The sequence below is a fragment of the Bradyrhizobium sp. SZCCHNS3002 genome, assembly GCF_032377435.1.
Lineage (GTDB): Bacteria > Pseudomonadota > Alphaproteobacteria > Rhizobiales > Xanthobacteraceae > Bradyrhizobium.
Map to the genome: position 1 here is coordinate 1 of NZ_JAUHHY010000004.1, position 230,686 is coordinate 230,686.

196 protein-coding genes, 2 tRNA genes and 4 pseudogenes (1 of these 202 cut by a window edge) are annotated in these 230,686 nt (G+C 63.7%); 85 read left to right on the plus strand and 117 right to left on the minus strand.

All coding sequences use genetic code 11. From position 1 onward, the window contains the following. A partial coding sequence (locus QW845_RS09755; RefSeq protein WP_315801394.1) for an NF038122 family metalloprotease occupies positions 1-731 on the minus strand: 731 nt, incomplete at its 3' end. Positions 732-1,635: 904 nt separating this feature from the next. On the opposite strand from QW845_RS09755, the gene gmd reads away from it, so the two are divergent. From gmd to QW845_RS09775, 4 genes are all read left to right on the plus strand, one after another. After that, a complete protein-coding gene (gene gmd, locus QW845_RS09760; RefSeq protein WP_315801395.1) occupies positions 1,636-2,736 on the plus strand; it encodes a GDP-mannose 4,6-dehydratase in 1,101 nt (366 codons plus the stop codon). Positions 2,737-4,059: 1,323 nt separating this feature from the next. Next, the gene (locus QW845_RS09765) at positions 4,060-4,923 is read left to right on the plus strand and encodes an ABC transporter permease (RefSeq protein ID WP_315801396.1); all 864 of its coding nucleotides are present in this window, start codon (positions 4,060-4,062) and stop codon (positions 4,921-4,923) included. Positions 4,924-5,074: 151 nt separating this feature from the next. Further along, a complete protein-coding gene (locus tag QW845_RS09770; protein WP_315801397.1) occupies positions 5,075-5,800 on the plus strand; it encodes a hypothetical protein in 726 nt (241 codons plus the stop codon). Then, positions 5,779-6,777 (plus strand): FkbM family methyltransferase, encoded by a 999-nt coding sequence (locus QW845_RS09775; protein ID WP_315801398.1) that lies wholly within the window; start codon positions 5,779-5,781, stop codon positions 6,775-6,777. Before QW845_RS09770 ends, QW845_RS09775 begins: the two co-directional genes overlap by 22 nt. On the opposite strand, the gene QW845_RS09780 is transcribed toward QW845_RS09775, so the two are convergent. From QW845_RS09780 to QW845_RS09800, 5 genes are all read right to left on the minus strand, one after another. Next, entirely contained in the window at positions 6,778-7,728 is a 951-nt protein-coding gene (locus tag QW845_RS09780) for a glycosyltransferase (RefSeq protein WP_315801399.1), read from the minus strand. A gap of 159 nt (positions 7,729-7,887) precedes the next feature. Then, positions 7,888-8,703, minus strand: coding sequence for a class I SAM-dependent methyltransferase (locus QW845_RS09785; RefSeq protein ID WP_315801400.1), 816 nt, complete (start codon positions 8,701-8,703; stop codon positions 7,888-7,890). Beyond that, the gene (locus QW845_RS09790) at positions 8,700-9,326 is read right to left on the minus strand and encodes an acyltransferase (protein ID WP_409997894.1); all 627 of its coding nucleotides are present in this window, start codon (positions 9,324-9,326) and stop codon (positions 8,700-8,702) included. The genes QW845_RS09785 and QW845_RS09790 overlap by 4 nt, the downstream gene beginning before the upstream one ends. 8 nt (positions 9,327-9,334) lie before the next feature. After that, positions 9,335-10,183, minus strand: coding sequence for a DUF268 domain-containing protein (locus QW845_RS09795; protein ID WP_315716383.1), 849 nt, complete (start codon positions 10,181-10,183; stop codon positions 9,335-9,337). After that, on the minus strand, positions 10,171-11,565 hold the full coding sequence (locus QW845_RS09800; RefSeq protein ID WP_315801402.1) for a glycosyltransferase family 2 protein: 1,395 nt from the start codon (positions 11,563-11,565) through the stop codon (positions 10,171-10,173). The genes QW845_RS09795 and QW845_RS09800 overlap by 13 nt, the downstream gene beginning before the upstream one ends. A 268-nt stretch (positions 11,566-11,833) precedes the next feature. Here QW845_RS09800 and QW845_RS09805 point away from each other — a divergent pair, with 268 nt between their 5' ends. From QW845_RS09805 to QW845_RS09870, 14 genes and pseudogenes are all read left to right on the plus strand, one after another. Continuing rightward, positions 11,834-12,796: an NAD(P)-dependent oxidoreductase gene (locus tag QW845_RS09805; RefSeq protein ID WP_315801403.1), complete on the plus strand. Its 963-nt coding sequence runs from the start codon at positions 11,834-11,836 to the stop codon at positions 12,794-12,796. A gap of 123 nt (positions 12,797-12,919) precedes the next feature. Next, on the plus strand, positions 12,920-14,200 hold the full coding sequence (locus tag QW845_RS09810) for an ABC transporter ATP-binding protein (RefSeq protein ID WP_315801404.1): 1,281 nt from the start codon (positions 12,920-12,922) through the stop codon (positions 14,198-14,200). After that, a complete protein-coding gene (locus QW845_RS09815; RefSeq protein ID WP_315801405.1) occupies positions 14,197-15,243 on the plus strand; it encodes a radical SAM protein in 1,047 nt (348 codons plus the stop codon). The genes QW845_RS09810 and QW845_RS09815 overlap by 4 nt, the downstream gene beginning before the upstream one ends. 26 nt (positions 15,244-15,269) lie before the next feature. Further along, the gene (locus QW845_RS09820; protein ID WP_315801406.1) at positions 15,270-16,514 is read left to right on the plus strand and encodes a glycosyltransferase family 1 protein; all 1,245 of its coding nucleotides are present in this window, start codon (positions 15,270-15,272) and stop codon (positions 16,512-16,514) included. Between the two features lie 87 nt (positions 16,515-16,601). Continuing rightward, positions 16,602-18,419 carry an asparagine synthase (glutamine-hydrolyzing) gene (gene asnB, locus QW845_RS09825; RefSeq protein ID WP_315801407.1) on the plus strand — a complete coding sequence of 606 codons (1,818 nt, stop codon included), beginning with the start codon at positions 16,602-16,604 and terminating at the stop codon, positions 18,417-18,419. A gap of 139 nt (positions 18,420-18,558) precedes the next feature. Further along, entirely contained in the window at positions 18,559-19,674 is a 1,116-nt protein-coding gene (locus tag QW845_RS09830) for a glycosyltransferase family 4 protein (protein WP_315801408.1), read from the plus strand. A 79-nt stretch (positions 19,675-19,753) separates the two neighbouring features. Further along, the gene (locus QW845_RS09835; protein ID WP_315801409.1) at positions 19,754-20,974 is read left to right on the plus strand and encodes a hypothetical protein; all 1,221 of its coding nucleotides are present in this window, start codon (positions 19,754-19,756) and stop codon (positions 20,972-20,974) included. A gap of 188 nt (positions 20,975-21,162) precedes the next feature. Beyond that, on the plus strand, positions 21,163-21,708 hold the full coding sequence (locus QW845_RS09840) for an NUDIX hydrolase (RefSeq protein ID WP_315801410.1): 546 nt from the start codon (positions 21,163-21,165) through the stop codon (positions 21,706-21,708). 169 nt (positions 21,709-21,877) lie between these two features. After that, positions 21,878-22,639, plus strand: coding sequence for a class I SAM-dependent methyltransferase (locus QW845_RS09845; protein WP_315801411.1), 762 nt, complete (start codon positions 21,878-21,880; stop codon positions 22,637-22,639). A gap of 115 nt (positions 22,640-22,754) precedes the next feature. Beyond that, a pseudogene (locus QW845_RS09850) lies at positions 22,755-23,013 on the plus strand (transposase); the annotation flags it as partial. Positions 23,014-25,842: 2,829 nt separating this feature from the next. Continuing rightward, positions 25,843-26,790, plus strand: coding sequence for a GDP-L-fucose synthase (locus QW845_RS09855; protein ID WP_315716394.1), 948 nt, complete (start codon positions 25,843-25,845; stop codon positions 26,788-26,790). Between the two features lie 1,225 nt (positions 26,791-28,015). Next, positions 28,016-28,948: an ABC transporter substrate-binding protein gene (locus QW845_RS09860; RefSeq protein WP_315801412.1), complete on the plus strand. Its 933-nt coding sequence runs from the start codon at positions 28,016-28,018 to the stop codon at positions 28,946-28,948. A gap of 60 nt (positions 28,949-29,008) precedes the next feature. Further along, complete coding sequence (locus tag QW845_RS09865) at positions 29,009-29,851, plus strand: GntR family transcriptional regulator (RefSeq protein ID WP_315801413.1); 843 nt, start codon at positions 29,009-29,011, stop codon at positions 29,849-29,851. Positions 29,852-30,021: 170 nt separating this feature from the next. Continuing rightward, positions 30,022-30,807 carry a class I SAM-dependent methyltransferase gene (locus tag QW845_RS09870; RefSeq protein WP_315801414.1) on the plus strand — a complete coding sequence of 262 codons (786 nt, stop codon included), beginning with the start codon at positions 30,022-30,024 and terminating at the stop codon, positions 30,805-30,807. Positions 30,808-30,936: 129 nt separating this feature from the next. Here QW845_RS09870 and QW845_RS09875 read toward each other — a convergent pair whose 3' ends face one another. Next, a complete protein-coding gene (locus QW845_RS09875; protein ID WP_315801415.1) occupies positions 30,937-31,386 on the minus strand; it encodes a hypothetical protein in 450 nt (149 codons plus the stop codon). Between the two features lie 744 nt (positions 31,387-32,130). Continuing rightward, positions 32,131-33,051 carry a hypothetical protein gene (locus QW845_RS09880; RefSeq protein ID WP_315801416.1) on the minus strand — a complete coding sequence of 307 codons (921 nt, stop codon included), beginning with the start codon at positions 33,049-33,051 and terminating at the stop codon, positions 32,131-32,133. Positions 33,052-33,473: 422 nt separating this feature from the next. On the opposite strand from QW845_RS09880, the gene aepX reads away from it, so the two are divergent. From aepX to phnY, 5 genes are all read left to right on the plus strand, one after another. Further along, positions 33,474-34,352 (plus strand): phosphoenolpyruvate mutase, encoded by an 879-nt coding sequence (gene aepX / locus QW845_RS09885; protein WP_315801754.1) that lies wholly within the window; start codon positions 33,474-33,476, stop codon positions 34,350-34,352. Positions 34,353-34,390: 38 nt separating this feature from the next. Beyond that, on the plus strand, positions 34,391-35,470 hold the full coding sequence (locus tag QW845_RS09890; protein ID WP_315801417.1) for a methyltransferase: 1,080 nt from the start codon (positions 34,391-34,393) through the stop codon (positions 35,468-35,470). Between the two features lie 69 nt (positions 35,471-35,539). Further along, complete coding sequence (aepY, locus tag QW845_RS09895; RefSeq protein ID WP_315801418.1) at positions 35,540-36,679, plus strand: phosphonopyruvate decarboxylase; 1,140 nt, start codon at positions 35,540-35,542, stop codon at positions 36,677-36,679. 14 nt (positions 36,680-36,693) lie between these two features. Beyond that, complete coding sequence (locus tag QW845_RS09900; protein ID WP_315801419.1) at positions 36,694-37,680, plus strand: DMT family transporter; 987 nt, start codon at positions 36,694-36,696, stop codon at positions 37,678-37,680. Positions 37,681-37,695: 15 nt separating this feature from the next. Continuing rightward, a complete protein-coding gene (phnY, locus tag QW845_RS09905) occupies positions 37,696-39,138 on the plus strand; it encodes a phosphonoacetaldehyde dehydrogenase (protein WP_315801420.1) in 1,443 nt (480 codons plus the stop codon). A gap of 95 nt (positions 39,139-39,233) precedes the next feature. On the opposite strand, the gene QW845_RS09910 is transcribed toward phnY, so the two are convergent. Next, entirely contained in the window at positions 39,234-40,220 is a 987-nt protein-coding gene (locus QW845_RS09910) for a sugar-binding transcriptional regulator (RefSeq protein WP_315801421.1), read from the minus strand. 159 nt (positions 40,221-40,379) lie between these two features. On the opposite strand from QW845_RS09910, the gene QW845_RS09915 reads away from it, so the two are divergent. The 8 genes and pseudogenes from QW845_RS09915 to QW845_RS09950 all read left to right on the plus strand — a co-directional run bounded on the left by QW845_RS09915 (position 40,380) and on the right by QW845_RS09950 (position 48,958). Then, a complete protein-coding gene (locus QW845_RS09915; protein ID WP_315769764.1) occupies positions 40,380-41,588 on the plus strand; it encodes an ABC transporter substrate-binding protein in 1,209 nt (402 codons plus the stop codon). Between the two features lie 2 nt (positions 41,589-41,590). Next, positions 41,591-42,400 carry an ABC transporter ATP-binding protein gene (locus QW845_RS09920; RefSeq protein WP_315801422.1) on the plus strand — a complete coding sequence of 270 codons (810 nt, stop codon included), beginning with the start codon at positions 41,591-41,593 and terminating at the stop codon, positions 42,398-42,400. After that, positions 42,393-43,118: an ABC transporter ATP-binding protein gene (locus tag QW845_RS09925; protein ID WP_409997899.1), complete on the plus strand. Its 726-nt coding sequence runs from the start codon at positions 42,393-42,395 to the stop codon at positions 43,116-43,118. Before QW845_RS09920 ends, QW845_RS09925 begins: the two co-directional genes overlap by 8 nt. Positions 43,119-43,123: 5 nt before the next feature. Continuing rightward, positions 43,124-43,978: pseudogene (locus tag QW845_RS09930) on the plus strand (branched-chain amino acid ABC transporter permease); the annotation flags it as partial. Between the two features lie 6 nt (positions 43,979-43,984). Next, complete coding sequence (locus QW845_RS09935; RefSeq protein WP_315801755.1) at positions 43,985-45,037, plus strand: branched-chain amino acid ABC transporter permease; 1,053 nt, start codon at positions 43,985-43,987, stop codon at positions 45,035-45,037. After that, on the plus strand, positions 45,034-46,380 hold the full coding sequence (locus tag QW845_RS09940) for an amidase (RefSeq protein WP_315801424.1): 1,347 nt from the start codon (positions 45,034-45,036) through the stop codon (positions 46,378-46,380). Before QW845_RS09935 ends, QW845_RS09940 begins: the two co-directional genes overlap by 4 nt. Then, on the plus strand, positions 46,380-47,657 hold the full coding sequence (gene phnA, locus QW845_RS09945) for a phosphonoacetate hydrolase (protein WP_315801425.1): 1,278 nt from the start codon (positions 46,380-46,382) through the stop codon (positions 47,655-47,657). Before QW845_RS09940 ends, phnA begins: the two co-directional genes overlap by 1 nt. Before the next feature lie 2 nt (positions 47,658-47,659). After that, positions 47,660-48,958: an alkaline phosphatase family protein gene (locus tag QW845_RS09950; RefSeq protein WP_315801426.1), complete on the plus strand. Its 1,299-nt coding sequence runs from the start codon at positions 47,660-47,662 to the stop codon at positions 48,956-48,958. 152 nt (positions 48,959-49,110) lie between these two features. Here the strand turns inward: QW845_RS09950 and QW845_RS09955 are convergent, their stop codons facing one another. Both QW845_RS09955 and QW845_RS09960 read right to left on the minus strand, forming a co-directional pair. Beyond that, positions 49,111-49,482, minus strand: a complete 372-nt coding sequence (locus QW845_RS09955) for a nuclear transport factor 2 family protein (protein ID WP_315716411.1) — start codon at positions 49,480-49,482, stop codon at positions 49,111-49,113. Positions 49,483-49,513: 31 nt separating this feature from the next. Continuing rightward, positions 49,514-50,293, minus strand: coding sequence for a hypothetical protein (locus QW845_RS09960; RefSeq protein WP_315716412.1), 780 nt, complete (start codon positions 50,291-50,293; stop codon positions 49,514-49,516). Positions 50,294-50,460: 167 nt separating this feature from the next. Between QW845_RS09960 and QW845_RS09965 the strand changes: the two genes are divergently transcribed. Continuing rightward, a complete protein-coding gene (locus tag QW845_RS09965; protein WP_315716414.1) occupies positions 50,461-50,937 on the plus strand; it encodes a helix-turn-helix domain-containing protein in 477 nt (158 codons plus the stop codon). Between the two features lie 109 nt (positions 50,938-51,046). On the opposite strand, the gene QW845_RS09970 is transcribed toward QW845_RS09965, so the two are convergent. The 6 genes from QW845_RS09970 to QW845_RS09995 all read right to left on the minus strand — a co-directional run bounded on the left by QW845_RS09970 (position 51,047) and on the right by QW845_RS09995 (position 57,896). Further along, positions 51,047-51,622 carry a DUF2285 domain-containing protein gene (locus QW845_RS09970; protein ID WP_315801427.1) on the minus strand — a complete coding sequence of 192 codons (576 nt, stop codon included), beginning with the start codon at positions 51,620-51,622 and terminating at the stop codon, positions 51,047-51,049. Positions 51,623-51,626: 4 nt separating this feature from the next. Further along, a complete protein-coding gene (locus tag QW845_RS09975; RefSeq protein WP_315801428.1) occupies positions 51,627-51,821 on the minus strand; it encodes a transcriptional regulator domain-containing protein in 195 nt (64 codons plus the stop codon). Between the two features lie 1,117 nt (positions 51,822-52,938). Further along, complete coding sequence (locus QW845_RS09980) at positions 52,939-54,318, minus strand: MmgE/PrpD family protein (RefSeq protein ID WP_315801429.1); 1,380 nt, start codon at positions 54,316-54,318, stop codon at positions 52,939-52,941. 215 nt (positions 54,319-54,533) lie between these two features. After that, entirely contained in the window at positions 54,534-55,496 is a 963-nt protein-coding gene (locus tag QW845_RS09985; RefSeq protein ID WP_315801430.1) for a DMT family transporter, read from the minus strand. 31 nt (positions 55,497-55,527) lie between these two features. Beyond that, positions 55,528-56,631 carry an NAD/NADP-dependent octopine/nopaline dehydrogenase family protein gene (locus QW845_RS09990; protein WP_315801431.1) on the minus strand — a complete coding sequence of 368 codons (1,104 nt, stop codon included), beginning with the start codon at positions 56,629-56,631 and terminating at the stop codon, positions 55,528-55,530. Between the two features lie 365 nt (positions 56,632-56,996). Further along, on the minus strand, positions 56,997-57,896 hold the full coding sequence (locus QW845_RS09995) for a sugar phosphate isomerase/epimerase family protein (protein ID WP_315801432.1): 900 nt from the start codon (positions 57,894-57,896) through the stop codon (positions 56,997-56,999). A gap of 330 nt (positions 57,897-58,226) precedes the next feature. Between QW845_RS09995 and QW845_RS10000 the strand changes: the two genes are divergently transcribed. Further along, entirely contained in the window at positions 58,227-59,216 is a 990-nt protein-coding gene (locus QW845_RS10000) for a response regulator transcription factor (protein ID WP_315801433.1), read from the plus strand. A 126-nt stretch (positions 59,217-59,342) separates the two neighbouring features. Here the strand turns inward: QW845_RS10000 and QW845_RS10005 are convergent, their stop codons facing one another. The 7 genes from QW845_RS10005 to QW845_RS10035 form a co-directional block, all read right to left on the minus strand. Then, positions 59,343-60,356 carry an oligopeptide/dipeptide ABC transporter ATP-binding protein gene (locus QW845_RS10005; RefSeq protein WP_315801434.1) on the minus strand — a complete coding sequence of 338 codons (1,014 nt, stop codon included), beginning with the start codon at positions 60,354-60,356 and terminating at the stop codon, positions 59,343-59,345. Further along, on the minus strand, positions 60,356-61,351 hold the full coding sequence (locus QW845_RS10010) for an ABC transporter ATP-binding protein (protein WP_315801435.1): 996 nt from the start codon (positions 61,349-61,351) through the stop codon (positions 60,356-60,358). The genes QW845_RS10005 and QW845_RS10010 overlap by 1 nt, the downstream gene beginning before the upstream one ends. A gap of 5 nt (positions 61,352-61,356) precedes the next feature. Then, the gene (locus tag QW845_RS10015) at positions 61,357-62,226 is read right to left on the minus strand and encodes an ABC transporter permease (protein WP_315801436.1); all 870 of its coding nucleotides are present in this window, start codon (positions 62,224-62,226) and stop codon (positions 61,357-61,359) included. Further along, positions 62,223-63,161: an ABC transporter permease gene (locus QW845_RS10020; protein ID WP_315754288.1), complete on the minus strand. Its 939-nt coding sequence runs from the start codon at positions 63,159-63,161 to the stop codon at positions 62,223-62,225. Before QW845_RS10020 ends, QW845_RS10015 begins: the two co-directional genes overlap by 4 nt. 76 nt (positions 63,162-63,237) lie before the next feature. Further along, the gene (locus QW845_RS10025) at positions 63,238-64,635 is read right to left on the minus strand and encodes an NAD(P)/FAD-dependent oxidoreductase (protein WP_315801437.1); all 1,398 of its coding nucleotides are present in this window, start codon (positions 64,633-64,635) and stop codon (positions 63,238-63,240) included. Further along, entirely contained in the window at positions 64,632-64,985 is a 354-nt protein-coding gene (locus QW845_RS10030) for a (2Fe-2S)-binding protein (protein ID WP_315801438.1), read from the minus strand. The genes QW845_RS10025 and QW845_RS10030 overlap by 4 nt, the downstream gene beginning before the upstream one ends. Continuing rightward, positions 64,906-66,072: an FAD-dependent oxidoreductase gene (locus QW845_RS10035; protein WP_315801439.1), complete on the minus strand. Its 1,167-nt coding sequence runs from the start codon at positions 66,070-66,072 to the stop codon at positions 64,906-64,908. Before QW845_RS10035 ends, QW845_RS10030 begins: the two co-directional genes overlap by 80 nt. Before the next feature lie 38 nt (positions 66,073-66,110). Here QW845_RS10035 and QW845_RS10040 point away from each other — a divergent pair, with 38 nt between their 5' ends. Next, positions 66,111-67,028, plus strand: coding sequence for a LysR substrate-binding domain-containing protein (locus tag QW845_RS10040; protein WP_315801440.1), 918 nt, complete (start codon positions 66,111-66,113; stop codon positions 67,026-67,028). Here QW845_RS10040 and QW845_RS10045 read toward each other — a convergent pair. Together QW845_RS10045 and QW845_RS10050 are read right to left on the minus strand one after the other, a co-directional pair. Continuing rightward, a complete protein-coding gene (locus QW845_RS10045; protein ID WP_315801441.1) occupies positions 67,015-68,592 on the minus strand; it encodes an ABC transporter substrate-binding protein in 1,578 nt (525 codons plus the stop codon). The genes QW845_RS10040 and QW845_RS10045 overlap by 14 nt on opposite strands. Before the next feature lie 411 nt (positions 68,593-69,003). After that, on the minus strand, positions 69,004-69,810 hold the full coding sequence (locus tag QW845_RS10050) for a LuxR family transcriptional regulator (protein WP_315801442.1): 807 nt from the start codon (positions 69,808-69,810) through the stop codon (positions 69,004-69,006). A 704-nt stretch (positions 69,811-70,514) separates the two neighbouring features. Between QW845_RS10050 and QW845_RS10055 the strand changes: the two genes are divergently transcribed. After that, entirely contained in the window at positions 70,515-71,231 is a 717-nt protein-coding gene (locus tag QW845_RS10055) for an acyl-homoserine-lactone synthase (RefSeq protein ID WP_315801443.1), read from the plus strand. A 297-nt stretch (positions 71,232-71,528) separates the two neighbouring features. On the opposite strand, the gene QW845_RS10060 is transcribed toward QW845_RS10055, so the two are convergent. The 20 genes from QW845_RS10060 to QW845_RS10155 all read right to left on the minus strand — a co-directional run bounded on the left by QW845_RS10060 (position 71,529) and on the right by QW845_RS10155 (position 91,093). Continuing rightward, entirely contained in the window at positions 71,529-71,762 is a 234-nt protein-coding gene (locus QW845_RS10060; RefSeq protein ID WP_315716438.1) for a DUF2274 domain-containing protein, read from the minus strand. Positions 71,763-71,767: 5 nt separating this feature from the next. Next, complete coding sequence (locus tag QW845_RS10065; RefSeq protein ID WP_315801444.1) at positions 71,768-72,985, minus strand: TrbI/VirB10 family protein; 1,218 nt, start codon at positions 72,983-72,985, stop codon at positions 71,768-71,770. Beyond that, positions 72,982-73,914, minus strand: coding sequence for a P-type conjugative transfer protein TrbG (trbG, locus tag QW845_RS10070; protein WP_315801445.1), 933 nt, complete (start codon positions 73,912-73,914; stop codon positions 72,982-72,984). The genes QW845_RS10065 and trbG overlap by 4 nt, the downstream gene beginning before the upstream one ends. A gap of 32 nt (positions 73,915-73,946) precedes the next feature. Continuing rightward, positions 73,947-74,630, minus strand: a complete 684-nt coding sequence (trbF, locus tag QW845_RS10075) for a conjugal transfer protein TrbF (protein ID WP_315801446.1) — start codon at positions 74,628-74,630, stop codon at positions 73,947-73,949. 1 nt (position 74,631) lies between these two features. Next, complete coding sequence (trbL, locus tag QW845_RS10080) at positions 74,632-75,843, minus strand: P-type conjugative transfer protein TrbL (protein ID WP_315801447.1); 1,212 nt, start codon at positions 75,841-75,843, stop codon at positions 74,632-74,634. Positions 75,844-75,916: 73 nt separating this feature from the next. Further along, complete coding sequence (trbJ, locus tag QW845_RS10085; RefSeq protein ID WP_315801448.1) at positions 75,917-76,651, minus strand: P-type conjugative transfer protein TrbJ; 735 nt, start codon at positions 76,649-76,651, stop codon at positions 75,917-75,919. Next, entirely contained in the window at positions 76,648-79,089 is a 2,442-nt protein-coding gene (trbE, locus tag QW845_RS10090) for a conjugal transfer protein TrbE (protein WP_315801449.1), read from the minus strand. The genes trbJ and trbE overlap by 4 nt, the downstream gene beginning before the upstream one ends. 7 nt (positions 79,090-79,096) lie before the next feature. Further along, entirely contained in the window at positions 79,097-79,360 is a 264-nt protein-coding gene (locus QW845_RS10095) for a VirB3 family type IV secretion system protein (protein ID WP_315801450.1), read from the minus strand. Beyond that, entirely contained in the window at positions 79,360-79,686 is a 327-nt protein-coding gene (locus tag QW845_RS10100; RefSeq protein WP_315801451.1) for a TrbC/VirB2 family protein, read from the minus strand. Before QW845_RS10100 ends, QW845_RS10095 begins: the two co-directional genes overlap by 1 nt. Then, complete coding sequence (trbB, locus tag QW845_RS10105) at positions 79,683-80,648, minus strand: P-type conjugative transfer ATPase TrbB (RefSeq protein WP_315801452.1); 966 nt, start codon at positions 80,646-80,648, stop codon at positions 79,683-79,685. The genes QW845_RS10100 and trbB overlap by 4 nt, the downstream gene beginning before the upstream one ends. A 281-nt stretch (positions 80,649-80,929) precedes the next feature. Further along, the gene (locus QW845_RS10110; RefSeq protein WP_315801453.1) at positions 80,930-82,303 is read right to left on the minus strand and encodes an MFS transporter; all 1,374 of its coding nucleotides are present in this window, start codon (positions 82,301-82,303) and stop codon (positions 80,930-80,932) included. Positions 82,304-82,337: 34 nt separating this feature from the next. Continuing rightward, entirely contained in the window at positions 82,338-82,877 is a 540-nt protein-coding gene (locus QW845_RS10115; RefSeq protein WP_315801454.1) for a hypothetical protein, read from the minus strand. 158 nt (positions 82,878-83,035) lie between these two features. After that, positions 83,036-83,464, minus strand: a complete 429-nt coding sequence (locus QW845_RS10120) for a CopG family transcriptional regulator (RefSeq protein WP_315801455.1) — start codon at positions 83,462-83,464, stop codon at positions 83,036-83,038. A 10-nt stretch (positions 83,465-83,474) separates the two neighbouring features. Further along, complete coding sequence (locus QW845_RS10125; RefSeq protein WP_315801756.1) at positions 83,475-85,469, minus strand: conjugal transfer protein TraG; 1,995 nt, start codon at positions 85,467-85,469, stop codon at positions 83,475-83,477. Positions 85,470-85,486: 17 nt separating this feature from the next. Beyond that, the gene (locus QW845_RS10130) at positions 85,487-87,247 is read right to left on the minus strand and encodes a relaxase/mobilization nuclease domain-containing protein (RefSeq protein WP_315801456.1); all 1,761 of its coding nucleotides are present in this window, start codon (positions 87,245-87,247) and stop codon (positions 85,487-85,489) included. Between the two features lie 463 nt (positions 87,248-87,710). After that, on the minus strand, positions 87,711-88,223 hold the full coding sequence (locus tag QW845_RS10135) for a S26 family signal peptidase (protein ID WP_315801457.1): 513 nt from the start codon (positions 88,221-88,223) through the stop codon (positions 87,711-87,713). Further along, positions 88,220-88,684, minus strand: a complete 465-nt coding sequence (locus QW845_RS10140) for a DUF2840 domain-containing protein (protein WP_315801458.1) — start codon at positions 88,682-88,684, stop codon at positions 88,220-88,222. The genes QW845_RS10135 and QW845_RS10140 overlap by 4 nt, the downstream gene beginning before the upstream one ends. Positions 88,685-88,973: 289 nt before the next feature. Further along, positions 88,974-89,855, minus strand: coding sequence for a replication initiator protein A (locus QW845_RS10145; protein ID WP_315801459.1), 882 nt, complete (start codon positions 89,853-89,855; stop codon positions 88,974-88,976). A 2-nt stretch (positions 89,856-89,857) separates the two neighbouring features. Continuing rightward, positions 89,858-90,160, minus strand: a complete 303-nt coding sequence (locus QW845_RS10150; RefSeq protein WP_015664043.1) for a helix-turn-helix transcriptional regulator — start codon at positions 90,158-90,160, stop codon at positions 89,858-89,860. Between the two features lie 654 nt (positions 90,161-90,814). Further along, positions 90,815-91,093 carry a DNA -binding domain-containing protein gene (locus QW845_RS10155; protein WP_172111451.1) on the minus strand — a complete coding sequence of 93 codons (279 nt, stop codon included), beginning with the start codon at positions 91,091-91,093 and terminating at the stop codon, positions 90,815-90,817. Between the two features lie 1,154 nt (positions 91,094-92,247). On the opposite strand from QW845_RS10155, the gene QW845_RS10160 reads away from it, so the two are divergent. Next, the gene (locus QW845_RS10160; protein WP_315801460.1) at positions 92,248-92,703 is read left to right on the plus strand and encodes a hypothetical protein; all 456 of its coding nucleotides are present in this window, start codon (positions 92,248-92,250) and stop codon (positions 92,701-92,703) included. A 119-nt stretch (positions 92,704-92,822) separates the two neighbouring features. On the opposite strand, the pseudogene QW845_RS10165 reads toward QW845_RS10160, so the two are convergent. Further along, positions 92,823-94,374 (minus strand): annotated as a pseudogene (locus QW845_RS10165) (winged helix-turn-helix domain-containing tetratricopeptide repeat protein). A 109-nt stretch (positions 94,375-94,483) separates the two neighbouring features. Between QW845_RS10165 and QW845_RS10170 the strand changes: the two are divergent. Then, entirely contained in the window at positions 94,484-94,945 is a 462-nt protein-coding gene (locus QW845_RS10170; RefSeq protein ID WP_315801461.1) for a cupin domain-containing protein, read from the plus strand. A 294-nt stretch (positions 94,946-95,239) separates the two neighbouring features. Here the strand turns inward: QW845_RS10170 and QW845_RS10175 are convergent, their stop codons facing one another. Continuing rightward, positions 95,240-95,761 (minus strand): MarR family transcriptional regulator, encoded by a 522-nt coding sequence (locus QW845_RS10175; RefSeq protein ID WP_315801757.1) that lies wholly within the window; start codon positions 95,759-95,761, stop codon positions 95,240-95,242. A gap of 124 nt (positions 95,762-95,885) precedes the next feature. Between QW845_RS10175 and badH the strand changes: the two genes are divergently transcribed. The 7 genes from badH (at position 95,886) to QW845_RS10210 (ending at position 103,757) form a co-directional block, all read left to right on the plus strand. Next, complete coding sequence (badH, locus tag QW845_RS10180) at positions 95,886-96,653, plus strand: 2-hydroxycyclohexanecarboxyl-CoA dehydrogenase (RefSeq protein WP_315801462.1); 768 nt, start codon at positions 95,886-95,888, stop codon at positions 96,651-96,653. A 24-nt stretch (positions 96,654-96,677) separates the two neighbouring features. Beyond that, positions 96,678-97,460 (plus strand): 2-ketocyclohexanecarboxyl-CoA hydrolase, encoded by a 783-nt coding sequence (gene badI / locus QW845_RS10185; RefSeq protein ID WP_315801463.1) that lies wholly within the window; start codon positions 96,678-96,680, stop codon positions 97,458-97,460. Between the two features lie 104 nt (positions 97,461-97,564). Then, the gene (aliB, locus tag QW845_RS10190; protein ID WP_315801464.1) at positions 97,565-98,716 is read left to right on the plus strand and encodes a cyclohexanecarboxyl-CoA dehydrogenase; all 1,152 of its coding nucleotides are present in this window, start codon (positions 97,565-97,567) and stop codon (positions 98,714-98,716) included. Between the two features lie 32 nt (positions 98,717-98,748). Then, a complete protein-coding gene (gene aliA, locus QW845_RS10195; protein WP_315801465.1) occupies positions 98,749-100,392 on the plus strand; it encodes a cyclohexanecarboxylate-CoA ligase in 1,644 nt (547 codons plus the stop codon). An 84-nt stretch (positions 100,393-100,476) separates the two neighbouring features. Continuing rightward, positions 100,477-101,253 carry an enoyl-CoA hydratase gene (locus tag QW845_RS10200; RefSeq protein ID WP_315801466.1) on the plus strand — a complete coding sequence of 259 codons (777 nt, stop codon included), beginning with the start codon at positions 100,477-100,479 and terminating at the stop codon, positions 101,251-101,253. Between the two features lie 52 nt (positions 101,254-101,305). After that, entirely contained in the window at positions 101,306-102,487 is a 1,182-nt protein-coding gene (locus QW845_RS10205; RefSeq protein WP_409997900.1) for an acyl-CoA dehydrogenase, read from the plus strand. Between the two features lie 61 nt (positions 102,488-102,548). Beyond that, positions 102,549-103,757, plus strand: a complete 1,209-nt coding sequence (locus QW845_RS10210) for an ABC transporter substrate-binding protein (RefSeq protein WP_315801468.1) — start codon at positions 102,549-102,551, stop codon at positions 103,755-103,757. Positions 103,758-103,868: 111 nt separating this feature from the next. On the opposite strand, the gene QW845_RS10215 is transcribed toward QW845_RS10210, so the two are convergent. The 7 genes from QW845_RS10215 to QW845_RS10245 all read right to left on the minus strand — a co-directional run bounded on the left by QW845_RS10215 (position 103,869) and on the right by QW845_RS10245 (position 113,745). Beyond that, on the minus strand, positions 103,869-104,189 hold the full coding sequence (locus QW845_RS10215) for a DUF736 domain-containing protein (RefSeq protein ID WP_006611602.1): 321 nt from the start codon (positions 104,187-104,189) through the stop codon (positions 103,869-103,871). A gap of 846 nt (positions 104,190-105,035) precedes the next feature. After that, positions 105,036-106,532: a sugar ABC transporter ATP-binding protein gene (locus tag QW845_RS10220; protein WP_315801469.1), complete on the minus strand. Its 1,497-nt coding sequence runs from the start codon at positions 106,530-106,532 to the stop codon at positions 105,036-105,038. Beyond that, entirely contained in the window at positions 106,529-107,623 is a 1,095-nt protein-coding gene (locus tag QW845_RS10225) for a hypothetical protein (protein WP_315801470.1), read from the minus strand. The genes QW845_RS10220 and QW845_RS10225 overlap by 4 nt, the downstream gene beginning before the upstream one ends. Then, positions 107,620-109,737 carry an ABC transporter permease gene (locus QW845_RS10230; protein WP_315801471.1) on the minus strand — a complete coding sequence of 706 codons (2,118 nt, stop codon included), beginning with the start codon at positions 109,735-109,737 and terminating at the stop codon, positions 107,620-107,622. The genes QW845_RS10225 and QW845_RS10230 overlap by 4 nt, the downstream gene beginning before the upstream one ends. A gap of 79 nt (positions 109,738-109,816) precedes the next feature. After that, positions 109,817-110,830 (minus strand): sugar ABC transporter substrate-binding protein, encoded by a 1,014-nt coding sequence (locus QW845_RS10235; protein ID WP_015663990.1) that lies wholly within the window; start codon positions 110,828-110,830, stop codon positions 109,817-109,819. 42 nt (positions 110,831-110,872) lie between these two features. Beyond that, positions 110,873-111,844, minus strand: coding sequence for an ABC transporter permease (locus QW845_RS10240; protein ID WP_315801472.1), 972 nt, complete (start codon positions 111,842-111,844; stop codon positions 110,873-110,875). Positions 111,845-111,867: 23 nt separating this feature from the next. Beyond that, complete coding sequence (locus tag QW845_RS10245; protein ID WP_315801473.1) at positions 111,868-113,745, minus strand: AMP-binding protein; 1,878 nt, start codon at positions 113,743-113,745, stop codon at positions 111,868-111,870. A gap of 255 nt (positions 113,746-114,000) precedes the next feature. Between QW845_RS10245 and QW845_RS10250 the strand changes: the two genes are divergently transcribed. Further along, positions 114,001-114,945 carry an AraC family transcriptional regulator gene (locus QW845_RS10250; protein WP_315801474.1) on the plus strand — a complete coding sequence of 315 codons (945 nt, stop codon included), beginning with the start codon at positions 114,001-114,003 and terminating at the stop codon, positions 114,943-114,945. 404 nt (positions 114,946-115,349) lie between these two features. Here QW845_RS10250 and QW845_RS10255 read toward each other — a convergent pair whose 3' ends face one another. From QW845_RS10255 to QW845_RS10295, 9 genes are all read right to left on the minus strand, one after another. Then, positions 115,350-116,285 carry a DUF2493 domain-containing protein gene (locus QW845_RS10255; protein ID WP_315801475.1) on the minus strand — a complete coding sequence of 312 codons (936 nt, stop codon included), beginning with the start codon at positions 116,283-116,285 and terminating at the stop codon, positions 115,350-115,352. Between the two features lie 340 nt (positions 116,286-116,625). After that, a complete protein-coding gene (locus QW845_RS10260; RefSeq protein WP_315801476.1) occupies positions 116,626-117,678 on the minus strand; it encodes a toprim domain-containing protein in 1,053 nt (350 codons plus the stop codon). Next, a complete protein-coding gene (locus QW845_RS10265; protein ID WP_315801477.1) occupies positions 117,678-121,985 on the minus strand; it encodes a strawberry notch-like NTP hydrolase domain-containing protein in 4,308 nt (1,435 codons plus the stop codon). Before QW845_RS10265 ends, QW845_RS10260 begins: the two co-directional genes overlap by 1 nt. Before the next feature lie 205 nt (positions 121,986-122,190). Next, a complete protein-coding gene (locus tag QW845_RS10270) occupies positions 122,191-124,314 on the minus strand; it encodes a ParB/RepB/Spo0J family partition protein (protein WP_315801478.1) in 2,124 nt (707 codons plus the stop codon). A gap of 103 nt (positions 124,315-124,417) precedes the next feature. Further along, positions 124,418-125,374 carry an ArdC family protein gene (locus tag QW845_RS10275; RefSeq protein ID WP_315801479.1) on the minus strand — a complete coding sequence of 319 codons (957 nt, stop codon included), beginning with the start codon at positions 125,372-125,374 and terminating at the stop codon, positions 124,418-124,420. 396 nt (positions 125,375-125,770) lie between these two features. Then, complete coding sequence (locus QW845_RS10280) at positions 125,771-127,450, minus strand: recombinase family protein (protein ID WP_315801480.1); 1,680 nt, start codon at positions 127,448-127,450, stop codon at positions 125,771-125,773. 322 nt (positions 127,451-127,772) lie between these two features. Continuing rightward, the gene (locus tag QW845_RS10285; protein WP_315801481.1) at positions 127,773-128,930 is read right to left on the minus strand and encodes a hypothetical protein; all 1,158 of its coding nucleotides are present in this window, start codon (positions 128,928-128,930) and stop codon (positions 127,773-127,775) included. 87 nt (positions 128,931-129,017) lie between these two features. Next, on the minus strand, positions 129,018-131,849 hold the full coding sequence (locus QW845_RS10290) for a DEAD/DEAH box helicase (RefSeq protein WP_315801758.1): 2,832 nt from the start codon (positions 131,847-131,849) through the stop codon (positions 129,018-129,020). Between the two features lie 1,722 nt (positions 131,850-133,571). Then, entirely contained in the window at positions 133,572-133,925 is a 354-nt protein-coding gene (locus QW845_RS10295; protein WP_315801482.1) for a hypothetical protein, read from the minus strand. Between the two features lie 316 nt (positions 133,926-134,241). Between QW845_RS10295 and QW845_RS10300 the strand changes: the two genes are divergently transcribed. Next, positions 134,242-134,460 carry a hypothetical protein gene (locus QW845_RS10300; RefSeq protein WP_315783199.1) on the plus strand — a complete coding sequence of 73 codons (219 nt, stop codon included), beginning with the start codon at positions 134,242-134,244 and terminating at the stop codon, positions 134,458-134,460. Here the strand turns inward: QW845_RS10300 and QW845_RS10305 are convergent. The 11 genes from QW845_RS10305 to QW845_RS10355 form a co-directional block, all read right to left on the minus strand. Beyond that, the gene (locus tag QW845_RS10305) at positions 134,457-135,746 is read right to left on the minus strand and encodes a tyrosine-type recombinase/integrase (protein WP_315801483.1); all 1,290 of its coding nucleotides are present in this window, start codon (positions 135,744-135,746) and stop codon (positions 134,457-134,459) included. The two genes, QW845_RS10300 and QW845_RS10305, sit on opposite strands and share 4 nt — an antisense overlap. Positions 135,747-135,948: 202 nt before the next feature. Continuing rightward, positions 135,949-136,024: transfer RNA gene (locus QW845_RS10310), tRNA-Phe, on the minus strand. A 174-nt stretch (positions 136,025-136,198) separates the two neighbouring features. Beyond that, on the minus strand, positions 136,199-136,396 hold the full coding sequence (gene yacG / locus QW845_RS10315) for a DNA gyrase inhibitor YacG (protein WP_315801484.1): 198 nt from the start codon (positions 136,394-136,396) through the stop codon (positions 136,199-136,201). 48 nt (positions 136,397-136,444) lie between these two features. Further along, entirely contained in the window at positions 136,445-137,074 is a 630-nt protein-coding gene (locus QW845_RS10320; RefSeq protein WP_006613056.1) for a Maf-like protein, read from the minus strand. A 181-nt stretch (positions 137,075-137,255) separates the two neighbouring features. Next, positions 137,256-137,726, minus strand: coding sequence for an arsenate reductase ArsC (locus QW845_RS10325; RefSeq protein ID WP_315801485.1), 471 nt, complete (start codon positions 137,724-137,726; stop codon positions 137,256-137,258). 54 nt (positions 137,727-137,780) lie between these two features. Continuing rightward, positions 137,781-138,287, minus strand: coding sequence for a UPF0262 family protein (locus QW845_RS10330; protein WP_315717869.1), 507 nt, complete (start codon positions 138,285-138,287; stop codon positions 137,781-137,783). Next, complete coding sequence (gene hisD / locus QW845_RS10335; protein ID WP_315801486.1) at positions 138,284-139,579, minus strand: histidinol dehydrogenase; 1,296 nt, start codon at positions 139,577-139,579, stop codon at positions 138,284-138,286. Before hisD ends, QW845_RS10330 begins: the two co-directional genes overlap by 4 nt. Before the next feature lie 87 nt (positions 139,580-139,666). After that, the gene (locus QW845_RS10340; RefSeq protein WP_315801487.1) at positions 139,667-140,116 is read right to left on the minus strand and encodes a DUF2948 family protein; all 450 of its coding nucleotides are present in this window, start codon (positions 140,114-140,116) and stop codon (positions 139,667-139,669) included. An 18-nt stretch (positions 140,117-140,134) separates the two neighbouring features. Continuing rightward, positions 140,135-141,424, minus strand: a complete 1,290-nt coding sequence (murA, locus tag QW845_RS10345; protein WP_315801488.1) for a UDP-N-acetylglucosamine 1-carboxyvinyltransferase — start codon at positions 141,422-141,424, stop codon at positions 140,135-140,137. 149 nt (positions 141,425-141,573) lie between these two features. Continuing rightward, on the minus strand, positions 141,574-143,292 hold the full coding sequence (locus tag QW845_RS10350) for an FAD-dependent oxidoreductase (RefSeq protein WP_315801489.1): 1,719 nt from the start codon (positions 143,290-143,292) through the stop codon (positions 141,574-141,576). 25 nt (positions 143,293-143,317) lie between these two features. Beyond that, positions 143,318-143,500: a hypothetical protein gene (locus tag QW845_RS10355; protein ID WP_315801490.1), complete on the minus strand. Its 183-nt coding sequence runs from the start codon at positions 143,498-143,500 to the stop codon at positions 143,318-143,320. A gap of 352 nt (positions 143,501-143,852) precedes the next feature. On the opposite strand from QW845_RS10355, the gene QW845_RS10360 reads away from it, so the two are divergent. Beyond that, positions 143,853-143,927 (plus strand) — tRNA-Thr (locus QW845_RS10360). A 5-nt stretch (positions 143,928-143,932) separates the two neighbouring features. Here the strand turns inward: QW845_RS10360 and QW845_RS10365 are convergent. Then, entirely contained in the window at positions 143,933-144,148 is a 216-nt protein-coding gene (locus tag QW845_RS10365) for a hypothetical protein (RefSeq protein WP_315801491.1), read from the minus strand. 1,002 nt (positions 144,149-145,150) lie between these two features. On the opposite strand from QW845_RS10365, the gene QW845_RS10370 reads away from it, so the two are divergent. From QW845_RS10370 to QW845_RS10380, 3 genes are all read left to right on the plus strand, one after another. Next, entirely contained in the window at positions 145,151-145,885 is a 735-nt protein-coding gene (locus QW845_RS10370) for a sensor histidine kinase (RefSeq protein ID WP_315801492.1), read from the plus strand. Then, a complete protein-coding gene (locus tag QW845_RS10375) occupies positions 145,866-146,552 on the plus strand; it encodes a response regulator transcription factor (RefSeq protein ID WP_315801493.1) in 687 nt (228 codons plus the stop codon). The genes QW845_RS10370 and QW845_RS10375 overlap by 20 nt, the downstream gene beginning before the upstream one ends. A gap of 187 nt (positions 146,553-146,739) precedes the next feature. Then, positions 146,740-147,093, plus strand: coding sequence for a response regulator transcription factor (locus QW845_RS10380; protein WP_315801494.1), 354 nt, complete (start codon positions 146,740-146,742; stop codon positions 147,091-147,093). Positions 147,094-147,206: 113 nt separating this feature from the next. On the opposite strand, the gene QW845_RS10385 is transcribed toward QW845_RS10380, so the two are convergent. Next, positions 147,207-147,365, minus strand: a complete 159-nt coding sequence (locus tag QW845_RS10385) for a hypothetical protein (protein ID WP_315801786.1) — start codon at positions 147,363-147,365, stop codon at positions 147,207-147,209. Between the two features lie 180 nt (positions 147,366-147,545). Here QW845_RS10385 and QW845_RS10390 point away from each other — a divergent pair. Further along, positions 147,546-148,092, plus strand: a pseudogene (locus tag QW845_RS10390) (IS3 family transposase); the annotation flags it as partial. Positions 148,093-148,557: 465 nt separating this feature from the next. On the opposite strand, the gene QW845_RS10395 reads toward QW845_RS10390, so the two are convergent. Beyond that, the gene (locus QW845_RS10395; RefSeq protein WP_315801495.1) at positions 148,558-150,633 is read right to left on the minus strand and encodes a HAMP domain-containing methyl-accepting chemotaxis protein; all 2,076 of its coding nucleotides are present in this window, start codon (positions 150,631-150,633) and stop codon (positions 148,558-148,560) included. Positions 150,634-150,838: 205 nt separating this feature from the next. Further along, positions 150,839-151,567 (minus strand): SDR family oxidoreductase, encoded by a 729-nt coding sequence (locus QW845_RS10400; protein WP_315801496.1) that lies wholly within the window; start codon positions 151,565-151,567, stop codon positions 150,839-150,841. A 119-nt stretch (positions 151,568-151,686) separates the two neighbouring features. Here QW845_RS10400 and QW845_RS10405 point away from each other — a divergent pair, with 119 nt between their 5' ends. Next, positions 151,687-152,970, plus strand: coding sequence for a hypothetical protein (locus QW845_RS10405; RefSeq protein WP_315801759.1), 1,284 nt, complete (start codon positions 151,687-151,689; stop codon positions 152,968-152,970). A 94-nt stretch (positions 152,971-153,064) separates the two neighbouring features. Here the strand turns inward: QW845_RS10405 and QW845_RS10410 are convergent, their stop codons facing one another. The 4 genes from QW845_RS10410 to QW845_RS10425 form a co-directional block, all read right to left on the minus strand. Continuing rightward, positions 153,065-154,102, minus strand: coding sequence for a magnesium and cobalt transport protein CorA (locus QW845_RS10410; RefSeq protein ID WP_315801497.1), 1,038 nt, complete (start codon positions 154,100-154,102; stop codon positions 153,065-153,067). Between the two features lie 62 nt (positions 154,103-154,164). Further along, a complete protein-coding gene (locus QW845_RS10415; protein WP_315801498.1) occupies positions 154,165-155,769 on the minus strand; it encodes a hybrid sensor histidine kinase/response regulator in 1,605 nt (534 codons plus the stop codon). A 288-nt stretch (positions 155,770-156,057) separates the two neighbouring features. Then, entirely contained in the window at positions 156,058-157,497 is a 1,440-nt protein-coding gene (locus QW845_RS10420; protein WP_315801499.1) for a glutamine synthetase family protein, read from the minus strand. 274 nt (positions 157,498-157,771) lie between these two features. Then, positions 157,772-159,130 carry an aromatic ring-hydroxylating dioxygenase subunit alpha gene (locus QW845_RS10425; protein ID WP_315801500.1) on the minus strand — a complete coding sequence of 453 codons (1,359 nt, stop codon included), beginning with the start codon at positions 159,128-159,130 and terminating at the stop codon, positions 157,772-157,774. Between the two features lie 211 nt (positions 159,131-159,341). Here QW845_RS10425 and QW845_RS10430 point away from each other — a divergent pair, with 211 nt between their 5' ends. From QW845_RS10430 to QW845_RS10445, 4 genes are all read left to right on the plus strand, one after another. Further along, positions 159,342-160,142 (plus strand): IclR family transcriptional regulator C-terminal domain-containing protein, encoded by an 801-nt coding sequence (locus tag QW845_RS10430; protein ID WP_315801501.1) that lies wholly within the window; start codon positions 159,342-159,344, stop codon positions 160,140-160,142. 829 nt (positions 160,143-160,971) lie between these two features. Further along, positions 160,972-161,673, plus strand: a complete 702-nt coding sequence (locus QW845_RS10435) for an alpha/beta fold hydrolase (RefSeq protein WP_315801502.1) — start codon at positions 160,972-160,974, stop codon at positions 161,671-161,673. Between the two features lie 75 nt (positions 161,674-161,748). Next, positions 161,749-162,036: a hypothetical protein gene (locus QW845_RS10440; protein ID WP_315801503.1), complete on the plus strand. Its 288-nt coding sequence runs from the start codon at positions 161,749-161,751 to the stop codon at positions 162,034-162,036. Next, positions 162,023-162,541 carry a hypothetical protein gene (locus tag QW845_RS10445; protein WP_315801504.1) on the plus strand — a complete coding sequence of 173 codons (519 nt, stop codon included), beginning with the start codon at positions 162,023-162,025 and terminating at the stop codon, positions 162,539-162,541. The genes QW845_RS10440 and QW845_RS10445 overlap by 14 nt, the downstream gene beginning before the upstream one ends. A 16-nt stretch (positions 162,542-162,557) precedes the next feature. Here the strand turns inward: QW845_RS10445 and QW845_RS10450 are convergent, their stop codons facing one another. Next, positions 162,558-163,157 (minus strand): TetR/AcrR family transcriptional regulator, encoded by a 600-nt coding sequence (locus QW845_RS10450; RefSeq protein ID WP_315801505.1) that lies wholly within the window; start codon positions 163,155-163,157, stop codon positions 162,558-162,560. 196 nt (positions 163,158-163,353) lie between these two features. On the opposite strand from QW845_RS10450, the gene QW845_RS10455 reads away from it, so the two are divergent. From QW845_RS10455 to QW845_RS10465, 3 genes are read left to right on the plus strand one after another with little or no spacing between them, the layout of a single operon-like run. Then, positions 163,354-163,848, plus strand: a complete 495-nt coding sequence (locus QW845_RS10455; protein WP_315801506.1) for a (2Fe-2S)-binding protein — start codon at positions 163,354-163,356, stop codon at positions 163,846-163,848. After that, positions 163,845-164,903, plus strand: a complete 1,059-nt coding sequence (locus tag QW845_RS10460; protein ID WP_315801507.1) for a xanthine dehydrogenase family protein subunit M — start codon at positions 163,845-163,847, stop codon at positions 164,901-164,903. The genes QW845_RS10455 and QW845_RS10460 overlap by 4 nt, the downstream gene beginning before the upstream one ends. Then, a complete protein-coding gene (locus tag QW845_RS10465) occupies positions 164,893-167,157 on the plus strand; it encodes a xanthine dehydrogenase family protein molybdopterin-binding subunit (RefSeq protein ID WP_315801508.1) in 2,265 nt (754 codons plus the stop codon). Before QW845_RS10460 ends, QW845_RS10465 begins: the two co-directional genes overlap by 11 nt. An 81-nt stretch (positions 167,158-167,238) precedes the next feature. Here the strand turns inward: QW845_RS10465 and QW845_RS10470 are convergent, their stop codons facing one another. Further along, complete coding sequence (locus tag QW845_RS10470; RefSeq protein WP_315801509.1) at positions 167,239-169,227, minus strand: methyl-accepting chemotaxis protein; 1,989 nt, start codon at positions 169,225-169,227, stop codon at positions 167,239-167,241. A 295-nt stretch (positions 169,228-169,522) separates the two neighbouring features. On the opposite strand from QW845_RS10470, the gene QW845_RS10475 reads away from it, so the two are divergent. From QW845_RS10475 to QW845_RS10500, 6 genes are all read left to right on the plus strand, one after another. Then, complete coding sequence (locus QW845_RS10475; RefSeq protein ID WP_315801510.1) at positions 169,523-169,834, plus strand: hypothetical protein; 312 nt, start codon at positions 169,523-169,525, stop codon at positions 169,832-169,834. A gap of 219 nt (positions 169,835-170,053) precedes the next feature. After that, positions 170,054-170,788: a porin family protein gene (locus QW845_RS10480; RefSeq protein WP_315801511.1), complete on the plus strand. Its 735-nt coding sequence runs from the start codon at positions 170,054-170,056 to the stop codon at positions 170,786-170,788. A 243-nt stretch (positions 170,789-171,031) separates the two neighbouring features. Continuing rightward, positions 171,032-173,170: a HAMP domain-containing methyl-accepting chemotaxis protein gene (locus QW845_RS10485; protein WP_315801512.1), complete on the plus strand. Its 2,139-nt coding sequence runs from the start codon at positions 171,032-171,034 to the stop codon at positions 173,168-173,170. A gap of 115 nt (positions 173,171-173,285) precedes the next feature. Continuing rightward, positions 173,286-174,344, plus strand: a complete 1,059-nt coding sequence (locus QW845_RS10490; protein WP_315801513.1) for an MBL fold metallo-hydrolase — start codon at positions 173,286-173,288, stop codon at positions 174,342-174,344. Positions 174,345-174,553: 209 nt separating this feature from the next. After that, positions 174,554-175,783, plus strand: coding sequence for a 5-aminolevulinate synthase (gene hemA / locus QW845_RS10495; protein WP_315801514.1), 1,230 nt, complete (start codon positions 174,554-174,556; stop codon positions 175,781-175,783). Between the two features lie 301 nt (positions 175,784-176,084). Further along, positions 176,085-179,594: a PAS domain-containing hybrid sensor histidine kinase/response regulator gene (locus QW845_RS10500; RefSeq protein WP_315801515.1), complete on the plus strand. Its 3,510-nt coding sequence runs from the start codon at positions 176,085-176,087 to the stop codon at positions 179,592-179,594. 30 nt (positions 179,595-179,624) lie between these two features. Here QW845_RS10500 and QW845_RS10505 read toward each other — a convergent pair whose 3' ends face one another. Next, the gene (locus tag QW845_RS10505) at positions 179,625-180,425 is read right to left on the minus strand and encodes an AraC family transcriptional regulator (RefSeq protein ID WP_315801516.1); all 801 of its coding nucleotides are present in this window, start codon (positions 180,423-180,425) and stop codon (positions 179,625-179,627) included. Positions 180,426-180,518: 93 nt separating this feature from the next. On the opposite strand from QW845_RS10505, the gene QW845_RS10510 reads away from it, so the two are divergent. Next, a complete protein-coding gene (locus QW845_RS10510; RefSeq protein WP_315801517.1) occupies positions 180,519-181,070 on the plus strand; it encodes a carboxymuconolactone decarboxylase family protein in 552 nt (183 codons plus the stop codon). 146 nt (positions 181,071-181,216) lie between these two features. Here QW845_RS10510 and QW845_RS10515 read toward each other — a convergent pair whose 3' ends face one another. Next, on the minus strand, positions 181,217-182,128 hold the full coding sequence (locus QW845_RS10515; protein ID WP_315801518.1) for a LysR family transcriptional regulator: 912 nt from the start codon (positions 182,126-182,128) through the stop codon (positions 181,217-181,219). A gap of 106 nt (positions 182,129-182,234) precedes the next feature. Here QW845_RS10515 and QW845_RS10520 point away from each other — a divergent pair, with 106 nt between their 5' ends. The 3 genes from QW845_RS10520 to QW845_RS10530 all read left to right on the plus strand — a co-directional run bounded on the left by QW845_RS10520 (position 182,235) and on the right by QW845_RS10530 (position 185,460). Next, positions 182,235-183,206 carry an alpha/beta hydrolase gene (locus QW845_RS10520; RefSeq protein WP_315801519.1) on the plus strand — a complete coding sequence of 324 codons (972 nt, stop codon included), beginning with the start codon at positions 182,235-182,237 and terminating at the stop codon, positions 183,204-183,206. Between the two features lie 40 nt (positions 183,207-183,246). After that, positions 183,247-184,059, plus strand: coding sequence for an alpha/beta hydrolase (locus QW845_RS10525; protein WP_315801520.1), 813 nt, complete (start codon positions 183,247-183,249; stop codon positions 184,057-184,059). Positions 184,060-184,287: 228 nt separating this feature from the next. Beyond that, entirely contained in the window at positions 184,288-185,460 is a 1,173-nt protein-coding gene (locus QW845_RS10530) for a hypothetical protein (protein ID WP_315801521.1), read from the plus strand. On the opposite strand, the gene QW845_RS10535 is transcribed toward QW845_RS10530, so the two are convergent. Continuing rightward, the gene (locus QW845_RS10535; protein WP_315801522.1) at positions 185,454-187,499 is read right to left on the minus strand and encodes an acyltransferase family protein; all 2,046 of its coding nucleotides are present in this window, start codon (positions 187,497-187,499) and stop codon (positions 185,454-185,456) included. The genes QW845_RS10530 and QW845_RS10535 overlap by 7 nt on opposite strands. 889 nt (positions 187,500-188,388) lie before the next feature. Between QW845_RS10535 and QW845_RS10540 the strand changes: the two genes are divergently transcribed. Further along, positions 188,389-188,553, plus strand: a complete 165-nt coding sequence (locus QW845_RS10540) for a hypothetical protein (protein ID WP_315801523.1) — start codon at positions 188,389-188,391, stop codon at positions 188,551-188,553. A 76-nt stretch (positions 188,554-188,629) separates the two neighbouring features. Here QW845_RS10540 and QW845_RS10545 read toward each other — a convergent pair whose 3' ends face one another. Then, positions 188,630-189,304: a response regulator transcription factor gene (locus QW845_RS10545; protein ID WP_315801524.1), complete on the minus strand. Its 675-nt coding sequence runs from the start codon at positions 189,302-189,304 to the stop codon at positions 188,630-188,632. Positions 189,305-189,657: 353 nt separating this feature from the next. On the opposite strand from QW845_RS10545, the gene QW845_RS10550 reads away from it, so the two are divergent. Further along, positions 189,658-191,328 (plus strand): MFS transporter, encoded by a 1,671-nt coding sequence (locus QW845_RS10550; protein ID WP_315801525.1) that lies wholly within the window; start codon positions 189,658-189,660, stop codon positions 191,326-191,328. Between the two features lie 106 nt (positions 191,329-191,434). Here QW845_RS10550 and QW845_RS10555 read toward each other — a convergent pair whose 3' ends face one another. From QW845_RS10555 to QW845_RS10565, 3 genes are all read right to left on the minus strand, one after another. Continuing rightward, complete coding sequence (locus QW845_RS10555; protein WP_315801526.1) at positions 191,435-191,902, minus strand: secondary thiamine-phosphate synthase enzyme YjbQ; 468 nt, start codon at positions 191,900-191,902, stop codon at positions 191,435-191,437. Positions 191,903-191,926: 24 nt separating this feature from the next. Further along, the gene (locus QW845_RS10560; protein ID WP_315801527.1) at positions 191,927-192,481 is read right to left on the minus strand and encodes a hypothetical protein; all 555 of its coding nucleotides are present in this window, start codon (positions 192,479-192,481) and stop codon (positions 191,927-191,929) included. A gap of 102 nt (positions 192,482-192,583) precedes the next feature. Further along, entirely contained in the window at positions 192,584-193,207 is a 624-nt protein-coding gene (locus QW845_RS10565; RefSeq protein ID WP_315801528.1) for a 2-hydroxychromene-2-carboxylate isomerase, read from the minus strand. Positions 193,208-193,494: 287 nt separating this feature from the next. Between QW845_RS10565 and QW845_RS10570 the strand changes: the two genes are divergently transcribed. The 5 genes from QW845_RS10570 (at position 193,495) to QW845_RS10590 (ending at position 196,067) form a co-directional block, all read left to right on the plus strand. Next, positions 193,495-193,872 (plus strand): AtpZ/AtpI family protein, encoded by a 378-nt coding sequence (locus QW845_RS10570; RefSeq protein WP_315801529.1) that lies wholly within the window; start codon positions 193,495-193,497, stop codon positions 193,870-193,872. Positions 193,873-193,960: 88 nt separating this feature from the next. Further along, positions 193,961-194,704 (plus strand): F0F1 ATP synthase subunit A, encoded by a 744-nt coding sequence (locus QW845_RS10575; RefSeq protein ID WP_315801530.1) that lies wholly within the window; start codon positions 193,961-193,963, stop codon positions 194,702-194,704. Positions 194,705-194,744: 40 nt separating this feature from the next. Further along, positions 194,745-194,972, plus strand: a complete 228-nt coding sequence (locus QW845_RS10580; protein ID WP_006615622.1) for a F0F1 ATP synthase subunit C — start codon at positions 194,745-194,747, stop codon at positions 194,970-194,972. Positions 194,973-195,000: 28 nt separating this feature from the next. Then, complete coding sequence (locus QW845_RS10585; RefSeq protein WP_315801531.1) at positions 195,001-195,576, plus strand: F0F1 ATP synthase subunit B'; 576 nt, start codon at positions 195,001-195,003, stop codon at positions 195,574-195,576. Beyond that, positions 195,576-196,067, plus strand: a complete 492-nt coding sequence (locus QW845_RS10590) for an ATP F0F1 synthase subunit B (RefSeq protein WP_315801532.1) — start codon at positions 195,576-195,578, stop codon at positions 196,065-196,067. Before QW845_RS10585 ends, QW845_RS10590 begins: the two co-directional genes overlap by 1 nt. 106 nt (positions 196,068-196,173) lie before the next feature. Here the strand turns inward: QW845_RS10590 and QW845_RS10595 are convergent, their stop codons facing one another. From QW845_RS10595 to coxB, 15 genes are all read right to left on the minus strand, one after another. Next, the gene (locus QW845_RS10595) at positions 196,174-196,791 is read right to left on the minus strand and encodes a hypothetical protein (RefSeq protein WP_315801760.1); all 618 of its coding nucleotides are present in this window, start codon (positions 196,789-196,791) and stop codon (positions 196,174-196,176) included. A gap of 142 nt (positions 196,792-196,933) precedes the next feature. Continuing rightward, on the minus strand, positions 196,934-197,521 hold the full coding sequence (locus QW845_RS10600; RefSeq protein ID WP_315717912.1) for a GNAT family protein: 588 nt from the start codon (positions 197,519-197,521) through the stop codon (positions 196,934-196,936). A 132-nt stretch (positions 197,522-197,653) separates the two neighbouring features. After that, positions 197,654-198,943: a pitrilysin family protein gene (locus tag QW845_RS10605; RefSeq protein ID WP_315801761.1), complete on the minus strand. Its 1,290-nt coding sequence runs from the start codon at positions 198,941-198,943 to the stop codon at positions 197,654-197,656. Continuing rightward, the gene (gene thrC / locus QW845_RS10610) at positions 198,943-200,358 is read right to left on the minus strand and encodes a threonine synthase (RefSeq protein WP_315801533.1); all 1,416 of its coding nucleotides are present in this window, start codon (positions 200,356-200,358) and stop codon (positions 198,943-198,945) included. Before thrC ends, QW845_RS10605 begins: the two co-directional genes overlap by 1 nt. Before the next feature lie 929 nt (positions 200,359-201,287). Continuing rightward, positions 201,288-201,719, minus strand: a complete 432-nt coding sequence (locus tag QW845_RS10615; protein ID WP_315801534.1) for a carboxymuconolactone decarboxylase family protein — start codon at positions 201,717-201,719, stop codon at positions 201,288-201,290. Then, positions 201,646-202,125: a MerR family transcriptional regulator gene (locus QW845_RS10620; RefSeq protein WP_315801535.1), complete on the minus strand. Its 480-nt coding sequence runs from the start codon at positions 202,123-202,125 to the stop codon at positions 201,646-201,648. The genes QW845_RS10615 and QW845_RS10620 overlap by 74 nt, the downstream gene beginning before the upstream one ends. A gap of 156 nt (positions 202,126-202,281) precedes the next feature. Then, positions 202,282-202,752, minus strand: coding sequence for a hypothetical protein (locus QW845_RS10625; protein WP_315801536.1), 471 nt, complete (start codon positions 202,750-202,752; stop codon positions 202,282-202,284). Positions 202,753-202,870: 118 nt separating this feature from the next. Then, a complete protein-coding gene (locus QW845_RS10630; RefSeq protein WP_315801537.1) occupies positions 202,871-203,629 on the minus strand; it encodes an SURF1 family protein in 759 nt (252 codons plus the stop codon). Between the two features lie 328 nt (positions 203,630-203,957). Further along, positions 203,958-204,347, minus strand: a complete 390-nt coding sequence (locus QW845_RS10635; RefSeq protein WP_315717920.1) for a DUF983 domain-containing protein — start codon at positions 204,345-204,347, stop codon at positions 203,958-203,960. Positions 204,348-204,513: 166 nt separating this feature from the next. Continuing rightward, positions 204,514-205,371 (minus strand): cytochrome c oxidase subunit 3, encoded by an 858-nt coding sequence (locus QW845_RS10640; protein ID WP_315801538.1) that lies wholly within the window; start codon positions 205,369-205,371, stop codon positions 204,514-204,516. A gap of 93 nt (positions 205,372-205,464) precedes the next feature. After that, the gene (locus QW845_RS10645) at positions 205,465-206,097 is read right to left on the minus strand and encodes a cytochrome c oxidase assembly protein (protein WP_315801762.1); all 633 of its coding nucleotides are present in this window, start codon (positions 206,095-206,097) and stop codon (positions 205,465-205,467) included. Positions 206,098-206,131: 34 nt separating this feature from the next. Continuing rightward, positions 206,132-206,308, minus strand: coding sequence for a CoxF protein (locus tag QW845_RS10650; RefSeq protein WP_315801539.1), 177 nt, complete (start codon positions 206,306-206,308; stop codon positions 206,132-206,134). 20 nt (positions 206,309-206,328) lie between these two features. After that, positions 206,329-207,267, minus strand: coding sequence for a heme o synthase (locus tag QW845_RS10655; protein WP_315801540.1), 939 nt, complete (start codon positions 207,265-207,267; stop codon positions 206,329-206,331). A 143-nt stretch (positions 207,268-207,410) separates the two neighbouring features. Next, positions 207,411-209,024, minus strand: a complete 1,614-nt coding sequence (gene ctaD / locus QW845_RS10660) for a cytochrome c oxidase subunit I (protein WP_315801541.1) — start codon at positions 209,022-209,024, stop codon at positions 207,411-207,413. A gap of 68 nt (positions 209,025-209,092) precedes the next feature. Continuing rightward, the gene (gene coxB, locus QW845_RS10665; RefSeq protein WP_315801542.1) at positions 209,093-209,929 is read right to left on the minus strand and encodes a cytochrome c oxidase subunit II; all 837 of its coding nucleotides are present in this window, start codon (positions 209,927-209,929) and stop codon (positions 209,093-209,095) included. A gap of 480 nt (positions 209,930-210,409) precedes the next feature. Here coxB and QW845_RS10670 point away from each other — a divergent pair, with 480 nt between their 5' ends. Continuing rightward, positions 210,410-211,039, plus strand: a complete 630-nt coding sequence (locus QW845_RS10670) for an invasion associated locus B family protein (RefSeq protein WP_315801543.1) — start codon at positions 210,410-210,412, stop codon at positions 211,037-211,039. Positions 211,040-211,105: 66 nt separating this feature from the next. Here QW845_RS10670 and QW845_RS10675 read toward each other — a convergent pair whose 3' ends face one another. Beyond that, positions 211,106-211,606 carry a GNAT family N-acetyltransferase gene (locus QW845_RS10675; RefSeq protein WP_315801763.1) on the minus strand — a complete coding sequence of 167 codons (501 nt, stop codon included), beginning with the start codon at positions 211,604-211,606 and terminating at the stop codon, positions 211,106-211,108. Between the two features lie 84 nt (positions 211,607-211,690). Between QW845_RS10675 and tldD the strand changes: the two genes are divergently transcribed. From tldD to QW845_RS10695, 4 genes are all read left to right on the plus strand, one after another. Next, entirely contained in the window at positions 211,691-213,115 is a 1,425-nt protein-coding gene (tldD, locus tag QW845_RS10680; protein ID WP_315801544.1) for a metalloprotease TldD, read from the plus strand. Then, positions 213,112-213,918: a signal peptidase I gene (gene lepB, locus QW845_RS10685; protein WP_409997896.1), complete on the plus strand. Its 807-nt coding sequence runs from the start codon at positions 213,112-213,114 to the stop codon at positions 213,916-213,918. Before tldD ends, lepB begins: the two co-directional genes overlap by 4 nt. 10 nt (positions 213,919-213,928) lie before the next feature. Continuing rightward, positions 213,929-214,267 (plus strand): MmcQ/YjbR family DNA-binding protein, encoded by a 339-nt coding sequence (locus QW845_RS10690; protein WP_315801545.1) that lies wholly within the window; start codon positions 213,929-213,931, stop codon positions 214,265-214,267. An 83-nt stretch (positions 214,268-214,350) separates the two neighbouring features. Then, positions 214,351-214,920: a nucleotidyltransferase family protein gene (locus tag QW845_RS10695; RefSeq protein WP_315801765.1), complete on the plus strand. Its 570-nt coding sequence runs from the start codon at positions 214,351-214,353 to the stop codon at positions 214,918-214,920. 91 nt (positions 214,921-215,011) lie between these two features. On the opposite strand, the gene QW845_RS10700 is transcribed toward QW845_RS10695, so the two are convergent. The 5 genes from QW845_RS10700 to QW845_RS10720 all read right to left on the minus strand — a co-directional run bounded on the left by QW845_RS10700 (position 215,012) and on the right by QW845_RS10720 (position 219,144). Then, positions 215,012-215,728: a cytochrome c biogenesis CcdA family protein gene (locus QW845_RS10700; protein WP_315801546.1), complete on the minus strand. Its 717-nt coding sequence runs from the start codon at positions 215,726-215,728 to the stop codon at positions 215,012-215,014. 6 nt (positions 215,729-215,734) lie between these two features. Continuing rightward, positions 215,735-216,133 carry a thioredoxin family protein gene (locus QW845_RS10705; protein ID WP_315801547.1) on the minus strand — a complete coding sequence of 133 codons (399 nt, stop codon included), beginning with the start codon at positions 216,131-216,133 and terminating at the stop codon, positions 215,735-215,737. A 132-nt stretch (positions 216,134-216,265) separates the two neighbouring features. Next, positions 216,266-216,928 carry a PAN domain-containing protein gene (locus tag QW845_RS10710; RefSeq protein ID WP_315801766.1) on the minus strand — a complete coding sequence of 221 codons (663 nt, stop codon included), beginning with the start codon at positions 216,926-216,928 and terminating at the stop codon, positions 216,266-216,268. Between the two features lie 260 nt (positions 216,929-217,188). Next, the gene (locus QW845_RS10715) at positions 217,189-218,559 is read right to left on the minus strand and encodes a glutamate--cysteine ligase (protein WP_315801548.1); all 1,371 of its coding nucleotides are present in this window, start codon (positions 218,557-218,559) and stop codon (positions 217,189-217,191) included. A 96-nt stretch (positions 218,560-218,655) separates the two neighbouring features. After that, positions 218,656-219,144 carry a helix-turn-helix domain-containing protein gene (locus tag QW845_RS10720; protein ID WP_315801549.1) on the minus strand — a complete coding sequence of 163 codons (489 nt, stop codon included), beginning with the start codon at positions 219,142-219,144 and terminating at the stop codon, positions 218,656-218,658. Between the two features lie 145 nt (positions 219,145-219,289). Here QW845_RS10720 and gstA point away from each other — a divergent pair, with 145 nt between their 5' ends. Then, positions 219,290-219,904 carry a glutathione transferase GstA gene (gene gstA / locus QW845_RS10725; protein ID WP_315801550.1) on the plus strand — a complete coding sequence of 205 codons (615 nt, stop codon included), beginning with the start codon at positions 219,290-219,292 and terminating at the stop codon, positions 219,902-219,904. A gap of 190 nt (positions 219,905-220,094) precedes the next feature. Here gstA and QW845_RS10730 read toward each other — a convergent pair whose 3' ends face one another. From QW845_RS10730 to QW845_RS10745, 4 genes are all read right to left on the minus strand, one after another. Next, positions 220,095-222,308: a 3-hydroxyacyl-CoA dehydrogenase NAD-binding domain-containing protein gene (locus tag QW845_RS10730; protein WP_315801551.1), complete on the minus strand. Its 2,214-nt coding sequence runs from the start codon at positions 222,306-222,308 to the stop codon at positions 220,095-220,097. Positions 222,309-222,448: 140 nt separating this feature from the next. After that, positions 222,449-223,657, minus strand: a complete 1,209-nt coding sequence (locus tag QW845_RS10735; protein ID WP_315801552.1) for an acetyl-CoA C-acetyltransferase — start codon at positions 223,655-223,657, stop codon at positions 222,449-222,451. Positions 223,658-223,740: 83 nt separating this feature from the next. Next, a complete protein-coding gene (locus QW845_RS10740; protein WP_315801553.1) occupies positions 223,741-225,531 on the minus strand; it encodes an acyl-CoA dehydrogenase C-terminal domain-containing protein in 1,791 nt (596 codons plus the stop codon). 129 nt (positions 225,532-225,660) lie between these two features. After that, positions 225,661-226,059, minus strand: coding sequence for a nuclear transport factor 2 family protein (locus tag QW845_RS10745; protein ID WP_315717936.1), 399 nt, complete (start codon positions 226,057-226,059; stop codon positions 225,661-225,663). A 137-nt stretch (positions 226,060-226,196) separates the two neighbouring features. On the opposite strand from QW845_RS10745, the gene QW845_RS10750 reads away from it, so the two are divergent. The 3 genes from QW845_RS10750 to QW845_RS10760 all read left to right on the plus strand — a co-directional run. Then, positions 226,197-226,784 carry a PadR family transcriptional regulator gene (locus QW845_RS10750; RefSeq protein WP_315801554.1) on the plus strand — a complete coding sequence of 196 codons (588 nt, stop codon included), beginning with the start codon at positions 226,197-226,199 and terminating at the stop codon, positions 226,782-226,784. 188 nt (positions 226,785-226,972) lie between these two features. Further along, positions 226,973-230,494: a hypothetical protein gene (locus tag QW845_RS10755; protein ID WP_315801555.1), complete on the plus strand. Its 3,522-nt coding sequence runs from the start codon at positions 226,973-226,975 to the stop codon at positions 230,492-230,494. Positions 230,495-230,651: 157 nt separating this feature from the next. Next, on the plus strand, positions 230,652-230,686 hold the 5' portion of the coding sequence (locus QW845_RS10760; RefSeq protein WP_315801556.1) for a hypothetical protein. 799 nt of this gene lie beyond the right edge of the window; 35 of the gene's 834 nt are visible here — the first part of the coding sequence; it begins with the start codon at positions 230,652-230,654; its stop codon lies off the right edge, out of view.

Genomic DNA, 230,686 nt, shown 5'->3' on the forward strand with positions numbered 1-230,686 from the left:
CTGTAGGTGTAGAACTCGTTGAACGGATCGTTGCCGCCCTGCACGCCGCTGTTCAGGAAGTCGCTGGGGTCCGAGGACTGGCCGTAATCGGCAAGCTTCGTATAGCCGCCATCGACCGAGAAATACGCCGTCCCCGCCGTCGCGCCGCCGGTCATCAGCCGCACGCCCGGGCTGGAGAAGCGGAACAGATCGAAGATGTCGGGCTGCGGGCCGTAGGGCACGCGGCCGAAAGCGTGCGTCAGCTCGTGCAGCGCCACGCCGACCAGCAGGTTTGAATTGATGTCGGTCGCAAACGTCGCGCTGCCGTCGTCGGTGGTCGCATCGTTGGCGCCGAGGCCGCCCCACAGCTTGAGCTGGGAATTCCACACCGCGACGTAGGACTGCCCCTGGATGCTGGATCCCGCCGGCAGGGCATTGAAGGTGGTATCGCCGGGGCTGGCATAGTTGATCAGGTTGGACCTGACGCTCGAATAGCTCATCCACTGGCCGCCGTCAGGACCGGCTGCCGCGCCGCCGCCGACGCCGCTATAGTCGATCTTGATGTTGACGGTGATGCGATCCGAGATCATCGAGGTGAGGATCGCTGCGGCCTGCTGGATGCCGGCGCGAAAGCTCGCCGGTGCATTCATCGCCGCTGTGTCGAACAGCAGATTGATGGTCAGACCGCCGGCACTCACCGCGGTGACCGCGCCGATCCCGCCGAAATCGCCCTGGGCGAGCAGCGATTCCACGGCTTCTTGGGGAAGCTCGACCGGATTCGTCGGCGGTAAGACCCCCGCATCGTCAGGGGCCGAATTTGTGACCGACTGTGAGATCGAAAGCCCAGGCATTGCCTAAGTCCCAGCTGCTTGCGTGAACGGCGTATGGCTCGACCATTGATCCAGCGATGAGCGATTCACGACCGAACCAACGATATCTATCCGCCTGATCGTCTTGCTCAGTGGTTAACGAGAGCGGTCAGACGAGAAAAAGCGGCGGGCGAGGATTGGCATGGGCCTTCTGCCGCGAAACAGATCGTTGGCGAGCTGAGTTCGCTTCCATCGTGGGGCATTGCCCAGCTGCCCTACAGTCGGCTCGTCCATTCGACTGAACGTCGTCTGCTGCCGCAATGTTTGCCCCGGCTTTGACGACCCTTCTTCGATTCTTGAGATCGGAACTTGTATTGATCGAAGTGTTCGATCGACGCGAGGGTGCCACCCAGGATCTTGTCGAATTAAATGTCCTGGGGTCGGTGTTGCGACAACTGGCCAGTGCATGGCTCCCGTCCGAAGCACTTTGAGGCCGCCGAACGCAGAGAATCACTCGGCCTGACCGGGCCGGGGCAAGCTGGCGGGCTTGAGATAGAGCAGTGAGCTGCAGCGGCTGCCTCTCACGGCAGTTTTGTCGGCGCGCTTTCCCAAGAGGGTTGTTCCGATCTCGCTTGTGCACCGGTTGCCGCCAAGAGCACAGCGAATTTTGCGTCGACCGGTCGGCCTAGCTTCCTTGAAGGCCTACCATTAGACTTTGGCGATCGCAGATGATATCGCGGAGCGCAGACTCGATCGCCGTCCACGTGCGTCACAGAGCACGTGGACCGTGGTCATCCAGGACGGATATCTAGACGCGCCTTCATTGTTGACAATTCGCAGAGCGAGCATGGTCGAGGAGAACGTGGTGGGACAAGATCGTAAACGGCGTGTAGCGCTTATTACAGGCGTGACGGGCCAAGATGGCGCGTACTTGGCTGAGTATCTTCTGGGACTCGGCTATACGGTACACGGAATCAAACGTCGATCGTCGTCCTTTAACACGGCTCGCGTGGATCATCTGTACCAAGACCCCCACGTCGGCGACGTCCCGTTCCTGATGCACTACGGCGACATGACAGACTCGACCAATCTTATCCGGTTGGTGCAACAGATCAGGCCGACTGAGATATACAATCTCGCAGCTCAGAGCCATGTCGCCGTCAGCTTTGAGAGCCCGGAATACACAGCCAATGCGGATGCAGTCGGAGTTCTCCGGCTGTTAGAAGCCATTCGCATTCTCGGCCTGGAGAAAGACACGCGATTCTATCAGGCGTCAACCTCCGAGCTATACGGCTTGGTCCAAGAAGTCCCTCAAAGGGAAACCACGCCGTTTTATCCACGATCTCCCTATGCAGTTGCGAAGCTATACGGCTATTGGATTACAGTAAATTATCGTGAGGCCTATGGCATATTTGCTTCTAATGGCATCTTGTTCAACCATGAAAGCCCGATACGCGGAGAGACTTTTGTTACCCGCAAGATTACGCGGGGAGTTGCGAGAATAGAAGTTGGGTTGGAAGACACTATCTACCTTGGAAATCTTGAAGCAAAGCGCGACTGGGGACACGCGAGGGACTACGTGAAGGGAATGCACGCAATCCTGCAGGCGGATAAGCCGGATGACTTTGTTCTTGCTACCGGAGAGACACGCTCGGTACGCGAATTCGTAGAGCTTGCTTTTGGAGAAATCGGTCGTCGCATAGAGTGGCAAGGAAAGGGGGTCGAAGAGGTGGGCCGCGATACCGCTTCAGGCAGGATTGTTGTACGCATCGATCCGGCATATTTCCGGCCGACCGAGGTCGACCTCTTGATCGGAGATGCCACAAAGGCCTGGAAGAGCCTCGGCTGGAAAGCGCAGACGAGCTTTCGGGATTTGGTGAAAGAGATGGTCGTTTGCGACCTGGCTGAAGCTCGCCGTGAGGCGGCGGCTAGACCGGTCAATAGCTGAAGACCTTAGGCAGCCATCGTTTTCGCTCATCGGGAGAGAAGCAGACTGCGGCTGCTTTCGTGCTCCCAGTCAACGGTGGCATGCCTGAGAGCAGGAGGACATTGAATACAGGTTGGGAGCCGCAGCCGCACGCGGCCGAATGCGTGCGCAAGCAGGTGAATAGCTACACGAACAGATGTAGAAGGATGTCCGTCGCAAAGGCTACGCCCATCGGCGCGGGCTTTTGAGCCCTTGAACGGAAGAACACCGGAGCACGATCGTTGCGGCCGCGTCGAAAAGAATGACGGTGAGCTCAAAGCCCCAGCCGTCCGCCGTTGAAGGTCACACGGGCGCCAACGCCAACGTCCTCCGCAGATCTGCGAGAACCCGGTGACATAGTATCGGCCTTGGTCGCTGAATCCCCTGGCAAGGAGCCGAAGGCGGATTCGCCAGAACTCGCGCTTTGCTCCCAGCGAGGCAGGCCCACACGACTTGAAGCGGCTATCCGCCGGCCCTATCAGGACCTGTAACGGCCGCCGCGCTCGGTCGCGCGTTGTCAGATCTCATTCTGACCGCACGACGATAATCCGTTGTAGCCTCCGTATCGGTCGGTCCGTCGCGCGAGGCATCCCTCGACAAACCGCAGCCCGTTCAGCATTTGCGGCTATGCACGAGGCTCGACGTGTGCGCGACCTGGTTCGGCGGCGGCGTGCACCGCCAATAGGCGGCGAAGTAACTGGAAGATCGCGGCGCTCCCGTTGCCACGGTTGACAGTCACCATTGAGACCGCTTGCAATCTTCTCGGTATCATCATACGGTCAGCTACTGCCTCTACGGTTGCTGCAGACGGCTAACCTTGATGCACCCAATCGCTGCTTGCATCCCACCGCGTGGCTGAACCATTTGCTGACTCCTGTCCGGTTGGCAGCAGCCTCAAGCGCGACAACCTGCCATCGTGGCCGGCATATGGAGAATGCCTGGCTCAGAGGCACCAGATCGGCGCGCTGCACTGCTCGTGCATCGCCCGATTGTGCCGGAGTGAGATTGCGAATTCCACTTGCTCAAAGCGTCCCCGTGTGTGACACGGACCCAAAGGTGCGGCGCTCAGCGCCGCCGGCTGGCTATCGCGGTGGTGGAGCAATCGTCGCGATGTCGGGAAAACCTTCAAAGATCCACTGATGTGGAGGACACCGTTTCAGAAGGCACGTCCGGCTTTACACCCGCATGCACAGGAAGTCTCGATCGATAGCGCGGGATCTCAGAGAATTCCGCCTCTCGTAAATCGACGACGAGGCAGCCAGCGAATCACAATTTGACCACACGAGAGAAGCCCGCGAGGTGGCGATGATCAAGTCTGACCGCCAGGACACGATTACAATTTATGAGGCAACACAGCGCAGCGGTGGACTAACGTCGAGCCTGCGCCAAGCCTACTTCGATCTATCGAACTCTCGCCACGTGATAACTCGCCTTTTCTGGCGCGACTTCATCGCTCAATTCCGACAGAAAATTCTCGGGTATTTCTGGGCTCTTCTCAATCCGATCCTGGGGATCGTCAGCTTCCTGTTTCTTTATTCCATTGGCGTTCTCAAGCCAGGCCAAGGAGAGATTCCATACCCTCTTTATGTTCTCGTCGGCACCACCATCTGGGCATGTCTACCGGGCGCAATGGGAGCGGTCAGCAGTGGGCTGCAGTCGCAGGCTGATCTCATTCTGCGAACCAAGATTCCAAAGCTGGCGCTCGCCATGAGCTCACTGGCAGGCGTTTTCTATTCCATCGCCATCAGCATGATCACGATGATGGCGGTATTCTTGATCATGGGTCGGTGGCCCAGCCTCTGGATACTCGCCTATCCATTGCTGGTTCTGCCCATGGTACTGCTCGGGACGGCAATTGGCTTGATGCTCGCAGTGCTCGGCACAATTGCGCGCGACCTTACGCCGCTCGCCACGCAAGGGCTCTCTCTGCTGATGTACTTGACGCCTGCGGTATACCTGCACTCGAGCATCGAGAGCCCAACCATACAGTTTCTGATCAAGTGCAATCCGTTGACCTACCTCATCGATGTTCCTCGTGCGCTGATCTGCCTCGACCAAGCCAACGACATTCCGGTGTTTTTGCTGGTGATCGTCGCGACCGTGATTCTGGTCATCGTTGGGCTGAAGATCTTCTACCTGCTCGAGGACCTCGTAGCGGAGCGGCTGTAGCTGAGCCGACGACAGGCAGCGACAGCAAATTGAACAGAAACAAGACCTCCCGTTAAACAATGTTGCGGCCCGAGTCCCAATTCACATGCGAGCCCATCCGTCGAGCAACTCGCTTGGCGGACGCCGGCCAGCTCGCAGGAGTATGCTTGAGATGAGATGGCTCAAAGATCGGATCAACACCTATGTCCAGAGGACAGTCGCGAACGCATTGGCGCATGCCACGCCCAAGCCTGAGCCGAAGGCATTCGAGCCTGCTCTCGACATCCTCGTGAACAAGTACGGCTATGGACGAACGCTCGAGCTGAAACTGCCGGTCGCCGTCGATGGGAAACCTGTTCCCTGGTACACATATCCCGCACTGGAATACTTCGAGCAGCTCGACGCCAGAGGACTGCGAATCTTCGAGTTTGGTTGCGGCAATTCGTCCCTGTTTTGGGCGAATAAGGGAGCCAAGGTGACCGCCGTCGAGCATGATTCCGCCTGGTTTGAGAAGATGCTGCATCGGTCAAGTCGACTGGAAAAGCTCATTCTTCGGGAGGAGGTCACGGAATATGCTGGGGCCATATCCGAAATCGGAGGAGAATTTGATGTCATCATCATCGACGGGGTCTGGCGCAATCAATGCGCGCGGGCAGCCCTGCCTCACCTGAGCGCGGGCGGCTGCATCGTGCTCGACAATTCAGACTGGTACACCGACGTAGCAGAGTTCTTTCGTGGTGAAGGTTTCCTTCAGGTGGATTTCAGCGGATTCGGCCCAATCAACATCTATTGCTGGACAACATCGCTTCTGGTGCGATCGGATAGTATTCTCAGAGGCCGGCTCAATCATCCGCGACCAGTCGGAGGCATTGAAGCATGCAGGGGCAGCAACTGGTGACCACGCTTAGCTTTCGATTGTCGAGCGTGGCGCGATCGCTGATCCAGTTCGTCGGACGCCGAATAGCTCCCGAGCACCGCGCCAGATTGGCGGTCCAGCTCGCCAGGATCGGCGCTCATATAGATATCGATTCCAGCTTACAAATCCTCGAAAAATCGCTCAGCGAACAGAAGCTGGATGCGAGCCAGCTCGGGCGGCTGCTTTCGGCGGCTTTTTCTGCTGCTGATGCCGACCACTTGCCGCTCGATTTGAGGAAGCAATTATTGACGCGGGCCTGTGCGGGCCTGGACCCTGCCGACATTCCTGACGCTCTGCTCGAGCATTTCTCTGCGCTCGGCGGAAGCAGCCACCACTACAGCCAGGAGGGAGAGGATATCCTGCTCAAGCGGCTATTCGGTGATCGTCGCTCCGGCTTCTATGTCGACATCGGCGCTCATCACGCCACCAGGTTCTCCAATACGTTTGCGCTCTACCGCCGTGGATGGCGCGGCATCAATGTCGACGCAACCCCCGGGAGCATGAGCTCGTTCGGCCTGCTCCGGCCCCGAGACGTCAACCTCGAACTCGCGGTGTCGGACCAGACAGACCCCGTGCGGATGCACCTCTTTCGCGAGGGTGCCCTCAACACGACCAACGCAGAGCTCGCCGACAGCTACGTCGCGGCTGGATGGGACAAGACTGGCGAAATCGAGCTTCGCCCGAAGACGCTCGCAAGTATCATGGACGAGTTCGTGCCTCCCGGAATCAACGTCGATCTCCTCAGCGTCGATGTGGAGGGCGCAGAACTGGCCGTCTTGCGTTCGGGCAATTGGGACGTTTACGCGCCCGCCGTGATCATCATCGAAGCGCTGTCGACACCGTTCGCCGAAATGCACCAGGATCCCGCTCTCAGATATCTTCTCGCCAGGAATTACGAAGTCCGATTCCGGCTCTTCAATTCGGTCATTCTGACCCGGACAGGCGCAGATTTCTCCTGATCAGCGGCGGCCGGCCCAACGCTTCAAAGCCCCTCGCAGTCGTGTTGCGAGGCCGCTACGATCAACGGCTGGAGAGACACCTGCCCGCAGCCAAAGACAGACCTCGTTGAATGCTGCCATGTCCGGCTCAACCCGATCGGGCATTCGCAGCGTCGCCGGCAAGATGGTCCGACTGAATTGAGCTGGAGCCTCGAGCTGGAAGGGGAGGTTACCCGCACAATGAACGCCGGAGTTATCGAATCCGCCGTTCCATATCAGGCTCGTACGCGGGTAGAGAACCTGCGCGCCGGCCTTGGCGACGGCATACCACCACAGAATGCCCCAAGAGTCATTCTTGCCAGCAATGCGATCGGACAGCATCGCTTCATAATCCGCTGCGCCATCGAGGCTGAAGCGGCTGCGGAACCCGGCATCGTGGGCAAGCTCATCGAGCATACCGTCCGTCTGCCAATCAAATAGCGACCATGCCCGCGCCCATGTCGCCCACCCCCAAGTCGTCGTCAGCGGCATGAAGAAGGCATCTCCGGCTACTTGGGCCGTACCTTTGAGGTGGCAACCAGAGATCTGCGCAACACCGGCGGCATCAGCATAACGGTCCAGCCCTTCGAGCATGAAGCGGACAAAATCGGGAGCTGCAACGAGGTCGTCCTCGAGGACAATCACCCGGCCGTAAGCGCGCGTGAGCTCATCGACTGAGCCGGCGATCGAGCGAGCAAGACCAAAATTCTCTGGACGCACGACGACCTCGGCGCCGTTCACCACGGCCCAGTCTGCAACTAACCGTCGCGTTGCCTCGACCGCTTCGGCGTGCTCGGGTCGCTTCGGGGCGTCCGAGTAGATGATGATCTTGACGTCCTCTAAGCGCGCGTTCCGCAGCAGCGCATCGAGCGCCCGTCGCGTGTGCAGCGGGCGGTTGTACGTGAAAAGGGCAAGCGGCACGCGGTCAGTCACGAGAGCACCTCGCGATCACGACACCACGACCTGCTGCGGGACGGGCAGACCCGGATTGGGCTCGTTGAATCATCCACGCCCGCGACTCCCCGTATCTGTTGCGAAGAGAGCTTTCTGCAAATGTTCGACAATGATCTCTTCACAATTCAATCTCTGGCATCAGCTTGCAGGCTTGCGCGCTCTGAATGTGTAAAGACGCCCTGGATCGTCAAGCTGGTTACCGTACCATGACATCAGCCAAGGACGAACAAGCACCGATGGCAATCTGAGCCGCTTGGCGACAAGTTTCCGGTGGTCACTCAAGGTCATTGGAAACAGATTGATATCGGACTGAAGCGGGTTCAACGAAAGATCGAGAGCAAGGCCCGCATTGGCGATGGCGGAGTGATAGTCCGCAAGCAAATAGGCGTGCTCGCCACCATAGTGCTTGTGAAGCGGATGCGACGCCAAGAATGCCGGCAAATCTTCGGGTCGTGAAATGACATGCTCGCGCGTGGCAAGTAAAATTCCACCCGGCTTCAGAACGCGACCAATCTCGGCACAGAGCTGCCCCAGGTCACGCGCATGGTGCAGCACCTGACGGCAGAGTACGACATCGAAGCTGTTGCTATCGAATGGCAGGGTCTCACCCCACTCCTGCACAACCTTGATCGGCAATCCACTCTCGCCCGCAAGCGCCCGGATCGCTCCGCCCCCCACCAGCGCGCTCGGGTCAGGCTCCAACGCCGTCACTTGCCAGCCATCAGCCGCGAGCGCGTAGCTCGCGATGCCCCTGCCCGCCCCGACGTCCAAGGCGCGCCCTGGTGGGCTCGTCAGCAATGATCGCGTCGCAATCCACTCGGAGCTGGCGTGAAATCGCTGCGCAGCCGCCAACAGCGGGTCATCGAAGAAACACGCCTTCACAAGACTGGCCTGGTCAGGCTGGTTGCGCAACCAGGAGACCGCCTGCTCCCAGCTCATCGCGCCATCGGTCATTTTACTGCTTCCATATCGAGTTCGCGAATGACCTTGGCCGGATTGCCCGCCGCAATCACCATCGGAGGAACGTCCTTGGTGACGACGCTGCCCGCTCCAATGACGGCGCCCCGGCCGATTCGCACGCCTCGCAGCACCACGCAATGGCAACTGATCAACGCATCGTCCTCAATGATGACAGGTTGCTCGTCCAGGTCGATTTTGCGCGGATGACCAGCGGTAATGATATCGCGGAACTGCTGATGCCGCTCGCTCGCATCCAACGGGTGGGTCAGATTATCCATGATCGTGCACATATGCGAGATCAGAACGCGGTTGCCGATGCTGATCTCCCTGGCGGACCAGATTCTGGTCTGCTCGCCCACATAACAATACTCGCCAAGGCGAATACGTCCGCCGTGTCCGAACAACAACAACTCGCCACGGACGTGCGTGTGAGCGCCGATCCGCAGCGCCTCTGGCGGGTGCCCGTGCGTATGCAGACTGGCCGTCGGATAGAAAACGGCAGTCTGGTCGATATCTGCCAGAGCGCGATCAATCCTCCCGTCGGCCGAGGGCATATGCCGCGGCCGGACGAGCCGAGCAAGTAGTCCTTCGGCAAATGCACGAACACGGCGCGTCACGGAATGTGCTACTTCGTCAGCTCAAGACACACGACAGCCCGGGAGGCCGCCGCGTAATCATCATCATAAGTGCTTTGCTTATGTATGTCGAAATAGGTTGCGTCCTTTGCGCTCTCCCGGTCACCAACGGTCCACCCTTCCGCCCTGTAACGATAGATGGTCTCGATGCACGATTGCGGCGCGAATCGCTCGACGAGCCGGTCGACCATTTCGGCGTCAAAAATCTGGAACCAACCGTGGTTGGCTCGTCGGCCGAATGGCATGCTCAGAAAGAGCACCCCACCGGGCTTCAACATTCGGCGCAATTCCATCAGACAAGAGACGTACCCATCGGTATCCGTCTCGTTCTTGGTGCCGTCGCTCGTGTAGAGCATCGTGTTGTCCAGGCCAACGTGCTCGATCGTCGAGATGCAGGCAATCCAATCGAAATACGCGTCCCGGAAACAGCTTTCGCGCAGATCTTCATAAACGTAGGACACGCCCCACTGCCACGCAGACCACTGCTCCGGCGCCAAAGTCGAAACGGTGCAGGTCTTTTCGCGCAGCTTCGGATGACCGAGCACATGCGCGTGGTTGAGGGTAGACCCCGCGTCGAGCAACCGCCCCTTTCCGGCTGGAAGGCGTGCCATGAACCATGGATACTCGACGATACGTTCATCGAGGCGCCAACCAAAACCGTCCGGGAGCTTGTAGGGATCGTAGGCGGGATCGTTGATTGCGGCGGTTACCGACTTGATCTTGTGCGTATCGTAACCTGGCTTCCAAGGCGGGTTGCCGTCCGCGAGAAATCGTTTGTAATTTGATTCCGCGAGCGGCGCCTTGAGGCGCCCTTTGATGTACTGCTTCAATGATTGCATGATGCTTGCCCTGGGTCTGCCGCGCTATCATCACCCAGCCGTATATGCGCTTGGCGTGCCCTCTTGTAGGAAACAAGGGCCCTATATTGCAACAGGCTCGGCCCTCGGCACGTGCGCAGCAGATCGTTCAGTTGCGCAGCATCCGACCGGCCTGCCCATTGCAGCGTGCCGAAGCAATACCAGTCAGGCGGCAACCGCAGGATCAATACGCCATCGCGCACAAGCCGCGACACATCCAACCCTTTGGCGGCGGCCTCGTCGCCTTGGAAGGGACGTGGAGCAAACGTCATCAGCGCAACGAGCTTCACCGCATGCGGCCAGTGCGCGAACTCGAGCGCAGCATCCGGCTCGTTAATCAAGCGTACAACGGCTCGTATGACTCTCCTGACGAGACGCGCGCCCTTATACGGCGGTAGAAAAAAAATGCCGAGTTCCGTGCGCAACAGCAATTTTGCGGCCGCCTGCGCCACCAAAAGGCGATGCAACCGCGGGCGCAGCGGCGCGGGCGCATGTCGGGAGACGAAGCGCCAATGATCGCCGAGATTGGTCATCGACCTACGGTCGAAGATTTCGCGCCAGGCTTGCCGCAAGGTCAACTGGGCTTGCGGTACGATACCGGTCTCCTCGATATGAGCCAGAATCATTGTGTCGTAACACACAAGCAGCTTGAAACCAGCAGACTTGATCCGGCAAAAGAAGTCGTAATCTGAAATATAATGTGGAAAGGTCCGATCGTCGATGTTGCCGACCGCTCTTATCATCTTGATCGGAATCAAGGTACCTCGGCCCGGAAGCGTGTCGACGTCTTCACAATGCCGCTCGCCTGAGGCGATCTCTGTTTTGATGGGGAAATCGTAGCGCTCCCAATCAATCATCTCGCCGGCATCGAGGACCCTCGTCGGATCGCGACTGTCAACGACCTTTGCGCCAACGGCCGCGTCATGGGCCCACGACCAGGCAACCAGGGTTTCGATGTAGTTTTCAGGGACTCTCGTGTCATTGTTCAGCAAAAGAACGAAGTCATCCGTCGCAGCTTTGGCCAGTATCCGCTCAATGGCCAGCGCACAAGAGCCGGCCCACCAACGCTCCTTCCCATCGTGGATCACCTCCACATCCGGATAGAGTCGAGCGAGCTTGTCTCGCGTGCCGTCGGTCGATCCGCCGTCCGATACGTTGATCGTCAAATGTCGATAGGTCTGACGGCGCAGATCTTCGACGCACTGCTGGGTGAACTGCCAACGATTAAAGACGGGAACAACGACGTGAACGCACCCTTTGGTTGCGCGATCAATCGAAACCGGATTGTCAGTTCCTACGCACGCATCTTCAGATCCGATCAAGCGCTCCACTACCCCGCTTACAGGCACCTTGAAGGAACTCACCAGCTGTCCTCCTCCGCAATCGGCCTGAAGGCATGGATATCGTTGGAAACAATCCTAAGACGGTGTATACCTCCACGACCGGCATGTTTGCAAGTTGGCGCATCCACACGTGAAAGTAGAAAATGCCCTCCACGTCCATGGGTTTCGCCGTCGCACGAGCGTCCGAGCTGACCCTGCGCCCAGGGGCGCGCGCCCTCTCGTCTTAACCGTGGCGATCAACTCGATAGAGACGATCCCTTTTCGGAACCTCTAAGAGCAATTCTGACGTATGGCACTCGTTTGGATAACCGGCGCCCGTGGCTTCCTGGGCCGACATGTGGCCGCGCGTTTTGCGGCGGGGGGCTGGGATATTGCTGGCATTGGGCTCGGCGGCGCTGCCGATGTCGATATCGCCACACTCCCTCTCGTCAAAGTCTCAGGCAAGGCTGCCTGGATCGAGAAGATCATCGACAACGAAGCGATCAAGGAGCTCCTGAAGCTTGTCGGCCCCCCCGACGTCGTATTCCATGCCGCGGGCAGCGGCGCAATCGGCGCATCGCTTGCGGACCCTTACCGAGACTTCCGTCTCTCGGTAGACAGCACCGCGCTGCTGCTCGATACGTTGCGCAGGTCAGCGCCGGAAGCGGTGTTCGTGCTTCCCTCCAGCGCGGCAGTGTATGGCAGCGCCGCGCCGGGACCGATCGCCGAAGACGCTTCGCTGGCTCCTGTATCGCCCTATGGCGCACACAAACTCTGTGCCGAATTGCTATGTCGATCGGCGTCACACTCATTCGGCTTGAAAACGGCCGTGATCCGCTATTTCTCTCTGTACGGTCCCGGCTTGCAGAAGCAGCTGCTGTGGGACGTCGCTGGAAAACTCTCGCAGGCGTCCGACGAAATTACCCTCTTTGGGACGGGGGCTGAGACCAGGGACATGCTGTACGTGGAGGACGCAGCCGAACTCGGGTTCATCGCGGCCCAGCACGCAACGTCGCAGTGCCTCATCGTCAATGGCGGAACTGGCGTCGCATCCAGCGTTGAGTCCATTGCCAGTGAGCTTGCCCGCGCATTGGGAGTCGATTGTCGGATCCGATTCAATGGAAATTCGCGCGTTGGTGATCCGAACCACCTGCAGGCCTCGGCCACACGGTCAAGAAGCCTGGGCTTCGAGCATCGTTGGAGCTTGAGAGATGGGCTTGCCGCCTATGCCGCATGGTGGCGGACGGGCAACAAAGGCGCGAACATCAAGTGAGGGGCTGCCGAGCTGGCCGCCTCCGCAGACCGGTCGGCCGGTTGCCCTTTTTGCATTTCGCTTTCATGCCTCCCTCCGGCAGGGTACACCCGCATCCTTACCACCAAAGGTTAGCAGACAGTTGTGAGCGATAAGGACTGGACAGTTCGCGCCGAGAGCGTCTCCAAGAAGTTCGGCCTGTCGCTGCGCCGATCGATGGCACACGGCCTTCGTGACGGCCTCGGTCGGCTTGTTGGCGCCGGCAGCGATTCGAGCCAGTTGCGTGACGGGGAGTTCTGGGCCGTCAAGGACATCAGCTTCACGCTCGAACGCGGCCAGAGCCTTGGCATCATGGGGGTCAACGGCTGTGGAAAGACGACCCTTCTGCGCATCCTGACTGGCATCTACAAGCCGGATGCCGGTCGCGTCATGTTGCGCGGACGTGTTGGCGCATTGATCGCGGCCGGCGCTGGCTTCTCACCGATGCTCACCGGCCGCGAAAACATCTACATCAACGCCGCACTCCTCGGACTCTCTCCCCGGGAGATCCGCTCCCACATGGATGAGATCGTTGCGTTCTCTGAGCTCGAACAATTCATCGACATGCCCGTCAAGCATTACTCGAGCGGCATGCAGGTGCGCCTCGGTTTCGCGGTGGCTGCCGTGAGCGAGCCGGAGGTGCTGCTGGTCGATGAAGTGCTCGCTGTGGGTGACTTGAACTTCCAGAAGAAGTGCTATGATTACCTCTTTGGATTGAAGCGCAAGGGCACGTCGATCGTCCTGGTTTCGCATTCCATTGGAGCGATCTGGGCGGTTTGCGATCGCGGACTGTTCATGGACAAGGGCGAAGTGAAGGTCCTCGGCGAAATCGAGAAGGTGATCCGCGCCTATGACGATCAGAACGCTCGCAACGCCGCCCGTACGCGGGAGAGTGCGCTTCCTGGTCCGGATGGCGCGAGCGAGCTGATCTCCGGTACCGGCGACGTTGTCTGCGACAATATCAAGATCGTCGCAAAGGACGGCAATACAGCCAAGAAGGAGCTGCACTTCAAGGAGCCGTTCGACATCGTCATGGATGTGACGGTTCATTCAGCTATCGATGACCTCGTCATCCGCGCCGTGCTCGATGCAGCACATTATAGAAATATCTGCACTATCGACAGTCACGAGCAGGGTCTTCTGGTCGGACGCGTGATGCCAGGTCGCTATAGTCTGAGGATTTCCGTTCCAGCGCAAAATCTGCGGCCAGGAAGTTACGATTTGAACATCGCCGCGATCACGCGCCATGCAGGACTTCATCTCTTTCTCGCGCTCAAGTGTGGAAACGTCGTCGTCCTCAATCCGAGCGACAAGTTCCTCTACTCGGACCCGAATGCCGTCGTTCACTTCGATGCAGATTTTCATCTTGACCAGGTCAGCTCATGAACGAAGCGTTGGACCATTTTGCGCGGGACCACTTTTTCGCACCGACGAGCGCTGAAACGGCGCGAGAGCTGTTTCGAAGGTCAGTACGCAACGTCGTTGTCGAAATTTCATCACATTGCAATCGGGCATGCTCCTACTGCCCCGTGTCGAAGGTCGATCGTGCCTCGACCAACAAACTGCTGCCTCACGATACCTATGAACTTATCCTGCGCGACCTCGCAGAAATCTCCTATGACGAGGGCTTGTGCTTAAATCTGTATAACGAGCCAACTTCAGACAAGTCGCTGCTGCTCAATCGCATCAGGCGCGCTCGAGAGCTGTTGCCGGCGGCCCGGATATACTTCAGTAGCAACGGAGACTATCTGGATCGAGACTATGTTCGCGAACTGATCTCAGCCGGCCTGTCCGAACTGTACATTTCCATCCATGCCCCGGCCGGCAAGCCGTACGACGACGCCTATGCAGCGACGCGCTTCAACGACCTTTCCCGACGTTTGCAGAAGGCCATAAAGGTCGACATCCTCCGTCCCGGAGAGACGATGCAGGGTCATGTCACTATCGAAAAGTTGCCGATCAATGTCTTTGCTACGAACTACTACACGCTGGGATCGAACCGGGCGGAATCCGTCGGACTGAGTTCCGGCGCGTTCAGCCGGTCCGCGCCGTGCTCCCGTCCCTTCAATGACTTTACGGTTTCCTACGACGGCACGCTTTTCCCTTGCTGCCAGATGTTCGTCGACTTTGCAGAGCATACCCAACGCTATGCAATTGGAAAACTGACGGATTTTCCAACGATTTTTGCGGCTTATGCCAGCCAGGCGATGGCGGAATGGCGAAAGGAGCTGCTTCGCTATGGTCCCAAGCTTTCGCCGTGTGCGACTTGCACGGAGGGACAGCATGAAGGGACGCCGGAACAGATTGCGACACGCGAAAAGGTCTACTCGGAATTTCTTGGGCCAAGCCAGGTGGTTTCCTCGCCTTCCCCCGGCGGGAGCTGGCTCGGCGGGATACGACGGTGGCGCGTTGCCCGGCGATCAAAGTAATTGCCATTACGGTACCGAGGAATTGAATGATCGGCCAAAGCAGCGGCAAGCCCTCCACCCGGGTGATCGGGCTCGACGTGATCACCGATCCCAAGTGGATGGGCGGCATTATCTATATTCGCAATCTCGTCTACTGTCTCGAAAGCCTGCCAGAAGCGGAGAGACCGGAGGTCAGGCTGCTCGGCGTACCGGACGACGCAATGCCGCTCGCCGTTGAGCTGCGCTCTTTTCCGTTCGTCGACCGAGACCGGCGCCCGCGCAGGCATGGCGCGATCGCCCACTTCTGGCGCCGTGTCCATAGGAAGTTTCTGCAAACCTACATTCCGCCCGATCCGGCTTGGCAGAAGCTGGATGCCACCTATCCTACAATTGGCGGCAAGGTGCAGGGCGTTCCGGCGATCCGATGGATACCTGATTTTCAACATGTGCACCTGCCTCATTTCTTTACTGAGGATGAGCGCGATGCGCGCGACCGTGGCATCGCTTTGATCGCCTCCGAGCCTGGCGTCCTGGTCCTGAGCAGTGAAACGGCCAAGAGGGACTTCCTCAATCTCTGCCCGAATCCTGAGGTCGAGCCACATGTCTGGCGCTTCTGCTCCGTCATCACGGATCATGAGCGGGGCGGTCGCAATCCACACAGGCAATACGGCCTGCCCCGGCGCTACGCCTACATCGCAAATCAATTCTGGGCCCACAAGAACCACCGAGTTGCATTCAAGGCGCTGCATCGCTTGAAGGCAAGGCACCCGGATCTGGTACTCGTCTGCACGGGCCGGGAAGACGATTATCGCGACAAGGAATATGTGCCTGAATTACTCGAGTTCATCGCCAAATCCGAGCTTCAAGACAGGATACTGCGATTGGGACTGGTTCCTCGAGCAGACCAGATCGAGATCTTCCGCCACGCCACGCTGGTTCTTCAACCATCCCTCTTCGAGGGCTGGAGTACCGTCGTTGAAGATGCAAAGACGCTGGGACGACCAATCATCGCTTCTGATATTCCCGTGCACCGTGAGCAGCTCGAAGGCGAGCAGGGTCTGCAGGTCAGGTTCTTTCCACCTGACGACGACGCAATTCTGGCGGAAACGCTTTCGAGCGCTTGGCGCGAACTCCCGGACGGTCCCGATCCTGCTTCGGAACGACGTGCTCAGGAGCGAAATCTCCGGCAGCGGCTCGCTGCTGCACGATCCTTCGTTGACCTTGTCGAACGAGCTATTGCGATCGAAGGGAAGGCCGGCGTGACACGCGGCAAGCCCGCGATCACTGCGTGAACCTTTTGCTAGCCGCGCGGAGCGCTGGCGAGACAACCACGTCTGAAGCGAACGATCTTCGGACGGCGGAAATGGGGGACTAAACTCATGTGCGGCATCAGCGGCGTGATCTGCAGTGCTCCACTTCGGCAAAGCGAGCTCGCTCTATTAAGCGAGATCAATGGAGCCCTGTATCATCGCGGCCCGGACTCCGATGGACTGTTCGCATCGACCCACGTGGCGATGGCCATGCGACGCCTGTCGATTATCGATCTGGCAGGAGGAGGACAGCCGCTTTATAACGAGGACCGGTCGGTTGCAATGGTTTGCAACGGCGAAATCTACAATCACCACGAGCTACGCAGCGCGCTTCAGGCTCGCGGCCACGATCTGAGAACCCACTCAGACGTGGAAACGATTGTTCACGGCTACGAGGACAAAGGTGAGGACTGCATCGCAGATTTGCGGGGTATGTTTGCTTTTGCCATCTGGGATGATCGCAAGGGGCGGCTCGTGCTCGGGCGCGACCGCCTGGGCGAAAAGCCGCTCTACATGTTGCGAGACCGGCGAGACGACGGTGCCGAGCGAGTCTGGTGGTGCAGCGAGCTGAAGCCGCTGCTACGCCTCGTGCCAGCAGCGCAACGGCGCATCTCCCCAGTGGCACTGCACGAGTTTCTGACCTTTCAGTACTGCTTGGAGCCGAACTCCCTGATAGAGGGAATTCATCAGTTGCCAGCAGGTCATCTGATAACTCTTTCGCCAAAGCAGCTCTCTGCGGAACCGCGCCCCTATTGGAGTATGCTCGACGTCGAGGCTATTCACTGTCCAGATCCGGTTGCGCAGGTGAGAGACCTGCTGGATACGGCATGCCGGCGGATGGGGAGCGCCGATGTTCCGGTCGGCGTTGCACTTTCGGGTGGGATCGACTCGTCCCTGGTCGCCGCCATTTCGGCGAGACACTATCCCGGCCAGATTCATGCTTTCACGATCGGCTATAAGGGACGACCACCCACCGACGAACGGCTGATCGCTCAGCGCTTCGCGCGCTCTCTCGGCATCGAATTCACGGAAGTGGAAATTGATGTCGACCAAATGGTCGAGCAATTCCCGCAGCTGGTGCAAGCGATGGACACCCCGATCGCCGACATAGCAGCATATGGGTACTTCGAGGTCTGCCGCGCAGCCCGAGCCGCAAAGGTGCCGGTTCTGCTTTCGGGCATGGGCGGAGACGAGTTTTTTTGGGGGTACGAGTGGGTCCGCAATGCAGCTGCGGAGCATCGTAAGAAGGGCGTCAATGGAGGAATCAAAGAATGGGCACGCCGAACGTTCGGACATAGCGCCCCCCGGGAAACCTCCATTCTGGCTCCATTGAAGGAAATCGGCCGGTCAGCCGCGCTATCACGCTCACTTCTCGCCGATCCTGCTTCGGTCGAACCAAATCATTGGCTCGCGCGCACTCGGCCGATTGAAGGATATCCCAGCGGTCCAGCCGTGACGGAGGCGCTTTCGAGGACCTGGCTCCTCTGCAACTGCCTCACGCTGCTCGACCGTATGAGCATGGCCCACTCCATCGAAATGCGCGTGCCGTTCCTGGACATCGACCTCATCAACGCGGTATCCGCTATGCGTCATGGCGGCCTCGAGGATTTCGAGAAGCCGCATAAATGGCTTTTGCTGTCATCCTTTGGTCATCTGCTGCCAGATGAAGTCAGCCAGCGACCCAAGCAGGGCTTCACACCTCCAGTCCAACAATGGATGATGAAGCTGATCGAACGACACGGACCGCTTTGGCGAAACGAAAGCATGCTCGTGTCGCACGGCGTCATTGATGGTGATCGCTTGCGCCGGGAGGAACGAAGCTTCCCCATCGACCTTCAATATAAGCTCACACTTGCCGAACTATGGGCACGCGGTGCTCTCGCATGACGTGGCTGGATCCGGTCAAAGCCACAGGCTGCTCTCCGAGTTCTGGTGGGCCCGGCGCTCAACACACATCACGTGGGCGTCGGTCACGTTCTCAAGGCGACAGCTAGCCATGTTGGAGAGGTCTGATAGAGCTCGCATCATGCTGGTCTATTGGGGGCGGCGCGGACTATCCCGCTTCGTGCAGGAAGCGGCGACCGTAGCGACCTCATGTCCTTCAATCGACGCCACGATATCCGTATCTCGCCAAAATGAGAGCTTTGCAGCTTTTTGCGAGTTTGAAGACCGGCTGGTCGCCGTGGACACCTTTTCCAATGATCTTGGCGCTATCGGCCAAGCCTGGCGCATTCCGATGCTGAGGAGCCGCATCACGCGCGAGATTGTCAATCGGAAGATTGAAGCCGTGATTGAATTCATGCCGCACGTCTGGTCGTCCTTCGTATTCTCCGTTTTGAGACCGCATGGAGTTCTCTATTCTTCAATCATTCACGATGCGGAAATCCACCCGGGTGATTACAGGTCGGCGCTCATAGACCCTCTCCTCGATCGGACGATTGCGCAAGCTGATGCGGTCCTCACTCTGAGCGACGCAGTGACGAAGAGACTCCTGACGGCCCGGCGCGTCCCTCAGCACAAATTGTTCACGCTGTTCCATCCAGATCTCGACTATGGCGCGCAGCAGAGGACGATCAGCCTCACCGAAGGCAAACCGATCAGGCTTGCTTTCCTGGGTCGCATCATGCCCTACAAGGGACTAACCCTGCTTCTCGATTCCATCGAGGCCTTACGCAGAGAAGGCTTTCAGGTCGAACTAGGAGTCTTCGGCGAGGGCCCGCTTGGTGAAAACAAACGGCGCCTCGCTGCGCTCGGCGCTGAAGTGATAAATCGCTGGCTTACAGAGCGGGAAATCGCGGCGATACTATCGCGTTATCACGCCGTTGTTCTTTCCCACATCGAAGCCAGCCAATCCGGAGTCGCCGCCACCAGCTTGGGGGCCGGGGTCCCCGTCATAGCTACGCCGGTCGGCGGACTGACCGAGCAGATACAAGATGGCGTTAACGGCATCCTCGCGGCGCGCGCCGACGCTGCTGCGCTGTCTGATGCGATCAAGCGTATCGCGCTCAATCCGAACCTCTTTAATGCAATCTGTCGCAGGATCGAGGCCACGAGAGCGGAACGCTCCATGACCCGCTTCCTGGAAAAATGCGTTGAATACACCCTGGTCGCAGGGGAGCGGCAAACGGAACAGCAGCCGTAGCGCCGCTCGAGCATGAGGTCTCGATATTGCCGGGAGATTAGGGACCGTGACGGGACGGACCATCATAATCGAACCAAACTTGATCGACGAACGTGGTCACCACGCATTTGCCACGTCCAGGTTTGCAACCCTTATGGGCGACACACGCCCGCTGATAGCCGCTGGGAAGGGATGGAACGGATCGCAGCATCTCGGCGGCGGCGATATCTTGCGAGTATTCAGACATAATCGCGATACCGTATCACGATCTCGCCGTTACGGGCCCACGATCACGTCCGCGTTCTCGCTCGGCGCAGGCGCGATCATGCCTATAGCACGCTTCATCAGGGGCTGGAGAGGCTCTCATGCTCCTGACGCACCTACTCTAACGGTCGCCGGCGCAGACGCGAGCAAACTCCGCTCGATCATTGCCCCCGAACTCGGCGAACTTCTCAGAACCCTTGAGCCCGAGCCCGGAGATGCCGTATTCTTGCCGTCTGCCGACGCTGAGCTTCTCATCGCAACCGCCGAGCAATTTGAGGCGCATCGCGGTCAGGCTCGTTTTGTCGTGCGGCTGATGTATGATGATGTGGGCTGCCATCCAAGCGATCCGACATGGCGATCAGCCTTAAAGCGCCTCCAGGAGTCCCCGGGGGCCGTTGAGAACGTGGATCTACTCGCAGAGACGCCCGCCTTCGCGCGCGCCATACGCGAAATCTGGCCCAAGTCTGTCGAGTTGCTCCCTCACCCCACTGACCTGCCGGCCCAGCAACCTCCCGCGGTGAATGGCAGGTTCATTCTCTACATGGCGGGTCACGCACGCTCGGACAAGGGAGCTAGACTATTGAACGCGACGGCGCAGGCGCTCGCAGCAAAGCTCAACGCGCACGACCCAGACGTCGTCCTGCGCGTTCAGGGACATCCAAGCAGCAGGGCGGGTAAGGTTCGAATAGAAGCATTGCCACTCCATCTGGATCCGGACGAATACATATTGAGCTGGAAGCAAGCCCACGCAGCACTTCTGCTGCATGATCCTGCTGTCTATGCGATACGAGGGTCGGGCGTCGTTTGTGACGCAATTTCGAGTTCGAGGCCCTTCGTGTTCCTGAGTGGCAGTTCGCTTTCGGACTGGAACGTGGGATGCAACGCCCTCGAAGCAACTCCATCCCCGCATGCGATCGCCCAGGCAATCGTTGAATTATTGAACGGTTACGAGACTTTCGCGGAGGCGAGCGCGACTGTCGCCTCGACTGTCGCTCGACATGTTGAAGTAGGAATGGTGACGGTGATGGGGCGCGACACGGCGCGCGAGGCTGGGTGATCTGGCGCCGGCAGCCACCCCCATATTGCAGGCGAGCTACCGATATGCCACGTCACTTCAACAGCTAAAGGCTACACCTCCATCGAGGCTCGCAGACTTTGAGGCTCCCAGACTTTCCCGACCGTCTTGGCATCCAGATTCATCGATGCCTCGGCATTGCAAGGAGCGACAATGAACCGTCCTGAGTCATGGCCCAGAATAACACACACATCCAGGAGCAGGATCTCGCCGTGGGTGACTTTGACCGCCCGCGAAGTCGAGTTTTCTTCAGGAACTGTGGGCGAAACGTACCATTCAGTCGACACGTTCGACTACGTTGTCGTTCTCGCATTTCCCCCGAGGGTCTGGTGCCGCTGGTCCGGCAATACCGACCGGCGGTTGAGGACTTCACTCTCGAGCTTCCAGCGGGCCTGATCGATCCTGGAGAGCAAGCCGCGAGCTCAGCGGTTCGAGAACTGCTTGAGGAAACTGGATTTCCGAGCAGGGCCGTCCATTTGCTCGGAGTGAACAAAACCGATGCAGGTCGTCTCAGCAATCGCGTACACTCCTTCTTCATTGAGACAGACGCCCGGATCCCAGGATTCGCGCCCGAGACAGGCGTCGAGACCCTGCTGGCAAGTCCTCCAGAACTCCTGAACATGATCATGGGCGGACTTTTCGATGCACAGATTGCCCTCGGCACGCTGCTGTTGGCTGACCTCCAGGGACATTTGCGCCTGCGAGGATCGCCGTAAGACTAGGTTGCCGGAGTACCCACCCGCGCCGGAGTATCGCCTGGCGCTCAGACCAAGCCGATCGTTGCGCCGCAGTTGTAAATATGTCATTCGATTAAACGCCCTTCCTCGTTACTTGGCTATCACGATTCCTACGTCCATCCGTCTCGGTGCGACTCAAGAGGAACCAATGCTAAGACGCGCGACACGATACCTGAAGCGCCTCATCGCGCCGAGACTCGTCAACGTTGCAGCACGGACCCGCAAGCCGGTAGCTGAACCAGCGATCGTTTCGCAACAGGGTCTTCTGGACCGGCTGTCGCAAATTCCTTATTGGGAAGACAAGATCCGGACCTACAAACAGTATACGTATGAGCCGGACTCCGGAGCCTGGACCAAGGCGGGATTTCGCGCTGCCCCCCGGAAGATAATCGAGGGAAGCGATCTGAAGGTGAACTACGGTTGCGGCAGCACTATCCTCGACGACTGGATCAACATCGACCTGTTCGAGCACGACCACCCAGCCTACTATCAGGTCAACTTGCTGGACAAACACCCGTTCGCCGACAACACTGTTCGATTCGGCTATTCGGAGGATATGCTTGAACACCTCCCCCAAGCCGCCTCGATCTTCGTAGTAGCTGAGATCTATCGGACTCTAAAGCCTGGCGGCGTGATGCGCTTCAGCTTTCCTGGGCTGGAAGGAGTTCTACACCGCCACTACTCGCCACCGACCGAGACGAGGATTCGTGAAGGCGAGTTTGAGGCCTATGCGTTTTGGGACCACATTCACTTCTATGCAAAGGAAGAGCTCCGACTTATCGCTGAGCACATCGGATTTAGAAAGGTGAGCTTTTTCACTTACGGTATTTCCGACCATGCCGAGCTTCAAGGCCGCGATACCCGAGCACACCAAGTCGACCTCAACACCTTTGCTGAGCTCACCAAGTAGTTTTCAGATAAAAAGTCTTGACCCCGGAACATGTGGCTCGCCCCGTCACATCTGAAACTTCCGTTCTTTCGGACTTTCAACAGCCGATCATATCGGGCCGGATAGTGGCCCGATGGCCAGGGCGCAATGGCGCAAGGTCGCCGATCAGCTCAATCCCAACCAAGGTGCCCAAGCTGGCAACCGTCATGAATGAGGCGGAGCTCGCCCATATGAGCCGCCCCGGCGCAGCACCGCGCCAAGCTGCGCTCGCCCAATCCAATCGAGAGGGTCAACGGCGACATCAAGCGCACACCGAGGTCGTCGGCATCTTCCCGAACAAAGATGCTATCGTTCGTCTCGTCGGCGAGATCCTGCTCGAGCAGAACGACGCGTGGCCGTCCAGCGCGTCCCTTAAATGACTATGGAGCCATCGCGCCTTTAAGCGGCGATCCCATCGTGTGGCGGGCTAATCAGCCCGCCGCCTCACCATGGCAGCGAAACCACTCAATGAGACGCAGACCTGGAGTAGTTCGATGCGCCGACCACCCGCGAAGGGCGAGCCGGGCATCGGGACTCCGTTTTGTGCCGGGCTGCTGCTGCGCAGGATTGCGCGCTCACCTTTGACTTGTGGTTGTATTTCTTCCGCTCGCCTCGGAATCGGTCTGGTAGACTTGCGGTTAATCCTCACGCTGGGATTGATTTCGCATTCGTGAACGGGTATTGTTTCACCATATTTCATCGGTTTATGGTTGGGCCGGAATGGTATGGGCGCTTGTTGCTTTGGCGGCGATAGTGGGGATTTCGGTGCTATTGTACGCCGTCCGACTGCTCGATAGCGACGCTTTGTATGACTCGAAAGATCTCTATGACTGGAAAGAGCAGATCCCTCCCCCAGCCGAGCGCGCGGGAATGAGCTGTGCATCTGGCGAAGACAGGGGAGCTAACGGCTCCTGGCGCGATCAGGCCGATCGCAGTGATCGTCTCGCAACGGATTTGCAAGGGGCGTCCGGCTCCCGGGCAGTCGTTTGACCATCGCCCTGACTGATGATCGGACGCCAGCTAGAAATCCCGAAAGGCAGGGTATTGATCTGCCGGCTCGGTCGCTCACATCGGCTCGTGCTATAAGGCGCTGCTGGAATCGTTGGTGATCCTCGTCAGAGGTGGATGAAGAGTCCGAACGTTGATCCTTTGGTGGCGGCACGGCCCCAAATTGCTTTGACCTTTGCGCTGACGCTAGAAGCAGCAGCGCTGCTCGATCAGCGACCTGCCGCATTTCGATGCTTGTGATTGCGCGGGCCACAACTCTCCGATCTGACGCAATTCCAGAACTGGAAGTCATCCATTCGACCACCTCGATGTCGACAGATACGTGCTTCGGCCGCCGGACCTCGAAGGTTTCATGGCGGATATTGGCCCTGCGCCGCCTCGGCAATTCAGCGAACAGTTGGGCTCAGAGTGCCCCCAATGAGCGGCCTCCAGCCTGATCAACGCACGCACCGGGCCAAATCCGCTTGCGCAGCAAGGCCATGCATCCCCTCGCGCCCGAAGGACGAACTTTGTCACCTTCATGGTCGACGCGCTTGATCAAGCTCGTGAGGTCAACAACGAAGCACACAAACTGCAAACAACTTTTGCGCGCAACGCGACGCGACGCTCGGACTTGCGCCTCACGCATTTCGAAGGAGCGGCGCTCAGCTGATGCCAGTTTCGACTCAACTGTTGATTTTTTTCACTAGTTAAGAAATGCCGAATTGCGTAACAATGAGACAAATTAAGTATGGTGTTTGTAATGGTCGGAAACTCTGCGAAACCGTCGTTGGCCCTCCGCCGACTTTCTCCGAGAGACATCATCGCGAGGTCGTACCCTGGTTGGGACTACAATACGGCCGACCGGGTACTCGATTGGCTCGGTGAGTGCGGCTATAGCATCGTTGAGAGCGGTGCAAATTTATCCCCTCCGGAAAATGGCGCCTCCGATCCAGTACAGCAGGACACTTAACCTGTCTCAGGCCAGATCGGCACGCAGATTGAGGCGCTGCAACTTCTCGGTGCATGCAGCCTCCAAGTTTGGAGTCGCGGCTCCGATCATCCCTGCGGTTCTCAGCTTGGGTAAGTCCTGATCGACATTGTTCTGGTTTTGGGCTTCCACACGCTCAGGCCTGAGATGGAATCCGGCTTCCTACTGGTAGCTAGCCTTCTCGTCCTCGCTAAGGTGGATTCTCGGCACCGCCTGTTAGAGCCGCCGCCTCGACGAACTCGATCGTCGGAATGGACTGAAGGGTCTCGATCAACGTGTATCGCCCCGCAACGGGCGCGTTCTAAACCCGCCGGCCGAAGGCGGAGACAGCGTCAGCTGTTGAACCCGGCCCCGCAAGAACTGCCAACTGGCCAACCGCAACGTTGCTGACGTCTACACGGCCCCTGCCCATGTCAGGACAAGGCGGCCGCTCAGACGGAGCGAGAGGGCTCCGTGAGCCGATATCGATTGCGTTGGAACAGTGTCTCACGCGCATCGATGCCAGCAGCCTTGCGATAGATCTGCTACTACGATCTTGATCCGGACCATCTCGTGACGCCAATTCAGCCGTTGACCATCAAGCGATCTTCGCGCGAGAAGAAGGGTGGGATGCGGATCGTCGCAATGTCACCGGCTGTTCGAAGATTGCGTCGCAGGGTCGTCGTGCCCCCAAACGCCAATGGCGTCTGGCGGTTCGTGACGACAGCGCCGTCGTTGCGACCCGTTGGAGCCGAGAATTTAGAGCAGCGGAGAATTCAGATTGCTGCTTGCTACCGCCATACTTCTGGACTTCGTCCATTTGGCAACGATCATGCAGGCAAAGACGCTTTGCAGAGTTCGTCATGCGTGCCGCGACCTCATGCCGCATCACTGCCTCGGAGATCAGCGTTCCGTAGTTGACGGTTCCGTTAGCCGGGCGCCGGACGCTGCGGCGAGGCTCGTCGGGTAGCATCGTTGCGCCATGTGTTCCGAACCACCATTCGAACACAACCCGGAGTCCGGATATCGTCAGCCGGAGTCTGGCCATGCTGTTGGACCCGTGCAGCAGAACGCCCCGTCCAAGCCTTGGAGACATGGCAACGCGAAGGCTGGCTCCGCACAATCGGAATGTGTGGGCGGTCACCGTCATCGACCTGGATCGCCGGTGCTGCTATGCCATAAAATCAGACCGAAGACGATTTTGATGCTGCATATCAGAGGGTAACTCGTGTCCTACCGCTTTCATCTTTCTGGAAAACGCGTTTTTGTCGCAGGTCACCGCGGCATGGCTGGCAGCGCATTGATACGCCGCTTGTCGTCCGAGGGCGTCGAGCTTCTGACGGTGCCACACCGAGAACTCGATCTGCGCGATCAAGCCGCGGTGTTCGCATGGTTCGCACGCGCGAAGCCCCAAGTCGTGGTCCTGGCGGCCGCCAAGGTCGGCGGCATCGTCGCCAACAATACGCTGCGCGCGGAGTTCATCTACGACAACATCGCCATCGCCACCAATGTCATTCACGCTGCCCACGTGAACGGCGCCGAGAAGCTGATGTTTCTGGGCTCATCCTGCATCTATCCGAAGCTTGCTCCTCAGCCGCTGCGCGAGAACGCGATGCTGACAGGACCGCTCGAGCCGACCAACGAGCCTTATGCGATCGCCAAGATCGCCGGCATCAAGATGGTCGAGGCCTATCGCAGCCAATATGGCGCCGACTTCATCAACGTCATGCCGACCAATCTCTATGGTCCGGGCGACAACTATCATCCCGAATACAGCCACGTCGTCGCGGCGCTGATCCGCCGCTTCCATGAGGCCAAGCTCGCGGATGCGCCGGAGGTCGTGGTCTGGGGCACCGGCACGCCGCGGCGCGAGTTCCTCTATGTCGACGACATGGCGGATGCCTGCGTGCACCTGATGAAGACCTATTCCGACACCGCGCTGGTCAACATCGGCACTGGCAAGGATATCACCATTGCCGACTTCGCCCGCGTGGTTGCCGCCGTAGTAGGCTTCAAGGGCAGCATCAGCTTTGACCGGTCACGGCCGGATGGCACACCACGCAAGCTTCTCGACGTCTCCCGCCTGACGGAGCTTGGCTGGCGCGCGACGACTTCCCTGGAAGTGGGAGTCGGGCTCGCCTACCAGGCATTTCTGCGCGAAGCGGCGACGCAGTAGTTAGTCATCATTGGCAAGGGCGAGTCCACCAAAGGCCATTCGGCGCTAGATCTCTTCGAAGCTGCCGGAAGCCTCGATCTCAGCGACGATATCGAGGTCCCTGTAGTGCCGCGAACAATCCGGATTCTCTGCCTCGATGAAATGCTCGGCTGCCATGAGAGCTTCACACTCCTCCGCCCGGCGGTTGTTGTTGATAACGGCGAGCCCCCTGTTCTGCGACGAGACGCGGCGCGCTTTGCGGGAAAGCGTGGCCTATCAGGGAACTGCCTGCGCCACCGTGGCCAGGCCTACAGAGTTTGGCTCGATCGGCAGAGCCCCAGCGGGCGCAATTGAGACCTCGAGTCCCGCCGCACCCGCGCGTGCAGCTATGTGGGGGTTGGCCATCGAAACAGCGATGCCGGAACATCACCTGCGGCGACAGCTTAGACGACGGCAACGAGAACGTCAGGCGGATAAGTCGGCCGGCTAGCGTCGCAAAGGTCGGCGAGACCGTTAGACTTTCGCGTATGGTTCTGCATTGCAGACAAAGCTCCTTGAATTTGCCTGTGGAGGGATCAATAGACGGCGCTTTCAACAACCTTGTTTCAGGAAGGCTCCAGGCTCCCCTCCGTTTGCAGTCCGCGAACACGATCTTGCGGTTCAATCTAGGGTTGACCTTTGAGCGGCGACCGCAAGGCTCGTGGTCGTGGATGCACCGCGGAGACCCGGCCGCCATTGACACGTCCGGCACAGAAGGCGGTAGCCTTCCAGAACTGCCCCGTCGACTGTCGCAGCGGCCGCTGCTGTCTGATGACACCCGCTCTGCGCATCTGCGCGGCATGCATATCTGATACGTGTGCTTTGCAAGTCGCGAGCGTCGCCAGCTCATACGCAGCACGTCGAACTGATTCAGCGCAATTGCGCGGTCGACCCGCTGGTCATAATTGATGCTGATCAACTACTTTCAACAATTTTTGGTCGCAGTTTATGACGATTATCGCTCCGCTTGCACTCGACTTGTGCAACCTCGGCGAGCTTTTGCCTTGCTCGTGCGGATGATCGTTCGTATGATTCGAATGTGATCCGATCGTGAGGAAAGTTCACTACCGGCACATTCCCTCCCAATGCTCGCGAGACCCGACCAGTGTTACAGCGACGCAGTTTTCTCGGGCTTCCGCTATTGGCATTGTGTGGCTCGACGAGTTTGGCCTGGGCGGGCAATTCCGTCGAGACGTCGAGAATCAGAGTGACGATCGGCGGAAAAGCATTTCTACAATACGCACCAGTGACACTTGCCGAGCGCCTCGGCTTCTTCAAGGATGCGGGCCTCGACCCGGAGCTTCTTGACGTGAGCGGCGGATCCAAGGCGCTCCAGGCTCTCGTGGCAGGAAGTGCTGAACTCACCGCTGGCGCTTTCGACCACACGATTCAGATGCATGCCAAGGGACAAAAGATCGTCGGGGTTGTGCTGTTTGGCAGGCATCCGACGTTCGCATTGGCCCTGCGAAAGGAGAAGGCTGCGGCCTATCGCGACCCGAGCAGCCTGAGAGGCATGAAGATCGGGGTCACGGCGCTGGGATCCCAAACGCAGTTCATGGTGGAGTACATCGCTTTGCGAGCTGGTGTCTCTCCGGCCGACATTTCCTTCGTCAGTGTCGGAGGTGGCACAGGTGCGGTAGCAGCGATCCGCAACGGCGCTGTCGATGCGGTCGTCACGGGTGAGCCGGCGCTTACGGCGCTGACATCAGCAGGTGACGTCCAACTGGTCGCGGACACTCGCACCAACGAAGGGACGATCGGCATTTTTGGCGGTCTCTATCCGTCAGGGACGATCTACGCGCGGTCAGACTTCATCGAACGCAATCCCGATACGCTCCAGGCCTTTGTTCTCGCGATGGTGCGCGCCCTGCAGTGGATTGATCGCGCGTCGGTCGACGAGATCGCCGATGCGCTCCCGGAGGAATGGGCCAAACCTGATCGAAACATCTTTCTCGCCTCTATCCGGGGCACGCGAGACATGTTTTCGCCCGATGGCCGGTTCAGCGCCGACAGCGCAGGCATCGCACTTCAGGTGCTATCGACGGTCGACCCGCAATTGCGTGGCGTGAAGGTCGATCTGGCAGAGACGTATACGAACAGATTCGTCGAAAAGGCTCTCCAGACGCTGGCATCGAAATAGCACCGCGGAAAGCTCGAGTTGATGAACACGCCCGCGGCACTGTGGGATCGAGGCTAGGTAGTGGCGCGCCGAGTTCCGCAGCATTCGGAAGCTTCTGCTTCCGCAGTCAAGAAGGCAGCGCGCAAATCGCGCCCGACAGATAAGTCCAAGCGCCAAAAAGGACGGCCCGCGACCCTTGCACGACGGCGGCGCGACATTCCACTTCATCATCAGGTGTTCTTGGTTCTACAGGATGAAATTGCAGAACGCCGTTATGCACCGGGAGACGCATTGCCGACGGAGGCGGATCTGGCTGTGCTCTTCGGCGTCTCGCGCGTGACGATCCGGGCAGCTCTGGATACTCTCGATGAGCTCGGACTGATTGAACGCCGCCAGGGTATCGGCACGTTCGTGCGGGAGCTCTCGAAGCCGAAGCCTCTCACGGTGCCGATGATGGACCTCGCTGCTCGAAACAGGGAGATCGTGCGCACAACACGAGCTCACGTGGTCGAGTTCGAGTTCAAGGTGGCCCCTCGTCACGTTCGCGAGCACTTTCAAGCCCAGCCAGGCGACCTTTTCCAGCGCACAGTTCGCATCCGCTACATGAATGACTGGCCAATCATGCAGGTCACGACCTACATTCCGGAAGCGATCGGACGGCAATTTGGTCCTGAAGACATGGAAGGAGGGTCGCTCTATGCGATTCTGCAGCGCTTCGGCATCACATTCACATCTGGCGAGCAGATTGTGACGGCAGCTGCAGCCGACCCCGTTGTCGCAGCACGCCTCAATGTCGCGATAGGCGCACCGCTCTTGAAGGTGGTGCGCATTCATTTCGACAGCGCCGGACGTCCGATTCAGCACTTCGAGCTGCTGGCTCCACCTGCAACCTACGAGCTTCGCATGCCATTGAAAGACTTCTAGCCTGCCTGCAAGCGCGCCAAGTCCCGAGCACGTCCCGTCCAAACTGACATTTCGGTACGCGTGCGAAGGAGAAGCGCTCACGATCTCATGGGGCCGCGCCGTGGGCGGACCGGCCCACACCGGGAGGCGTCACAAGACATGAGCCTCTGCACGGCGGCCGAACGATACAGATGACGTCCGAACCAGTTTCCCCTTCATTCCCTCGCTTTCAATCGACGGTCCCTCACTACGTGGCCGGGCGACCGAATTACGCACCCGCGCTCATCCAAGTTGTGGCGGATCACCTTCGTCTGACCAAGGACCACCGATTGATGGATCTCGGCTGTGGACCAGGGTGGCTCGGCATCGCATTTGCACCCCTGGTCGGCAAGGTCATCGGAATAGATCCGGAGCCTGCCATGCTGGAGGCTGCTCAGGCGATCGCCAACGCGGCGGCCGTTGAGATCGAACTGATCGAAGGCAGCTCGTTCGACCTCAGCCCGCAGCTCGGCCGCTTTCGCGCCGTGGCGATTGGACGCGCCTTTCATTGGATGGATCGCGCCGATACGCTGCGAAAGCTAGACCCATTGATCGAGGAGGACGGCGCAGTCATGCTGTTCAATGACGTACGTCCCGATGTCCCACAGAACGCCTGGTACAAGCGTTACTCGGACGTCGTCGATCGCTTCACCAACAAGAGTGTCGGTTTCGCACCCGAGCGCCTACGTCACGAACCGATCCTGCTGGAGTCGCGCTTCGGTCAGCTCACCAGAATTGGTGTCATTGAGCAGCGTCTCGTGCCTGTCGCTCGCCTGATCGACCGCGCACTATCGATGTCGACCTCCTCGCCTGAACAGCTGGGCGTTCTCGAAGGTCAGCTCGCGCAGGAATTGACGATGGAGATGTCGCCATTCGCAACCGCCGGCGGCGTCGTAGAAGTCATTGAATCGCAGGTCCTCATTGCGCAGCGCCGCTGAGGCTCACAAGCTTCGCTGCTCAATCGACCTCCTTGGCCGCCCGATAGGGCGAAGGCGCCGGCACACGCCTGTCGCCACAGGCAATCGCACCGCTCCATGACGAAGACGGCCCGCAGCAAAGACCTTTGCTTAGCTCAGCTCTACACCGGCGACTGAACAAGCGGATTCGATCAGATGCCGCACGGTCCGGGCATCCCAGTCGAGCCTCTCGGGGACGTCCGCCCAGTAATTTGAGAGCACATGTGCAGCATGTCGCGCCTTTACCCCCAGACCAACGACCGTTCTGGCCGGAATCGCCATGATGGCGCGTTCAATCGGGTCAAGCGAGCTCAAGACCGCTTCGATGCGCTCTACACCGGGCACCACCACGGCGGAGATCTGCGATTTTGCATCCCAGGTGGCCGCAGCTGATTGCGCATCCTGCTGCTGGAGAGTTGCGAGTTCTGCGGAGAGCGTTTCAAAGCTGCGTCCGAGGGCAACGAGCACGGCGTCGGGATTGCTTTCGATGGCTTGCTCATCGAGCGTCAGACCACCTGGCTCGACGGTTGCCAAAATCCGCAGGGTTTCATCAAGAGACATCACCGAACTCCAGGCCGAAAACGGTCGGTGGAAGGTCGCCGACAGCCGATCGGTTGCAAGGGATCGACGTGCACCCAGCGGACGAAGTCCGCCTCTCCTTCTCGACGTGAGACGATATCGCCCAGTCGTATCAACATCAATACAATATCTGTTTCAGGCCGTAATCAATAGGTCCCAGACTGCCAGAGTCCCGTCACGACGCAATGCGGAGAGCTCGCATCGCGGCGCAGGAAACGGCGTTGTCTTTGACGCCGGCTCATTTCACGCGACGTGCCGAGACGAAAGAGGTTGCGCTCGGCCACTTGGCCCACTCATGCCACGCAAGCCCGCGCTTGGCGAGCTACCGAAATTGGTGGTCCTACACCAGCGGCGGAGTCACCGGCCAGAAAGCTCGTCCGGCGTCCGCAGTGCGGCCTATTGCTGCGTGCCACTATCGTCACTACGCGTCTTACGCGAGTAGCCAACGCCTGTTCGCCTCACTTGGCAGCGCTGAACGCCTCCGTCATATCATGGGACGGCGCAATCAAAGGCTCCGGTTGAGCAGACGGCTGCGACATGTGGCGCCTGAATTGAGCCAAGCCATGCCGCGCCGCGTTGCTGCGGACCCAAGCACGAACTGGCAGGTTTCAAGACAATTGACGCATTGCAAGCGGGCCGCTCAACAGCCGGAAAGCTCGCAAGACCGCACTCAACCACTCGCCATCAGGGGTGCATCAATCATCCTCGTACTGCATCGCGCAGCTATCAAGGGGTTGATGCAACGTTCTCGACGAGCGACGCACCGACAAGCCGAGCTGGTCTGGAGCCAATCGAACCGCAGGGAAGGATGAGGCGCCTGTAGTGCACCCGCAACCTGTCATTTCGGTGCGGGCGCCGGATGACGGCATCAACGTCGTCGAAGAGCGGCTTGCCTGTATGAAGCACATGGTCGTAAACGCCACGGACCCATTGGCCGTAATGATAGTCCGGCTGCTCCTCGAGCGGCAATCCCGGTGCATGCTGTTGCCAGGTTCTGCCGAAGCTTTCAAACCCCGAGCCGATGTCAGCGAAAATGAGCCGGCCGTCGACAGGCTCGATGATGACGAAGCGCTGCAGCGATTGCAGATCGAGGAGGCCCTTCAGTTCGGTATTGTCGCGGCCCTGATCACATTCGAGCCATCGCAGGAACAGGACCGCAAGAGGCTCTGCCTCTTTGGCAAGCGCAGTGATGGGCAACTCACGGCTTCTGAACACCGGCGACAGATGCAGGCGGGCTCGCGCGACCTCATCCCCGATATAGGTCATCGCCTGGCTGACCCTCGGGAACATGCGCTCGACAACTTCATCGCCTGCTTTCACAACGATGATTCGCTCCACGGCCCTATCCGCGATGAAGTATAGCGCCGAAGCGATGCTGATCCCGCAGGCGGTCCTCGGCCTGAGCCGGATCCGGGCCGATCGACTGTCGATCATGGTGACAGCGACGAATCCCAGATTGTCGACCACATAGGACGAGAAATCAAAATCTGACACCGGGCATTGCAGGAATCGCCGCAAAACCGGCGAATGAGCATCCCAAGCCCGCCCATGATCGTCCAGAAGGATGGTTGTCATCGGATCCACGCCATCTTCAATACGAACGCGGCAGGGCGCCAGCGTCTCTGGCGCCCGTTGATGTATCGTCATCGGATCAGATCCGCCAAACGGCTGACCGGATGCCGAACGAAGCAACCAGTTGAACGCATATCGGTCCGCGCCGCTACTACAAGCTTAGGTAGCGGCCGGCCATCGCCCTCCCTCCAGGCACGCGACTTTCCCGGCGGCGCAAGCGGACGCGGCAGGGCCGCGGTCCTCCCCTTGCCAGCACGAACCCGGGCCTGCTCGCCGGCAGTGCTCGCCCTCGGCGAGATCGCCTCCCTCGCCCTCCCCACCGGAACCTATGCGCTGGTGTGACTACCAGAGTTAGTAATTGATCCCGGTATCGCAAAACTGTCAACTGGTGGTTGATGACAGACCCGCACGGGGAAGGGAGACCTTGCATGCTCACGCGACCGCAATCGATTCGTCATGCTGCAGATCATCGTCCGGAACTCGCCACTCGCGCCGCAGTGCTCCGCGAGCAGATCTGCTGCAATCGAGATCTGAGCTTTCTGATGGAGGCCCATGATGGGCTCTCAAGCGCCGTCGCCGAGCGCGCCGGCTTCAAGGGCCTATGGGCATCCGGCCTGTCGATCGCCTGCTCTCTCGGCTATCGCGATGCAAGTGAGGCGTCCTGGACCCAGCTCATCGACGTCGTCGAACGCATGGTCGATTCGACTGATCTCCCCGTTCTCGTCGACGGTGACAGCGGCTTCGGCAATTTCAACAACGCGCGCATTCTGGCCCACAAGCTCCGTCAGCGGGGTGCCGCGGGTGTGGCCTTGGAAGACAAGCAGTTTCCGAAGATGAACTCGTTCGTCGGCGATCGTCATCCGCTCGCCGATGCCGGCGAATTTTCCGGGCGTCTGCGTGCCGTGAAGGATGCGGTTGGAGACGAACTCGTCCTCGTCGCCCGCATCGAGGCCTTGATCGCCGGCCATGGCATGGACGAGGCCCTTCACCGCGCTCACGCCTATGCGGACGCCGGAGCGGACGCCATTCTCATTCATTCCCGGAAGAGCACGGCGGACGAGATTTTCGCCTTCGCCAATGGTTGGCAGAACCGCCTCCCCGTCGTGATCGTCCCAACGAAATACTATCGGACCCCCGCGTCCGCCTTTCGTGCTGCCGGCATCTCGACCGTGATCTGGGCCAATCATTCGATGCGCGCCGCGACAAGCGCGATGCGCAATGTCTGCGAGCGCATCATCACCGAGCAGAGCATCGCCGGGATCGAGGCTGAGGTCGCGACCCTCGAGGATGTCTTCTCGCTGTTTCACTACGACGAGCTGGCGCGCGCCGAGGCCCGATACCTGCTCGTGAATGCCGCGTCAGGCCAGCCAGACTGACCGAACAACTCATGCCGTTCTCGTAAAGGATCAGACTCATGACCCCGACTGCACTCGCATCTCGCATCGACACACCGACGGATGTCTCACAGGTCGACCGCCCCGACATTGCCCAGGTCATCAAGTGGCGGGATAGCTCATACGCCGCCGACCTCTACATTGCAGCGGTATCCTGGCTCGACCTGTTCACCTATCTGGACGGTCATCCCGTCTCTGAAGACGAACTGCGGGAGCATTTCTCGCTTCGTGACCGGCCGACACGTACAATGATCAGGCTCTTCGAATCCTGGGGCCTGATTGCCCGCGAGGGCGGAAAACTTCACGCCACCATCGAAGCCGTCCGATATCTCAGCAGCCGATCCGACGAGAATGTCGCCTCCTACATCGCCACAATGAAGTACAAGTCGTCGGTTCGCGAGCTGTACGACGTCCTGCGGAACGACGGCTCCGACACCTGGCATGTCGCGCGCGGCGACACGACCAGCTGGGACGATCTGATGCAGACGGATGAGTTCGCGGACCTCAACACGCGCGGCATGGAGGAGCGCGGCCGGATCTTTGCCCCGCATCTCGCTACCCTGCTCGATTGCAGCGGCGATACGTCCATGCTCGACATCGGCGGCGGCTCCGGCGTCTATTCCGCTCATCTGCTGATGCGATATCCTCGGCTATCCGCGACCATCTTCGAGCGCCCCCCGGTCGACGAGCTCGCGCGATCCTGTCTGATCGCACGAGGTCTCTATCCCGACCGCGTCCGTATCGTCGCTGGCGACATGTTTGTCGACCCGCTGCCACGCGATGCAAGCCTTCATCTCTATTCCCACGTTCTTCACAATTGGGGACCCGAGAAGGTCCGCCTGCTGATGCGCAAGTCCCACGGCAGCCTCCAGCCCGGTGGCCGCATTGCTGTCTACAGCTGCCATCCCGACGATCGCGGCGGGCGTCCGGCCCCGGCCGCCGAAGCTGAATATTCGGTGCTCCTGACCACGGGCTACGAAGGCTGCTGCTACAGCTTTGAAGACATGCGCGGGATGCTCGAACAGGCCGGATTCGGGCAGGTCGAGTACCACAGATCGCTCTGCAATCGCAGCCTGATCGTGGCGAAGAAACTCAGTTGAGGTCACAGGACGTCGATTCATTGGGGGCGGCAGAGCCGCTCCCAATGCCCTTGTGCAGGAGCAAAAGACATGTCCGTGCCGACGAGCGTTCTTCTATCGAGATTGAGTGCAGCAGGCTACACGTTCTTCTCGGGCGTTCCGTGCTCGCACTTCGCTGACCTGTTTGAGAGGGCGGCCGAAAGCGGCGCGTTGACCGACGTACCCGCGGCCAATGAGGGCAGCGCGGTGGCGCTCGCCGCCGGCGCTGCGCTGTCCGGCCAGCGAGCCGTCGTCGCGCTGCAAAACTCCGGTCTTGGTCACGTCGTCAATCCACTCACCTCGTTGTTGATGGTCAACAGGATCCCGGTGCTCTTGCTGATCTCGGTCCGAGGACATCCCGACGAGAGCGCAGATGAGCCGCAGCACATCTTCATGGGTGCCGCGACGAAGGCGATCCTCGATCAGCTCGCCATCGACTGGGACGAGTTCGATGGAACGACGAGCGGACTGGATCGGCTTCTCGTCCGCGCCGCTGAAGCCCATCGGCAGGAGGCACCTTTTGCTGTACTGTTACGAAAGGGCCAGCTCACGCCGAGCGCCGCAGGAGCGACCCCTGACGCGCCCGATTACCCGCTCAGCGCGGGAGAGGCGATCGAACTGATCTGCCAGCGGCTCGATCCGACCACGTCGATCGTCTCGACGACCGGTTTCATCACGCGAGAGCTCTTCCGGATCGACGATCGTCCCGAGAATTTCTACATGCAGGGCTCGCTCGGACACTGCAGCGCATTGGCGGCAGGCCTCGCCATCGCCATGCCCAACCGTCCCGTGCTCGCACTGGATGGCGACGGCGGCGCGCTGATGCACATGGGAGTCATGTCCACGATTGGCCACACCCAACCCCAGAACCTCATCCACGTCGTGCTCGACAATGAAAGCTACGCATCCACCGGTGGCCAGGCCTCGACGTCACGAAGCTCGTCCCTGGATCTTGTCGCATCCGCCTGCGGCTATCGCTCGTCGGTGCGTTGTGCTGAAGCCGGGGATATCCTGAAAGCAATGGAGCACTTTGCGACGACGCGGGGCCCGCATTTCCTGCTTTGCAAGATCAATCGTTCCCATCCCGCAACGCTTCCGCGCGTGACCACCCGCCATACGCCTGTCGGGAACAAGCGCCGATTCCAGGACGCCATGGGGCGCCATGTTCTTGAACCTTCAGCTGCCGGCTAAAGGGAAACGATGTGATGGTCCGCAAGACGTCTGCTTCGGCAGCCCTCTGCCTGATCTTCGTGATCCTGATCTGGGGTATGAACTGGCTCGTCATCAAGGACGCGCTGCAGATCGCGCCGCCCCTGTTCTTTACAGGACTGCGTCTTCTCGGCGGCGCGGTGGCGATCGCGGTGGCGCGCCTCGCCTTGGGGTATCAGCTCCGCATCGGCGATCGCGGACGGCTCAACCTGCTTGCCGTGGGCATGCTGCAGATGGCCTGCGGGCTGGGCCTGAGCCTCGTTGGGCTCCAATATCTGGACGTCGGCCGAAGTGCTCTCATTTTCTATACGATGCCGCTCTGGCTTGCGATCATTGAGTGGGTTTTGGACGGAAGGCGGCAGACCGGCTTCGAGCTTGCAGCGATCGGGAGCGGGCTTGGTGGAATCATGTTGTTGAGCGCCAATGGCCTCGGGCCTATGGCTGCACCAATGACTTTCGACAACGCGGAAGGGGTTGCCCTGCTGCTGATTGCGGCCATCTGCTGGGCCTTGGGAACGTGGCTCGCCAACCGAGCTCACAGCGATATCGACGTCTGGAGCCGGACCACATTCCAGCTCGCAGCGGCAGGGATGGCGGTCATGACGGCCTCAGCCGTCCTCGAGCCGCATTTCGAGGTCAAGCGCCTTTCAGCTCTCGCCTTCCCGATCGCGTTCAACTGTATCGTAGCGACCGGCCTCGCATTCGTTGCCTGGTACTATGCGTTGGCTTCAATTCCGGCGCGGATCGCATCTCAGAGCCTCGTTCTCATTCCCGTCGTCGCGCTGATCTCAGCTCTCGTCCTGCAGGGGGAGGAGCTCGCGTTGCGCACGGTTCTTGCCTGCCTGCTGATCATCATGGGCGTCACGGTCGTGATCTGGCAACGCGAAGAGCGGCCTTCGCGCAACAAGCCGGCCAGAGCGCCTTTCAGCCAGATCGACGAGGCCGACAAGTCGCAAGCAAGCGTCAGCCGGCGCAGCCTTTGAGTTGAGGAGCCATCCATGGACGCTGTTGAACCGATCTACCAGCCGATGCTCCTGGCTGGAGCATCAGCAGACGCGGATCGCGTCATTGAAGTCAGGAATCCCTTTTCCGGCGCGCTCGTCGGGACGGTGCCGCAGGCAGAGCCACGTCAAATACGGGCTGCATTCGCGGCGGCCGCGCGCTTCCGCCCAAAGCTGAGCCGCCGCGAAAGGTCCGATATCCTGCTCGGCACGGCGCGCGCGATCGCAAGAGATCAGGACCGGCTCGCACAACTCATAACCGCCGAGACCGGTCTCTGTCTGCGGGACTCCCTGCATGAAACGAGGCGCGCCTGCGACGTCTGGTCGTTTGCCGGCCATGCGCTGATTCAAGCTGATGGCGAGATCTACCCTGGAGACATCGGCGGAAACCCTCATCAGCGGCGCATTTTTTCAATGCGTACGCCGCTCGCGGGGGTCATCGCGGCCATCACCCCCTTCAATCATCCGCTGAACCTGGTCAGCCACAAGCTGGCGCCGGCAATTGCGACCAACAACCGCGTGGTGCTCAAGCCGTCGGAGCAGACGCCCCTGACGGCACTTGCGCTGGGCAGGATCCTCCGCGAACAAGGCTTGCCAGAGGGCATGCTCTCGATCGTGACCGGAACGCCGCGCGATCTTGGAGATTGCGTGTTCACCGATGAGGACGCCGAGCTCGTGACATTCACGGGGTCGGTTCGCGTCGGGCACCAAATCGCGGAACGGGCAGGTTACCGGCGGCTCGTCCTCGAACTGGGTGGGAACGATCCGTTCATCGTCCTTTCGGATGCGGACGTCGATCGGGCCGCGCATCTGGCCGTGCAGGGCGCAGTCAGACATTCCGGTCAACGCTGTACGGCCGTGAAGCGGGCGCTCGTCGTGGATGAGCTTGCCGATCACTTCGCCGAGCGTGCCCTGCACCACATGCAGCAGCTCTCAACGGGCGACCCCAGCGATCCTTGCGTTGATCTCGGCACCGTCATCAGCGAAGACGCAGCCCAGCTGATTGCCAGACGCGTGGCCGGTGCGGTCGCGGCAGGTGCCAGGCTTCTGCTCGGCGGTGAACCTCGCGGCGCCTTTTATCCTCCCACGCTGCTCGATCATGTCTCGCCCGCTTGCGAGCTCGTTGCCGAGGAGACGTTCGGCCCGGTTCTGCCGATCATCCGATGCAACAATGATATCGACGAGATCATCAGGATTGCGAACGCCACCAAGTTCGGACTTTCCGCCGCCGTCTGCTCCAACCGCCTCGATCACATCACGAGGCTCATCGAGGGCCTCGCGGTCGGCTCCGTCAATGTGTGGGAAGTTCCCGGCTATCGCACCGAACTCACTCCGTTCGGCGGCATCAAGCAGTCCGGCCTCGGTCACAAGGAGGGCATCCTGGAGGCGATGCGCAGCTTCACGCAGGTGAAAACCTACTCCCTGCCCTGGCCGGTCTAGGGCCCTCGACCTGCTCGCCGGTTGCCACCGAGCGAGTCATCAAAGCGGTCGAGCCGCCGCGCCAGGAACGAAGCGGCTGCGCACGCAATGCGCACCTAGCCGATCAGCAGCTTCTCCGCCGCATTTTCATCAGTCACGAGAACATGACAGAGCCCGGCCAGCAGCGCGGCGCGAATGATCGCGACCTTCTGCAGTCCTCCCGCTGCCAGAACCCGGTGCTTGATCCGATGAATATGGTCCCAAGGCGGATTGATGGTCCGCCGCGACAGCGGATGATCCACTCGCTTGCCATTGCGATCGAGGTAGTGGCCGCAAATGTCTCCGACCGCGCCGGCCGCTCGCAGCGATGTCCAGGTCTTGCGCGAGATGACGTTGTATTCGAGCACCTTTGACTGCTCGGAAAGGTCGATCGCGCTCAAGAGGGCCATGTCCAGACTTGGCACCATGGCCAGCACGGAGCGAACCGGCTCGCTGTCCACGATGAGGTCTCGGAAGGCCGCGTCGTCGACGAACATGGGCGCTGTGAGATAATAACAGCGGGCTCCGAGCGCGCGAGCGATCATCGCAGCGTTGTCGTACGGATTGATCGGCGCGCTTTCCGCCAATCCGCCGCAGAGCAGGACGACCTTGGTGTTCTGCCCCTGACGCGGCCTCAGGTTCTGGGCGGCTGCGTTGATCGTCCCTCCCCAGGTAATTCCAAGCGAGCCGTCCGCGGGGAGCCGTTCAGCGACGTAGTTGGCAGCTGCCGCTCCCAGAAACGACCTGACGTCCGGGTCGGTCATAGGGGTTGGGACCACGATGGCTTGCGTCAAGCCGTATCGTGCAGCGAGCTCCGCCTCGAGTTTCGTTCTCTGCCCGGCGGGATCGGTGATCGTGATCTGTACGAAGCCGCTTTCCCGCGCGAGCCCGAGGATCCGATTGACGCGCTTCCGCGTCATGTTCAGCCGCTGCGATATCGCTTCCTGGGTCTGCCCTTCCTTGAAATAGTACCAGCATATTCTGGCAACCAGGACCCGGTCTTCCAGGATCGTATCGGCGTTGTCGGTCTCGCCGTCGCGCAGTTTCAGGTTTGAGGTGGTCACGTCACAGCCTGAGTCGGGTTTGGGTCAGGACCCATGTGTGCCCCGTCGCGGTCGCTACGACAACTGCCATCCCGAATAGCCCAATTGTACCGCATTCGTCACAAATGTGTCAGCGAACCCGGCTAAGCACCCCCTGCCAATAATGATAGGGGGCTGACCATGCGAAGCATTCTGCTGTCGGTTGCATTTCTCTCCGTCTCGATGAGTGCCGCATTGGCGGAATTCTCGGACGGCAAGGTCGTGATCGGCGTCATGGGAGATCAGAGCGGCGTGGTCGCCGACGTTGGTGGTCCTGGCTCGATCCTCGCGGCCCGGATGGCCGTTGCCGATTTCGGGAGAACCGTCGACGGCACCCCGATCGAGATCGTCACGGCAGATCATCAGAACAAGCCGGACATCGCCTCCAGCATCGCCCGCGAATGGTTTGACCGGCGCGGCGTCGATGCCATCGTCGATCTGCCGCATTCGGGCGTGGTTTTCGGATTGATCCCGCTCGCAACCGATAAGAAGCGCTCGCTTCTGATATCCGGCGCAGCCTCTACCGACATCACGGGCCGCTATTGTTCGCCCTATGTCACACACTGGACCGACGACACCTATGCGCTGGCGCGCGGCACTGCGGCGTCGCTGCTCGACCAGGGCTTGAAGACCTGGTTCTTCCTCACCGCGGATTACTCCTTTGGCCATGATCTGGAGGGAGTAGCCCAACAGGTCGTGGACGAGCGCGGCGGCAAGGTGACCGGCAGCGCTCGCCATCCGCTCGGCACCGCCGACTTCTCCACACTCCTGGTGAGGGCGCGCAGTTCCTCCGCCGAGGTGATCGCGCTTGCCAGCGCCGGCGCCGACACTATCAACGCCATCAAGCAAGCCGGCCAATTCGGGATCACGCGGTCCGGGCAAAAGCTGGCCGCGCTACACGCCTTCGTAACGGATATCAATAGTATCGGTCTGGAGACCGCGCAGAACCTGATCATCAGCACCGGCTTCTACTGGAACGACAATGATGCGACGCGCGCATTCGCCCGGCGGTTTTTTGCCGCCCATGGACGGATGCCAACGCGTGAGCAGGCCGGCGTCTATGTCAGCGTGCTGCACTATTTGAAGGCCGCACGGGCAGGGAACAGCGACGACGCCGCTTCTGTCAACGACCAGATGCGGCAGCTGCCGGTCGACCGCTTCGGCAGCGTGGCGCACATTCAGGCGAATGGACGGGTGACCTATGACATCGGCGTCTATCGCGTGAAGGCGCCTGCCGAAAGCAAGGAGCCGTGGGACTTCTACGTCCGCACAGCCACGGTTCCTGCGAGCGCGGCATTCCGTCCCGCGTCGGCATCCGGCTGCAGCTCGCAGGCGGCCAAGGCGCAATAAACATGGTCGCCAGCGCCTCGCTCCAGGCTTTCGAAGATCCGAGAGCTGTCTCTGCCCCGCTGCCGACCAATCCCGTGCTGAAGGTTCGTGCTCTGACGGTTCAGTTCAAGGACTTCGTCGCCTTGAACGAGGTGTCGCTCGACCTTCGGGAAGGCTGCATTCACGCGGTGATCGGTCCCAACGGAGCAGGCAAATCCACCCTGTTCAACGCGATCAGCGGCTTCATCAAGCCCACCCGCGGCCAGATCGAACTGTTTGGACGCGACGTCACGGCCTGGCCTGCCAATCGGCTGGCCAGGCTCGGGCTGGCCCGATCTTTCCAGATCTGCGCGGTATTTCCCGAATTGTCGGTCGAGGAGAACATGTTGGTGGCGCAGGCCCATGCCAGCCCACCACTCCGGCTGCTGCGCCGCCGCGTCAGCCGCGATCTCGCCCCTCACAACGAGACTCTGCTCGCACGAGCTGGCCTGACCTCCGACCGACGCAGGCAGGCGCGTGAACTCTCCTATGGCCGGCGGCGCCTGCTCGAAATTGCAACCACGCTCGCCCTCAGACCTCGCCTCCTGCTTCTCGACGAGCCGATGTCGGGGCTCGGCCGGGAAGACATCGGTCCAGTCGTCGACATGATTGCCGACGCAGCGCAGGATTGCTGCGTCCTGCTGGTTGAACACAATCTCAAGGTCGTCGAGCGGCTCGCGAACCACGTCACCGTCCTGGCGAACGGGGCCGTTCTGAGCGACGGATCCTATCAAGACGTTGCGCGCGACCACCGCGTCCGCGCCGCCTATCTGGGTGCAGCCGCTGATGCTTGATCCGGAACGAAGCGAGGCAGGCCTTCCCCTTGCGATATCCAACCTCAAGGCCTGGTATGGCGAGGTCCAGGCGCTGTTCGGGATCGACTTCACCGTATCGGAGGGTGAGGTCGTCGTGCTGCTGGGCCGCAACGGCGCCGGCAAGAGCACCATCCTGCGCGCCATCATGGGCCTGTTGCAGCGGCAGTCGGGGCATGTGCTGGTGCAGGGGCGAGAGGTGCGTTCGCTGCGTCCATCGGAGCGCGCGCATCTTGGTCTCGGCTACTGTCCGGAAGAGCGAGGGATCTTCGCCAGCCTCACCGTGGCCGAGAACATGGCGCTATCGCCCACGCTGGGCGGCTCCGGCATGAGTGATGATGAGATCTTCGAACTGTTTCCGAATCTCAGGTCGCGGACCCGCCATCTCGGCGGGCAGCTGAGCGGCGGCGAACAACAGATGCTGGCGATCGGGCGGATCCTGCGAACCGGTGCCCGAACTCTGCTGCTGGACGAGCCGACGGAGGGGCTGGCCCCCATCATCATCCACCAGATCGAACAGGCGATCACCGCGCTCAAGCAGCGCGGCTACACCATCCTGCTGGTCGAGCAGAACCTCGCTTTCGTGCTGGGCGTCGCTGACCGGGTTGTTGCAATCGAGAACGGACTGGTTGTCGACAATTGCCCGACCTGCGAGGCCGAGCGCATCGAAGCGCGCCTCTCCAAATACGTTGCCGTGTGAATCTTATGTCAAACCTCGTTCTCTCCTATCTCACGATCGGTCTGGTCAATGGATCGTTCTATGCCCTGCTCTGCCTCGGCCTCGCATTGATCTTCGGGCTCTTGAACATCCTCAACATGGCTCACGGCGCGCTCTACATGATGGGTGCATTTGCCGCCTGGGCGGCCGTTGCGCGCCTTGGTCTTCCCTATCTCGTGGGCCTGTGTGCGGCTGCCGTTCTGGTTGGATCGACCGGGATGGTGCTGGAGCGCCTCTTGTTGCGGCGGACCTACAGTCTCGATCCGCTCTATGGATTCATGCTGAGCTTCGGACTCGCAACCGCGATCCAGGGCGGATTTCAGGTCATCTTCGGCTCTACGGGACTGCCCTTCACGACGCCCGCCTGGCTGTCGGACGTGGTCGATCTCGGCTTTGCAGTATTCCCCGTCTACCGGCTGTGGGTCGTCATGGTCGCCTTTATTGTTTGCCTTGGGGTATGGATCGCGATCGCACGAACCAAGGCTGGAGCGACGCTTCGGGCGGCATCCGAGAACGCCAAGATGGCCGAAGCGCTGGGCGTCCCGATTCCTGCGGTGATGACGGCAACCTTTGGGCTGGGCGCGGCTCTTGCGGGCCTCGCCGGCGCTCTTGCGGCGCCGATCTATCAGGTGAGTCCGTTGATGGGGTCCGACGTCCTGCTTGTTGTCTTCGCCATCATTGTGATCGGCGGGATGGGCTCTCTCGGAGGAACAATCCTGGCGGCCTACTGCCTGGCATTGCTCGAGAGCGCGACACTGGCGGTGTTCCCGCAAGCGGCCAATGTCATGATCTTCGCTTTCATGTGCATCGTCCTGTCGGTCCGGCCGCAGGGCCTGTTCGGCATCGAGGTGCTGCGTCATCATTCCTTTGCCGGCATTCCTCCCCCGGTCACGGCCACGCCGGATGTACGCGCGGACAGAAAATACGAGCGCATCCTGATCGTCGTCATCATCGCAGCTGCACTCGCTGTCCTGCCGGCACTGCTCTACCCGATCTTCCTGGTCAAGATCTTCTGCTTTGCGATTCTTGCCGCGTCGTTCAACTTCCTGCTGGGGTTCGCCGGGGTCATGTCGTTCGGACAGGCGGCTCTCTACGGGACGGCCGCCTATGTCACCGCGCATGCGCTGAAGCACTGGGCGATGTCGCCGGAGCTGGCCATGCTGGCGGGGATCACTGCCGCTATTCTGCTCGGCATCGTCATGGGAGCGCTGGCGATCCGGCGGCGTGGCATCTATCAAGCCATGATCACGCTCGCCGTCGCCCAGATGGTCTACTTCGTGTTCGTCCAGTCGAGCTTCACGCATGGCGAGGACGGGCTGCAGGCGGTGCCGCGCGGCCTCCTGTTCGGTCTGATCGATCTGCGCAACGACTTCGCCGTCTATGCACTTGCCGTGGCAGCCTTCTGCTCCGTCCATTTCGGCATCAAGCGGCTGCTGTCGTCTCAGCTTGGGATGATGCTTGTCGCGGTCCGCGACGACGAGCGGCGCGCCTTGTCCCTTGGTCAGAATGCCCGGGGCCTCAAGCTGTTTGCCTTTGCGATCGCCGCCGGCTGTGCCGGCCTCGCCGGGTCACTGAGTGCGGTTGCCTTTCAGCTCGCGACTTTGTCCGGCGCACACTGGCACCTCTCCGGAGAGGCTGTTCTGATGTGCCTCATCGGCGGCCTCGGCACATTGAGCGGACCCTTGGTCGGCGCCACGGTCCTGGTCACGATGCAGCACTTTCTCTCTCCCTATGGGGCCTGGGTGCAGGTGCTCCAGGGCGTCGTCTTCGCATCATGCGTCCTGACCTTTCGTGACGGGATGATGCCTCGACACGCGTTCGCCTGGCCTTCGCGGCTCCGCGGGACCAGCGCCAGCTCGTTCGCACCTGCCGAGACCCTCGAGGAGACGGGCCGATCATGACCATGGCGATCCCACACAGTCGGCGTCAGCTTTGCCAGATGGATGGCGATCCTTCGCAGCTGACGGCCACGGCTGCAGCTTCGGCCATACGCGAACGACGCCTCTCCGCGGCCACACTACTCGAGGCCTGCCTCGCGCGCATCGCGGCACGCGACGGCGAGGTCCACGCCTTCACTCATGTCGCGGCTGACGCGGCGCGCGAACAGGCGTTCCTCGCCGACAAGGCGCAATCGGAAGGCCGGCTCGCCGGAGCGCTCCACGGCCTGCCCGTCGGCGTCAAGGATGTCTTCGATACGATCGACATGCCATCAGAATATGGCAGCAGCCTGCTGCGCGACCGTCGCCCGGCAGCGGACGCCGCTGCGGTCGCGATCCTCAGGCGATCCGGCGCCATCATCATCGGCAAGACGACGACGTCGGAATTCGGCATGTATCATCCGAGCGCGACCCGCAATCCCAATGATCTCGGACGCTCACCTGGTGTGTCTTCGGCCGGCTCGGCGGCAGCTGTGGTCGACCGGATGGTCCCTCTTGCACTCGGGACTCAGCACACGGCGTCGACGGTGCTGCCAGCAGCATTCTGCGGAGCGCATGCGTTCAAGCCGTCGTTCGGGTTTGCCAGAATGGAAGGCTCCAACATCCTGGTGCCGCGGCTTGCGCAGATTGGCTATCTCGCGAGATCCGTCCAGGATCTCTGCTTGTTTGCCGGCGCATTTGATCCCGTTGTCGACAGCGCCGCCGACCGGATCGGGCGCCCTCCGAGGCTCGCTGTGGTGCGCGGACCGGGATTCGAGCAGGTCGCTCCGGACGCGGGCGAGGCTTTGACGGCCTTCATCGGTGCGTTGCCGGTCGCGGTCCACGAGCTGGATCTTCCGAGCGAGTTCGGCGATGCAATCGAGGTGGCTCTTGGCCTTTTGAACGCTCATCTGGCGGCTCGCTTCGGCGATCTACCCCAGCATCTCGCTGCCAAGCTGTGTCCACCGCTGCGGGATGGAATTGCCGCAGGCATCGCGCTCGGCGCAAAACGTTACATCGAGTTGAACGCGTCGGCCGATCGCTTGATCGGCCTGACGTCCAAGCTGTTCGCGCAGCACGATGTGCTTGTGACCCTTTCGGCGCCGGGCGAGGCGACAAGGCTCGATGAAGGTCCCGGCTCGGGGAGTCTTGCCATGCCCTGGAGCCTGTGCGGTCTGCCTGTCGTCTCACTGCCGCTGCTCTGCGGCGCACACGGCTTGCCGATCGGTCTCCAGCTCATTGGGCGTCATGGCTCTGACCGTGAGCTGCTTCAGAGCGCCGCCTGGATTGCTCACACCTGCCGCCTGCCAACACGGGTTGATCATTGATGCGATATACATCCGCCACCGAGCCGACAACGTGCTGCGACACGCAGATCGAAGTGAACGGACGGGTCTACAATTGGCCGCGCGTTTCCACCGTCATCATCTGCTTCGACGGCTGCGATCCCGACTATATCGCAGCGGCAAGCAGCGCGGGCATCGTCCCTGCCCTCGATCGCATGCGACGCGACGGCTTTGCGACCACGGCGCTCTCGGCCATGCCGTCCTTCACCAACCCAAACAACGTTTCGATCGTCACCGGGGTTGCGCCCGCGCACCACGGGGTGTCGGGCAACTTCTACATCGATTCCGCGAGCGGAGAGGAGGTGATGATGGTGGACGCATCGCCGATGCGGGCGCCGACGATCCTTTCCGCCTTCTCCCGTGCCGGAGCCAAGGTGGCCGCCGTGACGGCCAAGGACAAGCTCCGCAAGGCGCTTGGCAAGGACCTCAAGGGCATCGTGTTCTCGGCCGAGAAGGCCGATTGCTGCAGCGAAGCCGAGAATGGCATTGCAGACGTGCCGGCGCGGATCGGCCGCTCCGTCCCTCGTCAGTATTCGGCGGACCTGTCCCTGTTCGTCCTGGACGCGGGTCTCAGGCTCTTGGCGGATCATCGTCCTGATCTGATCTATTTGTCGCTGTCCGACTATGTCCAGCACGCCTACGCACCGCACGAGCCGGAAGCCCTGGCCTTCATGGCCGAGGTGGATCAGAGACTCGGCGCACTGCTCGCCGAGGGCGCGCTCGTCGGGATCGTCGCCGATCACGGTATGAGTGATATGGCGCACGCCGATGGTTCGCCCAATGTCATGTTTCTCGGCGATCAGCTCGACGCAGTCTTCGGCCTCGGGCGGACGCGGGTGATCTGCCCCATCACCGACCCGTTCGTCCGCCATCACGGCGCGCTCGGCGGCTTCGTCCGGGTTCACCTCCAGGATCCAGTCCTGCGCGCCTCAGACGTCGTTTCGTTTCTCGCGGGGCTTCCGGGCGTCGGTCTCGCCTTGACCGGAGACGATGCGGCCGCCCGCTTCGAGCTGCCGCGCGACCGCGAGGGCGACGTCTGCGTGATCGCAGCAAAGGGAATAGCCCTGGGCGCCCGGGCATGCGACCACGAGCTTTCCAACCTCGCGGGCGCGAGGCTGCGCTCGCATGGCGGTCTCGCCGAGCAGCGCGTCCCCTTCATCCTGTCTCATCGGCTTCGCGCGAGCCCGGGCGCGCCCGACGGGCGCACTTTGCGCAATTTCGATATTTTCAGTGTCGCACTCAATGAGGTGGACCTTTGACCATGAAGCGTGTTGTCATCATGATCCTCGACGGACTTCGACGGGACCTCATTTCGCCTGCGACCACGCCCCATCTCGCAGATTTCGCCGCGCGCGCCGAATGGTTCGAGGACTACCGGACCGTCTTTCCTTCGTGCACACGCGTCGTGTCGGCGAGTATTGCAACCGGATGCACTCCGGCAAGACATGGACTGCAAGGCAATTCCGTTGCCCTGATCGAATCCGGCAGGTTGGTGCTGCGCGACGCCGGAGATCCGCAGTTTCTGCAACACAAGCGCCGAGTCACGGGATCCTCACTGCAAGTGCCGACCCTGGCGGAACGCGTCAAGACCGTGGGTGGCCAGATCGTCTTCAGCAACGTGTCCCCCGGGGCTGCCTATGCCCATGATCCCGACGGGCATGGATTTGTCTATCACCGGGCCGGCTCATTCGGACCTGGCCGCATCGAAGTGGCGGCCGGCGATCGATTGGACGTCACGCTGGACAGCGGCGGTGACGCCAGGATGACAGCCCGCTTCATCGACGACGTGATGGTGAAGCGTCGCCCGGCGGTCGGCATTTTGTGGCTTGGCGAACCGGACCACATTCAACACAACGCACCGCTCGGTTCTCCGGACCATCTTGCCGTGCTGGCGGAGGCGGATCGTCGGGCGGCCGAGGTGATCGCAGCCGTCGAAAGACAGCGCGACCAGGGCGAGGACATCCTGCTTCTGATCGGATCCGATCATGGTCATCAGACGGTCGAGGACATCGTCGACATCGATGCAGCGCTGATCACCGCGGGTCTCAAAGCCAACCCCATGTCCGACGAGATTCTGGCCATCTCGAACGGGACCTCGGCCTTGATCTATGTCGATTCCCAGCGCGGCCCCTCGCTGCAGAACGTGCGATCGCTTCTGGAACGCAGTGATTGGGCCGGGCAGGTCTTCGGGCCGGACGAGCTCGACCGCGTTGGACAAGCTCACACCGGCGGCCTTGCCTTTGCTGTGTCCATGCGGTCCAGCGACGTCCCCAACCGCTTCGGAATCCGCGGTTCGAGCCTCGCGGCCAAGCCTGCCCTCGGCAAGCCCGACCGACTTGGATGCGGACAGCATGGAGGACTCGGGACCTACGAGCAGGCTCCGTTCCTGATGGCATGGGGCGAAGGCTTCAGTCCGGGTCGGATCCGCAAGTCACCCGCGCGCGTCATCGACATCGCGCCGACAGTGCTGTCCCATCTCGGGCTGCCCCGCACAGGGATGGACGGCGAGGCCTTGCAGGCGGCAGCCTGGCGTTCCGAGACGCGCGCCATGACGGCCTGACGCCCGCGCTGTACACGCATTGGCCCAAACGATGTCCAACCAAGCATCTGTGGCCAATGCCTGCCGGCTGCACCGCAGCCCCCCATCCTGTCGATGCCCCCTGGGCAGAGCAGTTGTTCACTGGTGCCGAGAGCGCGTAGCCACTGCGCTGATCAGAGCGCCGGACTGTCGAAGAACGTCCGCCGCAGGCCGATGCGGCCACCGCTGAGATGATAGACATCGGCGAATCTGGCCTTCAAGGGACGCCCATTCTTGTCCTGGCCCGCAAAGCTGCCCCAGCAGGCGATCTGTTCGCCATTGCTCAGCACCTGCTCAAGCAGGTGCTCGCCCGAGGCCACGATGCGCTCGTGGCGATAGAACTGCATGATGGCCAACTTGCCGACAAAGGGCTCATATCCTGGACGCTCATAGACGGCACCGTCGTCCAGCAGGCTGGACAAGCCTGCCCAGTCGTGAGCGTCGATACACGCGAACAGGTGCCTGACATAAGCCTCGGCTTCCCGGTGACCCAGCGGTCCCTGCATGCTTTCCCCCGCCATTGAGAGCCGGCTCTGCTCACATCGCCGCTGCGCGCGGATCGGATTCCTCGCGCCAGCTTACGCCCATGGCGGCCTCCAGATCGGCCAGCATCTCCTGCACCGGCATCCAGACAAGACCACAGCGCATCGATCCGAGCGGAGATACGACCAGTTCGACGCTCGACCGCTCGATCCGGGTGTAGCCGGTGCGATCCGCCATGCCGCCGGCAATCACAGCGTCGGCCATCATGCTGATCGTGAAATCCGTATTCCAGCGCGCATGAGCATAGGCACGCGAAATCCGGGGCAGGATTCGCGCCAACCCTCTGCCGCGAAAATCGCGCCGGTACCAGCCGGCGCCGGAAAACACGACCCTCCCCGCAATCGTCGACGCAACCGGGGTCGCAATCAGACAGCCGTCGCCGCGCGCCAAGGCGGCTGCCGGATCTGCGTAGAACATACGAAGCGAGATGGCTTCCTCGAACAGCGTCGTGGCTGTCCAGTCGTAGTACCGACCCGCCTGTGTCGCGACGATCTCCCCGTCCTTGTCTTTTCCGACCATGACGAAGGTGTTCTCAGCTGTCGCGCCGCCGAGGTCGGGCTGGAAGATCGGCACCAGCGGTCGCCAGCTGTCGGAATTTGCGCTGTTGATGTCGAGCAAATCCTGTAGGCTCGCAAAATAGACGCTGACGCCGCGCTCTTGGGCGGCGGTGTCAGCGGCGAGGAAGAAGCGTCCCAGGAGGCTGATCGGACCATGATCGATCTTCAGATTGGAAGGCACGCGGCCAGATTGAGGACAGCAATCCTGCATCGACATTCCTTGCCCTTTGCTACGTCACGCACATCAAACCGTGGCTGGCGACGATTGCATTTGATCTATCCTTTGTAGTTGTAGCGCGAATGACATAATTCTGGTTGATTGTTTCAAGCTGAGATTGATGCTTCATGGACGAACATCTTGGATACGGCATGAGGTAAGCGGACGTGGCGACTTCCAAACAGCTCCCTGACGGCCGCCCCGCTGTGTCCCGAAACCAAGGCAAGCGGCTCAGGAGGTCATCCAAGAAGCCCAATCATGTCGATCAGCATGTGGGAACGCGCTTGCGCCTGCGACGGAACCTGCTCGATCTCAGCCAGGATGACCTGGCAAGACGCCTCGGCGTGACAGCTCAACTCATTCAGAAGTATGAAGCGGGCGAGACCCGGATCAGCGCATCTCGGCTGTACGAAATCGCAAACCAGCTCGCTGTTCCGATCACGTGGTTCTTTGACGAGATTGACGTCAAGGCAGGCGCCGCTGTGCCAGAGGCGTCTCATGAGCAGACGGCGGACTTCAGTGAGCTTGTGACCAAACGCGAATCTCGCCAGCTGCTCGAGCTCTATTTCGGCATATCCGACGAGCGGCTTCGCCGAAAGGTGCTGCAGATGGCTGAACTTCTCCGCTCGCGCGACGACGAGTAATGCGCTCAGGACATCGGCCAAGCCGAATGACTGAGTTTTCGCATCCCTCATGCAGTCCTTGCCAGAGGGTCGACGTCCGCGGCGGCTGCGAGACGGACCAGTGCGCCGATCATGCTGATCGCCGCTGGCTACGCAGCAGATTTCGATAGCCGCCTCGGATCAGGGTCTGACCTGTTTGAACCAGCCGGATCGTCCGGCTGCGCAGGTCGTGCGTTTTCCATCCCCGATCTTCAACTCGCTCGGACCCGAACAGAGCCGTGGCGATCGCCCGATAATTCTGGCCCGCGAGGCGGCCATCCAAGGCGCGCAGCGCAAGAACGAGGCGCCGGCGCTGCTGAACGGGCCCGGTGTGAGCCGGCAGCCGGATCGGACCTCGTCTCAGCGCCGTCCAAAGCCGATAGGCCGCGCGCGTCTGCAAATCGAAATCACGGTCGAGCGGCAGTTCGACAGCCACGGCCGCCCCCTTCGCCGGAAGCCGGGAGAGCAGCAGCCGGTGCGTGGCGCCGCCCAACTGCAGCACCGCGTACCAGCCATCGGACGCCCGTCTCAGCTCGGCGCCGGGCGATCCGCGAAGGTCGAGATGAGAGAATGGCGCAAGCGAGCCTTGCGAGGCCGGAGCAAGGCGAAGCACGGTCGGCAGCACCTCCGGCGCCCAGAATATGGCCTGAGCATCAAACCGGCGCATTGGGTCAGCCGCGAAAAGAAAGCCCCCATCGCTGCCGGAATTCAGGATGGGTCGGGCCGTCTTTGTCTTGTGCAAGCAGATCGCTGTAATCTCGCCGATAGTCTGGATTACGACGTAGACATTCCCAGGCAAAATCGGCCGCATCGGCTGTTTCGAGCTTCTTGTAGGACTCGGCCGACCGCCAGTTGAACTCGCTCATTACACACTCGTCCCTGCCATTTCCGCTCTCTCACCAACGTTTGCAGAGGCTAGCAACGAGGTCTCCTGCACGGGGCTATCAATCTGCGGAGTTGACACCGATCGAGCGCAACACGGTGGATTTTGCGTATTCCTGGGACTTTCGGTTTCACTCAAATCGCGCGATTCCGGGCAGCGATGATGAGGCCCCGCTGCTGTCTGCGCCATACTGGCCTTGCCTCGGGTCCACTTTGCCAAGGATTTCAGCAGAATCGACGGCCGTCGCGCGACCCTATCAAGTTTGCTTACGCCCGAAGCTCACGCGCGCTCTCAAATGGCGCTCACATCCGTTTGAGAAGTGCTTCGTCCGCCCTTGGCAATTTCGGTCAAGCGATCTGGCCACAGCTCAGTCTGCGGGGGCGAGCTGATGTTCCAGCCATCGTGCCGCACGATCAGAGATCAGCTCCGGACGAAGTCCGGCTACGCCGGTGCTCCTGTGAGGCGCCCCTATCGTAAGCCATTCCCCGAGCGCGCGCGCCCACCCTGCGGCAGGATCAATGGCCAAAAGAGGTGCAGCCAAGCTGCCCTGGCAGAATGGGAGACGCCATACCGTTCCCTCAAGCACACATATGTCGTCGCGAACGATGACAGTCCAGTGCTCAACAAATCCGGACCATTCGAGCGCGGATGGTGGCGGTGACGTTCCCGTGCGCAGGCAGCCGAGCAGCTTTGCTGCGAACACAAGGTTCGCCTTTGATCCCCGCCAGTTCGTCCCGCAATCTGCCCGATGGGGACAGAGCAGACGGGCAGTATCCGCTCGTGCAAGGGCGGGAGCATCCGTTGCGACGCTCGGTCCGATGAAAACAGGTGTCTTGACCATGCCGGCCTTCTCGCTGCTCAAAACAAGATTTCAAACATAGACTAAAGGTCGATCCGATTGACGTATGGCGCTTTCACGTCGACGGCGACCGTAGCGTCGTCTTCACCGCACTGAAGGATTTCCCGATATGCAGAAGCTGAGTGGCCGGTCCCTCCTCGCCGGCTTCACACGTACGCTCCCGTCCAGGGGATGGGACAAAGCCATCTGTATAGGCCTGTTGCCAGGAAGACCTTTGCCGCCGTCTCATCGCCCGCTGGGCCTACTGGGCGACCGCAAGCCGCTCGACGGGCGACGCGTCATTCGAGCTGGCGAACAGCCTTGCTTCCAGCATCGATTGCAACGGCGCAACGTCTCCCCTTCGCAACGCTCCGATCGCATTTGGAATCCCAGCCGCGACACGAGCATCGGCGCGACCAGCTGCAATGGCTTGGAACTTGTACCCGATGTCGTTCCAGCTCATGGGGTTCGTAGGTTCTCCCTTCGGCGCCAACACGGTCCGCTCAAAGGTGCCCGAAGCCGTGGTGATGCGAACCCGCCCAGGAACCGCAGCCGGGAACATCAGCTCAAATTCGGGATTGACCGTCATGTGGACGCGTCCAGCGATCTCGATGGCTCGTTGGTCTGTCAGCGACGCGTTGCTCAAGGGGAGCAACGCTGGTGCGCCGCTGATCGCGGCGACACCGAGGCAGAACGGAAGGCTGTATTGCGCTCCTTCCAGCGTACGCGGCTCCGCCTCGTTGCTCAGGGTCAACGACCTCCCAAAGGTCTCCACATCGATGCTGATGATGGCTTCCGGATGAATGTCATGATCGTTCAGCAATGTGATCAGCGCGTCAATCGGCGCGTGAATCCAACGGCAGCAACTATAGGGCTTGAAATAGGTGCTGTTGATGAGCCAACTCGTTCCGAGCCCGTCGAGAAGCCGCGCGCGATCGTAACGTTCTGAACTGTCCAGAATGTCGATCGGTCCGGTGAAGCCCTGCTTGGCCAGATCAGCCGCCAGGATGCCGTTGGCAGCTCCCCATGGGATGCCCTCCTTGACGCTGTTGCCTCTGAACCGGGTGTATGGAGTAGCCGACTGGCTCGGTGCCGTTGTCCCAGCGATCGAGATCGCGTGTGCGATCTGGCTCCGCGACAGCCCTCTCAGCCAACCCACCGCTGCCGCAACGGCTTGACCGCTCCAGAGGCCGCTGTTCACCGTCGGGACGCCTCGCAGATCCCGGGCAGCAGAAATACGAACGCCTATCTCATATCCGATGGCAATGGCTGCAAGCGCCCGTTGCCCATCCAAGGACGGACTGCCGAGCAGTGACAATACCCCCGGAATGATCGCTGCGCCGGGGTGCCCCGAAGCGGCGCGGTGGCCATCATCCAGGTCGAGCGAGCACGCGCAGGCCGCATTGACGAAGGTCGCCCCCGCAGCGGTCGACCGCTCTCCCGAAAACCACATCGCCGCCGGTCCATGGCCCCAGGTCGCGCTCGCTATTCGGCGCACGGCGACCGCATTTGGCGCCTCATGGCCGGCTATCGCGGCGGTCATCAAATCGAGCACGCATTTTGCCGCGCTGATCCGAGCTTCTTCTGGAACTTTGCTCGCGCTGACCCATTCGGCCAACAGCTCGGCAGCGGTGTATGTCATGCGGGCCTCCAGGGATTCTTCAACATGTGTGCAGATCGGACGAGGTGAGCTAGCGCATCCGTCCGACTCATGATTGGCAAACCGAACTCTATCGAAGTGGCACGAAGCTGGCCTTGAGCATCTTCCGCGCGAATGGCAGCAGGAAGTCAAAGTCGAATTTTGTGAGCACCTATTCGTCGGAGTTATGGGGTTGAGCCGGATCCGCGCCGATCCTTTCAGTCGGTTTTGGCGCGGGCCGTCGCGGTGTCGTGCCACTTGCCGGGCAGGCGAAGCTTTGACGAAACTCCGGCCAGCTGCTCGTACATCGCTATGAAGAGATTTGAGGCGATTACGACGGCAATCCCGGCCAGCTCGATCGGGACCGGCATCTCACGCCAGACGAGGAGACCAAGCAGAAAGGCAAAGACGAAGGTGGCGTATTCGAAGGGTGCAACGACGCTCGCCGGCGCCATCTGGTAGGCCTTGGTGAGCAGAATCTGGGCAGCGCCGCCCAGAACGCCAATTGCGACGAGGATCGGCAAGTCAGTCACGCTCGGCCAGACTGCAGAGAACGGCAGTGTCGCTGCACTCACCAATGTGCCCGAGAGCGAAAAGTAGAAAACAATGGCCATGCTCGTCTCGGTGTCCCGCATCTTGCGGATGGAGATCAATGCAAGGGCCGTAGCCACCGCACCGGCCAGCGCGAACAGGACTCCCGAGGAGAGCCCCCGGCCATCGGGATGGGCCATCAGCAGCACGCCGCCAAATCCGAAAACGACGGCAACAAGACGATGGAGGCGAATGCTCTCCCCGAGCAAGGGAATGGCAAACAGCGTGATGAACAACGGCGCCGCGTAGCCCAGCGCCGTCGCGGTCGCGAGCGGCAACATCCCGACCGCCGTGAAGCTGAAGAAGAGGGAGCAAAGACCGGCAACGGAGCGGCGCAGATGAGCGCCCGGCCGTTCGGTGCGAAGCAGACGATAACCTCCGAGACGCCGGACAAGCCAGAGAATCGGCAGCAGAGCGAAGAAACTCCGAACGAAGACGATCTGTCCCACGGGGTACTCGCCGCCCAGCTTCTTGATCAAGGCGAACATGACGGCGAGCACCGCTGCCGAGAGCACCTTATAGCCGATTGCCGGCAGGTGAGATGACACCGAGCTGTTTGTCACGTCCTGCCGGCTGCTGATGATCGTCATACAAGCCTCATGGTCGAGAAGCGGCCAAGATCTACGCGATACGGCGAAGCTCATCGTCCCAGGGCGCAAGCGGTGCGCTGAATGTCTCGATCACCTGGCCCTTGGAAGCCGCATCCAGTCCCAGCCTGCGCAGATTTCGGCCGGTCTCCAGATAGTCCGTCTCGTTGACGATGGAGGCCAGATCGATGATCGACTTGATCGCGGTGGAATGGAGGCCGACCTTGACGCCGAGCTCGAACCAGGGAACCAGAACGTATGGAACGTCCTGCACAATAAACCTGTCGCGCATGTGCTGAGGGGCCATCTTGGTCGTGTTGTGTTCGACCGTCTCTCTGGCGAACTCGCCGAAACTGGTGAAGGCCCTGTCGTAGTAGCTGTTCATGATCGCCACGACAGGCTGCGGCTTGAAGCCAAATTCCCTGGCGATCGCCATTCTCTCCTTGTCGACTTCGTCGATGACGCGGGCGACCGACGTCGACATGCCTTCACGATAGAAATAGAAGTCGCCCCTTCGCGTCTCGATCCATCCGGCGTTCATCAGCGCCGGCGTCGGATGAATCACGCCGGTAATGCAAGACATGCCGATCTCGAGAACATTGCTGCGCCACTCCAGCGGCATCGGGAAGATCGCGCCAATCTCATCGCGCAACGCTTCACTGACATCGACCGGCATCGCTGCGATCGGCATGATGCTCTTGATGCCCATCACCGTCACCTTGCCATCCTGCATTCTCGAGGCGTAGGGCGCCGTGGCGGTTTCGAGGATGTACCGCGCATTGATCTGTCTGCGCGCCATGAGAGCGAAGAAGTTGCCCGTGATCGAAATGACGACATGCTTGCTGAGGTCGAACTTTGCGAGCTCGCTCAGGACGGCCTCATGGCCATATGACGGGACCGTGATGATGATGAACTTGGAGAACCGGACGACGTCGGCGATGTCCGAGCTGACATCCGGATGGAAGCGCCCCTCGATCTTGAGGCCTGCTTCCAGATAGCCGTTGCGGTCGATTGTCTCCGCGTGCCGGCGATGTTCGGGATGCGCGTACAACAGTACGTTCGCTCCTCGACTGGCAAGATCGGCCGCGAACGCACATCCGCAATTCCCGGCACCAATGATCGAAACCGACGTCTGCATGTCGCTGCTCCATGACGCAACCTAACGTAGATTTAAGTATTCTTGGAGCAGCGCGATCCGGTCAACATAATAATCCTGTAAACATACGGAAGCATCTCGCTAACGTACGCGCCTCGGACACTAATAAATGGCTGGCGAGGAAACACAAAGATGCGCGCATTGACTTGCCTGTGCAGTCAATAGATCGCCTTTATCTTTGCACGACTGACTCACGCGCGCGGAGGCGTCATCCTCCGCTCGGCCAAGGGCAACCGCCAGGATCCTGCTTCGTCCAAAGCGAGCTCTGGGACGCACCAATTCATGCAGAGAGGTGCGAAGTCACAACCTGCAGCGAATTCGTCTCGGCGTGGCGTCGAGCTCCAAGCTCACCGCGTATGCGACAGCTGCTGCAGGTTCTCGTTCGCCTCGACCATCCCTGGAGCAAGACTGAGATGATCCGGCCCACCGAAGCTCCACCAGGTCGCAGCCATGGCACCGTACTGGGCGAGCAATGCTGCTCGACAGTGACCGGGGTTCGATTGAAGAATAAGATCGCCCCGATAACCTGCGAGTCTCAGCTGATTGAGCGCGCCGGCGAGGTTGGTTCGCTGACGAGACGGCGAAGCGCGGTTGACGTGCAGATTCCAGTCCTTCAGGTGGACGTTCACGATCCGGTTGCCGCAAGCGGCAAGGGCCTCATGCGCATCAGCGCTCGTCGAAGGTCGACATCCAACCGTGTATGTAATGCCGAACCGGTCTGCCGGGTATGGTTCGATCAGCGATGCCAAGAGCGGCGGATCGAGATCAGACTCAAGGGAGAGGACGACGCCGCAAGCCTCGAGGAGCGGCGCAAGCCGATCCAGTCCGGATCGAAGTGCCGCCGCCTCGCGGGAGGAAAGCTGCCCGCCGTTCGCGAGTGGCACCACCAGGAGCTTGATGCCTATCTCAGCACACGCCTCGATCACGGCACCGAGCAGATCGAGCCTCGCCCAATGCTCACGGCCGGTGACCTTGTAGAAGGGGGATTGCATCATGAAGTCGGCGGACAGCGATGGAATGCAGATGTCGCACTCGCGACTAAGCTGCCGCATCTGATCTCGTCCAGTGGAAGACATCACAGGATTCATCAGGATCGGCTCTTCACCAATCCTCCACTCGATCAATTCGAAGCCGACTTTTTGGGCAACCGAGAATTCCTCGCGCCAGCAATCCGTTAGAAAGCCTCGTCCTCTCTTGTCAGCCGGCTCCATCAGATCACCCTGCATGAATCCGATGCGGCTGACCATCTGCGCCTCTCCGAAAATCATATCATGGATCCTTCTGGACGCGCCAAAGCTTGATGACTTGCGACCGGCTGCGGCACGGAGAGCCTGCACCGCAAAGATAGGGCGACCGACCACACACTGCCACTACCAACCCTGGTAGAGGTCCGCGGTCCGGAGTGCGGACTTAGTGTCCCGCAGCGACGACCGCATATGCCGAATTGCATCACCATTGACGGATCCGTACCCGTCCCAAGGTTGCCGACGGCAGCCGTACACGTCCGGCCCCCTATCCGGCTTGGTAGCTTCCGCGCGCGCCGGAAGCTGCTCTACTGCATCTGACGATGCAGACACATGATGGAGATGGGAATGGTGCACAGGGCGATCCTAGCTGGCAGTGACGAGCGGGCAGAAGAGTTCTGCGGTGTCGCAAACTCAGCTAAAAATCAGGACAAGAGCCTTGCATTCGCGACCGGCTGGACACCGGATTCGGGGGCCGACCAACCCGCGGCGGGATGCGGCCAGATGTCTGGTCCTGCAGCCCGCGACGGAGGACGCTCCGTCTCCGTGCCTTCGAGACCACGCGTCCTGCTGGTCGGCGACAAGGGATTCACGAGCCTGCTCAAATACATTCTCGAGAGCAACGGCTTCGACTGCATGCTGACAGACACCCTGACAGATGCGATCGCCTCCGCCACCGCCGCGCGCCCCGGCTTGATCGCCCTGGACGATGTATCGTGCGGGGATCGCGTGGCCTTCGCGCTCGAACAGTTGCAACGGGACCCTGCAACGCAGAATATCCCGACGCTGATCATGGCAAGCGTATCGCCTCACCTCGAGGAGGCGTGCGTCCATACGGATCGGACAAGCTATATATTGAAGCCGTTTCTTCCGGACATCTTCATCGACCGGCTGCATGGTCTTCTGCGCGAAGCGACTTGTCCCAGTCCCAAAGTGCTTCGATTTGCCGACATTGTCATGGAGGCCGACGCGCATCGCGTCTCCCGAGGCGCGCGCTGCATTCGCCTCTGCCCCGTCGAGTATCGGATCTTGCAACAGCTCCTCGAATGCCCCCGAAAGGTCTTTTCTCGGGAGCAGATCCTATCCGGCATCCGAGCACATACTCAGGAGAACGCCGTTCGCTCGATCGATGTTCATATCAGCCGCATTCGCAAGGCTCTTTGCGAACGTGGCGAGCCGAACTATATCCGTACGGTGCGAGGATTGGGCTATTCGCTCGACTTCGCCCCGGACGGACCTGCGACCTACCTTCCCCGACCTGAGCCGGTCAGCAACGCGCGAATGCTGCACCGATCGGATCGGGTAAACCCCGCTCGCCGCTGACCAGGGAGCGGCTCTGGCGCTCGCCTCCAGCGAAGCTTCCGCTCGGTCCACTTCAATCCAAGGAATTGGGCGACCGGATTACGATCACGGCATACTCGCCAATGAACTTCTTTGGCGGGGCTTTGATCATCGCGCTCCGATGCGCAGGCTTCCCCACGCGATCTCGCTTGTTTCAGGGAAGTAGCATGCCCGGAATCGGCCGTCCCCCGACGTCTCCAACTGCGGCTGTTCGACGGAACACAGACCTTCCGCTCGCGCGCAACGCGGATGAAAGCCACAGCCCGGAGGCGGATTGGCTGCAGAAGGAACCTCTCCCACGATCTGGACCAGAGGCCGGCGTGCCCTTGGATCCGGTACGGGATAGCTGTCGCGCAGAAGCCTAGTGTAAGGATGCAACGGACGGTCAAGAACATCTGCCGTCGGCCCCTCTTCGATGATGCGCCCCAGATACATGACGGAGACTCGGTCGCAGAAATGGCGGACCACCCCGAGATCATGTGAAACGAACAAGAACGACAGGCCGCGGCGTTCGCGCAGCCCCTCCAGCAGTCGAAGAATTTGCGCCTGGACCGACACATCGAGAGCAGAAACGGCCTCGTCTGCGACGACCAGTTCGGGATCCAAGACCAGCGCCCGTGCAATGCCGATCCGTTGCCGCTGCCCGCCGGAGAACTCGTGCGGATAGCGTTCCAGTGCTTCTCGCGGCAACCCGACCTCGAGCATGGCGGCTTCTGCCTTCTCGCGGATGTCCTTGGACGAGAGTCGCAGATGAACACGAAGGGGTTCTTCCAGAGTCTGGCGGATTGTCCGGCGCGGATTGAGCGAAGAATACGGATCCTGAAACACGATCTGCATCCGGCGCCGCAACGCTCGCAAGGTGGCCCCCTTGGCGGCGCGGACATCGATGCCGTCGAATAAGATTGATCCGCTATCGGGCTCAATGAGCCGCAGGATGGCACGCGCGACGGTTGACTTGCCACAACCGGACTCGCCCACGAGGCCAAGGGAAGCCCCCTTTGGAATGCGGAAGGACACATCATCGACCGCCCGGACGCGTCTAGCGCCTGAACCTCCGTTTCTCACGAAGGTCTTCGAAAGATGACGTACAACAAAGTCGCCGCTTCCCAGGGATGTCGTCATCAATGCACTCCTCCGACCGGTCTGACGGGACAGCGCACCAAATGTCCGGGATCACCTGATGATACGAGCTCTGGGTGCAGTTCGGTACAGCTGCGGTCCTTGAACGGGCAGCGGGGCGCATAGGCGCAGCCTGCTGGAACAGCAGACAGGGCCGGAACGCTGCCGGGGATCGGCTCCAGACTCTCGCTGGCCCGGTCAGCTCGCGGCATGGCGCGCAGCAACGCCGCCGTATAAGGATGCATTGGCTTTGCGAACAGCGCGTCGACAGTCGCAAGCTCGACAATCTCGCCTGCATACATCACGGCAACGCGGTCGGCGATCTGCGCAACCACGCCAAGATTGTGCGTGATGAACAGCATCGACATTCCGTAGGCCTGTTTGAGCTCTTCGAGTTGAGTCAGCACCTGCGCCTGGATCGTCACATCGAGTGCCGTCGTCGGCTCGTCGGCCAGAAGAACCCTCGGATGGCAGGCAAGTGCCATGGCAATCATGACGCGTTGGCGCATCCCTCCCGAAAATTGATGCGGATACTCATCCAGACGGCTCTTCGGCGATGGAATCTTGACCTCCGCCAAGAGCCGAAGCGCCTCGGCCTTGGCCTCCATGCGCGACCCTCCGCGATGAATGAGGATCGCCTCCGCGATCTGGTCTCCCACGGTCATGGTCGGATTGAGACTCGTCATCGGCTCCTGGAAGATCATCGCAATCGAATTGCCCCGGATCGCGCTCATGTCCCGCTCGGACAAGGTCACCAGATCTTGCCCCTCGAACAACACCTCTCCGCCTTGGATGCGAGCACCGGCATGCGGAAGCAGCCGTAGGATGGACAGGGCCGTAACGCTCTTGCCACTGCCCGACTCGCCGACGACCGCGAGCGTCTCGTTTGGCATCAGCGATACCGAGACGTTTCGTACTGCGGGGTACCAATGGCCGCCGATTCGGAATTCGGTCCGCAGATTGCGTAGGTCGAGAGCTGGCCTAGGAAACGATGTCATGCCTGCTATTCCCCCCGCAGCTTTGGATCGATGGCGTCTCGCAGAGCGTCTCCCAGGAGATTGAGGGCGAGCACGGTCAACAAGATCGCAAGGCTCGGGAAGACCGCGAGCCACCAGGCGTCGAGGATGTTGTCGAACCCTTCGCGGATCATGCTGCCCCAGGTCGGTGTCGGTGGCGGAACGCCCAGCCCGATGAAACTCAGCGATGCTTCCGTGCGAATCGCGGAAGCCATCCATAGTGAACTCATCACCACGACATCCGAGATGAGATTGGGGAGAATATGAACCCCCATGATCCGGACGGGCCCGAACCCAAGCGCTCGGCCCGCGATCACGAAGTCCTGCTGCTTCAAGGCAATCGTTGGCGCCCGGGCAACTCGTGCAAACGGCGCAATCTCCGTGATTGCGATTGCAATGATCAGGTTCTGAAGGCTGGCACCGAGCATCGCCGCAATCATGAGGCCGAGCAGGAGCGCTGGAAACGAGAGCATGACATCGAGCACTCCCATCACGAGCTGATCCAGCGCTCCTCCGACATAACCCGCAACGATTCCTATCGTGCAGCCGATTGTCATCGCAATCAGGATGGCGACGAAGCCGACCATCAGGGAGATGCGGGCTCCATAGATCAGACGGGACAGGACATCTCGGCCGTAATTGTCCGTTCCGAACAGAAACTCCGCCGACGGCGGCTCGAGCCTGGCCACGATATTCTGCTCCAGCGGGTCATGAGGTGCGATCAGCGGCGCGAGCACCGCCACGACGACGATGAGCGCGAGGAGCAGCGCACCCAGCCAGAACAGAGGATTTCTGGAGAAGGCCAGCCACAATCGACTAGGCTGCGACACTGCAACCGATGCAACCCCGACCGTCATTTGTATTTCACCCGCGGATCGATAAGCCCATAGGTAATGTCCGTCAGCGTGTTCACGACGATGACGCAGATGGCAAAGATGATCATCAGCCCCTCGAGCAGCGTATAGTCGCGAGCGTTGAGTGCCCCGAAGATCAGCTTGCCGAGGCCGGGTCGGTTGAAGATGATCTCCGTGAGCACCGAATTTCCGATCAACGTACCGAAGTAGAGGCCAACAACGGTAACCACTGGAATGAGGCCATTGCGCAGAGCGTGTCGCATGACGAGGCGCGTGGGAGTCACTCCCTTCGCGCGCGCCGTGCGGATGTAGTCCTCGCCAAGGACTCCCAGCATGGATGACCGCGTGACACGCACCACATAGGCCATCAGGATCAAGCCGAGATTCAGCGCAGGCAAGGCAAGGCTTCGTAACCGTTCGATCGGATCAGTGCTATCGGACGCGAGAACGGGGAACCATCCCAGCTGGATCGCGAATACGATGAGCAACAGAATGCCTGACACAAACGCTGGGAACGATAGCCCGACCAACGAGACCAGCCGCGAGACGTAGTCGATCCAGCTGTTGCGGCCGAGCGCGGCGAGAATGCCGAGCGGCAGACCCAGGACGATTCCGATCACGATGGCCGCCAAGGTGAGTTGGATCGTGGAGGGCAACACCAGCAGGACCTCCTGCACGACAGTCCGGCCGCTGCTCAGCGATTGCCCGAGATTTCCGGTGAGCACCTCACCGAGAAAGTGAAGATATTGAACCTGGATCGGCTGATCGAGCCCGAGCCGGGCTCGCATCGCGCGAAGCGAGGCTTCGGTTGCCTGGTCGCCAAGGATGACGGATGCCGCATCACCCGGAACGAGACGCACCAGCACGAAGATTGCTGTCAGCATCACCAGCAAGGTGGGGATGGCCAGCAACAGCCGCTTGAAGGCAAAGCTGATCATTGGACCACCCAGCACATTCGCGAACAGAAACCAGAATGTTCGGACTGAACTCTTCTCTCCAGACAAGGAAAGTGCCTCACAACACCTCCTCCTTTTGATCGAGTGTGGCCAGCTCTCCAAGCGTCACGGGCTTGAGCGGGGGCCTGACGCGATAGAAGCCGACCTCCTTTGCGGGACAATCCTGGATTTCCGCGAGGATGCGGGTGACGCTATAACCGCATTGCCGCCCCTGGCAGGGGCCCATCCCTGCACGCGTGAAGGCCTTGATCTGGTTCGGGCCGGAGCCGCCGATCTGCGCCATCGCCCGGATCTCTCCTGCCGTGACCTCCTCGCAGCGGCATATGACAGTCTCATCGGACGGACTAAAAATCCTGCCGTGGGGTCTGAACATGGTGTCAAGAAAGGGCCGCAAGGCAAGTTCGCGAGCCAAACTCCTTTGAACGCGCAACGCTTCCTTGAGCACGACCTGCTCGCCCGCATAGCCGAGCTTGACCGCCAGCCTGTGTGCTGCGAGCGCCCCACGACATTGCGCGGCCTTCGCACCAGCAATACCCGCGCCATCCCCGGCAATGAAGATACCGGCTTTGGTCGTTTCACCCCATTGATCGAGAACCGGAACGTAGCAATCCTGCTCGTCACGCCATTCAACCGCGCAGCCCAGCCCCAGCGGTGCATGGACGTTCGGCACGACACCTTCATGCACAAACAGATTATCCGCGGAAACGGTCTTCTCTTTTGCATCGGCCGTTCGATAGCTGATGGATTCGATCCGGTCCGATCCGTGCGCCACGAGGTCGACGACATGACGGACGACGGGCACACGCCGGCGTCGAAGGACGGCCTTCCACGCGAGTCCTTTGAGGAGCGCCCCACTGGCACGCAGGGCCTTCGGCAGATGCTGGAGCGCCGCCCAATGACTCCCGGCCGGTGTCGTGTCCAGATAGCCGGCGATCTGACCTCCGGCGTTGAGCAACTGAACGAGGTAGAGAAGCGGCAACGGGCCACAACCAGCGACCCAGACTGGCTTGGAGGGGATCTGCCCGGCGGTCTTCAACAGGACCTGAGCGGCACCTACCGTGAGGACTCCCGGCAGTGTCCAGCCTGGGAAGGGAGCAGGCCGCTCCTGGGCGCCGGTTGCGAGGATGATGGCGCGCGCCTCGATCGTCCGGGCTTTGCCATCATGGGTCACGAAGGCACGAAAACCAGGTTCGACCTGCCAAAGCTGTGTACGAGGCTCGTACCGCGCGCCGCTGGCGCGGAATGCATCGGTCGCAGCCTTTCCGTCCTGATAAGCCCTTCCAAGGATGGCTCCCCTCGGGGTCGCCGCTTGGGTTTCGACCGAGCGCCAGATCTGCCCGCCAGGCGAACTTTGATCGTCCACAACCAGGACGTCAATTCCATAGCCGCGGGCTGTGGTGGCCGCTGTCATGCCAGCAGGGCCAGCCCCTACGATGAGAAGATCGGTGTTGCTCATGACGGCAAGCACCGCTTACGCTGCTGGCGCTCAACCTTCATGCCGTCCTGAACCGGGGTCATGCAGGTCTGAACCGAGGCGATTCCATCCACCTGAGCGAGACAGTCGAAGCAGACGCCGATCATACAATAGGGAGCTCGCCCGCTCCCTTTGACCGGCGTGGGGCGCGACCAGACGACAGCCTGCCGGAGCAGCACAGCAGCCAAGCTTTCGCCGGGCTCCGCCGTAACAGGTTTGCCTTCGACATAGACAGTCACGGTCTCAGCGGGCTCATGCAGCTTTCGGAACATCAAAGCGACTCTGATGAAAGATATCGAGCGAATCCGGCAACTGGCCGGCCGAGATGGCATCGGCCAAGACGGTGGAATGCAGAGCTGCAAGCGTGACGCCTGAATGGCACAACGCCACGAAGGCTCCCCGGTGCTTCTGGGACTGGGCGTAGACGGGACACCCATCAGGGGTCATGATGCGCAACCCAGCCCACTGCCGAACCAATTTAGCCTCGGCAAGCCCCGGCACGATGCGAAGCGTCCGCCGACTGAGATCTGCCGCCGCGATCGCGGTCGCGGAACTATCGAAACCGGTCTCCTCATGGGTAGCACCGATCATCACAGTGCCTTCCCGGGTTTGACGCAAGCCACTCGTCGGCAGAGGCAGAAATGGTTCAAGGCGCTCGGTCACCAGGATCTGCCCGCGTTGAGGCCGCAGCGGGATATCAAGACCCACTTGCCGCGCCAGCGCCTGAGACCCGAGACCCGCAGCGATCAGCACGCGCGGCGCACTGACGGTCTCGTTTCCGAACGTCACCGTAAAGCCCGCCTCGCTGGGCACGATCTGCCGCACCGCAGCGTTTCGGCGCAGATCCCCACCCAGCCGCAGGATTCCGGCATGAAGAGCGGCAAGGAGCTGGAGCGGATTGGCATGCCCGTCCCGCTGGCCGAAGCTGGCGCCGGCCACGTCGGGCCCCAATCGAACCTTCGGAAGCAGTTTGCCCAATTCAGCGCGATCGAGCATCCGCCAATCCGCCTCCGCTCCGCCGAGCTGGTTCTGCAGCCGCTGAAGGTCCAAGCGGCGCTTCTCGAACGCGTCATCTCCGAGGCAGAACGCCAAACCGCCATTCTGCTCATACTGAAGATCCAACGCGGCCAGATCAGTGAGTTCCGACGCAAAGTCGGACCACATGTCGACGCTACGGCGTGACAGCTGCTGATAGGCGGGCATGTTCTGGCCTTTGCCCTGTAGCCAAACAAGGCCGAAATTGGCCCGCGCCGCACGATGGTCGCGATCGTCACCGTCGAGCACGAGTACTCGGCGTTGTCTTCGCGCAAGCCCATAAGCGATCGCAGCACCAACCGTGCCCGCACCGATAACTATTATCTCAGGATGCATCAGATTTCCTCTTGCCCAATATGACGACAAAAAGAGATATTTGGTCAAAGTCGAAAATCTCTGGCTGTATTCTTCAGGGTTATGGGATGGCTCGTCAGATCAATCTCAGACAGGTTGAGGCGTTCAAAGCGGTGATCGAGAGCGGCTCGATCAGCCGAGCCGCTTTGATCCTCAACATCTCCCAGCCCGCGATGAGCAAACTGATCGCTCATCTCGAAGAGGATACCCGGCTCAGCCTGTTCGATCGCGTCAAGGGGCGCCTTGCTCCGACAGAACGCGGCATGCGGCTTTACAAGGAGATTGATCGGATTTTTTCAGGTGTCCGCCAGGTGGAGAATGCCGTCGAGGCCATCCGCCGCGAGGAGCAGGGGCAGCTTCTTGTCGGCGTCATGCCGGCTTTGTCGCGTTCGTTCATCCAGCAGGCGACGATGGGCTTCCTTCAGCAGCATCCCAACGTGTTCTGCTCGGTCAAGTCACGCAGCTCGGAATGGATCGTGGACTGGCTGGTCACACGCAAGCTCGATGTCGGCCTTGTCAGCTCGCGGATCGACAATCCCTATGTGATCGCCGAACCGCTGACCCAGCACCCGCTCGTCTGCATCATGCCGACCGATCATCCCCTCGCCATGAAGAACGTTGTGGAGCCGGATGATCTCGACAACATTCCCTTCGTGTCTTTCGACCCTGAGAGCCAGGCCGGTCAGTGCATTGCAACGATGTTCGACGCCTACAACGTCAGACCCAACACCGTGCTCGTTGCCAATGTCTCGCCGACCCTGTGCGAATTCGTGGCAGCCGGCCTCGGCGTCGCGCTGGTGCACCCTTTGATGTTCAGCGGGCTTCAGGATCGTCTGGCCATCAGACGCTTCGAGCCCGCTTTGTCTTACGACTTCCAGCTCTGTCGAATGCGCGACAGCCGCAATGCAAGTCTGGTCGACGCCTTCCTGCAGCAGGCGCGCACGACGGCCGCACGGCTTTCCCAGGAGTCGCTCAGCGCGGCATAAGCGTCGTCGCCTCGGTGATCGGCGGAGCGAGATTCATGGCTCCTTTGAGCTCATAGCCGTAGTTGACACGCTTGCTGTGCCCCCAGACCTGCTGAAGCTCGAACAGCGGAACAGAACAGACGGCGTCGTGGATCTTGCGCTGAGCCTCCTTCCACAGCTCCTGCTGCCGCTCCACACTGCCTTCCACCCGCGCCGCCTGTATGTCGGCGTCCGCAACGTCGCAATGGGAGAAATTTGCAACCGCCGTCGGCTTTCCAATGCTCGAGCTCGAGTGATAGAACTCGGTCAGATAAGTGTCGGCGACCGGAAATCTGGCGGCGCCATAAAACACCAGAGCACTGGCATTGCCGCGAATTTGGCTCTGATAGGTGGCGTGATCGACAACGCTCATATCCAGCTTGATACCGGCCTTTGCGAGCTGGCGCTGAATAATTTCCATTGTCGGCAGGATAGCCGAGATATTGGACACCACGACCTTGAGCGTCAGGCCATTTGGGTAGCCCGCTTCGGCCAGAAGCGCCTTGGCCTTCACCGGATCGTAAGCATAAGCCCCAGATGAACAATCCTCTCCGATGTAGCCCGGGGGCACGACCGAGCAGCCTTTCAGACTCACGCTCTTACCGACAAACTGCACGAGATCGTCGAGATTGACCGCAGCGGCGATTGCCTGTCGGACCTTCAGGTCATCGAGCTGCGGAATACTGTTGTTGATGTGAAGCGTTCGAAACTCTCCTGGACGGAAGACATCAACGACCATGTTGCCGCGCTGGCGGGTCATATCGACCCAGCGTTGCTCGCGCCGGCCTTGGATGACGTCGAGCTCTCCAGACGCAAAGGCGAGCTCGCGGGCGCTGTCGGAGGGGATCGTGCGGTACATGATATTGCTGATCTGCGGCCGGCCGCGGAAATAGCCCTCGTTTGCGACCAGCTTCACATGCCGCTGCGTTTCATGCTCTGAAAACGCAAACGGACCCGTACCAACGGGGTTGGAGGCAAACTTGTCTCCGAGCTCCTCCACTGCTCTTTTGCAGACAATGTTTCCACCGTGATAGTTGGACAAGCGGCCGAGGAAATTCGGATCTGGATACTTCAGGGCAATGCGAACGGTGGACCCGTCTACCTTGGCGATGCTATCCACCGCGGAGAAGTCTGCAGCGAAACTCGATCGGCTGGGGTCTGCGGCACGTGTCAGCGAGTAGACGACATCATCTGCGGTGAGGTTGCCCCAGTCGCCGTGAAACTTGACGCCCTTCCGGAGGAAGAAGGTCCAGACTCGTCCGTCTGGAGACGTTTCCCACCGCTCGGCGAGATCGGGTTCGAGATCCTTGGGGTCCGCGCTCCCTGGCTTGAATCGAACCAGGCCGTTGAACATCAGGCCGATCAGCGGCTTGTCGGTGCTGGTCGTCGCACGATGGGGGTCAAGCGTGGTAATGTCTGATCCACCGGCCCCGATTTGCAGGGTGGTCCCCGGGGCTTTCGCTGCAGACACATCACCGGTCGCATTCACCGTGACGGCGATGCAGAAAGCCAAAATAGAGACGTACTTCGTAGAGACGTACTTCATCCGGTGCCTCGCCCGTTGCCCACGCGTCAGGCTGGAAGAGTCCCGCGTCTCTGTCAAAGTCCGAAATCAAGGAGACCTATTCTTGGGCGTTATGGGCTAACGGCGAAGCTCAACCGCGGCAGGAAAAGTTCGAGTACCAGGATCCAGGCGGCGGCAGTGACTGCAGACCCGGCGAATCGTCTACCCGGAGCGCGCCGCCTCCATCCGGAACGGCCCGCACGAGAGCGTGAGCATAGCTCCGTCACAGGCGGCACGCGGAACCGAGTGCGGCCACACCGCCGCGCGCATCGGCGGAGAACGCGCCGTGGTTGGCTTACGGAAGCGATCGATCTCAAAGCTAGCGATTGCGCGCGACCATCGCGCCGTTTCGCCAATTGCGCGCCGCGCAGGACCGGCGCTTCTTCGTGAGTGTCAAAGCGGCAACGGTTGGGCGGCGTCGGCTTCAGTCGGTGGCGTATCGGTCCACGCCGACACGGATGAGCCGGATAATCCAGGGATCTCAATGAGACCAAGCCTTATTGCCCTCACGACGGCGACCGTCCGGCTGTTCGTGCCAAGCTTTCTCATCGCCTTCTTGAGGTGAAAATTGATCGTGTTTTCGCTGATCTTGAGGATGATTCCGATATCCCAGGAGGATTTGCCCTCTGCGGTCCACTTCAGGCATTCGCGTTCGCGCTGCGAGAGCCCAATCGCCTTCTTACCCATCGCTGGCTGGGCAAGCTCGCCAAAAGCAACATGGAACTGACACGCCAAGGCGTGAAGATGCTTCATGTGCCGGATCGGCTCGGCATCGTCGAAGCTGGATGCAAAGGATAGAACGGAGATGCGCCCCGACGGCCCAAACAGCGGCACGCTCACCCCGTGCTTGAGACCGGCTTCGCGGCTCTCACGAAGGACCAACCGCTCACCGTCCTGCAGCTGCTTCTGCTCGAGCAGCTGATCCCACATGAATGGACTGCTATGAAACGGGGTTCGCCTGACGACCGGATCGATCTCGTGATACTTGCGCTCGAAATAGTGCTCTCGCCAATCGAGCGGAAAGTTGAGAGCGACGGCCGGCATAGGATGCTCTGGCAGCCGTACCGTCTCTTCATAGTTCAGGGCGCCATAAGCCACTTGGCCGAACCCCTCATCGGCTGCAGAACCGACGAGAAGATCGAAGAGGTCGGACAGCGACTGCGTGCGGTTTGCACAATCGATGAAGCTGAAGAGGTCCATTGCTACCTCACGGCAGACAAAGCTGCGCAAACTTCGGCCCAGATGTAATCGTGAAAACGAATCCGTCTGAATGTCCCGATTGCCGACGGTCCGTCCTTGCCCCCTCGTCTGCCTCTATCAAGGCGAGAAGCAGGCGCTCGATTGTCCAAACCCCGACCCAACCTGAGGTAGACCGTACCATGATACGCTTCATCGTGCAATTGACGATCATATTCGATTGATCTTTTCAGAAGTCGCGATGTCATCAACATCGCCCTCCTCCGGAAGCGGCGGCCCTGACGGTCTTGCCGACTCAGGCAACCAGATCGCGCAGCAAAGTGCCTGTTTGATAAGCGCTCCTCGGCGCTTGTGTCAGCATGCATGAGATTGCCGGCTTAAGTTTCGATCGGATCATGCGCACTAGGGACATTCTTCCCGCCACGCAGCACGCGCAAGTCAGGCCTCGCGGCCATCCCACACTGGACCCGTTCAAACGGGCCTGGACGAGCCTTGCAAAAGCCAAGAACTACACCCCAATACAACTCATAATTGCGCCAGATTGTAGGTGATATTGGGGCGATGTCTGACAGTTGTCTTCCTCTGAGCAGCCGGTAGGACTGCAGCCGCTCCATAGACGCATGAACTACTCGACTGGGTAGCTGCCTCGCTGACGCTGTGCCGATTAGTCTGCATCTTCCCGTCACGTGGCACATTGGAAGATGCTCATGCGTACCCTTTTGATCAGGTGGGAAACCGTCCATCGATACGGCGAAGCCTGGATTTCGCATCATCGGTTGCGGTACCGGATGTTCGTCGAGCGCCAGGGCTGGTCCGTGCCTCATTATAAGGGCATGGAATATGATGAGTTCGACACACCGGCAGCCACCTACATCCTGGTCGTGGACGAGCAAGATCAGGCGCTTGGAACTGCACGGCTGATTCCGACCACACGCCCCTACATGGTCAAGTCCTTGTGGCCCAACCTGGTTGAAGGCTTGCTGCCGCATTCGGACGAAATCTGGGAAGCATCGCGGTTCGGCTGCGATCGTGCGCTGAGCGCCGGCGGACGGCGCCGAGTGATCGGGCAGCTCATACAGGCCTGTCAGGAATTCGGCCTCGCCAACGGCATCTCGTCCTATCTTGGCGTCATGCCCAGCTGGATCTTCAAGAATGTCATCGCTGCCCATGGCTGCCCGGTGAGGCCACTGGGAGCGAAGCTGCCGTTTCCGGGGCATGACATAGGGGCAGCCTATATCGGGGTATCATCAGCCGTGCTGGAATTGGTTCGCCAGCATACCGGCCTTCAGAAGGCGCTGCATGAGAGCCCTTCTCCTGGACCTGCCGCATCAGCACTGTCCCCGCGCTTGGCAGAGGATGCTCCATCGGAGCCCAAAGGACTGGCCTGCGGCCCGGAGTTGGAAGGGCTCTTGGAGGCTGGATGAGCGCGATCCCGAACCTTTGACCATCTTGCCGCCGTAGGGCCCGCCAGCGAGGGCCGATCAGCGCTTGCATCAGGCTTTGGGCCTAAGCGCGATTGACGGTCTCTGAAGAAGATGCGGCATCACCGCAATCGGTGGCGATCAACGCGTCGGCTCCTTCGCTCAAGAAAGCCCGCCACGCTGGATTTGGCGCTCACAAGCTTCCTGCTTCAGGAACGCCGAATGTATCAACTTTGAGCGCCAGGCGGTCCTGGTTTGTATGCATTGCGGAGCAAGCCGACGCGATGCGCGGCTCCGGGTCTATCTGGCCTTGATGGCGGGTGCTCGCTTCGACTTGGCAAACGCCCGATCAGTCGCCATGAAACGTGCCACCATGGCCGAGGCCAGGCGACCAAGATCATTGGCCGGCTGGTCCGAATGGCGGCCGACAGCTTCGGCGTAGGCCTGCAGATCGCGAAACACGTTCGCTGACAGTTCGACCGTGATCTTGACCGGCTTCTCATCGGGAAGTTCCGAGATCTTCAGCTTCGCCATGACTGCTACCCCTGATACGGCTCGAGCACGAGATCACGATTGACGATCACGCGGACCGAAAAGCCCGGCCTCACTGTCAGAGTCGGCTGGACGTTCATCTGCTGACCAACCAGCTGCTGACCTGTGCGGCTCATGGAGCTGCCGAAGCCCTGGCGGAGCGCCTGGATGATCGCGGCATTGTTCGTATTTTGATTGGTGCCCGCATTGACCTCGCTGCCCATCGAGAGCAGCGTCGAGAGCAGCGCTGCGCCAACCAGCTGCCTGAAGTGGTTATCGACCTCGTCCGAGAGGCCCGAATAACCGGCAGCGTCGGCGCCCTGCTGCCGTTCCAGGACGATCGACCGGCCATTGGGCATGATCAGCCTGGTCCAGACCAGGAGCACGCGCGATTGCCCGGCCGTCACCTGGCTATCGTATATCCCGATCAGCCGTGCTCCCTGCGGGACAAGCAGGAAGCGGCCTGACGGGGAATCGAAGACGTTCTCCGTCACCTGAGCGGTGATCTGTCCCGGCAGATCGGAGCGAATGCCCGTGATCAGAGCCCCCGCAATGACGGTCCCGGCCTGAACCACATAGGGGGAGGCCGGCCGGCTGACACGGTCGGGACTCGTGGTCCGGCGATCGACCGCGGCATTGACGAAGGCGAGCTTGCGGTCCTGGCCATTCTGGGTGAACGCGTCGTCGGGACTGGACATCGCGCCCCCGCGTTCGCTGGTCTGAGGCCCGCTCGCCGCGGCCTCGGTGCCACGAACATTGACCGTCGCGAACAGGCGGCTCAAGCGAGCGGCGTCCCGCTCCTGCTCATGGCGGAGCTGCTCCTGATCGGGGGTGACCGCAAGTGCCTGGCCCTGCGCAGCGACAATCGCCTTGCCGAGATCCCCGGGCAGCGGCGGTCCGATCACTGGGACGTTTGTCGGGAGGTTCTTGGGAAGACTGGCGTAGTCACGCGGCAGGGCCGAAACCCCGTCCGCGATGTCGTGATGATCGGTGCTGTAGAGCTCGGATGGGCCCGACTTGCTCGGCCTGTTGGTCTGCAATGTCCAGACGACGGCGCCTCCCATCAACAGGAGCGCCACTGCGCTGCCGCCGGCCAGGACATTGCGCGACAGCCGCGTGACGGGGGGAAGATCTCCGTTCAGGCGCATTCTTTTCGTGCGCCGCTCAGCCTTCTCGGCTGCAGACGGAGCCTGAGACGCAGAAGCCTCATCCTCCTCGTTTTTCACCCTGAGGCTCCATCGGTTCTGACGATCCTGACCTTGCGCTGCTCCTCGCCGCCGAGGCGCAACTCGGCTGCGGCAAACAGCCGATCGACGATCATGATGTTGCGGAAGGCACGGTAGTTGACGATCTCGGGCGCACCATCGCTCCCGATGACGAACAAGGGCGGCAATTCACCCTGCACGATGCCAGGGGCAAACTCGATATAGACCTTGCGACCGTCGTCATAGGCGTTGACCGGCCTCCATGGCGGATCATCCCCCTCGATGCGATAGCGGAAGCGTCGCAGCGCCGGATTGGGCAGCTCCGGCCTCAAGACGAGCTGGCGCGCTCTCGTCTCGGCATTCTGGGGATAGTACCAGGCCACGGCGGGCATATACGGCTTGTCACGAGCGCGCAGCTCGAGCAGATAGGTCCGCCGGTCGGTGTTGACGATGAGATTGGTTTCGATCGCGGCACGCGTCGGCTTGACCAGGATGTGAACGCGGCGGCGTTCGCCCGCACCGCTCTCGGTATCGCCGACGACCCAGCGCACGGTGTCGCCGGCGGACACGGGTCCCGACCCTGTGAGCTGTTCACCTTCCTCGAGCATGATGTCGGTGATCTGCCCGGGCGCCGCATAGACCTGATAGAGCGCGCCGGGACTGTAGGCATAGATCTGCGTCGCGTTGAAGTAGCCCTTCTTGCGCGGTTCGACCCGCGCCGCGCTATTGGCCATCTCGACGCGGTCGAGCGGCTCCGCTTCTTCCTGGGCTCCCGCCTTGCCACCAAGGGACACTTTCCAGGGCGGCGGAAGATGAAGCGGCTGAACCTTTCCATCCAGCGCGGCTGGCGGCGCCGGCAAGGGTGGTGCTTCGCTGTCATAGGTGATCTTCGGCAGATTGGTCGTTGTGCAGCTGCAGAGCAGAACCAGAACGGCGGCCCCCGCCATCATTGGCCCTCCAGCCCTCCGGACCATTGGCTTGCTCATTGCGACAGCTCCTTCGACCAGTTGATGGCTTGGACGTAGACGCCGAGCGGGTTCTTGCGCAGGCGGTCGGCATCGTCCGGCATGGCGAGCACGAGGGTGAGGATCGCGCTCCAGCGTTCGGTCGCAACCGAGGCGCCGTTCTCGTAGCGACGCTCGACCCAGGCGATCCGGAAGCTGTCCGGCGAGGCGCGGATCACACTGGAGACCTCGACCGAGACCTGGATCTTCCCGAGCTTGCTAAAAGGATCGTTGGAGCGGGCATAGTCATTCAGGGCAGCCGCGCCGCGATCGGTCGTGAAGTCGTAGGCGCGCAGCCAATTCTGGCGCAGTACGATGCCATCGGCTGGCAGACCTCTCACGTCCTCGATGAACCGGGCAAGATGGAAGGCGACCTGCGGATCGGTTGGCATGTAGTCAGCCACCGCAGGCGCCACCCGCTGGACCTCGCCGAGATGGCCAACCTCGACCACCCAGGGCGTCACCGTACCGCGGGCCGACTGCCAGATCAGGGCGGACGCGAGGCCTGCGGCGAGTGTGAGGCAGCCGAACGCCATCAGCCGCCAGTTCTTGGCCTGCACGCGCGCAGAGCCGATGCGCTCATCCCAGACCTGTGCTGCCTTCTGATAGGGCGTCACCGGCTCGGGCGTACGGCCGTAATGAACAGATGATCGCTTGAACATGTCAGGATTTCCCCTCGGAGAGATCGACCGCGCTTCCCTGCCCGCCGTGCTCGGCATGGCGAACGGCCTGTGCCGTTGTAGATGCGCCCTGATGGACGGCGCGCGCAGCCTTCATGCGCCGCGCCCACATTGGAGAGCCAGGGCCGTCGGCCTGACCCGGCTGATCCGAGCCGCCGGCCTCGGCATTCGCCTTTGGACGCAGGGGACTCGCGTTCGCTCCTGCGGCCTCGACGGCAGCGCCACCGACGCGCCCTCCGCCGGACGCCACAGCGCCAAGCGGCGCGACTGCACGGCTCGCACCAGAGATCGCGCCGCCTGCGAGCCCCGCTGCACCAGCGGCCATGCCGGCGCCGGCAACGACGAGACCGCCCGCTGCAAGCGACGCTCCGACCGCGCTCCCTGCTCCAAGCTGCGGTCCGCCACTGACAAGACCATTGGCGATCCCGGGCCCGAACAATCCAAGGCCGAGCAGCGACAGGGACGCCAGGACCAGGGTCATGGCGCTCTCCACCGTTGGAGGATCGGCAGCCATCACCTGGGTCAACTGCCCGAACAGCGATGAGCCGGCTCCTGAGATCAGGGCGAGCAGCAAGACCTTCACACCGGAGGAGATGACATTGCCGAGCACACGTTCGGCCGCGAAGGCGGTCTTGCCGAACAGACCGAACGGGATGAGCACAAATCCAGCAAGCGCCGTGAGCTTGAACTCGATCAGGGTGACGAAGAGCTGAATGGCCAGAATGAAGAAGGCGAGCAGCACGACCACCCACGCAAACAGCAGGATCGCAATCTGCAGGAAGTTTTCGAAGAAGCTCACATAGCCGAGGAGGCCCGAGATCGCCTGGAGCAGTGGCCGCCCGGTGTCGAGACCGACTTGCGCGATCCTGCCCGGGCGCAGGAAGTCCGCTGCCGACAGCGCCGAGCCAGCCGCCTTCAGGCCAAGTGCTGCGAAGCTCTCGAAGACGACGCGGGCGAGGCTGTTCCAATTGCCGATCAGGTAGGCGAACACGCCGACAAACAAGGTCTTCTTCACCAGCCGGGCGATGACATCGTCCTCGCCGCCGAAAGCCCAGAACAGCGCAGCCAGCGTGACATCGATGGCGACGAGCGTGGTTGCGAGATATCCGACCTCACCGCCCACCAGACCAAAGCCGCTGTCGATGGTCCGGGTAAAGGTCTCCAGGAACTGATCGATGATCCCCGTTCCTGTCATCGGGCCATCTCAGCGATGAGCTGCCGCGCAGCAGCAGCGAATCCGCAGGTTTGGTCCAGAACTCTCTTCATCATCAGTGAAACATTCGTACGTTGGAGGGCTGGTCGCCCTGACCCTGCGTCAGGAAGCGGCGAAGCTGTTCGCGTGCCTGATCCTTTGCCGCCGCGCCCTCCGCCATGGTGAGGCTCTGGGCCCGTCCCTGGGCGGCCACGACCGCCGTCAGATCCGCAAGCTGTTGCGCCTGCATCGCCAGGATCTGGTTGCCGGCTTGCCTGACAGCCAAGGCGCCGGCGGCTCCTTGGCTCGCGGCAACCAGCGCGGCGGACTGGCTCTTGATGGTGTCGAGATTGCCGACCACGCCTGCCTGAAGCTTGAGCGCATCCTGCAGAGCGGCCACGGACGTCTGCCAGCGTGAGCGCGCACTGTCTGCGAGGTCAGCGGCGCTGGCGCCGGCGGCTGCCGGCGCGTAGATCGTCTTGAACGCCTGCTCGATCTGCTGCACGTCGTAGGCCAGGCGCTGAGCCTGCTTGAGCAGTTCCCGGGTCCGCTCGATTGATTGCTGCAGCTGCGTCAATGATGAATACGGCTGGCTGACGAGGTTGCGCGACTGATTGATCAGCATCTCGGCCTGGTTCTGCAGGGCCAGGATCTGATTGTTGATCTGCTGCAGCTCGCGCGCTGCGGTCAGCACGTTCTGAGCATAATTGTTGGGGTCGAAGACGACGAGCTGGGCCCGCACCGGACCCGCCGAGGTCAGAACCAGCAGCGCCAGCGCCAACGACGCTGCCCATCGCTTGCCAGAGATCATTGCCGCGTCTCCAGATTGTCCAGGCCGGGGATGAGGTCGGCTGCCCAGCCAAGCTTGAGGTGCCGCAACCACGCTGCCGCAAAGCCGTCCCTGCCGGCGGACTTCAGAACGTCCGAGATCGCGGCCTGATCGGCTTTGGACGACGCCGCGGCAAAGGCGAGCGCGACCTCGCCGAGACCGAGCTCGAACATGCGGTTGCCGCGGCGCGACTGGCAGTAATAGTCGCGCTTGGGGGCCGCACGGCTGACGAGCTCGATCTGACGATCATTGAGACCGAAGCGACGATAGATGCCCATGATCTGTGGCTCGAGCGCCCGCTCGTTCGGCAGCAGGATGCGGCTCGGGCAGCTCTCGATGATGGCGGGTGCGATCGGCGAGCCGTCGATGTCGGATAGCGACTGGGTCGCGAAAACGACGGAGGCGTTCTTCTTGCGCAGGGTCTTCAGCCACTCCCTGAGCTGGCCCGCGAAGTCGGCGTCGTCCAGCGCCAGCCACCCTTCATCGACGATCAGAAGTGTCGGGCGGCCGTCGAGCTGCAGGGCGATCTTGTGGAACAGATAAGCGAGGACAGCCGGAGCTGCAGCGGTCCCGATCAACCCTTCGGTCTCAAACACCTGCACCGCCCGATCGCCGACGAGCTCATGATCGGCATCCAGCAGTCGTCCGTGAGCGCCATCGAGGCAATACGGCTTGAGGGCCCGTTTCAAGCTGTTCGACTGCAGCAACACCGACAGGCCGGTCAGAGTCCGCTCAGAAGCTGGCGCGGAAGCCAGCGAGGTCAGCGCCGACCAGAGATGCTCCTTGGCGTCCGGCGTCACCACGATCTTCTCGCGAGCCAGCAGGCCAGCGATCCAATCCGCCGCCCAGGCGCGCTCCATCACATCACCGATGCCTGCAAGCGGCTGCAGCGCGATCGAGGTCTCGCTATCGGCCGACAGCGCTCCACCGAGATCATGCCAGTCACCTTCCATGGCAAGCGCGGCGGCCCGCAGGGAGCCGCCGAAATCGAACGCAAGGATCTGCGCATTCGGATAGCGGCGGAACTGCAGCGCCATCAGCGCCAGCAGCACCGATTTGCCGGCTCCGGTCGGTCCGACCACCAGCGTGTGGCCGACATCGCCGACATGGAGCGAGAACCGGAATGGCGTCGCGCCCTCGGTGCGGCCGAACAGCAGCGCAGGCGCCCTCAGATGATGGTCACGCACCTCGCCTGCCCAGACCGCCGAGAGCGGGACGAGATGCGCAAGGTTCAGCGTCGACAGCGGCGGCTGGCGCACATTGGCATAGACGTGCCCCGGAAGGCTGCCGAGCCAGGCCTCAACCGCATTCACAGTCTCCGTCATGCAGGTGAAATCGCGCCCTTGGATCACCTTCTCCACCAGGCGCAGCTTCTCGTCAGCTCTCGCCGGATCAGGATCCCACACCGTCACGGTCGCGGTGACATAGGCCTGGCTGATCTCATCGGAGCCGAGATCCTGCAGCGCCGCATCGGCGTCAGCGGTCTTGTTGTGGGCGTCGCTGTCAACAAGGCTTGCCGCCTCGTTGGTCACGACCTCCTTGAGGATCGCCGCCAGAGATTTGCGCTTGGCAAACCACTGCCGGCGGATCCGTGTCACGAGCTTCACGGCATCCTGCTTGTCGAGCATGATGGCGCGGGTCGACCAGCGGTAGGCAAACGCAAGCCCGTTCAATTCGTCCAGCACTCCTGGCGTCGTTGCCGAGGGAAAGCCGATGATGGTGAGCACGCGGAGATTGACCGCCCCCAACATCGGCGCGAGGCCGCAGGTCAGCGGTTGGTCGGCGAGCAGCCCATCCAGATGCATGGGGATTTCAGGGACGCGGACCCGCTGGCGCTTGGTCGAGACGGTCGAGTGCAGATAGCTCAGCACGGCGTCGTCGCCGAGCCAGCCGCATTCCGGCATGAAGCCGCCGACGAGCTGCAGAATGCGGTCGGTGCGATCGACAAAGCTGCGCAGGATGTCGCGGCCGCGCGAGCCCTCCGGCTGCGGCGCGCCTTCATAGAGCACGCGTTCGGAACGGGCGACGTCTTCTCGCGGCGGCAGGTACAGAAACGTCAAATAATAGCTCGACTCGTAGTGCGCCGCCTGCTCCTCGAACTGTGCCTTTCTCTCGGCATCGACCAGGGCGGACGCGGCATCCGGAAACACGCAAGTTGGGTAGGCTCCGGCCGAATGCCGCTGCGCCTCGACGAAGATCGCCCAGCCCGACCCCAGGCGCCGCAAAGCGTTGTTGAGACGGAAGGCGACTGCCGTGAGCTCGGATGCGACCGAGCTCTCCAGGTCAGGACCGCGAAAACGCGCCGTTCGCTGCAGCGAGCCGTCCTTATTGAGAACGACGCCCTCGTCCACCAGCGCCGCCCAGGGCAGGAAGTCCCCAAGCCGGATATTGGTGCGGCGGTATTCGGCCAAATTGAACATGGGAGCCTCACTGGCTGAGATGATTGGGAATCCGCAGGTGGCGGCGCACGACCTCGACAAAGGATGGATCGCGCCGTGTCGCCCAGACCGCGACCATGTGGCAGACGAACCAGAGCAGCAGGCCGACGAACCAGAGCCGCAAACCGAGGCCGAGCGCCGCCGACACGGTGCCGTTGACAATCGCGACCGATCGCGGCGCGCCCCCGAGCAGAATGGGCTCGGTCAGCGAGCGATGCACAGGCGCGCTGAAGCCCTTGATCTCGCCATCCATCAGAACACCACGCCGCCGCCGAAGGAGAAGAACGACAGGAAGAAGCTCGAGGCGGCAAAGGCGATGGAGAGACCGAAGACGATCTGGATGAGCCGCCGGAAGCCACCGGAGGTTTCGCCAAACCCCAGTGACAGACCCGTCGTGATGATGATGATCACCGCGATGATCTTGGCGACCGGTCCCTCGACCGAAAGCAGGATCTTGTTGAGCGGCTGCTCCCAAGGCATGTTCGAGCCCGCCGCATGCGCCGGCGCCACCGCCACGAGCACTGCGGCTGCAGCAATCGCAATCGTGGCGACGGACCAGCAGGACAGTCGCGCCTTCATCGCTGATTTCCCAAAGGAACGAGGATGTAGTCTCCGCAAGGTGAGAGCCCCTCGACACGCACGAGCTCGCCGAGCCGCCGCTGCGAGCCGCGCCCGGCGAGAACGGCGATCACGTTGATCGTCTCGGCAATCAGAGCACGTGGGACGCTCACGACGGCCTCCTGAATCAGCTGCTCCAGCCGCCGGAGGGTGCCGAGCGCGGACCCGGCATGAATGGTGCCGATGCCGCCGGGATGGCCGGTGCCCCAGGCCTTGACGAGATCGAGCGCCTCGGGCCCGCGGACCTCGCCGATCGGAATGCGATCTGGGCGCAGCCGAAGCGCGGCGCGCACCAGATCCGAAAGCGACGCGACACCCTGCTTGGTTCGAAGCGTCACGAGGTTGGGCGTCGAGCATTGCAGCTCGAGCGTATCCTCGATCAGTACGATGCGATCGCCGGTCATCGCCACTTCAGCCAGCAAGGCATTGACCAGCGTGGTCTTGCCGGTCGAGGTGCCGCCGGCCACCAGAATGTTGCAGCGGTTGGCAACAGCCCGCCGCAACGCGCCGGCCTGTTCTGCGGTCGCAATCCCGCAAGCCACGTAGTCGTCGAGCGTGAAGACGGCGATGGCCGGCTTGCGGATGGCGAATGTCGGGGCTGCAACGAGCGGCGGCAGCAGGCCTTCGAAACGTTCGCCCGTCGTCGGCAGCTCCGCCGACACGCGCGGAGAGCCCGCGTGGACCTCGAGCCCGACGTGGTGCGCGACCAGCCGGACGACGCGCTCGCCATCACCGGCAGCGAGGCTCTCACCGGTATCGGCCAAGCCAGACGCGAGCCGATCGACCCAGAGCCGGCCATCCGGATTGAGCATGATCTCCACGACGGATCGATCGTCGAGATGACGCGCGATGGCAGGCCCCAATGCCGTCCGCAGCATGCGGGCGCCACGCGTGATGCGCTGTGTCTGGACGAAGCCGGTCACTCTCATCTCCGATCATTGAAGCGCGGTCAGCAACGCTTGTGATGATCAAAGATGCAGACCTCCTGCAGCAGCAAGACCAACGGAGCTTCGGGTGTGGCCTGGCGCAGAAAAGCGTAGAGACAGGAGGGCTCTTTCGGGCGGGACAAGCAGATCACCAAGGCGGGGCAGCAGCTTTCAGAGCGCGGGTCGTGGGCCCGCAGCACCGCCCCCTCGCGGCCGAGAGCGACGGCGAACACTGCTCTAGCGAAGGCGAAGGTCGCCACCGGCGCCGCGGCGTCGGCTCACCATCTGGCATGGCTTGGCGGCTCGCGGGAGAGAGCCGGGCGATCGCTTGAGGTCGCGGCGAGGTCGGCCATGACAAATTCGGTCCCGCTGCTCGCCTCCGATGATCGCGGCCTCTGCTCTCGTGGAGCGGCAAACCAAATCAGTGCTGCTGCCTGCAGCGCGAGGTTCACTCCGAAGGCAACCTGATAGGCGACGACAGGATAGTGCCCATTGGATTGCGGCCATTGGGCCAGCAAGACACCGATCCCGTACTGGGCCAGAAACCCCCACCCGAAATGCACCACGTTCAAGGCCCCGTTGGCGCGGCCAGCCAATTCCTTTGGGTAATAGTCCGAGATGATCGCAAAGCTGAGCACGGTGGCGGCGCCGACGATCGCGATGATCAGCCATGGCGCGATCGCCGGCAATGGCAGCCGCCATACCAGGGCCAGCTGCGCCGCCATGGAGAGCACTGCGATCAAAGCCAGCAAATGCTCTGGACCCAATCCCCTACGTTGTGTCCAGTTGGCCAGCGCACCGAGCATCCACGCACCGACGCTGAGCATCAGGGCGGTCAGACACAGCGCTGTCACGACTTGGGCGCGGGTCATGCCCTCCACGTCGGCCAGCCACGCCGATGCCCATAAGCCCTGGAGCGACCACGCCGATCCGATGCAGGCACCGGATAGCGGCGCGACCCTCCAGAACCGGACGTCGCGAAGAATGCTCCGCAAGCCACCTGCTTCCGACGCGGACGAGCCCTGCGTTTCGCGCTCCGGCACCAGGCAATAGATCAGGATCGCCGCTGCAGCTGTCGCGATCGCCAGAATGTCAAACAGGCCGCGCCATCCGGTCTTCACCAGGATCGCTTCGGCGGGCAGCGTCGCGCTGACTGCACCAAGCGCCCCGAGCATGACCATGTACCCATTGACCAATGCCACCCGCTCGCGCGGAAACCACAGAACAATGGCCTTCAGGCCCGCCGTCAGAGCCGCAGCGACCCCGAGCCCGATCAGAGCGCGTGAGAGGAGCAGCGAGAGCGGCCCCGACGACCTTGCGAAGGCCTCCGCGCCAAAGGCCGCGACGACAAGAAGCGCGCTCTGAACCCGGCGCGGGCCATAGCGGTCGAGCATCATGCCGACCGGGATCTGGGCAGCCGCAAGGACCAGGAAGTAGGCCGCCGTGATCAGACCAAGATCGGCCGCGTTCAACCCGAGCTCTGAGGCAAGACTGGCAGAGACGAGTCCATTGATGGTGCGAAACAGATAGGACAGGAAATAGCCCATTGCGAAGGGCAGAAACACCAGGGCGGCGAGCCGCCAGCCTGCGATCTCGGGATGGCCTTGGTCTCCGGCTTGGGTGCCCTTTCGGCCGAACGCATAGGCCGACAACGAACTGCCGTGATCTGCGTGCTCGCGGGATCGCTCAACGGCTTGATTGAGCCGGGAGGCGAAAGGGATCCTCGCCGCCCTCCCCGGCGGCAGGCACGCCCCAGGACACCTCGGCGATTGGAGGCTCGGCACGGCGAAGTTGAGCCGGAGATGGCTGGCTCACTTGACTGGCTCGCGCAGCGCCGTCGGGCCGCGTCTGTCGCTGCCTTTCCGACAAGTCACGCTGCAGCTGTTGGATCGCGCCAATCCGCATCGCCTGGTCGAAATCACGATCGCCGCCCCTTGCTGCGCCCGTGCTCTCCTGATCCGCCAGCGACGTCAACGCCAGATGGTAGCGTGCATGAAGGGCGACCGTCTCATTGAGGGCCGCGATGTCGCGCTGAATCGTCTGCAGCTGCTGTTCCAGGCCCTGCAGGCGATCTTGCGCCGGCATTGGTCCGTCCAGCGGCTGGGCCAGAAACCGTTCGAGCGCCTTTTCCACGACGATCGTGCGATTCACGCATCTTTCCTCGGCTGCGCCGGCAAGGCGGGTGAGAATCTCGCTGGATAGCTGCAAAGTGAGTTTTTTCTTCATCGTTCGGACCTCATCTGGTCCGTCGATTAGGTCAGCTTGCCTGGCTTGGCACGCGCAAGATTCGAACGTTCGAAGCCTGGCGGGTGGAAAGAAACTCTGGCGTAGATGCCGAGCTCAACCCGCGCGCTGGAACGGTCCCGATCGACGCTTCCTCCGCGTCAGGAGCCGGGCTCGCTCGACGGTGGTCTGACGAAATCCTCCGGGATTTCGCGCAGGAAGCTCTGCCCCTTCTGCAGCCGGCGGCCGAGCGCCTCCACAAAGCCTTCGAAACGCTCGCGTCCCTTGACCTGCGCTGTGGCCTGCGCTTCGGACGGCAGCGGGGGCGTCACCGTCAGCCAGAAGCGAACGAACAACGCGTGCGTCTCGGCAAGGATGCCGACATCACGCTCGAGCCGCTGTATCTGCCGTGACAGCCTGTCGAGCCGGCGTGTCAGCGCCGCCTCGCGCCGATCAGCCGCATCCGGCGACAGGAACGACTGAACCGCCGCCTCGACGATGGCCGAGCGCGAAAGCTTCCTGCGATCGGCGAGCTCTACGATCTGCCGCAGCAGCTCCGGCGGGAAGTAGACATTCATTCGATCCCGCATTGGTTCATCCTCACAAGCCCATGTCGTCGCGCGGGTCGAGCGCGGCCTGACGCGCAATCCCCGTCGTGCTCGCATCGCGTGAGCCGACCAGCTGCGGCGTCCCATCATCGTCATCGAACACGACAGAAAACTCGTCCGCCGGATCTACGCTCGTGGTTTCGCTCGCGATCGCTTCGTGCGGCGGCAGCTCCGGCTCGCGTCGCAAGCCGCCGTTGGCCTGCTCGTCCCTTGTCTCGGTGGGCACCGTCAGCCGGGATCCGGCGAGCACGGGCGTAAGGGGCGCAAGCGATGACCAGTCATCCGCCCCCACAGACGCTCTGGTCCTGGAGATGTCCGGCGGCGGCAGGATGCGCGAGACCAGTCTCTCATCCTCGAAATATCGCACCTTCCTGGCGCGGATCGGTGGTGCGCCGGCGACCATCACGATCTCATCAGCCGCCGGCAGTTGCATCACCTCGCCCGGCGTCAGGAGCGGACGCGGCGTCTCCTGGCGCGACACCATGAGGTGACCCAACCATGGCGCCAGGCGATGCCCGGCATAATTCTTCACGGCCCGCATTTCGGTGGCGGTGCCGAGCGCGTCCGAGACGCGCTTGGCGGTTCGCTCGTCGTTGGTCGCGAAGCTGACGCGGACATGGCAGTTGTCCAGAATGGCATTGTTCTGCCCATAGGCCTTCTCGATCTGATTGAGCGATTGCGCAATCAGGAAGCTCTTGATGCCGTACCCAGCCATGAAGGCGAGAGCGGACTCGAAGAAGTCGAGCCGGCCTAACGCCGGAAACTCGTCCAGCATCATCAGGACGCGATGACGGCTCTGCTTTGCCTTGAGATCCTCGGTCAGACGCCGGCCGATCTGGTTCAGAACCAGACGAATGAGCGGCTTCGTACGTGAGATGTCGGATGGCGGCACGACGAGATACAGCGTCGCGGGCTCCTCCCCTGCAACCAGATCAGCAATGTGCCAATCACATCTCCCCGTGACAGCAGCCACCACCGGATCCCGGTAAAGACCGAGGAATGACATCGCCGTTGAAAGGACGCCCGAGCGCTCATTCTCGGATTTGTTCAGAAGCTCGCGCGCTGTCGATGCCACCACCGGGTGCGGCCCGGCTGCGCCCAGATGATGCGTCGCCATCATCGCCATCAACGTCGCCTCGATCGTGCGCCGGGGGTCGGAGAGGAACGCGGCAACGCCGGCCAAGGTCTTGTCGGGCTCGGCATAGAGAACGTGCAGGATGGCACCGACCAGAAGCGAATGGCTGGTCTTTTCCCAATGATTGCGCTTGTCGAGGGATCCCTCGGGGTCCACCAGCACGTCGGCGACATTCTGGACGTCACGCACCTCGGAGGGCCCTCGCCTGACCTCGAGCAGCGGATTGTAGGCTGAGGCACTCGGGTTGGTCGGGTCGAACAGAAATATGCGGCCGTGCCGCGCGCGGAATCCCGCCGTGAGCTGCCAGTTCTCGCCCTTGATGTCGTGAACGATGGCCGAGCCCGGCCATGTCAGAAGCGAAGGGACCACGAGACCGACGCCCTTGCCCGACCGCGTCGGCGCAAAGCAGAGCACATGCTCGGGTCCGTCATGGCGCAGGTAGCGCGTTCCCAAGCGTCCCAGGACCACGCCATCCGCACCGAGCAGCCCCGCCTTGCGCACCTCGCCCAGCTCGGCCCAGCGCGCGGACCCGTAGGTGGCTGCGGCTTTCGCCTCCCGTGATCGCCAGAGCGACATGCTGATCGCAACCGCGATGGACACGAGGCTGCCACCGACCGCGATAGCCGCACCTTCGGCAAAGATGGAGGGCGCATAGGCATCGTAGATGAACCACCACCAGAAGAACGTCGGTGGGAAGTAGATTGGCCAGCCGGCCAGCATGAACCACGGCATCCCCAATCGCGGTTGGAAGGCGAGTCGCCAGACCGTCCACTCGGTCGCCGCCCAGATCGCGAGCAGGTTGATCAGCAAGACAGTGAGCAATTGGGTCCATTGGATTCGCGTCGCTGGCATGTGGTGTCTCCCGACTGCTAAAGACCGAGATCGCGCTTGCGACCAAGCTGCCATTCGATGCCACCGGCTTTGCCGAGGCCCGTGACCTTCTGACCGAGGCGATGATCGATGTCGCGCGACCACGGGACGAGGTAGAAACCGAGACCATTGTCGATCATGGCGAAGCGGCCGGAGGCCAGGACAAGCCGCTGGCGGTAGATGCCCGCAATCTGTTGGCCGGGGTCGACCTTCAGCTGCGGCGCGCCGTTGGTCGCCGACAGCCGCGCGCCCACGGATTCAAGCTCCTGCCTGCGCAGCGTCTTCAGAAGATCGCGTTGCGGGACGATCTGCTGGCCATGTCTCTGCGCCAGTCCCCGGTCCGCGAGATACTCTGCCCGGCTGCGCAGCGCGCTCCTCACCTCCGCGCCAAATCCGCCGAGGGCCAGGGAGACAGGTTCACGCTCGACCAGCCGATGATCGAGCCAGGTCGCTCCCTCGGCCTTGATCTGATCGACCAGGGCCAGGTCCGAGCGCGTCGCCAGGACCAGGGTCGGCCGCGCCTCGTCCGCAGCGCCAAAGCGCCTGATCTCGACAATGCCGCCAAGCTGAGGCGCCTGCGCAAAGGCCTCGAGCCCGCGGAAGCGAACGTGGTGGGCGCGGCCGTCGATGCCATCGATCACGGCATAGGCTTCGCCGGTCAGCTCGTCGTGGAGTCCACGGTCGACCAACCGCCCCATGATCGATGATGAACCGTTGATCCCATCGATGACGTAGTCCGCAGCGCTCCGCTCCTCACCACGGCGAGCGAACGCCTGATGCATGGTCCTGATGATATCACCACGCGTGCCGAGCTCGCGAAGCTGTCGCTCTGCGCCAAGCTCGACCATCCACTCGTTGGGTCCGGCCGCCGCTGCCAGTCCCAGGCGCTCGAGATATTGCAGGCGCCCTCGCATCAGGCGGTGGACCTCGGGATCTGGACGGCCTGCCACGTGCTGACGGAGATCGATGGCACCCACCTCATCGGACGCCATGCGGATTTCACGATCGAGCCGTGTCCAGCGATCTGCCGTGATCTCTCGTTCGAGGACGTTGCGGATGTCATGCTCCGGCTTCGGACCGAGCTCGAGCGCCACCAGCTCCTCGGCCCGAGAGCGCAGGCCACGGGCGATATAGTCGCGGGCGATGACGAGATCAGCACCGGTCTCATCGACGCCACGGACGAGCAGATGAACGTGCGGATGGTCCGTATTCCAATGATCAACCGCGATCCACTCGAGACGCGTCGACAGATCAGCTTCCATCTGTCGCATCAGATCGCGCGTGAACGCTCTGAGGTCCACCATGTCGGCTGCGTCCTCCGGCGAGACGATGAACCGGAAATGATGCCGGTCGTCGCTGCTCCGCGCCCCAAAGGCGGCCTCGTCGGCGTGATCAGCTCGCGCATCGAACATCCTTGCCGGCTCGCCGTCGCGGGTGACCCCCTCCCGCCTGAGATAGGTCAGATGCATCGCCAGCGGCGCCGACCGAAACGCGTGGCCCTTGTGCCTTGCGATGCGGGCCTTCACCGTCACGCGGCGGCCCAAGGCAAAGAGGCGCTCGCGACTGAAGCCGAGACGGCCGCGGCCGAAGGTCGAATGGGTGCGGGCCGGCCGGCGTCCGTCGATCACCGAGGGCAGTGTGACGTGCCCCGCGGCGTTCGCCGCGCGCAGGACGCGATTGATGAAGCTCCTGGCCTTCCTCTCACGCGCCTGGCGTATGCGCCCCGGACGGATGCGGAATTCGCGCTCTCTGGTGCTCATGCGCGGCATCCCGCGGCAAGGATTGAGGCTATAGTGCCGAAAGCAGCATTGATGTTGTTGAGAAAGAGCATCAGCGCGACACGCGCTCCGACCGGACGGCACGGTTGAACGCGAGGCATGTCAATGGCTTGCTGATCAACAGGCGAGCCGCTTTTATCTTGCGATCGACCGTCGGCAGCTTGCGGCTGGCTTTGGACCCTCGCCTCGGCTCTTGGTTTCACGCCCCGCACCGGCGTGCCGGAAACAACAGCGAAGCAGCGGCGGCCGTGAGGACTGCGACGGACAATCATCATCGAGGCCGACGCATCGCACCGCACGACAACGTCACGAGGAATTCCGCTGCGGTCGGCTTTGTCATTCAAAGCCTCTCGTGCCGACCTCAATGACGACCGTTTCCGATCGCAGCGGCTGCTCATCAAAGTCGGCATGACGTTCGCAGGTCGTGCGCAGAACGCGTGCATCATCACGGCTGCCTCGTCCACACGGGAATGGCACGCCCGATGACGTCCGATGTCGCCGTCGGACCGAAATAGCGTCCATCCAGCGAACTATCCGATTGCCTGTTCATCAGAAAGAGCTCGTCCCCGCCGATGATGCGGCAGCCACACCAATCCGGCAGCGGCCGGCCCCGTCTGTCGCTCTCTTGCGCGATGCCGACTTCGACTCCATCGATCAGGATGACATGCTCGCGACGACAAACGGCCTGGCCTGGAAGAGCAAGAATGCGCTTCAGCATCGGTACGCCCCTGGGCAGGTAGCCTTCATCCGCAAGCCATCCGGCCAACACGCCGTGGGGCAGGACAACGACGATCTCGTTGGTGACCCATTGCCGGACCGGCCGAACCAGATAGAGGCCGATCGGAACGCTGCCGGAGACATTCCAGATGAGCAGCGGACGCAACCTTGGTCGCCCGACCTCCGTCACGAGCCAAACCCCGGCGAGCATCGCGACGCCAATGGCAAGCCCTTTCGTCATGGCATGATCGTCCTTCGATGCAGCCAGGCCCGATGGCGCAGATCCGTGTAGGGACGCGGCGGTTGTCCGGCGGCCATGCGGTTCTGAACGTGCCACCAATGATCCGGTGCGACATCCGCCGGATCGATGCCGAGCGCCTCGATCGCGTCGATCTGCTTCAGCACCCGCTCGACCTTCGGCCAGCCAAACACCTGCAACAGGATCGCTGCTCCCGGAGCGACGAAGGGCACGGTCGCACAGGCTTCTCCGGGGCCAACGGCCTGCAGAACGTTGATCCGCGACAGAACCGTGCCGTAGTCGTTCGACGACCAGCGCACGAAGGCAAAGACGCTTCCCGGCGTGAACGCGACCTCCCGGCGATAACGGTCGAGGCGAAGCTCCCGCACGGTTCGACCGAAGCGTATGCGGTTTTCGATCTTTCCCTGCAGCCATAGCAATTGGACACGCGTCAGCTCGCTCATTGGCAAACTCTGAGGTTGACGAAATCTGGACGGCTCTGCGGGCCGGGAATGAGGAACCCGGAGGCGTGTTGAGCGGTCTCCGCTGTCGACAGCAGGAGAAGCCAGCGTGCACCGGCGCCCCAAAGCGCGGGCCCGTTAGACAAAATCCGAAGGATTTTGCAGTTAGGTAAGTTAGAAGGCGGAAAGGACGCGCCAGAGCAAAGGCTTAGGGTCGACTTCGGTCCCCGATGGCACGATGATCCGGTCCTCGATGGCACGCGTCCTCCGGTCCCCGATAGCACGAGACAATTCACAGCTTGTCCCCTACGGAGCTCGAGGGGCGATGCCTGGCGAAACGCCTCGCGACCGGGTCAGTAACGGCGGCTGCGAAGTTCAGCCGTTCGGTGCCGTTTGGATCGCGGGTGAGGACCAGCTCGTAGCCCGGCAGGCGCTGGCGGCGGACGATTTCGCGAAGGTCGTAGGCGAAATGCTTCAGCGGCGAGAGGCTGCCGGACTTGGCATGCAGATAGCCGAGATCGAAGCTCCAACCGCCATCCTGATGACCGCCATGCTTGCGCACGAGCCGATAAAGCCAGCGCTCCAGCCCGCCTGTCAGCGCGAAATAAGCCCGATCGATCGTCAGCACGAGCGCATCGTCAATGACGCCCGAATAGAACCAGTCCGGCAGGATCAGCTGCAATCCGGACGGCCTGCCATGGGCATCCGCCGTCTCTTTCCACTCGTTGATCCAGGAGAAGCGGTGCCGCCGCCGCTCAGCCGGCTGACGAATCGAGGTGAGCACGGTCGTCGACTGCAGCCGATCGAGTCCAGCCTTCAGACGGTCGTAGTCACGCACGCCGGTGCCGCGACCGACAAACGTCAGGATCTCATACGGCGTGGCGGCCATCAGGCGCGACGTCTTCAGTCCGGCGTCGCGAGCCTCTACGATCTGTGACGCCGCCCAGATCAGAACATCCGCATCCCAGATCGTCGCCATGCCATGTTCGGCGACGGCCTCGACCCGAATGGCGACAGGCCCCGCGCGGAAGTCGATCGGCACGACTCGCTTGCTCTTGGCCAGTGAGAAGAACGGATAGGCCATCAGATCCTGCGCATCGCGCGGCGCCAGATCGCCAGGCAGCGCGCGAAACAGATCGAGCTGATCGCGCTCGGATTTGCGCAAACCTCTCACGTTCAAGCCCGCCCAGCCCGCGACGCGCGACGCTCCTGCCCTGCATAGGGAATGAGACCTGGATGTCGCTTCGCCGGCAGAACGGTGCCCTGGCCAGGATCAGCCGTCGACGTCTTGGTACCGCGATCGGCCCAGGCTTTCAGATCGTCGAGCGCGTACACGACGCGGCCGCCGATCTTGCGATATAAGGGGCCGGTGCCGTAGGTGCGGTGCTTTTCCAGGGTGCGGCCGGACAGTCCAAGGTAACGCGCAGCTTCGGGTGTACGAAGAAAGCGCGGCGGGGGACCGGCTATCTGATCGGGCATCGAGCATCCTCCGGGACAGGTTCGCGCCCTCACGGGTCGTTCGGCGCGTCGACGGACATGATCGACGCGCAGGGGAGCGAGGGGGGATGCCGGAGATCGAGGGGCACGATTTCGGCACCCCCTCGCCTCAAGGAAGCGACTCGTCTTTGCCGCCGCGGGCACAGCCTCAGTGACAGCCCCTATCGGCCACGAGCCATCTTTTCACCGGTGACCGGTGCGGCTGGGCATAGGAGGCCGATCGGTGGCATGCTGAATGCCGCGCTCAAGGGCAGTTCCGAAAATTCTTTGTTAGCGATCGCCCGCCCGCTGCCATTGGGCGAACTCGCAGACCACCGGCAGGATCAAGTGCGAGCGGCAGCCAGATGACGCCTCAGGCGCGGCCCAGGAACGCTCCGCGTGCGGCTTCCGCCCTGATCTCTTGTCCACGCCCTCAGTCGCCTGGAGAACGATCTGAGTGACGGCCAAGACCGTGGATCGCGGCGCATGCCGCAAGGCGGCTTCGAAGCTGGCTAAAGCTGCGCCGCATGTTCGATCGCTTCTACCGCAACTTGAGTTCGGTTGCCTGATCTCGCAAGCCCGCTCAATCCATGCTCGCGACGGACCGCGGCTCGTTTCCAAGCCATGCGGGCCTGCCGTAGTCTCAGGAGCTCAGAGCTACGTCTGATCCGATCCGCGTAGCAAATGATGATAACCCTTCTCAGACATCCACCTCGCCCGCGCCAGATGGCTATCGAAGGCGCGGCGGGCACGCTGGGGTTCGTTGACCGGATCGATGTGCAAGACGAGGCGGGCAACCTCCTCCCAGTCCGCGCCCTCGGATGCTGCATCCAGAAGGCGGAGATAGGTCACAGCATGTTCTTCATCATAGGCTGTCAGAACGGAATCAGTCGGCGCGAGGTCGGCGACAGCGGGATCGAGCGGCGGAATGGGCATTGGTCAGAACCTGTTCGGAGCGAACACAACCTGTCGACCTGAAAAAGCCGCACGGACCCCGTCGAGATCCGGGCCCGAGACCGCTTTCCAAACGTCTTCAGCTGTCGCTCCCGCGTGAGAGAAAGGCGTCCGTGTTGAAATGCCGGCAAAGCCGGAGCTGTTTGAGAAGACAATTCGACGCGTCTTTGCCGCCACCATGAAGCGCTTGCGTCTAATTCAAGGCGTTTTGCTGCAAGCGCTCGCTCACGCTTGGCTCGTAGCCTGCATTCGTGTAGCCGACGCAGGTCCAGATTTCATCCCGAGAATAGTACTCACGGCCGATGGTGCCAAAGCGCGCGTGACGCTCGCGTCGAATTCCCACGCCACAGAGGACGGGCGATCGGTATCTGAGAACCGCAAGCCCAAGTGCGAGTTCCGTGAGCGGCAGAATGGCCGGGATCTCTCGCCGCCGGGCAGGAATGCACACCGCCGTGCAATCCAAGCTCTCGATCGAGCTCCAGACCAAGTGCTGCCATTCAGGTTCCCGAACCGCCCGGCCCAGAGATTGAGGACGGCGATGTAGTTGCACCCAAGGCATAGCGGCTTTCCTTTCAGCCACCGGACTGGAATCAATGCGCCATGCCCATACTCACCCGTCGCCGCGATCCGCGCTCGCCAAACGAGACCTAGCGCATATGCTTCGGCGAAGCCGAGGCAGGAACGATCGCGGAGCGGCCAGAAGCCCCTCCGGTTCGCCCGTCTGGCAGGGTTCTGCGGCTTCTATCCAGGCAGTCATCCAGGCGAGCAACAACTCGGCCGCGCCGGCACCTATGAGCAGGCGCGCGACGCGTTCCAGGCCGCATGGAACGTCTTCCTATCGAATCGGTCACAACAAGAATTTCGACGAATGGCGCCAGCACCAGGCCTTCGTCGCCTGGAAGGATCAGATGTGGGAGGCCGGATGTCCTCTGCCCACCCAGACCAAGTCAGGCCGCTCGCGCTGCTTCTGCGGCGCGATGATTGACCTGAAGACAAGTCCCGAGCACATCTCCACTCATCAGATGCCAGCCGCGAGACCGCCTATTCCGGGATCATCATGATGATGAGCGATCTCTTGTCTGATTGCGAAATTCGGTGCAACCCTATCGGGATCCATTTTCCACCGATGAGTCTATATGCATACGTTGATCGAGCACTACCGATGCCGATTGATTGGCTTGGATCTGGCTCACGTGTGGCGCGGCTACGGCTCGGCGATCTTTCTCGAGTTCGGCGAACTCCGGGAGCGGACACATAGAAACGGCGAACCACGTAGCCCAGGCGGCGAGTTTGGCGTCATGATCCAGTGGAGTTGGAGGATTGAACGGGACAACTCTATCCTGTGCGGAAGTTCGAACGACGACTCCCTTTGGGAACCGATCTTCTTCGGCCTCAAGAATGCCAAGGCAATCGAACTTCAGCTGTTTGGACAGCTTGCTGAGATAGCGATCGGTCTTTCAAATGGGCATAGAATCGTTTCCTTCATGACCGCCGACGGAGATCCGCAATGGACGCTATTTGATCGGAGCTCTAAACCAGATCGCTGGCTCTGTGTCCGCGATGGGAAGGTACTGGAAGAAAGATCGACCTGACGCCCGCAAGGCCCGCTCTTGTCTACGAGGTCGGCTTGCGTGCCGTTCCCTGGCGATGGTTCGATGTCGAGCAGGCATTTACATGCTTGTCGATCAGAATGGTGAGCGTGAACGTCGCACTACTCAGGCAGCCCTACGGCCCGCAATGCAGCGCCAAGAACGTCCGCTAGCTCTGGTGCACAGTTCACGCCGGAAAACTGGCGGCTGTAGCGAAAGGTCGGATGAAGTTCGAGCACTCGCGCAGCAGCGACCCTCGCCTGCTCTAGTTGACCGAGTTTGACGAGCGCAGCAGCCAACTGCACATAGGTGATGCTGTGTGCTGGATTGGCCTGAACGGATTTGTAGGCAGCGCGACAGGCCTCCTGGTGGCGGCCCCGCAATAGATAACTCATCGCCTGCGCATCGAAGGCGGCGAAAGCCCATGGATCGAACGGACTAAGCCGCATGCCCTGCTCGCTCCACTCGATGGCCCGCTCTGCCTCTCCGCTCCATCCGAGAATCACGCTACCGAGAATGTAGGTCAGCGCCGATGACGGACTGATGGCAAGCGCGGCTTCGAAGGCGGCGAAAGCAGCGCCTCGATCATGCCCATCCATGCCGATCGAAAATCCTGCAAGCGTCAGCGCTGTCGCATCATCCTGACCGTGGAGGATCGCGGAACGAGCATGGCGTATCGAGGCGGCACGGTTTGTTTCTTGCAGGCCGGCACGTAGGAAGAGGCAATGGTAGCATTGCCGCGTTACCGTATGCCAGTGCGTACGCAGGATCGAGTTCGATTGCACGTTCGAGCGGCACGAGCGCACGCGTCACCCGCTCGGGCATCCCGGAATCGACGTCCAACTGGGCCCGCAATACGAGGTCATAGGCATCGAGGCTCTCGGGACGCTTGCGCTTCACTCGATCAATTTCGGCACGCCGCACACTCGGTGCGATCGCCCCAACAACCGACAGCGCGATCTCGTCTTGCAGCGCGAAAATATCGATGAAGCGGCGGTCGTAGCGCTCGGACCACAGATGCGCGCCGGTCGATGCGTCGATCATCTGAGCGGTCACGCGCAAGCTGCCGCCGGCCCTCCGCACGCTGCCTTCGAGCACATAGCGCACGCCGAGCTCGCGCCCAACCCGCTCGATGTCGACTGCTTGCCCCCGATAGGTGAAGCTTGAATTACGAGCGACCACGAACAGCGATTTGATGCGCGACAAACCGCTGATGATGTCGTCGACCATGCCATCTGCGAAATATCCCTGTTCGGGGTCGCCGCTCAGGTTCGAAAATGGAAGCACGGCCACGGATGCCTTCTCGGGCGGCACGAGCGCCGGACCTATCTGCCCACCGCGCGGGTCGCTGCGTGTGACCGCGGGACCGATATAGCGATAGCCACGGCGCGGTAGCGTTTCGATCCAGCTCTCGGCGTCCGCCGCCTCGGCCAACACCCGGCGTAGGGCCGCGATCTGAACCGTGAGGTTGTTGTCGGCAACCGCTCGTCCGCCCCAGCCGGCTTCGATCAGCGCATCCTTGGACACAGGCGCGCCCGCCAGGTCGAGCAGCAGCCGCAGCAGCGCGACGGAGCGCTGCCCGAGCATGATCGGCTCGCTTCCATACGAGAGGATGCCAGCCTCCGGATCGAGGCGGAACGGACCGAATTTGTAGACGTCGTCGCTCACTGCCATGCGAAGCTTTTAGCAAATTTTTGGCAGCTGTTTCACGACTCCGGGGCAGACCCGGCAGATTGTCGCGGCGGTTGCCGGCGCAAGGGCGCGGCCCGCGGAGGGAGCACAAATGAGCGCGAAACCAGTCATCCGCATGGTCGGCGAGACCAAGGGCGTCATGTTGCGTGGCCATCCGATGGTATTCCTCGTCACCGGCGAGGATACAAAACACACGAGCATGTTTGACTGGACAATCCCGGCGGGGTTCGCCACCGGGCTGCATGTTCACCGAGTGCAGGAGGAGACCTTCTACTTGCTTGAAGGTGAATGCGAGTGGCATGCCGGTGAAAATACCATCCGTGCAACGCCGGGAACCTATCTGTTCATCCCTCCGGGCGTACCGCACAATATCACCAATGTGAGCGACAAACCGGCCCGGGTGCTGATGACCGTCTCTCCGCCTGGTCACGAGCGCTATTTCGAAGAGCTTGCGAAGCTCACTGCTCAGGGCGCCCCCGATCCGAAGGCGCTTTCCGAGCTGCGAGACCGCTACGACACCGACCAGTTTTCGACGCTGACAACACGAACATAAACCTGGTCCTGCGGCACAATGGCCGCTTGTGCCTCGATACGGACCCGCACGGTATGGCCAGGGCGTCCGACTCCCGGATTTCAAGCGCAATTGAGTGGTGCGAGAGCAGGAAGGTCGCTCTGCCCCATCGCGGAATTGAGGACCGGAAGCTGGGTGCTATGAGCAGACCCAGCCGAATGACTACTAGCAGCTTCGCTCAGAGGTTCCGCGTTCCTAGCGAGGCTCATCGTTTTTTCTCCGCATTTGTCTCCGACAGGCTCTGAAGGATAGCGCAGCGGTTCGATCCGTGTTGTCTCAGGCCTGTTCGTCTTCGGATTGATTGTCGCCCTCATCGAGCCTTTTCATGCTTTCAAGAATCTTCAGCAGATAGTGCAGAGCGTGCACCGTATCGTTGACGGAAAAATCCGCCAGCACGTGATCGTAATAGGTATGAATCTTCGGCAGCGCGAGCGTCTGCCAGACATGGCGCCCGGTCTCCGTCATCGTGACGAGCCTTGATCTACGGTCGCGCTCGTCCTGAGCGATTGTCACGTGTCCGTCGCGCTCCATGCGGCCGACGAGTCCCGCGAGGTTCTGTCGGCTGACCATGAGGTACTCGGCAAGGTCGCCGATGCTCATCCCGCTCTGCGCCTTGGGGCGGGACAGCGCGCCCAGCACGGCCCATTGCTGGGTCGTCAGCCCCTCCTCCTGCACGGCCCTCGACCCCGTTTTATGCAACATATTAGCGCATTGATAGAGTCTAAAAAACAATCGGTTAGCCAGCTGAATCTTGGTGTCTCGAGATCTGTCGCCTGAAAGCACAGGGTTTTCCATCATCGCTCCACTTGCATCCCGGGTCATCGCATGCTATTTAAGACAATATGTTGCATAAATAGTCGCTGCTCAAGCGAAGATCGCTCAAAAAGGCGACTCCGGCAATTTCGACAGGGAGGATGCGAGGATGGCACGTTTCGACGGCAGGACGGTCATCGTGACCGGCGGCGGCGGTGGAATCGGGGGCGCGACATGCCGCCGGTTTGCGGCCGAAGGCGCAAAGGTCGCCGTGTTCGATCTCAACCCGGAAGCCGCCGAAACGGTCGCGGCCAGCATTCGCGGCGCTGGACAGACCGCCGAGGCCTTTCGCTGCGACATCACCGACCGCGCGAGCGTCGATGCCGCGCTCGCTGCCGCCGAGGCAAAGCTCGGCCCGATCGATGTCCTCGTCAACAATGCAGGCTGGGATATCTTCAAGCCGTTCACCAAGACCGAGCCGAAGGACTGGGAGCGCCTGATCGCGATCAATCTGACCGGCGCTCTGCACATGCACCACGCCGTCCTGCCCGGCATGGCGGCCCGCCGGTCCGGCCGGATCGTGAATATTGCATCGGACGCTGCGCGCGTCGGCTCGTCGGGCGAGGCGGTCTATGCCGCGTGCAAGGGCGGGCTCGTCGCGTTTTCCAAGACGATCGCGCGCGAGCACTCCCGCCACAACATCACGGTGAACGTGGTGTGCCCGGGACCGACGGATACGGCTCTGTTCGCCGACTACAAGCAGGGCGCAGGCAATCCGGAGAAGCTGGTCGAGGCCTTCACGCGCTCGATCCCGCTCGGCCGCATTGGCCAGCCGGATGATCTTCCCGGCGCCATTCTTTTCTTCGCCAGCGATGACGCTGCATTCGTGACCGGACAGGTGCTCAGCGTGTCGGGCGGACTGACAATGAACGGCTGAACAGGAAAAGACGGGAGGAATACCATGCAGTTTCAGGATCTGATCTATGAGGTCCGCAACGGCGTCGCCTGGATCATCATCAACCGTCCGGACAAGATGAACGCCTTTCGCGGCACGACCTGCGACGAGCTCATCAAGGCCATGTACAGGGCGGGCTATGACAAGAATGTCGGCTGCATTGTGCTCGCCGGCGCCGGCGATCGCGCCTTCTGCACCGGCGGCGACCAGTCGGCGCATGACGGCAACTACGACGGACGCGGCACCATCGGCCTGCCGATGGAGGAGCTGCACACGGCCATTCGTGACGTCCCCAAGCCCGTCATCGCCCGCGTGCAGGGCTTTGCGATCGGCGGCGGCAATGTGCTGGCGACGATCTGCGACATGACGATCTGCTCGGAGAAAGCCGTCTTCGGCCAGGTCGGTCCCAAGATGGGCTCGGTCGATCCGGGCTACGGCACCGCCTTCCTCGCCCGCGTCGTCGGCGAGAAGAAGGCGCGAGAGATCTGGTACATGTGCCGGCGCTATTCCGGCAAGGAAGCCGAGGCGATGGGCCTTGCAAACCTCTGCGTGCCGCACGACGAGTTGGACCGGACGGTGCAGGCCTGGGGCGAGGAGCTCTGTGAACGCAGCCCGACCGCTATCGCCATCGCCAAGCGCTCCTTCAACATGGACACCGCCCACCAGGCCGGCATCGCCGGCATGGGGATGTATGCCCTGAAGCTCTATTACGACACCGAAGAGTCCCGCGAAGGCGTAAAGGCGCTCACCGAGAAGCGGAAGCCGGAATTCCGGAAGTTCGTGAAGTAGCAGCACAGGCGGCATCGCTGCTGGCGATGCCGTGCCGTCTGCCCTTCGGAGACGTCTCCGAGGGGCAGCCATGCGAACGTGACCAGATCCGGGAGGACGTGCCGATGAATCCGTATCTCGACGAAGACCTCGTTGCGCTTGGCGACCAGGCGCGCCGCTTCGCGACAGACAGGCTGGTTCCGGGATTTCAGGAGCGCGACCGCACCCGCGTTCTCGATCGCGGCCTGATGAAGGAGATGGGCACGATGGGTTTCATCGCCCCCGAACTGCCCGAGCAATATGGCGGCCTCGGCATGGCGACCCTCGCGGCCGGCGTCATCCACGAGGAGATTGCCCGCGCCGACCTCTCGATGTCCTACATCAATCTGTTGGCCTCGCTGAACGGACAGATCCTGTCACAGCATGGCAAGCCAGAGATCGTGACACCCTGGCTCACGCGCCTCATGGCCGGCGAGGCCCTGTTCGCGATTGCGCTCACCGAGCCGCGCGGCGGATCCGACGCGGCCAATCTGCGGCTGCGGATCGAGCGCGATGGTGACGACTACATCGTCAATGGCGAGAAGACCTCGATCTCGGCTGCGGACCAGGCCGATGCGGCCGTCGTATTCGGACGGACCGGCACGGTCGAAGCCGGCGCACATGGCATCACCGCGTTGCTGATCCCGCTCGACCTGCCCGGAATCACGCGCTCGCGGTTCGACTGTCATGGCCAGCGCGCCATCGGACGCGGGTCGCTGTTCTTCGAGAACGTGCGTGTACCCGGCGCGCATCGCCTCGGCGACGAGAACAAAGGCTTCGTGCAGGTCATGCAGGGGTTCGACTTCTCGCGCGCGCTGATCGGGCTGCAGGTGCTGGCGGTGGCGCGCGCGGCGCTCGACGAAACCTGGCAGTATGTCGCGCAGCGGCAGGCGTTCGGCAAGACCTTGTCGGCCTTCCAAGGCGTCTCGCATCCCCTGGCCGATTTCGATACGCAGGTCGAGGCTGCACGACTGCTCTGCCTGCAAGCGTTGTGGCTGAAGGACAAGGGCCTCCCCCACAGCGCCGAGGCGGCGATGTGCAAATGGTGGGCGCCGAAACTCGCCTACGACGTGATCCATCAATGCCTGCTGATGCACGGCCATGGCGGCTACGACCGTGGCGTGATGGAGCAGCGGTTGCGCGACGTCCTCGGCTTCCAGATCGGTGACGGCACGGCGCAGATCATGAAAACGATCATCGCACGCGCGCGCGCGGGACGCTCGGCCGTGCCTGCCTGACATCAAACAACGAACGAACGGGAGGGGAAGCCATGGAATTCGACGCCGTCTTGCTCGGGCCGCGCCGCGCGGCCAGCATTGCCAATGGCCACTGGCACGACCGAACCATCAACGACGATCTTGACGCCTGTCTGGCGACGTGCCCGGACAAGATCGCTTTGACCGCAGTCCGCCTCGACACCGACACCGTGCGTCGCTTCACCTATCGCGAGATGGCAGCGCTGGCGGACCGGATGGCGATCGGGTTGTCGCGCCTCGGCGTCGGTCGCAACGACGTCGTTGCCATGCAGCTCCCCAACTGGTGGCAGTTCACGCTGCTCTACCTCGCCTGCAGCCGGATCGGCGCCGTCATCAACCCGCTGATGCCGATCTTCCGGGAGCGCGAGCTCTCCTTCATGCTTCGGCACGGCGAAGCCAAGGTGATGATCGTCCCTAAGACGTTCCGCAACTTCGACCATGAGGCGATGCTGAGGGGGCTCATGCCCGAGCTTCCGTCGCTTGCGCGGCTCGTCGTCATCGGTGGCGGCGGCGCCGACGATTTCGACGCGTTGCTGACGGTGCCGGAATGGGAGACGGCGGTGGATGCGAACGCCATCCTCGGCTCGGCCCGGCCCGGCCCGGACGACATCACGCAGCTCATCTATACGTCGGGAACGACGGGCGAGCCGAAAGGCGTGATGCACAGCGCGAACACGCTGATGGCCAACATCATTCCCTATGCCCAGCGCCTGAAGCTCGGCGCCGACGACGTGGTCCTGATGGCCTCCCCGATGGCCCATCAGACCGGCTTCATGTACGGCCTGATGATGCCGATCATGCTGAAGGCCAGCGCCGTCCTGCAGGATGTCTGGGAGCCGAACCGGGCGGTGGACCTGATCCGCGCCGAGAAGGCGACCTTCACGATGGCATCCACGCCGTTCCTGACGGATCTGACCCGCACCGTGACCGAGACCGGCAAGCCGGTGCCCTCTCTCAGGAGCTTCCTGTGCGCGGGGGCGCCGATCCCAGGTCCGCTGGCCGAGCAGGCCCAGGCGGGCCTCGGCGCCAAGATCGTCTCGGCCTGGGGCATGACGGAGAATGGCGCGGTCACGCTGATCAACCTGGATGACGACGACAAGCTCGCCTCGACCACCGATGGCTGCCCTCTCCCCGGCGTCGAGCTGAAGGTGGTGGACGCCGACGGCAAGCCGCTGCCGCCGCGACAGTCCGGCAAGCTCCTCGTGCGAGCCTGCTCGAACTTCGGCGGCTACCTCAAGCGGCCGCAGTGGAACGGCACCGACGCCGAAGGCTGGTTCGATACCGGAGACCTGGCCTACATCACGCCCGCCGGCTACATCCGGATCAGCGGACGCTCGAAGGACGTCATCATTCGTGGCGGAGAAAACATTCCCGTCGTCGAGCTCGAGGCGCTGCTCTACAAACATCCCGCAGTCGCACAGGTCGCGATCGTAGCCTATCCCGACGAGCGCCTCGGCGAGCGCGCATGCGCCGTCATCGTACCCAAGGCCGGACAGACCATCGACTTCTCCGGGATGGTCGAATTTCTCAAATCGCACAAGCTCGCGATCCAGTACATTCCAGAGAAGCTCATCGTGCGCGACGCGATGCCGTCGACGCCGTCGGGCAAGATCCAGAAATTCAGGCTGCGCGACATGCTGAAGGCCGGCGAGCTCTAGGCTCGCTCACGCGCCCCGCGCGTCCCGGCTGCACTTCTCGAATCTGTCAATCGAAACGCGCCGGCGGCGCGATGGAGAACGCGCGTGCAAGACGAAGTCATACTAATCGAACGCAACGGACGTGTCGGACTCGTCACGCTCAACCGTCCGAAGGTGATGAATGCGCTGAACGACGAGCTGATGGACAGGCTCGGCGCAGCGTTGCTGGATCTCGACGCCGATAACGCGATAGGCGCCATCGTGATCGCGGGGTCGGCAACGGCATTCGCAGCTGGCGCCGACATCGCAGCAATGGCGGACTGGGGCTACAGCGACGTCTACAATTCCAACTTCATCACGCGCAACTGGGAAACCATTCGCCGGGTGCGCAAGCCCGTCATTGCCGCCGTCGCCGGGCTGGCGCTCGGCGGCGGATGTGAGCTCGCGCTGGCCTGCGACATCATCGTCGCGGGCCGCAGCGCCAAATTCGGGCTGCCGGAGATCAAGCTCGGTCTCCTGCCCGGCGCGGGCGGCACGCAACGGCTTCCTCGCGCCATCGGCAAGGCGAAGGCCATGGACATGTGCCTGTCGGCCCGCACCCTCGACGCCGACGAAGCCGATCGCTACGGCCTGGTCGCCCGCGTCGTCGACGACGAACGGCTTCGCGAGGAGACCATGCGGCTCGCGTCGACCATCGCCTCGTTCTCCGCGCCAGCGCTGATGGCGCTCAAGGAATGCGTGAACCGCGCCTTCGAGCAGCCGCTGAGCGAAGGGACGCTCTTCGAACGTCGCGAGCTCCACGCCCGCTTTGCAACTGCGGATGCGCGCGAAGGCATGAAGGCTTTCCTGGACAAGCGCAAGCCCGTCTTCGTCCACCGCTAGCTTTGGGCCATGTGATCCCTTCCATTCCATTCGACAGGAGCGCTCGATGTCCATGACGGCCCGCCAGATCTTCCAGTGGGACGATCCTCTTTCCCTCGACGGGCAGATCACCGATGAGGAGCGCGCCGTCCGCGACACCGCGCATGCCTATTGCCAGGAGCAGCTGCTGCCGCAGGTGCTGGACGCCTTCCGCCATGAGACGACCGACCCCCGTCTTTTCAGAAGCATGGGCGAGCTCGGGCTGCTCGGACCGACGACCCCATCGCAGTATGGCGGCGCGGGCCTGAACTACGTCTGCTACGGGCTGATTGCGCGCGAGGTCGAGCGGGTCGATTCAGGCTATCGGTCAATGATGAGCGTTCAATCCTCGCTGGTCATGGTTCCGATCTGCGAGTTCGGCACCGAGGCGACCCGGCAAAAATATCTTCCCAAGCTCGCGTCCGGTGAATGGATCGGCTGCTTCGGCCTGACCGAGCCGAACCACGGCTCCGATCCGGGCGGCATGATCACGCGGGCCCGCAAGGTGGCCGGTGGCTACAGCCTGTCCGGCGCGAAGATGTGGATCACCAATAGTCCGATCGCCGACGTGTTCGTGGTCTGGGCAAAGGACGATGACGGCGCCATTCGCGGCTTCGTTCTGGAGAAGGGCTGGAAGGGCCTCAGCGCGCCGGCCATTCACGGCAAGGTCGGGCTGCGCACCTCGATTACCGGCGAGATCGTGCTCGATGACGTCTTCTGTCCCGAGGAGAACGCCTTTCCCGAGGTGCGCGGTCTCAAGGGACCGTTCACCTGTCTCAACAGCGCGCGCTACGGCATCGCCTGGGGAGCGCTCGGCGCTGCCGAGGACTGCTATCTGCGCGCCCGGCAATATGTGATGGACCGCAAGCAATTCGGCCGCGCGATCGCGGCGAACCAGCTGGTCCAGAAGAAGCTCACGGACATGCTGACGGAGATCACCATCGGGCTCCAGGGCTGCCTGCGACTCGGCCGCCTCAAGGACGAGGGGGCCGCTCCCGTAGAGATCACGTCGATCATGAAGCGCAATTCCTGCGGCAAGGCGCTCGAGATCGCCAGGACCGCACGCGACATGATGGGGGGCAACGGCATCAGCGACGAGTTCGGTGTCGCCCGCCATCTCGTCAATCTCGAGGTCGTCAATACCTACGAGGGAACGCACGACATTCACGCGCTTATCGTCGGGCGCGCGATCACGGGCATCGCTGCATTCAACTGAACGCCTCCGAGGCGCTGGCCCCAGTCAGATCAACCAACAACCAAATTCCAGGAGGAAACCTATGAACACTGTTCTAAAGGCAAGTGCCGTACTGCTCGCTCTCGTGCTCGGCGCTTCGGGCGCAGTCGCCCAGACACCGGTCAAGATCGGCGTGCTCAGCGATATGTCGGGGCCCTATTCCGATTTCAGCGGCCCAGGGTCTCTGGAGGCAGCCAAGCTGGCGATCGAGGACTTCAACGCGGGCTCGAAGAAACTGTCCGTCGAGCTTGTCTCGGGCGATGCGCAGAACAAGACCGACATCGCCGGCGCGATCGCTCGCCGCTGGATCGATGCCGAAAGCGTCGACATGATCATCGACATCCCGACCTCCGGCATCGCCCTCGGGCTTGCGGGCCTCGTGAAGGACAGAAACAAGGTCCTGATCGCAACCACGGCGGGCACCTCCGAGCTGACCGGAAAATCCTGCACGCCGAACACGCTGCACTGGACGTGGGATACATGGTCCAATTCCCACGGCACGGCCGAGGCCATCGTCAGGAACGGCGGCAAGAGGTGGTACTTTCTCACGGCCGATTACACCTTCGGCACGACCATGGAGAAGGAAGCTGGAGACGTCGTCAAAGCCAATGGCGGCGCGGTTCTTGGCTCCGTCCGGCACCCGCTCGACGCGATGGATTTCTCGTCCTTCCTGATGCAGGCCCAGGCTTCGAAAGCGGAGATCATCGGCCTCGCCAATGGCGGCACCGATACGATCAACGCGATCAAGACGGCCGGCGAGTTCGGCATCGTCGCCGGCGGGCAGAAGCTGGTCGGCCTGGTGCTCTTCATCAACGACATCCATGCGCTCGGCCTGAAGGCGGCCAACGGGCTCATGCTGACCACCGCCTATTACTGGGATCTGAACGACAAGACACGGACCTTCGCTGAGCGGTTCGCCAAGCGCAACAACGGCAAGGTGCCCTCGATGAGTCAGGCCGGCACCTATTCGGCCACGCTGGCCTATCTGCGGGCCGTCGAGACGGTCGGCCATTCCAAGGACGGCGCAGCCGTCGTTGCGGCGATGCGCGACGCCGGCACCTTTGACGATCCACTGTTTGGCAGGACCGCCGTGCGCGCCGACGGCCGGGTCGTTCACGACATGTATCTGGTCGAGGTGAAGAAGCCAGAGGAATCGAAAAAGCCGTTCGACTACTACAAGGTGGTTGCCACGATCCCGGCCGATCGCGCATTTCGCCCTCCGGCCGACGGCAACTGCCCGTTGGCGCAATAACGTCTCGGTTGCTTCCCGACGTCAGACCAGCGAGGAGCAATCCGCGCAGCCGGAACGGCCAGCCGACTGCGATGCGCCCCGCCCAGCAGATCCGGACGGGGCGCGATCGGTTCACTCGGCGGTCTTGCGCGGCCGCGACCACAGGAGCGTGTAACCCTCGCCGCCCTCGTCGTCGAACAGGTTGGCGTAGATCGGGGCGTTGAAGGAGGGGTCGTCGAGCTTGAGCGAGAGATAGTCGCGTCCCTCCTCGGAGCGACGTGCCCAGGCGGCGCCGATCTCGACACGCCCGGCGTAGACGCGGTGGCTGGGCGCATTCTCGCTGGAGCGGTTGGCCTCGGGGACGATGCGCACGCCCTTGGCCTTGAGGCTCAGGGTGATGATCTCGCCCTGGAAATCGTCGCCGACCTTCTTGAAGGAACCGATGGAAGCCATTTTGTCTCTCCTTGGCTGTTTCGGGCCACGACCACCGCGGCCTCGATGGCGCATCTCGGACGAAAGGCGAGCGACGGCGCACCCGAAGGGCTGAAGCGGCAGCGGAGGACGGCGCCGGCCAACTTTCTTGTCCCGCGAGGAATGGGCTTCAGCCCAGGGGAAGAAAGTTGGCCGGCGGCGTTGCGCTCAGGCGATCGAGGCGCAGCCGGCCTTCGGCCAGATCAAGCCATCACGAGGCAAGGTGCGTCGCAGTCTGATCAGCTCACGGGAGAGACATGGTACATTGAGGCTGCACAAGAGATCGGGATGATCAGGCGTAAGATCGGAAGCCACGGAGAAGAAAAGCGAGTGCTGATGTGTGCCCCTGGCTGCCAGACGTCCGTCACGCCCGGCGAAAGGCCAGGGACAGTCGAGATCCGAAAGGGGGTCCAGCCGTCTCAAGCCGGGTCGCGACTATCTCTCCGATGGAGCTCGACGCCCCGTCGTTCAGCGCTAGCGATCCAATTAAGCTGCTCGAGAACGAGGCAAGAGGCCGTGACGAAAAGCAATTGTTGCGGGATTGCAGGGATCGTCGCGCAGTCAGCGCGTCAGACGACCAAGGCGCTCCCACGTCACCACGTGCAACACGATTCGAGCAGACATGCATCTCGACGACGAGTGCAGAGAATCGCTTGGGATATCGGCGCGGGCCGCTCCAGCAAGAAGAGATTCAGAGTTAACGCGCTCACGCGCCGCCTTGGCCAGGAGTCCACACCGGAATGCCAAGCCTGCGCGCCTTGTCGGCGAGGTTGCCCTGGATCCCCGAGCCGAGAGAAAAGGGATCTGATCGATTGGAGGCCGCGCGCATCAGTGGATGGCGGCATACATGATCTTCTCTTCGGTCGCTTCGATAGCCGAGAATTCTTCGACGACCTTGCCTTGCCTTGATACCAGGATCCGATCGGATAGCGCGATGATCTCCGGCAGATAAGAGGATATCACGACCACGGCTCTGCCTTCATCGGCGAGCCTGTTGATCAACTCGTGAATTTCGACGATGGCCCCGACGTCGACCCCGCGCGTCGGTTCGTCAAAGATGATCAGCTCCGGTTCCTGAATCAACGATTTCGCGATGACAACCTTCTGCTGATTGCCGCCGGAAAGCTCGACAACCTTGACTTCGTCGCCGATGGCGCGAACCTTGAGACGTTCGATCCAGGTCTTACCGACCCCATTTCTTTCACGACGTGACAACCAGGCTCGCCCTACCGGAAACTTGGCAAGCAGACCCAGATAGATGTTGCGCGCGATCGAGGCCGTCTCGAAAAAGCCCTCCACCTTGCGGTCTTCGGTGACATAGGCGATTCCGGCCTTCACGGCCGGCGCGGGCACGCGGTATCGCACCGACTTGTCGTTGAGCAGAATTTCTCCACCGTGAAAGAAATCACGCTTCAGAATACCCGAGACGATCTTAAAGGTCTCGGTTCGGCCCGAGCCGACCAGTCCGAACACGCCCGTGATCTGGCCCGCGAACACCGACAATGAGTTGTTCCTGACCATCGGCGCCATTTTGAGATTCTGTATTGTCAACACGCGCCTGCCGGCCGGGCGCACTTTGTCCTTCCGCACACCGTAGAGCGTATTCGAGAGATTTCGGCCGACCATGGCCTGAACGATGCGCGCTCGATCGAATCCCGAGGCGTCGTCGGTGACGACGTGCTTGCCGTCCCGCAGGACAGTAATGCGATCGGCCAGCAGCAAGGCTTCTTCGAGCGCGTGCGAGATGAAGACGATCGAAACACCGCGCCTCTTCAAATCCCGCACCAAATCGAAGAAATACTTCTTCTCCTCTGGCGTAAGCGTCGCCGTGGGTTCGTCAAAGATGATGACTTTCGCCTTGTGCAGCACGGCACGGGCGATTTCGACCATCTGCTTCTTGGCTGCGCCCAGGCCGCCGACGGTCGCCGTCGGCGCGACGTCAAAATTGAGAGATTGGAGGAACTGCTGAGCCGCGATGTAGATGCCACGCAGCCGATTATAAAATCTCTCCTGACCGAGAAACAGGTTTTGCGCCACGGTCATCGTCGGCACCAGACTGTTTTCCTGAAACACCATTGCGATGCCAAGATGCCGCGCCTCCAGCGGCGTTCTGGGAGACACCGCGACGCCATCGACCGTCATTGCACCTGACGTCAAGGCCACGACGCCGGCCATGACCTTGGTCAAGGTCGACTTGCCTGCGCCGTTTTCGCCGACCAGCGCGTGGATCTCGCCCCGCCGCAGCTCGAAATCGACGCCCTCGATCGCTGGCACGCCGGCATACAGCTTGGTTGCCTTCGACAGGGACAGGATGACCTCGCTCATGGAAGGACCTCCCGGCCAAGGGTTGCAAGAGGCAGCCTGAGCACCCTGCCCGGCCCCTTTGCGATCATGACGAGGTCGGCGCCGAATTCGACGGCAGCGACGATGCCGTGATTGACGCCATCAGCGCGGCTATGAAGCGAATAAACCGGCAGTCCGTCGGCACCGAGCCGGATGACGAGTCCGTACGACCGTGGGGGGGCCCACGGCTTCATGACACCCATGGTCTTGATGTGCGCTCCCTGCAGCGGTTCCTTGAAGGACTGGCCGGACCTGAGCCGTGGTGCCACCCAATAGTCAGGCTCGATCTCAGCAATCATGCGGCGCCGGTAGGCCGGTTCGCGCAGCACGAACTCGACCAATTGCGTGCGGGCGATAAACGCCGTCAGCCAGAAGCCGCCGCCATGCGCCGGTGCAAGCCGGGAGGGATAGACCGGCAGGTGACCGAGCACGACCGTGCGCGTGCCGCCGGGTGCGATCGAGACCAGACGGTGCCGCCAGCTTTCACTGACCAACACGTCGTTGCCGTTTGCGACGGCACCGAAGGCGTAGCGAAGCCCGCCCGCAAGCTGCTGCATCGCCTGCGTCCGCGGATCGAGCCTGAAGACACGGCCGGTATCACCGAGCTCCATCAGGTCGCGCGCCCAATCGCCAACCTCATACGAGGACGAACCATCGGTTGCGATCAGGGCGCCGTCGCCTGCAGGCGCAAGCGCGTTGACGGCGCGCAACTCACCGGTAAATGTCGAGACCGGCGTCTTGGCGGTGATGGCATCATAGATATGAACCTCAGTGCCGCCAATGGCAACGGCTAGACCGCCGGACGGAAGCATCGCCAACGCAGAGATCGGCCGCGCAAACCTGCGGATCTCCGCAGGCGACGACCCTGTCCAACGCAGGAGTCGCGCGCCGTCGGCGATGAGAAGGGAACGGCCGTCGGACGCAATATCCTCCGGTGCTTCACATTCGAGGAGCGTTTCGGCTGCCTCGAGCACCTGATTGGCCTTCAGCGCCCCGTCGAACGACGGAACGGTGATGGTCGCATCGCCACGGCCGAGCAAGCGGTTTGCGAATTCACGGATGGCGGCGATCACGAATGCCTCCTCCAGCGGGTATCGTAGTGTACGAAGTCCGGATCGGCGTTCTCCAGCTTGAAGCGCCCGATCCTGTTGTTGGCGATGCCGCCGAGATAGAGATAACCGCGGTGTTCCCGCATCGAGGTAATCATCGGGTGATTGACGCCCTTGAGGTCCCAGAGGGATTCCAGGATCTGGCCCTGCTCGTTGAACTTGACGACGCACCCGGTGTTGATGTTCGGAAATAGCCATTCGTCGATCGGCACCCGCTTGGCCATGCGCCGCCGGAAGCCCGGCATCTGCCACGCCAAGTCGAGCGAAGGGCTGCGCATGCCGACCAGCGCCAGCCAATAGTTGCCATCCGACGCCAGATTGATGTTGTCGGGATAGCCCGGCAAGTTATCCATGACGGTCTCGACCGCGCCTTTCTTCGGACCAGCGAACCAGTAGCGCTTGATCGAGCAGCCGAAGGTCTCCGCGAACAAGATCGACTGACCGTCGCTGGCAACAGCGACGCCGTTCGGAAACTTAAGTCCGCGCAGCACGGTGTGGGTCATTCCACTCTTCGTGTCGTAGCAGATGATGCGACCGTTGCCGCGGGCCTCCAGCCCGTCGACCGGCCACTCATCCATCTCGTAGCGAACGGTCGCCTCGGAGAAGAAGATCAGTCCGTCATCGGTGATGTCGAGATCGTCGGCGAGCCGCAGACGGCTGTCGTCATTCACCGAATACAGGCTGCGGTTGGTCTCGTCGGTGGCCTTCTCCACCGTTCCGTCGGGCGTGATGCGGTAGAGACCCATACCGCCGATGCAGACATACAGATTGTCCTGGCGGTCGAACGCCATTCCGAGTGGCTGGCCGCCGATATGGGCGAACACCTCCATCCGCTCGTAGTCCGGCGGAAAGAACCGGATGATGTCACCGTGACGGGAGCCGGCATAGAGCACGTCGTTGCGGTCGAGAATGACATCCTCCGGCGCCTCGATCCGTCCGAGCCCGATGAGAGACACATCGCGAAGCTTGTCGTTCTGCTCGAACGGCCCGCCTTCGCCGATCTCGGTCGGGGGGGGCGGCGGCAGCGCATGATAGGTCGGGGCGACGTAGACCTTGCTGATGATCCGGTTGCGGTTCTTCTGCCAGCGTATATCGACCATGGCGGCCGCCAGGAGGATCGTCGCGAGCGCCATGCGGTTGACGCCGCCACGCGCGTTCATTGCCGTCAAGCCGTTGGTCATCAGGAGGACGATGAGCACACCGACCAGCGACTTGACGACCGAACCCTTGCCACCGCCGAGCGTGATCCCGCCGAGGACGGTTGCAGTCAGGACGATCACCTCGAGGCCGACGCCGATGTCGCCACCCACGGTCCCGAGGCGGGCGGCAAAGAACAACGCACCGATGCTGGTCAGAACGCCGCTCGCGACGTAGCAGAGCGCGATGGTCCGCCGCACCGGAATGCCAGAATTGTAGGCCGAGCGGCGCGATCCGCCGATCGCCGTGATGTGCCAGCCGGGCCGCAGCCGCGTCAGAAAGACATGGCCGACGATGGCGACGATGATATAGAGCAGCGCGACGCTCGGGATTCCCAGAACATCCCCGCCGCCAATGAAATCCCACGAGGGGATATCTGGAAGCGATGACGCGATGGCATTCGAATAGCGTTGAATCAGCAGATCGAACGCCGAGCGATAGATGATCAGCGTGATCAGCGTGGCGATGAAGGCGCGAAGTCTCAGATATCCGATCAAGACCCCGTTCACGGCACCGAGCAGCCCGCCGACGACCATGGTCGCCAAGACCACTGCCGGAACGGGCCAATTGAGAACGTCTAGGAGATAGAGCGCGCAGAAATCCGTCAGGGCAAACATCGACCCGACCGACAGGTCGATGCCGCCGACGATGACCACAAGCCCCATTCCGAGACCGATGAAACCGATCTCTCCGGCCTGGCGCGCAGTGTCGGCGAGACTCGCGGGGGACAGAAAGTGCTCCAGGACCCGGCTCAATGCGAAGCCGACGATCAGGAGCAGAAGCACAGGAACGGCGGTTTCGGTCCACCTCTTGGACAAGATCTCGCCGAGGAGATGGTCGGGCCAGTAGCGATATCGCAGCCGAGTCAATGTCTCGCGCATCTGCCTTCCATGGGTACTGCCTATGCAATCGTCTTGATGCGCGTCCCGGCCGAGCCGGAACGCGCGCCGCGGAGCGTCGTCACTTCTTGAGATCGGAGAGGTTCCAGCACGACGTCTGGGAGTCAGCGTTCTCCTTGGTGATCGGAATGAGCGTGCTGTATTCGAAGCCCTTGACCGACCCCGCCTTCACCCCCGAGGACAGCAGCCACTTGATCGTTCCGGCCATCTGCGCCGCCTGCGTCGGCACGTCGTAGCTCATGTTCAGATCGAACGAGCCGTTCTTCACGAGCTCGCAGGCGCCCTTGCGCTCTCCACCGCCCGATGTTGCCAGGAAGACCTTGCCGGTGAGCCCGGCCTCCTTGATCGCAGCGGCAGTGCCGATATCCATGCCATCCCAGAAGCCCACGATGCCGCACAGGTCGGGATTCTGCTTCAGGACGGTCTGCGTAATGGCCTTGGCTTTCGCCGCATCCCAATCGGCCGCCTGGCTCGACACCACCTTGATTTCGGGATGCTTGGCGAGAACGTTCTCCACGCCCTTGAGCGTGTAGGCACTGGCGGCCGCGGACAGCGCCCCCTGAATGATCGCGATCTTGTTCGACTTGCCCTGGCAGGCCTTCACCACGCCTTCGGTCTGGCGTTCGCCGATCTCGATCCAGTTCGCGCCGACGAACGCGGAGCTGCGATAGGCTGATCCCATGTTGATCTGGATGACGTAGATCCCTTCGTTTTCGGCGCGCTGCAACAGCTTGGCATAGGTCTGGACGTCGGGATTGTGGATCACCATGACCGCCGGCTTCTCAGAGATTAGCGAGGTGACGGCCTGCGCCCCCGCGTTGGTGTTCCAGTTGGGATCACGAATCTCAAACTTGACGCCGTAGGGTTCGAGCTCCTTCTTCAGGCCCGCGTACCAGCCCTCCGTCAGATCGAAATTCATGGCGACCGGCACGTAGGCAACCGTCTTGCCCGCAAGCGCCTCGCGAAAGGTCTTCTGAAAGGGCTCGTCAAGCCCCTGTTGCGCAAGCGCCGGCGCCGCAGCCGCCGCGAGCGTCACCGCCACCAGACTTCCAAGTGCTAAGCTATGCGTGCGCATCGTCGTTTTCTCCCGTTTGATGTTTTCATTTTTGGTACTGAGCTAGATGTCGCCTTGCTGGGCCGTTTCTTCATTTCGCGGATTCAAGATCGTATCCGTAATCACCGCGATCAGCAGGACGACACCCTTGATCAGGTTCTGTCCGGCGTACGGAATATCCAGAATCGTCATGCCGTTCAGCATGGTCCCGATCAGCAGCGTGCCGATGATGACGTTCACGACGCCGCCGCGGCCGCCGGACAATCCGATGCCCCCGAGCACGACGACGAGGATCACGTCATAGATCATGGTCGAGTTGAAGATCCGGGTGGGCATCGAGTTGACGGATGCCGCCATCACGAGACCGGCAAAGCAGCCGATCACCGCGGCAAGCACATATTGCAGCACGGTAATCGGGCGCGAGGGAATGCCGGTCACCCGTGCGGCGAACGGGTTGTCACCAACCGCGTAGACAAAGGCCCCCCAACGGGTCTGACGCAGCAGAACGAACACAGCGATTGCGGCGATCGCAAACATCACGATCGACGTCGGAATGCCGAGGATGCTGCCCTGCCCGAGCCGCTCGAATCCCGCCATGCCGTCGCTCCATTGGACGACGTCGAGCTGGAACAGCGCCGCTTGCCCAAGTCCTGCAACAAACAGCCCGGTCGCGAGCGTTGCAAACAGCGGCGGCACCTCCGCATAGGCGATCAGCCAGCCATTGACGAGACCAATGGCGACGGCCAGGAGGCCGGCGGCGAGCAAGGAGGCCGGCAACGAGTGACCGTTCTGCACCATCTGCAGAACGAGCCCGCCGGGGACCGCGAGGGCAGCGATCAGCGACAGATCGATGCCGCGCCCGATGACGACAACGGCCATCGCCAGGCCGAGAATGCCGAGGACGGCGACGTTCTGCAGCAGGGTCAGCATGTTGTCGGCGGTCAGGAAGCCCTTGAGGAAGATCGAGAAGGCCAGGAACAGCGCCGCGAAGACGGCGAACACGATCTCCTGTTGACCAAGCCGAAAGTGCTTCATCGTTTGCTCTCACCAATTCCCAACTACGCCCGCCCGCGTGGCGGTGTCGCTTCAATACGATAGGTCTGCGGCAACGCCGACAGGCTCTCTGCAAGCCGGCCCAGCGCCACCTCGTCGATCGTTTCGACCGCAATGCAGACGACCGTGTTGAGCTTGTCGTCCTTGTTGACCTGGATGTCCGCCGCGGTTGCAGGACCGAATATCCGATCGACTTCCGTCCTGACCTTCTCCCGAACAGCGAGGTCGCGAAGCGTCGGCTTGAAGATCTTGCCCACGGCGGTGACTGGAAGCGCGTCAAGCACCACCACGCGCTTCGGGCGAGCGGGGGGCTCGTGGACATTCTGCTCGAGGTAGTCGCAGAGCCGCGCGAGCTCGATCGTCTGCTGAGGCGACGGCACAACGAAGAGAATCGGTACCTCGCCAGCGTAGGCGTCCGGCATGCCAACGGCGGAGCTCATTTGCACGCCAGGATATGCATTGGCGACATCTTCGATGGCGGCGGGATCGACGTTGTGGCCGCTGCGAACAATGAGGTCCTTCTCCCGACCTGTGAGAACCAGCCGCTCGTCTGCGGTGAGGTAGCCGATATCGCCGGTCACGATCCAATCATCGTCGGTCAGGACGCCAACATTGTGCGTGGGATCGACGTATCCGGGGAATACCTGCGGGCCCTTGGCCAGCACCAGCCCGCTCGTGAGCGGAGGACACTCCTTCCTCAGCTCCGGGTCGCCCAGTGCCACGATCTTCGTTCGCGAGAACGGCGCCCTGAATCCGACGCTGCCCTGAAGCGGCTCGCCGCGACCCGGGTTGAACGCGATCGCCGCCGCGGTCTCCGTCATCCCGTAAGTCTCGAATAACCTCACTCCCGTCCTGGCCTGGAAACGGTTACCGACCGCCTTCGGGAGCACCGCACCTCCTGTCAGCGCCATCCGGACCGAGCTGATATCGCAGGACCCGATCGGCACCTCCGCCAAAGCCGCAATGGAGGTCGGCACGCCGCTCACGATCGTCACGCGATGTCGTTCGACAGTGTACCAATAGTCGCGGATGACCTCCGGGACTCGCAGACCGTAGGGTGACGGAATGATCACGTGGCCGCCAGCGGCGAGAATCGACAGACCTGCAGTCATGGTGCCGCCGACATGAAACAGCGGAAACCCGTTCAGCGCGGTGTCCAACTCGTCGAACCCGTGAACCTGGGCGAAGCCCCATGCGGCGTGGATCTGGTTGCCATGTGTCAGGCGGACGAGCTTTGGACGTCCGGTCGTCCCTCCCGTATGGAAGAGCGCGCACACCGACCGCCGATCATTTGACGGTTCGAAATCGAGCGCATCTCGGTGCCTCGAAGCGGCTTCGTCAAAGGCGGCCATTCGGCCGTTCGCGTCGCGGCCCTCACCTAGAACGAGGATCTTCTGCAAGGATCCGACCCGTGCGGCGACCTTGTTCGCCTTGTGCCAGAGCGCCGGATCGTCGGCTTCCGACGGGATCACAAGCAACGCTGCATTCTGCGCTTCGAGGAGATCGACGATCGCGTCCTCGTTCAGCAGATAGTTGATCGAGCTCGCGACGCCGGCGACCTGGGCGCCGAGCAAGGCCGGAAAGACCTGCGGCAGGCTCGGGCAGAGGAATGCAACGGTTGGTCCATCCGGTCTGATACCGGACGCCCTGAACAAGTTCGCCGCGCGGGATATGTCGGCAAGCAATTGACGGTGAGTGAGGCTGATTTCGCGGGATTCACGAGGTGTCAGGACGGTCAGTGCCTGCCGGTCCGGATGCAATCGGGCGGTCGCCTCGAACAGGTGATACAGATTTCGCGCAGGTACGAGGGCGTCATATGGCAGCCGCTCCAGCGCCACGATGTCAGCAATGGAGCCGACAGGGCGCGTGAACCTCGTCGTCATCGGTGAAGGCAGGCCTCCCCCCATTGCTGCAGTCCCTGGCACGGCAAATCACGCATGCCCGCATCGGCATCCGCGACTGCTTCCTCCCGTTTTTGTTCTCTTAGCTTGCCGCCCCGAGTGACGCTTGCCTCGGAGCGCAAAGCTTTTGCATGGCCGCGCAAAGTTGGCTTGCGTAGAGCCGCTGGGCAACTAGAATTGCGGAACGGTCCTTGTGCGATGCAAAATGCAGCTTGGGCTGCTCGCGATGGATGACCGATGGAGCTCGTGTTCACAACGGAAAGCCTCGAGCCTTCCAAGCGTTACGCTGCCTGGCAAGGCGCCATTTGCGACGTCTATGTCCATGTCGACGTCGAGGCCGAGCAACGGTCCGACTATCAGGGCTTCATCCGGGAAGCACGATTTGGCGTGCTGACGATGACCGACGTATTGCTGTCGGAGCAGCGGATATCGCGACGGGAGCGGCACATCGCCAGGCTCGACAAGGATTGCTACTACGTCGAATTCGTTCAACAGGGCAAGATCAACGTCCTGCAGGCCGGCCAGACGCTGAATACGAATCCCCACGTAGGTGCAATCTTCTCCGCGGCCGAAGCCTACGATCTGGAGTGCGTAGGGAAGGTTAGATCCCTCTATCTCGAGATTCCGCGCAAGGAATTTTCGTCGCGGTTCACCGAGAACCGGATTCCGGTTGCGATGACTATTGCGACCGGACGCGGTCTTGGCCGGATCGCCGCCGAATTCTGTTCGACGTTGGCATCGGAAGCATCGTCGGTCGATGAAGCGGCGAGGTCGCGCCTCGGCGAAGAGCTGATGGATGTTTTGGCTCTCGCCCTGGACATGGGCGACAAGGACCAATTTTCCGAGGACGCCACGGCTCAGAAAGCCCGCCTGCGCTCCGTCAAAGCCTGGATCGAGAAGCATCTCACCGACCACGACCTTTCGCTCGAGAAGATCGCACGGAACAACGGGGTCTCGCTCAGACACCTGCACTATCTTTTTCGACTCACGGACATGTCGGTGTCGGAGTGGATTCTCGACCGGCGCCTGCAACGGTCCTACGATATGCTGACACGACTTGAGCAGCGCGTGTTGTCGGTGACTGAGGTCGCCTACCAGCTGGGATTCAGCAGCTCGTCACACTTCAGCACCGTGTTCCGGCGGAAATTCGGGCATAGCCCGTCCGAGCTACGCCGACGATAGGCCGATGCTCAGTGGCCGAGCGGCGCATGAGGCACTCCGCCGAGCTCCAACACGTCCGCGCCGCCCACGCGACCATCAAACCTCGATTCACTCGACAGCTTGACCTTCCAGCAATTGTGCCGCCAATCGCAAGGCACATCAAGGTCGGCACAGCGACGAGAGGCTGATCCATTTGCAGGTAGCGGACCGTCGCCAAACACGAGAGCTGTTCGGGGATATTCCGGTCGAGAGGTAGCGCTGCCGTTGCAGGCATCGTCGCGGCGGTCAGCGACCACCATGCACCCCTGCGCCACCAGGTCTGACGCATTCAAGCAGACAGACATGTCGACGCCGAGCGCAGGAGTCGCTTGGGATGTCGCCGCAGCGCTTGGACGAACGCAGTGGATCTGCACGGTTGACGGTGCTCACGCGCCGCCTTGCCCGAAGGTCCAGACGGGAATGCCGAGGCGGCGAGCCTTGTCAGCGAGATTGCCTTGGATCCCGGAGCCCGGGAAGACCATGGCGCCGATCGGCAGCGTCGCCAGCATGGCGTCATTGCGCTTGAAGGGGGCGGCCTTATTGTGTCTTGTCCAATCGGGCTTGAACGCGATCTGCGGCACCTTGCGGTTCGATGCCCATTTGCTGGCGATCAGCTCGGCCCCCTTCGGCGAGCCGCCATGCAGGAGGACCATGTCCGGATGCTTGGCGTGGACCTTGTCGAGACGATCCCAGATGAGTACGACGTCATTGAAGTCCGGTCCGCCGGTCAGTGCGATCTTGGGGCCTGGCGGCAGCATGACCTCCGTCTCAGCCCGATGCTTGGCAGCAAGGAAATCGCGGGAGTCGATCACGGCCGCCGTCAGCGTGCGATGGCTGACCTGCGATCCCGACCGCGGCCGCCACGGCGATCGCGTATGGAGCTCGAAGGCCTCGGCGGCCAGATCGCGGAACAGCTCCATGGCGTTGCGACGCTCGACCAGTGACAGTCCTTCCGACGTCAGGCGCTCGAGCTCGACCGAGCGCACCTCCGAGCCGTTCTGCTCGCGCTGACTCGAACGCTGCGCCTGCTCGTTGTCGTCAAGCTCGCGCTCGATGCGCATCGTGGCACGGTGGAACAGGTTGACCGTTGACCACAAGAGCTCCTTCAGCTCAGGCTCGAGGCGCGTCTCCGAGAGCGTCGCGACCAGGGCGTCGAAGATATCGGCGACCGCGCCGGCGATGACCCTGCCTTCAGGGAGCGGCCGAGGATCAGGCTCATCGTCGAAGGGGCGGTAGCCGTACAGCTGGAGTTCGGTCAGGGCGTTGTCGGTGCTCGACTGCGTATCGTGCGGCTCATGCATCTCGTCTTGCTGGTCGGACATGGGGACCTCGTCTATGTTCGGTGACCGCGTCGATCGCGGCCTTCCATGGCGATCACCAAGACGGCGGGAGGACCGGACCAGAACCCGCTGATCCCTTCGAGCAGCGGGCCGGAGCGACAGCGGAGGATGGCGGTGTGCGCGGCTATTTTGCCTCGCGATGCAAAGGCCCGCCTGCGGGCCGGCGGAAAATAGCCACGCACCGCCATTGCCGGACCGGACCGCCTGCCGTTCGATCGCCTCTCAGAAGGCCCCGGCGCGGCTCTCCGACGCCCTGACGAGATCCCCCTGTCCCGACGACGCGCGGCGAGCGCCGAACGACTCTCCAGCGTCGAGCCGACGTTTAGGTCGCAGCCGCGCTCACGAAACGCTCGGCATCTTCGGGCAGCAGCTGTTGACGCAAGACGTCCAGGAGCTTGGCTGTCCCTGAAACGCGCAGGTCTTCGTTGAAGTCGTCCAGGCGAGGGCATAATGCGATCGCCTCGATACCGGCGTCCAGCGCGCGTGCCGTCAACGTCTCTGCCGCGGCGATACCAGCAGCATCAGCATCGACGGCGACATAGATCCGGCGCAACGTGGCCGGCCAGAGCAGATTCGCCAGATGATTGGCCGAGAGCGCAGCAGCAACCGGCAAGGTCGGCAGCACCGTCCGCAACGACAGCATGGTCTCGATGCCCTCGCCGGCCGCAAGCACGTCCTTGGCGGTCCCGAAGCGCACGGCATGCCCAAGCAGATCGCCCATCGCCCGCCGCGGCGTGTCGATTGGCGCCTTGCCAAGCCTGCGATCGTCGAAGCCGTCGGGATCGAGCCAGGTGCGATGAACCCCGGTGATATGCCCCTCGAGGTCGGTCACAGCGGCAATCAGCGCGGGCCATGTCTCAACATCGGTGGCATCGTCCGGCCGATAGTAGCAGCGTGGATGAAAACGGAGACCATCAGTGCCTGCGCGCGGGTCGATACCGCGATGAGCAAGATAGGCCTCGCCGCGCGTTCCAGACAGCGGCTGCCCCATCGCAAACAGCCGGCGAGCCGCTCTGGCGGAGTCGCGGGGGCGCACAGCGTTCACAGCACCGACTGGAGGCTTGCGTTCCCAGTCCGGCAGCTTCAGAAAACGGCGCGCCTCCTCGGCAACCTCGTGAAAGCTGCTCAGGCCACAAACCGAGCCGATGACGTCGAGCAGATCGCCATGCTCCCCGGTCGCAGCATCCGTCCATTTGCCGGCCGGCCCCTTCAATGAGGCGTGCAATCGCACGAACAATGATCGGCCCGGCGTGTTGTTGACATCACCGACCAACCAGTAGCGTCCCTGACGTCTGCCGCTGGACAGATAGTGACGGCACACCGCCTCGGCCTCACGCGCAAGGCGGCGCGCCAGTTCAGACGCGTCGTCTGACATCACGACAGCTCCCGCCCGCGGACCTCAGCAATTGGAAACCGCTCCAGAACGCTGGCTAGGATCGCCGGGCCGCTTGCATCGGTCGGCACGAACATCCGCAGCCTCCACGAGATGATCTCGCTGAACAGCCCGGAGGCCCTGAGACAATCCCGTAAGCCCGCAGGGAAGCCCAAGAGCTCGATTCGGTTGGCGCCCATGACGCGCACCCTCCGCAGCTGCAAGCCCTCATGAAGATCGAGTACGTAGCCGTCACGCAGCACGGATGTGAACGCGTCATCGGGAGCGAGCGAAGGTCGCTCGGTCGACGCTGCGGTGACCCAACTGAGTGGCACCTTGCGGCCGATGATGCGCTCGCCCGCATCGGTCTGGAGCCGGTAGACCCGCGCGGACTCCTGAGGGAGGCGCTTCCAGATCGGCAGCAGAAGCCCTGTGACGAGGTAGATCGTGGTGGTCGTGAACTCCGGAATGGATGCGAGCTCCGCACTCCAGCCAGCCTTGAACTGCTCGCGGTCTGCCTCGGCCCAATCATGCTCGGCCAGCCTGGCGAGCGGCAGAGTCTGGCGTCGCATCGGTCCGATCAGATGGACGCGCTGCTCGATCTCGCCATCGTCGAGCAACCAGCTCGGCGCCGGCACCTGGATCGCCGCTCGGCCCGAGCGGACGTGGATCACTGGAACAGCGCGGCGTTGCAGCAGCCGCTCCAAGGCCTCGTTCAGCGATATCGGCCGGTTGCGGTCACGCTGGGCGATGGTGACGAGATGCGTCTCGGCACCTGTCGCCGGATGGGTGTTGATGGTGCGCCGCTCCATGACGACGAAGCTTTCTGCACGCAGCGTCTCCAGACCGGCATCGAAAGTCCCGGATGCGATCGCGCCCTCGATCCGCGCCGCGAGCAACTGCTCGAACACCGTGAACAGGATGTTCTGCAGCTCGATGGTCAGCGCCAGCAGCCGGTTCAGGAATGTCGTGATCGGCGGCAGCTGGTCGCGAAGGCCGTTCTCGTCCGTGAGCTTCAATCCCGTGGCCTGCTCGAACCGCTGCAGCGAGCAGCTCCCCAATTGCCCACGGGCGAGCAGCCCATAGAACTGACGCAGGGCATCGCGGGCGTGCGGGCTTTCGAGGTTGTCCTCCGGCCGGAACAGTCCCTGTCCGCCGGTCTGGCGCTGGCCACGGGTGATCGCGCCCAACGTGTCGAGCCGGCGCGCGATCGTCGACAGGAAGCGCTTTTCGGCTTTCACGTCGGTGGCGATAGGGCGAAAGAGCGGTGGCTGCGCCTGGTTGGTGCGATTGGTCCGGCCAAGCCCCTGGATCGCGGCATCCGCCTTCCAGCCTGGCTCCAGCAGATAATGCACCCGCAGCCGCTTGTTCGTCGCCGAGAGCTCGGCGTGGTAGCTGCGGCCTGTGCCGCCGGCATCCGAGAACACCAGGATGCGCTTCCTATCATCCATGAACGCTGCGGCCTCAGCGAGGTTGGCAGAGGTCGCCCTCGTCTCGACCACCATCCGATCGCGGACGCGGACGATCCGTCTCGACCTGCCCGTGACCTCAGCGACCATGTCCGTGCTGAAGCGCTGAACGATCTGGTCGAGCGCACCCGGCACCGGCGCGAGCGAAGCGAGATGTTCGATCATCCGATCGCGGCGAGCGACCGCTTCGCGGCTCTCGACCGGCCGGCCATCGCGAGTGACCGGACGCGACAACAGATTGCCCTCGCGATCGGTGAACGGCTCGTAGAGCTGGACCGGGAAGGAATGGACGAGATAATCGAGGACATATTCGCGCGGCGTGATGTCGACCTGGACGTCGCCCCACTCCGCGGTCGGGATCTCGGCCAGCCGGCGCTCCATCAGGGCTTCACCTGTGGAGACGATCTGGACGACCGCGGCGTGGCCAGCATCGAGATCGCGCTTGATCGCCTGAATCAGCGTCGGCGTCTTCATCGAAGTCAGGAGGTGCCCGAAGAAGCGCTGCTTGGCCGACTCAAAGGCCGAGCGCGCGGCCGATTTGGCCTGGGGGTTCAGCGTGCCGGTTGCGCCGGTGATGTTGGCCGCCTGCATCGCGGCCTCGAGGTTGTTGTGAATGACCGCGAACGCCTCGGCATAGGCGTCATAGATCCTGACCTGCTCGTCCGTGAGCCGGTGCTCGAGCGGCTCGTATTCGACGCCCTCGAAGGACAGCGAGCGCGCCGCATAAAGCCCGAGGGCCTTGAGATCGCGCGCCATCACCTCCATGGCCGCGACACCGCCCTGCTCGATCGCCGCCACGAAGTCCGCCCGCGTCGCAAACGGGAAATCCGCGCCGCCCCACAGTCCCAGCCTCTGGGCATAGGCCAGATTGTGAACGGTGGTCGCGCCTGTCGCCGAGACGTAGACGATGCGGGCATTGGGCAGCGCGTGCTGCAACCGCAATCCGGCGCGGCCCTGCTGTGAAGCCACCTGATCGCCCCGATCGCCCTTGTGGCCTGCGGCGTTCTGCATCGCATGGCTCTCGTCGAAGATGATCACGCCATCGAAATTCCGTCCCACCCAGTCAACGATCTGGCGCACGCGGGAAAGCTTCTCGGCCTTCTCGTCGGTCCGCAGCGTGGCGTAGGTCGTGAAAAGGATGGCCTCATCGAGCCGGATCGGCGCCCCCTGGCGGAAGCGCGACAGCGGCGTGACCTGAAGCCGCTCCATACCGAGCGCTGCCCAGTCGCGCTGCGCGTCCTCGATCAGCTTGTCGGACCTGCTGATCCAGACCGCCCGGCGCCGGCCCTTCAGCCAATTGTCGAGCAGGATGCCGGCGACCTGGCGGCCTTTTCCGGCGCCCGTGCCATCACCGAGGAACCAGCCGCGCCGGAAGCGGACCGCCGTCTCCGTGTCCTCGCCGGCCGCACGGACCTGGTCGAAGGTCTCGTCGACCGTCCAAAAGCCGGCGAGGAGTCCACCATGCGCTTCGCCGGCAAAGATGAGACTCTCGAGCTGCGCGCCGGACAGCACGCCTTCGGTGACGATCCTGGCCGGAAGATGCGGCCGATAGGACGGCTTTGGCGGTGCGACGGAGGCCATCGCCGCCGACTGCACGAGTTTCGTGGGATGAGGCTGCGCGCCCGGAATCCGGATCGACTGCAACTGATACGTCTCATAGAGCGCGTCAGTCAGGCGAGTTCCTTCGTCGGAGACCTCATCCACGATGTCGTAGGCAAGCTCGCAGCCCTCAGGCTCACTGGACGTCGGCAATGGAGAGGAGCATGCGGGATCCAGATCCCGCGTCGAACGAATTTTCGCACGCTGCCCCACCTGAGCGACAAACCGGCTGGCCATCAGCGGCCGTGGTGGCACGAGAGCCGTGATCCAGCCGAGCAAGGTCCTGACATCAGGTGCCACGCCTGCAGATTGCGGAAACACACGAGCGTCCGGCGCTGGGCGCTTGTCGATCACGAGCATCCGTGTGGCGGTCGTCGTGCCCTGCCGCGCATAGACTGCGCCATCGATCGCCGCGGAGAACACCAGACGACCGCGCTCCTGCAGATGCACGAAGGCATCCGTCCAGGTCGGATTGTCGGGCGCAAGGCCGGCGGCCGTGATTGCGACCAGTCGCCCATCATCTCCAAGCCGTGCGAGGGCCGAAGACACATGGCGCAACGCCGTATCGGCCAGCGGACGGTCCACACTCGCGGTCGCGGAGAACGGGGGATTCATCAGAACCACGCTTGGAACGAAGGCCGCATCGAGATGATCATCGATCTGCGCGGCGTCGAAGCGGGTCACGGTCAGACCCGCGAACACCCGATCGAGCAAGGCTGCGCGACTTGCAGCGAGCTCATTGAGCAGAAGCGAGCCGCCAGCAAGCCCCGCAAAGACGGCCATGATTCCTGTCCCCGCCGATGGCTCGAGCACCCGATCGGCCGAGGTCACTTGCGCCGCCGCGGCCGCAGCGAGCGCCAATGGCAGCGGGGTCGAGAACTGCTGAAGACTCTGGCTCTCGAGCGAGCGCCTGGTGTGGCTCGGCAGGAGGGCCGCGACCTTTGCGATCATCGGCAGCATGGCCCGGGGAGTGCCTTTGCTGGCCTTGATCATCGCTGGACCGTGCCTGACGAGGAATAGCACAGAGGCGATCTCACAGGCTTCGTAGGCCGTCTTCCAATCCCAGCTTCCATCGGCGTCACTGGCGCCAAACGCAGTCTGCATGACCAGGCGCAGGCACCTGGCATCGATCCGCTCGCCACGGGTAAGGTTTGGCAGCAGCAGCTCGGCCGCACGAAGGACGGCCTTGGCGCGCGCAAGCAGCGCGAAGGGCGCCGCAGGTGAGCTCGTCTCGGTGATCATGTCGAGGAACCTTCAAGGAGAGCGGAACACGGAAGAGCACCGCCGAACGCTCTCTCGGGTCCGGCGGACTCAATCGCGCAGCTCCGCCTCTCTCACTCTCGAGCTGCTCGACGCGACAGGGACCTCCATGAAAAAAGCCCGGCCGATCTGACCGGGCTTTCACTTCGCTTTCTTCAGGTTGGGGTCGGCCGCTAAGGCAAGCTGATCATTCCGCGGCCACGATCTCCTCCACGTCGTCAGCGCCGTCCGTCGCCTCCTCATCCTCACTGAGGAACGCCGGCAGGCTAGCGGAATCGACGCCATCGACCGCCTGCGTTACCTCGGCATCCGCGCCACGCAGGGGCTCGGGTAACCAGCGACTGCCTTCAAGCAACCGCTCGGCTTCACGCGCCATGTCCGGCTTCCTCAGATGCTCGATGAGCTGCGCCGACGCTTCGCCCTTCGCTTCTCGCACGGCCTGCAGGATGCGGTGCTTGGTGACGCGACCGAGATAGGTGTCGACGGTGGGCTTCCAGCCGGCGCTGATCATGTCGAGCCCGACGGCGCGCGACAGATGGTCGGCCTGCTGGAGGCGCCCGCGGACGCCATGGGCGGACAGGCGGCCTTGATGTACCCGGCTGGCCGGCTCAAAGATCGCGTTCACCGCTTGCGCGGCGCAATGGGCGAACAGCTCTGCCTGGGCCGCTCCGTCCATCGTCGTCAACGCTGCCCAGAGCTCCTTGTCGTTGGCCGGCAGCTTCGCCTTCCAGGCCGCGTGACGCGCGGCGATCGCCTTTGCCGGAGCGCTGTCCTGCAGGCCCGGCGGCTGCGCCGGGAAGCTCGGGGTGCGCAGCGAGATCTCCAGGCAGTTGAGGACTGACCCGTAGGGATAGAAGGCCGCGAGCACGAAGGTGTGCAGCACCGCCTGGAAGGCGATGGATGGCTCTCGGCCGAGTGCCTCACGAAGGGCGAGCGTGCGATACGCCGAGAGCTCGCTAATCAACCGGTCGGGCAGCGGCCGATCGACATCCTCCGCGCCGTCAGGCGCGTCCTGCTCGCCGTGACCGATGACGATTGTCGCCGCCGGCACCCTGCCCTCCATATCCGGAATGGCGGCCGCAGTGTCCCTGTCGTGACCAGCTTCGGTCTCCGGCTCATCTTCCGACACCACGGCCTCATCCTCGGGTCGGACGAAACCGCGGGCGACGCGCAGCCGGCCTTCCGAGTCGATGCTGACGAACGCGCCAGCGCGCGCCATCTCGGCTGCATCGAAGATCATCGGCCGCTCGTCAAAGGACTGCAGCGCCGCCTCGATCTCACCGAGACGCTGATCGATATCCTCAGGCAGTTCATCGGCCTGACCGTGTTCGGCCTCGAGCCCGGCCTGCTCGGTCCGCAGCGCTTCCATGGTCGCCCGTTCGTCGGCGGTGAGCTCTGCCGGCTGCCCGTGAAGCTCGCGCAAGCCATGAGTATGCCCGAAAGGGAAGTCCACGGCGGCCGCGATCCACTTCCAGCCCTCAAGGCCTATCCGCTCCGCTTCCGCCTTCAGCTTCTCCGCCACGAGCCGATCCAACAGCGCGACATCGTGGAGCCAGCCGCCATCGTCGGCCTCGAACAGATCCCGCAGCACAGCGCCGCCGGCCATCTCATAGGCAGTCAGCCCTATGAACTGGACCCTGCGATCGAACGCCCGAACCGTCTGCTCGGTGAGCTGCCGCCGGATCTGGTAGGGCGTATCGCCGCCGGAACGGCTGACCTTGTCCCAGACCTCCTGTTGGCGTGCGTGATCCGACGTCACCGAAAACGCCATCAGCTGCTCCAGGGTCATGTCGTCGGCGGCATACACGTCCAGAAGCGCCGGCGAGACCGCGGCCAGCCGCAGCCGCTGCTTGACGACCGCAACGGTCACGAAGTGCCGCGCCGCGATCTCCTCCTCTCCCATGCCGCCGTCACGCAGGGCCTGGAATGCCTGAAATTGATCCAGGGGATGCAGACCGACACGCTGGTCGTTCTCGGCGAGCGAGTCGTCCAGCGCCGAACCGGAATCGCGCACCACGCAAGGCACGGCTTGTGTTTTCGCCATCCGCTTCTGCTTGACGAGGAGTTCGAGGGCACGGTAGCGGCGGCCGCCCGCCGGCACCTCGAACATCCCGGTCTCCTTGCCGTCAGCATCGAGGACGGCCCGAACGTTGATGCTTTGCAGCAGCGTCCGCTCGGCGATGCTCTCCGCCAACTGTTCGATGGAAATGCCGCCCTTGACGCGGCGTACGTTGGATTGGCTCAGCACCAGCTTGTTGAAGGGGATGTCGCGCGACGGCGACAGCGTGATCTTCTGGGCGGCTTTGGTCATCTCTTGGTTCTCCGCGAAGGGTAGCCCGGAGCCTCTCTCTCAGGCCTTCACCCCTCGCAGAGCACCTCTCGCCCTCTTCCTCTCCTCTGCTCGTTGAGCACGCTCAGGCAGCGGTGCAAACCGGTCCGATCGCCTCAGTGCCGCCAGCCGCACCAGGTGCGAAGCCGAGGAGATAGTCGGCCACGCGGCTTGCCTGGCTCGCCGCCCGGACGATAGCGCGACTGTCCTCGCGCAGGACATCGAGCCAGAAGCCGATATAGTCCGCGTGGCGCAGGGTCGGCACGATGCCAAGCGCCGCGCAGCTGAAGGCCGATGCTATCTCGGCGATCAACTCCTCGAAGGCGTATTCGCGGCTGCCGAACCGCCCCGACAAATCACGCTTGAGCCGGGAGGCATGACCGCTGGCATGCGCGAGCTCATGCAAGGCTGTGCGGTGCCAGTTGATCGGCTCGAAGAACGCCGCAGGCGGCGGGACCTGCACGAAGTCCTCGACCGGAGCATAGAAAGCCCGGTCACCGCCAATCCGGAAGTCGACGCCACTGTTCGTAATCAACGACTCCACGGCGGGCTGGATGGCACCGGCCGGCGCCGGCGGTGCCGCGGTCGCGATATCGTCCGGCAGAGCCGAGCATTGGTCGGTGTTGAAGACAGTAAACCGCTTCAGAAACGGAACGGCGTGCGCCTCATCGCCGGTTTCGCGCGCACGCCGCCGTTCGTCGGATGGGACGAAGCGATCGGCATAGACGACCGTGACACCGCGTTCGCCCTTGCGGACATGGCCGCCTAGAGACAAAGCCTGTCGAAACGTCAGCCAGCTCTGGCTGCGAAAACCGCGCTCGATCACCGCTCCCCAGAGTATCAGAACGTTGATCCCTGAGTACGATCGCCCGGTCGCGGCATTACCGGGCAAGGTAAGCTGAGCTTTCGCAGCTTGCCTTCCCCATGGCTGGATCCAAGGCACGCGGCCGGCCTCCAGCTCACTGATGATCTTGCTCGTAATCTCCTCATAGAGGCTCGCCCGGCCTTCACCGGCATGCGCTCCAACTCTCCGTTCCTGCATCGCGGATCTCCGCGACGGGCGCGGCAAAACTCTCTCGCCGCTTCCAACCCGTCACGGCCAACTCGGCCTGCACTCTTCCTCTAGGAGAGCCATGAGCGCACCAACCGTCTACCGGTCAGTCCGCATTCGCTTTGCTCCGGAGGAGGCGGCCCGCGCGGGTTCGGAGGAGATCGCCTCACCTGGGCAGCCGTAACCGTCGAACCAAATTTCGCTTAAACGGAATTTTGCCTTGCGCCGTCGGGCAAATCAGTGGTTAATAAGGTGCTGGCTCAACTCGGGAGACAGTGATGGCCGAACAATCAGATCCGGCATCCGACCTTGTTCAAATCTCCAAAATGAACGGCGATTTCCGACGCAACTACGGACCGTTCCTTGGAGCGTATCTCTACTTGCGCTCTATCGAAGCCGTGCGCCAGCGCCCTTTCCGGCGGATCGGGATGTTTTCACTGATCGGGACCGCTGTCGCTGCATTGTTCGCACGACACGCCTGTCCTTGGTAAGCAGGCGGACCAGCGCCCGGGTAAGTTCACTTTCCGTCTTGAAGTAGGCGACGCCATGATCGGCACGCCCATGTTCACGGAATCTGATCATGTTGCTGTCGTTTGGAACCGTTGGCATCAGGACGTAGTCGAGAATGGCCCTATTATGTTCATCTAGCCGGATTGCTACGATCCACCCGACCGGTAGACGTCGACACGAGACCGTCCAAAAGGGAGAAAATCCCGGCCGCGCTCCAGCCGTCCAGTAAGCCACCCGAAAATAGATCTGCCACTTCTTGTCAACAATCAGATGCTGCTCTGGAACACCGACGTTGATCCAAAGGCTTTTCACGCTGTGAAGGTTTGCGCCGCATCCTTCTTTTTCCATCCTTTGGCAAATGCGTATGGCGAGAGCTGAGAGTGGCTCAACCCACTCCTGACGGATGTCCATGTACTCACAGCGTCGCTGCGACTGATATCCAATCAGCCTGTAGGCGTTTCGCAAAGTCCCGAAATGATCAACAAAGGTTCGGGCGGACGGGAGCTCGGCCGTTGCGTTGATGATCGTCGGGGTGAGACGCCCCTCCTTCTTCAATGTCTTCTTCAGACGGAGCAGCATCTCCTCTTCACTGATGTCGACGCGCCTCTCTTTCATGATTTTCTGAACAGCAAGAAAGACGTCATTCGAAACGATAGGTTCAAAGCAATGTTCAGCACGGACCCATAGGTTCGGGGGATTGTTGATACGCTCACCGCCCAGCTTGCTTGACTGCCGGTTATAGACCAGATTGCCGACGTAACTTTCGTTTCGCAGCATGCGGCTGATCGTGGGGGCTCTCCAGGGCTTCCCTCGGCACCATACCCGGTTGCGATTGAATTCCTTTGCGATGGCCTTCTCGGACTTCACCTGAAGGAAGCGAGCGAAGATCCGCCTCACAACGGCGACCTCGTGTGCATCGCCAGGCCGCAGACGAATATGATCGGTCTGAAGATATTTCCGCTCTCCCTTTCCCATGACCCCCTTCGGCTGAAGGCGCTCGTCGACCAGAACGCGTTCAAGGCCGTAGCCAATGGGCCCGCCGGGCAAGAATCCAAGTCGAACAAAGCGGCAAATACCCGTATGCACCTTGACCGACAGTTCACGGCTGTATTCGGCGGCCATGACCCTTTTGAGGTTCTTGACGATGTTAGAGAGCATGCTGCCATCGTTGTCGAACTGCTCGGCGCAATAGTTGACACTGATCCCGGCTTGCTTGCAGACAAACTCGTAGTGTGCAGCTTCGTCGGCGTCCTGGAACCGCCCCCACCGGCTAATGTCGTAGACGAGGATGTGGTTGAACTCGGCGCGTCCATTGCTGACATCCTCGATCAGCTTGGCAAGTCCCGGTCTGTTCTTGATCTTGAGACCGCTCTCACCATGGTCAGCATAGGTCTTGACGATCGCAAGTCCATGGGCATGCGCGTAAGCCGCGATCGCTGCAGCTTGATTTTGGATTGAGTACCGCTGATAGTCCGTGGACATGCGGACATATTGCGCTGCGCGCCCATCGAGGGATCGGGGGAGATGGGTCTCACGGACGACGAGTGCGTTTGACACTGATCACGCCTCCGACGGGTTGTCCAAGCAAGCAGACGCCAATTCCGGGCCGCTGACAAGTCTGCGTGCCCGTCGTGAGAATGCGCCCCTCGGTATGGCCGCCGGTTGTCGCCATGTCCCGTGACCTCGAAGAGTGCACGGTCCTTCCTCAGCAGTTGCTCCCTGATATCGCTCGTCTCGGTCAATCAGACCGAGACCTGGATCGCTGGGTTGATGATAAGCTGGACCGACGGAGGCCGCTTCCGCATGTTGGCGGAATGAATCCTCGACATGCCGTCTCGAGCACGAGGTCGGCTTTGCCGGCGCCCAAGCGCGAGGCTTGTCATCCCAGCTCGGCAAGCTCGTTGGATGGGTAGATTTGTTCCTCCATCCATTTCAAGGCCGCTATCAAGCTGGCTCTGCCCGCAGGGTCCTGTGCGATCGTCCTCAATGAAATTGACGGGTATTTCGACAGATCAGCTTCGCGAAGGTCCGCCCCCTTGATTGCGTTGAACCGCTCCAGCAGCTTGTGTCGAGCATCCATCGATCCGAATATCGGCTTGTTCTCAAGGGCCCCAAATTGGAGCCATAGCTTTCCGTCCGACGACAGATATGTTGGATTGATCAGCACCCCGCCTGGTTTGAATACCGGATAGACCGAGCCATTCTCCTTTCCCGTCCCAAAGACGAGGGGACGTTTTCCTCCCTTGGCCATCCATGCAAAGACTTCCCTCGCAACATTCAGCTCATCGGACCCGACGGTCCGGGACAACTTCTCGAACAGGCTTTGTTCATTCCACCTCGTCACGGCCCCTAGACGTTTTCGGGTCATGGCCTGAGTCTGACCGTAGATTGTTGGTACGATCGTCTTTAGATCCTTGTTGACGAACTGACGCAGCTCGACCGCCAGAACTTCCACAGGATTCATCTGTCTGTTGAGGAATTCCACGACACGGCGTAATTCGACGGGTATCACGTCAGCGAGGAAAATGAGCCGAATCTTTTCAGCTTGAAGATTTGTGCCGACCCGTTCCCAGAATTCGTTGATACTGGTCTCGGTGCCGAGCAGCTCTCGAAGCGCAGCCTCCGACGTAAGGCCTTGCTCCAGACAGGTTTTGTCCAGAGAGGATTGCAGCCCCTCTACTGACCAGTAAGACGCACAGTTGGCGGCGTAGTCCAGCATTTGACCAATGAACTCCCGCCGGAGACGGCTATCGCTCTGCCGCTTAATCTCCACCAAGGTCAGGATGCCATCCTGGTCGATAAACACGTGGTCGATCGACCATAGAGACGCACTCGCCTCCCCCGTCGAGATCGGCTGCTCGCGCTTTACGAGGAGCCATCGCCTTGGGCTCTGCGGATCGATCTGATCGCCAACAAGCAACTCCGGAAATCGAGCCAGCAAGCGCTGGAAGTCGTCTTCGGTCGCAAACTGGCCTGGTTCCATCGCGACCAGAGTGTCCTCCCCCTTCAGCAAGAAGACCCCAGAAAGCCCAGTCATGTTTTCCCCTCAAATACGTTTCTTCTCGGGATCCGCAGGGCGCCCAGTCCATCACGTAGCGCCACAACTGGACTCGCGTGTCATCCGCTATTCGTCCAGGAGGTCCAGAAACCGTTCGATCCTTCGCAGGGGAGGCTCGCCGCTGCGCTCGGCATAGATGAGCCGATTGCCGTCACGCTGCAGCAGGCGTGAGCACGATTTTCGAATCCGCCCCGGAAGCAGCATGGCCGCAATCGCCTCGGGCCCGACATCGAGACGCATGATCCCGCGCTCCCTGCAATTCACCCTGAGCCTGGCCACAGCGAAAAAGTCGCAGGCCGCCGGTGGCAGAGTGCCGAAGCGGCGTTGCGTTTCGTCCTCGAGTTCTTCGAGTTCGTCATCCGTCCGGCACCGCGCGGCGCGCGCGTAGATCTCGAGCCTGAGCGCCTCCGACTGCACATAATCCGACGGAAGCAGCTCGGCGATGGGGAGGTTCAGCTCCGGAACCCAAAGGGCGGACATCCCTTCGCGGTCGCCCTCGAGCGCCAGGGTCAGCAGATGGCCATACAGAGTCGGGCCGAAGACCTGCACGTGGCCGGACTGCCGATCCGACAGCATGTCGCCGCCGCCGCGCAGGTCGAGATCACGCGCGCTGATCGCAAAGCCAGCGCCCGGGCGGTTCAGCTCCTCGAGAACGGACAGCCGCTTCTCCGACCGGTCGGAACCGCCCTCCGTCAGGAAATGCGCGAACGCGCGAATGCCGCCCCGCCCCACCCGACCGCGGAGCTGATGCAGCTGCGCCAGGCCAAATTTTTCAGGCCAGCATACGACGATGGTATTGGCCCGCGGGATATCGAGACCGCTCTCGACGATGTTGGTCGCGAGCAGGACGTCCGCATTGCCTTCGACGAATTTCATCAGCCTTTCGTCGATCTCGTCTGCAGGCAACCTGCCGTGAATCGCAATGATCCGAAGTTCGGGCGCCAGCGCGTGGATCCGGGCCAGCATCGGATCCAGATCCTGAATCCTCGGGCAGATCACGAAACTCTGGCCATTGCGCCGCTGCTCGCGCACCAGGGCGGCGGCGATCGCGATGTCGGAAAGCGGCGCCACCTTGGTCACGACCGGAACACGATGAACCGGGGGCGTCGCAATCACGCTGAGATCCCGCAGGCCGGTCAAGCCTGCAGCGAGCGTGCGTGGGATGGGCGTCGCGCTCATCCAGAGCCTATGACCGCTATTGTTGAGACCGGACAGCATGGCCTTGTCAGCCGCACCGAAATGCTGCTCTTCGTCGATGATGATCAGGCCAAGATCGGCAAACTTGATCTCCTTGGCAGCCAGCGACAGTGTCCCGACGACAACTTTGAGCTCACCGCTCTTCAATCCTTCGCGCACCTTGCGCGCCTCGGCCGTCGACGCAATCCGCGACAGGTTTCCGACCTCGATGCCGAGCGTCGCAAAGCGCTTGCGGAACGTCTCTACATGCTGTCGCGCCAACACCGTGGTCGGAACGACGATCGCAACCTGCTTTCCCGCCAGGACGGCGGCCGCAGCGGCGCGCAACGCGACCTCGGTCTTGCCGAAGCCGACATCGCCGCAGACGATGCGGTCCATCGGGTGCCCCGACGCGAGATCATCGAGAACGTCGCGGATGGCCTGGGCCTGATCCGGGGTGGTGAAATACGGAAACCGCGCGGCGAACTTCTCATAGGTGGCCGGCCGCGGCACGAGCTTCGGCGCCGGCCGCCGCCGGCGCTGGTTCATCTGCTTTGCGACCTCCTTGGCGACGACATGGATCTCGGTCTCGGCCGCGGCGCGCCGCGGCCGCCATGAGCTGCCATCGGCCTTGTCGAGAGAGGTGTCGCCGAGCTCAGCCGCGTAGGGCCAGATCAAGGCCAACTCCGCAAGAGGCACCAGAACGGCATCATTCTCGGCAAACACCAGCCGAGCCATCTCACGAGCAGAGACTCCGGCACTGCCCATCGACCGCAATCCGCCAAGCCGGGCCAGTCCACGTTGCAGATGAACGACCACCGATCCAAGCTCGGGCAGGTCCACGGCTTCGAAGCCAGGTGTCCAGGCCCAATTCGTGGGCTGCGGCTGATGCGCCCTGCTGCCGAAAACATCGGACGCGGTGATGACGACAATTGGTTTCCGCCCAGGAATGATGAAGCCGGCGTCGAAGCCGGCCAGCAACGCCGTTTCTCTCCGGCCCCTGGCGGTTGCCTGCGCCCAATCAGCGGCGCATTCGGCTTTGACCCCGCTCATCGCCGCCATCAGCCGCAGATCCGCCTCGACCGCAGCAGCAAACACGAGACGCGCGTCGCGACGCTGGGCTTCGTCGACAAAAGCGCGCAGCGTCTTTCGGGGCGCGGCTTCCTTGAAGAACTCCGGCGTTGCTCGGTATGGCGCTGTCGTCGACAGCAGAGCGATCCTCTTCGCCGCTTGGTCCCATTCGCGACGGCTCACATACGCACGATCACGCTCAGCGCGGGAAGCCGCGTCCTCGATCGTGCTCAGCCACGTGTCCGCGTGCTTGGGGACCTCCGCATCGGCAATCCACTTGGCTCGCGCGCAGTAATCGAACAGAGTGGCTTTGTTCCGGGCTCGTTCCTTGAACGCAAGCCGCTCGGACATCGGATCGATCTGAAGCTGCTTGAGCTCGGAGATCACCTCCTGATTCAACGGATTGAAGGCGGCAATCCGCCATATCCTGCCCCCGGAATGCTCGACCCTGAACGGGCCGCGCGCGCCGGCAGGAAAGATCTCGAACGTGTTTCCGTGAAACAGCACCCCGCCGGGATAGTCCGGGCTGTCATCCAGGTCATATCCGAGCGCACCAAAGCGCGATTCGAACTGCCGCTCAGAATAGGCGTCGCCGACCCGCAGCAGCATGCCGATCCCCGACCAGTCCGCCGGCAGCGGAAGGCGCTCCATCAGCGCCTCCACGGTCGTGATCAGCAGGATCGGCCTCTTTGCGAGCGCAAGACGCCTCAACACGGAACTTCGTCTGCCGGCGATGTCACGCGACGGCTCGAGCAGATCGAATGGCAAGGTGTTCAGTCGTGGATAAACGAGCACATCACACGCCGGCTCGAGAACCAGAATGATGGACGCTAACCGCTCGGCTCTGCGCTCGTTCTCGGCGAGATATACGAGGCCGCTTCGACCAGCCCCTTGCCACCGTTCTACGAGGTGCAGTGCCAAAAGTCCCAGTGGCGATGCGGAGGATACGGCAAGCCTCGCAGCCGCTGCCTTTTTAGGCGCACCCAAGATCTTCTTGCGTGGAGACGGCTTCTTTGGTGCGGTGGTGGATTTTGGTGCAGTCGTCTTCCGCTGCACAGAGCTGCGGGAAATACGAAGGACTGAGGGCAAAGATTTCGGCTCGCGTATCACTGAGGGCGCCGGGAAAAGAGCCCAGCCATCTGACGACACCTAGCGGATTCGGGTCAACAAGGCACCCAAGATCTGCAATTTACTGCAGTTGCAGAATAAATCGCCGCCAGCCGAATCGTCCACATCGTGGTCGAACACTTGATCGACGAGACTGAACTGTTCAACAGCGTCGGCGAAAAAGGAGACCTTTGTCCCAGCTTCAGGTCCGACGACGAAGCGCATCTCCGCGACGGACCAGATCTGCGTGACGTCCCAAGAAATTCAGAGACAATCCCTAACCGGCAAAATGATGCGCTGAGTGTAAGGGCGCGTAGTTTCCCTCGATCATGTCCCCGCTAGCGCAAGTTCGACCCTTGCTCACTGATAACTGGCCAGCTCGCACGTTGTGAACAATGAGACCGCAGCGGAGCGAAGGCAGAGAACGCACCCGCAGGAGGGGCAGCATTGCGGCCATCGCGTCAGCGGTGGGCCCCGGGGCCGAGTGCAGTCGTGAGACCGGTTAACAAGGCACCCGCGTTTGGGGCACTGATAGCGGTGCAGCGAAAGCGGCAGCCCCGAACGCGAGTGCCTCCGGCGATCGACCCCATAAGTCCGTTACACGGCCAGGTGCCCAGTCTTTCCCGCGCACAACACCACTACTGACAAACCGCGAATCATACCGTAAAGGTAGCTTTTGTTATCTGCACAGACTCGCGGTTGTTTCGACATGGACATGCTTTATCCAGCTGAGCACATGATTTTTTCTCGCGGAATCCTGGGTTCGAGTCCCGGCGCGCTCACCACGCTGGAAATATCGCAACCTTGGTGCACGATTGAGTGCTCTAGAAATCGCTTCGGTAAGCATTGGGTAAGCGGCAGCGACGATAAGCCGGATGACTATATCCCTCCTAGGCGCCAAACCATCGGAGAGATCTGCCCGCGGTGCGGCGCCGTGCTCACGATGGAGCGCCTCTACACCTGCTCCGACAAGGGCTGCCCGTATCCCGATTTTCCCGGGCGGGAGTAATCGCCGCGATCCCAAGGGGCGCACCAAAATGCAGTTTTGTGAAGCGCCCATTGTTGGTGCACCTCACCGGCGAAGGCTACCGTATTCACACATCGATGCTGAAGAAGGGAAAAGCGTCTGATTCCGTGGCGTCTTGTTGCGGAGCAGGATAGCATTGAGTTCGGCTGGGACGGTTTGACGAGCGTCGCGTGGAATAGGGGCGCCTTTCTTCTGAGCGTCTCGTTGCGTTTGGGAGGCGGAGGTTGCGTGTGCGCCGGTTAGGCGGCACGCGGGCTGGAAAGAGTCGCCTGACGCCGCTTCTGCGCAAAGAGGCGGTCAGCAGCACTGAGATGCAGGCAGCCGCACGGACGGCCGAACGTTGCCCGGGCCGTCATGTTCTGGCGATCCAGGACACGACTGGGCTGCGCTCGCAAGGCGGTCGGGGTGAATATCTGCACGCTGTCATGGCTCTGGATGAGTAGGATGGAACGATCCTTGGGGTGATAGATGGCATCTTCCTTGATCGCCAAACCAGCGGGCGGCCCGTCTGCGCCGATTGAGAAGGAGAGCTTCCGGTGGCTGGCAGGTAGCGGTCGGTTGGCCTCCGTCTGCCCCGGCGCAGCTTCGATCATGTTGATTGCCGATCGTGAGAGAGCGACATTTTTTAAAGCGTTTTCCTTCCGTCCGAAAGGTGTCGAACTGCTGGTCCGTCTAGGCACAGGTGAACACGCGTCGCAATCTGGCAGTCAGCCCGTTTTCGACCTGTCCGCTTGAAACTCGCTTCTACGAAACTGTATCCGAAACACGCACTGAGGCTCTGGAGCCCTTCCATCGACACGCTGCGGCATCCTAACTGCCTTGAGCGAAGGTCCCCTCCTGCGAGTCCAGAGCAACCGAGCTTGCAGGGTCGCCTTAGCCAACCGCCAGCCGGGCGATCGAAGCACCTGTATGAGCATGATTGAAAACGATGATATCAGGCAGCGCCGCCTCGTCCATTTCAAAGACGGGTGCCGCTACGGCAAATTTGGCAAGACAAAAGCCTATGAGCTGATCGCGAGGGAGCAGATCAGGGCCTACAAGATGGGAGGCAAGACACTCATCGATCTCGACAGCATCGATGAGTATCATGCCTCGCTGCCCCGCGTTGAATCGCGCGCAACGATCTAGGCTGACTTGCGCAGCGGCTGGGTAGCTCTCTTGCGCAAGTGGTCGAGGCGATCAGCCCAATGCTGCATCAAGCGCACGCGCTCGCTCCAATAGGCTGCCCGGTTGTAGATCCCGCGGATTTTGTTCTTGTCGCCCTTTGCAAGCTGGCGCCGCACCACCTCGTCGCGGCGCCGCCTCTTCTTCTCATCTGTTTCGTGGGCGAGTTGAGCTTCGACCACGTCGCCGTCGAATGCGCCTTCTTCATTGAGCAAGGTTGAGGCGCTGGAGCGGAAGCCGTGCGCGCAATGGTCGCCACCGGGGCCGGTATCGTAGCCCATGATCCGCAATGCCTTGTTGATCGTGTTGTCAGACATTGGCACATCATCGTCGTGCGAAAACAAGTAACGGCCACGGCCGGTCAAAGGACGCAACTCGGCCAGAATGGCCAGTGCCTGGCGGGACAGCGGCACTTCGTGATCATCGCGCATCTTCATCTTTTCAGCGGGGATCACCCAGATACAATTCTTCTCGTCGAACTCTGCCCACTCGGCCAGCCGCAGCTCGCCAGGGCGCACCATGGTCAAGGCAATCAGCTTGAGCGCGTAGCGGACGAGTCCGCCGCTCTTGGCGTCATAGACCTCGATCCGGCGCATCAGATCGCCGACGTCTTCGGGATCGGTTAGAGCGGGGCGCGGGTTGCCTTTGGGTGCCTTGGTCAGAGCGTGTTTCAAGTCGCGGGTTGGGTCGCTGTCACAATAGGCGGCGCCAACTCCAAACTGGAATACCCGCGACGCCGTCGATCGTAGGCGCCCGACGGTGTAGAACCGGCCGCGAGCTTCGACGCGGCGCAAAGCGGTCAGCAGCTCGGGCGGGCCAATCTCACAGAGCGGCCGCTCGCCAATCTCGCGATTGAGCTGATCGAGATTCCATCGCTCGCGCTTGATCGTCGCCTTGGCCTTGTTCTCTTTCTCTAGCTTTGTGGTTGCCCATTCCTCGCCGACCGCCCGAAAGGTGTGCTTGAGCTTGTCGTCTTCGCGGCGCCTCGCCTCTCGCACAGCGACTGGGTCCTGCCCCTGGTCAAGCAGCTTTTCGGCTTCGTGGCGCTTGTCGCGCGCGGCCTTCAGCCCGACGCCGGGAAAAGTCCCAAACGACATGTTCTTGCGCCTACCTGCGTAGCGGTAGCGGTAGAGCCAGAGCTTGGTTCCATTGGGCCGGACCACCACGCTGAGGCCCTGGCCGTCGGCAAGCGCGTATTCCTTCTCCGCCGGAGCAGCATTGCGGATCTTCGTGTCGCTCAGCTCATCCATGGGCACGCCCCTCACGATCGGGCGACACGCCAGTGTACCCGGCCTTTCCAGTGTACCCACAGTGTACCCGAAAACGCCGGATGCCCCCGAACGGCCGCGAACCGTCTGGAACGTCACTATATCACGAAGAGGCTGATTTTATGTCGATTTTCGAAGGCCGGCGAACCAGCGTGGGCGAAAAAGAACGAGGCCGGAAATGGGATGGTGCCCAGGGGCGGAATCGAACCACCGACACTGCGATTTTCAGTCGCATGCTCTACCAACTGAGCTACCTGGGCAGGTCTCGTGAAGGGCAGAAAAGCCCGGCGAGCCGGCGGGTTATAGTCAGAGCGGGCGGCGCTGTCTACCGCCCTGAGGCGAAGTTTTCACATTCCTTTTGCGGTTGCGCAGCCACGCGGAGTGCGCGCCGATGCCGCCCGGCACCGCCGCCGCAACAGCATGAGAATATTGATCTATTCGACGTCGTCCTCGTCGCCCTCAGTGGCCGGAATGACATAGGAGCCGCTCAGCCAGCGATGCAGGTCGACGTCGCGGCAGCGGGGCGAGCAGAACGGGCGCGAGCCTTCGGCGGCCGGCCGGTTGCAGATCGGGCAGCGGCGGACGGGCTTGGCCGGGGTGGCGGTCTTCGGGCTGGTCGATTCGTCGGGCATGGCCGCTATCTAGGCGCGCGCGGCGACCGATGCATCCCCTCGTTCGCGTCAGACGCCGACCGTGTTCAGCCAGCCGAAGCGGATCGGGAAGCCCTCGCCGGCGAGCAGCGTCGTGGTCTCGTACAGCGGCAGGCCGACGACATTGGTGTAGGAGCCGACCATCTTCACCACGAACGAGCCGGCGATGCCCTGGACGGCGTAGCCGCCGGCCTTCCCCCGCCATTCGCCGGAGCCGATATAGGCCTGGATGTCGTCCTCGCTGAGCCGCTTGAAGCGGACGCGGGTCTCGACCAGGCGCTGGCGGAACGCCTCCTTCGGCGTCACCAGGGTGATCGCGGTGTAGACGCGATGGTTGCGGCCGGACAGCAGCCGCAGGCACTGCGAGGCCTCGTCGACCAGATTGGCCTTCGGCAGGATGCGGCGGCCGACCGCGACCACCGTGTCGGCGGAGATGATGAAGGCGCCGCGCAGCTCGTCGTCGAGCTGGACGGATTTCAGCGCGGCATCGGCCTTGGCGCGGGCCAGCCGGTTGGCGCAGGCGCGCGGCAGCTCGCCGCGCTTCGGCGTCTCGTCGACGTCGGCGGGGCGCAGCGCATCGGGCTCGATGCCGGCCTGATTGAGCAGCGCCAGACGCCGCGGCGAGCCGGATGCAAGAACGATTTTGGGACGGCCGAGCATGCTGATTTCGCTGGGGGATTCGGAAGCGGCGGGGCGTGCGCGCGGAACCTATCGGAAGGGCTGCCATTCCACAACCCGAAGGCTGCGACAAGGCTGCGACGGGCCTGCTCTACGGCGCGAATTTGAGCGGGGGACGACGTTGGTATTTCGGTTCGATGACACCTGCGGTGGAACCGGGAACCTACAAGCCCGCCGGACCGGGCTTGCCGAAGCGCTTGCGGATCCGCGTGAACAGCCCGTCGCAGACCTCGCGATAGGCCGCGAGCTTCTGCTCGCGATTGCCGTCGGCGCCGGTCGGGTCGGGCGTCGGCCAGTATTCGACGTCGGCGGCGATGGTGCGGGTCAGCTCCAGGGCCTTGTGATGGGCCTCGGGCGAGAGGGTGATGATGAGGTCGAAATTCAGCCCCTCCCAGTCCTCGAGCTCCTCGAAGGTGGTCGGCTTGTGCTGCGAGATGTCCTGGCCGAGTTCGGCCATGACCGACACCGCGAACGGATCGAGCTCGCCCTTCTTGACGCCGGCGGAGCGGACATACAGCGCCTGCGGAAACATCTGCCGCAGCAGGCTCTCGGCCATCGGCGAGCGCACGCTGTTCTGGCCGCAGGCGAACAGCACCGCCTGCGGCTGGCGCGCGCGCGGCGGCCCCTCGGCCATGCGCCTAGGCGCCCTTGGCCGAAAGCTGGGAGGCGCGCATCGCGGCCGGCGGCATCACTGGCCCTCGCCCTTCCAGTGCAGCACCGTGATCAAAGTGAACAGCCGGCGCGAGGTCTCGAAGTCGACCCGCACCTTGCCCTTGAGCCGCTCCTGCAGGGTGCGCGAGCCCTCGTCATGGATGCCGCGGCGGCCCATGTCGATCGCCTCGATCTTGTCGGGGGTCGCGGTGCGGATCGCCTGGTAGTAGCTGTCGCAGATCATGAAGTAGTCCTTCACGATCCGCCGGAACGGCGACAGCGACAGCAGATGCGTCACCACCGGGGTGCCGTCCTCCTTGCGGATGTCGAACATCAGCCGGTTGGCGGTGATGCCCAGATGCAGGGTGAAGGGACCGGCGCCGTCGGCGCCCTCGGGCGCGAACAGGTTCTCCTCGACGAGGTCGTAGATCGCGATCGCCCGCTCGTGCTCGATGTCCGGACCGGAGCGGCCGATCGACTCCTCGTCGAGCGTCACCGCCACGATGCGATTGGTCCGGTCGTCGCCTGGCGGGTGCTGGGTCATGGCAGGTTGAGGCGTATTCCCACGGAGCGTGAATGGGCGTCGAGACCCTCGGCCTTGCCCAGAGTCATCGCCGCTGGCCCCAGCGCGCGCAACTGCTCGGGGCCGCATTTCAACAGCGACGTGCGCTTCATGAAGTCGAGCACGCCGAGACCGGAGGAGAACCGCGCCGAGCGCGCGGTGGGCAGCACGTGATTGGAGCCGCCGACATAGTCGCCGATCGCCTCCGGCGTGTGCGCGCCGAGGAAGATGGCGCCGGCATTGCGAACCCTCGCGGCGAACGCGTCCGCGTCGGCGGTCATGATCTCCAGATGCTCGGCGGCGATGGCGTCGGCGAGCGGCACGGCCTGATCGAGATGGTCGACCTCGATGATGGCGCCGAAATCGGCCCAGGACGCGCCGGCGATCTCCGCGCGAGGAAGCGTCTTGAGCTGGCCCTCGACGGCGCGGGCGACGTCATCCGCCAGGCGGCGGCTGTCGGTGATCAGGATCGACTGCGCGCTGGCGTCGTGCTCGGCCTGCGCGAGCAGGTCGGCGGCGATCCAGTCGGCATTGCCGCTGTCGTCGGCGATCACCAGCACCTCGGAGGGGCCGGCGATCATGTCGATGCCGACCTTGCCGAACACCAGCCGCTTGGCGGCGGCGACATAGGCATTGCCCGGACCGACGATCTTCGCCACCGGCGCGATCGTCGCGGTGCCATGCGCCAGCGCGGCCACCGCCTGGGCGCCGCCGACGCGGTAGATCTCGGACACGCCGCCGAGATGGGCGGCCGCCAGCACCAGCGGATTGAGCTTGCCGTCCGGCGCCGGCACCACCATCACGAGGCGCCCGACGCCGGCGACCTTGGCGGGAATGGCGTTCATCAGCACCGAGGACGGATAGGCCGCGGTGCCACCGGGAACGTAGAGACCGGCGGATTCGATCGCGCTCCAGCGCCAGCCGAGCTCGACGCCGGCGGCGTCGGTGAAGCGCTGGTCGGCCGGCAGCTGCTTGAGGTGAAAGGCCTCGATGCGGTCACGGGCGAATTTCAGCGCGTCGACGGTAGCCGCGTCGCAGGCCTTCACCGCGGCCTCGATCTCGGCGGGCTTCACGCGCAGCGACGCGGCGGTCAGCTCGAGCCGGTCGAACTTGCGCGTCGCCTCGAGCAGCGCCGCATCGCCGCGCCTGGCGACGTCGTCCACGATGGCGCGGGCGGCGGCTTCGACGTCGGCGGAGGTCTCGCGCTTGGCGGCGAGAAACTGCCGAAACTGGGCGTCGAAATCGGTGCTGGCGCGGGACAGGCGAATGGGCATCTCTGGCACTTTCCGAAGGGGTGGCTGCCCCCGACCTCCTGCTCAATGGCGCGGCAGCGCGAGGCCGTCAACCCTTTGAACAGGCGCCTACCCGGTCAGCGGCGGGACGCCATCGATATCGCTGGTGCCGAGGTCGTCCTCGCCAAGATCGGTCAGCTCGCATTCCAGGCATTCGACATCCAGCCGCAATGCGCCGCCGTGGGAGAACAGCAGCAGCGCGCTGCCGGCCGGCGGCTCGGCGCCGGCGTGGAATTCGATGCCGATCAGCTCCAGCACGGCCTCGGGCGCGGCTAGGTCGATGCGGCGCGACTTGCAGGCCAGCACGCGGTCGAAGCGCAGCGCTGCCAGCAGCCGGCGCGGCTCGCTCTCGCCATGCAGCGCCTGATCCCAGTCGAGCCGGTTCATGCCGATCACCAGCCGCTTCTCGGCCTGGCGCCAGATGATGTCCGCCGCCTGCACCCGCGCGTCCTGCACATGGGCCGAGATGACGGCGAGATCGTCGGCGTCGAGCGCGATCAGTTTGAGCCGGTCGGTCACGGCATCATCCCTTCAACCTCACTCGCGAATGCGCTCGATCGTGGCGCCGCAGGCCTTGAGCTTGTCCTCCAGCCGCTCGAAGCCGCGATCGAGATGGTAGACGCGATTGATCATGGTTTCGCCTTCCGCAGCAAGGCCGGCAATCACCAGCGACACCGAGGCGCGCAGGTCGGTCGCCATCACGGGCGCGCCGCGCAGATTCGAGGTGCCCTCGATCCGCGCGGTCTCGCCGTCGAGACTGATACGCGCGCCGAACCGCGCGAGTTCCTGCACGTGCATGAAACGGTTCTCGAAGATGGTCTCGGTGATCGCCGAGGCGCCCTGCGCGCAGACCATCAGCGCCATCAGCTGGGCCTGCAGGTCGGTCGGGAAGCCGGGGAACGGCGCGGTCGTCACCTGCACCGGGCGGATGCCGTGGCCGTTTCTGACGACGCGGATGCCCTCGGCATCGCTCGAGATCTCGGCGCCCGCCTCGGTCAGCACGTCGAGCGCCGATTGCAGCAACGCCGGCCGCGCGCCGGCAAGGCGGACGTCGCCACCGGTCATGGCGGTCGCGATCGCATAGGTGCCGGCCTCGATGCGGTCGGGCAGCACGGTATGGCGCGCGCCATGCAGCGACGCCACGCCCTCGATCTCGATGCGGGGCGTGCCGGCGCCAGAGATACGCGCGCCCATCTTGTTGAGACACTCGGCGAGATCGGTGATCTCCGGCTCGCAGGCGGCGTTGGTGATGACGGTCGTGCCCTTGGCGAGCGCGGCCGCCATGACCGCGACATGAGTGCCGCCGACGGTGACCTTGGGAAAATCGATCGTCCCGCCGCGCAGGCCGCCCGGCGCCTTGGCGACGACATAGCCTGCGTCGATGTCAATGCTGGCCCCGAGCCGCTCCAGCGCCATGATCAGGAGATCGACCGGCCGCGTGCCGATGGCGCAGCCGCCGGGCAACGACACCCGCGCCTCGTGCATGCGCGCGAGCAGCGGCGCGATCACCCAGAAGCTGGCGCGCATCCGCGACACCAGCTCGTAAGGAGCGGTGGTGTCGATGATGTTGGCCGCGGAGATCTGCAGCGTCTGACCCTGGTATTGGCCATCGCCGGGACGCTTGCCGACCGACATGATGTCCACGCCGTGATTGCCGAGAATGCGCTGCAGTTGCGCGACGTCGGCCAGCCGCGGGACGTTGTCCAGGATCAGTGTCTCCGGCGTCAGAAGGCCCGCGATCATCAGCGGCAGGGCGGCATTCTTCGCGCCCGAAATCGGAATGGTGCCGTGAAGCGGGTTACCGCCGACGATGCGAATGCGATCCATGCTGGTCCTGCTGGGCTGGCCGGAAAATTGGGCTAAGGTCGGCGCAACAGGACCGACATTACGGCGATTTGATGAGTTCGCAACGGCAGGTCGCAACCGGCGGGAATTCATCCCCTGACGGTGCGGCCCGCCGCGGCGGAAGGCGCGAATCAGACCGGCGGGACCAGCGCATCGGCCAGAAACCCGTGCAGCGCGGCGACGACCTGGGCGCCCTCGCCGATGGCGCCGCCGACGCGCTTGACCGAGCCGGAGCGGACGTCGCCGACCGCATAGACCCCGGGCACCGAGGTCTCGAGCGGCGACACCATCCGCCCGGCATTCTGCTCCGACTGCGCGCCGGTGACGACGAAGCCGGCGCGATCGAGCGTGATGCCGCAGCCGTCGAGCCAGCCGGTGGCGGGATCGGCGCCGACGAACAGAAAGAGATTGCTGATGTCGGCCGGCGTCTCTTCGCCGGACAGCCGGCTCTTCAAGGTGATGCGTTCGAGCCCCGTGTCCGCCCCGCCATCGAGCGCGACGACCTCGGTGTTGAACAACAGCTCGATGTTCGGCGTCGCCTCGATGCGCTCGATGAGATAGCGCGACATCGACGCCGCGAGCCCGCCGCCACGGATGATCATCCGCACCTTCTTGACATGGCCCGACAGAAACACCGCGGCCTGCCCCGCGGAATTGCCGCCGCCGACCAGCGCAACCTCCTGCCCGGCGCACAGCCGCGCCTCGATCGGCGAGGCCCAGTACCACACGCCCCTGCCTTCGAACTCCTTGAGCCGGGCAAGATCAGGCCGGCGATAGCGCGCGCCGCTCGCGACTACCACCGCGCGCGCCCGCACCTCGTCGCCGCCCTCGAGCGCCAGCACGAAGGCGCCGGCCTTGCGCTCGCAGTCGAGGGCATTGACCGACACCGGGATCATGATCTCGGCGCCGAACTTCTGTGCCTGGTTGAAGGCGCGCGCGGTCAGCGCGAGGCCGGTGATGCCGGTCGGGAAGCCGAAATAGTTCTCGATGCGCGCGCTGGCGCCGGCCTGGCCGCCGAACGCGCGCGAATCCAGCACCGCGACCGTCAGCCCCTCCGACGCGCCATACACGGCGGTGGCGAGGCCCGCCGGCCCGCAGCCGACGACCGCGACGTCGTAGACCTTCTCGCCGCGCGGCCCGCCGATCATCCCGACGGCACGCGCCAGCTCGGTCTCGCTGGGATTGCGCAGCACGCTGCCGTCGGACACCACCACCAGCGGCAGCTCGGCCGGCGTCGGCGAATAGCGCACGATCAGATCGGCCGCGTCGTGATCTGTGGCGGGATCGAGCAGATGGTGCGGAAATCCGTTGCGGGTGAGGAAGCTCTGCAGCCGCGCGATCGCGGCCGATTGCGGCGGCCCGATCATGACCGGGCCGCCGGCGCCGCCCTGAATGAGATTCACCCGGCGCAGGATCAGCGCCCGCATGATGCGCTCACCGAGCTCGGCCTCGGCGATCAACAGCGCGCGCAGCCGTTCGGGACGAATCAGGATGACCTCGACGTCGCCCTCGGCATGGCCGTCGACCAGCGCGACGCGGCCGGAGAGCTGGGCGATCTCGGCCAGAAACTGCCCTGGCCCCTGGTCGATCACCGGCGTGACGTGACCGAGACCGTCACGCTGGGTGATCGCGACATGGCCTTTGAGAATCACGAACATGCCGGGGCCGGGCTTGCCGGTCTCGAACAGCAGCTCGCCGTCACGATAGCTCTGGATCTCGCCGAAGCCGCGCAGACGCGCGATCTCCGGCGGCGTCAGCTCCGGAAACGTCTGGTCGAAGCGCGGCAGCGTCTTCGCGAGCTCCGCCCGTTGTGCCGCCGCATCCGCCGTCATCCCGTCATCCGCTGCCATCACGCCCACCCCGCCTGCCATCTGCTCAACGCTTCGAATCGTCCGGACCGCCGGCAGCGGCCTCGTCCAGGCCGCGCTCCTCGGCCGTCACCGGCTGGCTGCGCGCGCGGCTCTGTGCCTTGCGGCGCTTCAGGTTCTCGCGCAGCGCCTGCTTCAGCCGCTCCCCGCGCGCGCCCTTCGGCGCCGCCTTCCCGGTCTTATCCGTCATCCCTTCCCCCCGGTCACCCCATACCAGAGGCACAATTGGGGCCGCAGATGCGAAAGCCAAGAGGCGTTGGCGACGCAGACGGTAGGTTCCGCCCGGCCGGCCGTCGCCTGCCCGGATGGGGAGTTGCCGCCGCGGCGACGGCCAGTTGGGCACCTTGAGCGGCCAACCGCGAGAATCCGCCGCGAGCGGGCGATTTCGCGCCGATTCGGAGGTCTTTCGCTCCATTTCCATGCATCACGCTGACGTCTTTCCCGGAAAACCGGGCGAGCCGCGCTTGCGCAGGCGGGGACCTTGTGGCAAGAACCGCCCGCGTTCGGTCGCGCCCTTCGGGCCGGTCCCCGCCAGTCCCTTTGCTGCCGTAGCTCAGTGGTAGAGCACTCCCTTGGTAAGGGAGAGGTCGACAGTTCAATCCTGTCCGGCAGCACCAGGGCATCATTCCCCCAACATGATCTTCGGCGACGCCTCGGGACCACAGGCTACGCGCGGATGCGCGTCATCGGCCTCGCGGCGCAATTTGCGTCCGAGCTCTGCTGCAGCACCGCCCTCTCCGGAAATCGAGGGCGCAGGAAAGGCCGGGCGCTGGCCGCGCCCGTGGCCCGCCTGCGAAAGAAAATGCAGGCGGCAGGTACCACAGGTCTGGCCGAACACACCCGGCCCTCCCTGCGCAATGGGCTTACGGCTTATACGCGCTCTCCCTGGGGACCGGGCTTTGTTGCCCCCATCACCCGCGATGCGCGCGACGCACATCAGCGAGCTTGACCTCAGCGTCGGGAGGCCAGGACCACGCGATTTCACCGTCCGTATCGGAGTTGTTCGTCCGCTCGCGAATGCGCGCTGCAACTCCGACCCGGCCACCGCATCCCACACCCAACGCTCGTGACGACTCGCGAACGCCCCTCTTCGATGAGCACGGGACGGCCAGAAATGTGCAAGTGATTTGCCCGACGACACAAGGGGAATGAGTGCGGCAGAGTGGCACGACGGGCAGTTTTAGCAGAGCTGGGATGCAGGCGGCGGAGGGGGCTTTGTTTGGTGCAGTCCAGCAGCGTCACCGTAATCCCGACATCCAGATCAGGGGCCTTGGAGACATCGGTGTCGTGAATGCACGCACTTCACCAAAGCCGACGGAAGCCGGAGGACTGGCTGCTACACGGACGTCTAATGGAAGCGTGGCGACCGCTGTCGTTGCATTTCGCTTCGCGCAACTGATGTGGAAGCACGGCGGTCGTACCTTGCGGTCGGGCGCCCGCGAGACAGATCGAGATTGGTTTGATCTTGCCTGTCATGAGATTGCCTCAACAGAGTTGCCGAGGCGATCAATCATGAATGAGGATAAACCCGCCGCCCGCTATTCAACGCCTGTGAGACCTTCACCTCACGTCCACATTTCATGCGTATGGAAGCTGCAAGGCTCAGCGTCCACTGGCTCATGCTAGCGTCGGGAAAGACGACGAATGGCGGCGCAGTGCTCTCCGTCGACGCGATGAGCTTCATCGGCGCCCTGCCGATCGACAATTACAACGGTGCGGCGCGTAGCTCTAATGTACATAAAGTTATGCGGTTTAAATCGATCTTTGAAGTTGACTCGATCATACTGCTGATACATCCTAAGGGTGTATCTTAGTCACGAGAAAACCTGGCTGGTCTTCGATGCAACGGGAGCAGATCGAAGCCATAACTCGCGATATTGGGCAACAAGAAATTCTTGAACGTGAAGTTCTTGCGATTGCCTCTCGCGAGAGGCAGCGCATCGGGCGTGAACTCCACGACGGGCTCTGCCAATCGCTCGCCGGCTTAGCGGCGCTAGCTGCGGCGCTGTGGCGAAGTTTGGCGGCGAGTGGCCAACCGAGTCCCGCCGCGGCCGCGGCCGAACTCGTACGATTGCTGAACGAGACCATCGGCGAGGCGCGTGACCTCGCTCGTGGGCTCAGCTCGATCGGCCTGAATAGCGCGGATCTTGTCGGCTCCCTTGAGAGCCTCGCCCGCAACGTCAGCGCCGCTCATGGCGCCTTTTGTGCGTTTGTGGAAGATAACCCTTGTCCCGATCTTGGCCGCGAAACCACGAGCCACCTCGTGCGCATCGCCCAAGAAGCCGTCCGCAATGCGGTCAGCCACGGCCGAGCCGACGAAATCGAGATCCGTCTGGCGTGCACTGCAGGCTCGGGACTATTGAGCATCCGGGACAACGGTGTCGGGCTTCCCGAAAAATGGCGCGATCATGACGGCATCGGGCTTTATACCATGGACTACCGCGCGCGGGCGATCGGCGGTTCTCTCACTGTGGAGCCGCAGGCCCGTCGCGGCGTCATGGTTGCGTGCGCGTTTCCGCTGTTATCGAATTACGAACGGCAGGAAAGTATCGGCGATGCCCACTTGCCTGGCTGAAGCCGCGGACGCGGTGCGGAAGAGGCTGCTTGTCGTCGACGATCATCCCGTGCTGTGCCGCGGGTTGATCGCCCTCATCGAGGCGGAAAATGGCCTCGCCGTTCACGGCGCGGTCGGTACGCGCGTGGCCGCGCTCAAGACCATCGCGATCAGTCGCCCTGATCTGGTGATCGTAGACCTTGCTCTCGGCGACGAGGACGGCCTAGACCTCGTCAAGGAAATCAAGGCGCGTCATCCCGGCGTTCGCTCGCTGGTGCTTTCGATGTACGACGAAGAGGTGTTCGCCGAGCGCGCGCTTTGCGCCGGCGCCCTCGGCTATGTCACCAAACAACAGCTCGAATCGACCGTGATCGCTGCCATTCGTCGGGTGCTTGCAGGCGAGACCTACATGAGCGAGGCTCTGCAGCGGCGGCTGGCTGAACGATGCGTCGGCGCGCGACCGCTTGAGGCCGCCTCGCCGGTGCGCACGCTGAGCGATCGCGAATTGCAGGTATTTCGGCTCGTTGGTCAGGGCCGAACCACGCGGCAGATCGCTGGTCTACTGAACCGCAGCGTCAAAACGGTAGAATCCCATCTTGAGCACATCAAGAATAAGCTGGCGATCGAATCGGCTGCTGAACTCGCCCAACGCGCGGCTCAATGGGTTACAATCGCCCGATTGGGTTGAGTCATAAAGTTCGCCCAAGTGCGCGGTTAGTGTCATACACGTCTGCCATGCCGCCGATGACTTCTCGACCAAGCCGCTTTCCGGCAAGCGCGACGGCCGAACACGCGGTCTGGTCCATGGTGCTAAAGCGGACTGCGCGATCAGCACGGCGCAAGCGGCGTCTGCTCATTGTGGACAGTCACCCCTGATGCGGCGCAGGCTGACCGCGCTGATCAATGCTGAGCCCGATCTTGTCGTATGTGCCTTGGCGGCCATCCAACGGGATGCGCTCGTGGCCATCGCGGCCACGAAACCGGATCTAGGGATCGTCGATCTGTTCCTTGGCGATAGCAATGGTTTGGATCTGGTGAGAGACGTTCGCGCGCGCTTTGTTCGTCTGCCGCTACCTGGATTGAACAGGCATGATTCGCCGCAATACGTCCGCCGCGCTTTCGAATCCGGCACCGACGGCTACGTCGCCAAGCGGGAGATGACGGAAGACCTTCTGGTGGCGATCCGCAGCGTGCTGCTCGGCGACCCTTACGGCGCACCGGCGCCTTGATCCATGCCCGTCTGCGTCCGGCAAGTTCACGCGTGCGAAGCTGGGCGGCCCATGGGGGATTCTCCCAATGCGAAAACGGGGTGCGACCCCGATGTCGGTTTAAGTCTCCAGCGTTAGCATTGGTAGCTACCAATGTCGTGCCCGCTTTGACGACCGAAATGCTGGTCGAGCCCTTCGCTTATCGGCTCGATCGAGACCATCACCGCTTCAAATGGGAAAAAGACGATGAGAAATATCTGCACCGCCGCCGCAATAGTCGCGATTGTTTTCATTCCTTGGACCGTCCATGCGGGCACTTGCTACAAAAACCTAGGTTGCAAGGGCACGACGTCGACCACTTCTTGCAAGACATGTCTTGGAAACCCCTCAAAGGGAGAGGGTTGGAAGGAAAACTCAAAGAGCAGCTGTATCGGAAACTTCAACCATTGTCCGGCGGTCCGTTAACGGTACTGGCGCTGGTCCCGCGCCCCGGCACCAGCAAGGCCGTCTCCGGCCACAAGATCCATCCCTATCTGCTGCGCGGCGTCAGCATCACCGATGCCCAATCACGTCTGGGCGGCCGACATCACCTACATTCCGATGGCGCAGGGGTTCCTGTATCTGGTGGCGATCATCGACTGAGCCACCCGGGCGGTGCTGGCGTGGCGCTTGTCGAACACGATGGATACGGGCTTTTGCATCGCTGCGCCCGACGAGGCGATGGCGCGGCACGGCCGGCCTAAGATCTTCAACACCGATCAGGGCGCGCAGTTCACCAGCTCAGCCTTCACCGGCAGGCTGGAGGCTGCAGGCATTGCGATTTCGATCGACGGACGCGGCCGTTTCATGGACAACATCTTCATCGAACGATTGTGGCGCTCGATCAAGTATGAGGAAGTGCATCTGAAAGCCTATGCTGACGGGCGCGAAGCGCGAGACGGCATCGGCTCATGGATGACCTTTTATAATCATCGCCGCCCGCACCAGGCGATGAACAATCAGTTTCCCATGGCGGCATGGCGCGCCGGCATGGATGTGATCGAGGCGGCCCAGACTGTGGATATGCCGCTTCGCTTGGACAACGCAAACGCGTTGCCCACATCCCCACAGCAGGCCCAGACGCAGCAGCAGGAAGCTGCTTGATTTGAACGACAGGGCAGGCGCGATCACACCTTAATTTTCGGCGATCCATGGTCCCGTGCGTGGGGTCCACTTCAGTTGAACGTGTCTCGCAAGCTAACATCCGCCTGGGGTTATGGATTCCCGCGTTCGCGGGAGAACGGGGCAGCCGAGAAGAACAAAGGGCGCGATCGGTCCGATCGCGGAGCATCTGCAGCAGCGCAGATCTGAGTAGCTGTAGCCCGGATGAGCGGCACCGATATCTGAGGGGGCTGGCCCCGCATGTCGCTTGCGCTCATGCGAGCTATAGCTGCTGCGATCGGGTGGCGATGCGCGGCCCTCGTCGAGGCCACGCATAATGCACCCTCACGCCGCCCGCACCGAGTCCAGGAAGCGGCTGACCTCGTTGCGGAGGCGGCTGCTCTGGCCGGAGAGCGACTTCGCGGCGGACAGCACCTGCGACGAGGCCGAGCCGGTCTCGTCGGCGCCATGCCGGACGCTGGCGATGTTCGCCGACACCTGCTGGGTGCCGTGCGCCGCCTGCTGGACGTTGCGGGAGATCTCGCGCGTCGCCGAGCTCTGCTCCTCGACGGCGGAGGCGATGGCCGAGGCGATCTCCGACATCCGGGCGATGGTCTCGCCGATCTCCTTGATCGAGCCGACCGACTCCTGCGTCGCCGCCTGGATGCCGCCGATCTGCTGGCCGATCTCGCCGGTCGCCTTGGCGGTCTGCTCGGCCAGCGCCTTGACCTCCGAGGCGACCACCGCGAAGCCGCGTCCGGCCTCGCCGGCGCGGGCGGCCTCGATGGTGGCATTGAGCGCGAGCAGGTTGGTCTGGCCGGCGATTGCGTTGATCAGCTCGACGACGTCGCCGATCCGCGCCGCCGCCTTGGCGAGCTCCGCGACGTTGTCGTTGGTCCTGCGGGCCTGCGCCAGCGCCTCGTTGGCGATGCGCGCGGAGTCCTGCACCTGACGGCTGATCTCGTTGACCGATGAGCTCATCTCCTCGGCAGCCGCGGCGACCGAATGCACGTTGGTCGAGGCCTCCTCGGACGCCGAGGTGACGACGGTGGCGAGCTCCAGCGAGCGGCCGGCGGTCGTCGTCAGCGACGAGGCCGAGCGCTCCAGATCGGCCGACGCCGACGACACGATGCCGACGACCTCGCCGATCGCCATCTCGAACTCGCGCGTGAAACGCTCGACGCGCTGGCCGCGCTCGATCTTGGCCTGCGCGTCGGCCGCGGCCGCCTGCTCCGCGCGCTTCTTCTCCAGCAGCGCTTCCTTGAAGGTCTGCAGCGAGCCGGTCATCGCGGCGATCTCGTCGTCGCGATCGATCGTCGGGATCGCCACGTCGTCATGGCCGGCCGCCATCTCGCCGATCAGGCCGGTCAGGTTCACGATCGGGTTGATCACGCGGCGGCGCAGCAGCATGGTGACGAACACGAGAATGCCGGCGAGCGCCGCGACCACCGCCGTCGCCAGCGCGAGCATCAGATAGGCCGCATCGCGCGCCGCGACGGCGCGGTCACGCGCCTCGGCGATCGCGGCGTCGCGCACGACGAAGAACTTCTGCACGGCCGGGACGACCGCCTCGGCCAGGCTGTCGGCGGTGAGTGCGTAGTTGAGATCGCCGAGCCCGGCTGCGATGTCCTTGTCGACGATCGGAACGGCGCGTCCGAAATAGGCGTCACGCGCCTCCTTGAACGCCGTGAGCAGCCGCTCCGGGTTGCCGAGCTGGTCGATGCCGGCATCCAGGCGCTCGCGGTCGGCTTCGGTGCGGCCCTGGGCGCGGTCCATCGCCGCCTTCTCGGCCGGAGTGACGGCGCGGCGGGCGCTGAGCGCCGGCGACAGCGCGGCAGCCCGGCCGCCGGCGGTCACGCGCAGGTCCTGCGCGGTGCGGGCGACGTCGAGCAGCGTCGTCAGCGACGCGTCGGCATTGGCGATGCGGTTCTGCAGCTGGTTCAGGATCGGCTCGATCGCCAGGGCGACCTGGGTGACCCCGGGGAGAAAGCTCTTGATGACGGCCGGATCACGCGCGTTCAGCGGCGCGGTCAGCGTGGGGTCCACCTTGGCGAGGATCTCGTTCAGCTTGGACGAGGCCTGGTCCAGGCTGCGTGTGATCGCCTCGCTGTTGGAGACGTTCGCCAGCTGCGCGCGCGCCCTGGCGAAGGATGCCTCGGCCGATTGCCTGATCTTGCGCACGCCTTCGAGCTGCGCGGGCGTCGCGGGCGAATCCTGGAATATGGGCGTGATGTAGGGGGCGCGATGGCCGACCACGTCCTGCGCGTAGAGCAGCACGGCGCCGAACGCCTCGACCGTCTTGATCGCCTCGGCCTTGTTGCTGACAGCCCTGACCTGCTCGATCACGACTTGAGCAGAAGGGAGGACGGCCAAAGCCGTCACCGACAGCATGGAAATTGCGAAAAGTCGGCCGATCTTCATTATTGCCCCCGGATTGCGCGGGCTCACGCTAGGTTCCGTATGATTAAGGTTGCGCTTAATTCGACCCCCGTAGTTCCACGGAGACGTCGCGCGTCCTTGATCGGAGACACGGGCGCCGGACAGGTCATCCCGCCCCGCTCGAAGAATGTCCTGACGCGCGGCGACGACTTGGGGTTGAGTCCAGCTTGGGAAATTTTGGACGGCCCTACAGATCGAAATTCGTCGGCAGCATCACGACGTCGCGGATGGTCATGCCGCGCGGACGGGTCAGCATGAACATGATCACCTCGGCGACCTCCGAGGGCTCCAGCAGGCTGCCGGACTCGCGCGCCTCCTTCAGCTTCTCGGCCGGCCAGTCGGCGATCAGCGCGGTGACCACCGGGCCGGGCGAGATCGCGCCGACGCGGATGCCGTGCTTGAACACCTGGCGCCGCACCGTCTGCACGAAGCAGTCGATCGCCCATTTCGACGACGCATAGACCGGCTCCCACGGCGTCGGGTAATGCGCCGCGAGCGAGCTGGTGACGATGATGTCGCCCGACCCGCGCGCGATCATGTGCGGGAGAACGTCGCGCACATTCTTCATGACGACATTGACGTTGAGGTTCAGCATGCGGTCGATCGCGTCGGTCCTGGCGTCGACGAGATCGCCGCCGAGATAGCTGCCGGCATTGGCGTGGAGGATGTCGAGCCGTCCGGCCGCATCGAGGACGCGCGGCAGAAGGGTGGCGCAATCAGCGGGATCGAGCAGGTCGATCACGACGGGGATCACGGCGTCGCCATGGGTCTCGCGCAGCTTCGCCAGCGCCGCGGCGTCGCGATCGATCATGACGACGCGCGCGCCGGCCGCCAGCATCGCCGCGCTGCTGGCCAGGCCGATGCCCGACGCCGCGCCGGTGACCGCCGCCACCTTGCCCTCGAGTTCCCTGCCCATCGTCTCCTCCTTGTCCGGCCAGACTACAGCAAACCGCGCCGCGTTGCCGCACTCCGTTGGACCCATCGCGATCCCCACGCGTTGCATCCCGGCCGCCAGCATCACCCATGAAGAGCCCGATGGAGACGATCGAAGCCTATCTCGCCCGCAAGCATCAGGAGCTGCAGCTCCTGAATTGCTGCCTGCGGAGACCGCATGCGCTGCCGGCGCCGCGCTCGGTGATGGAGGTCATCCGGCGCAAGTTTCAGCTCACGGCCGCGCTGAAGGCCGAGCACGCGCTCAGCGACTGGACCGCGACAGAGACGGCCTGGGCGGATGCGGACGATCATCGCGCCGGCCCGTTCGCCTTCAGCTACGACTATCAGCGCGCCGATCTCGACGTGCGCGGGCCGTCGTTCTACGCGGCGGGCGAGAGCCGCCATGACACCATCTACACCATCTCCGGCATGGCGGCGATCGCGGCACTGCTGCTGGCGACGCGGCCCGTTCTCGGCACGGCGGACCTCTTGATGCTGCCGGGCTCCTATGGCGAGACGCAGGAGCTGGTCGCGGCGCATGCGCGGCATCTGCGCCCGGTGACGCTGACCCGCGACCTGGCCGCCGCGCTGGCGCAGCGCTCGCCCGCGCCGCGGCTGCTGCTGATCGATTCCAGCGCGACCGCGCCGCGCTTCGAAGCCGTGCTGGGTTGCGACCGCCCGGCGATCGATCTCCTGATCTTCGACACCACCTGCTTTGCCAACGGCTCCGGCCGCATTCGCCGCGTGCTGGCCTGGACGCGGCGCTGGGACGTGCCGGTCGTGATGGTGCGCAGCCACACCAAGCTCGACTCGCTCGGCGCTGAATATGGCCGGCTCGGCTCGGTCGCTTTCGCCGATTGGAGCAAGGCCGGCGCCGCGGGCCGCGTTGTGCTTCGGACGCTGCCGGACGAGACGCGCAACGCCGTCAGGCTGCTCGGCGGCGCGGCGCTGCCGGCGCATTTCCCGCCTTACGTCGGCCTGCCCGCCTATCGCGAGCTGACCGCGCGGCGCGTCGGCGCCATCCTGCGCAACAGCCGGCGGGCGCGGCGCCACTTCGCGACCGCGCTGCGCGGCCTGACCGCGGAGCTCGACTTCGCGCACGGCCTCTACCTCACGCTCGCCGGTCGCGCGCCGCTCGACGAGGCCACCGCCCGGCAAACCGCAACCGCCATGAGTGATGATCTCCGGCGCGCCGGGCTGCCGATCCGCCACGCCGGCAGCTTCGGCTTCGATTTCGCTGCGACGGAATGGTTTCACGACGCCACCACGGATCGCTACAGCGTGCGCGTCGCCGTGCCCGACCTGCCGACCGCGATCTGGGACGAGCTGACGGACGCGATCGCCGCGTGGTGGTCCGCGCATCAGGGCCGATCCGCCGCGGCGTGACCGCTGCGCCATGGCAGGCGCGTTGCTCCCTCAACGGCAAACGATTTCGAGGTCACGCGCACCGCTTCGCGAGGAGGACCGACAGCCCATCCCCTCACAGCCATCCGCGCCGGCGGAACTGCCAATACAGCACGCTGCACACGGTGGCGATGAAGCCCAGTACGGCATAGTAGCCGTATTGCCATTTCAGCTCCGGCATGTGCTCGAAGTTCATGCCGTAGATGCCGGCCACCGCCGTCGGCACGGCGAGGATGGCGGCCCACGCCGCCAGCCGCCGCGCGATGTCGGTCTGTTGCGCCTGGCCGGCCATCATGCTGGCCTCGAACACGAAGGCGAGGATCTCGCGCAGGGAATCCGCATCCTCCTCGGCGCGCTTGGCGTGGTCGAGCACGTCGCGAAACAACGGCGCCATCTCGGCATCGATCGCGACGTTGTCGACATGCTCGAGCCGCTTGCAGACGTCGACCACGGGGCCGACGGCGCGGCGCAGCCGCAGCAGGTCGCGCCGCAGGCGATACAGCCGGTCGACCTCGTGGCGCGCCAGCGGCCGCTGCAGCACCACCTCCTCCAGCGTCTCGACCTCCGCCATGATGCTCTCGGTCACCGGCCGGTAGTTGTCGACGATGAAGTCGAGGATCGCATAGAGGATGTAGTCCTCGCCCTTGGCGAGCGAGCCCGGACAGCTCTCGCAGCGCTCGCGCACCGCGCCATAGGAGGTCGAGGCGCCGTGGCGCACCGAGACCACGAAGCCGGGGCCGACGAAGATGTGGGTCTCGCCGAACACGATGTGCTCCTTGACGAGCTGCGCGGTGCGGGCGACCACGAACAGCGCATCGCCATAGCGCTCGACCTTGGGCTGCTGATGCGCCTTCGACGCATCCTCGATCGCGAGCTCGTGCAGGCCGAACTGGTCCGCCACGCGCTGCAGGAGCGCCGCGTCGGGCTCGTGCAGCCCGATCCACACCACGTGGCCGGGCCGCTTGCTCCAGTCGCCGGCGTCCTCGATCGGAATGTCGGCGACGCGGCGGCCATTGGCATAGGCACCGGCCGCGACCACGCCCAGTTCCCGTGGCTCACCGCGGGGCTGAAGGACTGGCGCATCGGCCGGTGTCTGCACCGTGACGTGACGCATGGTTGGATCTCCGCTCTCCAGCCCGACTTTCGATGCGAGGAGTCGCCTGGTCAAGCGTCGCATCAGGTCACGCCGGTCGGGCCGTCGAGCAATTGCCTGACGCGGCGGACCAGATCGGTGCGGCGGTACGGCTTGTTGATGATCTCGAACTCGCCGATGTTGGCGTCGGCGCGCTCGACCGCGGCATCGGAATAGCCGGTCGTCAGCAGCACCTTCAATTTCGGCTGGCGCTTGCGCGCCTCGCGCGCCAGCACGGTGCCGTTCATGCCGCCGGGCATCACGAGATCGGTGAACAGCAGATCGAAGCGGACCTCCGAATCCAACAGCTCGAGCGCGGCATGCGCATTGGCCGCGACCTCGGTACGATAGCCGAAATCCTCCAGGATCGAGCGCGCCAGCTCGGCGACCTCATGGCGGTCCTCGACGATAAGGATGCGTTCGCTGCCGGTGCGGTCCATCGCCATCTGCGGCCGGATCGACGGCGCAGCGATCGCCTGCTCGGTCGCCGGAAACAGCAGCTGCACAGTCGTGCCCTGCCCGACCTCGCTGTAGATATAGGTGCTGCCGCCGGACTGGCGGGTGAAGCCGTAGACCATGGCGAGGCCGAGCCCGGTGCCCTTGCCCTCCTCCTTGGTGGTGAAGAACGGCTCGGCGACCCGCGCGAGAATATGGTGCGGAATGCCGACGCCGTCGTCCGACACCTTGAGCGCGACATAACGCCCGCCCTTGGGCACGCCGAACTGCACGATGTCCTCTTCCGCGATCTCCTTGTTCTCGGTGCGGATGGTCAACGTGCCGCCATGCGGCATCGCATCGCGTGCGTTGACGAACAGATTGAGCAGCGCGACCTCCGCCTGGGTCTGGTCGACGCGGCTGTTCCACAGGCCGGGCTGCGCCTTGACGACGATCCGCACGCTGTCACCGAGCGTGTGGCGCGCCATCTGCACCATGGTCTCGATCATGTTGTTGAGGTTGATCGGCCGGCTGTCGAGCCGCTGCTTGCGCGCGAACGACAGCAGCTGCTGGGTGAGGGTCGCGGCGCGGTTGGCGGCCGAGCGGATGTTCTCGACGGCGCGGCGGTGCCGCGGGGCAAGCTCGCTGACGGCGCCCTGCAGCGTCTCGGTGTAGCCGATGATCACCTGCAGGATGTTGTTGAAGTCGTGCGCGATGCCGCCGGTGAGCTGGCCGATCGCCTCCATCTTCTGCGACTGCACCAGCGCGCTCTCGGCGTCGCGCCGGCGCGACACGTCGAGCTGCGAGCCGAAATAATAGACCAGCTCGCCGTCGCGGTTGTAGACCGGGCTGACGAACAGCGCATTCCAGAACGCAGCGCCGTTCTTGCGATAATTGAGGATCTCCACCGCAATGTCCTGGCGGTTGGCGATCGCGGTGCGGATCGCCGCGATGGTGTCGCGGTCGGTGTCCGGCCCCTGCAGGAAACGGCAATTGGCTCCGACGATCTCGGACAGCGCGTAGCCGGTCATCTCCAGGAACGCCCGGTTGGCGAACAGGATCGGATTGTCAGGCTGGCGCGGATCGGTGACGATCATCGGCATCCGCGTGGTCTCGACGGCCGCGAAGAAGATGTCGTGGCGCTCAGACGACAGATCGGATGCATCGCCGCTGTCGACAATCGCGCGATCGCGCTGCGGCCCGTGTTCCAACATGCTTCCTTGCTCCGCCTTCCATCGCCATGACATGCAGGGTCGCGCCGGCACCGGCGTGAGTTGTGCAACGCCTCCTTCGATATGCCGCTGGATGGGATCGGGTTCCCGCAGGCCTGCTTGCGCGCGGAATAACGGACACAGGACTCACGAAAATGCGACGCGGCGGCGCGGGAACGAATCCGGCGGATACGGAAATACCCGCGCCGAGGGGCCGCGGCCTACGTCACCGGGCAAAACAACCACGTCGACGGCGGGCTGGTGCGCAGCCGGTGAGGCGGTGCATCGCCGTCAGAACATCTCGAAATATTCGCGCTGCTCCCAGTCGGAGACCTCCGCCTGGAAGCGCTCGAGCTCGGCGTTCTTGATGAAGGTGTAGTAGTCGACGAAGGTCGAACCGAACGCCTGGCGGAAGAACGCGTCATCCTTCAGCGCATCGACGGCCTCGCGCAGCGATTTCGGCAGCAGGCTCGCCTTGGTCTCATAGGGCACATCGGCCGACGGTCCCGGCTCGAGCTTGCGGTCGATGCCATCGAGGCCGGCTGCGATCTGCGACGCCATGTAGAGATAGGGATTGGCGGCGGGCTCGCCGATGCGGTTCTCCAGGCGCGTGGCGCGATCGCCGGGGCCGCCGAGCACGCGGATCATGACGCCTCTGTTGTCGCGGCCCCAGATGGCACGGTCCGGCGCCAGCGAATAGGCGCGGTAGCGCCGGTAGCCGTTGATCGTCGGCGTCGAAAACAGCGCCGAGGCGCGCGCATGCGCGAGCAGGCCCGCCATGTAGTGGCGGCCGAGCGCGGACAGACCTTCGGCATCCTCGGTCATGAAGGCGTTGCCGCCGTCGCGCGCCACCAGCGACTGGTGCAGATGCCAGCCAGACGACATCACGTTGGGGATGCGCGGCCGGCACATGAAGGTGGCGTGATAGCCGTGGCGCTGGCAGATCTGCTTCACGGCGCTGCGGAACAGCACCATCGTATCGGCAGGCGCGAGCCCGAGCGCCGGCTGCAGCACGAATTCGCACTGGCTCGGGCCATATTCGAGCTCGATCGAGCGCAATGGCAGGCCGAGCGCGACGAGATTGGCCCTGATGATCTCGAGCGCCGGCTCCATCTGATCGAAGCGCTGCTCGGTGAGATATTGATAGCCCTGGGTCAGCAGGCTGACCGTCGGCGGCACGCCGGGCTGACCGGGCGAGCCGGCATCACCGGGCGCGAGCCTGGGATCCTCGACCTTGAAGATGTGGCACTCGACCTCGAGGCCGGCCATGAACTGATAGCCACGCTGTTCGAGCGTCGCCAATGCCGACCGGTAGAGATTGCGCGTGGCGAACGGGACCGGCGCACCGTTGGCGAAGTACAGATCACAGAGCACCCAGCCGGTGCCGGACGCCCAGGGCAGGACGCGGAACGTGGTGGGATCGGCGACCATCAGTGCATCGCTGCCGCCCTGCATCTCGGCCATGCCGAAGCCACCGCCGGCGGTGAACACCGGAAACACGGTGCGATGCGAGGTGTCCTTGGCGAGCAGGGTCGTCGTGATCGAGCAGCCGTCCTCGAGCGAGGACAACGCAGCATCGACAGTAAGCGTCTTGCCGCGCAGGATGCCGTGCTGGTCCGGGAACGAGAAGCGGATGGTGGTGAGGCCGTGCTCCTCGGCGAGGCGGCGCATGCGCACTGCGGCCTCGGCCTGCTCGGCGGTCCACAACTGATGCTTGGCGACGAAACTCAACGATGGCTCCATGATGCATTGTCAAACTGCGAGATCATGGGCGCAGTCTTGCGGCGCGCGAGCCCTAACCTCTCCCCGCTTGCGGGGAGAGGTCGGATTGCATCGTCAGATGCAATCCGGGTGAGGGGGGACAGGTCCAACCACTCGCACTTCCCGTGCGGCTGCCCCTCACCCCAACCCTCTCCCGGTGAAGAACGGGGAGAGGGAGCGCACTGCGCTCGGAGCGAGAGCTGGCCAACTACACCGAAGGACATATGCGCACTCACGCCTGCCATCACTCCGCCGCGCTCAGATGCGGCGCGAGACGCACGATATCCGCCGGCACCGGCGCTGCCCAGGGGGCGTTTCGGCGGCGGCGGACGTCGACTTCCATCCAGTAGGTCTCCCAGCCGCGGGTCGGGCCGATGCCGTCCATCGTCGCCGGGCCCTGCACGCTGCGGGCCCCGGCGGCATCAAGGAACAGCATCGGCGGCTCGCCGTTCGCGACCTTCTCGATCTGCTCGCGCAGCATGCGGCGATATTGGATGATCGCCTTGTCGGATTGGCCCAGATGCTCGCGGGTGCGGTCCTGGATCCGGCCCATCGACTCCACCGCCCACTGGTCGTGCACGTTGATGTCGTTGCCCATGCCGGTGTAGGTCGCGGTCTCCTGCTCTCGTGGATCGAAGCCGTAATCGTTGCTCTTGTTCTTGCGCGACCGATAGTCCGGCAGCTCATAGAGCTCGAGCCGCTGCGCCCGCATCTTCGCCCGATCCACCGGCGCGCCATAGCTGGTGAAGATCGCGTACCAGTAGCAGGTCTCGTCGTCGACCGGCACGTGCCACTGCGTGATCGTCATCTCCGTGCTCATCGGAATCACGAAGGCATGCGGGAACAGCTGATTGGTGACGCGGACATGGGTGCGTTCGGCATCGATCTCACGCAGTGCGATGATGCGCAGGCCGTATTCGGTACGCTCGACATTGATGATCGGACGATCGTACTCGCGCAGCACCTTGGTCATCGGCAGCTCGCTGTCGGCGGAGGCGCCGCGGAACTGCTTGCCATAGGCGGTCGACGTATCCTCGTCCTCGAAGAAGCGGTGCAGGAACGAGGCATGCGCGGGGTCGATGCCGACCTCCAGCGCTTGCAGCCAATTGCACTCGATCAGGCCCTTGAAGGCGAAGGTGTAGGTATCGGGCGCGGTGAAGCAGTCGAGATCGGGAAACGCCGGGGCTGCACCATCGCCGAGCCAGGCCCAGAGGATGCCTCCCTTCTCGATCACGCGATAGGCGCGCTGCTTGACGTTCTTGCACAGCGGCGAGCCGGCCGGTTCGGCCGGCGTCTCCCGACAATTGCCGTCAGCGTCGAACAGCCAGCCATGGAAGGCGCAACGCAAGCCGCCGTTCTCCAGCCGTCCGAAGGCGAGATCTGCGCCGCGATGCGGACAATCGCGATCAAGTAGTCCGTAGCGGCCTTGCGCATCCTTGAAGAGCACGAAGTCCTGACCGAGCAGCTTCACCGCGCGCACCGGGCGCTCGCCTGCGAGCTCATCGACCAGTGCGGCCGGCTGCCAGTACATCCTCATTAGTTTACCGGCGGGCGCGCCGGGTCCGACGCGCGTGATCAGGTCGTTCTGCTCCTGGCTCATCATGATGGCCGTCTCTCCTGTTCCGTCGCAAGTCGGGCGTTGAGCGTCACGCGATCATCTAATAATGTTCGTTAGACGAACACATGTTCGCCCAGATTAGATTCGCTTTAAGTGGGGAGAAGCGCAAGTGAAAAAGCTACAACCGAAGCCGAGGGGCCAACGGACTGCAGCTTCACTGCGGCCGAAAACAACAACAGCGGATCATGTCAGGCCGATGCCGAAACTGAAGCGCACTGATGAGGAGAAGAAGCAGGCTCGGGGCGACGGTCCCGAGTTCGTGGAAGCGCTCGATCGCGGCCTGCGGGTGATACAAGCCTTCAGCCGCGAGGGCCGGCCGATGACGCTGAGCAAGGCGGCGGAACTCACCGGCCTCGCCCGCGCCACGGTGCGACGGATTCTGCTGACCCTGAAAGCCTCCGGCTTCGTCCATGGCGACGACCGGCTGTTCTCGCTGACGCCGCGCGTGCTGCTGCTGGCCTCCAGCTATCTCGCCTCCAACCAGGTCAACAGCGTGATGCAGCCGTTGATGGACAGCACGGCCGGCGAGGCCCGCGAGGTCTGCTCTCTCGCCGTCCTCGACGGCGACCAGGTCGTGTTCATCGCGCGCGCGACGCCGGCGCGCATGTTCTCCACCGGCCTGGAGATCGGCTATCGGCTGCCGGCGTTCTGCACGTCGGTCGGCCGCGTGTTGCTGAGCCGGATGCCGGACGATCAGTTGCGCCAGGCCGTCGAGCGCATGACGCTGACCGAGATGACGCCGCAGACGATCACCGACAAGGACGCGTTGATCGCGTCGGTCACGGCCGTTCGGGACGACGGCTATTCGCTCGTCGACGGCGAGGCGGAGGAGGGTTTCCGCTCGATTTCCGTGCCGATCCGCCGCTATGACGGCGGCATCATCGCCGCCGCCAACATCGGCGGCCACGTCGATCGCATCGGCGTCGACGAGATGAAGGAGCGCTTCCTGCCGCTGCTGAAGAAGCTCGCCGCCACGGCGCAGCCACTGCTCGTCTGATCCTTCGACAAGAGGCACCGGGCTCGGCTGCAGCCGTGCCGGCTCGTGCTCGCGCATTGGGCCACAGCACCTTAAGCTTCGCATCGACCTCGCTGCCGCGAGTGCCACTGTTTCATCCGGCAGCGACGTCGCCGGACGCGTCCTCGCTGCTGCCGAGCGAGCAGTCGTCTCTCGTTCCATCAACAGCGTCGGCCCGCGCTGCTCCGGCAAGAGCTAGACTTCGCGCGGATATGTTTCCTCCGGGTGCGACGATCGCTCCGATGTCATCGCCGACAGCCCGGTGCTATCAATTCATCGCCGCGACGGAACGAGAGCGCCGGGCGTCAACAGCCACGTGAAGTTACCAGCCGCTCGAACTAATCGTTGTGGTCGCAGGCCTTGCGACGCCGGGCCGCACGCCCATTACGTGATATTATCGTGACGCCCGACCTCGTTTGCCACGATTGACGGTCCATCCAGGTATCATCGCGCTGCATGCGATGGTGGCATGATCCGGAGCGGAAGTAGTTAGACCCCTTCCTCGCGCGCGAATTGCGGACGACGCCACCAGATTGCCGCGAATGACGCCGTAATCACGAAAGCCAGAGGCGCCGCGGCCCAAGCAGCATCGCGTGCGACCCGATCACAGCGATCATCCGGCTGGCCATCCACTGTCGCGAAGAGGCGCAGGATGAGCCAGGACAAGGCTGGGAACGAGGTCGTCGCCCTGGGACGCCGGGCGCGAGCCGCAGCACATCGTTGGACATCGGCCGCCTCTCGCGCGTAAATGGCATGCCGGGCGGACGACACCCGGACATGCAGGTGAACGCCGTTTCCGGGGGGAAGACCCATGACTGATGCGCTGCCGCTCGTGCTGGTGCCTGGCCTGATCTCGTCGCCCCGCATCTATGCGCCGGTGATCCCGGCGCTGTGGCGGCTCGGGCCGGTGATGGTGGCGAACCACGTCCGCGACGACAGCATGGCCGCGATCGCGCGCCGCATCCTCTCCGAGGCGCCGCCGCGCTTCGCGCTCGCGGGACATTCGATGGGCGGCTACATCGCGCTCGAGATCATGCGCCAGGCGCCGGAGCGCGTGGGTCGGCTGGCGCTGATCAACACCCAGGCGCGGCCCGACACGCCGGAGGCGAGCGCCCGCCGCCGCACCATGATCACCCGCGCCAAGGAGGGCGACTACCACGGCGTGGTCGACGAGCTGTTCTCCGGCTTCGTCCATCCGTCGCGCCAGGATGATCCGCGACTGCGCCAGCTCGTGCACGACATGGCCGAGGAGGTCGGCGTCATCGGCTTCATCCGGCAGCTGACGGCGATCATGTCGCGCCCGGATTCGCGGCCGACCTTGACCGCGATCCGCTGTCCGACCCTGGTGCTGACCGGCGACACCGACAACACCATCCCGAACAGCCTGTCGAAGGAGATGGCCGACGGCATCGACGGCAGCTGGCTGGTGGTGCTGGAGAATTGCGGCCACCTGCCGCAACCCGAGCAGCCGGAGGAGACGGCGCAGGCGCTGATGGAGTGGTTGCGGGGGTGAGATGGCCGTCGAGCCGTATGAAACTCCGGACGGTAGCCGATGGCAACTCTCCGGAATGCAGCGTATATTGCGTCCATGCTGGACAACGCCAAAATCGCCAAGATCGCCCGCGAGGTCGCCACTGCGAATCTGAGCAGCTCCGCCGCGGTTACAGACGTCACCACAGCGCCCTATGCGGACTCCGAAGGCCGTGATGCCCTGCGGATCACCATCGTATTGAGCCCCATCCAAGGGACCAGCATCGAGGGAGAAGCAGTGCTGGATACGCTGGTCCAGATCCAAGAGCAGCTCCGGGCTGCAGGCGAGGACCGTTTTCCGCTGATCGAATACGAGGCGGAGAACGAGCCCGTTGGCGATACTTAATCCGGAGCATCTGTTTCAGCAGGCTGAGCCGTTGATCGCTCCGCCTGCAGCGGGGCCACCGCGACAGGTGAACATCCGTCGCGCAATTTCCGCTGCCTATTATGGATTGTTTCATGCAACGCTCATTGCCGCTGCAGATCAATTCGTTGGCAAGACGAAACAAGGGACACCCTTATACGCCCTCGTCTATAGAGCCGTGGATCATCGAGACCTCCGATTGCTATGCGAGGAGGTCAAAAAGTCGAAGCTTTCCGCAAAATACCTGCCGTTTGCACCTTCCGGAGGCTTTGGAGCAAACCTTCACGCGTTCGCATCTGCTGTCCTGGAGCTACAGGAGAAGCGACATGAAGCCGACTATAATCCGATGATCCGGGTCAAAACCCTGGATGCGCAGCTCGCCATCAGAATGGCGAGAGCTGCACTGACGAGCTTCGAGGCCGCCCGCGTCCAAAACCAGGACGCGTTCCTGACATCGTTGACGTCGTTGTTATTTCCGCCCCGCTGAGCGCGGACATCGTCAACTACGCTTCGCCGACTCTTCCCTTCCCCACCTTCAACCCATCCACGAACACGTCGAGCAGCCGCAGCACGCTCTGCTGCCAGCCGGTCTGGTCGTGCATGTAGCACATGCCGATCAGCGCGCGCAGCACGTCGTCGGCGCTGATGTCGCCGCGGATCTCGCCGGCCGCGACGGCACGCGCCAGCAGCGCGCCGATCGAGCGGGTGAGGTGGCCGTGCGAATAGGCGGCGAGCTCGGAGTTCGCGGTCATGACGATCGCGAGAGCGGCCATCATGCCCTTCTTGGTGGCGACGAACTGCACCGTCGAGCGCAGCCAGCGCCGGAGCGCCTCGACCGCCGACGGCTCGGTCTTGAGCTCCTCGGCCAGCTCCGCGAGCTGCTCGACCTCGCGCCGGTACACGGCCTCGAACAGGTCCTCGCGGGTGGGGAAATGACGATACAGCGTGCCGATGCCGACGCCGGCCTGGCGCGCCACCGCCTCCAGGCTCGCCTCGGCGCCGCCGACGCTGAACACCGCCTTGGCCGCCTCCAGCACGCGTTCGCGATTGCGCTGGGCATCGGCGCGCGGCTTGCGATGGCGCTCTTGTGGTTTCGTCTCCATCTCACCAGCTCTTGATGACGGACCGTTCATGTCCCCTTGCTAAACGGAGGAACCCTCCGTATAAATAGACCTGCCACCCGGGATAGCCAACCTTGCTGAGCTGTCGTCCCGCGGTCGCTGGATCTGGACGGACCACCGCCCGTAAGGCGGTGCCCGCTGCGATCCGATTAGGCCATCGCTTCGATCGGAACAACGCATGAATTGGACTGTCAGACTCACCGTCAACGGTGAGCCGCGAACGCTTGCGCTCGACGACCCCAGGGTCACCCTGCTCGACCTCCTCCGCGAGCGCCTCCACCTCACCGGCACCAAGAAGGGCTGCGACCGCGGCCAGTGCGGCGCCTGCACCGTCCTGGTCGACGGCCGCCGCATCAACGCCTGCCTGACGCTGGCCGTCAGCCTCGACGGCGCCGCGATCACCACCATCGAAGGACTCGCTCAAGGCGACCAGCTGCACCCGGTCCAGGAAGCCTTCATCGCCCACGATGCCTTGCAATGCGGCTTCTGCACGCCCGGCCAGATCATGAGCGCGGTCGGCCTCATCAACGAAGGCCAGGCCGGCAATGATCCGGAGCGCGTGCGCGAAGGCATGAGCGGCAATCTGTGCCGCTGCAGCGCCTATGTCGGCATCGTCGAGGCCGTGCTCGACGCCCAGGCGACGCTCACCGAGGACAAGGAGCGCGCGGCATGAACCGGTTCGACTACGTGAAGCCGTCGACGGTCGCGGAGGCGATCGTAGCGGCCAGCGCGCCCGGCGCCGCCTATCTCGCTTCGGGCACCAACCTGCTCGACCTGATGAAGGGCAATGTCATCAGGCCGGCGCGGCTGGTCGACATCTCCCAGATCAAGGAGCTCGCGCGCCTCGAAACGCTCGGCAATGGCGACGTCCGGATCGGCGCGCTGGTGCGCAATGCGGACCTCGCGCATGACGCGGCGTTCGCGCGCGACTTCCCGGCGGTCGCCGAAGCGCTGCTGTCGGGCGCGTCGGCGCAGCTGCGCAACGCGGCCAGCGTTGGCGGCAATCTGCTGCAGCGGACACGCTGCGCGTATTTCTACGACACGGCGTCCGCCTGCAACAAGCGCACGCCGGGCGCAGGCTGCGACGCGCGCGGCGGCGACACCCATCAGCACGCCGTGCTCGGCTGGAGCGAGGCCTGCATCGCCACCAACCCCTCGGACTTCTGCGTGCCGCTCGCCGCGCTCGATGCGATCGTCGAGATCGAAGGCGGCTCCGGCCGGCGCGAGGTCGCGCTGGAGGCGCTGCATCTGCTCCCCGGCACCACGCCGGAGCGCGAGAGCGTGCTCGCGCCGGGCGAGATGATTGTCGCGGTCCGGCTGCCCGCGGCCGCGCGCGCGTTCGCCAGGCATGCACGCTATCTGAAGGTGCGCGAGCGCAATTCCTACGCCTTCGCCGTCGTCTCCGCCGCGGCCGGTCTCGTGATCGAGAACGGCACCATCACGCACGCACGTCTGGCGCTCGGCGGCGTCGCCGCCAAGCCGTGGCGCGCCCACCCGGCCGAAGCGCTGCTCACGGGCCAGCCGGCCACGCCGCACACATTCCAGCACGCTGCCGAGATCGCGCTGCGCGATGCAAAGCCATCCGGTGACAACGCCCACAAGATCCCGCTCGCGCGCAGCCTGATCATGCGCGCGCTGGCCGCCGCAGCCGAGGGCACGCCGTCGCGCGTGCCGGCGCTGCCGGCCTCTCCCTTCTCCGCCGTTCCAGGAGCACTTCATGACGCCTGAGCTCAATCTCTCCCGCGATCCCGCCCATGTCAGACACGGCTCCAACGTCGGCCAGCCGCTGTCGCGCGTCGATGGCCGTGCCAAGGTCACCGGCACGGCGCGCTATGCCGCCGACAACAATCCGCCCGGCCTGCTCTATGCCGTGCTCGCCGTCTCCAGCATCGCGCGCGGCCGCGTCGTCGCGCTCGACGTCGACGCCGCCAAGGCGCATCCCGGCGTCGTCGAGGTGATGACCTCCGCCAACCGGCCGCCGCTGCACGCCGATCCCGACGGCAAGCCGAACCCGTTCGCATTCCGCTTCGAGGCGCTGCAGAACGACCGTGTGCGCTACGCCAACCAGCCGATCGCGCTGGTCATTGCCGAAAGCCTGGAAGCCGCGACCGAGGGCGCCGCGCTGCTGTCGCCGCGCTACGAGGCCGAGCCGGCCCGCATCGGTCTCGATGCCGCTGACGCCTATGTTCCGCCTGTCGTCGGCATGGGTTTTCCCGCCGAGAGCCATCACGGCGATATCGAGGCCGCGCTGGCCGGCAGTGACAAGCAGATCACCGCGATCTACGAGACCCCGCCGCATTACCACAACGCGATGGAGCCGCACGCGATCGTCGCCGAGTGGCAGGGCGACAGGCTCATCATCGACACACCGACCCAGGGCCTGGTGATGATGCGCGGCCGCCTGGCCGAGCTGTTCGGCATCGCGCCGGACAACATCCTGATCCGCAGCCCCTATCTCGGCGGCGGCTTCGGCGGCAAGGGCCTGATGGCCGGCCCGCAGGTGCTCGGCATCCTCGCCGCGAAGATGGTCGGCCGGCCGGTGAAGCTGGTGGCGCGCCGCGAGCAGCTCTACGGCCCGTTCGGCCATCGCTCGCCGACCCGGCAGACGCTGCAGCTCGGCGCCAGCAACACCGGACAATTGTCGGCGATCCGTCACCACGCGAGGATCGCAACCTCGAGCTTCGAGGACTTCTATGAAGCCGCGGCGCATGTGACGCACACGCTCTACGCCGCGCCGGCGATCGCGACCACCTACGACGCGGTACGCATGGACACCGGCACGCCGCTGTTCGTGCGAGCGCCCGGCATCGCGCCGGGATCGATCGCGCTGGAGAGCGCGGTCGACGAGATGGCCGAAGCCTGCGGCCTCGATCCGCTGGCATTTCGCGTCAAGAACTACGCCGAGGTCGAGCCGGCCACCGGCAAGCCGTTCTCGTCGAAAGCGCTGCGCGAGTGCTACACGCAAGGCGCGGAGAAGTTCGGCTGGTGGGATCGGCCGCTGAAGCCGCGGATGATGCGCGACAGAGACGGCTTCCTGGTCGGCTGGGGCATGGGCACCGCGACGTTCCATGCGCTGATGTTTGCAGGCCAGGCCCGCGCGGTGATCCGGCGCGACGGCACCGGCGTGGTCGAGAGCGGCGCGCACGACATGGGCCAGGGCGCCTGGACCGCGTTCGCGCAGGTCGCGGCGGATTCTCTCGCGCTCGAGCTCGATCAGGTGACGTTCAAGGCCGGCACCTCCGACCTGCCGGATGCCGGCATCGCCGGCGGCTCGGCACATACCGCGACCGTCGGCACGGCGATCCACAATGCCGGCGCCGCCGTCATCGCCAGGCTCGCGGAGCTCGCGACCTCCGATCAGCATTCGCCGCTGTTCGGCGCCGGCAATGCCGGCGTGATCGCGCGCAACGGCCGGCTGCTCCGGCGCGACGACGAGGGCCGCGGCGAGAGCTATGCCGACATCCTCGCACGCGCCGGCCTCGACGAGGTCGAGGGCTCCGGCAGCGGCATGCCCGACCCTGCCGCCAACGAGCAATACGCGATGCATTCACATGGCGCGGTCTTCGCGGAGGTGAAGGTCGATCCCGATCTCGGCCAGGTCCGGGTGACTCGCATGGTCGGCGCATTCGCGGCAGGGCGGATCATCAACCCGAAGCTGGTGAAGAGCCAGCTCGTCGGCGGCATGATCTGGGGCATCTCGCTGGCGCTGCACGAGGAGGCGGTCACCGACCGCCGCACCGGCCGCATCATGAACGCCAATCTCGGCGAGTATCACGTGCCGGTGAGCGCCGACGTGCCGGCGATCGAGGCGTTCACGGTCGAGGAGCACGATCCGTTCGTCAATCCGCTCGGCATCAAGGGCGTCGGCGAGATCGGCATCACCGGCTCGGCCGGCGCGGTCGCCAATGCGGTGGCGCATGCGACCGGCATCCGCATCAGGCGGTTTCCGGTGCGGATCAGCGATCTGGTCTCGCGTCAATGACGTGAGCGCGGCAACGAAACCCGTTCGAAGCAATGCCTCCGTTCTCCTGACCGAGAGCGGAGGCCAGCGACCTCGCTCCGTTTACGCCGCTTGCCGCGCAAAGGTCCGCCTGAACCACGCCAGGAACGCCTCGCGGTTCTGGCCGGCGTCGAACTCGACATGCAGCGCGTCCTTGTCGCGGGCGCGGACCCGATAGGGCACGCGGCCATCGAAGCCGCTGAACTCCATGACGCCGCGATCGCCGATGCCCGGCTCGGGGTCGAACCGGAACCAGGCGCCGCCCTCGGAAATATCCACCAGATCGGCTTTCACCACGCCCTTGCGATCGTCGACGACCTTGATCGGCAGGGTCGACTTCATCCGCGGCGACTGCCGGCGGTCGGCTTCGGCGGTCGCGGTCCTCACAGCCTTCACCAGCGTGGCGCGGAGCGAGGTCAGGCCCGTCGCCACCGAGCCGATGGCGCTGCGCACCTCGGCGGCCCGATCGTTGACCATGCCGGCATCCCTGCCGACATTGCCGATCTTGGACGACACGTCGCGCGCCGCGCTGGCCGATGACTGGACCGAGCGGCTGATCTCCTGGGTCGCCGCGTGTTGCTCCTCCATCGCCGCAGCGATCGAGGCCGCGACCTCGTCGATCTCGGAAATCTGGCTGCCGATGCCTTCGACGACGTCGACGGTGGCCTGCGTGGTGGTTTGTACCTCGCCGATCAGGCGCGAGATCTCCTCGGTCGATTTGGCGGTCTGATCCGACAGCGACTTGACCTCGGCCGCAACCACGGCAAAGCCGCGGCCGGCATCGCCGGCGCGCGCGGCCTCGATGGTGGCATTGAGCGCCAAGAGGTTGGTCTGCTCGGCAATGCCGCCGATCAGGTTGGAGACCTCGGCGATCTTGTCCACGGCCGTCGACAAGGAGAGCATCGTGTTCTTGGCCTTCTCACGCCCGGTCACCGCCGATTTGGTGATCGTGCTGGCGCGCGCCACCTGGCTCGAGATCTCGCGGATCGCCGAGCTCAGTTGCTCGGCTGCCGACGAGACCGTCTGGGCATTGGAGAGCGACTGCTCCGAGGCGGCGGCCACCGATTGCGCATCGGTCGACAGCTCCTCGGCCAGTTTCGAGAGGCCTGCGGCCACGGCCTCGACCTGGCGCGATGCGCCGGCCGCGGCTTCGACGGACGTCTCGGTCTCGCGCTCGATCACGTCGGCCATGTCGAGCATGGCGCGCTTCTTGTGCTCCTCGGCGGCCGAGCGATCGCGCTCCTGCCTGTCGCGCAGGCTCGCGTTCTCGAGCGCGTTGGTCTTGAAGATGCTCAGCGCGCCCGCCATCGCGCCGATCTCGTCGCCGCGTTCGGAATAGGAGATATCGGCCGACAGATCGCCCTCGGCGATCCGCCGCATCAGGCCGGTCATGCGCGACAGAGGACGGACGACGCCGAGCACCAGACCCGACATGCCGGCGACGACCAGGGCCAGAACGATGCCTGATACGCTCCACACGATGATGGAGATGCTGCGGTCCTGGGTCGCCGCCGTCGCCTCCATGTCCGAATTGAACTTGTTCGCCTTGTCGACCAGCGTGTCGATCACCGCGCGGTGGGCGGCGTAGGCGTCGGCCAGCCGGGCATAGGCGGCATCGGCCTTCGCCATGTCGCCGGAGCGCAGCGCCGGGATCAACTCGGCTTCCAGGGCCTGCCAGAATTTCCGGACCTCGCCGTCCGATCGTTCAACCAGCAGCGATTTCAGATCAGGCTGCAGCGCCGAGCCGGTCCAGAACGTCTTGCGATCCTCATAGTCCTTCTTCAGTTGCGCCAGCTTCGTGACATGCGTGTCGAGATCTTTCGGCGTCCGGAGTGCGAGGGTCGCCTCGAGATAGGCCTCGAGCACATATTCAGGCGGCGGCAGGATGTCGGCCACCAGATCATTGCCGAGCTTGATCTTGTCGTAGAGCGGCCCGCCGACCTTGAGCTCGCGCAGCGCAAAGGCGCTGGTCAGCACGACCGCACCGAAGCCGAGTGCGAGCACGAGGCCGAAAGCCGCAATGAACGTGGAAATGGAGAGACGCATCTTCATGGCGGCGGCACATTTCGCTGGAGCGTGGACTGCACCCGCCGTCGTCCCGCCGGAGCCCTCTCCGTTCGCTTGCATGGAGATGGTCGGTCCGGAACGACCGGCATCGAGTCGTTAATTTGATCAGCGTGCACAACCTTTTCTCAGGGAAGGTAAATTTCCGCCCCCGTAGAAATGCGGTGCAGCCCGTTCGGCCGGGGATGCAGGCGCTCCTCCCACTCTGACCTGGCGCAAGGCGGCGGGAGGTGGATCTGCGAACATTCAAGCGTCGTTGCTGCAGGAGCCACCAGGAGCCACCATGTCGAAACCCATCCCGGACAAGGCCGAGATCGCGCTCGAATATCCCGACAAGTTCTATGCCGGCACGTTCGAGCATTCCTCGCGGTTCGAAGCCCATCTCGAATCATCCGGCCTGGCATTGACCCTGGAGCGGCCCGGCCCCGAGGACGTCCGAAAATCGATCCGCATGCATCTGCACTTTGGACTGCTCGCCGGGATTCTTCGCGAGCTCGCCGCCGGCATCGCTTCGATGCCCAAGGACGACATCGTTCATCGCGAGCAGCTGCGCGACGCAGTCGCGGATCTGCATCGAGCCCTTAACGCGCCTTAACCGGTTGTGCCGCGACGGCACAGCAAGGCGCGGCGTTAACTCCCGGTTCAGCCTTCGTTAGTGCATTGCTAACTACGCCAGAACCTTTGCCCGGAGAAAGTCGGGTTGGAAGCCGGTGTGCTGCGCGAGTGACAGCATTTTACTCAAAAGCGATCTATCTCCGATCCATCGACGGCGCGCGACGCGCGAGCCTTGTTAGTTGAGTATCGGAGACCCGCCATGAAGAAGATCCTGTTCGCAACCGTTGCAGTCGCCGCGCTGGCTTCGGCCCAGTCCGCTTTCGCCGCCGATCTCGGCGCCCGGACCTACCCCTACGCCACCAAGGCGCCGCCGGCCTACGCCGCTCCGATCTACAACTGGACCGGCTTCTATCTCGGCGCCCATCTCGGCGGCGCGTTCTCCAGCGACAACAATTTCTCCGGCCTCGCCACTGGCAACAACTCCAACGGCCGCTTCCTGGGCGGCGTGCAGGTCGGCGCCGACTGGCAGTTCGCCCCGACCTGGGTGATCGGCGCGGAAGGCCAGTACAGCTGGCTGAGCGGCAGCGTCGGAGCAGCATTCCCGGGCGGCTACGCCTACACCAACAGCCAGCGCGGCCTCGGCTCGATCACCGGCCGCTTCGGCTACACCTGGGGTCCGGGCCTGCTCTACGTGAAGGGCGGCTATGCCTATTCCGACAACAACGAGAAGGTGACGTTCGCCGGAACGCCGGTCGGCTTCGCGACCAGCGGCGACCACCGCAACGGCTGGACCGTCGGCGCCGGCCTCGAATACATGTTCGCGCCCAACTGGTCGGCCAAGGCCGAGTATCAGTACTACAATTTCGGCAGCGCCACCTTCACGGCGCCCGCCGCGCTGGTCCCGACCGGCAGCTTCACCACCGACGACCACACCTTCAAGGCTGGCGTGAACTACCGCTTCAACTGGGGCGCTCCGCTCGCGGCCCGCTACTGATCCGCAGGCGTCAAATAACAACAAACGACGGGAAGGCCGGCAGCGATGCCGGCCTTTTCTGTCATAGGTTATCGAAAGCGCGGCCGAACAATCCCTTCCATCCCGTTAAATGCCGCGCGGTGAAATGCGAAAATCCGCGAAAATTCGGCACGCCCTGAGTAGTTTCCCTGATTTGTTAACCGCCGGCCCCGATACTGCCTGCAAGCAACAGCTACAAATAGTGCATATTGGGGGACACCAGAGATGGCGATTCGGTTCAGCTTCAGCAGGATGCTCGGGGCGCTGCGACCCAAATGGGGCGTCCGCGGCAGCCTGTTCGCAGCCTTCGCGGTGATCGCCGGCATGGCGATCGCGATCAGCGTCGCTGCGGGACTGATGCTGCGCCACGTCGGCGGCGCTATGGTCGAGCTCTCGGGCCGCGACATTCCGCGCCTGACCTCGAGCCTGCAACTGCTGGCGCAGAGCTCCAGCCTTGCCAGCCTCGGCCCGGCGCTGCTGCAGTCCCAGAGCGAGGACGCGCTCAACGACCGCCTGAAGAAGATGCAGGAGATCCAGAAGGCCACGCAGGAGCGCCTGAGCGAGATAAGCGCGCTCGGCGCCGCGAAAAGCGTCGTGGCGCCGCTCGCCGAGACCATCAAGAACATCAACGAGGCCAACCAGAGCCTGGTGTCCGCCGCACGCGAGCGGCTCGACGTCGCAGCCCTGCACGACAAGCAGTATGACGCATTGCGCAAGGCGCAGGCGGACTTCACCGCCGCCGCCAACGAGCCGATGCTGGATGCGCAGACGCAGCTCAACGCCGTGCTCGGCGCGGCCGAGGTGTCGGCGGACGACGCGACGGCCGCCGCCCGCTTCGTCGAGCAGCTCGGCAACGTGATCGCGTCCGGCAACCTGCTGGTGGCGCAGATGGCTGCCGCGCTATCGGCGAACGACAGCGACACGCTGGAGACGATCGAGCGGCAGTTCAAGGAAGCGCTGGCGCAGCTCAAATCCAATCTCGAATTGCTGCCGACCGGCCGCAGCACCAAGGCGATCCACGACGCCGCGCTGAAGCTCGCCGCGCTCGGCGAGGGCAAGACCCGCGTGTTCAAGACCCGCGAGAAGGAGCTCGACGCCAACGATTACGGCCAGACCGTGCTGGAGGAGACGCGCAAGCTCAATGTCGGCCTCGACATCAGCGTGCAGCAGCTCGTCGAAGGCGTTCGCAAGTCAACCGAAGGTGCCACCACCACGGCGGGCCGCGACATCGAGCTGGCGACGCTCGGCATGGTCGGCGCCGGCGCAGCCACGCTGCTCGGCTCGGTGCTGTTCGTCTGGCTCTATGTCGGCGGCAACATCCTGCGCCGGATCAAGCGGCTGCAGCAGGCGATGCAGACGCTGTCGGGCGGCGACCTCGACACCGAGATCGCGGCCTCGAAGCAGCGCGACGAGATCGGCGCGATGGTCGACACCCTGCAGGTGTTCCGCGACAACATGGTCCGTGCCCGCACCCTGGCCGCAGAGCAGGACCGCGAGAATGCCGCCAAGGCCGAGCGCGCCGCGCGCATGGAGGCCCAGATCGCCACGTTCGAGGCGACGGTGCGCAGCGCCCTCGGCACGCTGCAGAACTCCGCCACCGCCATGCAGGCGACCGCACAGAGCATGTCGCAGACCGCCGACCAGTCCAACTCGCTGGTCAACGCGGTCGCGGCGGCTGCCGAGGAGACCTCGGTCAACGTCCAGACCGTGTCGGCCGGCACCGAGCAGTTGTCGTCGTCGATCGCGGAGATCAGCCGCCAGGTCGTGACCTCGGCCCAGATTGCCAAGAAGGCGGTCGAGGAAGCCGGCGCCACCGACTCGACGATGCAGGGACTCGCCGACAATGCGAGCCGCGTCAGCGTCGTCGTCGACCTGATCCAGGCGATCGCCTCGCAGACCAACCTGCTCGCGCTCAACGCCACCATCGAGGCGGCGCGCGCCGGCGAGGCCGGCCGCGGCTTCGCGGTGGTCGCGCAGGAGGTGAAGAGCCTTGCCAGCCAGACTGCCAAGGCCACCGACGAGATCCGTTCGCAGATCGCGAGCATGCAGCAGGTTGCGTCCTCGGCCGTGTCGGCAATCCGCAACATCGGCGGGACGATCGCCGAGATCGACAACGTCACCACCGCGATCGCCGCCGCCGTGGAGCAGCAGGGCACCGCGACGCACGAGATCGCCCGCAACATCCAGCAGGCGGCCTCCGGCACCACCGAGGTCTCCAACAACATCACCGGCGTCTCCAGCGCCTCGGCCCAGGCCGGCACCTCCGCCAACGAGGTGCTCAGCGCCTCGGAGGCGCTGCGTCGCGAGGCGGAGACGCTGCGCGCCGAGGTCGACGCGTTCCTGACCAACATCAGGGCGGCGTGAAGCGGGAGGATCCGGGACGCTGCGCCTGCCGCGTCCCGGAATGCCGTCCAGCCATGCCGCTTCCACCGCGTTTTTCGGCTGGCGCTCGCCCGCGGCGGCCGTTAATCGATGAGGCATGACCAAGACAGACACCGTTCCCTCCTCCGCCGAGGCCCTGCGCTATCCCTGGGAGCAGCATCCCGGTGAGGACCAGGTCGTCGAGGTCGCGCCCGGCGTGCTGTGGCTGCGCCTGAAGCTGCCGTTCCGCCTCAACCATGTGAACATCTATCTGCTCGCCGACGGCGATGGCTGGGTCGCGGTGGACTCCGGCTTCGGCAACGAGGAGTCGATCGCCGCCTGGACGCGGCTGCTCGATGGCCCGCTGAAGCATGTGAAGATCACCCGGCTGATCGTCACGCATTCGCATCCCGACCATGTCGGCCTCGCCGGCTGGATCGTCGAGCGCTTCGCCTGCCCGCTGGTGATGTCGCAGGTCGAGTACCTGCAGTCGGTCTATCACCAGAACCGCGGCACAGAGGAGCGGCGCAACGCGCAGCGGCTGTTCTTCCGCCGTCACGGCATGGACGAGACCCTGACCGACAAGCTGCTCGGCCGCGGCCAGGAATATCTGCAGCGCGTCTCGGTGCTGCCGGCCTCTTACCGCCGCATCTCCCATGGCGACGAGATCCAGATCGGCAGCCGTCGCTTCAAGGTCATCACCGGCGGCGGGCACGCGCTCGACCAGGTCATGCTGTACTGCGCCGCCGACAAGCTGTTCCTGTCCGCCGACCAGGTGCTGAGCAAGATCTCGCCCAATGTCAGCGTCTGGGCGGTCGAGCCCGACCAGAACTCGCTCGGCGAGTATCTGGCGTCACTGGCGAGCCTCACCACCACCCTGCCCTATGACGTGCTGGTGCTGCCCGGGCATGGCGTGCCGTTCTACGGGCTGAAGACGCGCATCAAGCAGCTCGCCGACCACCATGAGGAGCGCTGCCGGATGATCGCGGACGCCTGCCGCGACGAGACCAAGACCTCGGCGCAGCTCGTACCGGTCGTGTTCCACAAGCACGTGCTCGATGCGCACCAGATGGGCTTCGCCGCCGGCGAGCTGATCGCGCATGTCAACTACATGCTGGTCGAGGGCCGCCTGACCGCCCGCGACGTCGACGGCGTCCTGCATTATCGCACCACCTGAGGCTGCGGGGCCGCAACGCCGCCGCGGCGCCGCAATCCCGGCGCCGTTCGGCCGAGATCAGCTCCCCCTTGGACAAATCGCCCAATTCCCGCCGCGGGATTCCGGCTCGACAGCCGCTCTGGAAACGCTCTAAGAAGACCTCACGCCACGCATGCCGCGAGGTTTTCGCTTCAGATGCTGCACTGCAGCGCGCCAGTTCGGGTTTCGTGATGGACTACAGCCAGTACTTCAGTGCCGCCCTCGGTCGCCTGCATGATGAGCGTCGCTACCGTGTCTTCGCCGATCTCGAACGCATCGCCGGCCGGTTCCCGCATGCGACCTGGCACTCGCCGAACGGACCGCGCAATGTCGTGATCTGGTGCTCTAACGACTATCTCGGCATGGGCCAGCACCCGAAGGTGGTCGGCGCGATGGTCGAGACCGCCACCCGCGTCGGCACCGGCGCCGGCGGCACCCGCAACATCGCCGGAACTCATCATCCCCTGGTGCAGCTGGAAGCCGAGCTCGCCGACCTCCATGGCAAGGAAGCGGCGCTGCTGTTCACGTCAGGCTATGTCTCCAACCAGACCGGCATCGCCACGCTCGCCAAGCTGATCCCGGATTGCCTGATCCTGTCGGACGCGCTGAACCACAATTCGATGATCGAGGGCGTGCGCCAGTCCGGCTGCGAGCGCCAGATCTGGCGCCACAACGATCTCGCCCATCTCGAGCAGCTGCTGATCGCCGCGGGCCCGAACCGGCCGAAGCTGATCGCCTGCGAGAGCCTGTATTCGATGGACGGCGACGTCGCGCCGTTGGCTGAGATCTGCGATCTCGCCGAGCGCTACAACGCGATGACCTATGTCGACGAGGTGCATGCGGTCGGCATGTACGGCCCGCGCGGCGGCGGCATCGCCGAGCGCGACGGCGTCATGCACCGCATCGACATCCTCGAAGGCACGCTGGCCAAGGCGTTCGGCTGCCTCGGCGGCTACATCGCCGCCAAGGGCGAGATCATCGATGCCGTGCGCTCCTACGCGCCGGGCTTCATCTTCACGACCGCGCTGCCGCCGCCAATCTGCTCGGCCGCCACGGCTGCGATCAAGCACCTGAAATCGTCGAGCTGGGAGCGTGAACGCCACCAGGACCGCGCCGCGCGGGTGAAGGCGGTCCTCCACGCCGCCGGCCTGCCGGTGATGACCAACGACACCCACATCGTGCCGCTGTTCGTCGGCGATCCCGAGAAGTGCAAGCAGGCCTCCGACCTGCTGCTGGAAGAGCACGGCATCTACATCCAGCCGATCAACTACCCCACGGTCGCCAAGGGCACCGAGCGCCTGCGCATCACGCCCTCGCCCTACCACGACGACGGCCTGATCGACCGCCTGGCCGAGGCCCTGCTGCAGGTCTGGGAACGCCTGGGACTCGCGCTGCACGAGAAGCCGCTGGCGGCGGAGTAGTTATTCGATTTGCTGTGGTGAGCCCGCGCACGTTCCCGCGACGGCGGTACGCTCCCCTCCCCCTTGCGGGGAGGGGAGCAGACCGGCCGGGCCGCGAGGACGTCGGCTCTCATCGACTGGGGCGGTGAGCGAAGGTGAGACGGAACAGGCCGGCGCTGCGGGAAGCAAGACCGATCGCGCTTAAGGACGCCCTCGTCATTCCCCGCGCGCCGGAGGGATAGCTATCGCCCCGCCTCCCCCAAAGCGCTAAGCTCGCGGCCAATTCCCGGGGCGGAGCGATCGAGGAGTTCGCGTAAACACCATGCTGCACGACTGGGGCGTGATCCTGGCCGCGTTCGGCTATATCGGGTTCCTGTTCCTGGTCGCCAGCCGCGGCAACCGGGCCGGTGAACGGCGGCCGTCACGGCTGGCCGGGCTGATCTACCCGCTGTCGCTCGCCATCTACTGCACGTCCTGGACCTTCTTCGGCTCGGTCGGCTTCGCCTCGCGCAACAGCGTCGACTTCCTCGCGATCTATCTCGGGCCGATCCTGATGGTCGGCGCCTGCACGCCGCTGCTGCGCCGAGTCATCCGCCTTGCGAAGTCGCAGAACATCACCTCGGTCGCCGACCTGATCGGCGCCCGCTACGGCAAGAGCCAGGCGGTGGCGGCGACCGTGGCGCTGATCGCGATCATCGGCTCGGTGCCCTACATCGCGCTACAGCTCAAGGCGGTGGCATCGTCGCTCGAGACCATCATGGTCGACGACCGCGCCTTCGCCCATATCCCGATCGTCGGCGACATGGCGCTGATGGTGACCTTGGCGATGGCGATCTTCGCGGTGCTGTTCGGCACCCGGCAGACCGACGCCACCGAGCACCAGCACGGGCTGATGCTGGCGGTCGCGACCGAGTCGATCATCAAGCTGGTCGCCTTCATCGCCGCCGGCGCCTTCGTCACCTTCGTGATGTTCTCGCCGGTCGAGCTGATCGAGCGGGCGATGAAATCGCCGGAGGCCGAGCGCGCGCTGGAATACGTGCCGGGCATCGGCAGCTTCCTGACCATGACCCTGCTGTCGTTCTGCGCCGCGATGCTGCTGCCGCGCCAGTTCCATGTCAGCGTGGTCGAGAACGCCGACGATGCCGAGGTGTCGCGCGCGCGCTGGCTGTTTCCGCTCTATCTCGTCGCGATCAATCTGTTCGTGATCCCGATCGCGCTCGCCGGCCTTATCACCTTCCCGTTCGGCGCCGTCGACAGCGACATGTATGTGCTGGCGCTGCCGATCGAGGCCAATTCGCAATGGCTGTCGGTGCTGGTCTTCGTCGGCGGATTGTCGGCGGCGACCGCGATGGTGATCGTCGAATGCGTCGCGCTGTCGATCATGGTCTGCAACGACATCGTCGTGCCGCTGGTGCTGCAGCGCCAGCAGGAGCAGCGCGAGATCGGCCGCGACTTCGCCGGCTTCCTGCTCGGCACCCGCCGCATCGCGATCTTCGCCATCATGGTGATGGCCTATTTCTACTATCGCGCGCTCGGTAACACCCAGCTCGCCGCGATCGGCCTGCTGTCGTTCGCCGCCATCGCGCAGCTCGCGCCGAGCTTCTTCGGCGGCCTGTTCTGGCGGCGCGCGACCGCGCGCGGCGCGATGGGCGGCATGCTGGTCGGCTTCGCCGTCTGGCTCTACACGCTGTTCATCCCGAGCTTCCTCGACACCTCGACCGCCGGCATCCTGTTTCTGCAGCACGGCCCGTTCGGGCTCGAGGCGCTGCGGCCGCAGGCGCTGCTCGGCACCGATTTGCCGCCGCTGCTGCATGGCGTGCTGTGGAGCCTGTCGCTCAATCTGCTCACCTACATCGTGCTGTCCCTGGCGCGGCAGCCGTCGTCGATCGAGCTGTTGCAGGCCGACATCTTCGTGCCGGCCGAGCTGACGCCGAGCGCGCCGAGCTTCCGCCGCTGGCGCTCGACCGTGACGGTGCAGGACATCCAGAGCACGGTCGGCCAATATCTCGGCCCTGACCGCGCCCGCGCCTCGTTCGAGGCCTTCGCCGCCCAGCGCAACTTGCCGCTCGATCCGGCCGCGCCGGCCGATTTCGAGCTGCTGCGCCATGCCGAGCATCTGATCGCCTCCTCGATCGGCGCGGCGTCGTCGCGCCTGGTGATGTCGCTGCTCCTGCGCAAGCGCACGGTGTCGGCCAAGGCCGCGCTCAAGCTGCTCGACGATTCCCATGCCGCGCTGCATTTCAACCGCGAGATCCTGCAGACCGCGCTGAACCATGTGCGCCAGGGCATCGCGGTGTTCGACGCCGATCTGCAATTGATCTGCTCCAACGGCCAGTTCGTCGACCTGCTCGGGCTGCCGCCGGATCTGGTGCAGATCGGCAGCCCGCTGAAGGAAATCCTCGAATTCATGGGCACGATCGGCGCGCCCACCTATGAGGACGGCGAGGCGCTGCTGGCGCGCCGGCTCGCCGCCTACACCACCGAGGGCGAGCCTTATCTGGAACGCCTCGCCGACCGCCACATGGTGATCGAGGTCCGCACCAACCGCATGCCGGGTGGCGGCCTCGTCATCACCTTCACCGACGTCACGCCCTCGTTCGAGGCCGCCGAGGCACTGGAGCGCGCCAATGCGACGCTGGAAAAACGCGTCCGCGACCGCACCGAGGAGCTGACGCGGCTGAACTCGGAGCTGGCGCTGGCCAAGAGCGCCGCCGAGGACGCCAACATCTCCAAGACGCGCTTCCTTGCGGCGGCCAGCCACGACATCCTGCAGCCGCTGAACGCGGCGCGGCTCTACGTGACGAGCCTCGTCGAGCGGCAGACGGCCGGCGAGGATTCGCGCCTGGTCGAGAACATCGACGACTCGCTGGAAGCGATCGAGGAGATCCTCGGCGCGCTGCTCGACATCTCCCGGCTCGATGCCGGCGCGATGACGCCCTCGGTGTCGAGCTTCAAGATGGCCGATTTGATGCGCTCGCTGGAGATCGAGTTCGCGCCCGCCGCGCGCGCCAAGGGTCTGGAGCTGGTGTTCGTGCCGTCGTCGCTGCCGGTCGAGTCCGACCGCCTGCTGCTGCGCCGGCTGCTGCAGAACTTCATCTCCAACGCCATCAAGTACACGCCCAAGGGCCGCGTGCTGGTCGGCTGCCGCCGCCACGGCCAGTCGCTGCAGATCGGCGTCTACGACACCGGCGTCGGCATTCCCCCGGTCAAGCGCGGCGAGATCTTCAAGGAATTTCACCGTCTCGAGCAGGGCGCGCGGATCGCGCGCGGCCTCGGCCTGGGGCTGTCGATCGTCGAGCGCATCGCGCGCGTGCTCAATCACGGCATCGCGCTGGACTCGCGGCCCGGCCGCGGCTCGGTGTTCTCGGTCACGGTGCCGATTGCGAAAGCGATCAACCACACTGCCGCCGTCACCAGCGCGACGCCGCTGGCGACGACGCCGATTGCGGGCGCCCTGATCGTCTGCATCGAGAACGATCCGGCGATCCTCGACGGCATGAAGACCCTGCTGACGGCGTGGGACGCCGAGGTGATCGCCGTGCCTGATCCGGAGTCCGCGATGGAGGCGATCGCGGCGCGCGATGGCGCCGTCACCGGCCTGCTCGTCGACTACCATCTCGACCGCGGCAACGGCATCGCCGCCATCCGCGACATCCGCCGCCGCTTCAACGAGGCACTGCCCGCGATCCTGATCACCGCCGACCGCAGCCCCCACGTCCGCGCCGCTGCCCGCGACGACAACGTCGCCGTGCTCAACAAGCCGCTGAAGCCGGCGTCGCTGCGGGCGTTGTTGGGACAGTGGCGGATCCAGCAGATGGTGGCGGCGGAGTAGGAACGCCGGTCGGCGAAACGGCCGCTCGGGCTACCGCACCTCCCGCGGTGGGCGCCCCGACACCCGGCTGAACACACGCGAGAACGCCGCGGCGCTGTCGTAGCCGACCTGCGAAGCGACGCTCTTGACGGACTTGCCCTTGGCAAGCAGCTGCCGCGCCAGCGTCATGCGCCAAGCCGTCAGATAGTCGATCGGCGTTCGGCCGACGCGCGCCCGGAACAGATCGGCGAAGCGCGTGCGCGACATGCCGGCGATATCGGCGAGATCCTCGAGGCTCCACGCCCGGCCCGGCGCGTCATGGATCGCGGTCAGCGCCTTCGCCAGGCGCGGGTCAGCGAGCCCGGCGAGCACGCCGCTCTCGACCGCGCCGCTGGCGACGACGTCGCGGACGATCAGGATCAGCAGATAGTCGAACAGCCGGTCCAGCGCCGCCTGCCGACCGCCGCCATCGGCAAACCCCTCGGCGACCAGCAGGTCGCAGACCGGCGTGAGCGTCGGATGCCCGGCGAGCGGCAGCACCACGAGCTCGGGCAGTCCCTCACCGATCGGATTGCCCTCGGCGCCGCCGAGCTCGACGGTCGCGCAAACGAGATCGGCACCACGCTCGGGATCGACGACGAAGCGATGCGTCCGTCCTCGCGGAAAGAACATCAGGGTCGGCTCGTGCAGTTTCAAGTCGTCTGCGCCCGGCTGGGTCAGGGTCAGCACGCCGGCCTTGAACAGGTGCAGATGGCCCTCCGGTCCGAATTCCACGGTGTTGCAAAGGTTGCCGGAGAAGAAGGTCCGAGCCCGCGGCGTGACATGGGCAAACAGCGCGGCAAAAGGGTCCATGGGACGATCTGCAATGTTTCTGGCACCTAAAGCCACACATAGTCCGGCATGGAGGGGGCGTGCAAGCCCGCACCTCACACCAAGGATGTTCCCATGCCCCGCATTGCTCCCGTCGACACCGTCAGCGCCGATGCCGGCGTCGTCGCCACGCTGTCCGCCGTGAAGGCCAAGATCGGCATGACGCCGAACCTGTTCTCGACGCTCGCGCAGTCGGGCGCCGCGCTGAACGGCTACATCGCCTTCTCCGATGCACTCGCCAAGGGCGCGCTCACCGCGAGGCAACGCGAGATCGTCGCGCTCGCGGTCGCCCAGGCCAATGGCTGCGAATATTGTCTCTCGGCCCATTCGCTGATGGGCAAGGGCGCAGGCCTCAGCCCGGACGGCCTCCGCAAGGCTCGCGAAGGCACCGCTGATGACGCCATCGACGCAGCCGTCGCCCGCCTCGCGCGCCGCGTCGTCGACACCAAGGGACAGGTCGCCGACGCCGACCTCGCCACGGCGCGCGCGGCGGGTCTCGACGATGGCCGGCTGATCGAGATCATCGCGAACGTCGCGATCAACGTGCTGACGAACTACGTCAACAACGCCGCGCACACCGACATCGACTTCCCGAAGGTCGCGCTCACCCTGCAGACGGCTGGGTAAGGAAGCCTCCCAGACGATCCATGCCGTCGCGCACTGCATCTGACAGCGTCTGTTGACGGAGCATCCTCGAACATGGCGCGGCGGCCGGGCGCAAACCCCGGCCGCTGTCGCTTGCGAGGGGCGCAGAACATCCTTTGAGGCAAGAACTAAGGTTCTCCCCTCGCGCCCATCCGCTCCACGAGATAGTCCACGAACACGCGCACGCGCGCGGGCATGTTGGGACCGCCGACGAACACGGCGTGGAAGACTTCCCTGTCGCCGGGATTGAACGCCTCGAGCAGCGGCACCAGCCGTCCCTCTGCGATCGCGTTGCCGAGGCTGAAATCGCCGACGCGGGCGATGCCGACGCCATCGAGCGCGAGCTGGCTGAGCGTGTCGCCGCTGTTGGCTTCGACGGCGCCGCGCAGCTTCAGCGCATAGTTGACGCCGTCGCGGCGGAACGGCCACACCGGCTCGGCGCGGCGGAAGCTGAAGTTCAGGCAGTTGTGGTTGGTGAGGTCTTCCGGAGTCTGCGGCACGCCCCAGCGCGCCAGATAGTCCGGCGAGGCGACGATGGTGCGGCCATTGTCGCCGAGGCGCCGCGCGGTGAGCGCGCTGTCGGCCAGCGGACCGCCGCGAATGGCGACGTCGGCCTGGCCCGCCGCCACATCGACGAGGCCGTCGCTGAGATTGATGTCGACGAGGATGTTCGGATAGCGCCGCACGAACTCGCCGAGCAACGGCACGATGCAGATGCGGCCGTGCGACAGCGCGGCGCTGACCCGGATGCGCCCGCGCGGCGCGCCCTGATCCGCGATCGCCTGCTCGGCCTCGTCGAGATCGGCGAGAATGCGGCGGGCGGCCGCGAGATAGGCCAGGCCCTCGGCGGTCAGCGTGAGCACGCGCGTGGACCGCAGCAGCAGCCGCGCGCCGAGCCGCGCCTCGATGCGGTCGAGCGTGCGGCTGACGGCCGACGGCGTCAGCCCGAGGCCCCGGCCCGCGGCCGAGAAGCTGCCGCTGTCGGCGACCGCGCAGAACACCTCGAGATCCCGGGCGCGGTCCGCGCTGGCCAGTACCATCTTTGCGTCCAGATCAAAAATCCTTGGCGTCACTACCCTCTAATACCGCGATTGGGGTTCGTCTAGCTTTGCGTGCATCAACACGATGCAACCTACGGAGACCGTCATGACCCTGCCCCGCCTGCTGCAAAACACCGCCCTCGCCGCCACCGCGCTCACGATGCTGACCAGCGCCGCCCTCGCCGACGCGACCGAGGCGCCCGGCAATTTCCCGAAGAGCTTCCGCAACCAGGAGATCCCGACCAACGGCACCACGCTCCACGTCCGCGTCGGCGGCACAGGACCCGCGGTGGTGCTGCTGCACGGCTATGGCGACACCGGCGACATGTGGGTGCCGCTCGCCGCCAAGCTCGCCGAGAACCACACCGTGATCGTGCCCGATTTGCGCGGCCTCGGCCTCTCCGCCCGCGCCGACAAGGGTTTCGAGAAGGCCAACCAGGCCGAGGACATCACCGGCGTCATGGACGCGCTGGGCGCGCGCACCGCCGAGGTCGTGGCCCACGACATCGGCAACATGGTCGCCTATGCGCTGGCAGCGCGGCATTCCGACCGCGTTACCAAGCTGGTGCTGATGGATGCGCCGGTGCCGGGCATCGGCCCGTGGGAGGAGATCCTCAAGAACCCGCTGCTGTGGCACTTCCGCTTCGGCGGCCCCGACATGGAGCGCCTGGTGGCGGGGCGCGAGCGCATCTATCTCGACCGCTTCTGGAACGAGTTCTCCGCCAACCCTGCGCATTTCCCGGAGGCCGCGCGCGTCCACTACGCGGAGCTCTATGCCGGCCCCGGGCGGATGCATGCCGGCTTCAGCCAGTTCGCCGCCTTCGATCAGGACGCCATCGACAACCGCGCCTGGCTCGCGGCCCATGGCAAGCTGACGATGCCGGTGCTGGCGATCGGCGGCGCGGCGTCCTTCGGCCCGACCATGGCGGTGGTGGCGCGGGCCGGCGCGAACAACGTGCAGGAGCAGGTCATCGAAGGCTCCGGCCATTGGCTGATGGAAGAGCAGCCCACCGCGACGGTCGCTGCGATCGACGCCTTCCTCACCGGGCAGCCGGCCGCCACGCCGTCGTCGCGCTGATCCTCGCGCAACTGATCCAACGCAGCAGAAGGCGCCGATCATGTCGACCCACGCTCTCGATGATGCGATCGGCGCGGCCAACGCCGCGCAAAAGCCTGCGGTCATCTTCATCCACGGCCTGTGGCTGAAACCCAGCTCGTGGGACCGTTGGGTCGAGATGTTCGCCGCCGCGGGCTATGCCGCGCTGGCGCCCGGCTGGCCGGCGGAGGTGGGCGGTGCCGCCGCCCCCGAGACCATTGGCGAAGTGGCGGCCCACTTCGCCGCGATCGCGGGCGCGCTCGACCGGCGCCCCGCCGTGATCGGCCATTCCTTCGGCGGCCTGATCGCGCAGATCCTCGCCGGCCGCGGGCTGTCGGCGGCGACGGTCGCGATCGATCCGGCGCCATTCCGCGGCGTGCTGCCGCTGCCCGTCTCGGCGCTGCGCTCCGCCTGGCCGGTCCTGCAGAACCCGCTCAATGCCAACCGCAACGTCAGTCTTACCCCCGAACAATTCCGCTACGCGTTTGCGAACTCCGTGCCGGAAGCCGAGAGCGACGCATTATACGAAACCTACCAGGCGCCTGCCCCGGGCCGACCGATCTTCCAGGCCGCGGCCGCCAACCTCAATCCCTGGACCGAGGCCCACGTCGACAGCGAGGCCGTCGAACGCGGCCCGCTGCTGATCATCTCCGGCGAGCACGACCACACCGTGCCGCCCTCGGTCGCCCGCGCCGCCTACGATCGGCAGAAGCGCAACCAGCACGCCGTCACCGAATTCGCCCAATTCCCGCAACGCGGCCACTCGCTGACAATCGACAGCGGCTGGCGCGAGGTGGCGGAAACGGCGCGGGGGTTTGTGGGGCGGTTTCTTTAGCGTTCGGCCACTCCGTACTTTAGCGGGGGTCCACTCGACGACTACGATCTTGAGAGGGCCGGAGGAGGAACTGGCTCGAAAAACGGCGGGTTTGACCGAGTTGAAGCGAAGTCGGCGACCCAAACGCAGATCGCGGCAGTTGACACAGCCCATGGTTGAACCTTACCAGACAAAGCCTAGAAAGTTAGTTGATCCTAGATTTGAAATTTCCCGATTGGATTTGGTTTGGTGGGGCGATTTCTTTTCGTCTTGATTGTGCTTACGGGCACGCTCCTCAACGCGCAGTCACGCCCTATAGGGACTATCGGTCGGAGCGGCCCCCTTCCGCTTGCGTGCGACCAGAACATTATTGCGTTCGGAGGAAACATACGAATTACTCTTCCCGCGGCGACTGGCATCGAAGATGGATGCGATATCGTTCTCGTCAACGAAGAGTCCGATGCCGGCAAGCTCTTGATCGACTTCCCACAAGACATCAACCCACGGCTTTATCCAAACCAGTCGGTCGGAATAACAAGCTACAAAGGTCGTTGGATTTCGACGCGCAAGCCCGGTCGATACAAAGTTCCGAATGGAAGTTTGAAGATCCTCGTCGATAATGACGGCGATGATGGCAACGACGGCATCAGCAGGCCAGTGAAGTATCTCGCCACCGCCGTTCAGCTGATCCAGCAGGACCTCGACACCCGCCAATCGCTCGTAACGATCGCGCCGACCATCGGCCAAACCTTCAAAGATGACGCGGTTGCCATTAGTGGGCAGCCCCTGGGCAGCAATTTGATCGCGCTATCTCCGAACGGAAACGGAACGATAAAGCTGGTGCATGCAGCGACGTGCATTACGGCAGGCGACAATGGCGAGCTGTTTCTATGGGCGGATCAATTTGGGCCGCAGGGGCAGATCGAGATGCACTGCAATAGGGACAACAACCCGAATACACCGCAAATGCTCGCACACAACAACGGAGTTTTCGACGGCTCAGGAAAGCTCGTCTTTCACGGATCTGGCGACAAGGATATCGCTATTTCGTTTGACGGTCCAACGGCAGGCTCGTCCTTCAATGGCGGAATCCAAGTCGCCGGTCATTTCGATATCGTCTGGCGCATGGAGCAAGGCGGAGGGCGGTTTACGCTAGGCTGCAGCTCTCAAGGATGCGCCAGCATAGAGCCGATAGCGGACGAGTCGGGCGACATGCCGAGCATCAACCGATTGTTTATGGTCATCGGGAGCGAACAGCTACGTATCGGTAATTGCCCCAGGAGGGATGGCTATCGCAAGGTGGGCCCATCCATTGTCGGAGGCAACGGCCTGCTCGTGAAGTTCGGCTGCTTTATCCCGGGTACGCGCGACGGCGTGCCACTGATGACGCAGAACGGAAAAGTGTACGACTCAGCTTACTGACTACCCAAAGACCTCAAAATCAGGGGGGCTAGCTGTTGGCGCGCCAACCAGACCGAGGCGAATGGGCGGAGGTGAACCGTATCAGCCGTGATCAGCCCTTCGCGACGGTTATCTCCGAGGAAAGCAAGGCACCCCTCTGCGCTACAGAACGCTTGCATTTCGTCCACGAAGTCGAAGGGCTCGTCGCGCTTCAGCTGCGATTGAAACTTTTTGGTGAACGACATCAACTCGTCATCGAGGTGACCCGGTATATACCGCGGGGTCGACTTCCAATACTCATCCAGAATGATCTTGTGCAGAAAGCGCTTCCAATGCGGCCGCTGACCAAGCACGAGCACCTTCTTGACGCCATACCCCTTCACCATCATCGAAAACTTGCGGATGTACTCGATGTCGAACGAGTTGTTCGATGAGAGCAACAGAACATCGGGCGGATCGATCTCGATCCGACGCAGCGCAAAGTAGTTCGCCATGTTACAGTGGTGAGTTTCTATGATGTGCTCGATAATTGGACTGACCTGGCAGCCAGAACTGTGGATCAGCAGCACCGAGACATCTTTCGGAAGAACTTCATTGAGCCCGTAATATAGGTCCGCAGCATTAGAATCCCCGATAATGAGCACACTCTTGTCGGAGTGCCGCATATAGCAACTGGGATCGATGGCCTTTCTTGGCGCGAGCGTGGGGACCGGACTATCCCAGGCGTAAAAGTTACATCGGTTCTGCATGATATCCTGAGCCTCAGCCTGGATCAGCGGCGACCCGCCATAAAAATACGCCGCATATTCACGCTTGTCCTCGTCGTTGATCCGGCCCGGGAAACCCTGCATCGCGACATCGAGGAGCCCAAATGCGCCGATGGCGATCATCGCCATTGCGAGCCCTGGCACCATCCAGACCCGCCGCTCGCCAGACCGTATGGGCTTCTCGAGAAACTGATAGGTGCCCCACGCGAGCCCGACTGACGCACCGACCAACAACGTGATGACGGCCTGCGGGGGCGGCGAGGCTCCATAGTGGATGCGCGCGAAAGTCAGCAGCGGCCAGTGCCACAGATACAATGGATAGCTGATCAGACCAATCCAGACCATGACTGGATTTGAGAGGAGCACCCGGTTGAGCCAAGCCCCCGGCCCAGCGAGGATGACCAGGTAGCTTCCAAGAACCGGCATCAGCGCCCACCAGCCCGGAAACTCTTGTCGGCGCGTGATCATGAGGACTGACGCACCAATCAGCGCGATAGCCACGACCGAAACGAAGTCGCGGTAGAACTTTCTCTCATCCACTCCGCCGCGTTCGAAGAGAACGGACGTTATCACCGTTGCGAGGCCATTTTCGATCCACAGCGCCGCCCGCGGCGTCGAAAATGCCAGATAGGCTAGAATGCTGCCCGTCGCCAGCTCCCAGAAGCGGGCGCCAGGGGAATAGAATGCAGCAACGGGGTTGGATGGCGTAGCCTTGATGTTGAAGACGAATGAAGCTGCGAACATTGCGACGAAAACCGTGAACAGGTTCAGGCGCAGCCGCCAGGCAATCCAGATCAGCGCCGGCCACACGAGATAGAACTGCTCCTCGATGCCAAGCGACCAGAGATGCAGCAGGATTTTGGTGTCTGCCGCGACGTCGAAATAGTTGGCTTCCTGCCACAGAGCAAAGTTGGAAACAAAGCCCGCGCCAGCGGCCACATGCTTACCGAGCAGACGGAAATCGTCTGGCAGTAGCAGAAGCGCGCCCGCTGCTAACGATGCGGTTAGCACGAGCGCGAGCGCGGGAAATATCCGTTTGATCCGCCGGGCGTAGAAGACCTGAAAGCTGAATGTGCCACTTTCCAGCCCGCCGAGAATAATTGATGTGATAAGGAAGCCCGATATCACGAAGAAGATGTCGACACCGACAAAGCCGCTTCGGAGCGTGCCAGGGAAGGCGTGAAAGGCGACCACGGAGAGAACGGCGACAGCTCTCAATCCGTCGATGTCTGGCCGGTAGAGAGGCCCATGGACGGCGTCCCTGGCGTGGCGCACCTCGGCTGGTGAATGCATAACGACCCGCTCTCTTCCGCACGCGCCCAAATACTTCCGGCGCGAGCAAACTCATTAATCTGCAATTTTTTGGCGATCAAACCCGAAATGGTGACGTAAGCTCAAACGCCGCTGACATTTTCATGTCCCCTTTTGCACCCAGTCCTGTGGACCTCGGTCAGTTATTCCTCCTCTACGTCTGCCTCCGTTGTCCCCAGCGACGGCCGTTTGCCGTCAGCCGATGCTCGGATCAAACCCACCAGCGCGTCTCGGCAGAGCCACCGGCTGCTCGCAGCTTGAGCGCGATCAAGGACCGCGCGCGTTCGCTGGCTCCAAGAGTCCTCGGAACTCCAGTCCTGTTCAGCTATCGATTCAGATCGACAAATTCACAGCCCGTCGAATCTTATTTCTTTTTCCCAGAAATCATGATACATGTTGCGCCATCCCGTGCCCGCCATGAGGGGCGCTTCGCGATCGTCACGAACGTGGGGCGCGGGATGCGGTGGGCGCGTCGGGTCGCAGCGGGCTTAGGTCTCGCGGACGAACGATCCGGTGCGCACGGTCAAGCCGTGTGGTCCTGGCATCCCGGTGCTGATGCCAAGTCCGTGACGACGATGTTGCGGATGACGGGGGCAAGAACGCCGGTCCCCGGGGAGAGCTCGGAGCAGCCGTCAAAACCATCGCGCAGGGAGGGCCGGGCGTGTTCGGCCAGACCTGTGGTGACTGCCGCCTGCTTTTTTTCTGCAGGCGGGCCACGGGCGCGGCCGGCGCCCGGCCTTCCCTGCGCCCTCTGCTTTCGAGAGGGCGAAAGATCAGCAAAGCTCGGACGCCGATGGCGCCGCGAGGCTGAGAAGGTGTGTCGCGAAAGGAGATCCGAAGTTGAACGCAGTCGTTCAATGCGTGACCACGGATGGTCCGACACGATCGGCCGACGCTGCGCACCGAGCCGGAGCGCAATCGTACAATCCTCATTGTCGTCATGGCCGGGCTTGTCCCGGCCATCCACGCATTTCGGCGCACGATGCGCGACGTGGATGCGCGGGACAAGCCCGCGCATGACGAGCAAACCAATTGAAAGCTCGTTTGGCAATCACACGTGGCCGCCGCACAGCAGCCTGCCCGGGGTGACGCTACCTAGCGCGATGCGACCGTCACTTCCCCGTCGGCACGTCCTGCCGCCACGCACTCCCCGCGATCTTCGCCGCGGCGATCACCGCCTGGGTCCGGCTCTCGACGCCGAGCTTCTGCAGGATGGCCGAGACATGTGCCTTGATGGTCGCCTCGGAGACGCCGAGCTCGTAGGCGATCTGCTTGTTGAGCAGGCCCTGCGACAGCATCATCAGCACGCGCACCTGCTGCGGGGTCAAGGTGACCAGGCGGTCGCGCAGCCTGGTCATTTCAGGATCGGCGCCGGCGGCCAGGTCGGTGTCGGGCGGCACCCAGACCTCGCCGTCCATCACCTTCTTGATGGCATCGCGCAAGGTGTCGACGCCGAACCGCTTCGGGATGAAGCCGGAGGCGCCGAAATCGAGCGAGCGGCGGATCGTCGCGCCGTCGTCGCTCGCCGACACGATGACGACCGGGATCGCCGGATATTGCGCGCGCAGATAGATCAGGCCCGAGAAGCCGGAGATGCCGGGCATGGTGAGGTCGAGCAGCACCAGATCGACCTCGGAATCCTTTTCCAGCAAAGCGGTGAGGTCCTCGAACGAGCCGGCCTCGTCGACCACGGCCTCCGCGAGCACGCTCGCGACTGCCTGCCGCAAGGCATTGCGGAACAACGGGTGATCATCGGCAATGACGAGATGAGTGCTGGCAGCCGCCATGAATCCAGACTTGACCTTGCGAGACCGACGACATGCTGCAACTGCACGCGCCCGGTTTTCCGTAAAATACTCGCCCGGCCACCGGTTGCATGCAAGCGTGCAATTCCACTTGCAGGGAAGGCGGTTAATCCGAACCTTGTGCAACGCAACATCGATAGCGCGACGGCCGCTCAGCGAACTTGATCCGCCGCAATGTCCCCATCTTTCCCGCGCGCCGCAGAGGGCAGAGCCGAAAGTCGTATTGGGGCGGGTTTCACTGCAATGTTACTGAAGAGCAAGGTCTCCGCGACCTGCGCCGTCCAAGTCCGGCATGCGGAGGCGAAAGCCATCATCACAACAATCATGGGGAGCGAATGCCGATGTCAACAATGGTAGCCACACAAGCGAGAGCTGGAGGCATGACGAAGGACGAACGCTTCGTCATTCTGGCCTCCTCTCTCGGCACCGTCTTCGAGTGGTACGACTTCTATCTCTACGGGTCGCTGGCCTCGATCATCGGCGCGCAGTTCTTCAGCGACTATCCGCCGGCCACCCGCGACATTTTCGCACTGCTCGCCTTCGCCGCCGGCTTCCTGGTGCGTCCGTTCGGCGCCATCGTGTTCGGCCGCATCGGCGACATCGTCGGCCGCAAATACACCTTCCTGGTCACGATCCTGATCATGGGCCTGTCGACCTTCATCGTCGGCCTGCTGCCGAACGCCGCGACCATCGGCTTCGCGGCGCCGGTGATCCTGATCGGCCTGCGCCTGCTGCAGGGCCTCGCGCTCGGCGGCGAGTATGGCGGTGCCGCAACCTATGTCGCCGAGCACGCCCCGATGGGCAAGCGCGGCTACTACACATCCTTCATCCAGACGACGGCGACGATGGGCCTGTTCCTGTCGCTGCTGGTCATCCTGTTCACCCGCACCATCATCGGCGAGGCCGACTTCGCCAAATGGGGCTGGCGCATTCCGTTCCTGGTCTCGGTGCTGCTGCTTGGCGTCTCCGTCTGGATCCGTCTGCGCCTGAACGAATCGCCCGTGTTCCAGAAGATGAAGGACGAGGGCAAGAGCTCGAAGGCGCCGCTGACGGAAGCGTTCGCGAACTGGGGCAACGCCAAGATCGTGTTGCTGGCGCTGATCGGCGCCACGATGGGCCAGGGCGTGGTCTGGTACACCGGCCAGTTCTACGCGCTGTTCTTCCTGCAATCGATCCTGAAGGTCGACGGCTACACCGCCAACCTGCTGATCGCCTGGTCGCTGCTGCTCGGCACCGGCTTCTTCATCGTGTTCGGCATGCTGTCCGACAAGATCGGCCGCAAGCCGATCATCATGGGCGGCTGTCTGATCGCGGCGCTGACCTTCTTCCCGATCTTCAAGATGATCACCACCAACGCCAACCCGGCGCTGGAGAAGGCGATCGAGGCGACGAAGGTGGAAGTGGTGGCTGATCCCGCCGGCTGCGGCGATCTGTTCAACCCGGTCGGCACCCGCGTCTTCACCGCGCCTTGCGACACCGCCCGCGCCTTCCTGGCCCAGTCCTCGGTCAAGTACTCGACCGTTTATGGTCCGGCCGGCTCCGGCGTGAAGGTCACCTTCAACGGAAAGGAAGTGCCCTACACCGATGCGAAGACCAGCAACCCGGCGCTGACGGCCGCGATCGGCCAGGCCGGCTATCCGAAGGCGGGTGATCCGTCGATCGTGAAGATGGCGCATCCGTTCGACGTCTTCCGTCCGCAGGTCGCCGCGATCATCGGCCTGCTGTTCATCCTGGTGATCTTCGTCACCATGGTGTACGGCCCGATCGCCGCGATGCTGGTCGAGCTGTTCCCGACCAAGATCCGCTACACCTCGATGTCGCTGCCCTACCACATCGGCAACGGCTGGTTCGGCGGCCTGCTGCCGGCAACCGCCTTCGCGATCGTGGCCTCGACCGGCGACATCTATGCCGGCCTGTGGTACCCGATCTTCTTCGCGGTGATCACGGCGGTCGTCGGCTTCCTGTTCCTGCCGGAGACCAAGGACGTCGACATCCAGCAGCACTGATCAGGACGCGGGCGGCGACCCCGCCCGCATCTCCTCCGAGCGAACGGCCGCGGATCACTCCGCGGCCGTTCCGCATTTCAGACCCACGGATTTTCTCTTTATGGCCTCAGGCCGCGCCGATGAACTGCAACACCAGCTCGCGCCGATGCGGACGCGCGCGATGCTCGATCAGATAGAGCGCCTGCCAGGTGCCGAGCATCATGCGGCCGTCCTGCACCGGCACCTGCAGCGAGACCGAGCTCAGCATGGTCTTGATGTGCGCCGGCATGTCGTCGGGCCCCTCGGTGTCGTGCACCCAGCCGGCATCCTCCGGCGCCAGCCGCGCCAGCGCCGTGGTGAGATCGTGCAGCACGGTGGGATCGGCATTCTCCTGGATCGTCAGCGACGCCGAGGTGTGGCGAACGAACAGGGTCACCGCGCCTTCCCTGGCGGAGACTTCACGCAGGAATGCCTCGACCTCGCGCGTGAGATCGGTGAAGCCGCGGCCCGAAGTCTGCACCGTCAGGATCGACGTCACCACCGTATCGATCGCAACAACCGAAGGTGCCGTGCGCGAGGCCGATCGTGCCGACATGGATGCAGCCTCCTCGAAGCGGTCTCAGATCCTGCCCGAGACGTCCTTCTGCACCCGCGTCGCCATGTCGAGCAGCCGCCGCCACGCCTGCTCGAGGAACCCCATCATGCGGTCCATGTCCTGGTCGCTGGGCAGCGGGATCTCGAGCTTTCGCGTTCCGTCAGCAGACTTCGACTCTCCGGCTCGAGGCTCCGCCTTCTTCAATTGATCGGACTTGGGCAGCGCCTGGTCCTTCGGCAGCGGCTCGTCGATCTTGCCGGAGATGCTCTGGTCGCGCGACGCGAGCTGGCCCTTGAGCTTTTCATTCTCCGCCTGCAGACGGCCGATCTCGGCGTCCAGCGCGGCGCGCTCATCAGGCACCGCGTAACAGGCAAAGCCCGATCCACCGCTGTTGTTGCACATCGAGACCGCACCGGTCTTGGTATCGAGCCGGATCACGCCGTCCGATGTCGTCGACATCGTGTAGCGTCCCTTGTCGCCGTCAGGCGTTGTGTCCTCGACCGCAAACGCCTCTCCGCCCAGGCAGCTCAACGCCAGCAGCGCGAGGAGCGGCGGCCGGTAGGGCTTCGTGAGACTCATGGCTGGCTCTCCCAGGCGCATTCGCAACCGCCGCCATGCACGCCGACATTGTGTCGCGGCCATGACGTTGCCTCAGGTGCGATCCGCTGCCACAGGCCGCACCTATGTTTCGGACGTATAGGCGGAGCGACCGGATTTCAACGCGTCCGCCAGCAGTTCGAGCCGGTCCTGCCCCCAGAATATCTCGCCATCCAGCACGTAGGCCGGCGATCCGAACACGTCGGCCGCGATCGCGTCCTGCCGGTTCTGCTCGTAGGCCGCCCCGACCACGTCCCTCGCCGCCTGCGTCACGAGATCGCAGCCCGGCAGTCCGGCTGCATCGGCCAGGCCGGCGATCACCTCGGCATCCGCAAGATTGAGCTGCTGCTCCCAGATGGCCGGGAAGGCGCGCTGCAGATAGGGCTCCGGATCGAGGCCGGCCTGCTGCGCCGCAATGACGACGCCGTCGGCGAGCCGGGCATTGAACGGCCAGTTGCTCGGCTGGATGTGGAAATCGAGACCGCGCTTGTCGCGCCACCGCTTCAGCTCGACGATGCGATAGCGCTGCCGCGCCGGATGGCGCTTGGCCAGCGGAAGCCCGCCGGTCTCGGCGAACAGATCCACCAGCATGACCGGCTTGAGGTTGACGCTCGCGCCGTGGCTCGCGGCGATGTCGCGGAACAGCCGGTGGCCGATATAGGCCCATGGCGACTGCAGCGAGAAATAGTAATCGATCTGGCGCGACATGCGGGTTCCCGTGCTGGTTGGAGTTCAGCGACATCGGATCAGAGGGCCCTGACAGGGGCAAGATCGCAGTTGCACAGAACACTGTTGATGCGGCGCGGTGACACGCGCGACCGATCTGACGAAAAAGCCGAGAAGACGAGCAGAATCAGGCATCTAACAGTTCAACACGCAATCTTGACTTGGGGGGATGCGGTCAGTATGGTCCGCGCGGCTTTAAAGGGCGATGGGGCGCTATTTCCTGACACTCGCGGCAACGGATCGGGTCTCCACACATGGCGGATAAGCACATGGCGGATGGCACGAACGAGAGCGGCGGACACGGGGATCGCGACAAGTCGCCCGATGAGGTTGCGCTTTCCGCAAGGCTCGGAAGTCTCGACCAACGGTTGTCCGAATTTCGCGACGGCCGAAAGATCGGGGCTGATCAACCTGGAAACGGCGGCGGTGACACTGCAGCCCGGGCTTCGGCCATGGCGCGTGGCCTGCGACTGTCCTCCGAGTTGATCGCCGGTGTCCTCGTCGGTGCGGTGCTTGGCTGGGGCTTCGACCGCTTGCTGTCGACATCGCCCTTTGGATTCATCGTGTTTTTCCTGCTCGGCTTCGCGGCCGGCGTGTTGAACGTGGTGAGATCCGCAGGCATAGCTCCCGACAGGCCCCGCCAGTGAGACATGCGCGGAAGACCTCGGCGCGGAAGACCAACGAGTGAATTGCAAAGCGCCGGCGTGGCCGGTGAACAACTGAGACGCCACGCGGATGATCGATCCGATCCATCAATTCCACCTCAACAAGATCTTCACGATCGGCCACATCGGCAATCAGGAGATCGCCTTCACCAATTCGTCCGCGTACATGCTGCTCGCGGTCGTGCTGATCGCCGTCATGATGATGGCCGCCGGGCGCGCGCTCGTGCCGGGCCGGTTCCAGTCGGTGGTCGAGCTGTCCTACGAATTCGTCGCCAACACCATCAGAACCAGCGCCGGCTCGCACGGCATGACGTTCTTCCCGCTGGTGTTCTCGCTGTTCACGTTCATCTTCGTCTCGAACATCGTCGGCATCATCCCCTACACCTTCACCGTCTCCAGCCACATCATCGTCACCTTCGCGCTGGCGCTGCTGGTGTTCCTGACGGTCATCATCTACGGCTTCTACAAGAACGGCCTGAAGTTCTTTAAGCTGTTCGTCCCCTCCGGCATCCCCGCGGTGATCCTGCCGCTGGTGGTCGTGATCGAAATCATCTCCTTCTTCTCCCGTCCGATCTCGCACAGCGTCCGTCTGTTCGCCAACATGCTGGCCGGCCACGTCACCCTGAAGGTGTTCGCGAGCTTCGTGACCATGCTCGGTGCGCTCGGCTTTGTCGGCAAGGTCGGCGCGCTGTTGCCGCTCGGCCTCACGGTCGCGCTGACCGGCCTCGAGCTGATGGTCGCGTTCCTCCAGGCCTACGTCTTCACGATCCTCACCTGCATCTATCTCAACGATGCTATCCATCCGGGCCACTGATCCGGCCCTCTCTACCAAACCCCTCAAAGGAGTTCGTTTCATGGATCCGGTTGCAGCGAAGTACATTGGCGCGGGCATTGCCTGCATCGGCATGGGTGGCGCGGGTGCCGGCATCGGCATCATCTTCGGCAACTACCTGTCGGCCGCTCTGCGCAATCCGTCGGCCGCCCAGGGCCAGTTCGGCAACCTGATTTTCGGCTTCGCGGTGACCGAAGCGCTCGGCATCTTCTCGCTGCTGATCGCGCTGCTCCTGCTGTACGCCGTCTAAGACGGCCTGAGCCGGACAGGAGAAGCCCGTGGCTGAAAGTCATGGCGAGGCCAAGGGCGGCGAGGCCAAGGGCACCGCAAGCGCCCATACGGAGGCCGATGGCGGGCATGGTTTCCCTCCGTTCTCGAAGGAAACCTTTCCCTCCCAGATCGTCTCCTTGGTGATCGCCTTCGTGGCGCTGTACGTGATCGTCTCGCGTGTGGCGCTGCCGAAGGTCGGGGCCGTCATCGACGCCCGCCAGAAGTCGATCGACGGCGATCTGGCTGAAGCGCAGCGGCTGAAGGATGAATCCGAAGCCGCGATGAAGGCATATGAGAGCGAGCTGGCGACGGCTCGTGCCCGTGCCCAGGCGATCGGAGCCGAGACTCGCGAGAAGCTCGCGGCCTCTTCGGACGCCGAGCGCAAGGCGCTGGAAGACAGCCTCGCAGCCAAGCTCGCGGCGGCTGAGGCATCCATCGCCACCACGCGCACGACCGCAATGAGCAATGTCCGCGGCATCGCCGCAGATGCAGCCAGCGCGATCGTGAAGCAGCTCACCGGCAAGGCCCCCGCAGCCAAGACGGTCGAGGCTGCGGTGGATGCATCGTTGAAGGGAACAGCCTGATGCATTTGCTTGCTGATCCGGAAACCTGGGTCGCGATCGCCTTCGTGATCCTGATGGGCCTGTTCGCCTATCTCGGTGTCCACCGCATGGTCCTGACGGCGCTCGACCACCGCGCCGAGCGCATCAGGAACGAGCTGGCGGAGGCCAAGCGGCTCAAGGAAGAGGCGGCCAAGGTGCTCGCCGATTACAAGACCCGCCGCGCCAGCGCCGAGCGTGAGGCCGAGGAGATCGTCACCAGCGCAAAGGCGGAAGCCGAGCGCATCGCGGCGGAGGCCAAGGCCAAGATGGAAGACTTCGTCGCCCGTCGCACCAAGGCCGCCGAGGGCAAGATCGCCCTCGCCGAAGCCCAGGCTCTCGCCGACGTCAGGTCCGCTGCGGCGGAGGCCGCCGTCCAGGCGGCAGCGACCGTGCTGTCTCAGTCGGTCAAGGGCGCTCTTGGCGAAGACCTCGTCGCCAAGGGCATCGCCGAAGTCGGCCGCAAGCTGAACTGAGCGGCAGCCCATCTCATCCATCATCTTCAAAAGGCCGGTGCGATTCCATCGCACCGGCCTTTTGCTATTCACACTCTCCGGCGACCGCTTCGCGCAAGGGCAATCGTCACCTCCGCTTCTTGCCGTGCGGCCGCTCCGGGGTCAGGGCCTGCGGGTCGAAGCCGATGTAGAAGACGTAATTGTCGGCATTGGCGCCGGGCGGCGGCACCGGATAGACCATGTCCTCGGCGACGATCGTGAACGGCACGCTGCCGTCCTCGGTCATCTGCACCGTGGTGCGATACGACTTGGTCGCGATCACCTTCTCGCCGATGCCGCCCTGGACCACGGCAATGCGCATCGGAATGTCGACGCTCGCCGGCGCGCCCGCGGGGCCGGCGACGATGCGCCCCTGAATGCCGATCTTGGCGGTGATCTCGGCCCCGTTGAGATTACATTCACGCGCGGTCTTGGTGATCGACGCCTGGAACCGGACGTCGTTGCCGACCGCCTGCTTGCCGGGCGCGGCCACGGCGTAGGTCGAGGCGCCGGCGCGAATATTGACCGGCGGACAGGTCAGGCCATCGGTCGGATCGACCGGCGGTCCGCCGCTGGCGGGCAGATTCTGTTGCCCCTTGTCGTCCGAGCCGCCGCCGAACAGGCTCTTGAAGCGGTCGGTCAGCGATTGGGCGGCGGCCGGCGGCGCCGCGCTCGCGGCTCCCAAGGCCAGCAGCACGGCTGCCAACGTCCCAGCCCTGATCACGCTCGTCTCTCGCATCGTCTGATATCCCCGGCAACTCGGTCGCCCAGCCAAGGCGTCTATACCCATTTCAGAGCCCGGAACCAGCCCCGATCGGCCTCTCCCGCGGCGATCACGATCACGATTGCTACCCCCGGAAATCCTCGTGCAGCAGGCCGTAGAGATAATGGTCCTGCCAGACCCCGTTGATGCAGAGGTAGCGACGCGCCAGGCCCTCGCGGGTGAAGCCGCATTTCTCCAGCACGCGGATCGACGGCGTATTGGTCGGGATGCAGGCCGCCTCGACCCGGTGCAGATTGAGCTCGCCGAACAGGGTCGGCAGCAGCAGCCGCAGCGCCGCCGTCATGTAGCCATGATGCGCGAACGGCTGCCCCATCCAGTAGCCGATGGTGCCGGCCTGAACGATGCCGCGGCGGACATTGGCGAGCGTGATGCCGCCGAGCATGGCGCCATCCTGCTCGCGGAAGACGATGAACGGATAGGACCGGTCGGCCGAGATGTCCTCGGCATAGCGGCGCAGCCGGCGGCGGAAGCCGGAGCGCGTCAGGTCGTCGGACGGCCAGATCGGCTCCCAGGGCGTGAGATAGTCGCGGCTGATCTCGCGCAGCCGCGCCCATTGCGCGTAATCGGCCATCTGCGGCGCACGCAGCAGCAGGCCCTGGCCGCGCGGAGCCAGCGCAGCCGGTCCGTTGGATGGCAAGCGAAACAGGGCCATCTGTGATGCTCCCCCTGCTCTTTCCGGGTCGAAGCCTGCTCCGACCCACCCCAGATCTCCAATGCCGAGATCTCCAAGGCCAAGATCTGGCGAGATTCAAATGCGCGCGGACCGCACCGAGCCGAACCACGCTCAGTGCAGTTGGGCCTTCGATCGCGAACCGGTCAGACCTTCGGCGAAAGTGACCGCCGTGTCCAGACCCCTGCCGGTGCCGAGCGCGACCACCGCCGGCTTGCTGCGTGCGAGCAGCGCCCGCGCCGCATCGCGCGTGCTCTCGACGCTGACCGCCTCGATCTTGGCGACCATCTCCTGCAAGGTCTGCGGCCGGCCATAGGCCAGGATATGCCGCGCCAATTGCTCGGCACGGGCACTGCAGCTCTCCAGCGCCATCAAGAGCCCGGCCTTCATCTGCGCCTTGGCGCGGGCGACCTCGGCCTCGCTCAGGGTCTCCACCGCATTGCCGATGATGTCGACCACGACCTCCATCATCTCGGGGGCGTCGGCCGGATCGGTCCCGGTGTAGAGGCCGAAGAACCCCGTGTCGCTGTAGGGCGCGTGGAACGTGTAGACGGAGTAGCAGAGCCCCCGGTTCTCGCGCACCTCCTGGAACAGCCGGGACGACATGCCGCCGCCGAGGATGTTGGTGAACACCTGCAGCGAGAACAGCGACGGGTCGGCCTGCGGCACGCCCTCGAGCGCAAGCGTCAGATGCGCCTGCTCGAGATCGCGATGCACGACCCGCGAGCCGCCCTTGCCGAACGCCGCCGGCAGCGGCTTCGGCCCCTCGCCGCCATTGAAGCTCGCAAAGCGCTTCGTCACGTCCTCGACCACCCGCTGATGGTCGACGGCACCGGCGGCGGCGACCACCATGTCGGGGCCGCGGTAATGCGTCGACAGATAGCCGTGCAGCTTGTCGCGATCGAACGCCTCCAGCGTCTTGGCGGTGCCGAGCAGCGAGCGGCCCATCGGCTGGTCCGGAAAGCACAGCTCGTTGAGATGCTCGAACACGACGTCGTCAGGCGTATCCTGTGCCGCGCCGATCTCCTGCACGATCACGTTCTTCTCGCGCTCCAGCTCCTCCGGCACGAACGACGGATTGGCGAGAATGTCGGAGAGCACGTCGAGCGCCATCGGCACGTCGGCCTTCAGCACGCGGGCGTAATAGGCCGTGGTCTCGGTCGAGGTCCCGGCATTCAGATCGCCGCCGACGGCCTCGACCGTCTCGACGATCTCGCGGGCGCTGCGCGTCGTCGTGCCCTTGAATGCCATGTGCTCGAGCAGATGCGAGATGCCGTGCTCATCCGGCTTTTCGTCGCGGCCGCCGACGCCGGCCCAGACCCCGAGCGCGGCCGTCTCCAAATGCGGCATCGTGTCGGTGACGACCGTCAGCCCCGTCGGCAGCTTGGTGACTTCCACACCCATCATGCAATTCCCTGCTTGGCGGCCCGGCTGACCGAGCGGATGAACTTCTCCACCTCGGCCTGGTCGTTCCGCATGATCCTGATGTCCTCGCGCCTGCTCATCAGCCCTTCGAGCCACACCGGCAGATGCGGCCGCATCCCGCAGGCGGCCTCGACCGCGTCGGGGAATTTGGCGGGATGCGCGGTCGACAGCACGATGTTCGGCACCGACAGATCCGTTCCGTCGCGATCGGCCACCGCCAGCGCCACCGCCGTGTGCGGATCGACGAGATCGCCGGCCTCGCGGAAGGCGGCGCGGATCGCAGCGGCGGTCTCGGTCTCGTCGGCGCGTCCGGCGTCGAAATCCGCGCGGATCGCGGCCAGCATCGCATCCGGCAGCACGAAGCGGCCGGACTGCTTGAGGCCGTCCATCAGCCGCCGCACGGTGCCGGCGTCGCGGCCGCCGGCTTCGAACAGCAGCCGCTCGAAATTCGACGACACCTGGATGTCCATCGAGGGCGAGGCCGTCGCATGCACCTCGCGCACCTCGTAGATGCCGGTCGCCAGCGTCCGGGCGAGGATGTCGTTGACGTTGGTCGCGACGCGCAAGGTCCGCACCGGCAGACCCATGCGCTTGGCGACGTAGCCGGCGAAGATGTCGCCGAAATTGCCGGTCGGCACGGTGAAGTCGACGGCGCGGTGCGGCGCGCCGATCGCGACCGCCGAAGTGAAGTAGTAGACCACCTGGGCGACGACGCGCGCCCAGTTGATCGAGTTGACGCCCGACAGCCTGACCGAATCGCGGAAGCCGTGATGGTTGAACAGGCCCTTCACGATCGCCTGGCAGTCGTCGAAATGACCTTCGATGGCCAGCGCATGCACGTTCGCCGCGCCCGACGTGGTCATCATCCGCCGCTGCACCTCGGAGATGCGGCCATGCGGAAACAGCACGATGAGGTCGGCATTGTCGCGGCCGGCGAACGCATCGACCGCGGCGCCGCCGGTATCTCCCGACGTCGCCACGACAATGGTGGTGCGCTCGCCGCGCTTGGCGAGCACGTGGTCCATCAGCCGCGAGATCAGCTGCATCGCCACGTCCTTGAACGCCAGGGTCGGGCCGTGGAACAGCTCCAGCACGAACTGATGCGGTGCGGTCTGGTCGAGCGGCACCACGGCGGGGTGACGGAAGGTCGCATAGGCCTCGTTGGCCATGCGGCCGAGCTCCTCGTCGGAAATCTCGCCGGCGACGAACGGCTTGATGACTTCGACGGCGACCTCCCAATAGGGCCGGCCGAAGAACGACGCGATCGTCGCCGGCGTCAGCTGCGGCCAGGTCTCGGGCACGTACAGGCCGCCGTCACGGGCGAGCCCGGTCAGCATCACATCGCAGAAGGTGAGCGCGGGGGCTTCCCCGCGGGTCGAAACATAGCGCGTCAAACCGCTCTCCTGACCTGCGTCACTAGGCCATAACCCGTTGATTGAATTCGAAATCGGAACCGCCCGGCGGCAACATGGTCCGGCACCATAATGGTTTTGGCCCGTGGGCGAAACCGGTTGTTGGCACAGCAATGGTCGCGGCTCCGGGTTACGGCGGCGTTACGCCGGCGCGGGGTGGCAGCACACGAAGGTGCTCCGTCCCAGTACGCCGTGGCGACCATGGTCAACCGCACTGCCGCGGCCTACTGGATCCCCGCCTTCGGGCATGGCGGCGGTGGAGGCGGCGCCCCGGCCCGCAAGACACAGCTTCTTATCCTCGCGGCGCGATCGGCACCCGAGCTTTGCGGAATCTCGTCCCTCCGGAAACGGAGGGCGCAGGGAAGGCCGGACCTCGACTGAGGCCCGTGGCCCCCGTGCGAACAAGAATGCACGGGGCAGGAACCACAGGTTCAGCCGGATGACCCGGCCTTCCCTGCGCGATGGCTTACGACTTATACGCGCTCTCCTCGGTGCACCGGGCTTTTTGGCCACCGTCATCGACGCGATGCATCGGCACCAGCGCCAACTTGATACCAGCGTCGGGGTATCAGGACCACGCGACTTCGCCGTCCGCGCCGGCCGCACTCGTCAGTTGCAGCCGACCCGTCCATCGCATCCCACCCCAACGTCCGTGACGACGCGTACGTCCCTCGCTGGCGAGGCGGAATGGGAAGAGACAACCATGATTTCGGAAAAAATGAAAGCAAAAAATTGCCGCCGGTCGATGCTGAACTGATCAGCGCGTTGAGGATGCTTACATAATCAGTTTTCCGGCGCGGCCGAATTCTCGATATCGGACGCCAGCTCATGCCGTTTTGGATAGCCCGTCGGGCGACTCAAATCAGGGTCGCGACGATCGCGGTGGCGAGGCGCGGTGCGTAGCCCGCTAATCAAACCGAGGCGGCCTCACCGGCCTTCGCGTCGGCCTCGGCAAACACCGCCTTGGCTGCGAACAATCCGTTGAGCGCGGCGGGGAAGCCGGCATAGACCGCCATCTGCATGATCACCTCAGTGATCTCGTCGCGGCTGAGGCCGACGTTGAGGCCAGCATGGATATGAACCTTCAGCTGCGGGCTGGCATTGCCGAGCGCGGTCAGCGCCGCGATGGTCGCGATCTCGCGGCTGCGCAGATCGAGGCCGGGGCGTGAATAGATGTCGCCGAACGGAAACTCGATCACGTAGGTGGCGAAGTCCGGCGCGATGTCGGCGAGCGCCGCGATCACATTGTGGCCGGCCTCGCCGTCGATGCTATCGAGCGCGCGCCGGCCGCGCGCCAGACGGTCCTGATCGGTGTTGGCGCCGGATGGCGTGGCGCCCGGCATCGGGCTCGTCGTCGTGGCTTGGCTGGGCGTTGACTGCGTCATCATCGTTCGTCCTCTCGCTGCTGCCGGCATAACCGGTGATCTTGCCGTCGAGAACGAGAAGGCAATCCTGCAGGCTGGCGACGCGCGCCCGGACCGCCTCGCGATGACGCTCCAGCAGCCGGCATCGTTCCGGCTCGGTGGCAGCGCCGCCCGCGCGCAGCTCGGCGTAGCGCAGCATGTCCCGGATCGGCATTCCCGTGGCCTTGAGGCGGCCGAGGAATTCGATCCAGGTCAGGATCGATGCGTCGTAGTCCCGCTGGCGGGCATGATCGCGATCGGCCCTGGGCAGCAGCCCGATCCGCTCGTAGTAGCGGATCGTATGGGGCGTCAGCCCCGACTGCCTGGCCAGCTCGCCGATCTTCATGCGCGCTTTATCTCCATTCACGACGCCAGGCAGGCTACGGGTTCGAGCGCGCTCTAAGTCAAGCGCCGTTTTGCCCGCCGTAGCCCGCATGAGCGAAGCGACATGCGGGGGCCGGTGCTGAACCCGCATGTCGCTTCGCTCATGCGGGCTAGGAGGTCATCGGCTGGCGGTTACTGCCTCCACACGCCCCTGCCGAACGCCCAATGTTCTCACGACGTCCTCTCGTCGGTCGAACAGCACCCAAGCCGGATCGCCTTCGGCTGTCATGAAGGATGTCACGTAGAGCTCATCCGACAGACCTACGGCGATTTCGGGTAATCGTCCAACGACCGAAAACTCCACGACGGTCTTGTTACGGATGTGATCAAATGTTGCCGCCCACAAGGACTCCTCGCTCCAGCTTCCGCACAAGATCGACGAGTTGTCTTCGATACGCCAGCTCCACTCGATCATCAGGCCAAACTCTCCCTCCGGATTACCAAGCGTTCCGTCGCGCCGGGTACAGCTGGTGAGATGCCCAAACTCCAAGAAAATGGCCGAGCCAGCGCCTCGCCACACGTGGGAAAGTGGCAACCCGATCAGCGGATCACGGAATGTCCGCAGAAGATCAACACCATCATCACTCAACTTCGGCTCCTAAGACAGCCGCCCGTCTCATCTTGACCAATATTTGACTTCTTAGCAGGCCGCGACATGCGGGATCGACAGCGGCCCCCATATCGCTGTCGCTCACGCGGGCTACGCGTCATCGAGCGGATCTGCGCCGTCCCCTCGCCCACACCGCGAAGGCCACGATCAGCGCCGCGGCGAGTGAGAACCAGGTGATCGCGTATTGCATGTGCTCGTCGCGCAGATGCGGCGACAGCGGACCGGGTTTTGGGATGCCGTTGTCCGGCACCGGCGTTTCCAGGTCGATGTAGAACGGCGCGACCTCGCCCCAGCCGAGCGTCCTGGCCATCGCGCGATGGTCGCGCGTGAACCACAGCCGCTTGTCGCGGCTCTCGGCCGCGGTGAGCAGGCCGGCGGCCTCGGGGAAGCGCAGATAGCCGGTGAGAATCACGGGCCCGCCGGTGACGAGCTTGCCGACCTGCCGGTCCTGGATGCTGCGGTCCTGCATCGTGTTGGCGACGAAGCCGGCGTCGATCACGATGGTCTCGCCAGACGCCAGGCGCGCGGGGAGGAACGCCCAGGTGCCCGGCCCGGAGACGTCCTCGCGCACGGCCGAGCCGGCGCTGTAGACCATCGCATCCGGCAGCTTTGCATAGGTCGCGGTGAAGCTGACGCGGCGGAATTCGTCGCGCTCCGGCGTCAGCGTGCGCCAGTCGCTTGGCGGAGGCAGCGGCGCGGGTGCTGCGGCGACACGATCGGTGAGCGCGGCGATCAGCGCATGCTTCTCGGCACGGCGCTGCAATTGCCAGACGCCGAGGCCGATGAACAGTGCGACCATGACGAAGGTGAAGGCGGCGAAGGCGCGGGAGGAGGTGGTGGGACGGGCGGAGGTCATGCGGCGACTCCGACGCTGCGCGCCGGCTTGAGTTCGATGGTGTCCACACGCGTGAGATAGCCTCCCGCTTTCACCGCGCGGACAGTGCGCTCCCCTCCCCCTTGCGGGGAGGGGTTGGGGGTGCCCCAGCAAAGACTGCCGTTGAGGCTACCCCCCTCCCCAACCCTCCCCCACAAGGGGGGAGGGAGCGCAGCGTGTTTGCGGCGAGGGCTTACCTTTTCTTTCGCGTCCGGAAGCGGCTTGACCCATGTCCCGGGAGACAGACCGCAACGGCAGGACCTGAGCAGCGCTTCAAAACCGGAGCGCCGCTCCGCGGAACTCGGACCGTTCATCGCGGCGTCTTGTCCACCAAACGCCCGGGGGCGGCCTTGTGGTGGAATTGCAGGGCGATCAGCAGCGATTTCATCGCGCGCAGCGGCAGCAGCGTCGTCACCAGGATCAGCGGCCCCCAGAGCGCGGCATGGACCCAGAACGGCGGCTGATACTTCACCTCGACGATCAGGGCGGCGCCGACCACGATGGCGCCGGCGAGCATCATGATGAAGATCGCCGGACCGTCGCCGGTGTCGATGAAGGCATAGTCGAGATCGCAGGCTTCGCAACGCTTGCGCAGGTTGAGGAAGCCGTCGAACAGCTTGCCCTGGCCGCAGCGCGGGCAGCGGCAGGCGAGCCCGCGCAGGACGGTCTGGGCCAAAGTGACGGGCGGATGCGTGGTCATGGTGTCTTGCCCCTGGGCGGCCGGGCGGCGCCCCCTGGTGATACAACCGGAGGCGGCGACGGCGGATCACATTTCGATCAACCGCCGGGCACCGCCGCAAACGAGAAAGGGCGGCCCGACGGCCGCCCCTTCTTAGCACGTTCGACGGAACCGGTGCGCGCCGGCTTCAGTGCGCGCCGTGGGCCATCGCCTCGGCGCCGTGGCCCCAGACGTAGATGCAGATAAACAGGAACAGCCAGACCACGTCGACGAAGTGCCAGTACCAGGCGGCGAACTCGAAGCCGAGATGCTGCTTGGGCGTGAAGTGGCCGGCATAGGCGCGCGCCAGGCAGACGATCAGGAAGATCGTGCCGACCAGGACGTGGAAGCCGTGGAAGCCCGTCGCCATGAAGAAGGTCGAGCCGTAGACGTGGCCGGCGAACGAGAACGTCGCGTGGCTGTACTCGTAGGCCTGCACGCAGGTGAAGGTCGCACCCAGGAGGATGGTGAGGATCAGGCCGTATTTCAGGCCCTTGCGGTCACCCTCGAGCAGCGCGTGGTGCGCCCAGGTCACCGTGGTGCCCGAGGTCAGCAGGATCAGCGTGTTGAGCAGCGGCAGATGCCAGGGATCGAAGGTCTCGATGCCCTTCGGCGGCCAGACGCCGCCGAACAGGGCGTCGCGGGTCGCCTGCACCTCGTAGTTCGGATACAGCGCGGCATTGAAATAGGCCCAGAACCAGGCGACGAAGAACATCACCTCGGAGGCGATGAACAGGATCATGCCGTAGCGGTGATGCAGCTGCACCACGCGGGTATGGTCGCCCTTGTACTGCGCTTCCTTGATGACGTCGCCCCACCAGCTCGCCATGGTGTAGAGCACGCCGATGGTGCCGATGCCGAACACGATCGGCGCGGCGCCGTACATCTTGTGCATCCAGCCGATCGCGCCGAACGCCATGATGAAGGCCGAGACCGAGCCGACGAACGGCCAAGGGCTCGGATCGACGAGATGGTAGTCGTGATGCTTGGCGTGCGCCTCAGCCATGGCAAGTCTCTCCCCAGATCGATGCCGGTCGCGCCGGCACGGTGTCGTTCAACAGCGATGGTCCCCGGATATCGGATTTCCGCACAGTCACAGTCATAGGCTGCCCCGCGGCTTGTCCGGCTCGCCCGCAGCGACCGGCTTCGGCGTGTCGCGGACGGGATAGAAGGTGTATGACAGCGTGATCGTCTTCAAGCTGTCGTTCTCGTGATCGGCTGCTATCGCCGGATCGACGTAGAACACCACCGCCATCTCGCGGGTCTCGCCCGGCGCCATGGTCTGCTCGGTAAAGCAGAAGCAGTTGATCTTCTGGAAGTAGGCGCCTGATGTCAGCGGCGACACGTTGTAGGCCGCCTGCGCCATGGTGGTGCGCGCCGCCTCGTTGGTGACCTTGTAGTAGACCGTGACCACCTCGCCGATCGCGACATCGATCTCGGTCTTCTCCGGCTCGAACTTCCAGGGCAGACCGCCGGCGACATTGGAGTCGAAGCGCACGGAGATCCGGCGCGCCAGCGGCGCCGCGGATGGCGCTGATGTCGCCACCTGCGTGGTGCCGTTGAAGCCGGTGGCGCGGCAGAACCAGTTGTAGAACGGCACGGCGGCATAGGCCGCGCCCACCATCAGCACCGCGACGGCGCCGCAGATGCCGCCGACCAGCGCATCGCGGCTGAGGCCGCGGCGCGGCGCGGCCGGCGCGGTCGCCGGAACGTTCTGGTCGGTTGTCTCCATCGCGGTCTGCTTCGTCCCGTCCTGCATCGCGTCTCTACATCGGCCGATTCAGCACCGCGGGACCCTTCACCATGGTCACCGCGAAGAACAGCACCACCAGCACGCCGAGCGCGAGCGCGATCGCGATCGAGCGGCGGCGCCGGCTGCGCAGCTGCGCCTCGGTGAGGACGATGCCCTCTGACTCGTTTCGATCCGCCATCGTGGTCGCCATGTTTTCCAGTCTCGCGCCCCTTACCAGATCAGCGGCGCGATCATGCGCGCGACCGCTTCGAGTCCGAGCGTCGCGAACAGCACGAACAGATAAAGGATCGAGAAGGCGAACAGCTTGCGGTTGGCGCGCAGCGAGGCGCTGCGCTCGCGCTTGCGGAACACCTCGACCGCGAGCCACAGCATGCCAGCCCCAAGCGCCAGCGAGACGACGCCGTAGACGGCATCGAAATAGCCGAGCGGCCACGGCGCAGCCGCGATCGCCACCAGGACGATGGTGTAGAGCAGGATCTGCAGCCGGGTCGCGTCCGGGCCGGCGACCACCGGCAGCATCGGCACGCCGGCGCGGGCGTAGTCATCGCTGCGGAACAGCGCCAGCGCCCAGAAATGCGGCGGGGTCCAGAAGAAGATGATCAGGAACAGCCAGAGCGGCTCCGGCGCGATCGATCCGGTGGACGACACCCAGGCGACCACCGGCGGCAGGGCGCCGGCGGCGCCGCCGATGACGATGTTCTGCGCGGTCCAGCGCTTCAGCCACAGCGTGTAGACGACGACGTAGAAAAAGATTGTGAAGGCGAGCAGCGCGCCGGCGAACCAGTTGACGAGGATGCCGAGCGTCAGCACCGAGAAGAACGACAGCGTGATGCCGAAGGCCAGCGCCTCCGGGCGGGTGATGCGGCCGCGCGGGATCGGACGGTTGGCGGTGCGCGACATCAGCGAGTCGATGTCGCCTTCCAGCGCCATGTTCAGCGCCCCGGAAGCACCGGCGCCGACGGCGATGCACAGCAAGGAGGTGATGGCGAGCACGGGGTGGAAATGGCCCGGAGCGATCAGCAGGCCGATCAGCGCCGTGAAGATCACGAGCGACATCACCCGCGGCTTGAGGAGCGCGAGATAATCGCCGACATCGGCCTCGGAAATCCGCGGGCCGACGGCAATGGCGTTCTGATCAATGACCGACACGACGAATCCAGACTTCAATTCAAACGGCCCCGACGCATGTCGCGTCAGCACCTCGCCTCAAGGATTCCGACGGCGCGCCCTCAAGCGCGCTGCCGGCGGACATCGATGCGGCGCCGGATCGGCGCCGCATCGCGAGAGCAGGGTTACTGCACCTTCGGCAGCACCTCGAACTGGTGGAACGGCGGCGGCGAGGACAGGGTCCACTCCAGGGTCGTGGCGCCCGGTCCCCACGGATTGTTCGCCGCCTGCTGCTTGCGCATGAAGGCGTCGACGATCCCGTAGATGAAGATCAGCACGCCGAATCCGGAGATATAGGAGCCGATCGACGAGACCAGGTTCCAGCCGGCATAGGCGTCGGGATAGTCGATGTAGCGGCGCGGCATGCCCGACAGGCCGAGGAAGTGCTGCGGGAAGAACACGAGGTTGACGCCGATGAAGGTCACCCAGAAGTGCGCCTTGGCGATGGTCTCGTTGTACATGTAGCCGAACATCTTCGGGAACCAGTAGTACCAGCCCGCGAAGATGGCGAACACCGCGCCGAGCGACAGCACGTAGTGGAAGTGCGCGACGACGTAATAGGTGTCCTGCAGCACGCGGTCGACGCCGGCGTTCGCCAGCACGACGCCGGTGACGCCACCGACCGTGAACAGGAAGATGAAGCCCACCGCCCACAGCATCGGAGCACGGAACTCGATCGAGCCGCCCCACATCGTGGCGATCCAGGAGAAGATCTTCACGCCGGTGGGCACCGCGATCACCATGGTGGCGGCGACGAAATAGGCCTGCGTCGCCGAGGACATGCCGACCGTGTACATGTGGTGCGCCCACACCACGAAGCCGATGCCGCCGATCGCGACCATGGCGTAGGCCATGCCGAGATAGCCGAACACGGGCTTGCGCGAGAAGGTCGACACGATCTGGCTGATCATGCCGAAGCCGGGCAGGATCAGGATGTACACTTCCGGATGGCCGAAGAACCAGAACAGGTGCTGGAACAGCACCGGATCACCGCCGCCGGCCGGATCGAAGAAGGTGGTGCCGAAATTGCGATCGGTCAGCATCATGGTGATGGCGCCGGCGAGCACCGGCAGCGACAGCAGCAGCAGGAACACCGTCACCAGGATCGACCACACGAACAGCGGCATCTTGTGCAGGGTCATGCCCGGCGCGCGCATGTTGAAGATGGTGGTGATGAAGTTGATCGAGCCGAGGATCGACGACGCGCCGGCAAGGTGCAGCGACAGGATCGCGAAGTCCACCGCCGGTCCGGGATGACCCGAGGTCGACAGCGGCACATACATCGTCCAGCCGGCGCCGACGCCGTTGGCGCCGGGCTCGCCCTCGACGAAGGTCGAGGTCAGCAGCAGCGCGAACGAGGCGGGCAGCAGCCAGAACGAGATGTTGTTCATGCGCGGAAACGCCATGTCCGGCGCGCCGATCATCAGCGGCACCATCCAGTTGCCGAAGCCGCCGATCATCGCCGGCATGACCATGAAGAAGATCATGATCAGGCCGTGCGAGGTCACGAACACGTTGTAGGTGTGGTTCTCGTGGAAGAGCTGCACGCCCGGATACATCAGCTCGATGCGGATCGCGATCGACATGGCGGCGCCGATGATGCCGGCGCAGACCGCGAAGATCAGATACATCGTGCCGATATCTTTGTGGTTGGTCGAATAGATCCAGCGCCGCCATCCGGTCGGGTGGTCGTGCGCGTGATCGTCATGGCCTGCATGGGTCGCTACGTTCGTCGCCATTGTCCAATCCTCAGTGTCCCCGTGGACCGCCAAGGCGGCCCTCAATCTTAGCGTTCATCCGCGCTCGGCTACTGCGACACGCCCGCAGCCGACGCATAGGTGCTCGTGGGCGCGCTGGCGTACTTCTTCTTGGCGTCCTCGACCCAGGCGGTGAATTCCTGATCGCTCACGACGCGCACCGCGATCGGCATGTAGGCGTGATCCTTGCCGCACAGCTCGGAGCACTGGCCGTAATACATGCCGACCTTGGTCGCCTTGAACCAGGTCTCGTTGAGGCGGCCGGGAATGGCGTCGATCTTGACGCCGAACGACGGGATCGCCCAGGAGTGGATCACGTCGGCGCCCGTGGTCTGGACGCGAATCACCTTGTTGACCGGCACGACCATCTCGTTGTCGACGGCGAGCAGGCGCGGCTGCTTGTCCTGCGCCAGCAGCGAGTCGAACTCGAACTTGCCGTTGTCGGGATAGGCGTAGCTCCAGTACCACTGCTTGCCGGTGGCCTTGATGGTCATATCGGCCTTCGGCACGTCCAGCTCGAGGAACAGCAGCCGGAACGACGGCACCGCGATCATGACCAGGATCAGCACCGGGATCAGCGTCCAGGCCACCTCGATCAGCGTGTTGTGGGTCGTCCGCGACGGCACCGGGTTGGCGCGCGCGTTGAACTTGACCACCACGGCGATCAGCAGCGCCAGCACGAACAGCGTGATGATGGTGATGATCGTCAGCAGCAGGCCGTGGAACCAGGTGATGTTCTCCATCACCGGCGTCGCGGCCTCCTGCAGCTTGACTTCCCATGGCGCCGGCTGGCCCGTTTCAGCAAACGCCGCTCCACCCGACACGAGCGTCACGCCCGTTACGGCCAACCCCAGCAAGGCGCTCAATTGGCCTTTCGACATCTTCATGCCGTCGCGCTCCCTTCAGAACTTTCCCCCTCGGCGCACCGCCCGCTTCACGCAGCGGCGCGCCGTTCGATCCGCTCTCCTGACAAATGGCCTTCGGGCGGATGCATAGAAAAGCACCTGGGCCAGTTCACTGGAATGACGAAATCTTTCTTCTCAAACCATAATTCTTGATCTATCGCAATGCAGTCTTGCGCCTGATATCGCGCGCCGCGCTGTTCGTCGCGACGAGCGTATTTTCCGGGAGATTGCCGCATGCCGTGATTTCGCGGGCAACGGGCGCTTGACAGGCGTGCGGCGCGATGTAGGCAAACGGGACACGGCCGTTTGCGAGGCTGATTCGGCGAGGCGCAGCGGCAGCGCCCACCAGGGTGCGGCCATTTTGGGTATCGTTTCGTGCCGTACGCCGATGACGCTGTCCTCAAGACGCCATCATTGCCGTATCATGGCGTCGGACGCGCAGATCACCCACAGGAAATTGTCATGGCACCGACCCGGATCAGGGTTTCAACGGACAGGACAGCTGACATGTCGACCCCAGCTGCGAATGACTCGCGCCGTTTGTACCGATTCAGCGCGGTGCGTGCGCGACTCACGCGTGTTGCCGCGATGACCTCCGCCGCAGCGACCGCGGTCGCGATGATCGCTGCGACGGTCGTCGGCGTGCCGCATGCGGCGTGGGCGCAGGGCGCGGTGCGCTCGGTGCATGGCGACTGGCAGATCCGCTGCGACACGCCGCCCGGCGCGCAGGCCGAGCAGTGCGCGCTGATCCAGAGCGTCGTGGCCGAGGACCGCTCCAATGCCGGCCTCACCGTGATCATGCTGAAGACCGCCGACCAGAAGAGCCGGCTGATGCGCGTGGTGGCGCCGCTCGGCGTGCTGCTGCCGTCCGGCCTCGGACTGAAGCTCGACAACCAGGACGTCGGCCGCGCCGGCTTCGTGCGCTGTCTGCCCAATGGCTGCGTCGCCGAGGTGGTGCTGGAGGACAAGCTGCTCGGCCAGCTCAAGACCGCGAAGACCGCGACCTTCATCATCTTCGAGACGCCGGAGGAAGGCATCGGCTTTCCGCTGAGCCTCAACGGCCTCGCCGAGGGCTTCGACAAGCTGCCCTGACGTCGGCTGCGATTGACGGGATTCGCACGATGCCGTGATCGGGCCGTGAGACGGTGTGACGCGATCTCAGCGTGGTGCGTCGAGCGCCAGCGCCATCACCAGCAGGGTCTTGTCGAACCCGTCATCGCCGGGCTCCCGCGGCTGCACCGCCTTGAGCAGGAATCCGGCCTGCTGGTACAGCCTGATGGCGTTGGTGTTGCTGCGGTAAACGGTGAGCTCGACGCGCGAGAAGCCGGCCACCCGCGCCGCCTCGAGCGCCGCCGCCATCAGTCGTCGGCCCAGGCCCTGGTGCCGGAACTGCGGCATTAGGCCCATGCCGAGCACCCCGATCCGGGCATCGATTGGCCCTGATTTGGGCGTGACATCGCACCAGCCCACCACCTCCCCGGCCGAGAGAGCGACGAATTGCGGATATCCCTCGTGGATGTTGTTCAGAATGAAGGCGCGCGTCGACTCGAGCGGCGGCGCCTGCACGAACGACAGATAGCGCCGTTCGCGCGCGACGTAATCGAGCGTGCGGTGGAAGCTCTCGATGTGAGCGGACGTGATGGGAACGATCTCAACCATGTCAGTTCGGTAATCATCCAGCCCCTCGCGCCCCGGCGTCAAAACAACTATCTTGGAATGAACGCTCCGACAACGGATTGACACATGACTGCTCCCACCACCTCCCTGCTCGAGCGCGCCAACCTGGACCGTGATGCGGTCCGGAGCGAGGTCGGGCGTGGCCTGGCCGGCGCCGATGACGGCGAATTGTTCTTCGAATACAGCCAGACCGAGGCACTGACCTTCGACAATGGCCGGCTGAAGCAGGCGACCTACGACACCAGCCAGGGATTCGGCCTGCGCGCGGTGAAGGACGATGCAGTCGGCTATGCCCATTCCTCCGACGTCTCGCTGCCGGCCCTGATGCGCGCGGCCGATGCCGTCAGCGCCGTGCGCGGCGGCTATTCCGGCACGTTCGCGAGCGCGCCGCCGCACACCAACGTCCGGCTCTATGGCGACGACAATCCGCTGGACGCCCCGGGGTTCGAAAGCAAGGTCAAGCTGCTCGGCGAGATCGACGCGTATTTGCGCGACAAGGATCCGCGCGTGCGCCAGGTGACGGTGTCGCTCGGCGCGACCTGGCAAGTCGTGGAGATCCTGCGTCCCGACGGCGAGAGCTATCGCGACATCCGCCCGCTGGTGCGCGTCAATGTTTCCGTCGTCGCCGGCCAGGGCGACCGCCAGGAGAGCGGCAGCAAGGGCTATGGCGGCCGCGAGGCCTATGCCCGCTTCATCGAGACCAAGGCCTGGCGCGAGGCCGCCGACGGCGCGCTGCGCGAGGCGCTGGTCAACCTCGAATCCGTGCCCGCCCCCGCCGGCGAGATGGACGTCGTGCTCGGCGCCGGCTGGCCCGGCGTGATGCTGCACGAGGCGGTCGGCCACGGCCTCGAGGGCGACTTCAACCGCAAGAAGACCTCCGCCTTCGCCGGGCTGCTGGGCAAGCCGGTCGCCGCCAAGGGCGTCACCGTGGTCGATGACGGCACCATGGCCTCGCGCCGCGGCTCGCTGTCGATCGACGACGAGGGCACGCCGACCAGCCGCACCGTGCTGATCGAGGACGGCATCCTGGTCGGCTACATGCAGGACCGCCAGAACGCCCGGCTGATGAACATGGCGCCGACCGGCAACGGCCGCCGCCAGGGCTACGCACACGTGCCGATGCCGCGCATGACCAACACCTACATGCTGGCCGGCGAGCGCGATCCGGCCGAGATCATCGCCTCCGTCAAGAACGGCATTTACGCCGTCAATTTCGGCGGCGGCCAGGTCGACATCACCTCGGGCAAATATGTCTTCCAGTGCACCGAGGCCTACAGGATCGAGAACGGCAAGGTCGGCGCGCCGGTGAAGGGCGCGATGCTGATCGGCAACGGTCCGACCGACCTCAACCGCATCAGCATGATCGGCAACGATCTGTCGCTGGACACCGGCATCGGCACCTGCGGCAAGAACGGCCAGGGCGTGCCGGTCGGCGTCGGCCAGCCGACGCTTCGCATGGATCGCATTACGGTCGGAGGCACGGGCCGATGAGCCTTGAGAAGATGTCCACGGACAAGACCAGCACCAAGGCCCCGCGCACGGGCGCCGTCCGCAAGGAAAGCACCTGGGGCGGCCAGCTCGCGCAGCTCGTCGCGGTCGTCATGGTGGTGTTCGTCGCCAAGGGCGCGATCGCCGAGCCGTTCTACGTGCCGTCGGGCTCGATGGAGCCGACCCTGATGATCGGCGACGCCCTGCTCGCCTCCAAATTCCCCTACGGCTACGGCACCTCGTCGCTGCCGATGCAGATCACGCTGCCGGAGACCGGCCGCCTGTTCGGCGAGACGCCGAAGCGCGGCGACGTCGTCGTGTTCCGCTGGCCGGGCGACACCTCGCAGGCCTGGGTCAAGCGCGTCGTCGGCCTGCCCGGCGACCGCATCCAGATGCGCCAGGGTCAGCTCTACATCAACGGCCAGGCGGCCGCGCTGAAGCCGGACGGCATCGGCGATGCCGAGGACGACACCGGCCGCAACGATCCGGCCTATCGCTACGTCGAGACGCTGCCGAACGGCGTCTCGCACCTGATCTTCAAGATGCGCGACAACGGCCGTCTCGACAACACGCCGGAGGTGACGGTGCCGCCCGGCAAGCTGTTCGTGCTCGGCGATAACCGCGACAACTCCGCCGACAGCCGCGTGGCCTTGCGCGATGGCGGCGTCGGCCTGCTGCCGATCGACAATCTCGTCGGCCGCGCCGATGCCGTGGTCGGCTCCTGGGACCTTGGCTACAAGAACCAGCCGGTCTGGGCCTGGCTGTCCGGCTTCCGGCTGGATCGCTTCTTCACCGCGGTGCGTTGAACGAACGCCGATGACCTTCGACGATGTCAGGGCGCTCGCGCTGGCATGGCCGGAGGTCGAGGACGGCACGTCCTATGGGACGTCAGCGCTGAAGGTGCGCAAGAAGATGCTGGCGCGCCTGAAGGAGGACGGGGACAGTCTCGTCCTTCCGGGCGTGCCGCCGGACGAACGCGCGATGCTGGTGGAAAGCCGGCCGAAGCTGTTCTATTTCACTGATCACTACCGCGATTATCCAATCGTGCTGCTGCGGCTGTCCGAGGCGAGAGCCGCTGACGTCGCGCCGCTGCTGCGGCGGCAGTGGCGGGCACTGGCGTCCCGGAAAGCCGTCGCCGCGTTCGATCGCGGTTGAGCGGTCGGCTTTTTCCCGCATCCGGTGCGGTGGGTGCAGCAATGTCCGCATGATCGGATGCCATTTGCATGCTATCCACGGGCATGACCGAAGAGGACTTCGTCGCGTCAGCGCTCCGCAATCCCGTCAACACGGCGATCCTGGATATGCTGCGCGTGACGACGCTGCCTGATGCGTGGATCGTCGCCGGCTGCCTGACCCAGACGGTCTGGAACGTGCGCACCGGCCGCCCGGTCGATCACGGCATCAACGACTACGATATCTTCTACTTCGATCCCGACACGTCGTGGGATGCCGAGGATGCCGTGATCCGGCGCATGGCATCCTGTCTCGATCGGGTCGATGCCAAAGTCGAAGTCCGCAATCAGGCGCGCGTGCATCTCTGGTATCCGACCAAGCACGGCCGGCCCTGCCCTGCCGTGACACGGTCCACCGACGGCATCGATCGCTTCCTCACCGTGAACACGCAGGTCGGCATCCGACCGGCTTCTGGCGGCTACGAGCTCTATGCCCCCAAGGGCCTCGACGACATCGCCCTGATGATCGTGCGTCCGAACTATACGGCCAATTTCTCGGTGACGAACTACACGGCCAAGGCGGCGCGCTGGAAGGCACTGTGGCCGGAGATCACGGTGATCGCTCCTGAGGAATGATCCACGCGGATAGCAACAGCTCATTCCGGGGCGCGCGGAGCCACGCCCCGGAATGACACTGAGTTGTGGGTCCGCCTATGCAGCTCGGGCGTTAGATCGACGTCGTCAGCTCCGTCAGCCACGCCGGCGAGACGGCGACCAGCCACGCCTCGAGCTGCTTGTCGACGCCGCTGAGGATCGCGACCGCGACGACGACGAAGGCCGCCCCCATCAGCATCTTGCCGAGCTTGCCGGCCGACAGCAGCCGCGCGCGCAGGCGTACCATGGTCGTTCGCGACAGCACCCCGAGCACGACCAGCGGCAGGCCGGCACCGAGGCCGAAGGCCAGCATGGTCAGGCTCACCATCACGAGGTCGCGTCCCTGCGAGGCCAGCAGTGACGCCGCGCCCAAGGTCGGACCGACACAGGGCGACCACACCGCGCCGAGCAGCAGCCCGATCATGAACTGGCCGCCGGCGCCCGACGTTGCGAAGCCCTGGGAATGCCGGTCGGCCCAGCGCTGCACCGGTCCACCTGCGACGGCGAGTTGCGCCTGCCAGGACGGCACCAGCAGCACGACGCCGATCGCCAGCATGATGATCGCTGCCACAAGGCGGAACGCGCCGGCATCGAGGCCGAGGCCGTTGCCTGCGAGCGCGATGAACAGGCCGATACCGGTGAAGGACAGCGCAAGGCCGGCCGCGAGCGCCAGCGCACCGCGCGGATGCGCGGAGGCCGCCGCGCCGAGCACGATCGGCACCAGCGGCAGCACGCAGGGCGACAGGATCGAGAGCAGGCCGGCCACGAAGGCCAGCAGCAGCGCGAGCATGATGCGCTACAGGCTCTTGTCGAGCAGGGCCGCGATCGAGGCTTCCTTGGTGTCGCCGACCGAACGTCCGGTCTCGGTCGTTCCCTTGAAGGTGATCAGGGTCGACTGCATCTGCGCGCCGAACGCTTTCACCACCGGCTTCATGTCGTCGAAGTCGACGCGGAAAATCTTGAGGTCCTTGAATTTGGGTTCTGCCGCGAGCTTGTCGATGATCGGCTTCTGCGCCTTGCAGGTCGGGCACCATCCGGCATGGATCTCGATCAGGATCGGCTGCCCAGCCGCTTGAGCAGCCTTGAAGGCGGCGTCCGAATAGGCGGTCTCGATGGCGGAGGCCGCCTTCAGCCCCGCGAAAGCAAACGTGGCAGCGACTGCTGCGGTGACGAAGAACCTGCGCGAAAACGTCATGACACACCCGATCTCTGCGTTGCGACAGGCAGCCGGCGGCGAAAGCCGTCCGGTGCCGTCGTTCAATACGCAGGAGACGGATGCAATGTTACCCGACGATGCAGAAAATCTGCGGGCCGGACGTTTGCCAGGTCAGCGAACGACGCCCGACGTGAAGCCCGCCTTGCGCCGCGGCGGCTTGATTTCCTTCTTCAGGAAGCAATGCGCCTCCTTGCCGGCATAGCCTGGTCGGGCGAAGGTCCAGGCGCGGCACTTGTTGTCGCCGGTGCAGGCGGCCTTGCAGATCTCCTCGGCGTCGGCGGCCTTTTCTTCCTTCTTGTCCACCGCCTTGTCGCCGCTGCTCTTGTCGCCCTTGTCGGCGGCCTTCTCGGCCTTGTCGCCGCCCTTCAGATCAGTAGTCTTGATGTCGAAGCTGCGGTAGTCGCCGCCGGGACGGTCGATCGACGTCTCGACCGCATCATTGCGGATCTCGACGACACCCGCGCCGCGCACGCCGGAAACGCAGCAATTGTCCGGCACCCGCGACGGCACGCTGTTCTTCAGCCAGCACACCGCACCCGCTTCCATCACGGTCGGATAACTGAAGCTCCAGGCGCGGCAGCGCCGGTCGTGCTCGCACAGCAGCGCGCAATCGGCCGGGTCGCCGGAGGCGATCGGCGCGCTCATGTAGTCGCCGCCGGGGCGATCGGAATAGGTCTGGGCTGAAGCCGGCGTCAGGCAGGCAGCCACGAACAGGCACGCCAGTGCCCTCAGCCATGCCCCGATGAAGCGCCCCACGCGCCGCCGCTGAACCATCCGACCCATTGTTAATGTTCGAGTTTTCTTGCGAGTTTTTAGGCAGTCATTTGATCGCCACGAACCTGTATGGCGGATGAACGGCCCGGACCAGGGGAGCTGCGGAAGGCAAAGCAGCGGCGCCCAGGCGCTGAATCGAACCTGAGACACAAATCGCAACAGAGACGCAACAGAGAACAGGGGACCCGAGCCGCCAACCGCCTCAACGTGGAACAGGCGACGCAGCGAACCTGCGACGGCTGCAGGGACGGCCGTTCCGATCAGAACGCATATTCGTCGTAGGCCGGCTCGACCGAGCCGCCCCACGGGCCGTCGAACTTCTCCAGCATCTCCTCCGCCGGCGAGCGGCCGCAATCGATGATCTGATCGAGCGGCTCGAGATAGCGGCTCTCGTCGCGGCCATTCTGATCGACGCGGTTGCGGCGGCGCAGGCCGTGATGGGCGAGCGTCAGGCACTCCTTCGCCACCTCGAACACGTAGCGATTGCGGATGCGCGTCTTGAAGCCGAGGCGCGGCACGTCGTCGCGCAGGTTCTGGCGCTCGAACGCGGTCCAGTCCTTGACGAGGTCCCAGGCCGCATCGAGGCTGACATCGTCGTAGAGCAGGCCGACCCAGAACGCCGGCAGCGCCGGTAGCCGGCCCCATGGCACACCGTCGGCACCGCGCATTTCCAGGTAGCGCTTCAGACGCACCTCGGGGAAGATCGTCGAGAGGTGATTGGCCCAATCCGACAGCGTCGGCCGCTCGCCCGGCATCGCCGGGTTCTTGCCTGCGAAGAAGTCGCGGAACGAAGTGCCGGAAACGTCGATATAGGTCTCCTCGCGTTTCACGAAATACATCGGAACATCGAGCGCGTAGTCGACCCAGCGCTCGAAGCCCATGCCGTCCTCGAACGCCCACGGGATCATGCCCGAGCGCTGATTGTCGGTGTCGCGCCAGATCTCGGAGCGGAACGTGAGGTAGCCATTCGGCTTGCCCTCGGTGAACGGCGAATTGGCGAACAGCGCGGTTGCGATCGGCTGCAGCGCCACCGAGACCCTGAGCTTCTTGACCATGTCGGCTTCGGAGGAGAAGTCGAGATTGGTCTGCACTGTGCAGGTCCGGTACATCATGTCGAGGCCATACCTGCCGACCTTCGGCATGTAGCTGGTCATGATCTTGTAGCGGCCCTTGGGCATCATCGGAATTTCGGCGCGCGACCAGGACGGCGTCATGCCCAGGCCGAGAAAGCCGATACCGAGCGGGGTCGCGATCTCGCGCACCTGCGCCAGATGCGCCATCAGCTCCGCATGCGTCTGGTGCACGGTCTCGACCGGCGCGCCGGACAGCTCGAACTGGCCGCCGGGCTCCAGCGAAATGGCACCGCCGCCGGTGACGTCATAGAGCCCGATGATGTTGCCGCGCTCCATGATCGGCTCCCAGCCGAGCAAGAGCTTCATGCCTTCGAGCAGCGCGCCGATGCCGCGCGCGCCCTCGTAGGGGACCGGGCGGTGACCGTCGAGCGTGAACGGCGTCTTCTCGTGCTCGGTGCCGATGCGGAAGGCGGACGGCGGCTTCACGCCGGCGGCCAGCCAGGCCACGAGCTCGTCGCGCGACTGCAACGGGGTCATATCGATCTGGTCACGCGCCATGGGAGTCTCGGTTCAGAAGCGCTTCGAGGGTCGCGCGTGGTGACAGGAAGGGCCGCGGACCCCAGGGGGCCGCGGATGTGAATGGGAACGGATGCTTCATCGGATCGCTGCGCCCTCTCCGGCCGCCAACGGAGCGGCCTGACCACAGGAGCAGCCGAGGCGATCCAGCAGCATGCAGAGCTTTGCGGCGTCGGTATCCGACAGCTTGGAGCCGACATGCTTCTCGATCGCGGCCGAATAGGCCGACCACATCCGCTTCTGCAGCTCGCGCCCGGCCTCGGTGATCTCGACGAACTGGCCGCGCTTGTCCATCTTGCATTCGCGCCGGACGACCAGACCTTCGTCGACCAGACGGTCGATCAGCCGGGAGGTGGAATATTGCGGGATCAGCATCTGCCGCTCCAGCTCGACCGGACGCAGCTCGCCGGAGGGCGCGCGCGACAGTTCGAGAAGCGCATCATACCATGCGAGCGGCGGGAACCCGGCCTTCTTCAGCTCCTGCTCGACGCAGTCCAGCACCCGGCTCTGGACCCGCATCAGGCGGATCCAGGCGGCGGTCGCCTCGGTCGATGGTTTGCGTTTCATGGGCCGGCTCGTATCCTCAGATGCGCAGTCTAGCGCATTCGATGCAGCTGCATCAATCTTGACTATTCCATGCATCTGCATGTAAAGGCGGACGTGGCGCCCCGACCGGTTCCACGAAGAAAAGGTCTCACGGAGGGAATACAAGATGAAGCTTTATTATTCACCCGGCGCCTGCTCGCTCTCGCCCCATATCGCCCTGCTCGAGGCCGGCCTGCCCTATGATCTGGTCAAGGTCGATCTGCGCGCCAAGACCCTGGAAAATGGCGACGATTATCTCAAGGTCAATCCGAAGGGCCAGGTGCCGGCCCTGGGGCTGCCGAGCGGCGAAATCGTGACCGAGGGACCGGTCATCGTCCAGATGATCGCCGACCAGGCCAAGGACAAGGGATTGGCGCCGGCGCGCGACAGCGGCGAGCGCTACAAGCTGCTGGAGTGGCTGAACTTCATCACCTCCGAGCTGCACAAGAACTTCGGCCCGATGTTCTCTCCCGTGCTCGCCGACGAGGCCAAGGCGTTCTTCAAGGACCGGGTGATGGGCAAGTTCAAGTACATCGACGGCCAGCTCGCCGGCCGCGACTACCTGATGGGCAGCCAGTTCACGGTGGCCGACGGCTATCTGTTCACCATCCTGACCTGGGCCGACCGGATGAAGTTCGACCTGTCGGCGATGCCGAATCTCGTGGCCTACAAGAACCGCGTCGCGGCCCGCCCCAAGGTGCAGGAAGCGCTGACCAAGGAAGGGCTGATGAAGGCGGGGTGAGCTCGCTGTTGAAAGAGCTCTCTGCTGCCACCCGGGCAGTAGGTTCTCTCCCCCCTTGTGGGGGAGAGATAGAGAGGGGGGTAGCCACGGACACCGTCGCCTGTGGCTACCCCCCTCCCTAACCCTCCCCCACAAGGGGGGAGGGAACGGAGATCGGGCGAGGCCGGCTCCGTGCTAACTCACAACAGGACTAAGCCGCCGCCTTCTTCGGCGGGAAGCGGCCGTAGAAGGTTTCGCCCTTGGCGGCCATCTCCTCCAGGAGCTTCGGCGGCGCGAAGCGCGAGCCGTACTTCGCCGTGAAGGTGTGGCACAGCTCGACGAACTTCTTGGTGCCCATGAAGTCGATGTAGGACAGCGTGCCGCCGGTGAACGGCGCGAAGCCGAAGCCGAGGATCGAGCCGACATCGGCCTCGCGCACGTCGGTGATGACGTGGTCCTCGACCGTGCGCGCGGCTTCGACCGCCTGCACCACCAGGAAGCGCTGCTTCAGCTCCTCGACATCCAGCGTATCCGGATCGAGATGCTTCGGCTGCAGCTTGGCCAGATCCGGCCACAGGCTCTTCTGACCCTTGCCCTTCTCGGGATAGTCATAGAAGCCCTTGGCGTTCTTGCGGCCGAAGCGGCCCTGCTTCTCGACCAGCTCGACCATCAGCTTCTTGTGGTCCTGGTTGATCGCGTTGGGGCCGAGATCGTGCTCGGTCGCCTTCATGATCTTCAGGCCGAGATCGAGCGCGACCTCGTCCGACAGCGACAGCGGGCCGACCGGCATGCCGGCCATCTTGGCCGCGTTCTCGATCATCGCCGGCGGCACGCCTTCGAGGAACATCTCGTTGCCCTCGGCGATGTAGCGCATCACGCAGCGGTTGGCGAAGAAGCCGCGGGAGTCGTTGACGACGATCGGGGTCTTGCCGATGGTGCGGACATAGTCCAGCGCGGTCGCCAGCGCTACGTCGCCGGTGGCCTTGCCCATGATGATCTCGACCAGCATCATCTTCTCGACCGGCGAGAAGAAGTGGATGCCGATGAAGCGGCCCTGGTCCTTGAACTCCTCGGCCAGCGAGGTGATCGGCAAAGTCGAGGTGTTCGACGCGAAGATCGCGCCGTCCTTCAGGTGCTGTTGCGCCTTGGCATAGGTCTCGGCCTTGACCTTGCGGTCCTCGAACACGGCCTCGATGACGAGATCGCAATCCTTCAGCGCGGCGTAGTCGGCGGTGGCGGTGATGCGGCCCATGATCGCCTCGGCCTCGCCCGGCTTGGCGCGGCCCTTCTTGACGAGGCCATCGATCACGCTCTGCGCATGCGCCTTGCCCTTGTCGGCGCTCTCCTGATCGCGGTCGATCAGCACCACCTCGAGGCCGCCGCGCGCCGAGACGTAGCCGACGCTGGCGCCCATGAAGCCGGCGCCGATCACGGCGATCTTCTTCAGCTTGGTCGCCGGCACGTCGGCCGGACGACGCGCGCCCTTGTTCAATTCCTGCATCGACAGGAACAGGCTGCGGATCATCGCCGCCGCTTCCTTGGAGCGCAGGATCTTGGTGAAGTAGCGCGACTCGACCCGCAACGCGGCGTCGATCGGCAACTGCAGGCCCTCATACACGCAGCTCATGATGGCGCGCGCGGCCGGATAGTTGTCGTAGGTCTCGCGGCGATAGATGGCGTTGCCGGCCGGGAACATCATCATGCCGTTCTTCGAGAACACCGGGCCGCCGGGCAGCTTGAAGCCCTTCTCGTCCCACGGCTGAACCGCCTTGCCGCCACCCTTGATCCAGTCCTTGGCCGCCTTGATGAGATCCGCGGCCGGCACGATCGCATCGACCAGCTTGAGCGCCTTGGCTTTGTCCAGCGTCAGCGCTTCGCCTTTCAGCAGCAGGTTCATGGCGTCCTGCGGCTGCACGATGCGCGGCACGCGCTGGGTGCCGCCGGCGCCGGGGAACAGGCCGACCTTGATCTCGGGCAGGCCGAGGCGGGTCTTCGGGTTCTCGGCCGCGACGCGGTAGTGGCACGACAGGGTGATCTCGAAGCCGCCGCCGAGCGCGAGGCCGTTGATCGCGGCGACCCACGGCTTGCCCGAGGTCTCCATCGAGCGGTTGATCTGCGAGAAGCGCCGGCTGGTGTCGAACAGCATCTGGTTGGCGGCTTCCTCACCCTTGCTCTTCAGCACATCCGCATAGATGCGGTTCATGCCTTCGAGCATGGACAGATCGGCGCCGGCGCAGAACGCCTCCTTGGCCGAGGTGATGACGACGCCCTTGATGGCGGCGTCGGCGGTGGTCTGCTTGACGATGGCCTCGAGCTCGTTGGTCGAGGTCTCGTCCAGCACGTTCATCGAACGGCCCGGAATGTCCCAGGTGATCAGCGCAATGCCGTCGGCATCGGTTTCGAGCTTGAAGTTCTTGAAGGCCATATGGATCTCCCTCGGTGCCAGCAGCCGGTCGGCGCGGCGTTGTCCTGTATTCGTCGATCGTAGGGTGGGTTAGCGCAGCGTAACCCACCGCCTCTCGCAACACGGCGGGTTACGCCTCCGGCTAACCCGCCCTACGGTTGTCACACCCGCTCGATGATGGTCGCGGTGCCCATGCCGCCGCCGATGCACAGCGTCACCAGCGCGGTCGCCTTGCCGGTGCGCTCGAGCTCGTCGAGGACGGTGCCCAGGATCATCGCGCCGGTGGCGCCCAGGGGATGGCCGAGCGCAATCGCGCCGCCATTGACGTTGATCTTGTCCTTGTCGATCTCGAACGCCTGCATGTAACGCAGCACGACCGAGGCGAAGGCTTCGTTGAGCTCGAACAGGTCGATGTCCGACTTCTTCATGCCGGAGCGCTCGAACAGCTTCTCGGTGACGTCGACCGGACCGGTCAGCATCATTGCCGGCTCCGAGCCGATATTGGCGAAGGCGCGGATTTTCGCGCGCGGCTTCATGCCATACTTCGCGCCCGCCTCCTTGCTGCCGAGCAGCACCGCACCTGCGCCGTCGACGATGCCCGACGAATTGCCGGCGTGATGCACGTAGTTGACGCGCTCGATCTCCGGATGCGACTGGATCGCCACTGCGTCGAAGCCGCCCATCTGCGCCATCTGCACGAACGACGGCTGCAACTGCGCCAGCGACTGCATCGTCGTCGACGGACGCATGTGCTCGTCCTTGGCGAGGATGGTCAGGCCGTTGATGTCCTTGACCGGCACAACCGACTTGTCGAAGCGGCCTTCCTCCCAGGACTTCGCGGCGCGCTGCTGGCTCTGGACCGCATAGGCGTCGACGTCGTCGCGCGAGAAGCCGTATTTGGTCGCGATCAGGTCCGCCGAGACGCCCTGCGGCATGAAGTAGGCGGGCACCGCCATCGACGGATCCATCGGCCAGGCACCGCCGGAAGCACCGATGCCGACGCGGCTCATCGATTCCGCACCGCCGCCGATGACCAGCTCATGCTGGCCGCTCATGATCTGCGCCGCGGCGAAGTTCACGGCGTCAAGGCCGGAGGCGCAGAAGCGGCTGATCTGAATGCCCGGAACGGCATCGCCGAGACCCGCATTCAGCGCGGCGAAGCGCGCGATGTCGGAGCCGGCCTCGCCGACCGGATCGACCACGCCGAGCACGACGTCGTCGACCGCGTCCTCAGGGATGTTGTTGCGGTCCTTCAGCGCCTTCAGCGGCACGGTGGCGAGCGCGAGCGCGGTCACCTCATGCAGGCTGCCGTCGGCCTTGCCGCGGCCGCGGGGAGTCCGTACGTGGTCGTAGATAAAGGCCTCAGGCATCACGCCCTCCTCATCTGGTCAGATTTGTTGTTGGCATTGACGACGGAGCCGGCGCGCGGCGCGCACCGGCTCTCGTCTGATCCTCAGAAGGCTTCCGCCGGCAATTCCATCACGGTCGCGCAGCCGGCCTGGAGGCGGGCGAGATGCGCCGCCGTCTCTGGCAGCACGCGCTCCATGAAGAAGCGGCCCGTCACCAGCTTGGTGGTGAGATAGGTCGAGCTGTCACCGGCCGCAATCTTGTCCTGCGCGACCTTGGCCATCTTCGCCCACATGTAGCCGAAGGTGACCAGCGCAAAGAGATGCATGTAGTCGGTCGCGGCGGCGCCGGCATTGTCCGGCTTGGTCATCGCGTTCTGCATCAGCCAGGTCGTGGCCTGCTGCAGATGGCCGAGCGCGGTCGACAAGGGAGCTACGAACGGCTTCATCGCGTCATTGCCGCCCTGCTCCTTGGCGAAGGTCCCGACCTCGTTGAAGAACGCCATCACCGCACGGCCGCCGTCGCGCGGCAGCTTGCGGCCGACGAGGTCCAGCGCCTGGATGCCGTTGGCGCCCTCGTAGATCATGGCGATACGGGCATCGCGCACGAACTGCTCCATGCCGTGCTCGGCGATGTAGCCGTGACCGCCATACATCTGCTGCGCCTGGACGGCGTTGGCGAAGCCCATGTCGGTCATGTAGCCCTTCATCACCGGCGTCATCAGGCCCATGTGGTCGTCGGCCGCCTGGCGGTCCTTCGGGTCAGCCGAGCGGTGCGCGACGTCGCTCTTCAGCGAGGTCCACACCACCATCGCGCGCGCGGCCTCGTTGAAGGCGCGGATCGACAGCAGGGTGCGGCGCACGTCGGGATGCACGATGATCGGATCGGCGGCCTTGTCCGGCGCCTTGGCGCCGGTCAGCGAGCGGCCCTGGATGCGCTCGCGCGCATAGGCCACCGCGTTCTGATAGGCGACCTCGGACTGCGCGAGACCCTGCACGGCGACGCCGAGCCGGGCCTCGTTCATCATCACGAACATGCCCTGCATGCCCTTGTTCTCTTCGCCGATCAGCCAGCCGGTGGCGTTGTCGTAGTTCATCACGCAGGTCGAGTTGCCGTGGATGCCCATCTTGTGCTCGATCGAGCCGCAGCTGACGCCATTGCGCGCACCGACCGAGCCGTCGGCGTTGACCATGAACTTCGGCACCACGAACAGCGACACGCCCTTGATGCCGGCCGGCGCACCCTCGATGCGGGCGAGCACGAGGTGGATGATGTTGTCCGCGAGGTCATGCTCGCCGGCGGAGATGAAGATCTTGGTGCCGGAGATCTTGAAGCTGCCGTCGGCCTGGCGCACCGCCTTGGTGCGCAAGAGACCGAGATCGGTGCCGCAATGCGGCTCGGTCAGGTTCATGGTGCCGGTCCATTCGCCGGCGACCATCTTCGGCACGTAGGTCTTCTTCTGCTCCTCATTGCCGTGCACGATGAGCGCCGCCGTCGCGCCCATGGTGAGGCCGCCATACATCGAGAAGGCCATGTTGGCGGAGCACTGGAATTCGTTGACGGTCTGGCTGAGCGTCACCGGCAGGCCCTGGCCGCCATATTCGGTCGGTGCCGACAGGCCGAGCCAGCCGCCCTCGACGATCTGCTTGTAGGCGTCCTTGAAGCCCTTCGGCGTTGTCACGCTGCCGTCGTCATGGCGCTTGCAGCCCTCGAGATCGCCCACGCGATTCAGCGGGTGCAGAACCTCTTCGGCGAGCTTGGCGGCTTCGCCGAGGATCGCCTCGCGGACATCGGCCGAGGCATCGGAGAAGCCCGGCAGATTGTCGTAGCGGTCGATCTGGAACACGTCGTTGAGCAGGAAGGTGACATCTTCCACGGGGGCTTTGTAGATCGGCATCGGCGTCTCCGGCAGGAAGGCTGAAGTTTCAGACTGGGATTTCCACGGACGCGGCAGACAATGCAGGCCGCGGACTGTAGCGGGTTTGAGGCACTTGCGGCAGCCGTCACGTTGCGGCCGTCGGTCACGTCACGACGGCTTGCTCATCGCGGCGAGCTGTTCGCCCATCAGGCGGTGCAGCAGGTTGATCGCCTTGAGCGGGCGGACCATGACCTTGAAATGGGTGATCAGACCGGCGTCGTCGAAGCTGATGATGTCGACGCCGTTGAGCTTGATGCCTTCGATCTCGTTCTCGAATTCGAGCACGGCGCCCGTGGCGTTACGCCACTCCCCGACATACTTGAATCCGGGACCGCCCAGGACTTTCTCGGCACTTGCGAGATATTTGAAGGTGATGTCGCGGCCACGCTGCGGCGTATGCACGACGGGACTTTCGAACACGGCGTCCGGGTGCAGCAGCTCCCGCAAAGCGCCGAGATCGTGAGACCTCATATAGCCGTACCATCCATCGAGGCCGGTCATTGTCATTGGGCGTCTCCTCGGGGCGGAACAGGCCAGCACCACAACCACCCCATATGCACATTGACGCATATGCGCCAGTGTGCATAATGTCAAGCGTGGAGCGGAGCAGAACACGATCAGAAAAACGGGAGCAGTTTCCGGCCATGGCCCTCGGCGACGCCATCCTCGCCTGCCTTACCGAACATCCGATGACGGGCTACGAGCTCGCCAAGACGTTCGACTCCTCGATCGGCTTCTTCTGGAAGACGGACCACCAGCAGATCTATCGCGAGCTGTCGCGGCTGCGCGACCGCGGCTACATCCAAGGTCGCGAGGTGGTGCAGACCGGCAAGCCCAACAAGCTGGTCTACACGTTGACCCCCGAGGGCCGCGCGGCGTTCCGCAGCTGGGCGGCGCGGCCGAGCACACCGGCTTCCACGAAGGACGATCTTCTCGTCCGGCTCTATGCGCTGGGCGCCGCCGACATCGGGCCGATCCGGGCCGACCTGATGGCGCGGCTGGAACATCATCGCGACCGTGCCGAGCGCTACGACCGCATCCTCAAGAAGCATTACGCTGACGGCAGCGTTGCTCCGGCCGACATGGGCAAGCTGCTCAACCTGCGGCTCGGACTGCGCCACGAGCGCATGGTGGCGGAATGGTGCGAAGAGGCGATCACCGCGCTGTCGACGATATCCGGCGCGAGCAGCGTGCGGCCGCTCGATCCATCATCACGCGAAAATGCCGGCTGATACGCGCCGTTTGACAGCGCAAAACTTCTGACCGCGCCGGCGGTAAACTTAACGCGTTATTTACCGTAAAAGTCAAAAGTCGGGACCTGGAGCAGACGATCTGCGCGGACCCGTTCATGTTCATGTCCGGGACGCGTGGGGAGGCTGGAGGCGCTTGGTGGAGCGCTGGAAGCGGAACCGGACGAGACATGAATTCGCGCGTACCGTGGAGTAATGAAGGCATCGACCCGTCCGTCCGTGAAAGGGCCGAGGCCGCGGCGCAACGCGCCGGCATGACGCTGAACGACTGGATCAACTCCACGCTCGGCGCATCGGCCCCGCCCGATTTCCGCGGCAGCCCCGCGCCACGCAGCACGCCGACCGTCAGCCGCGATGCCCGCGAGGTGACCGACATCCATCAGCGGCTCGACTCCATCGCACGGCAGATCGAGCAGATGTCGCGCCCCGTCGCGCGCAAGGATGCGCCGCGCGACGAGCAGGGCGTCGCGCGCCAGCTCAACGACGCGATCTCGCGGCTCGACGCCCGCCTGTCACAGATCTCGACGCCGCTGCGCAAGCCGGACACCGAGGACCGCTATCGTGGTCCTGACGGCGTCGAGCGCGCCGCCGCACAGCTCTACCGGCCGGCCCAGGCGCTCAGCGCAGGCTCGTTCGACGTGGCCGTCGCCGAAATCAGCGCCCGCCAGAGCGAGCTCGACAATGCGCGCCCGCTGCCGTCGCACCAGGCGCCGCCGACCGCGCCTGCCATGGCATCCGCAGCAGCGCCGCTGATGACCCCGATCAGCGCGCCGCTGACGCCGCCGCAACCGGCGGCACCCACTCCCGATTTCTCGCTGCTCGAACGCCATCTGCTGAAGATCACGAGCCAGATCGAGGCGCTGCATCGCCCCGAGGACGGCATCGAGCAGTCGATCGCCGGCTTCCGCAACGAGCTCTCCGAGATCCGTCACGCCATTACCGAGGCGATGCCGCGCCGCGCGATCGAGTCGATCGAGAACGAGATCCGCTCGCTGTCGCGCCGCATCGACGAGAACCGCAACACCGGCGTCGACGGCCAGGCTCTGGCCGGGATCGAGCGCGCGCTGACCGACATCCGCGAGGTCGTCGGCTCGCTGAAGCCTGCCGAGCAGCTCGCCGTCTATGACGAGGCGATCCGCAATCTCGGCGCCAAGCTCGACCTGATCCTGCGCGCCAATGACGACCCCGGCACCGTGCAGCAGCTCGAAAGCGCCATCGCGGCGCTGCGCGCGATCGTCGCCAATGTCGCCTCCAACGACGCGCTGGAACGGCTGTCGGACGATCTCCGCCAGCTGTCGTCGAAGGTCGACCAGGTCACGCAGGCGCGCGACAATCACGACTCGTTCCACGAGTCGTTTGCGGCGCTCGAACAGCGCATCGCCGCGCTGACCTCGACCCTGGAGAGCCGCGAGCCGCCGGCGGCCGCGCCCGACAACACCGCCCAGATCGAGGACGCGCTGCGCGGCCTGTCCGACCGGATCGACCGCCTGCAGGTCGGCAGCGACGGCTCATCGGCGATCACGCATCTCGAACAGCGGATCAGCTACCTGCTGGAGCGGCTCGAAGCCGCCAACGACCCGCGCGGCGGCAACATGACCCGGGTCGAGGATGGCCTGCAGGACATCCTGCGTTATCTCGAACGGCAGCAGGCGACCTTCGCAGCGCTGGCGGAGAGCCGGTCGCAGCGCGAAACGTCGCAGGACGGCGGCCTGATCGACATGGTCAAGCGCGAGCTGTCCGACATCCGCTTCAGCCAGACCGAGACCGACCGCAACACCCAGGACTCGCTCGAGGCCGTCCACAACACGCTGGGGCACGTCGTCGACCGCCTCGCCATGATCGAAGGCGACCTGCGCAATGTGCGCGCCACCGCGAGCCCGCCGGCCGTGCTGCCGCCGCTGGCGCCGCCAATCGAGTCGCCGATGCCGGCCGCACGCGCGACGGCGCCCCAGGCCTATGCCGAGCCGGCCAGGCCAGAGCCTGCCTACCGCCCGGAGCTGCCCAATCCGGCGGCCGAGGAGCCAGCGGGACAGATTGTCGCTCCGGCCGCGGGTCAACAGGCGTTCGCAGCGGCCTCGCGCGACTTCCACGCCGCGCAGGCGCCATCGGCTGCCATGCCGCCGCCGATTCCGCCGAAGGCGATCGCCGACATCCTGGAGCCGCACGCAGCGCAGGCGCCCCGCCCGACCGTCATCGTCCCCGAGCTGCCACCAGATCATCCGCTCGAACCCGGCACCCGTCCGCCTGGCCGGACCGCATCGCCCGCCGAGCGGATCGCCGCGTCCGAGGATGCCCTGAGCGAGCTTCCCGCCGGCAAGCGGGAGCCGGTGTCGACATCGAGCTTCATCGCGGCTGCGCGCCGCGCGGCGCAGGCCGCGGCGGCCGCACAGCCTGTAGACGCCAAGAAGGCGAAGAAGGACAAGCCGAAGGACAAGGCCAAGGAGCCGCCGAAAGACCTCCCCAAGGACGTCGCCAGCGACGCTGTCAAGCCCAAGGCCAAACCCAAGGACAAGCCGACGTTCGCTCTCACCGCCGAGGGCGACGAAGAGGTCTCGACCATCGGGTCGAAGATCCGTTCGCTCCTGGTCGGTGCAAGCGTCGTGGTGATCGTGCTCGGCACCTTCAAATTCGCGATGTCGCTGCTCGACAGCGGCAGCACGCCGCCGCCGATCTCGCCGATGGAGACTCAGGGCGAGGCGCCGCGCGCGCAGATGCCGTCGGCCTCGCCGAGCCTGTCGCCGCGGCCGACGACGCCCGACCAGAGCGCGCCGTCGTTGACCTCGCCGACGCCGCTCGACCGTCAGTCCTACAATCGGGCCATGCCGAGCGAAGCGGAGACGATCGCGATGCTCGCGATCCCGCAGGACGTCGAAAAGCCAGCCACCTTACCCGCTGCCGTCCCTACTGACGTCACCGGCACGATCCCCACCGCTGCCAACGGCCAGAAGCTCGGTTTGGTGCAGGTGCCCGCCTCCGAGAAGCTGCCCGATGCCATCGGCGGACTGGCGCTGCGCAATGCCGCACTGAAGGGTGATCCGACCGCCGCCTACGAAGTCGGCGTGCGCTTTGCCGAGGGCAAGGGTGTCGCGGCGAACTATGAGGAAGCCGCGAAGTGGTATGACCGCGCGGCGCAGGCCGGGCTGATCCCGGCGGTCTTCCGTCTCGGCACCTTCTACGAGAAGGGTCTCGGCGTGAAGAAGGACGCCGACATCGCCCGCCGCTACTACGTGGTCGCCGCCGAGCGCGGCAATGCCAAGGCGATGCACAATCTCGCCGTCCTGGACGCCGACGGCGGCGGCAAGGGCGCGAACTACAAGAGCGCCTCGCAATGGTTCCGCAAGGCCGCCGAGCGCGGCGTCGCCGATAGCCAGTTCAACCTCGGCATTCTCTATGCCCGTGGCATCGGCGTCGAACAGAACCTCGCCGAATCCTACAAATGGTTCACCCTGGCCGCAGCGCAGGGTGACGTCGACGCAGGGCGCAAGCGCGACGATGTCGCCAAGCGGCTCGATGTCCAGTCGCTCGCCGCGGCCAAGCTCGCGATCCAGACCTTCACGGTCGAACCGCAGCCCGACGACGCCGTGAACGTGCCGGCGCCCGCCGGCGGCTGGGATGGCACGCAGGCGATCGCCAAGGCAGCCGCCGCCAAGGCGGCCCTGGCGAAGCGCGCGGCGGCGACGGCGCCGCGCTGACACGGGTATAGCGCCCCCCCTCTCGACATGGACGAGCGCTCGCGCGCAGCCCAAAAAAATCCCCCCGGCTTGCGATCGCGCCGCCATAGTGTCGCGCGGTCGATCGATATAGATTGTCGCGGCGGATCATCACGAGCGCCGCGAGGAGCATCGACAGGTGTCAGCGGGGAACGAACAACCGGACGGCGCGGG

Bases quoted from the DNA above. Each gene is read 5' to 3' on its own strand.
- gmd (WP_315801395.1), top strand. From the start codon at position 1,636: ATGGTCGAGGAGAACGTGGTGGGACAAGATCGTAAACGGCGTGTAGCG.
- QW845_RS09765 (WP_315801396.1), top strand. From the start codon at position 4,060: ATGATCAAGTCTGACCGCCAGGACACGATTACAATTTATGAGGCAACA.
- QW845_RS09770 (WP_315801397.1), top strand. From the start codon at position 5,075: ATGAGATGGCTCAAAGATCGGATCAACACCTATGTCCAGAGGACAGTC.
- QW845_RS09775 (WP_315801398.1), top strand. From the start codon at position 5,779: ATGCAGGGGCAGCAACTGGTGACCACGCTTAGCTTTCGATTGTCGAGC.
- QW845_RS09785 (WP_315801400.1), bottom strand. From the start codon at position 8,703: ATGACCGATGGCGCGATGAGCTGGGAGCAGGCGGTCTCCTGGTTGCGC.
- QW845_RS09795 (WP_315716383.1), bottom strand. From the start codon at position 10,183: ATGCAATCATTGAAGCAGTACATCAAAGGGCGCCTCAAGGCGCCGCTC.
- QW845_RS09805 (WP_315801403.1), top strand. From the start codon at position 11,834: ATGGCACTCGTTTGGATAACCGGCGCCCGTGGCTTCCTGGGCCGACAT.
- QW845_RS09815 (WP_315801405.1), top strand. From the start codon at position 14,197: ATGAACGAAGCGTTGGACCATTTTGCGCGGGACCACTTTTTCGCACCG.
- QW845_RS09820 (WP_315801406.1), top strand. From the start codon at position 15,270: ATGATCGGCCAAAGCAGCGGCAAGCCCTCCACCCGGGTGATCGGGCTC.
- asnB (WP_315801407.1), top strand. From the start codon at position 16,602: ATGTGCGGCATCAGCGGCGTGATCTGCAGTGCTCCACTTCGGCAAAGC.
- QW845_RS09830 (WP_315801408.1), top strand. From the start codon at position 18,559: ATGCTGGTCTATTGGGGGCGGCGCGGACTATCCCGCTTCGTGCAGGAA.
- QW845_RS09840 (WP_315801410.1), top strand. From the start codon at position 21,163: ATGGCCCAGAATAACACACACATCCAGGAGCAGGATCTCGCCGTGGGT.
- QW845_RS09845 (WP_315801411.1), top strand. From the start codon at position 21,878: ATGCTAAGACGCGCGACACGATACCTGAAGCGCCTCATCGCGCCGAGA.
- QW845_RS09870 (WP_315801414.1), top strand. From the start codon at position 30,022: ATGACGTCCGAACCAGTTTCCCCTTCATTCCCTCGCTTTCAATCGACG.
- QW845_RS09875 (WP_315801415.1), bottom strand. From the start codon at position 31,386: ATGTCTCTTGATGAAACCCTGCGGATTTTGGCAACCGTCGAGCCAGGT.
- QW845_RS09880 (WP_315801416.1), bottom strand. From the start codon at position 33,051: ATGACGATACATCAACGGGCGCCAGAGACGCTGGCGCCCTGCCGCGTT.
- QW845_RS09890 (WP_315801417.1), top strand. From the start codon at position 34,391: ATGACCCCGACTGCACTCGCATCTCGCATCGACACACCGACGGATGTC.
- aepY (WP_315801418.1), top strand. From the start codon at position 35,540: ATGTCCGTGCCGACGAGCGTTCTTCTATCGAGATTGAGTGCAGCAGGC.
- QW845_RS09900 (WP_315801419.1), top strand. From the start codon at position 36,694: ATGGTCCGCAAGACGTCTGCTTCGGCAGCCCTCTGCCTGATCTTCGTG.
- phnY (WP_315801420.1), top strand. From the start codon at position 37,696: ATGGACGCTGTTGAACCGATCTACCAGCCGATGCTCCTGGCTGGAGCA.
- QW845_RS09915 (WP_315769764.1), top strand. From the start codon at position 40,380: ATGCGAAGCATTCTGCTGTCGGTTGCATTTCTCTCCGTCTCGATGAGT.
- QW845_RS09920 (WP_315801422.1), top strand. From the start codon at position 41,591: ATGGTCGCCAGCGCCTCGCTCCAGGCTTTCGAAGATCCGAGAGCTGTC.
- QW845_RS09925 (WP_409997899.1), top strand. From the start codon at position 42,393: ATGCTTGATCCGGAACGAAGCGAGGCAGGCCTTCCCCTTGCGATATCC.
- QW845_RS09940 (WP_315801424.1), top strand. From the start codon at position 45,034: ATGACCATGGCGATCCCACACAGTCGGCGTCAGCTTTGCCAGATGGAT.
- phnA (WP_315801425.1), top strand. From the start codon at position 46,380: ATGCGATATACATCCGCCACCGAGCCGACAACGTGCTGCGACACGCAG.
- QW845_RS09950 (WP_315801426.1), top strand. From the start codon at position 47,660: ATGAAGCGTGTTGTCATCATGATCCTCGACGGACTTCGACGGGACCTC.
- QW845_RS09955 (WP_315716411.1), bottom strand. From the start codon at position 49,482: ATGCAGGGACCGCTGGGTCACCGGGAAGCCGAGGCTTATGTCAGGCAC.
- QW845_RS09960 (WP_315716412.1), bottom strand. From the start codon at position 50,293: ATGTCGATGCAGGATTGCTGTCCTCAATCTGGCCGCGTGCCTTCCAAT.
- QW845_RS09970 (WP_315801427.1), bottom strand. From the start codon at position 51,622: ATGCGCCGGTTTGATGCTCAGGCCATATTCTGGGCGCCGGAGGTGCTG.
- QW845_RS09975 (WP_315801428.1), bottom strand. From the start codon at position 51,821: ATGAGCGAGTTCAACTGGCGGTCGGCCGAGTCCTACAAGAAGCTCGAA.
- QW845_RS09980 (WP_315801429.1), bottom strand. From the start codon at position 54,318: ATGACATACACCGCTGCCGAGCTGTTGGCCGAATGGGTCAGCGCGAGC.
- QW845_RS09985 (WP_315801430.1), bottom strand. From the start codon at position 55,496: ATGACGATCATCAGCAGCCGGCAGGACGTGACAAACAGCTCGGTGTCA.
- QW845_RS09990 (WP_315801431.1), bottom strand. From the start codon at position 56,631: ATGCAGACGTCGGTTTCGATCATTGGTGCCGGGAATTGCGGATGTGCG.
- QW845_RS09995 (WP_315801432.1), bottom strand. From the start codon at position 57,896: ATGGTCAGCCGCATCGGATTCATGCAGGGTGATCTGATGGAGCCGGCT.
- QW845_RS10000 (WP_315801433.1), top strand. From the start codon at position 58,227: ATGATGGAGATGGGAATGGTGCACAGGGCGATCCTAGCTGGCAGTGAC.
- QW845_RS10005 (WP_315801434.1), bottom strand. From the start codon at position 60,356: ATGACGACATCCCTGGGAAGCGGCGACTTTGTTGTACGTCATCTTTCG.
- QW845_RS10010 (WP_315801435.1), bottom strand. From the start codon at position 61,351: ATGACATCGTTTCCTAGGCCAGCTCTCGACCTACGCAATCTGCGGACC.
- QW845_RS10015 (WP_315801436.1), bottom strand. From the start codon at position 62,226: ATGACGGTCGGGGTTGCATCGGTTGCAGTGTCGCAGCCTAGTCGATTG.
- QW845_RS10020 (WP_315754288.1), bottom strand. From the start codon at position 63,161: ATGATCAGCTTTGCCTTCAAGCGGCTGTTGCTGGCCATCCCCACCTTG.
- QW845_RS10025 (WP_315801437.1), bottom strand. From the start codon at position 64,635: ATGAGCAACACCGATCTTCTCATCGTAGGGGCTGGCCCTGCTGGCATG.
- QW845_RS10030 (WP_315801438.1), bottom strand. From the start codon at position 64,985: ATGCCATCTCGGCCGGCCAGTTGCCGGATTCGCTCGATATCTTTCATC.
- QW845_RS10040 (WP_315801440.1), top strand. From the start codon at position 66,111: ATGGCTCGTCAGATCAATCTCAGACAGGTTGAGGCGTTCAAAGCGGTG.
- QW845_RS10045 (WP_315801441.1), bottom strand. From the start codon at position 68,592: ATGAAGTACGTCTCTACGAAGTACGTCTCTATTTTGGCTTTCTGCATC.
- QW845_RS10050 (WP_315801442.1), bottom strand. From the start codon at position 69,810: ATGGACCTCTTCAGCTTCATCGATTGTGCAAACCGCACGCAGTCGCTG.
- QW845_RS10055 (WP_315801443.1), top strand. From the start codon at position 70,515: ATGCGTACCCTTTTGATCAGGTGGGAAACCGTCCATCGATACGGCGAA.
- QW845_RS10060 (WP_315716438.1), bottom strand. From the start codon at position 71,762: ATGGCGAAGCTGAAGATCTCGGAACTTCCCGATGAGAAGCCGGTCAAG.
- trbG (WP_315801445.1), bottom strand. From the start codon at position 73,914: ATGATGGCGGGGGCCGCCGTTCTGGTTCTGCTCTGCAGCTGCACAACG.
- trbF (WP_315801446.1), bottom strand. From the start codon at position 74,630: ATGTTCAAGCGATCATCTGTTCATTACGGCCGTACGCCCGAGCCGGTG.
- trbL (WP_315801447.1), bottom strand. From the start codon at position 75,843: ATGACAGGAACGGGGATCATCGATCAGTTCCTGGAGACCTTTACCCGG.
- trbJ (WP_315801448.1), bottom strand. From the start codon at position 76,651: ATGATCTCTGGCAAGCGATGGGCAGCGTCGTTGGCGCTGGCGCTGCTG.
- trbE (WP_315801449.1), bottom strand. From the start codon at position 79,089: ATGTTCAATTTGGCCGAATACCGCCGCACCAATATCCGGCTTGGGGAC.
- QW845_RS10095 (WP_315801450.1), bottom strand. From the start codon at position 79,360: ATGGATGGCGAGATCAAGGGCTTCAGCGCGCCTGTGCATCGCTCGCTG.
- QW845_RS10100 (WP_315801451.1), bottom strand. From the start codon at position 79,686: ATGAAGGCGCGACTGTCCTGCTGGTCCGTCGCCACGATTGCGATTGCT.
- QW845_RS10115 (WP_315801454.1), bottom strand. From the start codon at position 82,877: ATGAAGAAAAAACTCACTTTGCAGCTATCCAGCGAGATTCTCACCCGC.
- QW845_RS10120 (WP_315801455.1), bottom strand. From the start codon at position 83,464: ATGCGGGATCGAATGAATGTCTACTTCCCGCCGGAGCTGCTGCGGCAG.
- QW845_RS10125 (WP_315801756.1), bottom strand. From the start codon at position 85,469: ATGCCAGCGACGCGAATCCAATGGACCCAATTGCTCACTGTCTTGCTG.
- QW845_RS10130 (WP_315801456.1), bottom strand. From the start codon at position 87,247: ATGAGCACCAGAGAGCGCGAATTCCGCATCCGTCCGGGGCGCATACGC.
- QW845_RS10135 (WP_315801457.1), bottom strand. From the start codon at position 88,223: ATGACGAAAGGGCTTGCCATTGGCGTCGCGATGCTCGCCGGGGTTTGG.
- QW845_RS10140 (WP_315801458.1), bottom strand. From the start codon at position 88,684: ATGAGCGAGCTGACGCGTGTCCAATTGCTATGGCTGCAGGGAAAGATC.
- QW845_RS10150 (WP_015664043.1), bottom strand. From the start codon at position 90,160: ATGCCCGATCAGATAGCCGGTCCCCCGCCGCGCTTTCTTCGTACACCC.
- QW845_RS10155 (WP_172111451.1), bottom strand. From the start codon at position 91,093: ATGCCCATTCCGCCGCTCGATCCCGCTGTCGCCGACCTCGCGCCGACT.
- QW845_RS10160 (WP_315801460.1), top strand. From the start codon at position 92,248: ATGCATACGTTGATCGAGCACTACCGATGCCGATTGATTGGCTTGGAT.
- QW845_RS10170 (WP_315801461.1), top strand. From the start codon at position 94,484: ATGAGCGCGAAACCAGTCATCCGCATGGTCGGCGAGACCAAGGGCGTC.
- QW845_RS10175 (WP_315801757.1), bottom strand. From the start codon at position 95,761: ATGATGGAAAACCCTGTGCTTTCAGGCGACAGATCTCGAGACACCAAG.
- badH (WP_315801462.1), top strand. From the start codon at position 95,886: ATGGCACGTTTCGACGGCAGGACGGTCATCGTGACCGGCGGCGGCGGT.
- badI (WP_315801463.1), top strand. From the start codon at position 96,678: ATGCAGTTTCAGGATCTGATCTATGAGGTCCGCAACGGCGTCGCCTGG.
- aliB (WP_315801464.1), top strand. From the start codon at position 97,565: ATGAATCCGTATCTCGACGAAGACCTCGTTGCGCTTGGCGACCAGGCG.
- aliA (WP_315801465.1), top strand. From the start codon at position 98,749: ATGGAATTCGACGCCGTCTTGCTCGGGCCGCGCCGCGCGGCCAGCATT.
- QW845_RS10205 (WP_409997900.1), top strand. From the start codon at position 101,306: ATGACGGCCCGCCAGATCTTCCAGTGGGACGATCCTCTTTCCCTCGAC.
- QW845_RS10210 (WP_315801468.1), top strand. From the start codon at position 102,549: ATGAACACTGTTCTAAAGGCAAGTGCCGTACTGCTCGCTCTCGTGCTC.
- QW845_RS10215 (WP_006611602.1), bottom strand. From the start codon at position 104,189: ATGGCTTCCATCGGTTCCTTCAAGAAGGTCGGCGACGATTTCCAGGGC.
- QW845_RS10220 (WP_315801469.1), bottom strand. From the start codon at position 106,532: ATGAGCGAGGTCATCCTGTCCCTGTCGAAGGCAACCAAGCTGTATGCC.
- QW845_RS10230 (WP_315801471.1), bottom strand. From the start codon at position 109,737: ATGCGCGAGACATTGACTCGGCTGCGATATCGCTACTGGCCCGACCAT.
- QW845_RS10235 (WP_015663990.1), bottom strand. From the start codon at position 110,830: ATGCGCACGCATAGCTTAGCACTTGGAAGTCTGGTGGCGGTGACGCTC.
- QW845_RS10240 (WP_315801472.1), bottom strand. From the start codon at position 111,844: ATGAAGCACTTTCGGCTTGGTCAACAGGAGATCGTGTTCGCCGTCTTC.
- QW845_RS10245 (WP_315801473.1), bottom strand. From the start codon at position 113,745: ATGACGACGAGGTTCACGCGCCCTGTCGGCTCCATTGCTGACATCGTG.
- QW845_RS10250 (WP_315801474.1), top strand. From the start codon at position 114,001: ATGGAGCTCGTGTTCACAACGGAAAGCCTCGAGCCTTCCAAGCGTTAC.
- QW845_RS10255 (WP_315801475.1), bottom strand. From the start codon at position 116,285: ATGTCCGACCAGCAAGACGAGATGCATGAGCCGCACGATACGCAGTCG.
- QW845_RS10260 (WP_315801476.1), bottom strand. From the start codon at position 117,678: ATGTCAGACGACGCGTCTGAACTGGCGCGCCGCCTTGCGCGTGAGGCC.
- QW845_RS10265 (WP_315801477.1), bottom strand. From the start codon at position 121,985: ATGATCACCGAGACGAGCTCACCTGCGGCGCCCTTCGCGCTGCTTGCG.
- QW845_RS10270 (WP_315801478.1), bottom strand. From the start codon at position 124,314: ATGACCAAAGCCGCCCAGAAGATCACGCTGTCGCCGTCGCGCGACATC.
- QW845_RS10275 (WP_315801479.1), bottom strand. From the start codon at position 125,374: ATGCAGGAACGGAGAGTTGGAGCGCATGCCGGTGAAGGCCGGGCGAGC.
- QW845_RS10285 (WP_315801481.1), bottom strand. From the start codon at position 128,930: ATGACTGGGCTTTCTGGGGTCTTCTTGCTGAAGGGGGAGGACACTCTG.
- QW845_RS10290 (WP_315801758.1), bottom strand. From the start codon at position 131,849: ATGGAGCGCCTTCCGCTGCCGGCGGACTGGTCGGGGATCGGCATGCTG.
- QW845_RS10295 (WP_315801482.1), bottom strand. From the start codon at position 133,925: ATGATCGAAGCTGCGCCGGGGCAGACGGAGGCCAACCGACCGCTACCT.
- QW845_RS10300 (WP_315783199.1), top strand. From the start codon at position 134,242: ATGAGCATGATTGAAAACGATGATATCAGGCAGCGCCGCCTCGTCCAT.
- QW845_RS10305 (WP_315801483.1), bottom strand. From the start codon at position 135,746: ATGGATGAGCTGAGCGACACGAAGATCCGCAATGCTGCTCCGGCGGAG.
- yacG (WP_315801484.1), bottom strand. From the start codon at position 136,396: ATGCCCGACGAATCGACCAGCCCGAAGACCGCCACCCCGGCCAAGCCC.
- QW845_RS10320 (WP_006613056.1), bottom strand. From the start codon at position 137,074: ATGCTCGGCCGTCCCAAAATCGTTCTTGCATCCGGCTCGCCGCGGCGT.
- QW845_RS10325 (WP_315801485.1), bottom strand. From the start codon at position 137,726: ATGGCCGAGGGGCCGCCGCGCGCGCGCCAGCCGCAGGCGGTGCTGTTC.
- QW845_RS10330 (WP_315717869.1), bottom strand. From the start codon at position 138,287: ATGACCCAGCACCCGCCAGGCGACGACCGGACCAATCGCATCGTGGCG.
- hisD (WP_315801486.1), bottom strand. From the start codon at position 139,579: ATGCCCATTCGCCTGTCCCGCGCCAGCACCGATTTCGACGCCCAGTTT.
- murA (WP_315801488.1), bottom strand. From the start codon at position 141,424: ATGGATCGCATTCGCATCGTCGGCGGTAACCCGCTTCACGGCACCATT.
- QW845_RS10350 (WP_315801489.1), bottom strand. From the start codon at position 143,292: ATGGCAGCGGATGACGGGATGACGGCGGATGCGGCGGCACAACGGGCG.
- QW845_RS10355 (WP_315801490.1), bottom strand. From the start codon at position 143,500: ATGACGGATAAGACCGGGAAGGCGGCGCCGAAGGGCGCGCGCGGGGAG.
- QW845_RS10370 (WP_315801492.1), top strand. From the start codon at position 145,151: ATGCAACGGGAGCAGATCGAAGCCATAACTCGCGATATTGGGCAACAA.
- QW845_RS10375 (WP_315801493.1), top strand. From the start codon at position 145,866: ATGCCCACTTGCCTGGCTGAAGCCGCGGACGCGGTGCGGAAGAGGCTG.
- QW845_RS10380 (WP_315801494.1), top strand. From the start codon at position 146,740: ATGCGGCGCAGGCTGACCGCGCTGATCAATGCTGAGCCCGATCTTGTC.
- QW845_RS10385 (WP_315801786.1), bottom strand. From the start codon at position 147,365: ATGAAAACAATCGCGACTATTGCGGCGGCGGTGCAGATATTTCTCATC.
- QW845_RS10395 (WP_315801495.1), bottom strand. From the start codon at position 150,633: ATGAAGATCGGCCGACTTTTCGCAATTTCCATGCTGTCGGTGACGGCT.
- QW845_RS10400 (WP_315801496.1), bottom strand. From the start codon at position 151,567: ATGGGCAGGGAACTCGAGGGCAAGGTGGCGGCGGTCACCGGCGCGGCG.
- QW845_RS10405 (WP_315801759.1), top strand. From the start codon at position 151,687: ATGGAGACGATCGAAGCCTATCTCGCCCGCAAGCATCAGGAGCTGCAG.
- QW845_RS10410 (WP_315801497.1), bottom strand. From the start codon at position 154,102: ATGCGTCACGTCACGGTGCAGACACCGGCCGATGCGCCAGTCCTTCAG.
- QW845_RS10415 (WP_315801498.1), bottom strand. From the start codon at position 155,769: ATGTTGGAACACGGGCCGCAGCGCGATCGCGCGATTGTCGACAGCGGC.
- QW845_RS10425 (WP_315801500.1), bottom strand. From the start codon at position 159,130: ATGATGAGCCAGGAGCAGAACGACCTGATCACGCGCGTCGGACCCGGC.
- QW845_RS10430 (WP_315801501.1), top strand. From the start codon at position 159,342: ATGCCGAAACTGAAGCGCACTGATGAGGAGAAGAAGCAGGCTCGGGGC.
- QW845_RS10435 (WP_315801502.1), top strand. From the start codon at position 160,972: ATGACTGATGCGCTGCCGCTCGTGCTGGTGCCTGGCCTGATCTCGTCG.
- QW845_RS10440 (WP_315801503.1), top strand. From the start codon at position 161,749: ATGCTGGACAACGCCAAAATCGCCAAGATCGCCCGCGAGGTCGCCACT.
- QW845_RS10450 (WP_315801505.1), bottom strand. From the start codon at position 163,157: ATGGAGACGAAACCACAAGAGCGCCATCGCAAGCCGCGCGCCGATGCC.
- QW845_RS10455 (WP_315801506.1), top strand. From the start codon at position 163,354: ATGAATTGGACTGTCAGACTCACCGTCAACGGTGAGCCGCGAACGCTT.
- QW845_RS10460 (WP_315801507.1), top strand. From the start codon at position 163,845: ATGAACCGGTTCGACTACGTGAAGCCGTCGACGGTCGCGGAGGCGATC.
- QW845_RS10465 (WP_315801508.1), top strand. From the start codon at position 164,893: ATGACGCCTGAGCTCAATCTCTCCCGCGATCCCGCCCATGTCAGACAC.
- QW845_RS10470 (WP_315801509.1), bottom strand. From the start codon at position 169,227: ATGAAGATGCGTCTCTCCATTTCCACGTTCATTGCGGCTTTCGGCCTC.
- QW845_RS10475 (WP_315801510.1), top strand. From the start codon at position 169,523: ATGTCGAAACCCATCCCGGACAAGGCCGAGATCGCGCTCGAATATCCC.
- QW845_RS10480 (WP_315801511.1), top strand. From the start codon at position 170,054: ATGAAGAAGATCCTGTTCGCAACCGTTGCAGTCGCCGCGCTGGCTTCG.
- QW845_RS10485 (WP_315801512.1), top strand. From the start codon at position 171,032: ATGGCGATTCGGTTCAGCTTCAGCAGGATGCTCGGGGCGCTGCGACCC.
- QW845_RS10490 (WP_315801513.1), top strand. From the start codon at position 173,286: ATGACCAAGACAGACACCGTTCCCTCCTCCGCCGAGGCCCTGCGCTAT.
- hemA (WP_315801514.1), top strand. From the start codon at position 174,554: ATGGACTACAGCCAGTACTTCAGTGCCGCCCTCGGTCGCCTGCATGAT.
- QW845_RS10500 (WP_315801515.1), top strand. From the start codon at position 176,085: ATGCTGCACGACTGGGGCGTGATCCTGGCCGCGTTCGGCTATATCGGG.
- QW845_RS10505 (WP_315801516.1), bottom strand. From the start codon at position 180,425: ATGGACCCTTTTGCCGCGCTGTTTGCCCATGTCACGCCGCGGGCTCGG.
- QW845_RS10510 (WP_315801517.1), top strand. From the start codon at position 180,519: ATGCCCCGCATTGCTCCCGTCGACACCGTCAGCGCCGATGCCGGCGTC.
- QW845_RS10515 (WP_315801518.1), bottom strand. From the start codon at position 182,128: ATGGTACTGGCCAGCGCGGACCGCGCCCGGGATCTCGAGGTGTTCTGC.
- QW845_RS10520 (WP_315801519.1), top strand. From the start codon at position 182,235: ATGACCCTGCCCCGCCTGCTGCAAAACACCGCCCTCGCCGCCACCGCG.
- QW845_RS10525 (WP_315801520.1), top strand. From the start codon at position 183,247: ATGTCGACCCACGCTCTCGATGATGCGATCGGCGCGGCCAACGCCGCG.
- QW845_RS10535 (WP_315801522.1), bottom strand. From the start codon at position 187,499: ATGCATTCACCAGCCGAGGTGCGCCACGCCAGGGACGCCGTCCATGGG.
- QW845_RS10540 (WP_315801523.1), top strand. From the start codon at position 188,389: ATGGTCCGACACGATCGGCCGACGCTGCGCACCGAGCCGGAGCGCAAT.
- QW845_RS10545 (WP_315801524.1), bottom strand. From the start codon at position 189,304: ATGGCGGCTGCCAGCACTCATCTCGTCATTGCCGATGATCACCCGTTG.
- QW845_RS10550 (WP_315801525.1), top strand. From the start codon at position 189,658: ATGCCGATGTCAACAATGGTAGCCACACAAGCGAGAGCTGGAGGCATG.
- QW845_RS10555 (WP_315801526.1), bottom strand. From the start codon at position 191,902: ATGTCGGCACGATCGGCCTCGCGCACGGCACCTTCGGTTGTTGCGATC.
- QW845_RS10560 (WP_315801527.1), bottom strand. From the start codon at position 192,481: ATGAGTCTCACGAAGCCCTACCGGCCGCCGCTCCTCGCGCTGCTGGCG.
- QW845_RS10565 (WP_315801528.1), bottom strand. From the start codon at position 193,207: ATGTCGCGCCAGATCGATTACTATTTCTCGCTGCAGTCGCCATGGGCC.
- QW845_RS10570 (WP_315801529.1), top strand. From the start codon at position 193,495: ATGGCGGATGGCACGAACGAGAGCGGCGGACACGGGGATCGCGACAAG.
- QW845_RS10575 (WP_315801530.1), top strand. From the start codon at position 193,961: ATGATCGATCCGATCCATCAATTCCACCTCAACAAGATCTTCACGATC.
- QW845_RS10580 (WP_006615622.1), top strand. From the start codon at position 194,745: ATGGATCCGGTTGCAGCGAAGTACATTGGCGCGGGCATTGCCTGCATC.
- QW845_RS10590 (WP_315801532.1), top strand. From the start codon at position 195,576: ATGCATTTGCTTGCTGATCCGGAAACCTGGGTCGCGATCGCCTTCGTG.
- QW845_RS10600 (WP_315717912.1), bottom strand. From the start codon at position 197,521: ATGGCCCTGTTTCGCTTGCCATCCAACGGACCGGCTGCGCTGGCTCCG.
- QW845_RS10605 (WP_315801761.1), bottom strand. From the start codon at position 198,943: ATGGGTGTGGAAGTCACCAAGCTGCCGACGGGGCTGACGGTCGTCACC.
- QW845_RS10615 (WP_315801534.1), bottom strand. From the start codon at position 201,719: ATGCCGGGCGCCACGCCATCCGGCGCCAACACCGATCAGGACCGTCTG.
- QW845_RS10620 (WP_315801535.1), bottom strand. From the start codon at position 202,125: ATGAAGATCGGCGAGCTGGCCAGGCAGTCGGGGCTGACGCCCCATACG.
- QW845_RS10630 (WP_315801537.1), bottom strand. From the start codon at position 203,629: ATGACCTCCGCCCGTCCCACCACCTCCTCCCGCGCCTTCGCCGCCTTC.
- QW845_RS10635 (WP_315717920.1), bottom strand. From the start codon at position 204,347: ATGACCACGCATCCGCCCGTCACTTTGGCCCAGACCGTCCTGCGCGGG.
- QW845_RS10640 (WP_315801538.1), bottom strand. From the start codon at position 205,371: ATGGCTGAGGCGCACGCCAAGCATCACGACTACCATCTCGTCGATCCG.
- QW845_RS10645 (WP_315801762.1), bottom strand. From the start codon at position 206,097: ATGGAGACAACCGACCAGAACGTTCCGGCGACCGCGCCGGCCGCGCCG.
- QW845_RS10650 (WP_315801539.1), bottom strand. From the start codon at position 206,308: ATGGCGACCACGATGGCGGATCGAAACGAGTCAGAGGGCATCGTCCTC.
- ctaD (WP_315801541.1), bottom strand. From the start codon at position 209,024: ATGGCGACGAACGTAGCGACCCATGCAGGCCATGACGATCACGCGCAC.
- coxB (WP_315801542.1), bottom strand. From the start codon at position 209,929: ATGAAGATGTCGAAAGGCCAATTGAGCGCCTTGCTGGGGTTGGCCGTA.
- QW845_RS10670 (WP_315801543.1), top strand. From the start codon at position 210,410: ATGGCACCGACCCGGATCAGGGTTTCAACGGACAGGACAGCTGACATG.
- QW845_RS10675 (WP_315801763.1), bottom strand. From the start codon at position 211,606: ATGGTTGAGATCGTTCCCATCACGTCCGCTCACATCGAGAGCTTCCAC.
- tldD (WP_315801544.1), top strand. From the start codon at position 211,691: ATGACTGCTCCCACCACCTCCCTGCTCGAGCGCGCCAACCTGGACCGT.
- lepB (WP_409997896.1), top strand. From the start codon at position 213,112: ATGAGCCTTGAGAAGATGTCCACGGACAAGACCAGCACCAAGGCCCCG.
- QW845_RS10690 (WP_315801545.1), top strand. From the start codon at position 213,929: ATGACCTTCGACGATGTCAGGGCGCTCGCGCTGGCATGGCCGGAGGTC.
- QW845_RS10695 (WP_315801765.1), top strand. From the start codon at position 214,351: ATGACCGAAGAGGACTTCGTCGCGTCAGCGCTCCGCAATCCCGTCAAC.
- QW845_RS10700 (WP_315801546.1), bottom strand. From the start codon at position 215,728: ATGCTCGCGCTGCTGCTGGCCTTCGTGGCCGGCCTGCTCTCGATCCTG.
- QW845_RS10705 (WP_315801547.1), bottom strand. From the start codon at position 216,133: ATGACGTTTTCGCGCAGGTTCTTCGTCACCGCAGCAGTCGCTGCCACG.
- QW845_RS10710 (WP_315801766.1), bottom strand. From the start codon at position 216,928: ATGGTTCAGCGGCGGCGCGTGGGGCGCTTCATCGGGGCATGGCTGAGG.
- QW845_RS10715 (WP_315801548.1), bottom strand. From the start codon at position 218,559: ATGGCGCGTGACCAGATCGATATGACCCCGTTGCAGTCGCGCGACGAG.
- QW845_RS10720 (WP_315801549.1), bottom strand. From the start codon at position 219,144: ATGAAACGCAAACCATCGACCGAGGCGACCGCCGCCTGGATCCGCCTG.
- gstA (WP_315801550.1), top strand. From the start codon at position 219,290: ATGAAGCTTTATTATTCACCCGGCGCCTGCTCGCTCTCGCCCCATATC.
- QW845_RS10730 (WP_315801551.1), bottom strand. From the start codon at position 222,308: ATGGCCTTCAAGAACTTCAAGCTCGAAACCGATGCCGACGGCATTGCG.
- QW845_RS10735 (WP_315801552.1), bottom strand. From the start codon at position 223,657: ATGCCTGAGGCCTTTATCTACGACCACGTACGGACTCCCCGCGGCCGC.
- QW845_RS10740 (WP_315801553.1), bottom strand. From the start codon at position 225,531: ATGCCGATCTACAAAGCCCCCGTGGAAGATGTCACCTTCCTGCTCAAC.
- QW845_RS10745 (WP_315717936.1), bottom strand. From the start codon at position 226,059: ATGACAATGACCGGCCTCGATGGATGGTACGGCTATATGAGGTCTCAC.
- QW845_RS10750 (WP_315801554.1), top strand. From the start codon at position 226,197: ATGGCCCTCGGCGACGCCATCCTCGCCTGCCTTACCGAACATCCGATG.
- QW845_RS10755 (WP_315801555.1), top strand. From the start codon at position 226,973: ATGAATTCGCGCGTACCGTGGAGTAATGAAGGCATCGACCCGTCCGTC.